Annotated in this window: 227 protein-coding genes, 3 tRNA genes and 20 pseudogenes (1 of these 250 only partly in view); 76 read left to right on the top strand and 174 right to left on the bottom strand. The window is 40.3% G+C overall.

Annotated features, from left to right (window positions below; genetic code table 11):
• Positions 1 to 108: 108 nt before the first annotated feature.
• The 9 genes from QSJ37_RS02785 (at position 109) to parC (ending at position 12,704) form a co-directional block, all read left to right on the top strand.
• Positions 109 to 714 (top strand): nucleotidyltransferase family protein, encoded by a 606-nt coding sequence (locus QSJ37_RS02785; RefSeq protein ID WP_285753541.1) that lies wholly within the window; start codon positions 109 to 111, stop codon positions 712 to 714.
• A 205-nt stretch (positions 715 to 919) separates the two neighbouring features.
• Positions 920 to 1,402 carry a MogA/MoaB family molybdenum cofactor biosynthesis protein gene (locus QSJ37_RS02780; protein WP_285753539.1) on the top strand — a complete coding sequence of 161 codons (483 nt, stop codon included), beginning with the start codon at positions 920 to 922 and terminating at the stop codon, positions 1,400 to 1,402.
• Between the two features lie 192 nt (positions 1,403 to 1,594).
• On the top strand, positions 1,595 to 2,842 hold the full coding sequence (locus QSJ37_RS02775) for a molybdopterin molybdotransferase MoeA (RefSeq protein WP_285753537.1): 1,248 nt from the start codon (positions 1,595 to 1,597) through the stop codon (positions 2,840 to 2,842).
• A 1,058-nt stretch (positions 2,843 to 3,900) separates the two neighbouring features.
• A complete protein-coding gene (locus QSJ37_RS02770; RefSeq protein ID WP_285753535.1) occupies positions 3,901 to 4,590 on the top strand; it encodes a hypothetical protein in 690 nt (229 codons plus the stop codon).
• 912 nt (positions 4,591 to 5,502) lie between these two features.
• A complete protein-coding gene (locus QSJ37_RS02765; protein WP_043904659.1) occupies positions 5,503 to 5,685 on the top strand; it encodes a DUF255 domain-containing protein in 183 nt (60 codons plus the stop codon).
• Between the two features lie 76 nt (positions 5,686 to 5,761).
• Positions 5,762 to 7,642 carry a thioredoxin domain-containing protein gene (locus tag QSJ37_RS02760; RefSeq protein ID WP_285753531.1) on the top strand — a complete coding sequence of 627 codons (1,881 nt, stop codon included), beginning with the start codon at positions 5,762 to 5,764 and terminating at the stop codon, positions 7,640 to 7,642.
• An 80-nt stretch (positions 7,643 to 7,722) separates the two neighbouring features.
• The gene (locus QSJ37_RS02755) at positions 7,723 to 8,142 is read left to right on the top strand and encodes a CoA-binding protein (RefSeq protein ID WP_015863861.1); all 420 of its coding nucleotides are present in this window, start codon (positions 7,723 to 7,725) and stop codon (positions 8,140 to 8,142) included.
• 147 nt (positions 8,143 to 8,289) lie between these two features.
• A complete protein-coding gene (parE, locus tag QSJ37_RS02750) occupies positions 8,290 to 10,260 on the top strand; it encodes a DNA topoisomerase IV subunit B (protein WP_285753528.1) in 1,971 nt (656 codons plus the stop codon).
• Entirely contained in the window at positions 10,260 to 12,704 is a 2,445-nt protein-coding gene (gene parC / locus QSJ37_RS02745; RefSeq protein ID WP_285753526.1) for a DNA topoisomerase IV subunit A, read from the top strand. Before parE ends, parC begins: the two co-directional genes overlap by 1 nt.
• Positions 12,705 to 12,741: 37 nt before the next feature.
• Here the strand turns inward: parC and QSJ37_RS02740 are convergent, their stop codons facing one another.
• Positions 12,742 to 13,446 carry a MerR family transcriptional regulator gene (locus QSJ37_RS02740; protein ID WP_285753524.1) on the bottom strand — a complete coding sequence of 235 codons (705 nt, stop codon included), beginning with the start codon at positions 13,444 to 13,446 and terminating at the stop codon, positions 12,742 to 12,744.
• Between the two features lie 266 nt (positions 13,447 to 13,712).
• Between QSJ37_RS02740 and treP the strand changes: the two genes are divergently transcribed.
• From treP to QSJ37_RS02705, 7 genes are all read left to right on the top strand, one after another.
• Positions 13,713 to 15,128, top strand: a complete 1,416-nt coding sequence (gene treP / locus QSJ37_RS02735) for a PTS system trehalose-specific EIIBC component (protein ID WP_285753522.1) — start codon at positions 13,713 to 13,715, stop codon at positions 15,126 to 15,128.
• 118 nt (positions 15,129 to 15,246) lie between these two features.
• Positions 15,247 to 16,938 carry an alpha,alpha-phosphotrehalase gene (gene treC, locus QSJ37_RS02730; protein WP_285753520.1) on the top strand — a complete coding sequence of 564 codons (1,692 nt, stop codon included), beginning with the start codon at positions 15,247 to 15,249 and terminating at the stop codon, positions 16,936 to 16,938.
• 23 nt (positions 16,939 to 16,961) lie between these two features.
• Positions 16,962 to 17,675: a trehalose operon repressor gene (gene treR / locus QSJ37_RS02725; protein WP_285753518.1), complete on the top strand. Its 714-nt coding sequence runs from the start codon at positions 16,962 to 16,964 to the stop codon at positions 17,673 to 17,675.
• A gap of 141 nt (positions 17,676 to 17,816) precedes the next feature.
• Positions 17,817 to 19,229: a Na+/H+ antiporter NhaC family protein gene (locus QSJ37_RS02720; protein WP_285753517.1), complete on the top strand. Its 1,413-nt coding sequence runs from the start codon at positions 17,817 to 17,819 to the stop codon at positions 19,227 to 19,229.
• A gap of 206 nt (positions 19,230 to 19,435) precedes the next feature.
• Complete coding sequence (locus tag QSJ37_RS02715) at positions 19,436 to 19,867, top strand: acyl-CoA thioesterase (protein ID WP_285753514.1); 432 nt, start codon at positions 19,436 to 19,438, stop codon at positions 19,865 to 19,867.
• Between the two features lie 99 nt (positions 19,868 to 19,966).
• Positions 19,967 to 21,466, top strand: a complete 1,500-nt coding sequence (locus QSJ37_RS02710; RefSeq protein ID WP_483313574.1) for an aminotransferase class V-fold PLP-dependent enzyme — start codon at positions 19,967 to 19,969, stop codon at positions 21,464 to 21,466.
• A 71-nt stretch (positions 21,467 to 21,537) separates the two neighbouring features.
• Entirely contained in the window at positions 21,538 to 22,701 is a 1,164-nt protein-coding gene (locus QSJ37_RS02705) for an acyl-CoA dehydrogenase family protein (RefSeq protein WP_285753512.1), read from the top strand.
• Positions 22,702 to 22,727: 26 nt separating this feature from the next.
• Here the strand turns inward: QSJ37_RS02705 and speE are convergent, their stop codons facing one another.
• Positions 22,728 to 23,600: a polyamine aminopropyltransferase gene (gene speE / locus QSJ37_RS02700; protein ID WP_285753510.1), complete on the bottom strand. Its 873-nt coding sequence runs from the start codon at positions 23,598 to 23,600 to the stop codon at positions 22,728 to 22,730.
• Between the two features lie 155 nt (positions 23,601 to 23,755).
• Positions 23,756 to 24,199: an Rrf2 family transcriptional regulator gene (locus QSJ37_RS02695; RefSeq protein ID WP_285753508.1), complete on the bottom strand. Its 444-nt coding sequence runs from the start codon at positions 24,197 to 24,199 to the stop codon at positions 23,756 to 23,758.
• A gap of 171 nt (positions 24,200 to 24,370) precedes the next feature.
• Here QSJ37_RS02695 and hmpA point away from each other — a divergent pair, with 171 nt between their 5' ends.
• From hmpA to QSJ37_RS02655, 8 genes are all read left to right on the top strand, one after another.
• Positions 24,371 to 25,606, top strand: coding sequence for an NO-inducible flavohemoprotein (gene hmpA, locus QSJ37_RS02690; protein WP_285753506.1), 1,236 nt, complete (start codon positions 24,371 to 24,373; stop codon positions 25,604 to 25,606).
• An 86-nt stretch (positions 25,607 to 25,692) separates the two neighbouring features.
• Positions 25,693 to 26,664 (top strand): peptide-methionine (R)-S-oxide reductase MsrB, encoded by a 972-nt coding sequence (gene msrB / locus QSJ37_RS02685; RefSeq protein WP_015863874.1) that lies wholly within the window; start codon positions 25,693 to 25,695, stop codon positions 26,662 to 26,664.
• A 73-nt stretch (positions 26,665 to 26,737) separates the two neighbouring features.
• On the top strand, positions 26,738 to 27,640 hold the full coding sequence (purU, locus tag QSJ37_RS02680) for a formyltetrahydrofolate deformylase (protein WP_285753503.1): 903 nt from the start codon (positions 26,738 to 26,740) through the stop codon (positions 27,638 to 27,640).
• A 159-nt stretch (positions 27,641 to 27,799) separates the two neighbouring features.
• The gene (locus QSJ37_RS02675) at positions 27,800 to 28,174 is read left to right on the top strand and encodes a replication termination protein (protein ID WP_015863876.1); all 375 of its coding nucleotides are present in this window, start codon (positions 27,800 to 27,802) and stop codon (positions 28,172 to 28,174) included.
• A 167-nt stretch (positions 28,175 to 28,341) separates the two neighbouring features.
• The gene (locus QSJ37_RS02670; protein WP_285753498.1) at positions 28,342 to 29,214 is read left to right on the top strand and encodes an ATP-binding protein; all 873 of its coding nucleotides are present in this window, start codon (positions 28,342 to 28,344) and stop codon (positions 29,212 to 29,214) included.
• A 10-nt stretch (positions 29,215 to 29,224) separates the two neighbouring features.
• Positions 29,225 to 31,141, top strand: coding sequence for a vWA domain-containing protein (locus QSJ37_RS02665; RefSeq protein WP_285753496.1), 1,917 nt, complete (start codon positions 29,225 to 29,227; stop codon positions 31,139 to 31,141).
• 28 nt (positions 31,142 to 31,169) lie between these two features.
• Entirely contained in the window at positions 31,170 to 32,408 is a 1,239-nt protein-coding gene (locus tag QSJ37_RS02660) for a DHH family phosphoesterase (protein WP_285753494.1), read from the top strand.
• A 402-nt stretch (positions 32,409 to 32,810) separates the two neighbouring features.
• Positions 32,811 to 33,005: a hypothetical protein gene (locus QSJ37_RS02655; RefSeq protein ID WP_285753492.1), complete on the top strand. Its 195-nt coding sequence runs from the start codon at positions 32,811 to 32,813 to the stop codon at positions 33,003 to 33,005.
• A gap of 107 nt (positions 33,006 to 33,112) precedes the next feature.
• Here QSJ37_RS02655 and QSJ37_RS02650 read toward each other — a convergent pair whose 3' ends face one another.
• From QSJ37_RS02650 to QSJ37_RS02605, 10 genes and pseudogenes are all read right to left on the bottom strand, one after another.
• Entirely contained in the window at positions 33,113 to 34,156 is a 1,044-nt protein-coding gene (locus QSJ37_RS02650) for a sulfite oxidase (protein ID WP_285753490.1), read from the bottom strand.
• A 220-nt stretch (positions 34,157 to 34,376) separates the two neighbouring features.
• The gene (locus QSJ37_RS02645; protein ID WP_285753488.1) at positions 34,377 to 35,345 is read right to left on the bottom strand and encodes an LAGLIDADG family homing endonuclease; all 969 of its coding nucleotides are present in this window, start codon (positions 35,343 to 35,345) and stop codon (positions 34,377 to 34,379) included.
• A gap of 552 nt (positions 35,346 to 35,897) precedes the next feature.
• The gene (locus tag QSJ37_RS02640) at positions 35,898 to 36,089 is read right to left on the bottom strand and encodes a hypothetical protein (protein WP_020755372.1); all 192 of its coding nucleotides are present in this window, start codon (positions 36,087 to 36,089) and stop codon (positions 35,898 to 35,900) included.
• 192 nt (positions 36,090 to 36,281) lie between these two features.
• Positions 36,282 to 36,708: pseudogene (locus QSJ37_RS02635) on the bottom strand (NUDIX hydrolase).
• A 237-nt stretch (positions 36,709 to 36,945) separates the two neighbouring features.
• Positions 36,946 to 37,209 (bottom strand): hypothetical protein, encoded by a 264-nt coding sequence (locus QSJ37_RS02630; RefSeq protein ID WP_285753485.1) that lies wholly within the window; start codon positions 37,207 to 37,209, stop codon positions 36,946 to 36,948.
• A 22-nt stretch (positions 37,210 to 37,231) separates the two neighbouring features.
• Entirely contained in the window at positions 37,232 to 38,296 is a 1,065-nt protein-coding gene (locus tag QSJ37_RS02625) for an anti-sigma factor (protein WP_159719778.1), read from the bottom strand.
• A complete protein-coding gene (locus tag QSJ37_RS02620) occupies positions 38,293 to 38,817 on the bottom strand; it encodes a sigma-70 family RNA polymerase sigma factor (protein WP_236546426.1) in 525 nt (174 codons plus the stop codon). The genes QSJ37_RS02625 and QSJ37_RS02620 overlap by 4 nt, the downstream gene beginning before the upstream one ends.
• Positions 38,818 to 39,361: 544 nt before the next feature.
• Positions 39,362 to 39,607, bottom strand: coding sequence for a hypothetical protein (locus QSJ37_RS02615; protein WP_020755374.1), 246 nt, complete (start codon positions 39,605 to 39,607; stop codon positions 39,362 to 39,364).
• Between the two features lie 85 nt (positions 39,608 to 39,692).
• The gene (locus QSJ37_RS02610) at positions 39,693 to 39,974 is read right to left on the bottom strand and encodes a hypothetical protein (RefSeq protein ID WP_159719779.1); all 282 of its coding nucleotides are present in this window, start codon (positions 39,972 to 39,974) and stop codon (positions 39,693 to 39,695) included.
• A 267-nt stretch (positions 39,975 to 40,241) separates the two neighbouring features.
• Positions 40,242 to 40,886 carry a hypothetical protein gene (locus QSJ37_RS02605; RefSeq protein ID WP_285753470.1) on the bottom strand — a complete coding sequence of 215 codons (645 nt, stop codon included), beginning with the start codon at positions 40,884 to 40,886 and terminating at the stop codon, positions 40,242 to 40,244.
• Between the two features lie 385 nt (positions 40,887 to 41,271).
• On the opposite strand from QSJ37_RS02605, the gene QSJ37_RS02600 reads away from it, so the two are divergent.
• Positions 41,272 to 42,090, top strand: coding sequence for an MFS transporter (locus QSJ37_RS02600; RefSeq protein WP_285753468.1), 819 nt, complete (start codon positions 41,272 to 41,274; stop codon positions 42,088 to 42,090).
• Between the two features lie 383 nt (positions 42,091 to 42,473).
• On the opposite strand, the gene QSJ37_RS02595 is transcribed toward QSJ37_RS02600, so the two are convergent.
• On the bottom strand, positions 42,474 to 43,181 hold the full coding sequence (locus QSJ37_RS02595; protein WP_100660424.1) for an SAM-dependent methyltransferase: 708 nt from the start codon (positions 43,179 to 43,181) through the stop codon (positions 42,474 to 42,476).
• 418 nt (positions 43,182 to 43,599) lie between these two features.
• On the opposite strand from QSJ37_RS02595, the gene QSJ37_RS02590 reads away from it, so the two are divergent.
• Positions 43,600 to 44,220 carry a LysE family translocator gene (locus QSJ37_RS02590; RefSeq protein WP_285753463.1) on the top strand — a complete coding sequence of 207 codons (621 nt, stop codon included), beginning with the start codon at positions 43,600 to 43,602 and terminating at the stop codon, positions 44,218 to 44,220.
• Positions 44,221 to 44,364: 144 nt separating this feature from the next.
• On the opposite strand, the gene QSJ37_RS02585 is transcribed toward QSJ37_RS02590, so the two are convergent.
• The 9 genes and pseudogenes from QSJ37_RS02585 to QSJ37_RS02545 all read right to left on the bottom strand — a co-directional run.
• Positions 44,365 to 44,841, bottom strand: a complete 477-nt coding sequence (locus QSJ37_RS02585) for a GNAT family N-acetyltransferase (protein ID WP_015374860.1) — start codon at positions 44,839 to 44,841, stop codon at positions 44,365 to 44,367.
• Between the two features lie 342 nt (positions 44,842 to 45,183).
• Positions 45,184 to 45,291, bottom strand: a pseudogene (locus QSJ37_RS02580) (ThiJ/PfpI family protein); the annotation flags it as partial.
• 168 nt (positions 45,292 to 45,459) lie between these two features.
• Positions 45,460 to 46,185, bottom strand: a complete 726-nt coding sequence (locus QSJ37_RS02575) for an MOSC domain-containing protein (protein WP_129447464.1) — start codon at positions 46,183 to 46,185, stop codon at positions 45,460 to 45,462.
• A gap of 90 nt (positions 46,186 to 46,275) precedes the next feature.
• Entirely contained in the window at positions 46,276 to 46,875 is a 600-nt protein-coding gene (locus QSJ37_RS02570; protein ID WP_097354942.1) for a GNAT family N-acetyltransferase, read from the bottom strand.
• Between the two features lie 163 nt (positions 46,876 to 47,038).
• Positions 47,039 to 47,557, bottom strand: coding sequence for a GNAT family N-acetyltransferase (locus tag QSJ37_RS02565; protein WP_285753453.1), 519 nt, complete (start codon positions 47,555 to 47,557; stop codon positions 47,039 to 47,041).
• Positions 47,558 to 47,793: 236 nt separating this feature from the next.
• On the bottom strand, positions 47,794 to 48,246 hold the full coding sequence (locus tag QSJ37_RS02560; protein ID WP_125009841.1) for a GNAT family N-acetyltransferase: 453 nt from the start codon (positions 48,244 to 48,246) through the stop codon (positions 47,794 to 47,796).
• Between the two features lie 46 nt (positions 48,247 to 48,292).
• Positions 48,293 to 49,165 carry an aminoglycoside 6-adenylyltransferase gene (locus QSJ37_RS02555; protein ID WP_063329935.1) on the bottom strand — a complete coding sequence of 291 codons (873 nt, stop codon included), beginning with the start codon at positions 49,163 to 49,165 and terminating at the stop codon, positions 48,293 to 48,295.
• A gap of 299 nt (positions 49,166 to 49,464) precedes the next feature.
• Complete coding sequence (locus tag QSJ37_RS02550; protein WP_181556987.1) at positions 49,465 to 50,109, bottom strand: hypothetical protein; 645 nt, start codon at positions 50,107 to 50,109, stop codon at positions 49,465 to 49,467.
• A gap of 593 nt (positions 50,110 to 50,702) precedes the next feature.
• Positions 50,703 to 51,155, bottom strand: a pseudogene (locus QSJ37_RS02545) (Type 1 glutamine amidotransferase-like domain-containing protein); the annotation flags it as partial.
• Positions 51,156 to 51,236: 81 nt separating this feature from the next.
• Between QSJ37_RS02545 and QSJ37_RS02540 the strand changes: the two are divergent.
• The 6 genes and pseudogenes from QSJ37_RS02540 to QSJ37_RS02515 form a co-directional block, all read left to right on the top strand.
• Positions 51,237 to 51,527 carry a transposase gene (locus QSJ37_RS02540; RefSeq protein ID WP_011887400.1) on the top strand — a complete coding sequence of 97 codons (291 nt, stop codon included), beginning with the start codon at positions 51,237 to 51,239 and terminating at the stop codon, positions 51,525 to 51,527.
• Positions 51,528 to 51,700: 173 nt separating this feature from the next.
• Positions 51,701 to 52,075, top strand: a complete 375-nt coding sequence (locus tag QSJ37_RS02535) for an IS3 family transposase (RefSeq protein WP_285754735.1) — start codon at positions 51,701 to 51,703, stop codon at positions 52,073 to 52,075.
• A gap of 148 nt (positions 52,076 to 52,223) precedes the next feature.
• Positions 52,224 to 52,787 (top strand): annotated as a pseudogene (locus QSJ37_RS17915) (DUF6431 domain-containing protein).
• Between the two features lie 142 nt (positions 52,788 to 52,929).
• Positions 52,930 to 54,177, top strand: coding sequence for an IS481 family transposase (locus tag QSJ37_RS02525; RefSeq protein WP_014195809.1), 1,248 nt, complete (start codon positions 52,930 to 52,932; stop codon positions 54,175 to 54,177).
• On the top strand, positions 54,170 to 54,970 hold the full coding sequence (locus QSJ37_RS02520; protein ID WP_011229854.1) for an ExeA family protein: 801 nt from the start codon (positions 54,170 to 54,172) through the stop codon (positions 54,968 to 54,970). Before QSJ37_RS02525 ends, QSJ37_RS02520 begins: the two co-directional genes overlap by 8 nt.
• Before the next feature lie 196 nt (positions 54,971 to 55,166).
• Positions 55,167 to 55,535, top strand: a pseudogene (locus QSJ37_RS02515) (transposase); the annotation flags it as partial.
• Positions 55,536 to 55,541: 6 nt separating this feature from the next.
• On the opposite strand, the gene QSJ37_RS02510 reads toward QSJ37_RS02515, so the two are convergent.
• On the bottom strand, positions 55,542 to 55,706 hold the full coding sequence (locus tag QSJ37_RS02510) for a hypothetical protein (RefSeq protein ID WP_199427159.1): 165 nt from the start codon (positions 55,704 to 55,706) through the stop codon (positions 55,542 to 55,544).
• A gap of 177 nt (positions 55,707 to 55,883) precedes the next feature.
• On the opposite strand from QSJ37_RS02510, the gene QSJ37_RS02505 reads away from it, so the two are divergent.
• Complete coding sequence (locus QSJ37_RS02505; RefSeq protein ID WP_233414714.1) at positions 55,884 to 56,723, top strand: hypothetical protein; 840 nt, start codon at positions 55,884 to 55,886, stop codon at positions 56,721 to 56,723.
• A gap of 1,222 nt (positions 56,724 to 57,945) precedes the next feature.
• On the opposite strand, the gene QSJ37_RS02500 is transcribed toward QSJ37_RS02505, so the two are convergent.
• The 5 genes from QSJ37_RS02500 to QSJ37_RS02480 all read right to left on the bottom strand — a co-directional run bounded on the left by QSJ37_RS02500 (position 57,946) and on the right by QSJ37_RS02480 (position 63,358).
• Positions 57,946 to 58,818 carry an aminoglycoside 6-adenylyltransferase gene (locus tag QSJ37_RS02500; RefSeq protein WP_285754733.1) on the bottom strand — a complete coding sequence of 291 codons (873 nt, stop codon included), beginning with the start codon at positions 58,816 to 58,818 and terminating at the stop codon, positions 57,946 to 57,948.
• A gap of 299 nt (positions 58,819 to 59,117) precedes the next feature.
• On the bottom strand, positions 59,118 to 59,762 hold the full coding sequence (locus QSJ37_RS02495) for a hypothetical protein (RefSeq protein WP_181556987.1): 645 nt from the start codon (positions 59,760 to 59,762) through the stop codon (positions 59,118 to 59,120).
• A 593-nt stretch (positions 59,763 to 60,355) separates the two neighbouring features.
• Entirely contained in the window at positions 60,356 to 61,063 is a 708-nt protein-coding gene (locus QSJ37_RS02490; RefSeq protein WP_285753403.1) for a Type 1 glutamine amidotransferase-like domain-containing protein, read from the bottom strand.
• A 766-nt stretch (positions 61,064 to 61,829) separates the two neighbouring features.
• Entirely contained in the window at positions 61,830 to 62,477 is a 648-nt protein-coding gene (locus QSJ37_RS02485) for an ABC-2 transporter permease (protein WP_285753401.1), read from the bottom strand.
• A 2-nt stretch (positions 62,478 to 62,479) separates the two neighbouring features.
• On the bottom strand, positions 62,480 to 63,358 hold the full coding sequence (locus QSJ37_RS02480) for an ABC transporter ATP-binding protein (RefSeq protein WP_285753399.1): 879 nt from the start codon (positions 63,356 to 63,358) through the stop codon (positions 62,480 to 62,482).
• Between the two features lie 72 nt (positions 63,359 to 63,430).
• On the opposite strand from QSJ37_RS02480, the gene QSJ37_RS02475 reads away from it, so the two are divergent.
• The gene (locus QSJ37_RS02475) at positions 63,431 to 64,321 is read left to right on the top strand and encodes an ISNCY family transposase (RefSeq protein ID WP_011886641.1); all 891 of its coding nucleotides are present in this window, start codon (positions 63,431 to 63,433) and stop codon (positions 64,319 to 64,321) included.
• Positions 64,322 to 64,355: 34 nt separating this feature from the next.
• Here QSJ37_RS02475 and QSJ37_RS02470 read toward each other — a convergent pair whose 3' ends face one another.
• The 3 genes from QSJ37_RS02470 to QSJ37_RS17910 form a co-directional block, all read right to left on the bottom strand.
• Positions 64,356 to 64,736, bottom strand: a complete 381-nt coding sequence (locus QSJ37_RS02470) for a GntR family transcriptional regulator (RefSeq protein WP_285753397.1) — start codon at positions 64,734 to 64,736, stop codon at positions 64,356 to 64,358.
• A 588-nt stretch (positions 64,737 to 65,324) separates the two neighbouring features.
• The gene (locus QSJ37_RS02465) at positions 65,325 to 66,095 is read right to left on the bottom strand and encodes an LAGLIDADG family homing endonuclease (protein WP_352176803.1); all 771 of its coding nucleotides are present in this window, start codon (positions 66,093 to 66,095) and stop codon (positions 65,325 to 65,327) included.
• A gap of 4 nt (positions 66,096 to 66,099) precedes the next feature.
• Positions 66,100 to 66,288, bottom strand: coding sequence for a helix-turn-helix domain-containing protein (locus QSJ37_RS17910; protein ID WP_021321621.1), 189 nt, complete (start codon positions 66,286 to 66,288; stop codon positions 66,100 to 66,102).
• A 284-nt stretch (positions 66,289 to 66,572) separates the two neighbouring features.
• On the opposite strand from QSJ37_RS17910, the gene QSJ37_RS02460 reads away from it, so the two are divergent.
• Positions 66,573 to 66,965 carry a tyrosine-type recombinase/integrase gene (locus QSJ37_RS02460; protein WP_352177026.1) on the top strand — a complete coding sequence of 131 codons (393 nt, stop codon included), beginning with the start codon at positions 66,573 to 66,575 and terminating at the stop codon, positions 66,963 to 66,965.
• Between the two features lie 714 nt (positions 66,966 to 67,679).
• Here QSJ37_RS02460 and QSJ37_RS02455 read toward each other — a convergent pair.
• Positions 67,680 to 68,219, bottom strand: a complete 540-nt coding sequence (locus tag QSJ37_RS02455; RefSeq protein WP_062754581.1) for an MFS transporter — start codon at positions 68,217 to 68,219, stop codon at positions 67,680 to 67,682.
• A complete protein-coding gene (locus tag QSJ37_RS02450; RefSeq protein WP_015863936.1) occupies positions 68,216 to 69,643 on the bottom strand; it encodes an FAD-binding oxidoreductase in 1,428 nt (475 codons plus the stop codon). Before QSJ37_RS02450 ends, QSJ37_RS02455 begins: the two co-directional genes overlap by 4 nt.
• A 160-nt stretch (positions 69,644 to 69,803) precedes the next feature.
• Between QSJ37_RS02450 and QSJ37_RS02445 the strand changes: the two genes are divergently transcribed.
• On the top strand, positions 69,804 to 70,664 hold the full coding sequence (locus tag QSJ37_RS02445) for an oxidoreductase (protein ID WP_285753392.1): 861 nt from the start codon (positions 69,804 to 69,806) through the stop codon (positions 70,662 to 70,664).
• A 496-nt stretch (positions 70,665 to 71,160) separates the two neighbouring features.
• A complete protein-coding gene (locus QSJ37_RS02440) occupies positions 71,161 to 71,325 on the top strand; it encodes a hypothetical protein (RefSeq protein ID WP_043904782.1) in 165 nt (54 codons plus the stop codon).
• Between the two features lie 385 nt (positions 71,326 to 71,710).
• Here QSJ37_RS02440 and QSJ37_RS02435 read toward each other — a convergent pair whose 3' ends face one another.
• Both QSJ37_RS02435 and QSJ37_RS02430 read right to left on the bottom strand, forming a co-directional pair.
• The gene (locus QSJ37_RS02435; RefSeq protein WP_285753387.1) at positions 71,711 to 72,913 is read right to left on the bottom strand and encodes a chromate transporter; all 1,203 of its coding nucleotides are present in this window, start codon (positions 72,911 to 72,913) and stop codon (positions 71,711 to 71,713) included.
• Positions 72,914 to 73,279: 366 nt separating this feature from the next.
• Positions 73,280 to 73,966 carry a YukJ family protein gene (locus tag QSJ37_RS02430; protein ID WP_285753385.1) on the bottom strand — a complete coding sequence of 229 codons (687 nt, stop codon included), beginning with the start codon at positions 73,964 to 73,966 and terminating at the stop codon, positions 73,280 to 73,282.
• Between the two features lie 318 nt (positions 73,967 to 74,284).
• On the opposite strand from QSJ37_RS02430, the gene QSJ37_RS02425 reads away from it, so the two are divergent.
• Positions 74,285 to 74,779: a DUF6803 family protein gene (locus QSJ37_RS02425; RefSeq protein ID WP_285753383.1), complete on the top strand. Its 495-nt coding sequence runs from the start codon at positions 74,285 to 74,287 to the stop codon at positions 74,777 to 74,779.
• Positions 74,780 to 74,928: 149 nt separating this feature from the next.
• On the opposite strand, the gene QSJ37_RS02420 is transcribed toward QSJ37_RS02425, so the two are convergent.
• Positions 74,929 to 75,450, bottom strand: coding sequence for a hypothetical protein (locus QSJ37_RS02420; RefSeq protein WP_285753381.1), 522 nt, complete (start codon positions 75,448 to 75,450; stop codon positions 74,929 to 74,931).
• Between the two features lie 315 nt (positions 75,451 to 75,765).
• On the opposite strand from QSJ37_RS02420, the gene QSJ37_RS02415 reads away from it, so the two are divergent.
• Complete coding sequence (locus QSJ37_RS02415; RefSeq protein ID WP_285753379.1) at positions 75,766 to 77,349, top strand: multicopper oxidase family protein; 1,584 nt, start codon at positions 75,766 to 75,768, stop codon at positions 77,347 to 77,349.
• 44 nt (positions 77,350 to 77,393) lie between these two features.
• Here the strand turns inward: QSJ37_RS02415 and copZ (QSJ37_RS02410) are convergent, their stop codons facing one another.
• From copZ (QSJ37_RS02410) to QSJ37_RS02380, 7 genes are all read right to left on the bottom strand, one after another.
• Positions 77,394 to 77,597, bottom strand: coding sequence for a copper chaperone CopZ (copZ, locus tag QSJ37_RS02410; RefSeq protein WP_285754731.1), 204 nt, complete (start codon positions 77,595 to 77,597; stop codon positions 77,394 to 77,396).
• A 166-nt stretch (positions 77,598 to 77,763) separates the two neighbouring features.
• Positions 77,764 to 78,021 carry an SHOCT domain-containing protein gene (locus QSJ37_RS02405; protein WP_285753377.1) on the bottom strand — a complete coding sequence of 86 codons (258 nt, stop codon included), beginning with the start codon at positions 78,019 to 78,021 and terminating at the stop codon, positions 77,764 to 77,766.
• 47 nt (positions 78,022 to 78,068) lie between these two features.
• Positions 78,069 to 78,800, bottom strand: a complete 732-nt coding sequence (locus QSJ37_RS02400) for an urease accessory protein UreH domain-containing protein (RefSeq protein WP_062754572.1) — start codon at positions 78,798 to 78,800, stop codon at positions 78,069 to 78,071.
• A 116-nt stretch (positions 78,801 to 78,916) separates the two neighbouring features.
• Positions 78,917 to 79,879 carry a F510_1955 family glycosylhydrolase gene (locus tag QSJ37_RS02395; RefSeq protein WP_285753374.1) on the bottom strand — a complete coding sequence of 321 codons (963 nt, stop codon included), beginning with the start codon at positions 79,877 to 79,879 and terminating at the stop codon, positions 78,917 to 78,919.
• A gap of 122 nt (positions 79,880 to 80,001) precedes the next feature.
• Positions 80,002 to 80,571 (bottom strand): TVP38/TMEM64 family protein, encoded by a 570-nt coding sequence (locus QSJ37_RS02390; protein WP_285753372.1) that lies wholly within the window; start codon positions 80,569 to 80,571, stop codon positions 80,002 to 80,004.
• Positions 80,572 to 80,583: 12 nt separating this feature from the next.
• Positions 80,584 to 81,255: a response regulator transcription factor gene (locus QSJ37_RS02385; RefSeq protein WP_285753370.1), complete on the bottom strand. Its 672-nt coding sequence runs from the start codon at positions 81,253 to 81,255 to the stop codon at positions 80,584 to 80,586.
• A 2-nt stretch (positions 81,256 to 81,257) separates the two neighbouring features.
• Positions 81,258 to 82,631, bottom strand: a complete 1,374-nt coding sequence (locus QSJ37_RS02380; RefSeq protein ID WP_285753367.1) for a sensor histidine kinase — start codon at positions 82,629 to 82,631, stop codon at positions 81,258 to 81,260.
• 557 nt (positions 82,632 to 83,188) lie between these two features.
• Between QSJ37_RS02380 and QSJ37_RS02375 the strand changes: the two genes are divergently transcribed.
• Positions 83,189 to 84,325: a cation:proton antiporter gene (locus QSJ37_RS02375; RefSeq protein ID WP_285753364.1), complete on the top strand. Its 1,137-nt coding sequence runs from the start codon at positions 83,189 to 83,191 to the stop codon at positions 84,323 to 84,325.
• 69 nt (positions 84,326 to 84,394) lie between these two features.
• On the opposite strand, the gene arsC is transcribed toward QSJ37_RS02375, so the two are convergent.
• Both arsC and QSJ37_RS02365 read right to left on the bottom strand, forming a co-directional pair.
• Entirely contained in the window at positions 84,395 to 84,817 is a 423-nt protein-coding gene (arsC, locus tag QSJ37_RS02370; RefSeq protein ID WP_062677054.1) for an arsenate reductase (thioredoxin), read from the bottom strand.
• A gap of 20 nt (positions 84,818 to 84,837) precedes the next feature.
• Positions 84,838 to 85,185, bottom strand: a pseudogene (locus QSJ37_RS02365) (arsenic resistance protein); the annotation flags it as partial.
• Between the two features lie 100 nt (positions 85,186 to 85,285).
• Here QSJ37_RS02365 and QSJ37_RS02360 point away from each other — a divergent pair.
• Positions 85,286 to 85,477: a hypothetical protein gene (locus QSJ37_RS02360; RefSeq protein ID WP_285753363.1), complete on the top strand. Its 192-nt coding sequence runs from the start codon at positions 85,286 to 85,288 to the stop codon at positions 85,475 to 85,477.
• On the top strand, positions 85,477 to 86,301 hold the full coding sequence (locus QSJ37_RS02355; protein WP_483313573.1) for a serine/threonine protein kinase: 825 nt from the start codon (positions 85,477 to 85,479) through the stop codon (positions 86,299 to 86,301). The genes QSJ37_RS02360 and QSJ37_RS02355 overlap by 1 nt, the downstream gene beginning before the upstream one ends.
• A gap of 223 nt (positions 86,302 to 86,524) precedes the next feature.
• Here the strand turns inward: QSJ37_RS02355 and QSJ37_RS02350 are convergent, their stop codons facing one another.
• Positions 86,525 to 88,348 (bottom strand): DUF2339 domain-containing protein, encoded by a 1,824-nt coding sequence (locus QSJ37_RS02350; RefSeq protein WP_285753362.1) that lies wholly within the window; start codon positions 88,346 to 88,348, stop codon positions 86,525 to 86,527.
• Between the two features lie 76 nt (positions 88,349 to 88,424).
• Positions 88,425 to 89,130: pseudogene (locus tag QSJ37_RS02345) on the bottom strand (Type 1 glutamine amidotransferase-like domain-containing protein).
• A 477-nt stretch (positions 89,131 to 89,607) separates the two neighbouring features.
• Between QSJ37_RS02345 and QSJ37_RS02340 the strand changes: the two are divergent.
• The 3 genes from QSJ37_RS02340 to QSJ37_RS02330 all read left to right on the top strand — a co-directional run bounded on the left by QSJ37_RS02340 (position 89,608) and on the right by QSJ37_RS02330 (position 92,435).
• Positions 89,608 to 90,912 carry a globin-coupled sensor protein gene (locus QSJ37_RS02340; RefSeq protein WP_285753361.1) on the top strand — a complete coding sequence of 435 codons (1,305 nt, stop codon included), beginning with the start codon at positions 89,608 to 89,610 and terminating at the stop codon, positions 90,910 to 90,912.
• Positions 90,913 to 91,248: 336 nt separating this feature from the next.
• Positions 91,249 to 91,545, top strand: coding sequence for a transposase (locus QSJ37_RS02335; protein ID WP_285753360.1), 297 nt, complete (start codon positions 91,249 to 91,251; stop codon positions 91,543 to 91,545).
• An 8-nt stretch (positions 91,546 to 91,553) separates the two neighbouring features.
• Positions 91,554 to 92,435 (top strand): IS3 family transposase, encoded by an 882-nt coding sequence (locus QSJ37_RS02330; RefSeq protein ID WP_285753359.1) that lies wholly within the window; start codon positions 91,554 to 91,556, stop codon positions 92,433 to 92,435.
• 219 nt (positions 92,436 to 92,654) lie between these two features.
• Here the strand turns inward: QSJ37_RS02330 and modA are convergent, their stop codons facing one another.
• Positions 92,655 to 93,467, bottom strand: coding sequence for a molybdate ABC transporter substrate-binding protein (gene modA, locus QSJ37_RS02325; RefSeq protein WP_483313572.1), 813 nt, complete (start codon positions 93,465 to 93,467; stop codon positions 92,655 to 92,657).
• Between the two features lie 499 nt (positions 93,468 to 93,966).
• The gene (locus QSJ37_RS02320; RefSeq protein WP_285753358.1) at positions 93,967 to 94,914 is read right to left on the bottom strand and encodes a helix-turn-helix transcriptional regulator; all 948 of its coding nucleotides are present in this window, start codon (positions 94,912 to 94,914) and stop codon (positions 93,967 to 93,969) included.
• 348 nt (positions 94,915 to 95,262) lie between these two features.
• On the opposite strand from QSJ37_RS02320, the gene modB reads away from it, so the two are divergent.
• Positions 95,263 to 95,937 (top strand): molybdate ABC transporter permease subunit, encoded by a 675-nt coding sequence (gene modB, locus QSJ37_RS02315; RefSeq protein ID WP_015863942.1) that lies wholly within the window; start codon positions 95,263 to 95,265, stop codon positions 95,935 to 95,937.
• A 44-nt stretch (positions 95,938 to 95,981) separates the two neighbouring features.
• Positions 95,982 to 96,632 (top strand): ATP-binding cassette domain-containing protein, encoded by a 651-nt coding sequence (locus QSJ37_RS02310; protein WP_089097662.1) that lies wholly within the window; start codon positions 95,982 to 95,984, stop codon positions 96,630 to 96,632.
• A gap of 230 nt (positions 96,633 to 96,862) precedes the next feature.
• Here QSJ37_RS02310 and QSJ37_RS02305 read toward each other — a convergent pair whose 3' ends face one another.
• The 5 genes from QSJ37_RS02305 to QSJ37_RS02285 are packed head-to-tail and all read right to left on the bottom strand — an operon-like array spanning position 96,863 to position 101,237.
• Positions 96,863 to 97,657 (bottom strand): ABC transporter permease, encoded by a 795-nt coding sequence (locus QSJ37_RS02305; protein ID WP_285753357.1) that lies wholly within the window; start codon positions 97,655 to 97,657, stop codon positions 96,863 to 96,865.
• Positions 97,657 to 98,595, bottom strand: coding sequence for an ABC transporter permease (locus QSJ37_RS02300; RefSeq protein WP_285753356.1), 939 nt, complete (start codon positions 98,593 to 98,595; stop codon positions 97,657 to 97,659). The genes QSJ37_RS02305 and QSJ37_RS02300 overlap by 1 nt, the downstream gene beginning before the upstream one ends.
• Positions 98,559 to 99,659, bottom strand: a complete 1,101-nt coding sequence (locus QSJ37_RS02295) for an ABC transporter ATP-binding protein (RefSeq protein WP_171699423.1) — start codon at positions 99,657 to 99,659, stop codon at positions 98,559 to 98,561. The genes QSJ37_RS02300 and QSJ37_RS02295 overlap by 37 nt, the downstream gene beginning before the upstream one ends.
• Before the next feature lie 19 nt (positions 99,660 to 99,678).
• Complete coding sequence (locus QSJ37_RS02290) at positions 99,679 to 100,986, bottom strand: extracellular solute-binding protein (protein WP_285754728.1); 1,308 nt, start codon at positions 100,984 to 100,986, stop codon at positions 99,679 to 99,681.
• Positions 100,986 to 101,237, bottom strand: a complete 252-nt coding sequence (locus tag QSJ37_RS02285; RefSeq protein WP_285753355.1) for a hypothetical protein — start codon at positions 101,235 to 101,237, stop codon at positions 100,986 to 100,988. Before QSJ37_RS02285 ends, QSJ37_RS02290 begins: the two co-directional genes overlap by 1 nt.
• Before the next feature lie 412 nt (positions 101,238 to 101,649).
• On the opposite strand from QSJ37_RS02285, the gene QSJ37_RS02280 reads away from it, so the two are divergent.
• Positions 101,650 to 102,273: a LysE family translocator gene (locus tag QSJ37_RS02280; protein ID WP_285753354.1), complete on the top strand. Its 624-nt coding sequence runs from the start codon at positions 101,650 to 101,652 to the stop codon at positions 102,271 to 102,273.
• Positions 102,274 to 102,439: 166 nt separating this feature from the next.
• On the opposite strand, the gene QSJ37_RS02275 is transcribed toward QSJ37_RS02280, so the two are convergent.
• Together QSJ37_RS02275 and QSJ37_RS02270 are read right to left on the bottom strand one after the other, a co-directional pair.
• The gene (locus QSJ37_RS02275) at positions 102,440 to 102,667 is read right to left on the bottom strand and encodes an amino acid permease C-terminal domain-containing protein (protein ID WP_285753353.1); all 228 of its coding nucleotides are present in this window, start codon (positions 102,665 to 102,667) and stop codon (positions 102,440 to 102,442) included.
• 76 nt (positions 102,668 to 102,743) lie between these two features.
• Positions 102,744 to 102,965, bottom strand: coding sequence for an amino acid permease (locus tag QSJ37_RS02270; protein WP_244319592.1), 222 nt, complete (start codon positions 102,963 to 102,965; stop codon positions 102,744 to 102,746).
• A gap of 165 nt (positions 102,966 to 103,130) precedes the next feature.
• Between QSJ37_RS02270 and QSJ37_RS02265 the strand changes: the two genes are divergently transcribed.
• Positions 103,131 to 104,534: an amino acid permease gene (locus QSJ37_RS02265; RefSeq protein WP_285753352.1), complete on the top strand. Its 1,404-nt coding sequence runs from the start codon at positions 103,131 to 103,133 to the stop codon at positions 104,532 to 104,534.
• A gap of 256 nt (positions 104,535 to 104,790) precedes the next feature.
• Here QSJ37_RS02265 and QSJ37_RS02260 read toward each other — a convergent pair whose 3' ends face one another.
• The 13 genes and pseudogenes from QSJ37_RS02260 to QSJ37_RS02200 form a co-directional block, all read right to left on the bottom strand.
• Positions 104,791 to 105,435, bottom strand: a complete 645-nt coding sequence (locus QSJ37_RS02260; protein ID WP_285753351.1) for a hypothetical protein — start codon at positions 105,433 to 105,435, stop codon at positions 104,791 to 104,793.
• 123 nt (positions 105,436 to 105,558) lie between these two features.
• Positions 105,559 to 106,812, bottom strand: a complete 1,254-nt coding sequence (locus tag QSJ37_RS02255) for an MFS transporter (RefSeq protein ID WP_285753350.1) — start codon at positions 106,810 to 106,812, stop codon at positions 105,559 to 105,561.
• A gap of 262 nt (positions 106,813 to 107,074) precedes the next feature.
• A complete protein-coding gene (locus QSJ37_RS02250; protein WP_285753349.1) occupies positions 107,075 to 107,854 on the bottom strand; it encodes an enoyl-CoA hydratase/isomerase family protein in 780 nt (259 codons plus the stop codon).
• A 24-nt stretch (positions 107,855 to 107,878) separates the two neighbouring features.
• Positions 107,879 to 108,649 carry an SDR family NAD(P)-dependent oxidoreductase gene (locus tag QSJ37_RS02245; protein WP_285753348.1) on the bottom strand — a complete coding sequence of 257 codons (771 nt, stop codon included), beginning with the start codon at positions 108,647 to 108,649 and terminating at the stop codon, positions 107,879 to 107,881.
• 146 nt (positions 108,650 to 108,795) lie between these two features.
• A pseudogene (locus QSJ37_RS02240) lies at positions 108,796 to 109,550 on the bottom strand (SDR family NAD(P)-dependent oxidoreductase).
• Positions 109,551 to 109,825: 275 nt separating this feature from the next.
• Positions 109,826 to 110,296 carry a YrvL family regulatory protein gene (locus QSJ37_RS02230; protein ID WP_285753345.1) on the bottom strand — a complete coding sequence of 157 codons (471 nt, stop codon included), beginning with the start codon at positions 110,294 to 110,296 and terminating at the stop codon, positions 109,826 to 109,828.
• A gap of 624 nt (positions 110,297 to 110,920) precedes the next feature.
• Positions 110,921 to 111,988 carry a PQQ-dependent sugar dehydrogenase gene (locus QSJ37_RS02225; RefSeq protein WP_285753344.1) on the bottom strand — a complete coding sequence of 356 codons (1,068 nt, stop codon included), beginning with the start codon at positions 111,986 to 111,988 and terminating at the stop codon, positions 110,921 to 110,923.
• A 339-nt stretch (positions 111,989 to 112,327) separates the two neighbouring features.
• On the bottom strand, positions 112,328 to 112,504 hold the full coding sequence (locus tag QSJ37_RS02220; RefSeq protein WP_285753342.1) for a DUF1572 family protein: 177 nt from the start codon (positions 112,502 to 112,504) through the stop codon (positions 112,328 to 112,330).
• A gap of 100 nt (positions 112,505 to 112,604) precedes the next feature.
• Positions 112,605 to 112,835: pseudogene (locus QSJ37_RS02215) on the bottom strand (aminotransferase class V-fold PLP-dependent enzyme); the annotation flags it as partial.
• A gap of 215 nt (positions 112,836 to 113,050) precedes the next feature.
• On the bottom strand, positions 113,051 to 114,373 hold the full coding sequence (locus QSJ37_RS02210; RefSeq protein WP_285753340.1) for a TIGR00366 family protein: 1,323 nt from the start codon (positions 114,371 to 114,373) through the stop codon (positions 113,051 to 113,053).
• 201 nt (positions 114,374 to 114,574) lie between these two features.
• Positions 114,575 to 114,847: pseudogene (locus QSJ37_RS18025) on the bottom strand (IS1634 family transposase); the annotation flags it as partial.
• Between the two features lie 266 nt (positions 114,848 to 115,113).
• On the bottom strand, positions 115,114 to 115,776 hold the full coding sequence (locus QSJ37_RS02205; RefSeq protein WP_285754727.1) for an HAD family hydrolase: 663 nt from the start codon (positions 115,774 to 115,776) through the stop codon (positions 115,114 to 115,116).
• A 632-nt stretch (positions 115,777 to 116,408) separates the two neighbouring features.
• Entirely contained in the window at positions 116,409 to 117,233 is an 825-nt protein-coding gene (locus tag QSJ37_RS02200) for an ABC transporter ATP-binding protein (RefSeq protein ID WP_285753338.1), read from the bottom strand.
• A 225-nt stretch (positions 117,234 to 117,458) separates the two neighbouring features.
• Here QSJ37_RS02200 and QSJ37_RS02195 point away from each other — a divergent pair.
• Both QSJ37_RS02195 and QSJ37_RS02190 read left to right on the top strand, forming a co-directional pair.
• Positions 117,459 to 117,850 (top strand): annotated as a pseudogene (locus QSJ37_RS02195) (VOC family protein).
• Between the two features lie 57 nt (positions 117,851 to 117,907).
• On the top strand, positions 117,908 to 119,140 hold the full coding sequence (locus QSJ37_RS02190; RefSeq protein ID WP_285753336.1) for an MFS transporter: 1,233 nt from the start codon (positions 117,908 to 117,910) through the stop codon (positions 119,138 to 119,140).
• A 475-nt stretch (positions 119,141 to 119,615) separates the two neighbouring features.
• Here the strand turns inward: QSJ37_RS02190 and QSJ37_RS02185 are convergent, their stop codons facing one another.
• The 3 genes from QSJ37_RS02185 to QSJ37_RS02175 all read right to left on the bottom strand — a co-directional run bounded on the left by QSJ37_RS02185 (position 119,616) and on the right by QSJ37_RS02175 (position 120,589).
• Entirely contained in the window at positions 119,616 to 119,837 is a 222-nt protein-coding gene (locus tag QSJ37_RS02185; RefSeq protein WP_285753334.1) for a hypothetical protein, read from the bottom strand.
• Positions 119,834 to 120,082, bottom strand: coding sequence for a methyl-accepting chemotaxis protein (locus QSJ37_RS02180; protein WP_285753332.1), 249 nt, complete (start codon positions 120,080 to 120,082; stop codon positions 119,834 to 119,836). Before QSJ37_RS02180 ends, QSJ37_RS02185 begins: the two co-directional genes overlap by 4 nt.
• A 255-nt stretch (positions 120,083 to 120,337) precedes the next feature.
• Complete coding sequence (locus QSJ37_RS02175) at positions 120,338 to 120,589, bottom strand: hypothetical protein (RefSeq protein WP_285753330.1); 252 nt, start codon at positions 120,587 to 120,589, stop codon at positions 120,338 to 120,340.
• A gap of 448 nt (positions 120,590 to 121,037) precedes the next feature.
• On the opposite strand from QSJ37_RS02175, the gene QSJ37_RS02170 reads away from it, so the two are divergent.
• A complete protein-coding gene (locus QSJ37_RS02170) occupies positions 121,038 to 121,805 on the top strand; it encodes a CsxC family protein (protein ID WP_285753328.1) in 768 nt (255 codons plus the stop codon).
• Here QSJ37_RS02170 and QSJ37_RS02165 read toward each other — a convergent pair.
• The gene (locus QSJ37_RS02165) at positions 121,731 to 121,985 is read right to left on the bottom strand and encodes a GNAT family N-acetyltransferase (RefSeq protein WP_285753326.1); all 255 of its coding nucleotides are present in this window, start codon (positions 121,983 to 121,985) and stop codon (positions 121,731 to 121,733) included. The two genes, QSJ37_RS02170 and QSJ37_RS02165, sit on opposite strands and share 75 nt — an antisense overlap.
• 515 nt (positions 121,986 to 122,500) lie before the next feature.
• Between QSJ37_RS02165 and QSJ37_RS02160 the strand changes: the two genes are divergently transcribed.
• Positions 122,501 to 122,998, top strand: coding sequence for a DUF1572 domain-containing protein (locus QSJ37_RS02160; RefSeq protein WP_285753324.1), 498 nt, complete (start codon positions 122,501 to 122,503; stop codon positions 122,996 to 122,998).
• Between the two features lie 289 nt (positions 122,999 to 123,287).
• On the opposite strand, the gene lplA is transcribed toward QSJ37_RS02160, so the two are convergent.
• Positions 123,288 to 124,277, bottom strand: a complete 990-nt coding sequence (gene lplA / locus QSJ37_RS02155) for a lipoate--protein ligase (RefSeq protein ID WP_062754614.1) — start codon at positions 124,275 to 124,277, stop codon at positions 123,288 to 123,290.
• 571 nt (positions 124,278 to 124,848) lie between these two features.
• Here lplA and QSJ37_RS02150 point away from each other — a divergent pair.
• Complete coding sequence (locus QSJ37_RS02150) at positions 124,849 to 125,751, top strand: DUF2935 domain-containing protein (RefSeq protein ID WP_285753321.1); 903 nt, start codon at positions 124,849 to 124,851, stop codon at positions 125,749 to 125,751.
• Positions 125,752 to 125,979: 228 nt separating this feature from the next.
• Positions 125,980 to 127,266 (top strand): hydroxylamine reductase, encoded by a 1,287-nt coding sequence (gene hcp, locus QSJ37_RS02145; RefSeq protein ID WP_285753319.1) that lies wholly within the window; start codon positions 125,980 to 125,982, stop codon positions 127,264 to 127,266.
• A 65-nt stretch (positions 127,267 to 127,331) separates the two neighbouring features.
• On the opposite strand, the pseudogene QSJ37_RS02140 reads toward hcp, so the two are convergent.
• The 17 genes and pseudogenes from QSJ37_RS02140 to QSJ37_RS02060 form a co-directional block, all read right to left on the bottom strand.
• Positions 127,332 to 127,418 (bottom strand): annotated as a pseudogene (locus QSJ37_RS02140) (hypothetical protein); the annotation flags it as partial.
• Between the two features lie 227 nt (positions 127,419 to 127,645).
• Positions 127,646 to 128,782: a KamA family radical SAM protein gene (locus QSJ37_RS02135; RefSeq protein WP_285754726.1), complete on the bottom strand. Its 1,137-nt coding sequence runs from the start codon at positions 128,780 to 128,782 to the stop codon at positions 127,646 to 127,648.
• 620 nt (positions 128,783 to 129,402) lie between these two features.
• Entirely contained in the window at positions 129,403 to 130,098 is a 696-nt protein-coding gene (hypB, locus tag QSJ37_RS02130) for a hydrogenase nickel incorporation protein HypB (protein WP_285753317.1), read from the bottom strand.
• A complete protein-coding gene (hypA, locus tag QSJ37_RS02125; RefSeq protein WP_285753316.1) occupies positions 130,064 to 130,516 on the bottom strand; it encodes a hydrogenase maturation nickel metallochaperone HypA in 453 nt (150 codons plus the stop codon). Before hypA ends, hypB begins: the two co-directional genes overlap by 35 nt.
• 157 nt (positions 130,517 to 130,673) lie before the next feature.
• The gene (gene hycI, locus QSJ37_RS02120) at positions 130,674 to 131,126 is read right to left on the bottom strand and encodes a hydrogenase maturation peptidase HycI (RefSeq protein WP_285753314.1); all 453 of its coding nucleotides are present in this window, start codon (positions 131,124 to 131,126) and stop codon (positions 130,674 to 130,676) included.
• Positions 131,098 to 131,523 (bottom strand): formate hydrogenlyase maturation HycH family protein, encoded by a 426-nt coding sequence (locus QSJ37_RS02115; protein WP_285753312.1) that lies wholly within the window; start codon positions 131,521 to 131,523, stop codon positions 131,098 to 131,100. The genes hycI and QSJ37_RS02115 overlap by 29 nt, the downstream gene beginning before the upstream one ends.
• The gene (locus tag QSJ37_RS02110; protein ID WP_285753309.1) at positions 131,513 to 132,256 is read right to left on the bottom strand and encodes an NADH-quinone oxidoreductase subunit B family protein; all 744 of its coding nucleotides are present in this window, start codon (positions 132,254 to 132,256) and stop codon (positions 131,513 to 131,515) included. The genes QSJ37_RS02115 and QSJ37_RS02110 overlap by 11 nt, the downstream gene beginning before the upstream one ends.
• Complete coding sequence (locus tag QSJ37_RS02105; protein WP_285753307.1) at positions 132,253 to 132,798, bottom strand: formate hydrogenlyase complex iron-sulfur subunit; 546 nt, start codon at positions 132,796 to 132,798, stop codon at positions 132,253 to 132,255. The genes QSJ37_RS02110 and QSJ37_RS02105 overlap by 4 nt, the downstream gene beginning before the upstream one ends.
• 39 nt (positions 132,799 to 132,837) lie before the next feature.
• The gene (locus tag QSJ37_RS02100; RefSeq protein WP_285753305.1) at positions 132,838 to 134,565 is read right to left on the bottom strand and encodes a hydrogenase large subunit; all 1,728 of its coding nucleotides are present in this window, start codon (positions 134,563 to 134,565) and stop codon (positions 132,838 to 132,840) included.
• Between the two features lie 23 nt (positions 134,566 to 134,588).
• A complete protein-coding gene (locus QSJ37_RS02095) occupies positions 134,589 to 136,028 on the bottom strand; it encodes a hydrogenase 4 subunit D (RefSeq protein WP_285753303.1) in 1,440 nt (479 codons plus the stop codon).
• Between the two features lie 57 nt (positions 136,029 to 136,085).
• On the bottom strand, positions 136,086 to 137,564 hold the full coding sequence (locus tag QSJ37_RS02090; RefSeq protein ID WP_285753301.1) for a hydrogenase 4 subunit F: 1,479 nt from the start codon (positions 137,562 to 137,564) through the stop codon (positions 136,086 to 136,088).
• A 12-nt stretch (positions 137,565 to 137,576) separates the two neighbouring features.
• Positions 137,577 to 138,224 carry a hydrogenase 4 membrane subunit gene (gene hyfE / locus QSJ37_RS02085; RefSeq protein ID WP_285753299.1) on the bottom strand — a complete coding sequence of 216 codons (648 nt, stop codon included), beginning with the start codon at positions 138,222 to 138,224 and terminating at the stop codon, positions 137,577 to 137,579.
• 18 nt (positions 138,225 to 138,242) lie between these two features.
• Entirely contained in the window at positions 138,243 to 139,184 is a 942-nt protein-coding gene (locus tag QSJ37_RS02080; protein ID WP_285753297.1) for a respiratory chain complex I subunit 1 family protein, read from the bottom strand.
• 20 nt (positions 139,185 to 139,204) lie between these two features.
• Positions 139,205 to 141,214 carry a hydrogenase 4 subunit B gene (gene hyfB, locus QSJ37_RS02075; protein WP_285753295.1) on the bottom strand — a complete coding sequence of 670 codons (2,010 nt, stop codon included), beginning with the start codon at positions 141,212 to 141,214 and terminating at the stop codon, positions 139,205 to 139,207.
• A 126-nt stretch (positions 141,215 to 141,340) separates the two neighbouring features.
• Positions 141,341 to 141,835, bottom strand: a complete 495-nt coding sequence (locus QSJ37_RS02070; RefSeq protein ID WP_285753293.1) for a 4Fe-4S dicluster domain-containing protein — start codon at positions 141,833 to 141,835, stop codon at positions 141,341 to 141,343.
• Positions 141,835 to 143,757: an anaerobic carbon-monoxide dehydrogenase catalytic subunit gene (gene cooS / locus QSJ37_RS02065; protein ID WP_285753291.1), complete on the bottom strand. Its 1,923-nt coding sequence runs from the start codon at positions 143,755 to 143,757 to the stop codon at positions 141,835 to 141,837. The genes QSJ37_RS02070 and cooS overlap by 1 nt, the downstream gene beginning before the upstream one ends.
• A gap of 76 nt (positions 143,758 to 143,833) precedes the next feature.
• Positions 143,834 to 144,583 carry an ATP-binding protein gene (locus tag QSJ37_RS02060; RefSeq protein ID WP_285753289.1) on the bottom strand — a complete coding sequence of 250 codons (750 nt, stop codon included), beginning with the start codon at positions 144,581 to 144,583 and terminating at the stop codon, positions 143,834 to 143,836.
• A 626-nt stretch (positions 144,584 to 145,209) separates the two neighbouring features.
• On the opposite strand from QSJ37_RS02060, the gene QSJ37_RS02055 reads away from it, so the two are divergent.
• Positions 145,210 to 145,425: a hypothetical protein gene (locus tag QSJ37_RS02055; RefSeq protein ID WP_285753287.1), complete on the top strand. Its 216-nt coding sequence runs from the start codon at positions 145,210 to 145,212 to the stop codon at positions 145,423 to 145,425.
• 21 nt (positions 145,426 to 145,446) lie between these two features.
• On the opposite strand, the gene QSJ37_RS02050 is transcribed toward QSJ37_RS02055, so the two are convergent.
• Positions 145,447 to 146,055, bottom strand: coding sequence for an NAD(P)H oxidoreductase (locus tag QSJ37_RS02050; RefSeq protein WP_205423686.1), 609 nt, complete (start codon positions 146,053 to 146,055; stop codon positions 145,447 to 145,449).
• Between the two features lie 232 nt (positions 146,056 to 146,287).
• Between QSJ37_RS02050 and QSJ37_RS02045 the strand changes: the two genes are divergently transcribed.
• The gene (locus tag QSJ37_RS02045) at positions 146,288 to 146,863 is read left to right on the top strand and encodes a beta-class carbonic anhydrase (protein ID WP_352177022.1); all 576 of its coding nucleotides are present in this window, start codon (positions 146,288 to 146,290) and stop codon (positions 146,861 to 146,863) included.
• A 149-nt stretch (positions 146,864 to 147,012) separates the two neighbouring features.
• On the opposite strand, the gene QSJ37_RS02040 is transcribed toward QSJ37_RS02045, so the two are convergent.
• From QSJ37_RS02040 to QSJ37_RS02030, 3 genes are all read right to left on the bottom strand, one after another.
• On the bottom strand, positions 147,013 to 148,494 hold the full coding sequence (locus tag QSJ37_RS02040) for a PH domain-containing protein (protein ID WP_285753284.1): 1,482 nt from the start codon (positions 148,492 to 148,494) through the stop codon (positions 147,013 to 147,015).
• Positions 148,487 to 148,966, bottom strand: a complete 480-nt coding sequence (locus QSJ37_RS02035; RefSeq protein ID WP_285753282.1) for a PH domain-containing protein — start codon at positions 148,964 to 148,966, stop codon at positions 148,487 to 148,489. Before QSJ37_RS02035 ends, QSJ37_RS02040 begins: the two co-directional genes overlap by 8 nt.
• Positions 148,967 to 149,043: 77 nt before the next feature.
• Entirely contained in the window at positions 149,044 to 149,166 is a 123-nt protein-coding gene (locus tag QSJ37_RS02030) for a hypothetical protein (protein ID WP_285753280.1), read from the bottom strand.
• Positions 149,167 to 149,319: 153 nt separating this feature from the next.
• Here QSJ37_RS02030 and speD point away from each other — a divergent pair, with 153 nt between their 5' ends.
• The 3 genes from speD to QSJ37_RS02015 all read left to right on the top strand — a co-directional run bounded on the left by speD (position 149,320) and on the right by QSJ37_RS02015 (position 151,319).
• Positions 149,320 to 149,754: an adenosylmethionine decarboxylase gene (speD, locus tag QSJ37_RS02025; RefSeq protein WP_285753278.1), complete on the top strand. Its 435-nt coding sequence runs from the start codon at positions 149,320 to 149,322 to the stop codon at positions 149,752 to 149,754.
• Between the two features lie 6 nt (positions 149,755 to 149,760).
• Entirely contained in the window at positions 149,761 to 150,753 is a 993-nt protein-coding gene (locus tag QSJ37_RS02020; RefSeq protein WP_285753276.1) for a spermine/spermidine synthase domain-containing protein, read from the top strand.
• Between the two features lie 410 nt (positions 150,754 to 151,163).
• Positions 151,164 to 151,319 carry a YjcZ family sporulation protein gene (locus QSJ37_RS02015; RefSeq protein WP_285753274.1) on the top strand — a complete coding sequence of 52 codons (156 nt, stop codon included), beginning with the start codon at positions 151,164 to 151,166 and terminating at the stop codon, positions 151,317 to 151,319.
• 114 nt (positions 151,320 to 151,433) lie between these two features.
• On the opposite strand, the gene QSJ37_RS02010 is transcribed toward QSJ37_RS02015, so the two are convergent.
• The 4 genes from QSJ37_RS02010 to QSJ37_RS18020 all read right to left on the bottom strand — a co-directional run bounded on the left by QSJ37_RS02010 (position 151,434) and on the right by QSJ37_RS18020 (position 152,718).
• On the bottom strand, positions 151,434 to 151,676 hold the full coding sequence (locus tag QSJ37_RS02010) for a hypothetical protein (protein ID WP_285753272.1): 243 nt from the start codon (positions 151,674 to 151,676) through the stop codon (positions 151,434 to 151,436).
• Between the two features lie 79 nt (positions 151,677 to 151,755).
• Positions 151,756 to 151,938, bottom strand: coding sequence for a DUF4083 family protein (locus QSJ37_RS02005; protein ID WP_285753271.1), 183 nt, complete (start codon positions 151,936 to 151,938; stop codon positions 151,756 to 151,758).
• Between the two features lie 23 nt (positions 151,939 to 151,961).
• Positions 151,962 to 152,288, bottom strand: coding sequence for a YnfA family protein (locus QSJ37_RS02000; protein ID WP_285754724.1), 327 nt, complete (start codon positions 152,286 to 152,288; stop codon positions 151,962 to 151,964).
• A gap of 205 nt (positions 152,289 to 152,493) precedes the next feature.
• A complete protein-coding gene (locus QSJ37_RS18020; RefSeq protein WP_483313571.1) occupies positions 152,494 to 152,718 on the bottom strand; it encodes a YiaA/YiaB family inner membrane protein in 225 nt (74 codons plus the stop codon).
• Positions 152,719 to 153,118: 400 nt separating this feature from the next.
• Between QSJ37_RS18020 and QSJ37_RS01990 the strand changes: the two genes are divergently transcribed.
• The gene (locus QSJ37_RS01990; RefSeq protein WP_285753269.1) at positions 153,119 to 154,066 is read left to right on the top strand and encodes a BC_2427 family protein; all 948 of its coding nucleotides are present in this window, start codon (positions 153,119 to 153,121) and stop codon (positions 154,064 to 154,066) included.
• A 164-nt stretch (positions 154,067 to 154,230) separates the two neighbouring features.
• On the top strand, positions 154,231 to 154,998 hold the full coding sequence (locus QSJ37_RS01985) for a CsxC family protein (protein ID WP_285753267.1): 768 nt from the start codon (positions 154,231 to 154,233) through the stop codon (positions 154,996 to 154,998).
• A 98-nt stretch (positions 154,999 to 155,096) separates the two neighbouring features.
• On the opposite strand, the pseudogene QSJ37_RS01980 reads toward QSJ37_RS01985, so the two are convergent.
• Together QSJ37_RS01980 and QSJ37_RS01975 are read right to left on the bottom strand one after the other, a co-directional pair.
• Positions 155,097 to 155,442: pseudogene (locus QSJ37_RS01980) on the bottom strand (ferritin-like domain-containing protein); the annotation flags it as partial.
• A gap of 185 nt (positions 155,443 to 155,627) precedes the next feature.
• Positions 155,628 to 156,128 carry a hypothetical protein gene (locus QSJ37_RS01975; protein WP_285753265.1) on the bottom strand — a complete coding sequence of 167 codons (501 nt, stop codon included), beginning with the start codon at positions 156,126 to 156,128 and terminating at the stop codon, positions 155,628 to 155,630.
• A gap of 264 nt (positions 156,129 to 156,392) precedes the next feature.
• Here QSJ37_RS01975 and QSJ37_RS01970 point away from each other — a divergent pair, with 264 nt between their 5' ends.
• On the top strand, positions 156,393 to 156,878 hold the full coding sequence (locus QSJ37_RS01970; protein ID WP_285753263.1) for a QueT transporter family protein: 486 nt from the start codon (positions 156,393 to 156,395) through the stop codon (positions 156,876 to 156,878).
• A gap of 197 nt (positions 156,879 to 157,075) precedes the next feature.
• On the opposite strand, the gene QSJ37_RS01965 is transcribed toward QSJ37_RS01970, so the two are convergent.
• The 3 genes from QSJ37_RS01965 to QSJ37_RS01955 all read right to left on the bottom strand — a co-directional run bounded on the left by QSJ37_RS01965 (position 157,076) and on the right by QSJ37_RS01955 (position 160,046).
• Complete coding sequence (locus QSJ37_RS01965) at positions 157,076 to 157,942, bottom strand: DUF3307 domain-containing protein (protein WP_285753261.1); 867 nt, start codon at positions 157,940 to 157,942, stop codon at positions 157,076 to 157,078.
• 20 nt (positions 157,943 to 157,962) lie between these two features.
• Complete coding sequence (locus tag QSJ37_RS01960; protein ID WP_285753259.1) at positions 157,963 to 158,655, bottom strand: SatD family protein; 693 nt, start codon at positions 158,653 to 158,655, stop codon at positions 157,963 to 157,965.
• 164 nt (positions 158,656 to 158,819) lie between these two features.
• On the bottom strand, positions 158,820 to 160,046 hold the full coding sequence (locus tag QSJ37_RS01955; RefSeq protein WP_285753257.1) for a DNA polymerase IV: 1,227 nt from the start codon (positions 160,044 to 160,046) through the stop codon (positions 158,820 to 158,822).
• A 1,374-nt stretch (positions 160,047 to 161,420) separates the two neighbouring features.
• Here QSJ37_RS01955 and QSJ37_RS01950 point away from each other — a divergent pair.
• Positions 161,421 to 161,498: pseudogene (locus QSJ37_RS01950) on the top strand (DUF2243 domain-containing protein); the annotation flags it as partial.
• Between the two features lie 46 nt (positions 161,499 to 161,544).
• On the opposite strand, the gene QSJ37_RS01945 reads toward QSJ37_RS01950, so the two are convergent.
• Positions 161,545 to 162,057 carry a DUF3231 family protein gene (locus QSJ37_RS01945; RefSeq protein WP_285753255.1) on the bottom strand — a complete coding sequence of 171 codons (513 nt, stop codon included), beginning with the start codon at positions 162,055 to 162,057 and terminating at the stop codon, positions 161,545 to 161,547.
• Positions 162,058 to 162,840: 783 nt separating this feature from the next.
• Between QSJ37_RS01945 and QSJ37_RS01940 the strand changes: the two genes are divergently transcribed.
• The gene (locus QSJ37_RS01940; protein WP_285753253.1) at positions 162,841 to 162,936 is read left to right on the top strand and encodes a YjcZ family sporulation protein; all 96 of its coding nucleotides are present in this window, start codon (positions 162,841 to 162,843) and stop codon (positions 162,934 to 162,936) included.
• Positions 162,937 to 163,076: 140 nt separating this feature from the next.
• On the opposite strand, the gene QSJ37_RS01935 is transcribed toward QSJ37_RS01940, so the two are convergent.
• Together QSJ37_RS01935 and QSJ37_RS01930 are read right to left on the bottom strand one after the other, a co-directional pair.
• A complete protein-coding gene (locus tag QSJ37_RS01935; protein WP_285753251.1) occupies positions 163,077 to 163,199 on the bottom strand; it encodes a hypothetical protein in 123 nt (40 codons plus the stop codon).
• Positions 163,200 to 163,313: 114 nt separating this feature from the next.
• A complete protein-coding gene (locus tag QSJ37_RS01930; protein ID WP_285753249.1) occupies positions 163,314 to 163,574 on the bottom strand; it encodes a hypothetical protein in 261 nt (86 codons plus the stop codon).
• Between the two features lie 529 nt (positions 163,575 to 164,103).
• Here QSJ37_RS01930 and QSJ37_RS01925 point away from each other — a divergent pair.
• On the top strand, positions 164,104 to 164,217 hold the full coding sequence (locus QSJ37_RS01925; RefSeq protein ID WP_285753247.1) for a tyrosine-type recombinase/integrase: 114 nt from the start codon (positions 164,104 to 164,106) through the stop codon (positions 164,215 to 164,217).
• A 162-nt stretch (positions 164,218 to 164,379) separates the two neighbouring features.
• Here the strand turns inward: QSJ37_RS01925 and QSJ37_RS01920 are convergent, their stop codons facing one another.
• The 14 genes from QSJ37_RS01920 to QSJ37_RS01855 all read right to left on the bottom strand — a co-directional run bounded on the left by QSJ37_RS01920 (position 164,380) and on the right by QSJ37_RS01855 (position 177,489).
• Positions 164,380 to 166,215 carry a M14 family metallopeptidase gene (locus QSJ37_RS01920; RefSeq protein ID WP_285753245.1) on the bottom strand — a complete coding sequence of 612 codons (1,836 nt, stop codon included), beginning with the start codon at positions 166,213 to 166,215 and terminating at the stop codon, positions 164,380 to 164,382.
• A gap of 643 nt (positions 166,216 to 166,858) precedes the next feature.
• Complete coding sequence (locus QSJ37_RS01915; RefSeq protein ID WP_285753243.1) at positions 166,859 to 168,064, bottom strand: ABC transporter substrate-binding protein; 1,206 nt, start codon at positions 168,062 to 168,064, stop codon at positions 166,859 to 166,861.
• 80 nt (positions 168,065 to 168,144) lie between these two features.
• On the bottom strand, positions 168,145 to 168,852 hold the full coding sequence (locus QSJ37_RS01910; RefSeq protein WP_285753241.1) for an ABC transporter ATP-binding protein: 708 nt from the start codon (positions 168,850 to 168,852) through the stop codon (positions 168,145 to 168,147).
• Positions 168,845 to 169,609 carry an ABC transporter ATP-binding protein gene (locus QSJ37_RS01905; protein ID WP_285753239.1) on the bottom strand — a complete coding sequence of 255 codons (765 nt, stop codon included), beginning with the start codon at positions 169,607 to 169,609 and terminating at the stop codon, positions 168,845 to 168,847. The genes QSJ37_RS01910 and QSJ37_RS01905 overlap by 8 nt, the downstream gene beginning before the upstream one ends.
• Before the next feature lie 2 nt (positions 169,610 to 169,611).
• Positions 169,612 to 170,652, bottom strand: a complete 1,041-nt coding sequence (locus QSJ37_RS01900; protein ID WP_285754723.1) for a branched-chain amino acid ABC transporter permease — start codon at positions 170,650 to 170,652, stop codon at positions 169,612 to 169,614.
• Positions 170,652 to 171,515 (bottom strand): branched-chain amino acid ABC transporter permease, encoded by an 864-nt coding sequence (locus QSJ37_RS01895; protein WP_285753237.1) that lies wholly within the window; start codon positions 171,513 to 171,515, stop codon positions 170,652 to 170,654. The genes QSJ37_RS01900 and QSJ37_RS01895 overlap by 1 nt, the downstream gene beginning before the upstream one ends.
• Positions 171,516 to 171,659: 144 nt before the next feature.
• Positions 171,660 to 172,244: a TetR/AcrR family transcriptional regulator gene (locus tag QSJ37_RS01890; protein WP_285754722.1), complete on the bottom strand. Its 585-nt coding sequence runs from the start codon at positions 172,242 to 172,244 to the stop codon at positions 171,660 to 171,662.
• A 21-nt stretch (positions 172,245 to 172,265) separates the two neighbouring features.
• Positions 172,266 to 173,435, bottom strand: a complete 1,170-nt coding sequence (locus QSJ37_RS01885) for a thiolase family protein (RefSeq protein WP_285753235.1) — start codon at positions 173,433 to 173,435, stop codon at positions 172,266 to 172,268.
• An 81-nt stretch (positions 173,436 to 173,516) separates the two neighbouring features.
• Positions 173,517 to 173,918, bottom strand: a complete 402-nt coding sequence (locus QSJ37_RS01880; RefSeq protein ID WP_285753233.1) for a MaoC family dehydratase — start codon at positions 173,916 to 173,918, stop codon at positions 173,517 to 173,519.
• Positions 173,915 to 174,364: a MaoC family dehydratase N-terminal domain-containing protein gene (locus tag QSJ37_RS01875; protein WP_285753231.1), complete on the bottom strand. Its 450-nt coding sequence runs from the start codon at positions 174,362 to 174,364 to the stop codon at positions 173,915 to 173,917. The genes QSJ37_RS01880 and QSJ37_RS01875 overlap by 4 nt, the downstream gene beginning before the upstream one ends.
• Before the next feature lie 22 nt (positions 174,365 to 174,386).
• A complete protein-coding gene (fabG, locus tag QSJ37_RS01870; RefSeq protein WP_285753229.1) occupies positions 174,387 to 175,151 on the bottom strand; it encodes a 3-oxoacyl-ACP reductase FabG in 765 nt (254 codons plus the stop codon).
• Between the two features lie 38 nt (positions 175,152 to 175,189).
• On the bottom strand, positions 175,190 to 176,368 hold the full coding sequence (locus QSJ37_RS01865; protein WP_285753227.1) for an acyl-CoA dehydrogenase family protein: 1,179 nt from the start codon (positions 176,366 to 176,368) through the stop codon (positions 175,190 to 175,192).
• A gap of 188 nt (positions 176,369 to 176,556) precedes the next feature.
• The gene (locus QSJ37_RS01860; protein ID WP_081189784.1) at positions 176,557 to 177,309 is read right to left on the bottom strand and encodes an NAD-dependent protein deacylase; all 753 of its coding nucleotides are present in this window, start codon (positions 177,307 to 177,309) and stop codon (positions 176,557 to 176,559) included.
• A 45-nt stretch (positions 177,310 to 177,354) separates the two neighbouring features.
• A complete protein-coding gene (locus QSJ37_RS01855) occupies positions 177,355 to 177,489 on the bottom strand; it encodes a hypothetical protein (RefSeq protein ID WP_285753223.1) in 135 nt (44 codons plus the stop codon).
• Between the two features lie 406 nt (positions 177,490 to 177,895).
• Between QSJ37_RS01855 and QSJ37_RS01850 the strand changes: the two genes are divergently transcribed.
• Positions 177,896 to 179,317 carry an amino acid permease gene (locus QSJ37_RS01850; protein WP_285753221.1) on the top strand — a complete coding sequence of 474 codons (1,422 nt, stop codon included), beginning with the start codon at positions 177,896 to 177,898 and terminating at the stop codon, positions 179,315 to 179,317.
• Positions 179,318 to 179,642: 325 nt separating this feature from the next.
• Here QSJ37_RS01850 and QSJ37_RS01845 read toward each other — a convergent pair whose 3' ends face one another.
• The 7 genes from QSJ37_RS01845 to QSJ37_RS01815 form a co-directional block, all read right to left on the bottom strand.
• A complete protein-coding gene (locus tag QSJ37_RS01845) occupies positions 179,643 to 179,825 on the bottom strand; it encodes a hypothetical protein (protein WP_285753219.1) in 183 nt (60 codons plus the stop codon).
• Positions 179,818 to 180,003 carry a hypothetical protein gene (locus QSJ37_RS01840; protein ID WP_285753217.1) on the bottom strand — a complete coding sequence of 62 codons (186 nt, stop codon included), beginning with the start codon at positions 180,001 to 180,003 and terminating at the stop codon, positions 179,818 to 179,820. Before QSJ37_RS01840 ends, QSJ37_RS01845 begins: the two co-directional genes overlap by 8 nt.
• 119 nt (positions 180,004 to 180,122) lie before the next feature.
• A complete protein-coding gene (locus QSJ37_RS01835; protein WP_015863973.1) occupies positions 180,123 to 180,521 on the bottom strand; it encodes a DUF350 domain-containing protein in 399 nt (132 codons plus the stop codon).
• Between the two features lie 5 nt (positions 180,522 to 180,526).
• Entirely contained in the window at positions 180,527 to 181,804 is a 1,278-nt protein-coding gene (locus QSJ37_RS01830) for a glutathionylspermidine synthase family protein (protein ID WP_285753214.1), read from the bottom strand.
• 2 nt (positions 181,805 to 181,806) lie between these two features.
• Positions 181,807 to 182,136, bottom strand: a complete 330-nt coding sequence (locus QSJ37_RS01825; protein ID WP_062754666.1) for a hypothetical protein — start codon at positions 182,134 to 182,136, stop codon at positions 181,807 to 181,809.
• Positions 182,133 to 182,594, bottom strand: coding sequence for a hypothetical protein (locus QSJ37_RS01820; protein ID WP_285754721.1), 462 nt, complete (start codon positions 182,592 to 182,594; stop codon positions 182,133 to 182,135). Before QSJ37_RS01820 ends, QSJ37_RS01825 begins: the two co-directional genes overlap by 4 nt.
• A gap of 135 nt (positions 182,595 to 182,729) precedes the next feature.
• Positions 182,730 to 183,350, bottom strand: coding sequence for a DUF7010 family protein (locus tag QSJ37_RS01815; RefSeq protein WP_285753210.1), 621 nt, complete (start codon positions 183,348 to 183,350; stop codon positions 182,730 to 182,732).
• 1,023 nt (positions 183,351 to 184,373) lie between these two features.
• Between QSJ37_RS01815 and QSJ37_RS01810 the strand changes: the two genes are divergently transcribed.
• The gene (locus tag QSJ37_RS01810) at positions 184,374 to 184,802 is read left to right on the top strand and encodes a DUF3888 domain-containing protein (RefSeq protein ID WP_015374612.1); all 429 of its coding nucleotides are present in this window, start codon (positions 184,374 to 184,376) and stop codon (positions 184,800 to 184,802) included.
• A 175-nt stretch (positions 184,803 to 184,977) separates the two neighbouring features.
• Here the strand turns inward: QSJ37_RS01810 and QSJ37_RS01805 are convergent.
• The 4 genes and pseudogenes from QSJ37_RS01805 to QSJ37_RS01790 form a co-directional block, all read right to left on the bottom strand.
• Positions 184,978 to 185,391, bottom strand: a pseudogene (locus QSJ37_RS01805) (IS1634 family transposase); the annotation flags it as partial.
• A 267-nt stretch (positions 185,392 to 185,658) separates the two neighbouring features.
• Entirely contained in the window at positions 185,659 to 186,105 is a 447-nt protein-coding gene (locus QSJ37_RS01800; protein WP_128570075.1) for an RlpA-like double-psi beta-barrel domain-containing protein, read from the bottom strand.
• 58 nt (positions 186,106 to 186,163) lie between these two features.
• Complete coding sequence (locus QSJ37_RS01795) at positions 186,164 to 186,739, bottom strand: hypothetical protein (RefSeq protein WP_229706149.1); 576 nt, start codon at positions 186,737 to 186,739, stop codon at positions 186,164 to 186,166.
• A 177-nt stretch (positions 186,740 to 186,916) separates the two neighbouring features.
• The gene (locus QSJ37_RS01790; RefSeq protein WP_285753193.1) at positions 186,917 to 187,315 is read right to left on the bottom strand and encodes a DUF6262 family protein; all 399 of its coding nucleotides are present in this window, start codon (positions 187,313 to 187,315) and stop codon (positions 186,917 to 186,919) included.
• Here QSJ37_RS01790 and QSJ37_RS01785 point away from each other — a divergent pair.
• Positions 187,291 to 187,992, top strand: a pseudogene (locus QSJ37_RS01785) (ExeA family protein); the annotation flags it as partial. The gene QSJ37_RS01790 and the pseudogene QSJ37_RS01785 sit on opposite strands and share 25 nt — an antisense overlap.
• Before the next feature lie 323 nt (positions 187,993 to 188,315).
• On the opposite strand, the gene QSJ37_RS01780 reads toward QSJ37_RS01785, so the two are convergent.
• The 5 genes and pseudogenes from QSJ37_RS01780 to QSJ37_RS01760 form a co-directional block, all read right to left on the bottom strand.
• Positions 188,316 to 189,230, bottom strand: a complete 915-nt coding sequence (locus tag QSJ37_RS01780; protein ID WP_285753191.1) for a tyrosine-type recombinase/integrase — start codon at positions 189,228 to 189,230, stop codon at positions 188,316 to 188,318.
• A gap of 365 nt (positions 189,231 to 189,595) precedes the next feature.
• A pseudogene (locus QSJ37_RS01775) lies at positions 189,596 to 189,762 on the bottom strand (IS21-like element IS5376 family transposase); the annotation flags it as partial.
• Positions 189,763 to 189,982: 220 nt separating this feature from the next.
• On the bottom strand, positions 189,983 to 190,537 hold the full coding sequence (locus QSJ37_RS01770) for a D-alanine--D-alanine ligase family protein (protein WP_285753189.1): 555 nt from the start codon (positions 190,535 to 190,537) through the stop codon (positions 189,983 to 189,985).
• Positions 190,514 to 190,584 (bottom strand) — tRNA-Cys (locus QSJ37_RS01765). Before QSJ37_RS01765 ends, QSJ37_RS01770 begins: the two co-directional genes overlap by 24 nt.
• Before the next feature lie 217 nt (positions 190,585 to 190,801).
• Positions 190,802 to 191,089, bottom strand: a complete 288-nt coding sequence (locus QSJ37_RS01760; RefSeq protein ID WP_240345755.1) for a transposase — start codon at positions 191,087 to 191,089, stop codon at positions 190,802 to 190,804.
• A 318-nt stretch (positions 191,090 to 191,407) separates the two neighbouring features.
• Here QSJ37_RS01760 and QSJ37_RS01755 point away from each other — a divergent pair, with 318 nt between their 5' ends.
• Positions 191,408 to 192,337, top strand: coding sequence for a DMT family transporter (locus QSJ37_RS01755; protein WP_285753184.1), 930 nt, complete (start codon positions 191,408 to 191,410; stop codon positions 192,335 to 192,337).
• A gap of 1,081 nt (positions 192,338 to 193,418) precedes the next feature.
• Here QSJ37_RS01755 and QSJ37_RS01750 read toward each other — a convergent pair.
• Together QSJ37_RS01750 and QSJ37_RS01745 are read right to left on the bottom strand one after the other, a co-directional pair.
• The gene (locus tag QSJ37_RS01750; protein ID WP_285753182.1) at positions 193,419 to 193,982 is read right to left on the bottom strand and encodes a hypothetical protein; all 564 of its coding nucleotides are present in this window, start codon (positions 193,980 to 193,982) and stop codon (positions 193,419 to 193,421) included.
• Between the two features lie 327 nt (positions 193,983 to 194,309).
• A pseudogene (locus QSJ37_RS01745) lies at positions 194,310 to 195,199 on the bottom strand (transposase).
• Positions 195,200 to 195,583: 384 nt separating this feature from the next.
• On the opposite strand from QSJ37_RS01745, the gene QSJ37_RS01740 reads away from it, so the two are divergent.
• Complete coding sequence (locus QSJ37_RS01740) at positions 195,584 to 196,069, top strand: YjdJ family protein (protein WP_285753180.1); 486 nt, start codon at positions 195,584 to 195,586, stop codon at positions 196,067 to 196,069.
• Positions 196,070 to 196,770: 701 nt separating this feature from the next.
• Positions 196,771 to 197,661, top strand: a complete 891-nt coding sequence (locus QSJ37_RS01735) for an ISNCY family transposase (RefSeq protein WP_011886641.1) — start codon at positions 196,771 to 196,773, stop codon at positions 197,659 to 197,661.
• 189 nt (positions 197,662 to 197,850) lie between these two features.
• On the opposite strand, the gene QSJ37_RS17905 is transcribed toward QSJ37_RS01735, so the two are convergent.
• The 5 genes and pseudogenes from QSJ37_RS17905 to QSJ37_RS01715 form a co-directional block, all read right to left on the bottom strand.
• Positions 197,851 to 198,153 (bottom strand): TIGR04104 family putative zinc finger protein, encoded by a 303-nt coding sequence (locus tag QSJ37_RS17905; RefSeq protein WP_352176776.1) that lies wholly within the window; start codon positions 198,151 to 198,153, stop codon positions 197,851 to 197,853.
• A gap of 408 nt (positions 198,154 to 198,561) precedes the next feature.
• Positions 198,562 to 198,981: pseudogene (locus QSJ37_RS01730) on the bottom strand (transposase); the annotation flags it as partial.
• Between the two features lie 542 nt (positions 198,982 to 199,523).
• Positions 199,524 to 199,727 carry a copper chaperone CopZ gene (gene copZ, locus QSJ37_RS01725; RefSeq protein ID WP_285753163.1) on the bottom strand — a complete coding sequence of 68 codons (204 nt, stop codon included), beginning with the start codon at positions 199,725 to 199,727 and terminating at the stop codon, positions 199,524 to 199,526.
• Positions 199,728 to 199,748: 21 nt separating this feature from the next.
• The gene (locus QSJ37_RS01720) at positions 199,749 to 202,142 is read right to left on the bottom strand and encodes a heavy metal translocating P-type ATPase (protein ID WP_285753160.1); all 2,394 of its coding nucleotides are present in this window, start codon (positions 202,140 to 202,142) and stop codon (positions 199,749 to 199,751) included.
• Positions 202,143 to 202,155: 13 nt separating this feature from the next.
• Positions 202,156 to 202,467: a metal-sensing transcriptional repressor gene (locus QSJ37_RS01715; RefSeq protein WP_205423669.1), complete on the bottom strand. Its 312-nt coding sequence runs from the start codon at positions 202,465 to 202,467 to the stop codon at positions 202,156 to 202,158.
• 572 nt (positions 202,468 to 203,039) lie between these two features.
• Here QSJ37_RS01715 and QSJ37_RS01710 point away from each other — a divergent pair.
• On the top strand, positions 203,040 to 203,747 hold the full coding sequence (locus QSJ37_RS01710) for a polysaccharide deacetylase family protein (protein WP_285754720.1): 708 nt from the start codon (positions 203,040 to 203,042) through the stop codon (positions 203,745 to 203,747).
• 311 nt (positions 203,748 to 204,058) lie between these two features.
• Here the strand turns inward: QSJ37_RS01710 and nfsA are convergent, their stop codons facing one another.
• From nfsA to QSJ37_RS01660, 10 genes are all read right to left on the bottom strand, one after another.
• The gene (gene nfsA / locus QSJ37_RS01705; RefSeq protein ID WP_285753157.1) at positions 204,059 to 204,808 is read right to left on the bottom strand and encodes an oxygen-insensitive NADPH nitroreductase; all 750 of its coding nucleotides are present in this window, start codon (positions 204,806 to 204,808) and stop codon (positions 204,059 to 204,061) included.
• Between the two features lie 90 nt (positions 204,809 to 204,898).
• Positions 204,899 to 205,255: an ArsR/SmtB family transcription factor gene (locus tag QSJ37_RS01700; protein WP_285753155.1), complete on the bottom strand. Its 357-nt coding sequence runs from the start codon at positions 205,253 to 205,255 to the stop codon at positions 204,899 to 204,901.
• 1 nt (position 205,256) lies between these two features.
• Positions 205,257 to 205,691: an SRPBCC family protein gene (locus tag QSJ37_RS01695; RefSeq protein ID WP_285753153.1), complete on the bottom strand. Its 435-nt coding sequence runs from the start codon at positions 205,689 to 205,691 to the stop codon at positions 205,257 to 205,259.
• Between the two features lie 120 nt (positions 205,692 to 205,811).
• Entirely contained in the window at positions 205,812 to 205,937 is a 126-nt protein-coding gene (locus tag QSJ37_RS01690) for a hypothetical protein (RefSeq protein ID WP_285753151.1), read from the bottom strand.
• Complete coding sequence (locus QSJ37_RS01685; protein WP_285753148.1) at positions 205,937 to 206,575, bottom strand: SdpI family protein; 639 nt, start codon at positions 206,573 to 206,575, stop codon at positions 205,937 to 205,939. Before QSJ37_RS01685 ends, QSJ37_RS01690 begins: the two co-directional genes overlap by 1 nt.
• The gene (locus tag QSJ37_RS01680; protein WP_171699180.1) at positions 206,572 to 206,844 is read right to left on the bottom strand and encodes an autorepressor SdpR family transcription factor; all 273 of its coding nucleotides are present in this window, start codon (positions 206,842 to 206,844) and stop codon (positions 206,572 to 206,574) included. Before QSJ37_RS01680 ends, QSJ37_RS01685 begins: the two co-directional genes overlap by 4 nt.
• Before the next feature lie 143 nt (positions 206,845 to 206,987).
• Positions 206,988 to 207,842 carry an MBL fold metallo-hydrolase gene (locus tag QSJ37_RS01675; protein ID WP_062754686.1) on the bottom strand — a complete coding sequence of 285 codons (855 nt, stop codon included), beginning with the start codon at positions 207,840 to 207,842 and terminating at the stop codon, positions 206,988 to 206,990.
• A 586-nt stretch (positions 207,843 to 208,428) separates the two neighbouring features.
• Positions 208,429 to 208,602 (bottom strand): hypothetical protein, encoded by a 174-nt coding sequence (locus QSJ37_RS01670; RefSeq protein WP_171699170.1) that lies wholly within the window; start codon positions 208,600 to 208,602, stop codon positions 208,429 to 208,431.
• 268 nt (positions 208,603 to 208,870) lie between these two features.
• The gene (locus QSJ37_RS01665) at positions 208,871 to 209,704 is read right to left on the bottom strand and encodes a pirin family protein (protein WP_285753144.1); all 834 of its coding nucleotides are present in this window, start codon (positions 209,702 to 209,704) and stop codon (positions 208,871 to 208,873) included.
• Positions 209,705 to 209,770: 66 nt separating this feature from the next.
• The gene (locus tag QSJ37_RS01660) at positions 209,771 to 210,046 is read right to left on the bottom strand and encodes a hypothetical protein (RefSeq protein ID WP_285753142.1); all 276 of its coding nucleotides are present in this window, start codon (positions 210,044 to 210,046) and stop codon (positions 209,771 to 209,773) included.
• Between the two features lie 163 nt (positions 210,047 to 210,209).
• On the opposite strand from QSJ37_RS01660, the gene QSJ37_RS01655 reads away from it, so the two are divergent.
• Positions 210,210 to 210,845 carry an FMN-dependent NADH-azoreductase gene (locus tag QSJ37_RS01655; protein WP_285753140.1) on the top strand — a complete coding sequence of 212 codons (636 nt, stop codon included), beginning with the start codon at positions 210,210 to 210,212 and terminating at the stop codon, positions 210,843 to 210,845.
• Between the two features lie 130 nt (positions 210,846 to 210,975).
• Here the strand turns inward: QSJ37_RS01655 and QSJ37_RS01650 are convergent.
• The 12 genes from QSJ37_RS01650 to QSJ37_RS01595 form a co-directional block, all read right to left on the bottom strand.
• Positions 210,976 to 211,068: transfer RNA gene (locus QSJ37_RS01650), tRNA-Ser, on the bottom strand.
• An 81-nt stretch (positions 211,069 to 211,149) separates the two neighbouring features.
• A tRNA-Pro gene (locus QSJ37_RS01645) sits at positions 211,150 to 211,223 on the bottom strand.
• A gap of 264 nt (positions 211,224 to 211,487) precedes the next feature.
• Positions 211,488 to 212,468 (bottom strand): ABC transporter permease, encoded by a 981-nt coding sequence (locus QSJ37_RS01640; RefSeq protein WP_285753137.1) that lies wholly within the window; start codon positions 212,466 to 212,468, stop codon positions 211,488 to 211,490.
• Positions 212,461 to 213,378 carry an ABC transporter ATP-binding protein gene (locus QSJ37_RS01635; RefSeq protein ID WP_285753135.1) on the bottom strand — a complete coding sequence of 306 codons (918 nt, stop codon included), beginning with the start codon at positions 213,376 to 213,378 and terminating at the stop codon, positions 212,461 to 212,463. Before QSJ37_RS01635 ends, QSJ37_RS01640 begins: the two co-directional genes overlap by 8 nt.
• On the bottom strand, positions 213,375 to 214,169 hold the full coding sequence (locus QSJ37_RS01630; RefSeq protein ID WP_285753132.1) for an SGNH/GDSL hydrolase family protein: 795 nt from the start codon (positions 214,167 to 214,169) through the stop codon (positions 213,375 to 213,377). Before QSJ37_RS01630 ends, QSJ37_RS01635 begins: the two co-directional genes overlap by 4 nt.
• 182 nt (positions 214,170 to 214,351) lie before the next feature.
• Complete coding sequence (locus QSJ37_RS01625; RefSeq protein ID WP_285754719.1) at positions 214,352 to 215,305, bottom strand: MBL fold metallo-hydrolase; 954 nt, start codon at positions 215,303 to 215,305, stop codon at positions 214,352 to 214,354.
• Between the two features lie 259 nt (positions 215,306 to 215,564).
• The gene (locus QSJ37_RS01620) at positions 215,565 to 216,449 is read right to left on the bottom strand and encodes a sulfite exporter TauE/SafE family protein (RefSeq protein WP_285753130.1); all 885 of its coding nucleotides are present in this window, start codon (positions 216,447 to 216,449) and stop codon (positions 215,565 to 215,567) included.
• Between the two features lie 214 nt (positions 216,450 to 216,663).
• A complete protein-coding gene (locus tag QSJ37_RS01615; RefSeq protein WP_285753128.1) occupies positions 216,664 to 218,028 on the bottom strand; it encodes a glutamine synthetase family protein in 1,365 nt (454 codons plus the stop codon).
• 228 nt (positions 218,029 to 218,256) lie between these two features.
• Positions 218,257 to 218,547, bottom strand: a complete 291-nt coding sequence (locus tag QSJ37_RS01610) for an ABC transporter permease (protein WP_285753126.1) — start codon at positions 218,545 to 218,547, stop codon at positions 218,257 to 218,259.
• 17 nt (positions 218,548 to 218,564) lie between these two features.
• On the bottom strand, positions 218,565 to 218,960 hold the full coding sequence (locus QSJ37_RS01605; RefSeq protein WP_285753124.1) for a gamma-glutamylcyclotransferase family protein: 396 nt from the start codon (positions 218,958 to 218,960) through the stop codon (positions 218,565 to 218,567).
• A 227-nt stretch (positions 218,961 to 219,187) separates the two neighbouring features.
• Positions 219,188 to 219,388, bottom strand: coding sequence for a cold-shock protein (locus tag QSJ37_RS01600; protein WP_062754700.1), 201 nt, complete (start codon positions 219,386 to 219,388; stop codon positions 219,188 to 219,190).
• 200 nt (positions 219,389 to 219,588) lie between these two features.
• On the bottom strand, positions 219,589 to 220,146 hold the full coding sequence (locus QSJ37_RS01595; RefSeq protein WP_062677452.1) for a thioredoxin family protein: 558 nt from the start codon (positions 220,144 to 220,146) through the stop codon (positions 219,589 to 219,591).
• Between the two features lie 240 nt (positions 220,147 to 220,386).
• Between QSJ37_RS01595 and QSJ37_RS01590 the strand changes: the two genes are divergently transcribed.
• Positions 220,387 to 221,391: an LLM class flavin-dependent oxidoreductase gene (locus tag QSJ37_RS01590; protein ID WP_285753117.1), complete on the top strand. Its 1,005-nt coding sequence runs from the start codon at positions 220,387 to 220,389 to the stop codon at positions 221,389 to 221,391.
• 8 nt (positions 221,392 to 221,399) lie between these two features.
• Positions 221,400 to 222,035, top strand: a pseudogene (locus QSJ37_RS01585) (MOSC domain-containing protein).
• A 53-nt stretch (positions 222,036 to 222,088) separates the two neighbouring features.
• On the opposite strand, the gene QSJ37_RS01580 reads toward QSJ37_RS01585, so the two are convergent.
• The 7 genes from QSJ37_RS01580 to QSJ37_RS01550 all read right to left on the bottom strand — a co-directional run.
• Complete coding sequence (locus tag QSJ37_RS01580) at positions 222,089 to 223,885, bottom strand: ABC transporter ATP-binding protein (RefSeq protein WP_285753115.1); 1,797 nt, start codon at positions 223,883 to 223,885, stop codon at positions 222,089 to 222,091.
• Positions 223,819 to 225,603 (bottom strand): ABC transporter ATP-binding protein, encoded by a 1,785-nt coding sequence (locus QSJ37_RS01575; RefSeq protein WP_285753113.1) that lies wholly within the window; start codon positions 225,601 to 225,603, stop codon positions 223,819 to 223,821. The genes QSJ37_RS01580 and QSJ37_RS01575 overlap by 67 nt, the downstream gene beginning before the upstream one ends.
• Positions 225,604 to 225,899: 296 nt before the next feature.
• Complete coding sequence (locus tag QSJ37_RS01570) at positions 225,900 to 226,331, bottom strand: anti-sigma factor antagonist (protein ID WP_285753111.1); 432 nt, start codon at positions 226,329 to 226,331, stop codon at positions 225,900 to 225,902.
• A complete protein-coding gene (locus QSJ37_RS01565) occupies positions 226,324 to 226,755 on the bottom strand; it encodes an ATP-binding protein (protein WP_285753109.1) in 432 nt (143 codons plus the stop codon). Before QSJ37_RS01565 ends, QSJ37_RS01570 begins: the two co-directional genes overlap by 8 nt.
• Before the next feature lie 40 nt (positions 226,756 to 226,795).
• The gene (locus QSJ37_RS01560; protein ID WP_285753107.1) at positions 226,796 to 228,247 is read right to left on the bottom strand and encodes a SpoIIE family protein phosphatase; all 1,452 of its coding nucleotides are present in this window, start codon (positions 228,245 to 228,247) and stop codon (positions 226,796 to 226,798) included.
• Between the two features lie 186 nt (positions 228,248 to 228,433).
• Entirely contained in the window at positions 228,434 to 229,531 is a 1,098-nt protein-coding gene (locus QSJ37_RS01555) for a GerAB/ArcD/ProY family transporter (protein ID WP_285754718.1), read from the bottom strand.
• Positions 229,532 to 229,544: 13 nt separating this feature from the next.
• Positions 229,545 to 230,686 carry the 3' portion of a Ger(x)C family spore germination protein gene (locus tag QSJ37_RS01550; RefSeq protein ID WP_285753105.1) on the bottom strand. The gene runs 67 nt beyond the window's last position, so only the last 1,142 of its 1,209 coding nucleotides appear in the window; its start codon lies beyond the right edge, outside the window; its stop codon occupies positions 229,545 to 229,547.

The following is a 230,686-nucleotide window of genomic DNA, read 5'->3' as shown; positions in this document are numbered from 1 at the left end:
TCGGGAAGGAACGTTGGATTCTGTCATGTTTATTGCACCTGTAGGGCTGATTCATTTTTAATCGTTGCTTTATGCTATAAAAGCTATTTTAATAGGTGGGAAAAGTGTATGAACGACATTGGTGCTATTATTTTAGCTGCCGGCATGTCCAAACGAATGGGACAACCAAAACAATTTCTTAACTTGCACGGAAAGCCAATGTTTCGCCATGCAGTCGAAACAGCAGTACACTCGGGACTCCGGCCAGTTGTCGTGGTGGGCGGTGAACAGACCGGGTTACTTAAGGAACATATTCGTGATTTACCAGCCATTGTGATTCACAACCCAAATTTTGCTGAAGGGTTGTCTTCTTCATTAAAGGCCGGGGTAAAAGCTATTCAGGATAAAGTTTCAGCAGCATTCATTTTTTTGGCCGATCAACCGTTTATTCCTGTTACGGTCGTTAAGCGATTACGGGAATCATATGAAATTGCAAAGGTAAAAAATATCAAAATTATTCGTCCTCGCTATGCATCTGTCCCTGGTCATCCAGTCTTGTTTGATGCGGAAATTTTTCCGGAGTTGCTTTGTATTGAGGGAGATCGGGGTGCACAGCAAGTCATTCAACAACATTTAGCTGAACTGCAATATGTCGATTTTGATAATCCGCTATGGGGGGTAGACATCGACACGCCAGAAGAGTGGCAAAGCTACAGTAGGAGAAATCAAATATGATGAGATGCGGTCAACCCTAACTAGTTTTCTAGATAGTTAAACTGGTAAGTGAGCACAATATTTCTGAATATTGTGATTAGAAGTCTTTTTCCGTAAACATTTTGTTCATATCCTTACCTTCATCCTGAATTGGTGCAGAAAACAGAGGGCAAAAGCGGTGACGGTGTAAGAGAAGAAGACGAATGAGAAGGAGGGGGAGTGACGATTGAGTTGGAAAGTCGGTGTATTAACGGTAAGCGATAGAGTTTTCCGTGGAGAGCGGGATGATAGGGGCGGATTGCTCTTGTGTGAACTTGTCCGCCGTATTAACTGGGAAGTAGCAGTATACGAGATTATTCCTGACGAACGGCCGGTCATTGAGGAAACGCTTGTTCGTTTTGTTGATGAGGTGCGGTGTGATCTCGTGCTGACGACTGGGGGAACGGGGTTTGCACCACGGGATGTGACGCCGGAAGCGACGAAAGCCGTGATTGAAAAGGAAGCTCCGGGATTAACTGAAATGATGCGAATGAAAACACTTTCGAAAACAAAGTATGCCTCCCTTTCCCGTTCTGTAGCAGGTATTCGCAAAGAAACACTTATCGTAAACTTTCCGGGAAATCCGAAAGGGGTACAAGAATGTTTTGATGTCGTGCAACCAGTCCTTTCCCACGCACTTGCTCTTATAAAAGGGAAGGATGTTCATTAGGTAAAGAATAACTATGAAAGTCTGTGACTTTAGTCATAGTTGATTATAAATTTTTTATATTATAATACTTGCATTCTATCAGAAACAGTGATGAAATATTATGGAAAATCAAAAAAGGTATAGAAGAAGTTTTATAGTACATAAAACCTGTCGACATTAGATGTGCAGAGGTCAGAGAAAGGGAGATGAAAGATGAGATTTCAGCGGGAAATTGTTGATGTTTGGGATGCGCAAAAACGACTTGAATCGTGGATTCGTCCACTCGGTACAGAAAAAGTGAAGCTGACGGACAGCATTGGCCGATACCTCGGTGAAAATGTGGTAGCAACGCACGACTTTCCCCACTTCCGCCGGTCGATGATGGATGGATTTGCCGTTCGGTCAGCTGATACAAAATGGGCCTCTGAGGAACATCCAGTTGCTCTGCAAGTCATTGAATCGATCCCATGTGGTGCTGTTCCGACAAAAAAACTGACAGCAAATACGGCTGCGCGAATTATGACTGGCGCGATGATGCCAGAAGGTGCCGACTCCGTCGTCATGATTGAATTGACAGAACAGATGCAAAAGCATGGTCAAACGTATACGGTGGTCAAGAAAGAGACGAGACCCAATGAAAATGTCATTCCTATTGGACTGGAGATGGCAAAAGGCACGTTGATTCTCGAAAAAGGACGCAAGATCAATCCTGGGGAAGCCGCCCTTCTCGCTGCTTTCGGTTACGATACAGTCACTGTTTCACGACGGCCGACAGTTGCTATTTTTGCCACAGGTTCGGAACTGCTTGACGTCAGCGAGCCGCTCGAGCCTGGTAAAATTCGCAACAGCAACAGCTACATGGTCGCCGCCCAGGTGTTAAATGCCGGTGGACTTCCTGTGCTTCTCGAGAAGGTGCCAGATGATGTTGGACTGGCTAAATCAATGATTCTCGATGCAATGGAAAAAGTCGATCTCGTCATTACAACCGGCGGGGCTTCCGTTGGGGATTACGACATTTTGGTCGACATTTTTGAACAGTGGGACGGTAAGATGTTATTTAACAAAGTGGCCATGCGTCCTGGCAGCCCAACGACTGTCGGAGTTTGGCGGGATAAATTTTTGTTCGCACTCTCCGGGAACCCTGGAGCGTGTTTCGTTGGGTTTGAGTTGTTCGTTCGCCCAGTTATTTGGGGGATGCAAGGAAAAACTGATATTTATCTCCCTTCGTTTTCAGCGTTTCTTGCCGAGGACTACAAAAAAAAGGATTCATTTTATCGCATCGTTCGCGGAAAGAGCGAAGTAAAAGACGGAAAAATTTACGTCCGATCGGCCGGAATCGACCAGTCGAACGTCTTGTCGTCTATTCGGGATACGGATTGCTTGATTATCATTCCCCGAGACCGGAACGTGATGAATGCGGGAGAGATGGTGAAGGTGTTACGATTAAATGTGCCAGAATGAACTTTCCGATGATATAAGGTTGAGGATTGTGAAATATTATACTAGACGCGGCTGTCGTAATCGAAGCCGCTGCACCGCACTGTCCCAATTGACACTTAACATTTCTCATACTACGCGTGATGGAGTAGCCCAAATTCGGAGCGTATAACTTTTATTGCGCTGGGGATTGGGCTGTTAAAAAAGAAAAAATGATGCCTTTTCTTCCTATGGGATACGCATCAAACAGTTGGGTTGATAAAAAACAGGTGTTTTTTATATCACTACTCAAAGTGTCGATACAGAGATCTTTTACAAACAACGAAGTATAAAAGATGTAAATTTTTATGAAGTTGTTTATTGCAAAATAAAGGCGCAGAGATTTGCAGAGAATTTGGTTTGTACCAACTTAACATGGAGTAGTGAGAATGATAGCCTTGTTAGGCGAAGCCATCCCTTGATATTGCTGGCTTTTTAGTCACGTCCACAGAGACTCCATGTCAAGTTGCAATTCTCTGCATTTTTCTTTACAAAACTCTGTATATTGGTGATTTATCCAAGAAATCAACTAGGGAAGAGACCAAGAAGGCACTACAAACAGTTGAAGGAGTTAAATATAAGTTTATTATTCAGGTCCTATCTGTCATGTTCCAAAAGGTGATTAAATTACTATTAGATACCGTTTTCTTGTAATGTGTGAGATTAAACCAGAGACGGCACTCGGATTTTTTATATCTCAAGAAAGTGCATAGAGTACCGTTTCTGGCATGATTAAAATGATGATAATCCCTCGTGTTATCCACGAAAATAAGGCATCTAAACTCATTTGAATGCGGATATATAGAGAATGTAGAACACGGCACAAGGGGGAGAGAATTATGGAAGAGTTCCTGATTCAAGGAAGAGCAACAGTTCGTTTCAATCCAAGCATCCCACCATTTAACATCGACGAGATGCGCAAAGGCAGAGATGAACAAGAAGCGCTCGCTTCCTACCTACGAGACTGTGAAAAAAAAATTAATGTATCGGCAGACAAATTATTCGTTCAGGTCCTTATTCGACCCACAGGAAGGAATTCTACAATGGTTTTTGATGAACAAGCAAAGGAAATTCCGTACAACCGAGGGATTATTTCACGTTTTTGGGTTCGTTTTCATCTTTCGGAGACCGAAGAAGAGTTAAAGAGATACGGAGATGATTTTGCGCGGTTTGTGAAGTATAGAAAAGAAGCAGGAAAACCTTTTCGAGAAGAGAGTATTGAGAAAATGAGGGAAAAATATCAAACACAGTTGAACATGATTCAATCAGGCGCTATCAAGCCGCTTGACTATAAAATCAAAATAGAAGGTAAACGAGAACCAATTGAGGTTGTGAGTGAGCGAGCAGCCAACTATTTGCGCTTGTTTGGGTTTCGTGTTGAGAAAAAAGGAAAAACTTATCACCTACAAGCGCTACCTGCTCAAAATTTCCTTTATGCTGAAGCGTTTTCCGAGGAATTGGATCCGCTCGGGCTGATTTTGTTTTTTGAGTGGAAGATGCGTGAGCGGGAGATGGAAATCGAACCGGCTTATTGTTTCCTAGGTTATGTAATGGACGGACACCAAGACGAGCACCTAAAAGCCCTACGAGAGAAGAACCTAGAAGTCTATTTGCAAAAGGACGATGTTGGCGTGCCAATGCTCTATGTGGCGAAAGAAGACGAGATGCAAGCCAAGACCCTGTTGTATGAGCGAAATGCAAGACTAACAGATGATTATACCAATCCATTTTAATATGACTATGACTCCGACCTCTTGAGCGAACAATTCGGATAATAATAAGAGGGTGTTCTAAAAGTGATCACTTTTGGAACATCCTCTTACTTTGTTAAAGCCGATGATAAAATGGTTCTTACGTTCTTTTGGTGAAAAGTCGAGATAATTGAGAATGAGAAGCTAAAAATTCTAATTTGCACACTAATTTCTCAATTAGCCTCTTTCTTTCACCAAGATTGCGTGAGAACCAAAAAATAATCGGCCTTGACATTATACATATGGAAGGGGGAAAAAGATGGGGGATTTAGCTATCAGAACAGCTAATCGAGAGGATATTCCGCAACTTTCAATAGTTTTCCCGATTAACCGATGCAGATGCAATAGTGAGGAATGAAAAGATGCCTATGGCTGTGTGTTCCTCGTCTTCTTGAAAACTCGATTTGTCAAGTGGTTAGCACCATAGAACGAGTATTAACTAATTAAAGATTAATGAGTTAGGACAGCCACAGTGGCAAGGGTTTCATGGCTATTTGCTACATGTACAATTATTGGATTCTTATGCCCAATTTTGAGTTTTTACTCTAGTTTTGCAACACCATCTATTATTTTTTATAAGCGATTATTAACCACAGAGGTGTTCGGTATGGAAAAGTCAAAAGTTTTGGTCACTGTATATGAGTTCCAAGGTGGTGGGTTTTTTATGTGCATTTATACACCCATTATGTGTTTTGCAACACGTTCAATAATACAATGAATGTATAATTTATTAAACTTGAGATTACTTTGTTAGGTGTATTTTGCGAAAAATAATTGGTAAAATATACGTAAACGTATATTCCCAGCAATACTTTTTTTACGATTTTATGGACAACCGTTCAAGCGAAGATAGAAGAAGCGTTCTAATATTTGGTAAAAGGAAGTGTTTACATAATGAAGGAATACCTCGAACGTGAACGTTATAACGGAAAATATAATTGGTTAGTTATGTCGAAAAGTCCTTATTTGAAGCAACATGAAACAAATCCTGTCAATTGGTTGGAATGGTCTCCGGAAGCGTTTCAAAAAGCAAAAAGGGAAGGCAAGCCAGTGTTCTTGTCCATTGGCTATAGCTAGCCCTCGAACAGGGGGCTAGCGGATAAAACACTAAAAAAGAGAGGTTTAACTTAGTACATGTCACTGGTGCCACGTAATGGCGCATGAGAGCTTTGAAGATGAAGAAGTTGCCGCGATCTTAAACGAAAAATACATATCGATTAAAGTGGATCGCGAGGAACGTCCGGATATTGATTCCATTTATATGCGCGTCTGTCAAATGCTAACGGGGCATGGCGGCTGGCCGCTTAGCGTGTTTTTGACGCCGGAAGGGAAGCCGTTTTACGCGGGAACGTATTTTCCAAAACACAGCCGGTACGGCCGTCCTGGTTTTATTGACGTATTGACACAGCTATATGACAAATATAAGGAAAATCCAAGCGAAATTACGAGGGTTGCCGAACAAATAACAAAAGAGCTCGAACAGTCCGCGCACGCTTCGGGAACGGAGCGGCTGTCTCTGGAGGCGGTCGAGAAGGCGTATCGGCAGCTTTCGAATAGTTTTGATGCAGTATATGGAGGTTTTGGCGGTGCGCCAAAATTTCCAATTCCGCACATGCTCATGTTTTTAATGCGTTATTATCAATGGAAGCGGGATGAGCGCGCGCTGATGATGGTGGAAAAAACGTTAAACGGCATGGCCAACGGCGGCATTTATGACCATATCGGCTACGGGTTTGCCCGCTATTCGACCGATGCGATGTGGCTTGTGCCGCACTTTGAGAAAATGTTGTATGATAACGCGCTTTTAGTCATCGCATATACGGAAGCGTATCAATTAACGAAAAATGAACGATATAAGGAAATTGCGGAACAAATCATTGAATTTGTCAAGCGGGAAATGACTTCTGATGACGGTGCTTTCTATTCAGCAATTGACGCCGATTCGGAAGGGGTGGAAGGAAAATATTACGTATGGACACCCGATGAAGTGATGAACGTGCTCGGCACTGAACTTGGCGAATTGTATTGTGATGTGTATGATATTACTGAAGAAGGAAATTTTGAAGGAAAAAACGTGCCAAATCTCATTCATACGAGAATGGACCGCATCGCAAGACGATATCGTCTGACGGAAGAAGAGCTCTGCGAAAAACTCGAAGAAGCGAGACAGAAGCTGTTTGCCGAGCGTTCGCTGCGTGTTTATCCGCATGTGGATGATAAGATATTAACAGCTTGGAATGCGTTAATGATTGCCGCGCTGGCGAAAGCGGCAAAAGTATATGAACGCCGCGACTATTTACAGATGGCAAAGCAGGCGCTTTCATTTATCCAAACCAATCTTTTTCAAGACGGTCGGCTGATGGTGCGCTATCGCGATGGGGAAGCGAAGCATCTTGGCATTATCGACGACTATGCTTATCTTATTTGGGCGTATATCGAAATGTATGAGGCGACGCTGGAGTTGTCATATTTACAAAAAGCGAAAGCATGTACGGAGCAAATGATCGACTTGTTTTGGGATAAAGAGTACGGCGCGTTTTTTATGACCGGAAGCGACGCGGAGGCGCTCATCGTTCGGGAAAAAGAAATTTACGATGGTGCGTTGCCATCGGGAAATAGTGTTGCCGCGGTGCAACTGATTCGTCTAGCAAAGCTGACAGGTGATTTTGCGCTATTGGAAAAAGCAGAAACGATGTATAAAGTCTTCCAGCGTCAAGTCGAAACGTACGAAAGCGGTCATACGTTTTTCTTGCAAGGATTGTCGCTTCTCAAGTCTCAAACAGTCGAAGTTGTTTTGTTTGGAAAACAAGGTGACGAAAAACGAGAGTATTTGATTCAGCAATGGCAGCATACATTTGCGCCAGACGTTTTTCTGTTAGCGGCGGAACACCCGGCCGATGTGGCAGACATCGCTCCGTTTGCGGCAGAGTATGAACCGCTTGGGGAGGAAACGACCGTGTACGTGTGTGAAAATTTTGCCTGCCAACAACCGACGACGGATGTGGAATCCGTCGCCGAGCAGTTGTTTGAATGATCTTTTTGTAATCGCTAGCAGGATTCTGTTTATTCATGAAGAAATAGTACGACAAAGATTAAACAAAGGAGAGAGTGCTTATGCCAATTACAAATCCAAGTCGAGAAGAAATCCGAGAAATTTTGCAAAAAGCAAAACGCATCGCTGTTGTTGGATTATCAAACAATCCGGAACGGGAGTCATATATGGTGGCGAAAGCGATGAAAGATGCCGGCTATGAAATTATTCCCGTCAACCCTATGATCGAGGAATGGGAAGGCATTAAAGCAGTAAAGAAATTAACCGATATTGACGGGCATGTCGATATTGTCAATGTATTTCGACGTTCCGAGCATTTACCGGAAATCGCCCGCGAATTTGTGCAAATTGACGCTGATGTATTTTGGGCGCAGCTTGGCGTCGTCAATGAAGAAGCTTATGAATTTTTAAAAGAAAAAGGATATACGGTCGTGATGGATCGCTGCATTAAAGTAGAACACGCACTAACGAAACAACATTAAATGGAATCGACCATCTTTTTAGATGGTCATTTCCATTTTTAGAGGGAATTTTGTCGGAAACGGTAAAATAAGCGTAGACGCTGGCGAATTTTATGTTACAATAAAACAGAAACAAATGTTCTTGTTTTTGTTGAAAGGGGAATGCATGTGACAAAACAATCCGTATATGAATATAACGATGATGCGATTCAAGTATTAGAAGGACTCGAAGCGGTGCGGAGGCGGCCGGGAATGTATATCGGCAGCACCGACAGCCGCGGTCTGCATCATCTTGTCTATGAAATTGTCGACAATTCCGTTGATGAAGCGTTAGCGGGGTACGGAAATTATATTCTCGTAAAAATACATAAAGATAACAGCATTACCGTACTTGACGAAGGGCGCGGCATGCCGACGGGAATGCATAAGCTTGGCAAGCCGACGCCGGAAGTGATTTTAACGGTTTTGCATGCCGGCGGCAAATTCGGGCAAGGCGGGTATAAAACGAGCGGCGGCTTGCACGGAGTCGGCGCATCGGTGGTCAACGCTTTGTCGGAATGGCTTGTGGTGACGATCCATCGTGACGGTTTTATCTATCAACAACGTTTCGAACACGGAGGAAAACCGGTTACAACACTAGAAAAAATCGGGACAACCAACAAAACAGGCACAATCATTCAATTTAAGCCAGATCCGACCATTTTCAGCACGACAACGTTTAACTACGAAACGTTAAGCGAACGTTTGCGCGAATCTGCGTTTTTGTTAAAAGGGCTAAAGATCGAGCTCATCGACGAGCGGACCGGCATGCGCGATATGTTTTATTATGAAAACGGGATTGAGGCATTTGTTGAATATTTAAATGAAGACAAAGATGTTCTCCATCCTGTCGTTTATTTTGAAGGGGAGCAAAACGGCATTGAAGTCGAATTTGCTTTTCAATTTAACGACGGCTATTCGGAAAACGTGCTTTCATTCGTGAACAACGTGCGCACGAAAGATGGCGGCACGCATGAAGCGGGCGCCAAAACGGCGATGACGCGCGTGTTTAATGAATATGCGCGTAAGATGGGGCTGTTAAAAGAAAAAGATAAAAACTTGGAAGGATCGGATATTCGCGAAGGGTTGTCCGCCATCGTATCGGTAAGAATTCCGGAACACCTGTTGCAGTTTGAAGGGCAGACGAAAGGAAAGCTAGGAACAAGCGAAGCCCGTTCAGCCGTTGATGCGGTCGTATCGGAACATTTAACGTACTTTTTGCAAGAAAACCCTGATATTAGCACGATGCTGATCAAAAAAGCCATTCGGGCATATCAAGCGCGGGAAGCGGCTCGAAAAGCGCGCGAGGAAGCGAGAAGCGGGAAGAAGCGAAAAGGAAAGGAAACGGTATTAAGCGGAAAATTGACGCCGGCGCAATCGCGCAATCCGAAGAAAAACGAATTATATTTAGTCGAAGGGGATTCGGCAGGCGGTTCGGCGAAACAAGGGCGCGACCGCCGTTTTCAGGCGGTATTGCCGCTGCGCGGAAAAGTGATTAACACAGAAAAAGCGAAGCTTGCTGACATTTTGAAAAACGAAGAAATCAATACGATTATCCATGCGATCGGCGGGGGAGTCGGACCGGATTTTTCGCTTGATGACATTAACTATGACAAAGTGATTATTATGACGGACGCGGACACGGATGGCGCGCACATTCAAGTGTTGCTTTTAACGTTTTTTTATCGGTACATGCGGCCGCTCATCGAAGCGGGAAAAGTATATATTGCCCTGCCGCCGCTATATAAAATTAGCAAAGGTACAGGAAAAAAAGAAATCGTCGAATACGCGTGGACGGATGAACAATTAAAAGAAATCGTGAAAAAGTTCGGCAAAGGTTATACCATACAGCGCTATAAAGGGCTTGGCGAAATGAACGCCGATCAATTATGGGAAACGACCATGAATCCAGAAACGCGCACGCTTATTCGCGTGCGGATTGAAGATGCGGCCCGGGCGGAGCGCCGCGTAACAACATTGATGGGCGATAAAGTCGAACCGCGCAGAAAATGGATTGAAGCAAACGTCGCATTCGGATTAGAGGACGACCCAAATATTTTAGACAATGAGCATGTATTTGTTGCAGGAGGGGATTATTGATGGCAGAAAGGTTGCTAGATTTGGCGCTTGAGGATGTGCTTGGCGACCGCTTTGGCCGCTATAGTAAATATATTATTCAAGAGCGCGCGCTTCCCGATGTTCGGGATGGGTTAAAGCCGGTACAGCGCCGCATTTTATATGCAATGTACATCGATGGAAATACGGCGGACAAACCGTTTCGCAAGGCGGCAAAAACGGTCGGGAACGTCATCGGAAATTTTCATCCGCACGGAGATTCGTCCGTCTATGATGCGATGGTGCGGATGAGCCAAGATTGGAAGCTGCGCAATGTATTAATTGAAATGCATGGAAATAACGGAAGCATTGACGGCGATCCGCCAGCAGCGATGCGGTATACCGAAGCGCGTTTGTCGGCGATTGCCTCGGAATTGTTGCGTGATATTGAAAAACAGACCGTCGATTTTGTCCCGAACTTTGATGATACGACGAAAGAACCGGTCGTGCTGCCGGCGATGTTTCCGAATTTATTAGTCAACGGCTCTACCGGCATTTCGGCGGGATATGCAACCGAAATTCCACCGCACCATTTAGGTGAAGTGATTGATGCGGTGATTATGCGCATCGACAAGCCGAACTGCACCGTTGATGAGCTGATGACGGTGCTGCATGGTCCTGATTTCCCAACCGGAGGCATTATTCAAGGGAAAGACGGCATTAAAAAAGCGTATGAAACGGGAAAAGGAAAAATTATTATTCGCGGAAAAGCGGTGATTGAACAAGCAAAAGGTGGGAAAAAGCAAATTATCATCACGGAGCTTCCGTATGAAGTAAATAAAGCGAATCTCGTCAAAAAAATAGATGAGCTTCGTTTCGATAAAAAGCTAGACGGCATTTCCGATGTTCGCGATGAAACGGACCGCACCGGACTACGCATTGTGATTGAACTAAAAAAAGATGCCGATGCGGAGGGAATTTTAAATTATTTATATAAAAATACCGATTTGCAAGTACCGTACAATTTTAATATGGTCGCCATTCATAAACGTCATCCGAAACTGCTAAGCCTTCCAGAACTGTTGGACGCATACATTGAGCATCGAAAAGAGGTCGTGACGAACCGCTCGCAATATGAGTTGAAAAAAGCGCATGAGCGCCAGCATATTGTCGAAGGCTTAATGAAAGCTTTATCGATTTTAGATGAAGTGATTGCGACCATTCGTGCTTCTCGTGATAAGCGCGACGCCAAAGACAACTTAATGGCGAAATATGAGTTCACCGAAGCACAAGCGGAAGCGATTGTATCGCTGCAACTATATCGTTTAACGAACACGGATATTACCGCATTAAAACAAGAAGCGGAACAGTTGGAAAAAACGATTCAAGAACTGACCGCTATTTTAAATGATGAAAAGAAATTGCTTGCGGTTATTAAAAAAGAATTAAAAGCGATGAAGAAGCAATATGCCGATGAACGAAGAACGGTAATTGAAGATGAAATAGAAGAAATTAAAATTAATTTGGAAGTGATGATTCCAGCAGAAGACGTGATTGTCACGGTGACGAAAGAAGGATATGTGAAACGAACGAGCTACCGTTCATACAGCGCTTCGAACGGTCAGGATTTCGGCATGAAAGAATCCGATCGGCTGCTTTCGCTAATGGAAATGAACACGACCGATGTGCTGTTGTTGTTTACTCGCCAAGGAAATTACTTGTACTGTCCTGTTTATGAACTGCCAGATATTCGTTGGAAAGATGTCGGTCAGCATATTTCCAATTTGATCCCGCTCGATCGGAATGATGAAATTATTGCCGCTGTTCCTGTCAAACAGTTTGATGACTCATTAAGCCTTATTTTTGTCACCAAACGAGGCATGGTGAAACGAACGGAGCTGGCGCAATATAAAGTCCAGCGGTATACGCGCCCGCTTGTCGCAATGAATGTAAAAGAAGATGATGAAGTCCTGCACGTCTACGTGACGGATGGACAACAAAGCCTATTGCTTGTAACGAATCAAGGATACGGATTATGGTTTGATGAAGCGGAAATAAGCACGGTTGGCGTGCGCGCTGCTGGTGTGAAAGGAATTAATTTAAAAGAAGGAGATTATGTTGTTTCCGCGCATCCAATCGGGAAGGAAGAACACATGTATTTAGTGATCGCGACACAACGGGGAGCCGTGAAAAAAATGCCGTTAAGTGAATTTGAAAAAACATCGCGCGCTAAACGTGGAGTTGTCATGCTTCGTGAGTTAAAAACAAATCCGCACCGCATCGTCGCTTCTGTTTTAACGGAAGGGGACGATGATGTATTGTTTATTCGCACCGATGCGGGCGTAACCGAGACGGTTTCCACCGCTTCGCTGCGCGCTGCGGATCGTTACAGCAATGGCTCCTTTATTATCGATAGTGATGAAGCGGGGGCCATCATGGATATATGGAAACAACCATCTAACATGTTAGGAAAAGAGGAGATGGAATAAGTCAAAAAACAACTCGGCAAATATGCCGAGTTTTGTTTTACCAAAATTTCCACCACTTATTCGAACGCTTCGTGTTAGTGTTTGTCGCTGCTTGGCGGAAGGAAACAACGAGCTCGCGAAACGCTTTTTCGCGCTCCATGATTTGTTCTTCATAGAGCTTTCGTTCTTGTTCCCGCTTCGCTTTTTCTTCCTGTAAAAATGTAACGACGTTTTCGAGATGTTCATGAATTTCTTCCGTTTCTTGCTGCAATGTTTTTGTATATTGCGTTAGTGAGTCATGGATTTCTTGTTTGGTAGATACGGAGTTTTCGCGAATTTCGTCCACGTATAACTTCATTTCTTTCATTGCTTGCTCTAACACTTCCGTCGTTTCTTTTTTGAGCTCGCCAACGATTTCCTCTTTCATTGTCCTCGCCACTTGTTCGGCTATGTAATAAGTATCATGGCGTAAAGGGCGCGGAATATCAATCACCTCTCCTTCCATTACCGTTGTTTCCAATCCAACGTTTTGTTTCTGTTGTTCTGCCTGTAAATATTGAATGATCTCTTGTTTCGTTTTTTCCTCAGCAAACCATTGTTTAATTTTTGCAAATTGCTCCAGTAATGCATCGTTATAAATGCGTGCCCCCTGTTTTGTCCGCGGAATTGTAATGTATTGTGCAAATTCTTTTTCCCATTCTTTTAAGATTCGCGGAGCGACTTTCACTTTTTTTGCCGCTTCCTTTAGTGTGTATGATTTCATCTTGTTTTGTTCATCCTTTCTCTATCAAAATCGCTATATGTTTATTTCCAAATCAATCATTTATTTTCCTGCTAATTTACAAAATATAACAAAAGAAGTGATAGTTAGAGAAAAAGTAACAAAAAATGTCGAAAATAAATGTTGACGAACTTGTATATACAGGTTAGAATAAAATTGACTTGTATATACAAGTTTTTTTGAAAGCGATTCCTGAAAGCGGTTAAATGAATTTCGTTTTTTAGAAAAAAGATCGGGGAGGTTTCCTTATGGGGGCATATGAACAATCGGTTGCTAAAATTGTCGAAGCAATTGGTGGAAAAGAAAATATTGTTGCCGCCACTCATTGTGTCACGCGTTTGCGTTTTGCGTTGAAAGATGAGGGGAAAGTCGATAAAGAGAAATTAGAAAGCATTGATATTGTAAAAGGTTCATTTTCCGCGAACGGTCAATTTCAAGTGGTTATTGGACAAGGACTTGTCGATAAAGTATATAACGAAATGGTGGAAATGACTGGAATCGGAAGAGCGACAAAACAAGAGATTAAAGATGCGGCAGAAGCGAAGTTAAATCCGCTGCAACGAGCCATTAAAACATTAGCAGATATTTTTATCCCGATTTTGCCGGCGATTGTGACTGCTGGTTTGTTGATGGGGATTAACAACATCTTAACAGGTCCGGGTATTTTTTACGAAGGCAAATCGTTTGTCGAAGTTCATAAAGAATGGGCAGATCTTGCTAGCATGATTAACCTTATTGCAAATACGGCGTTCGTCTTCTTGCCAGGTCTTATTGGTTGGTCGGCGGTTAAGAGATTTGGCGGCAGCCCACTTTTGGGGATTGTGCTTGGTTTGATGCTTGTCCATCCTGATTTGTTAAATGCATGGGGATGGGGAGCAGCGAAAGAAAAAGGAGAAATTCCTATTTGGAATTTATTCGGATTTGAAGTACAAAAAGTCGGATATCAAGGCCAAGTGCTGCCGGTGCTTGTAGCGTCTTATGTTCTTGCGAAAATTGAGCAATTTTTGCTTAAACGTATACCGGATGCGTTTCAATTGTTGCTTGTTGCACCGCTTGCATTATTAATTACGGGCTTTTTAGCATTTATTGCAATCGGACCGATTACGTTTGCGATCGGAAATGCGATTACACATGTATTTGTTAGCATTTTTGATAACGTTCCAGCAATTGGCGGCTTTTTGTACGGAGCATTATATGCGCCGCTCGTTGTTACGGGAATGCATCATACGTTTTTACCGGTCGACTTGCAGTTGATTGCAAGCACAGGCGGTACGTTCTTATGGCCAATCCTTGTTATGTCAAACATTGCCCAAGGTTCTGCGGCATTAGCGATGATGTTTGTTTCAAAGGATGAAAAGTTAAAAGGTCTTTCCTTCACATCCGCGGTATCTGCCTATCTCGGCATTACTGAACCAGCGATGTTTGGGGTAAACTTGCGCTTCCGTTATCCGTTCATTTCGGCGATGACCGGTGCAGCGATTGCCGGAATGTTTATTACGCTGAATAAAGTCATCGCGCCATCGATTGGCGTTGGCGGCTTGCCAGGGTTTTTATCAATCGTACCGCAAAAGTGGGTACCATTCTTTATCGGAATGGCAATCGCCATCATCGTACCGTTTATCTTAACGTTTGTATTCGGCAAGTTCCGTAAAGAAAATCGTTAACGAATATGTAATTATAAAACTATGTTCTAAATAATCAACAAAACATACCATTGGTGAACATCCGCCAATGGTATCGTTTTTATCTTTTTATCTATAATAGAACGAGGTGATAGCGACAATGAAACAACAGCCATGGTGGAAAAAAGCGATCGTGTATCAAATTTATCCAAAAAGCTTTAAGGACACAAATGGTGATGGAATTGGTGATTTGCAAGGAATTATCGAAAAACTCGATTATTTGAAACTGCTTGGTGTGGATGTGATTTGGCTGACGCCGATTTACAAGTCGCCGCAGCGTGACAATGGTTATGATATTAGTGACTATTTTCAAATTCACGATGAGTATGGCACGATGGAAGATTTTGATCGATTGTTGGAAGAAGTGCATCGGCGCGGCATGAAGTTGATCATGGATATGGTTGTCAATCATACGTCGACGGAACATGAATGGTTTAAGCAGGCACGTACATCGAAAGATAATCCATATCGTGATTTTTATATTTGGCGGGATCCAAAACCAGACGGAACCGCCCCAACGAACTGGCAGTCGAAGTTTGGCGGTTCGGCATGGGAATACGATGAGAAAACAGGGCAATATTATTTGCATTTATTTGACGTGACACAAGCGGATTTAAACTGGGAAAACGAAGAGATGCGCCGCCGCATTTATGACATGATGCATTTTTGGTTCCAAAAAGGAGTGGATGGGTTCCGTTTAGATGTCATTAACTTATTATCGAAAGATCAACGATTTCTTGATGATGACGGCTCGGTGCCACCGGGAGACGGCCGCAAGTTTTACACCGACGGACCGCGCATTCATGAATTTTTGCAAGAGATGAACCGGGAAGTATTTTCAAAATACGATATTATGACGGTCGGGGAAATGTCATCCACAACCATTGACCATTGCATCAAATATACAAATCCAAATCGCCGCGAGTTAAATATGACGTTTAATTTCCATCATTTAAAGGTCGATTATCCGAATGGGGAAAAATGGGCAGTCGCCGATTTCGATTTTCTTGCACTAAAGCGAATTTTATCGGAATGGCAAGTCAAGATGCATAAAGGCGGCGGCTGGAATGCGCTCTTTTGGTGCAACCATGACCAGCCGCGGATTGTATCGCGGTACGGCGATGATGGAAAATATCATAAAGAATCGGCGAAAATGCTGGCAACGGTCATTCATATGATGCAAGGGACTCCATATATTTACCAAGGAGAAGAAATCGGCATGACCGACCCGAAATTCGAGCGGATTGAAGATTATCGCGATGTTGAGTCGCTCAATATGTATCGCATTTTGCAAGAACAAGGAAAAAGTGAACAAGAAGTGCTCGAAATTTTAAAACGGAAATCGCGCGACAATTCTCGGACGCCGATGCAATGGGACGACAGCGAACATGCCGGATTTACGACAGGTACACCTTGGATTCGCGTTGCGCCGAACTATAAACAGATTAACGTGAAAAAAGCGCTGGAAGATCCGACATCGATTTTCTATCATTATCAACGGCTCATTCAACTTCGTAAACAATACGACATAGTTACGACTGGAGATTATCAGCTGTTGCTTGAAGATCATCCGGATATTTTCGCTTATTTGCGAAACGGAGAGAATGAAAAACTGCTTGTTGTGAATAATTTTTACGGAAGAGAAACGACGTTCATATTGCCTGATGACGTCGATGTAAGCGGCTATTCGAGCGAAATATTGCTTTCTAACTATGATGATTCATCAAGCGATTTTCGGACAATATCGCTTCGCCCGTACGAATCGATTGTTTATTACTTGACCAAATCGTGATACAATACATGTCGGTGAGCGAAATGTATGAAAATAAATATTTATCCATTTATCACGATCTTGTGGAAAAAATTCGTCAAGGACATTGGAAACCGTACGATAAACTGCCGTCAGAAAACGAACTTGCCGAACGATATAACACATCGAGAGAGACGATTCGCAAAGCACTCAATTTACTATCCGAACATGGTTATATCCAAAAAATGAAAGGAAAAGGCTCGATCGTTTTGGATGTTGGCAAATACGATTTTCCGGTATCTGGGCTAGTGAGTTTTAAAGAATTGGCCCAAAACATGAAACAGTCTGTAAAAACGATCGTAAATGAGTTGGAAGTAATTAAACCAGATCCATATTTAAAGCGGCATTTGCACGCGACAAGCAAAGATGAAATATGGAAAGTCATTCGTTCCCGTGAAATTGAGGGAGAACGAATCATTTTAGACAAAGATTTTTTTCATAAAAAATATGTTCCGACGTTGACGCGGGAAATATGTGAAGATTCGATTTATGAATATTTGGAGAAACAGTTAAAACTGAAAATCAGTTTTGCGAAAAAAGAAATGTTTGTCGATAAAGTCAATGACGAGGATCGAAAATATTTAGATTTAAACGGCTATGACCATGTTGTGGTTGTAAAAAATTTCGTCTATTTAGATGACGCCACGTTATTTCAATATACGGAGTCGCGCCATCGCCTTGATAAATTTCGTTTTGTTGATTTTGCAAGAAGGAAGTAAGCGAACACTTGCCATCTCGCAAGTGTTCGCTTCTTTTTTATATTTATATCTAATAAAACTATGTGCTAAATAACCAACATTAAACAATAATAATTTTTTGTCATTATGGCTATCCTTGTAACGATGAAGGTGGTGAATTGGATGGAAGGAACGTGGTTGTCTTTATTGCCGTTTCTAGTTATCATTCCGATTGCGATTTGGCTCAAAGAGATTCTTCCTGGGCTTGTCATCGGATTAATCATTGGCGCATTTTGTTTGGAAAGAAGCGTCCTTGCCACAATCGAGCGAGCGGTAGCCACGCTTTTAAAAACGATCAGTGATTTAGAGCACATGAAAGTAGTTGCGTTTTTATATTTATTTGGTTCATTAATTGGCATGATTCAGATTACAGGAGGAATTAAAGGATTTGTGCAATGGATTGGCGAAAAGCTTCATTCGAGGCGAAGGCTGTTGTTATTTATATGGCTTACGGTTCCGTTCACCTTTTTTACGCCGATGTTTCGTATTATGTTGCTCAGCCCTGTGATGAAATCCATCCTTGGAAGGTTTCGTATTGACAGACGGAGAATGGCGTATATGATTGATGTGTCAACAGAACCGATTATCGTTCTTCTTCCCGCTGCGACGGCGTTTGTTGGGTTTATGACGTCGGTAGTAGCGGGAGCACTCGAGCAAAATGGAATCCATAAATCAGCTTATCATCTTTTTTTAGCAAGCTTGCCGTACAACTTTTTTGCCATTATCGCGCTTTTTGTTGGATTGATGAACACATTTATGAATGTGAGGATTGGAAGAAATGAGAAAAAGAGGGAAAAAGAAAAAACGAATCAGTTTCACCAATTGGGGCTGCAGAAAGAGTTGACGTTAGTAGAAGGGGAACCGTTTCATTTGTTTTTTCCGCTTTTTCTTGTGCTTGTGCTGACGTTTTTTTTCTTTTGGTACAGCGGGATAAAAAATGGGGCTGTTACCTTTTTCGATGCATTTTCACGAGCCGATGCGACGCTGGCGATGTTAATGGCATTGTTTGTAACGATCATTGCAACGGCCGTATTTTATCTCATCAGGCGGCAACCGTTACATGAACTGATTTATCATTTTTTTGACGGTGGCAATCAATTAATGGCACCAATTGGAATGCTTCTTCTCGTTTGGGCAGTATCACTGACCGCAGATGAATTAGGGTTTTCCGCTTATATTTCATCGACGTTTGGGACATGGCTTCCGAAAGAAGTCGTTCCCGCTGCTGTATTTGTCATCGGTTCGTTTGTTTCTTATTTTATCGGCACATCATGGGGAACATGGGGGATTTTTATGCCGCTTGGCGTAACGTTAGCGGCAGCAACAGGAGCGCCGCTAGCGATGACGATCGGAGCGGTATTTGCAAGTGGAACGTTTGGCGCTTTCGCATCTCCGTTAGGCGATACCACCATTACAACCGCGTCGGTTATGGACTTAGATTTAATGAGTTATGCGAAATACAAATTGCGTATTTCGCTATTGTGCGGAATATTATCGGTAATTGCTTATCTAATTGCACCGGCCTTTTTCGCGTAACGACATCGATCGACGTTTCCATCGATGTCGTTGCGTTTTTTATTAAAAGCATTTCAGCATATTCGACTATCGCTGCCCATTATTAATAAATAAAACTATGTGCTAAATAATCAATCAAAACAAAAAAATAGTTGAATCAACAAAAAAATACAGCTATGATAAAAACAACATACTGACTAGTCAATTGAAAGTAGGGGGAAAGTTTTATGGCAACTCATACCACGACCGTAAACATTCGTTTTTGTGAAACGGATGCGCTTGGGCACGTCAGCAATACAAGCTATTTTATTTATCTCGAAGAAGCGCGCATTCGCATGTTTGAAGAATTAGGATCTGGCAGCGATTTAAAAGGATGGCGGTTTATCCTTGCTTCGACAAAATGCGATTTCATCAATCAAGCGTTTTTCGGCCAACGATTAAAAATCGAAACAAACGTTTCAAAAATCGGAAATAAAAGTTTCCAACTCGTTCATCGTATTTTAGACGAAAAGACGGGAACGTTAATTGCGCTAGGGGAAGCAACGACCGTTTACTTTAACTTTGAAACGCAAAAAAGTGAGCCAATTCCAGATGATTTAAGAAAGCAGCTGGAACAATACATGATTTCCGAATCGAAAGAAGCAGCGAAAAATGAATAACCAATGGAGCTGTCTAGCAAGACTAGGCAGCTTTTTTATTGACCAATTTTTCGCGGCTACATACTGTATGAATATATTAGAGGAAAGGAGGGTGTGTTCGTGGAAATTAAAGCAACCATCGGCGAGATGACATTTACATGCCGCGGAGAGTTGGAAACGTATTTTCAACCGTTTCGTGAAGCAACGATTGGGACAAATGTGACATTTTCCACTCCGTTTGGACAACAGAGAATGATTTATGCTGATTGGACAGCAAGTGGCCGTTTGTATGCGCCGATTGAACAAAAAATAACAGAGGAACTTGGCCCATTTGTTGCCAATACGCATACCGAATCAAACATGACGAGCACAAAAATGACGTTGGCATACCAATATGCAAAAGAATTGATTAAACACCATGTTCATGCGGATGAACATGATGTCATTATTATGGAAGGATCGGGGATGACTAGCGCGGTAAATAAACTACAGCGGCTGCTTGGCTTAAGGGTGCCGGAACAGTGGAAATTACAGCTTGAGCTTCCTGATGAGAAGCGTCCCGTTATTTTCGTCACACATATGGAACATCATTCTAATTTATTATCATGGGCAGAAACCATTGGAGAAGTGGTTACGATTCGCCCGACTGTAAATGGGGATGTGGATTTGGAGCATTTCCAGCAATTATTGCAAACATACGCGCATCGCCCGCTGAAAATCGGCGCCTTTACCGCATGTTCCAATGTAACAGGTATTCAAACTCCGTATCATCAATTAGCAAAAATGATACACGAACATGAAGGGATTTGCTTTGTTGATTTTGCTGCCTCCGCTCCATACGTCTCCATCAACATGCATCCTGATGACCCGTTAGAAAAATTAGATGGCATTTATTTTTCGCCGCATAAGTTTTTAGGAGGACCGGGAAGTGCTGGTGTACTTATTTTTGATGCGAGACTGTATCAAAACCGCATCCCTGATCATCCTGGAGGAGGGACAGTCATATGGACCGATCCGTGGGGAAACTATAAATATATTAAAGACATTGAAACTCGGGAAGACGGGGGAACACCACCGATTTTACAAACGATAAAAGCAGCGCTGGCCGTTAAATTGAAAGAAAAAATGGGTGTTGAGCGCATCTTGAAGCGGGAAAAAGAATTAACAACACTTCTTTTATCCCATTTAAAGCAAATACCGCGCGTTCATGTTTTAGAAGGGCACCGGGAAGACCGACTTGGCATCGTATCATTTATTATTGAAGGAATGCATTACAATTTAGTCGTAAAGCTTTTGAACGACCGTTTTGGCATTCAAGTGCGCGGCGGTTGTTCATGTGCTGGTCCGTACGGCCATTATTTGCTTGGAATTGACAAAGAGCAGTCGAAAAAAATCATGACGGAAGTTGAACACGGAAACTTATTAACCAAACCTGGATGGGTTCGTATTTCAGTTCATCCAATCATGACAAATGAAGATATATACCATATCATTCGGGCGATCCGCCATATTGTGCGTCACGAAGACAAGTGGAAGCAAGAGTATATATATGACCATACAAAAAACGAATTTTATCACCGTCATGATGACCGTGATGTTCGTCACTTATTCATTCTTTAATTGCATATTGTTTCCATCCCCGCTTCATACATTGTACAATAAAACCATAATGGAAAAAGAAGGGGAGACTTATGAACGAACTATATCATTTATTTCTTCGCACAGAGCGGGAGCGAAACTTGTACGAACGGGCACGGAAGCTTGCTGAGCGATTTCAAAAGCGCGCTAGATGGCATGATGAACATGCCGAATTTCCGTTTGAGAATTTCGATGATTTAAAAGAAGCGCACTTTCTTTCCCTTACTGTTCCTAAATCATATGGCGGTGAAGAAATTTCCCTTTATGAATTTTTGCTTATTCAGGAAACAATCGCCCAAGGGGACGGAGCGACGGCGTTATCGCTCGGCTGGCATTTAGGAATTATCATGAACCTTGCAGAGACGAAAAAATGGCCGTTATCCGTTTTTGAACAAATTTGCCGCGAAGTTGTGGAAAAGCAAGTTTTATTAAATAGCGCACATTCCGAAGAAGCGACCGGAAGTCCTGCTCGCGGCGGAAAACCGGAAACAACCGCGGAACACCGCGGCGGCCGTTGGGTGATTTCCGGTCGAAAAACGTTCACTTCCCTAGCCCCGGCCCTTGATTACTTTATCGTATCCGCAACTATTCAAGGAACAGGAGAAGTCGGAAACTTTCTGATTCCGAAAACAGCGGAGGGGTTAAAAATTGAAAAAACGTGGGATACGCTTGGCATGAGAGCGACACGAAGCGATGATGTTATTTTAGAAAATGTGGAAGTGGAAGAAGAAGCACTTGTTGAAATGCTTAGTTTGCCAAAAGCAAAAAATCATGCCCAAGGATGGCTTTTACACATCCCCGCTTGTTATTTAGGAATTGCCATCGCCGCACGCAATGAGGCGATCGCATTCGCAAAAACGTATCAGCCAAATAGTCTTTCTCATCCGATTGCAGAAGTGCCGGAAGTGCAGAGAAAAATCGCGCAAATGGATATCCATTTAATGGCAGCACGGCATTTTATGTATTCTATTGCCGATCAATGGGACCGTTACCCAGAGAAACGGGCACAAATGAAAGAAGAATTAGCAACCGTAAAATATATTGCAACCAATACCGCTGTCAATGTCGTTGATTTGGCCATGCGTATCGTCGGGGGAAAAAGTTTATTTGCTACAAATCCATTGCAGCGGCATTACCGGGATGTCCGCGCCGGATTACATAATCCGCCATCCGATGATATTACCGTTTCGATCGTGGCAGGCCGTGCTTTACAATAAAGAGCAGTCGTTAGACTGCTCTTTCCTTACTTTTCAAGCGCTTTTTTCAAAAATTGAGGAAGTTGGAAGCATTGTTTTAATATTCCTTCGTTAACATATTTCGTATCTGATGGAATGGTTGTATTTTCCGGAAGTGAAAGAGGTTTTGTTGAACCGATGGTAAAGCTCCACAATCCTCCTGGATATGTAGGCACAGTCGCTGTGTATACTTGGACATGCGGGAACAATTCACGAATATTTGTATACGTTTGACGTAAAATGTCTAAATGGAAAATTGGCGATTGACTTTGGCAAACCATCAATCCGTCATCTTTTAAAGCTCGGCGGACATTGGCATAAAAGTCGCGCGAAAAGAGCGCTTCTGCCGGACCAACTGGGTCAGACGAGTCGATAATAATCACATCATATTCACTTTCACGTTCTTTTACAAAAGCAACTCCATCATCATAAATAAACTGTACTCGCGGATCGGATAAATTTCCGGAAACTTCTTGTAAATGTTCTTTGCAAGATTGCACTACTTTTTCATCAATTTCAACCATATGAATTTCTTCGACATGTTTATATTTTGCTACTTCTCTAGCCGCACCGCAGTCTCCGCCGCCAATAATAAGCACTTTTTTTGCCGATGGATGGAATTGAAGCGGTACGTGAGAAATCATTTCATTATAAATGTGACCGTCAATCGATGTCGTTTGCACGACTCCATCGAGTACGAGCATACGTCCGAAATCGTAAGAATCCAAAATCATGACATGTTGGAAATCAGATCGTTCAGAGAAAATAATGTCTTTAATGCGATAGCTAATTTTTAAATTTTCGCGGTCATCCTCTGTTAACCAGAGTTCACCATCTTGGACTTTTACATAAGGTGGTAATACATCTTGTACGTGTTTCATTGTGACCTCCTTTTAATTCTTGTTTGTTTTTCTCATGCCTTTCTAATATTAATATATTTTACGAAATGTGACAAACAAATCATTTTTGATTGTAGTATGTCTTTGTTTTAAAAAAATATGAAAGAGGAGCTGTTCTTTGTTTGAGGGACAGCTCCTTATTGTTTTTCTTTGCGGAAAATCATCTGTAAGTGGTGTTTATTGTTGAGCAAATCCGCTAATGTGTATGAATCTAGCACTTGCAAAAATGATTCTAGTGCTTCGTGAAGCACACGCTTTAACTGGCAAACAGGGGTTAGAACGCAATGATTACCATGCCCGGCAAAACATTCGACGAGCGACAAATTTTCTTCCGTGTTGCGGACGACTGTACCAATTCGAATCTCTTCCGGTTTTCTGGCTAACCGAATTCCACCGTTCCGCCCGCGTATCGTTTCAATATAGCCTAATTTTCCAAGCTCATATACGATTTTACTTAAATGGTTTTCTGAAATAGAAAATGTCTTGGAAATTTCTTTAATATTGGTTTTTTCTGCAGGTTCAAGTGTTCCTAAAAAGAGAAGAACACGCAAAGCATATTCGGTATAGTTTGTCAGCTGCATTTGTTTCACACCTTTAATATTAGCTTCTTTAGCACTATTCTATCATAATCCATCCTCCAACAAAAATTGTGAACAATTTGTTAAAGATGTATTTAAAATATTGCTTTTAAGAAATAATCGTGATTCAATTAAAGATGTATTTAAAATACATGTTTTATGAGGGAGGTAAAAATGAACGCGACAACAAAACAATTAAGTCAAAAAACAATTGAAATTATCAAATCAACGGTTCCAGTACTTGAACAACGTGGAGAACAAATTACGAAGTGGTTTTATAAAACCATGTTCTCGAATCATCCAGAGTTGCTCAATATTTTTAACCATGCTAACCAAAAACAAGGACGACAACAACGGGCGCTTGCACAAGCTGTTTACAACGCAGCGAAATATATTGATCAGCTTGAAGTGATTATGCCGGTTGTCCAACAAATCGCTCATAAACATTGCAGCTTAGGGATCAAACCAGAGCATTATCCAATTGTTGGAAAATATTTGTTGCTTGCGATTAAAGAGGTGCTTAAAGAGGCGGCGACAGACGAAATTATCAATGCATGGGCCGAAGCATATGAGATAATCGCCGATGTATTTATCAAAGTAGAAGCGCAATTGTATGAAGAAGCCGCATCCAAACGTGGAGGATGGAAAGATTTCCGCCGCTTTATCGTACAGAAAAAAGTAAAAGAAAGCGATGTCATTACATCGTTTTATTTCGTCCCTGAAGATGGAGGAGAAATTAGCGAGTATTTACCAGGACAATACGTCAGTGTCAGAGTTTCTATTCCAGGGGATCAATATACCCACATTCGTCAATACAGCTTATCCGATGCGCCAGGAAAAGGCTATTATCGTATTAGTGTGAAAAGAGAAGCGGCAACGGCAGACAAACCAGCCGGCATCGTTTCGAATTACTTGCATGATCATATTCAAGAAGGCGATGTGCTTGAATTAAGTGCACCATTTGGTGTTTTCACGCTCGATATGGCTAAAGAAACACCGGTGGTGCTCATTAGCGGCGGTGTCGGAATTACGCCACTGATGGGCATGGCAAGCACGGCAGTTTCGCGTCAGCCTAATCGCCAAGTAACATTTATTCATGCAGCGATCAATGGAAACGTCCATGCGTTCGATCAAGATTTGCGCCGCTTAGCGGAACATCCAGCATTTTCGTATCATGTTTGCTATCAGTCTCCTTCAGAAGAAGACCGAAAACATCCTTATTTCGGAAAAGAAGGATTCATTGATTTACCTTGGATACAATCCGTTGTCTCGAATAAAGAAGCAGATTTTTATTTCTGTGGACCGACTCCATTTATGAAAACGGTCTATCATGCGTTAAAAGAATGGGGCGTTTCCGACGAAAATATTCATTACGAATTTTTCGGTCCAGCTGGCGATTTAACGAAGTAATTTAGATACGTAGTAGGTAGACACCTTTCCGTTTGGAGGAAGGTGTCTTTTTTGATATGATAAATAAATAAGGAGGGAGATAGCAGATGGGATATGAATTAGCGACATTCGCGGGCGGCTGTTTTTGGTGCATGGTTTCGCCATTTGAAGAACAGCCTGGAATTATCAGCATTATATCCGGGTACACAGGCGGCCATAAAGAAAATCCAACGTATGAGGAAGTATGTTCACAAACAACAGGGCATTACGAAGCAGTACAAATTACGTTTGACCCTGACGTATTTCCATATGAAAAACTTTTAGATATTTACTGGCGCCAAATCGATCCGACCGATGACGGCGGACAGTTTCATGACCGTGGTGAATCGTATCGGACAGCGATTTTTTATCATAACGAAAAACAGCGCCTACTCGCTGAAAAATCAAAACGAGAATTAGAAGAAAGCGGACGTTTCTCCAAACCGATTGTCACAAAAATATTGCCTGCATCGACATTTTACCCGGCTGAAGAATATCATCAAAACTATCATAAGAAAAGACCTCTTCACTATAAAATGTATTATATCGCTTCAGGACGCGATGCGTTTTTGAAAGAACACTGGCGGGATAAAGAACGAGAGGAAATGTTGCGAAAAAAGCTGACTCCTCTTCAATTTGAAGTGACGCAGCGAAACGGGACGGAACCGCCGTTTGACAATCCATATTGGAATAACAAACGGGAAGGAATATATGTAGATATTGTTTCCGGGGAGCCGCTCTTTAGCACGAAAGATCAATTTGACGCAGGCTGTGGCTGGCCAAGCTTTACAAAGCCGCTTCATCCAGAAAATATTAAAACGGAGCTCGATTTAAGTCATGGGATGATTCGAACGGAAGTGCGAAGCCGTAAAGCCGATTCTCACCTGGGCCATGTCTTTAACGACGGTCCGGAGCCAACCGGTCTTCGTTATTGTATTAATTCTGCCGCATTACGCTTTATTCCAAAAGAAGATTTAGAAAAAGAAGGATATGGGGAATATTTATCCTTATTTGAAGCGGACGATAAGGAAAATAAATAAAAAACGGTTGGCATTCCGACCGTTTTTTTATATGATGAAGGTTAAATGAATAGTATAGGGGGAAGATAGTCACATGCATACATTTCGCGAACATCGATGGCAATCATTTCTACAAAACTATGAAAATCGTGCTCGTTTGTTAATTTCATGTCCGGATAAACCAGGTATCGTCGCGTCTGTAACATCGTTTTTGTACGAACAAGGCGCAAATATTGTCGAATCCAGTCAATATTCCACCGATCCGGAAGGTGGCACCTTTTTCTTAAGAATCGAATTTGATTGTCCGAATATCACGTTGCGAAAGCAAGAAATTGAATCCGCTTTTCAGCCGATCGCCGAGTCGTTTCATATGGATTGGCGTCTTCGCTTACATAATGATGTCAAACGAATTGCTATATTTGTTTCCAAGGCAGAACATTGTTTACTAGAGTTATTATGGCAGTGGCAAGCAGGTGAATTAATTGCCGATATTGCGCTTGTGATAAGCAATCATGAACATCTCAGAAACACTGTAGAATCGATTGGCATTCCATATTTCCATATTCCTGTTACGAAAGAAACGAAAGCGGAAGCCGAGCAAAAGCAAATCGAGCTGCTAAAAAAATATGAAGTGGATACGATTGTGCTCGCCCGCTATATGCAAATTTTATCCCCAGCGTTTGTCGCCGAATTTCCGGGAAGAATTATTAACATTCATCATTCCTTTTTACCGGCGTTCGTTGGAGCAAGACCGTACGAACGGGCGTATGAGCGCGGCGTGAAACTAATTGGCGCAACTTCGCATTACGTAACCGATGATTTAGATGAAGGCCCGATCATCGAACAAGATGTTGCCCGTGTTGACCATCGCCACCATCCCGATGATTTAAAACGAATGGGAAGGATTATTGAAAAAACAGTGCTTGCCCGAGCTTTAAAATGGCATTTGGAAGATCGTGTCATCATTCATGGAAACAAAACAATTGTCTTTTATTAATAGGTATGATCGAAAAAAGAGGGGGGGCAGATGCGCCTCCTTTTCCATTAAATGAACTAATAAATCTATGTTCTAAATAAAAAACCGAAAATAAAAAAGATTTTCACACAATAAGTGAAATTGTTATAATAAAGAAAAAGAAGAAAGAAGGGAGAAAACATGGGCGAAAAAAGAACGCCAAGCGGTTTTCTGTTAAAACAGCGTGCGTTTTTAAAACTATATTTAATCACATTAACTGAACAAGAACGTTTATACGGATTAAAAATATTAGACTTGCTGCGTCAAGAGTTTAAGCCATATGGCTACAGACCGAACCACTCAGAAGTATATAAAGCGTTACATGACCTTATTGAAGACGGAATTCTAAAACAAGTGAAACAGAAAAAAGAAGGAATGAAATATCAAGAAGTTGTCTATTATCGGTTTGCGGACGGCGGATATGAAAAAGCAAAGCTGTACAAACGGCAATTAAAAGCGGAATTAGATCGCTGCCAAGCGCTCATTCGCAAGGCGATTGAAGATAATTTTAGCTGACGGGGAGCATCATAATTATAAAAGGATGGTGGCTCTCCATTTTTCTTTGCATTTTTTAATTTACATAATATTTTTATAGTTACAAATGCCTCTTTTTTGCGTGAAAACAGGACATTCAGTAGAATAGTAACCGTAATGCAAAATAAAGAAAGAAAGGACGACAACTAGTGAAACTTCCAGAGAAAGTTGAAGAAATTATTCAATATCGCAACCAACTATTTTCGAATGATGAAGACGCCTATCTCATTGGAAAAGGCGGTTACACCGCTTCCGATGAGTCGATTCTATATGATGCTATCATTGCACTTGCGCTTGGGAAAAACGTCTTATTGAAAGGACCGACGGGATCCGGAAAAACGAAGCTGGCGGAAACGTTATCATCCATATTCGGACAGCCGATGCATAGTGTGAACTGTTCTGTTGACTTAGATGCCGAAGCGCTGCTTGGCTTTAAAACGATTCAAAATCACGATGGAAAAGCAGAAATAGAGTTTATCCCAGGTCCTGTCATTCAGGCGATGACAAAAGGACATTTATTATATATTGACGAAATTAATATGGCTAAACCGGAAACGCTGCCGATTTTAAACGGTGTCTTAGACTATCGAAAAATGATTACTAATCCGTTTACCGGAGAAGTCGTTAAAGCGAAAGAAACATTTGGCGTGATCGCTGCGATTAACGAGGGATATGTTGGCACCGTCCCGCTCAACGAAGCGTTAAAAAACCGTTTTGTTGTCATCGATGTTCCGTATATTCAAGGAGATACATTAAAATCCGTATTGTTGGCACAAACTACATTAACAGACGAAACACTCATCGACCGCTTCGTCACGTTATCCGCTGATTTAATTGCACAAGTAAAAAATGGGCAAATTTCCGAAGAAGCTGCTTCGATTCGGGCGCTGATCGATACTTGTGATTTAGCTGTATATTTGCCGCCGCTTCGGGCCATTGAACGCGGCATTGTGGAAAAACTGGAAGATGACCGTGAAAAAGCAGCGGTGCGCAACATCGCGGAAACGTTGTTCGAAGAATGAGGGATCCAATATGGAGCGGTTTATCCAATTTAACGATAAAAAGATTGATTCCTTTTTGTTTATGCAGCTGTCCGATTTAGCGAAAACGTTAGCGAAACATAGCGATTGGGAAGTAGAGTTCGGCTTTCAGTCTTATATTGACTTTCCAAATCGAAAATTATATGTCAGTCATTTTTGGGACAATCGGCCGAAAGAAGAAAAAGAAAACGGATTAAAAAGCGATGTCTGTTTGCGAGCCGTCGGAACGCTTTTTCATACTGATTTTTCTGAAGTCACCGCATTTCTTAACAAAACGAAAAACATATCGATCCCTAGTTTTGCAAAACAACTATTTACACTAGCAGAAGATTTGCGTCTTGAAGAAATTTGTAAAAAAGAGCGTCCTGGCACGAAAAAATGGTTTCGCATCCGCCGCGATGTGTACCGCCGTTATTTTTACAGTCAAACGAACGCCAATTTGACAAGAAGCGTATATACGGATGCATTATTTTCTGTTATCTATCTGTTATTAACATCCGACTCGCCGCTAGAGGACGTTCCGGTTATTCATGAGCCAATTGACCGAATGATGCCTTGGCTTCGCCAGACGCTTCCCCAATTTTTTGACGCTGCTTCGACGAAAGAAGTGGCCCGTATCACGTGGATGATTACAGAAGCATTCGATGACGTATTGGAAAATGATATGTTAAACACGTATTTTTATTTACCAGAACAAAGTTATAATGAAGAGATGGGACTGACGCTGGAAGACTTAAAACGGATCGACCCGCTCAATAACTGTGACATCTTGGATAAAGAAAAATGCGGGGACGAAGATGTCCATGATCAAGAACTGCCAACGTGGCACCGTGAAACGAGTGACATGACGAAAAGTTTCTTGCGTTTTGAACTTGAACAAGGCTCGCGAACCGATTTATTGGGAGATGGAGCGCGTGAAGGCGAAGACGGGGATCAAGCACTTGCGATGGTGCAAGGATCTGCGCGAAAATCGAATCGAAACGATTATAGGAAGCTAAATGCCTATGAACAGAAACGGGAAAGCAAACAAGCAGGTAAAGGGGATCGCTACGGGAAAGATAACCGGTATGCTGAAGCAATTTTTCTTTTTCCAACTTCTCCTTCGTCTGAACAAATAGCACAATATGAACAAAAGAAAATCGATATTTTACCATATCAAAAAAAATTAAAACAAATGATGGAAAAAACATTAGAACATAAAAAGACACTTCCACGCACCGATTTACATTTTGGCCGGCTGCATAAAAAACTGCTTCGTCTATGGACAGACGAACAGCCGCGCTTGTTTTATAAAAAACATCAGCCATCTTCTCGTATTGATGCCGTTTTTACGCTGCTAGTCGATTGTTCAGCGTCGATGTATGACAAAATGGAAGAAACGAAACGCGGTATTATTTTGTTCCATGAAGCATTAAAATCGTTGCTTGTGCCCCATCAGATCGTTGGATTTTGGGAAGATCCAAATGAGGCGACGGAAACGAAGCAGCCAAACTATTTTCAAACGGTAATTTCATTTGCACAATCACACAAAAAAGAAAGCGGCCCTGCGATTATGCAGCTGGAGGCCCAGGAAGATAATCGCGACGGATTTGCGATTCGCATCATAACGGAACAACTTTTAAAGCGGCCGGAAAAACAAAAATTTCTATTGGTGTTTTCCGACGGAGAACCAGCGGCGTTTGGTTATGAACAAAACGGTATTATCGATACGCATGAAGCGGTATTAGAAGCGCGCAAACATCATATCGAAGTGATTAACGTCTTTTTGGCCAATGGTGAAATTGACGAAGGACAGAGAGAGACGATTCGAAATATTTATGGAAAACATAGCATTGTTGTTCCAAATGTGGAGCAACTTCCAGATTTCTTATTCCCGCTATTGAAAAAACTATTGTATAAAAGTTTATAAAGTTTATAAAGAAAAGGATGGATTGGCGATGATCAAATTGTTTACGGACAGTGATTTAGACGGAATTGGGTGCGGACTGTTGGCGAAAATTGCGTTTAAAGAAGTAAACATATCATTTTGTTCCTACCGTAACTTAGATGAACGAGTGAAACAATTTATTGAAGATGAACAGCATAACGAAGCAAGTGTATTTATTACCGATCTGGCGGTCAGTGAAGAGGTGGAGAAAAAACTGGAGGAACGATTTGAAGCAGGAAAACACGTTCAAGTTATCGACCACCATGTCACTGCCCTCCATTTTAATAAGTATCCGTGGGGGTGGGTGCAGCCAACGGATGAACAAGGCAAAAAAACGTGCGCAACCTCGCTATTTTATGAATATTTAATCCGTGAACAAAAACTGGAACGAAACGAAACGCTCGATGAATTTGTAGAGCTTGTCCGCCAATACGATACATGGGAATGGGAAGAAACAGACAACACGCGGGCAAAGCGGCTAAATGATTTGCTGACGATTTTAGGCCTGGACGAATTTTGGGATCGCATGAGTGAACGGTTAACGGAAGGAGGTCCATTTGCTTTAACCGAAACGGAAGAACTTATTTTGGATATGGAAGAAAAGAAAATTCAGCGCTACATCCGAATGAAACAAAAACAACTTGTCCAGCGCTGGTTTGATGATTATTGTGTCGGTATTGTTTTTGCCGAACAACATATGTCTGAACTAGGTAATGCATTATCCAAACGTTGTCCACATTTAGATTTAATCGCAATGGTTAATCTCGGTACTAAACATATTGGGTTTCGAACGATTCACGACAACGTGAATGTTGCGGAGTTTGCGAAACAGTTTGGAGGAGGAGGCCATCCGAAAGCATCCGGATGCTTTGTTAATGAAACAACATTCCCGCTTTTTGTCGTCGATGTGTTCTCGCTTCCGCCGGTATATCATGATGTGGAACAAAACCAGCTCAATACAAAAGATCAAACAGAAGGGTTCTTTTTTACCAATCATCAAGGACAATGGTTTTTCTTTCATCCAAGCGATGACAAATGGGGCGTTTATCATCAAGAACAGGAAGTACAATCGTTTTCGAGCCAAGAAGAGGCGGAACGGTTTGTCAAACGTCAATTCGCAGCGGGATTGGCGGACGATCAAGTGGTGATTGACTTTTTGCAGCAACAGCTATGTATAGAAAAAGAAAAGATCAAAGATGAGTATATCAATGCCCTGCAACAATACAAACAAAAAGCCGGTACCAAATAACGGTATCGGTTTTTTATGCTACTTATTTGTTTCCTCCCTTAACCAAAATGCACGTTTTAACCATGAGTGAATATCGTGAAGGGGAAGGGAGGAAGAAAAATATGGCCAAACTGCCGGTTAACATTCATATATATAAAGCAAAAACGACTTAAACTTTATTGGTTATATACGGATTGCCAAATCAAATAAAGAAGCAGAGAGAAAAATAAACTATGAGATACGATCGGCTGTTCAACAGCTTCTCATGGTACAAGGGTTTTATGAAGATCCGCTGACTGAAATCACGGGACACTTTGAGCTGAAAACAAATGAAAATGTTAACATAATTGTAACAGTTTCTATGTTTAAATAATTTAAATAGAAACAGTTTTTCTTTATAATTATAAACGGGAGGTGAGAATAATGAAACAGTATGTCTTTTCCTTTTACACAGAGCAAACCAAACCAGTTGTTTGGGAAGAAGCGATTGCTGCCGAAGGAATGATGGATGCCTTTTTAAAAGCAAAAAATCTTATGAAAAAATACAAACATGAAAAAGGGGTCCCTGTCCGCGTTCAATACAAAGGCGTACGCTATCGCCACATCGATATCGCGTAACTAACATGGAAGGATGGTACCATGTCTTTCTCCAAATATAGTAAGGGGTAACATGCAGCGGTCGTTAATCATTAATCAATCAAAAAAGTAACCGCTGCATGTTTTATTTATTCGATTTTTATATGCACCTTTTGGATCGCATTATACCCATATCCTTTGCGGTTCCACATCGAAGTGAAAGGTTGTGTACGGCCGCTGGAATCCGTCGCTTTTGCTAAAATCGTATATTCTCCTTTCTTGTGAACTTCCCATCTCCACTCCCATTGCACCCATGCATATCGTTCCTTTAGACGTTTTAATGTCGCTCTGTTCCATGTTTGTCCATTATCTACACTGACTTCTACTTTTTGAATTATACCTTCTCCAGTCCAGGCGATCCCCGTAACCAAAATCGTTCCAACTCGATGGAGAGAGTATGGAAGCGGAAATTGAATTAATGAGTTTACGTTCATTGTTGTTACGGACATTTTTCCTTCATCATCGTTTGGATGAGGATAATAAACATAATCAATGGATTGAAACGGTCCTGTAAAAGTCTGATCCGTTACGATGATGTATTTTAGCCATTTTACCGATGCCATCGCATACCATTGTGGAACAATGAGGCGAAACGGAAATCCGCGTTTCAAAGAAAGGGGGGAGTCATTATACTCATAAGCGATGATCGTATCTGGGTGCATTGCTTTATCAAGCGGTAAACTCCTTGCGTAGTGAAAAAGACCGTCCATATCATTCCTTGTTCCGAAATCTGCTCCAATAAATATCACTTCCTTTGCCTTCCTGTGGATTTTCGCTAATGTTAATATGTCTTTTAGCGGAATTCCAGTCCATTTTCCTTGACTTATCGCCCCCGACTCCCATTGTTCTCCGAAGGTAGTAGGGGTAAACTTCGCCCGTTGATTTCCAGCACATTCCAAAGGGACGATCAACGTTGTTGAAGGCATTCTTTTCAGTTGATCAAGAGAAAGGAAAAAGGAAGATTGTACCAAACCGCTAATCATTACGGACTGATGGACTGACGATGGATATGGAAAATGGTTACGTCGAAAAAAATACCGATCTTCAAATAACACATGACGCAAAAAGTGAATCGGTGTTTCTTGATTTTCCGGTACCAGACTTCTCGTAATTAAATACGGACGTATCTTCAAATGAATTACACTCCTTTGTTTGACAATTTTTATATATGGTTTAATGATTTTTATTTTTAGAATGTGTATGACGTAAAATGTTTAGGTCGAACCATTATTTTTTGTTTTGTCTCAATATAACTAGTTTGCTTGAATTTGAAACAAATCATTTTATAACTGCCTATAATTTATATTATGTCTACTAAAATGTAAAAAATATATGAGTGGCGTTTGGTTACCACTACTCTTTCTTTATTTGATAAAATTCTTCGCTAAATTGTTTGTCTTGTTTCAACCATCTAAAATAAGTTCCTAATGTAATTCCAACTGTTTCACATGCTTGATGAACGCAATAACTTTTTCGATATTCATCGATAAAAGCTTTTTTTCTTGCTGCAACAGCTTGTTTTGTTCTTTTTAATTTCGCATTTTGCAATGTTTCTGCATCCATATTTTTATCTGGGAACGCTTCAAATTTGCGTTTTAAATATAATCCTTTATCGTGATAAATCCAGTCATAAAATTCCTTAATCGTTTTTCTGCCGCTCATATATAAACGAATATGTTTTTCTTTTTTGGTTAAGTACACGTCAAATCCTCGCGCTTTTAGATGATGTTCTAATACCGTCATGAAATCGAGAGAACCGCCAACAAAACTGACTAAATAGCCACGAGAATAAATATTTCCATCACCGTCAAAATAGCCTCTTATAAAATGATTTAAATACACTTCTGGAACATACGGAAATTTTATATCCAATGATTTATTTGGTGTGATACCATGTATCTCCATTAAATCGTTTTTCATCACTTTGCTATTGAGATATAACATATAAACACCGGTTTGCTTATTTTGATAAAGTGGTTGATTAGACCCTAATTCGTCTCTGATTTGTTCTAAAATATATTTTTCTTTTTGCGCGAATCCGATCGTTTGAAAATCATTGGAGACAAAACCGTCCGCTATAAAAAAACCTAAGATATAAGCCATATTTTTAGACCAAGTCTTGAAATAATCTTCATTTAACTTATACTTACGCTTCCAACTACCAAACGGCCTTTTTTCAATATTATGATCAGACAAAATCATTCTTATATATCTTGGAGACACATTGGAAAGCTTTGCAATTTCGGTGGTACTAGTACCTTCAAGATAAAGTTTTATAATTTCGTCTATCTCCAACGTTCGTTTTATATTTTTTCTTGTCATCTTTAAAACCCCTTCCATATTTATTTAAAATATATTATAAGAACAAATGTTCTTATTGTCTATATAAATTAAAATATTCGTAATAATCACTTCCCCACTTTAATTAATGAATGGAAATAAATCGCGAAACAAAAAAGAGACAGTAAAGTGCAAGTACTGTCTCATCACGCCGCTTTATTCCTTATGCTCCAGAATGGCTTGCCACTCTTTCTCCCGATCTGTTTCCTAGGGTTCGATTCGGTAGCTCAGCCAGGTAGCAGGCAGAATCAGGCTGGGTAACAGTTGCTCAAGTTTAATCCCGATCCCGATAATGAGGCTTTTCCGCCGTTTGGAGAACTTCTAATTCAACATGGTTACTCTGTACAGCTCAACGATATTACAGAAACGTATATTCGTTATCCAACATCAGATTACGATTCACCTAAATTTTATAGAGATATATGCAGATACTAATTTAACTTGTATTAACTGAAGCTTCCCATTTTACATATTCATCAAATTGTTCATCATCAGATGCAATGAAATCTTTTTCAACTTCAATGGTGACTGCAACTATTTCTTTTCGTTTCTTCCACCTGGAACAAATTCATTTCGGCACCATTTTACAAAGTTTCTCGAATGACACAGATATGTTTTTGCCGTGTCATCAGCTAACAGACCTTCTTTCCATTTTTCTTTTACCTCATTCTCATAGATTTGATACAATTCTTCTAATTTCTTTATAAATTCCTGTGATGCCCTCATCTGAATCAGCTCCCGATTAATATTTTATTAAGCAATTGGTAGATATGGTTTGTGTGTTGGAAGTTGAGATTGTGACCCGATAAAAAGCACCTGATCTTTTATCAATCCGTCAAACCATCTTGTTTGGATAGCGCGGTCCGCGGATCTTACTCGGCATGAACTGAACTCATTTAGCTATCTTCAATCTCTGCTCTATACCCATTCTTCCAACAAAAACACTTTATTTCTTTCAAAGTCGTGAAGAATGGATGGAGGCAGCAGTTCACGCACTCTCTCTTTAGTCGACCAGCAATAATCGATATGCTCTTCCGAAAGAACGACTTCATGATGAGCGCTTTTGCATAAGTATGTAAGAATGACTACTTGTCGCGTGGCGTGCGTTTGGAACGTCGTCGCATATAAAATCCGCTCTGCTGTCACATCCAATCCGACTTCTTCCTGAATTTCGCGCAACAACGCCGCTTCTAAATCTTCCCCAAAGTGTATTTTTCCTCCGGCTAACTCCCATGTTCCCCCGCCCACTTCGCCATCATTAGCGCGTTGTACAATTAATTAATACTTTTCCTTCGTGTAAAATAAACCCTTTGAAAACTACAACCATTTCATTTAAACCTGTCATTTCAAGCACCTTTCCTCATTATGAACATAACACGGTTGCTTTCGCTCGATTAACGAATTTAATTTCACTTTTGTATCCATAGAATAATCTAAATGTTCTAATAAAATATATCAAGATAAATTTGGGATATTTGGTATTGGTTTTACAGGTATGCATCTATGTCTTTTGCAACACGTTCCTATATTGAAAAAGGACAGCCTTATTTGGACTGTCCTTTTCGCTTTTGCTGCAGTAAAGTTACGGCTTGTAGTTAATACCTATACCAAACCAAATCATTCCCATACAAGAAACGATTAGGATGAAGTGAAGGATGCCGCCTAAATAGGAGTAGAATCGATCTTCTTTTAGGAGGCCAAGCAAGCATATGAGCAATCCGAACAATGAAATCCAAATGTAACGGATATCAAAAACGGGAATCTCCGCTATAATTTGTACATTTAACAAAATAAGTAAAAATATAGCCACCAATGTATTTAGCATATTGATTCTTACCATTATCATTTTCGACTATTCCCTCCTTTTGCTACGGCAAATGGATCTGACCTAATCGAATCACGTTGACTTCCTTCATCTTTTCTAGAGACAAAACATCTTTGGCGGTTCCCGTCATAGCGATTCCATAAATCTTCAATTCCTTATGTTTTTTTATCCATTTTAGCCGCTCGGCCATCTTTAAGTCTTTGTATTCCGTTAGTTGTGTTGCCCATTTTTCGTTTTTGCTCAATAGCTCGAGCCCTTTGACTACTTCTTCGTAATCAGTAAACGAGCGATTGAATACAGAATCTACATGCACTTTTTTGTATGGGAAGCCAATTGCTGGTGTTTGGATGAAATCTAAATCATTCCTCATCTGTTCCTCTACACCTGTGTCCAACGCAAGCCATGTTATATTATATACCTTGAATTTTTCATTTATCTCTTTTAAGGAATAGGACTGATTCAGGGAAATATAGATTTCAACCGGCCAATCGCTTGGGAGAGATTCAATTTTTCTTCGTTCGTCAGGTAAAAAGTATTTGGCTTTCGGATGAATAAAGTTGATTCCAATGTGATGAAGCGAATACCCAATCGCTCGATAATTCGATTCTTTAGCAAACACATCATTGAAAAATAGTTTGTAAGTATCCTTACCTACATAACTTCTTTTATCATCCATCCATTTATATTTGTCGGCCGTGACAGTCATGGTAAAGGGCTTGATCTCAACATCGACCGTATCGTAATCTACATACACATTTGGAGACATCATTTCACTAACCGTTTGAATGGTTTCAATCAATTCGTTCCCTCTGTTATGATCTCGCCCCCAGCCGTAATAAACAAAAGTAAACATAGTCAATAAGGGAACAATCGTGAGTATAAACGATACAACAAGCAGCGTATTTCGAAAAAAGAATTTTTGTTGGGCCTTTTTCATCATTTTTGCGAGATCGGCTTCCTTCAACCCTTCATCATGAAGGGTTTCATGGAGAAATTCATGGTATACGTCAAAACTTTCCAGAAGCTCCTCTATTTTCTGTTCTTCCTCTTTGCTTAGTGTGCCATTTTGATATTTCTGCAATAATGGTTTTAACTCGTCTTTTCTCATCCCTTCACCTCATTGCGTAATCGTTTTTCTAATTCCCGCCTGCCCCGAAACACAAGGCTTTTTAAATAAGGGAGTTTTACGTTTAACAGTTCCGCCGCTTCTTTGTAGCTAAATCCTTTTATATCGACGAGCATAATGGCTTTTTGTTGCAGTTCTTTCATGTTGGACAAATGTTTATAAATCAACTCCAGCTCATGTTTTTGCAAAAACGCGTTTTCCGTTTCTAATAATGGATCAAGCTTTAACGACGCAAAGAAATCATCCACTTGTACAAGCTGCATCTTTTTGGCTTTTCTGCAGTGGTCGATGAAGGTATTATAAGCGATCCGGTAAAGCCATGGCTTTATTTGTACTATGTCGCTTATGCCGCTTACATGTAAATAAACCTTATAAAATGTTTCCTGCAGGAGATCCTCTGCCAAATGATAATCATTGGTTAATCTGTACAGATAGCGAAAAAGGGATTTGGAATACAAGCGCATAAGTATATCCAATTCAAATTTATTGGCAATGGTTTCCACCCTCCTTCCGATAAAAGACGCATTAAAAACAAAAAAGTTTCTGTTTTTCCAAAATTTTTTATGAAACATATGTATTAATTAGAAAGATCATCGAACATCATTTTGAAACAGCATCTATACATACTTTAATTACTATATAAAGCGGTTATCGCTAGACTTTTATGATAGCCCTTCTTGAACACTGGATAAGGTTATTTTTTATTAGTGAAGCGATCAAATGAAGAGGATTTTGATTCGTATGAAATGAGGAGAGTATTGGAGGGAGAAAGCATGTTTTGCAGAATTTTAAGCTTGCTTATGTCTGTTTTTCAATCTAAACCTATCTACATTTGTGGCTCACTTATAATATTTAAGACTTAATTTAAAATTTAAGCTCTGTTAAACAATAATGTTGATAATTTAGCAAATAAAAAAGAACCCATTGCTTATCAAGACCTAAATTATAAAAAGCCTTAAAAAATAAAGGAACGTACATATTAGTCATGTATAATATGTATGTTCTTTTTATCTTTTACTAAACTAAACACCCGTTAGTTCAAGAAGTTTACTTTTGAAAATCTGCTATATTCCAATTCATTTTAGGATTAACTGTATCCATAAACTTCTTAATTTGTTCTTCACTTAAATCTTTTTCACCAGTCGAATTTTTCGCATATGATACAAGTTCCCAAGTTTCATCATAAGGTTTCTTCGGTGCTTTCCACCTAATGCTAAATGTATAATCAACGCCATCAATCTTTACTTTCATAATCAATATATCGCCAAGAAGTATAAACTTACTCATTTCCATTTTTATATGCCACCTACTTTCGTGTATTTACAGGAGAAAAAGAAAGATTGCGACTACGGGCAGAATCTTTGAATAAGAATATTTTTTATGGTTCACTAATCCCCATTGCCAATAGCAAAAGAAAAGCAATGGCCAAAACCGCTCCATTTCCTATCAAGCTGATAATTGGCAGAAAGAAACGTTTTGTCATCAACCACGAGAACACCGCTAATAAAATACCAATAATTGATAAGATGCCATAAATTGTTATCACGAAATAAACATCAGCATTTGGACCTCTTTCAACATAGAAAATAATGATACTTATGATTACAGGCAACAAAGACGTGACACCTAATATATTTCCTACTTTTTTCTTGTCTAACACTATTACCCCCACCTTTTTGTTGATAATAACTTTTTGAATCATAGCCACCCATGCCGCATTTCGCGGCACTACAGATGATGGAAGTTCATTCGTTCTTCCATGAGAGACAACCATGCCGCATCTATACGGCACCATCAGAAGAATGAAAATATTAATTTTCAGACTTGCCTACCATACGTCAAATCATCAGGCCCATGATGTCTATCAAAGGGAAATTTACAAAATAATTTGGACTTGACTTTTTATAAATATGCTCTTTAGAATTTGTTAAAAGGTCTTGTGCCATTCTTTATCATCTAATGGTACACCTTTTTTAACATAACTAATGGAAATCATTCCATGTTTTAATCCAGCGTTCTTTTGAATAAATGATACAATCTCGTTAAAAATTTCTTCATCCTTTTTAGCCGGCTTTCTAGGTACAGATATGATAATAGTAGGTGCCGCATCGTATTCTTTATAACTACTTGGCTCATTTGGATTAACGTTATACGTTATTCCGGTTCTTTCGTCATAATGCACCGAAAATTCATCCAACACTTCAAGCTTTTGCTCAATATAAGGACGTATATGGTTTTCTAATTCCTTTTCCCACTTCTCCGCAATATAAGAGTCTTCCATCTGTTTTGTTTCTTCATTGTAGTAGACTAAAAACTGTGTATGATCCTTTTTGTTCTCTGCTTTAGCAGCGTAATCAAATGTTGGGAAGTTGCCCATATTATCAAATAGTGTATCATAAATAACAATTTCATCTTTAAATGTATTTTTTATATATTCCTGCGCTTGTATTTTTACCTTTTTCACTTCATCCTCATCTGGCTTCATGCTTTGTACAAATGCAAAAGCAAAAAGCCCTATACCTAATGCGAATATGCCGAATACACCGATACCAATTTTTATTTTTTTATTCATAATAATCCTCCCTGAACTGTTTTGTTAATTATAACATAATTTCCATTTTTCTGATATTCGTTCTTAAATTAAACTGCTCTTCACTTCAATAAAAAAGGCCTTACTTCCTGTTTATTGAAGTAATGCTCTCGTTCACCACCCATACCGTATTTCGCGACACCAAAGACGGTGGTGGGAATTGAGTAAGAAAAGAATGATGTCTCTTTTTGATTCCTTTTGTGGCAGAAGTATCAATTCTTTTTTACCTTACTGTTTTTTTTCTCAATGTGTGTTAACTTTGATTTAAGATAAGTTCTTATTCCTCTACATTATTTAACTCTCTTCTAGGAATTATATAGACACTTACTGAGCTAAAGCAGGTATCGGGGCCGGGCTTTATTCCCCGTTGGCCGCTGCAGCTGCCGCATCCCTTGTTCCTGAACAGAAACGCGGCCGCGCTCTTGGTATGACGCTGGGCGGTATGAGTACGGGAACGGTCGTAGGGGTTCCACTTGGATTGATCATTGCTGAACATCTAGATTGGCACGCAACTCTCTGGTTCATCACCGCACTAGGTCTTATCGCCATGATAGGAATTGTCATATGGTTTCCAAGTTTTCCAGTTTCGGCGCCACCATCACTACGTCAACGTGTTGCCATGATGACCAATGGACGGGTGGCAGCAATTGTTGGCATCACTTTTATGACCAGCATTGCCAGCTTGGGTCTCTATACATATATCGCAACCATTTTGGATAATCTGGCAGACATTCCTATCGTTACACCTTATCTTTGGGCATGGGGCATTGGTGGCGTAGTCGGGAGCTTTTCCATTGGCACTTTAATTGACCGAATGGGGCGACCAGACTTGCTTATGGCTGGCATTTTAGCCATAATGGCTTTAGCCATGTTCAGCTTACCATTAGTACTTTCATTTTCGATACTATCATTCCTTCCTTTCATTCTATGGGGGGCGATGGGTTGGGCCTCGCAAGCTCCGCAACAACATGAACTACTTCGCTTACAACCTGATCACGGCGCAGCTGTCGTTGCGTTAAACAGTTCCGCTAATTATTTAGGTAGTGCGATAGGTTCCACACTTGGGGGGGATGGTGATGCTAGCCGGATTGGCACCTTCCCGACTTCCGTTTGCTGCCGGTTGTCTAATATTAGTGACCATATTGGGACAATGGAGGATTGTGTCATCAAAAGAAAGCGTGGATAAGCGAGAAAAAACATGAAAAATCAAATGCAATAAAGACTATCTCAAATTTGACAAAAACACATAAGATGTACCGCCTTTCTACTCAATCCGGTGTCAAAAAAATAAACATGAAATTTCACAGAGACTTGGATATAAAAAATAAACCCCGAGTGGTCTTTTCAAGACCGCTTGGAGTTTTTTCTTAATAAAAGGCTACCCTGAAAATAAACGGTATACAAAGATATGAACCTGATAGTATGGACGAAACAGCTTATTTTAATGCATCGTTGTACCAAAAAATTGGCATGAGTGTCTCTGTCAATGTTTAATGTTGATTTTGTAAAGTATAAAACTGAGGGTGTCCCAAAAGCAATCCCTTTCAGGACACCCCCTTTTAGTTATTTTCACCTCATAATTTTTAACATAGTATTGGTGTTCTTTTGAAATTCATAAGGAACTTTAATTTCTTCTGTAATCCATCCTAAATTGTGTATATCACGGATTAGTTCATCCAAGTATTTATATCTCTCACAAGCAAAGTTAGTTGTAGGAAAAATCCTTATTTCATCTTTGGTTACACGCATAAGTTCTTTTATAGTCTGTAAATGAAATTCATAGTCCAGTTTATCTTCATAAAGAAATAGAAAATTTGCTGAAAGTGTCAAGTCAAACTGCTTATCATCAAACGGTAAGGTCGGTAAAACGGCAGGAATATAACGATTCTTATTCCGTTTCATGTCTGAGATACATTGATTCATTGCTTGTGTTCTTATCTGTTTCAACTCATCAACTGATTTAAAATAATCCCACAAAAAATTTTTTTGAATATCAGCCCTTTCCATGTTAGACATGGTGGTTTCAATATCTTGTAAACCTTTTTGCTCTAATTGTTCAATAGGAAGATAATAAGCAATATCACATGCTGTAACATCCATTCCAAGTTGATTGGATACTGCCGTAAAGGAACATGCCCCAGCAGGGCAATCAAGAATCTTACGCCCCACTAAATCTTCTTTGGTAAGGCCAAACATTCGCATGTATTCATCCCAAGTCCTACCAATAAAGACAATGCGATTTAAATCCCACTTGTTAACTGACTCAACTTTACTCATCTCCACTCACCTTTCTTAACTAATCTGAACTAAGCTCTGTAAATAATATACCAAATATACATAATTTAGCACATATAAAATGCCTCTTTGGTTAAAAACATTAATCTTGCGTTATACTGCTCGTTAGCCAATCATGAAACGATCTTCACCATAGATTAACAAGAAAATCAACATCATTCCTTAACAGAACCTTTAAAGAAGGAGAAAAAGAAGGAGAAATTGCCCCTCACATGTTAACAAATGCGGATGCGCCTCTACATGCTTGATAGCGATGTTTAAATCCGATAAACACTAATTTATATTTTTTATCACCCATTAAGAAGGAATGAAGCAGTTTCCCTCGAAATAAATCAGGAAGACAAATGAAGAAAAAGGAAGCAAAGAATGGTGTCCATTCCATCCAAGAGAGGTGTTGTAAATGGATTTTGCACTAACCATATCCTTTTTAGGAGTAGCTATATTGCTGACGTTAATGCCCGGACCAGATATTTTGTTTGTGATTGCTCAAAGCATTTCACAGAACAAAAAAGCGGGAATCGCAACGGCACTGGGACTTTGTTCAGGCCTTATTGTACATATCACGGCTGCAACGCTTGGGATTTCCACCATCATTTATCAATCCGCTCTGGCTTTTACCGTCATAAAATATACGGGTGCGGCGTATTTGTTGTATTTATCATGGCAATCATTCAAGGAAAAAGAAACAGGCTTTGCTTTTAACAACAAGCCTTTAAAGTATCTATCATTGTATAAAAAAGGAATTCTCATGAATCTGCTTAATCCAAAAGTATCTTTGTTCTTTTTGGCATTGTTGCCTCAATTTGTGAATAAATCGATGGGACACATTACGTTGCAGATGTTTATTTTGGGGATTATTTTTCTGGTTCAGGCTTTAGTGATTTTTATCGCTGTCAGCGTGTTTTCAGAGAAACTGCGCCATGTCCTGCTTACCAATTCGTTCATAGCGAAGCGAATGAACATTGTAAAAGGTTTGTTATTAGGGCTGATTGGTATACAGATTGCGTTTAGTGAAAAGTGAAATCGTTAGAGTGTTATCTTTTAATAAATGTCTCTATTCAATTTCAATGTTGATTTTTAGACCACAGAAAAAGACCGAAATCAATCGGTCTTTTTTGTATGTCCTGTTCAACAGGCGCCAACCGTTAGTTGAACAAGCTCATCATTAAATTAACCTCTTCACAAATAAAACTCTATCTTGATTTGGTCCATCATAATCAGTATGTACAGAAACTCCGTCTACTTTTTTATCTCCGTTTTTTTCGATTTCAAATCCCATTTTCGTATGAAATGCAATGGAAACTTTGTTCACTGGTGAAGTTACACAACGGACGATATTCCGACCATTCTTTTTAACAATATTAAAAAATTCATTGTACAGTCGTTTTCCAATACCGTGTTTCCTATAATCCGGATGAACTCCAACAAAGTGTATATATGCTTCTTCTGGATACGCTTGGGATAGAAAACCTATCAAAAATCCAACGATTTTTCCATCTTTTTCGGCAATGAAACTTGTATTTTGAAAATGGTCGAAGAATAATTTTGGCAATTTATCAGACATTTGTCTTCCGCCCCACCACTCATTGATTAGTGGAGAGATGACATAGTAATCTGACCCTTTCACTGAACGAATTTCCATCTTAATCCCCCTTCATTTGTAAAAGTATGACTATCATAAAAGCAAATTTAGTGCTATTCTTCAACTAACTCGTTAGCCAACCATGAAGCAAGCTTCTCCACAGATGATGGAAGTTAATTCTTTCTTTCATGGAAGTTGAACAAGAACATTTTTTATATTTTCTCATCTTGCAAAAAAGCTTGTAGAATTTTTCCTCAAACTTTTAAAGTCATTGCCACTATTCAACTACAGAACCCCATTAGCGGAATAAACATACTTTCACAAAAGATGACTAAATCCACTTTTCCATGAATATTAATTCATCCGTTTTAAAACCCAATTTTTCATAAAATCCTTGAACTTTACAATTTTGACGGTCCATTCAGGTTCTTTAACACGATTTAATAAATCCCAAGGCAAAAACACATCAATATCGGTAAAATCATCAAAAGCTACAATTGCAATTTCCATTAAATATCCTCCCCAAAATCTTAGCCCTTTTACTTAATATACTCTTCTTCAATCTGTCCTGTTATCCAGCCATAAAGCGAGCTTCCCCACAGATTATGCAAGAAGTTCTATCCTTCCACGGGAGCTTAGTAGAGTTGACATTTGGTTTGATGATGATTTAGCAAAATATCATTCAAGAAGAAAGACTTCATCGCCTACATGAATTTCACCTGTTTTTATAACAGAAGCATAAACGCCAAAATGATTATTTCTTTGTTGTACAAGAGTTTTAAGCAAAGACGAATCTTGTTCTGCATTATCAGGATTAACAGTAATAATCATGCACCGTTCACAATGTCTTTTTAATTGAATCTCCACTTCTCGTCCTATTTTAATCCTTCTGCCAAACCACGTTTCTTCAATAAATGGGACTTTCTCTTTTAATGATATAAGCAAATTAGGGCGAAAACGTTGATAATTGACCTCTTTTCCCCATATTTCTTTTAATTTAAGCAAAGAAGCATCCGTTACCAATTGAATGTGTTCTTCTTCAATTGCCCCTAAAGGTACATAAGAGGGAGTATATTTTACAAGAGAAACTTTCCGTTTCGATTTGTTTTCTATTTCTCTAATTAGGTCTTCATCCCCCCAATCAACAACCTTACCTTCAGGTGTCGTTATTTCGACTCTGGGGTATTCTTCCATTAACTCTTCCCCAACAAATCTTGCTTTATATCGAACCATTTCTGGGAATTGTGTTATTGTTAAAAACTTCCCTGATCTTGTTTCATCTAAAAAAGCATGACTACGGTCGCCATACAAACCATATTCCATTACTTTAGTTTTTTGTACACTCTCTCCACGGAAAGATTTCACAGGGTAACGGACAATTTCCTTGATATGGCCGATTAACATTTCATTCTCTCCTTAAATTAATTTTTGTCTACCAAAATTATACAAAAATCTACTCATTCATCACTTCCGTGACACCACAGATGATAGAAGTTAACTTGTTCTTCCATGAGAGTTGAATAAAGGATTATTCTTTTTAAACTCATTCCATTCCTCACGAAGAATACCCATCCGAATCGAATCATAGTATTCGCCATTATAGTAGCGGCATTTTCTCATTCTCCCTTCTAATCGCATTCCTAATTTTTCCGCACATCTGATCATTCGTGGATTTCCAGACCAAGTTGTAAGCCCTACTCTCTCGATGGTTAGATTTTCAAAGAGATAGTCAATCCATAAAGATAATGCTTCCGTTCCAAATCCACCATTCCAATGTTCAGGAGAATATATGACGATCCCAATTTCAAGCCATCGTGTACGCTTATCCTCCCAATAATAGCTAACCATACCTATAATTTGACCTTGATATTCTATAATCATTTGACTTGGTACATCCCTAAAATTCATTTTTTCTTCCATTCTCTTAGAAAACTTTTCAAAGGTGCAAAATTCAAGCGGATAATAAGGAGCATCGTATTTTTTCCATTCTGGATTCTCCACACCATATATCAGGTTATATAGAATTGGCAAATCATCCTGCGTTGGTGTCCGCAGAGATATTCTTTTTCCTGTCAGCAACAACTTTTGTAACATATATCCACCCCCTATCTTACAGAATTCAACAACCCGTGCTATTATTCCTTTTCTAAAAGGCTCTATTATCGTTAATGGTTGGTTTTCGACCAAATGAAAAAGCCACCTTATGATGTAAGGTAGCTTTTTTGTACATATTTTATTTAAATATCGGACCCTTAGTTCAATAACCCTTCGTTACTTTCTCTAACCCCGAGTATATATAATGGTTCTTACCGAAAATAAATACTTCTTTTTCCTTAGTGAAACCAATCTTCTCTGCCACACGAATGGATGGAACATTTCTTGGATCAATAATACTGATCAGCTTATTTAAACCCAATTTGTAAAACGCATATTCCTTGCACGCTTTGGCTGCTTCTGTTGCGAATCCCTTTGACCAATACTTTTTATTCATGTGATATCCAATCTCCACCTCAATACTGTCATTTATTTTTTGTTTAACAAGACCACAATCACCTATCAATTCATTCGTTTCCTTCAAACAAACCGCCCATAATCCATAACCATCATTCCGATATCTTTCTTGATTTCGTTTAATCCAGTCTTGAGTTTGCTGAATGCTAAAAGGGGCTGGATAAAACTTCATGGTTTCTGGGTCAGAAAAAATATGATGTAGAGGAGTAATATCCTCATCTTTATACTGTCTTAATATCAACCTTTGTGTTTCAAGAACAACCATTTCCCCATACCCTTCCCCTTTTGTTTAATCTCACGTTTTAACTAATATTATTTGATTTAAGATAATGAATTCCTTGCTCCTTCAACCTTTCTGCTCCCTTAGCCAACCATGAAGCAGGCTTCGCCACAGATGATGGAAGGTAACTAGTTCTTCCATGGGAGACAATCATGTCGCATCTATACGGCACCATCAGGAGAATGAAAAAGGATAGCTTAATAAAAAAACTACTGGATACACTAACTGATTTCATAAACTAACCATTCAGACAATTGACCACCCATTTTGTTGTAAAGAGATTGAGCAACCAAATTATCTTTTGCAGTTTCCCATGTCATGTAGGCAAAATCATTCTCTCTTATATAAGACAAGCATGTTTGAAACAGTTTCTCGCCTAGTTTTTGCCCTCTTGCTTCTGGTATCACAAACAAGTCATTTAAAATAGCCATTTTTTTCACCTGAAGAGTGCTAAAGGAGAAATACAAGGTTGCAAAACCTAATAATTTTCCATCTTGTTCTGCAACAAATTGTATTCCACTGGCAGGGTTATCCAATAGATGCTGTATCAATCCTTTCAGTGACTCTTCCGTTGGTTTAGGTCTTTTATAAAAATCCACAATGTATTGATACATTAAATTTAAAAGTTGCGGAATATCCTCTCGATTAGCTGTTCTTATAGCTAAATCCCTCATCTCTTTTCCCCTCCATTTGTATCTTTATGTATAAAGGAATTTAATCTTAAAAAATTGATTTTGCATCTTGCGGCAATTCTTTTACGTGTTTTAGAAACTCTAATGCTCTTTTACATTCTTCTTCAGGAAAGTGAAAACCATATACTTGTCCAACATGTTCAGCCGTTTTTTTGAATAAGTCATGAAATAAGAATAACGAATTCCAAATATTATCATAATTAGCATCCGTATACGTCTTCTCAAAGTCATTCCAAATTTCAGGCTCCAAGAACTTTTTTAAATGCCTTCCTCCCTTTCCAATCGAGTATTTATAATCTGTTTTAATCCCTATATGCCATTCAAGCATTTGAATTAATGGCTCACGTAAAACAATATCTATTAAACGCATTAACAATGGTAATTCTTGTCTCCAAATGGTTTTTGGAATATGGGATCCTAATCCCCATATAAAACTATTACAACAATCGTTATATAATTTTTCCGTTGGTTTTTTTATAAGATAACTTTGTTCACTTGGAGGTGGGATATCTGGAATATTGTGGTCTTTGTCTAGTAGAACCTTTGTCAAACTATCCTTAATTAGTTCATCCACTTTACTAGTGTGCATAAAATGCATATCAATTCGGTTTCCATCCATAAATTGCATTAAATATGTATAACGGCCATCGCCAATGGGAGGTGGAAAAATTTTATCTTCAGGTTTTTCCATAAGCATTACTTCCCCAAAGCGAGACAAAATATAGTTTTCATCTTTAAATGGTTCAACATCTGTAACTAAATATACAATATCATAATCTTGAAATATATCTTTATTTATATTTGGATTTACACGAGAACCGTTCATTAGCACTCCACGTATACGATGATCTTGCTTAGCAAATGTTATGATTAAATCCAACATTTCTTGTTCTGTTCTCATTTTCACATATGTCACCCTTTCCTACGATACGAACGGTCTCCATATTTTCTTTTTAGCATTCCTATCCCCCAAAGTTAAGAAGTAATATCCTAATTATACCATCCAAAGATTATATTTTTTATTGAACTAAACTGCTTCGTTAGCCACCCATGCATCGGCGGCACCATCAGAAGGATGAAAATGCTAATTTTCAGACTTACCTACCATACGTCAAATCATCAGGCCCATGATGTCTATCAAAGGGAAATTTACAAAATAATTTGGACTTGACTTTTTATAAATATGCTCTTTAGAATTTGTTAAAAGGTCTTGTGCCATTCTTTATCATCTAATGGTACACCTTTTTTAACATAACTAATGGAAATCATTCCATGTTTTAATCCAGCGTTCTTTTGAATAAATGATACAATCTCATTAAAAATTTCTTCATCCTTTTTAGCCGGCTTTCTAGGTACAGATATGATAATAGTAGGTGCCGCATCGTATTCTTTATAACTACTTGGCTCATTTGGATTAACGTTATATGTTATTCCGGTCCTTTCGTCATAATCTACCCACAATTTGTCCAACGCTCCAAGTTTTTGCTCAATATAAGGACGTATATTGTTTTCTAATTCCTTTTCCCACTTCTCCGCAATATAGGAGTCTTCCATCTGTTTTGTTTCTTCATTGTAGTAGACTAAAAACTGTGTATGATCCTTTTTGTTCTCTGCTTTAGCAGCGTAATCAAATGTTGGGAAGTTGCCCATATTATCAAATAGTGTGTCATAAATAACAATTTCATCTTTAAATGTATTTTTTATATATTCCTGTGCTTGTATTTTTACCTTTTTCACTTCATCCTCATCTGGCTTCATGCTTTGTACAAATGCGAAAGCAAAAAGCCCTATACCTAATGCGAATATGCCGAATACACCGATACCAATTTTTATTTTTTTATTCATAATAATCCTCCTTGAATTGTTTTGTTAATTATAACATAATTTCCATTTTTCTGATATTTATTCTTAAATTAAACTGCTCTTCACTTCAATAAAAAAGGCATTACTTCCTGTTTATTGAAGTAATGCTCTCGTTCGCCACCCATGCCGTATTTCGCGACACCAAAGACGGTGGTGGGAATTGAGTAAGAAAAGAATGATGTCTCTTTTTGATTCCTTTTGTGGCAGAAGTATCAATTCTTTTTTATCTTACTGTTTCTTTCTCAATGTGTGTTCACTTTGACTTTAAGTTCTTATTTCCTCTACATTATTCTTGATAATTCATTCCCTCATTCTCATACGTGTGAATAGCTCTTTGTTTGAATTCCTCCGTATAACGGTGAAATGTTTGTCCTTTTCGTGCCATAAAAAATCCCCTCCAAATATAGTGTAACACCCAACTATTAAAAATGGGCTTTTTACACTGTCTGCTTAAAGGGGATAATATCATCAATCGGTCTTTTTTGTATGTCCTGTTCAACTAACACTAACCGTTAGCCAACCATAAAGTGAGCTTCACCACAGATGTTGAAGTTAATTCGTTCTTCCATATCGGCTTAATAGGAACCTAAAAAATTCGTCTGAAGCTCTTCCTCTATCACCTTCATCACCTTGTTATCCAAATAAACTTTATAAGCCTTTGCCTTTGGTCTAGAACTAACTATATTACTTATGTTTTGTTCGATATAGTGGATGGCAACTCCGTCATCCGCTGCAATACCAGCTTGTATGGCTCCAGAATAAATTAGTTTATGATATGAATGCCTTATGTCTAACTCTCCATCATAATGCGGACAATGACTGCCTTTTAGAAAGCCTAAGCATTTCATTGCTTCTAATTCCTCTCCAAATGAATCTGTGACGCCTTCCTCGAACCAACATATAGAACCAGCACTAATGCCGGCTAAAACAATTCCTTGGTTCCAAGCTTTTCTCAAAATATCATCTAACCCCCACTCTTTCCATAAAACTAATAAGTTTCTTGTATTTCCCCCACCGACATATATAATATGATGTTAGTCTAAAAAGTGGACACAGAGAACAGAGAGACTATAATAAACTTAATTCCAATCGGTTCGAGGTGTCCAATCATGAAAAAGAGAACATTTGATCAAGAATACAAGATTCAAGCCGTTGAGTTATGCTTGGAGGGGGACAAGTCCATCGCCCAAGTGGCAAAAGAATTAGGATTGGCATACAACACTCTTCACCGTTGGGTTAAAGAATACAAAGAAAGCAATGGCACAAGCTTTGTAGGTTCAGGAAACATCAAGCCACAAAATCAAGAAATCATCGAGCTACGCCGTCGCAATCAAGAGCTGGAAGAGGAATTAGCGATTTTAAAAAAGGCGTTAGGCATCTTCACCAGAAACCAAAAGTAATTTACGCGTTCATTTTTCAACATCGAAATGAATTTCTTGTTGTGAAGATGTGTCAAATGCTCGGTGTTTCAAGAAGTGGGTATTACGACTGGCTCAAGCGCGCGAAAAGTAAACAGAAAGAACAAAAAGAACAAAAAGAACAAAAAGAACAAAAAGAACAACTCACTTAACAGATTCGGAATGAGTATCTCAAGTCACGCAAGATTTACGGAAGTCCGAAAATTACGCAAGAACTACGCAAACAAGGGACTTGTGTGTCTCAAAAGACAGTCGCTCGTATCATGAGTGAAGAAGGATTGAGATCGATTACGGTGCGTAAATACAAGGCAACGGCCAATAGTAATCACCCTTACAACGTGTATGCGAATCTGTTGGAACAGAACTTCCAAGCAACGGCTCCCAATGAAGTATGGATGGCCGATATCACGTACATTCCTACTGATGAAGGATGGTTGTATGTAGCGAGCATCATGGATTTATATACACGAAAGATCGTAGGTTGGTATATCGATACACGAATGACCAAAGAGTTAGTCATCAAAGTGTAAATTATCACTTTATTTCCGCACAAAAAAGACTCTTTTTTGCACATTCCTTCGGAATATCCCTCTCCCCCTTTCCGAAAGAATGTGCTAAATTTTTTGTGAATTATTTCGGAATGGGACATGGGTGATTTCCAGAGGGGGGGACGAGGACGTGATTCGGTTTCATGACTTTCAGGTCGATGTCCAGACATATGCCCAGCGGGGAAAACAAAACGACTTTCCCCTTCTTAAGCGGTGCCCTCATTGCCAGGCAAAACGACCTCTTTATCGCCATGGGTACTACGAACGAAATGCCGTGACGTCGCATCAGTCTTATCGCATTTGGATCGCTCGGTATCGCTGCCCGGAGTGCAGGAGGACGGTGGCCGTGTTGCCTTCATTTCTTCTCCCCTATTTTCAGTATACGTTGCCCACCATATGGAGAGTGGTGAAAGAACGGTTGGGCCTGACTCCGAAACGGGGGATGGAGGAGGCTCCACTCCTTCCTACGGATGAAGGGGTTTTATTTTATGTCCGACGTTTATTCTGAAATTTGAACCACCTTCATTGGTTTTTTGCGGAGCGGTGGAGAAAAATTGGTCCTGCCATCGTCCAAGCGAGAGAACGAGCCCTATGGTGGATCCAGACGATGGAGGAGATCGGCCTCTTTTTCGTCATCCAAGAGATATGGGAGCACCGATCGATGCATCTTTTTGCACGTACATTCAGTTCCTGATTTTACTTATATCCCCTTATATGGAATCATTTATAGATTCCACAAACCTTTCCTCTCGACGGTCGGGGGAATGATCCGATAGGATAGAGACAGGATGGACCGATAAGGTCCTAGAATGGGATGAACGAAGGAGGAGATCGAAATGAATGAGTCGATGAGACAGGAGATCGCTTTATTTCGGTATGGATTGATCGCTCCATTGGTGAATGGACAAGTCGATCCAAAAACGTACTTGAAGGAAGTAGCGGAACGGATCCATCAAGTTCCCCACCATGGAGAGAAACGCATCGCCGCCAAAACGATCCTCGACTGGTGCACGCAGTACAAAAAAGGGGGCTTTGAGGCGCTGAAGCCGAAACGACGGTCGGACCGTGGCCATTCCCGGAGACTGTCACCTGAAGAAGAGGATCACATTTTAGCCCTGAGAAAAAAACACCCCCACATGCCCGTGACGGTGTTTTACCAACACCTTATCGAGCAGGGGGAAATCCAATCCATCTCTTATTTCACTATATACCGACTTTTAAAAAAATACAACCTCGTGGGGAAAGAAATTTTACCGATTCCTGAACGAAAACGATTCGCGTACGATCAGGTCAATGAGCTCTGGCAAGGTGATTTGTCCCATGGCCCGTTGATTCGCGTGAATGGCAAAACGCAAAAAACGTTTTTGATTGCCTATATCGATGACTGCTCGCGGGTCGTACCGTACGCTCAGTTTTTCTCTTCCGAGAAATTTGACGGGTTGCGGATCGTAACCAAGGAAGCGCTGCTTCGATACGGAAAGCCGAAGCGAATTTACTCGGATAACGGCAAGATTTATCGGGCGGAACCCTTGCAGTACGCCTGCGCGGAGTTAGGGATCACCTTGATCCATACCCAGCCGTACGATCCGCAAAGCAAAGGGAAAATCGAACGATTTTTCCGCACCGTACAGACGCGGTTTTACCCGTTGCTCGAAATGAATTCACCGAAGTCGCTCGAAGAGCTAAACGAGCGATTTTGGAAGTGGTTGGAGGAAGATTACCATCGAAAACCGCATGCCTCGTTGAACGGGAAGACGCCACATGAAGTGTTTCAATCGCAAGTCCATTTGGTGTCGTTCGTCGAGGATTCGGATTGGCTCGACTCGATCTTTTTGAAACGCGAATACCGTAAAGTGAAGGCCGATGGTACGGTCACGTTGAACAAGCAGCTGTATGAAGTTCCGCCCCGGTTCATCGGACAATCGATCGAACTCCGTTATGATGAACAAGGCGTGTATGTGTATGAAGACGGTCAACGGGTCGCCGAAGCGGTCCTTGTTCGCTTCGAGGACAATGCCTATGTGAAACGCCATCGGTCACCGTTTGCGACGGTTCCGGTAGAGGGAGGCGAAAACGATGTATAAAACGTTTTATTCCCTTTCCCGAGAGCCGTTTTCGAAGGAGACGAATCCACCAGAGGCTTATCAAGGGGCCTCGTATCAAGAGGCCCTCGCCGCTTTGGACTACGTGAAACGAACAAGAGGGATCGGGCTATTGATTGGTGAACCAGGGGCCGGCAAGACATTCGCCCTTCGGGCGTTTAAGGAATCCCTGAATCCGTCACTGTATCACGTCGTTTATTTTCCATTGTCAACGGGAAGCGTGATGGACTTTTATCGCGGCCTTGCCTTCGGGCTCGGGGAAGAGCCGAAGTACCGTAAGGTCGACTTGTTTTATCAAATCCAACAAGGGATCGAGCGCTTGTATCATGAACAACGGGTAACGTCAGTGTTCATCCTCGATGAAATGCATTTAGCGAAGGATGCCTTTCTGCAGGATATCGCGATCCTGTTCAACTTTCACATGGACTCAACGAATCCGTTTGTCTTGATTTTGGCGGGGCTGCCCCATTTACAGGCAAAACTACGGTTGAATCAACACCGTCCGCTTCACCAACGAATCATCATGCGATACCAGATGGGGCCTCTTGATAAGGAAGAAGTGGTAGGATATATCGAACACCGCCTGAAACAGGCGGGGGCGAAACACCCGATTTTTACCCCAGCTGCCTTAGAAGCGATCGCCCTGCAGTCGCAGGGGTGGCCGCGGATCATCAACAACCTCGCCACCACTTGCCTGTTATACGGCGCTCAATTAAAAAAACATATGATTGACGAAGACATTGTGCGTATGGCAGCCGAAGAAATGGGGTACTGACACAGCTGGGGCTGATCGGCCCCTGTTATGTTTCATCCCGATCCATCCTCATTCTAGTTAATCATCCGAAATAATGTGCAAACGTTCGGAAATAATCTGCAAAACCTGGAATAATTCGCAAAGATTTTGCACATTATTTCCGAATCCGTCCGAAATAATTTGAAAAAGGGATTCTGAAATAATGTGCTAATTTACAATCAAAGCCTTACAACGAGCGTTAAACAGCGAGAAACCAACAGGAAGAGTGATTCACCACTCGGATCGTGGAAGCCAGTATGCGTCGAATGATTATCAACAACTGTTACAAGAGCATCATTTTCAAGTCAGTATGTCGAGATGTGGGAACTGTTACGACAACGCTTGTATGGAGTCGTTTCATAGCTTAATCAAGAAAGAATGCATTGATCCCAATCGATTCCGTACGCGAAAAGAAGCGAAACAAGCCATTTTTGAGTACATCGAATGTTTCTACAACCGAAAAAGGAGTCATTCCGCTCTTGGCTATGTATCGCCATGTGAATTTGAGGCTGCTTACTACGCTAACCAGAGAAAAGTAGCTGCCTAAGTTCAGCTATTTCTCTCTGTTTAACGTGTCCATTTTCTTGACATAATACCAGTTCTCCTTCAATAATGCTTGAAGATATTGTTTACGTTGAACAGATCCTTGTATCTCTACTCTATTTTTTTGTTTCAACTCTTCTGTTTCATCGAGTTCAAACGAAATACCTATTTCCAATAAAAACTCATCCTATTAAGGATATGCTAAATCATATTTGATAGAAATACTTATAACTATTTTAAATTTTATAACTGAATATTAAAACAAGTAAAAATATTCATGTTTTTTATTTACAACAAATACTATAAATGTTATATTATGAGGTATAAAAATATTTAAAAGGAGGAAATTAATTTGAAAAAAAATAAAATTTCATTATTTAGTTTGGTATTTAGTTTGGTGTTCCTTTTTTCATTATTTTCCTTCAATGATTTTAGTTCCGCGAAAGAAGTAAAGGATGAAACAAAAACTGAAAAATTAACAAAACAAGAAAGAAAATATTTAAAAGAGGTAACAGGACATACTGAAGAAGAAATAGATATGTTACCTTTAGAAGTTGCAAAACAACTAATTAAAGATAAAGCTGTCATCAAAGATTCAAAAACTGAAATATTTTCGTTTGAAGATGAAGGGAATAATTCTGGTGATTTCACAACGATGGGTACAATTTCTTCCTCCACGATGAAATTATGGGGTACAGTTTATAAAGTAACCTCTGATCGGGCAAACAACGATAAATTTTATATCTACGCTAATTTTCAATGGCTGAAATCACCTTTTTACGAACTTGTTGATAAAATGACTTTCGGTTTTCCTTCGAGTGCAGGATTTTATCTTCCAACTAGTAATGGATCAGTAACACAACATCAACATAGATATAGTCAAGATCCACAAGGTAATGGGAACTGGGTAGATTATGCAATTGATTACACTCCTAGTGATTGGGAACCAAATGCTGGAGTTGCTGGTGAATTTGACTTAAGAAGCTCTACAGAATTTACTTTACACAAAGGATATATGGGACAATATGTTTATGTACCAACATCAAAAAATGGTACAATTAATATTAAAATTCAATATGGACACAAATTATATTCCGGTCAACCTAGTGTATCAGTATATCCAGCAGGATTATCAATAACCCCAACATCTTCAGTAGATACTGCTTCTTACGCTTTAACACTAACTTATTAGTAGATCTTATACTTCCTACATTTGTTATCTTGTTAGAGAAAAGAATAAAAATTAAAATATTTTAATAACTTTTGTATTAATCTATACTTAACAAGTAAAAGGGAGTTCTTTAAATGGAATATATATACTTACTTGTTTTACCAATAATAGGTGTTTTGTGGTTTTTAAATTTAGCAAGCTTTTTAAAAAATTTACACAGTAATGGAAACACACTTAATCAAACAATACTAGGTGCCGTATTAACCTTTATCTTTACTTTTCTATTTATGTACGGGTTTTTAGGAACGCATTAATTATTCAAACACCTCCTGTACAAAAAGGATCGAACTACCCCCACTTACCGGCTAATGGACGATGGAAGTGGGGGATTCTTGTTTGTTTCCTTTGGCCGTTGTTGCTCAAAGGAAACAAGCCGCCCTCCTCTGTTCAACAAGGGAAGTAGCCATATAGGGATGTCCAAAGTGTCCCTTACGGAGGACACTATATACCTGCTAATACAGCACATATAGAAGGTACACCATCTTCCCTCGTAGGCATCCAAAGAACTCATTGCAATACACCATGTTAAAGCTGGCGATATCATCTGCTTTTTAATTGCTTGCTGCGACTGGAATGCACAGACAGGAAGTTGTTGATTTGAAGCGGGAGAAGGTTGATTTTAACAATAAAACAATCCAAATATATGAAAAAGTTAATAATAAGGAACGGCTTTTTCCTCACTTTTTACTGCCAATAAATACTAATACTCAAAGAGTTGAATCACCTTGGATCTTTATCACTAGTCATCAAATCGGCGTGTTAGAAAGGAACAGAAATTAAAGAATTTCTGGATTTTCTAAATATGAAAACATTAAACTCTCATCAAAAGAGATGTTTTCTGCGGGATAAGGAGCACAATTTAGCAATTAAGCATATGCATCTATTTCTGTTATAAATTTATAACTTTATAGGCGGTCATGATAGACTATCTTGCCTGTGAAACCATATATAATTTATTTCCCCTTTTACGTAGAATCATGACCGCAGATGCTCCATATCAAGTAATGTGGCGTATGAGTTAATATTCAATGAAACGGATACTCTTATTTGTCATTTGATACATTCATTTTTTAACTGCTAAAAACAATTATCTGTATAAATTGCAAAGCTGCGGAATATCTTCTTGATTCGCTGTTCTTATCGCTACATCTCCCATCTCTTTTCCCCTCCATCGTATCTTTATTTAAAAGATTGATTTTGCATCTTGCGGCAAGTCTTTTACGTGTTTTAGAAACTCTAATGCTCTTTTACATTCTTCTTCAGGAAACGGAAAACCATATACTTGCCCAACATGTTTAGCTGTTTTTTTGAATAAGTCATGAAATAAAAATAACGAATCCCAAATATTATCATAATTCGCATTTGTATACGTCTTCTCAAAGTCATTCCAAATTTCAGGCTCTAAGAACTTTTTTAAATGTCTTCCCCCTTTTCCAATTGAGTATTTATAATCTGTTTTAATTCCTATATGCCACTCAAGCATTTGAATTAATGGCTCACGTAAAACAACATCTATTAAACGCATTAACAATGGTAATTCTTGTCTCCAAATAGTTTTTGGAATATGAGATCCTAATCCCCATATAAAACTATTACAACAATCGTTATATAATTTTTCCGTTGGTTTTTTTATAAGATAACTTTGTTCACTTGGAGGTGGGATATCTGGAATATTGTGGTCTTTGTCTAGTAGAACCTTTGTCAAACTATCCTTAATTAGTTCATCCACTTTACTAGTGTGCATAAAATGCATATCAATTCGGTTTCCATCCATAAATTGCATTAAATATGTATAACGGCCATCGCCAATGGGAGGTGGAAAAATTTTATCTTCAGGTTTTTCCATAAGCATTACTTCCCCAAAGCGAGACAAAATATAGTTTTCATCTTTAAATGGTTCAACATCTGTAACTAAATATACAATATCATAATCTTGAAATATATCTTTATTTATATTTGGATTTACACGAGAACCGTTCATTAGCACTCCACGTATACGATGATCTTGCTTAGCAAATGTTATGATTAAATCCAACATTTCTTGTTCTGTTCTCATTTTCACATATGTCACCCCTTCCTTCGATACGAACGGTCTCCATATTTTCTTTTTAGCATTCCTATCCCCCAAAGTTAAGAAGTAATATCCTAATTATACCATCCAAAGATTATATTTTTTATTGAACTAAACTGCTTCGTTAGCCACCCATGCATCGGCGGCACCATCAGAAGGATGAAAATGCTAATTTTCAGACTTACCTACCATACGTCAAATCATCAGGCCCATGATGTCTATCAAAGGGAAATTTACAAAATAATTTGGACTTGACTTTTTATAAATATGCTCTTTAGAATTTGTTAAAAGGTCTTGTGCCATTCTTTATCATCTAATGGTACACCTTTTTTAACATAACTAATGGAAATCATTCCATGTTTTAATCCAGCGTTCTTTTGAATAAATGATACAATCTCATTAAAAATTTCTTCATCCTTTTTAGCCGGCTTTCTAGGTACAGATATGATAATAGTAGGTGCCGCATCGTATTCTTTATAACTACTTGGCTCATTTGGATTAACGTTATATGTTATTCCGGTCCTTTCGTCATAATCTACCCACAATTTGTCCAACGCTCCAAGTTTTTGCTCAATATAAGGACGTATATTGTTTTCTAATTCCTTTTCCCACTTCTCCGCAATATAGGAGTCTTCCATCTGTTTTGTTTCTTCATTGTAGTAGACTAAAAACTGTGTATGATCCTTTTTGTTCTCTGCTTTAGCAGCGTAATCAAATGTTGGGAAGTTGCCCATATTATCAAATAGTGTGTCATAAATAACAATTTCATCTTTAAATGTATTTTTTATATATTCCTGTGCTTGTATTTTTACCTTTTTCACTTCATCCTCATCTGGCTTCATGCTTTGTACAAATGCGAAAGCAAAAAGCCCTATACCTAATGCGAATATGCCGAATACACCGATACCAATTTTTATTTTTTTATTCATAATAATCCTCCTTGAATTGTTTTGTTAATTATAACATAATTTCCATTTTTCTGATATTTATTCTTAAATTAAACTGCTCTTCACTTCAATAAAAAAGGCATTACTTCCTGTTTATTGAAGTAATGCTCTCGTTCGCCACCCATGCCGTATTTCGCGACACCAAAGACGGTGGTGGGAATTGAGTAAGAAAAGAATGATGTCTCTTTTTGATTCCTTTTGTGGCAGAAGTATCAATTCTTTTTTATCTTACTGTTTCTTTCTCAATGTGTGTTCACTTTGACTTTAAGTTCTTATTTCCTCTACATTATTCTTGATAATTCATTCCCTCATTCTCATACGTGTGAATAGCTCTTTGTTTGAATTCCTCCGTATAACGGTGAAATGTTTGTCCTTTTCGTGCCATAAAAAATCCCCTCCAAATATAGTGTAACACCCAACTATTAAAAATGGGCTTTTTACACTGTCTGCTTAAAGGGGATAATATCATCAATCGGTCTTTTTTGTATGTCCTGTTCAACTAACACTAACCGTTAGCCAACCATAAAGTGAGCTTCACCACAGATGTTGAAGTTAATTCGTTCTTCCATATCGGCTTAACAGGAACCTAAAAAATTTGTCTGAAGCTCTTCCTCTATCACCTTCATCACCTTGTTATCCAAATAAACTTTATAAGCCTTTGCCTTTGGTCTAGAACTAACTATATTACTTATGTTTTGTTCAATATAATGGATGGCAACTCCATCATCTGCTGCAATACCAGCTTGTATGGCTCCAGAATAAATTAGTTTATGATATGAATGCCTTATGTCTAACTCTCCATCATAATGCGGACAATGACTGCCTTTTAGAAAGCCTAAGCATTTCATTGCTTCTAATTCCTCTCCAAATGAATCTGTGACGCCTTCCTCGAACCAACATATAGAACCAGCACTAATGCCGGCTAAAACAATCCCTTGGTTCCAAGCTTTTCTTAAAATATCATCTAACCCCCACTCTTTCCATAAAACTAATAAGTTTCTTGTATTTCCCCCACCGACATATATAATATCCTTCTCCAGTATAAACCCCTCTAAATCTCTTGTTGGCGGTTTAAATAAAGATAAATGAGAAGGTTTGCAATTTTGTTTATTAAAGAAGTTATAATACCTTGATATATAATGATCTGAATCCCCGCTAGCAGTGGGGATAAAACAAATCTTTGGAGTAGTTTTTTTTGTTTGTTTCAATATGTACAAATCCAATAACGGGTTATCCGGTTCCATTGAGAACCCTCCGCCGCCTAGAGCAATGATTTGTCGCATCTTATTCCTTCCTTTCTAAAAAGAACTATTTTCCACACCGATAATTTCTACAAATTAAAATCAAATCCTTTTTCAACTAACCTTCCCTATTAGCCACCCATGTCGCATTTCACAGCACCACAGATGATGCAAGAAATTCTATTCTTCCATGGAAGACAACAGTACCGCATAATTGCGACACCATCAGCAAGGATGAAAATATTCACTTTCAGGATAGACTTCCATGCCGCGTTGCGTCATCAACAAATGATGAAAATGCTAATTTTCGGGATAGTTAAAAAATGGTTGTAAGCAAAACACCCGCGCATTTTGCGGGTGTTCTGCTTAAATAACTAAAAGATTAAGTAAACTGTAAAGCTTCTATAACCATAAGAGAAGTCATTCCGCCTTTGGCTATGTATAGCCATGTGAATTTGAGGCTGCTTACTACGCTAGTCAGAGAAAAGTAGCTGACTAAGTTCAGCTATTTCTCTCTGTTTAACGTGTCCGTTTCCTTGACATAATACGACAAAAAAGTTTGTATAAAAAAACAAGAAACTTTGTACAAACTTTTTATTGCAAGGCATCTTTTTCATATTTAAAGAAACCAGCTTTCTATCTGCAATTCTCATTTTACGTTGTTCTATTTTTCTGAGGCTACCCTTTAATAATCTTTTTTATGGATAATTTTGTTTGTTATTTATCTCTAATTTTTTTTGAATGCGAACATTAAAGCAATAAAAAGAAGTAAAAATATGATTATTTTCATTTATATTCACCCTATAAATTATAAGTTTTTCTTTGAAAAGATTCGGATTGATATGAGCATTGAAATCGATGCCATCAAAACGGCTATAACAAAAGGTATCAAAACCTTTATAGATTGAGGTATTGGTAAGTCAATATTGAAAATATTATTATTTTGATACCATTCAATAATAGTTGGCAGCGTAAACGGAGTTAAAAAGATCATAATGAGAAAAATATATTTTGTTTTTTCATACCCAAATTTGGTTTGAACAGGAATTAATATACCGAAAAAAACAGAAATAATAAGAAGAGCTACTCCTACACTATAAATACTTAACCGTGTTAACCCATATGATGCACCAATTGCTGCAGCAAGATTATATAAAAGAAAGCACGCAATAAAAATCACGAGAATAAATACGTATTTTGCTTTAATAACACCATTTCGAGTATGTGGAGTTATACAAAGGAGAGCTGATCCTCTATATTTATCCTCTTGAAGCGAAATCATATTAAACAAAATATATTCCACAAATAAAACAGTAATAAGAAAACTTATAAAGCTGCCGTTACTTAGCCCTAATTTTGAATTGATAAATATAGGTGCTACAATTGCAAAAATAAGCATAACTAATAGATACTTTTTTGCCAAAATTAAATCTTTTTTAACGAGATGAAGTAACAATTTTATCCCTCCTTTACATAAGCCAACATTACATCTTCAATGGTGGGTCTTTCTATAATAATATCTTTCATTTGCTCACATACTTGGTCTACTTTATTAGTAATTCCTTCGAATCCAAATGGTGTTTGACGTAATCTTAAAAATAATTTAGTCGAGTGTTCATTTATTAAACTATTATCACCTTTTATCAAAGCGTGTCTCTCTAATATTTCGTCTTTACTTTCATTGAATACGATTTTGCCATTGTCGATTAGAATAAGCATATCTGCTACTTTCTCTAAATCAGACGTAATATGAGTAGAAAAGAAAACACTTTTCCCCTCTTCCTCCATGAAATCTAAAAGTATTTCCATTAACTCATTACGAATTAATGGATCAAGCCCACTTGTTGGTTCATCCATTATTAATAAATCCGCATGGTGAGATAGAGCTAAAGTAATAGCAAATTTCATACGCATACCTTTCGATAAAGTGGCAATTTTCTGGTTTAATTTTAAATTGAAACAATTTATGTAGTTTAAGAAAACAGATTCATCCCAATTCGTATATGCCGGGGCAATAATACTCTTCATTTCTTTCAATGTCATCTCTTCATAAAAATAGCCTTCGTCTAAAACTACACCAATGCGATTTTTTATTTCGTATTCATTTTTTTCCATCTCTTTGCCAAAAAATTTAATGCTACCGCCATCTTTGGGATAAAGTCCAAGAATGGTTTTAATTGTTGTTGTTTTCCCAGAACCATTTACACCGATGAATCCTGTTATGCAGCCTTCCTTTAGTGAAAAAGTTAATTGTTCTAAGCTGAAACTACCTAACTCTTTTTTTAAGTTATTTACCTCGAACGTGTTGCAAAACGCATAACGAATGCATAAATGCACATAAAAAATCCACCACCTTGGAAATCATATACAGTGACCAAAAAAACAACTCTCCAAGGGGTGGACACAATTATGATTTCCAATTGGAACAGCGAACATGCATGGACTTATGAAATTGACCCAATTTTAGAAGCATTATTTCGGTATATCGACTCGCTATCATTGCCGGAAACACCGTATGTGACAGGAAGACCGCCGGTGTCGAAAAAATCGTTGTTGAAATGTTTCTTTTTGAAAACCTATTTTTCCATTGATTCCTTGCGAAAATTAGTGCGCATCCTGCAGCGTTTTCGCTGTTTTCAACGGGCCTGTGGGCTTGGTGAAGTCCCTCACCTTTCTACGTTTTCCCGTGCGGCGAAGTGGTTCCGGGAACAAGGATTTCCTGTTTTTCATGCACAGCTGCTCAAAGATCTAGAAGTACGTTATCCGCAAATCGTGCTGATCGACAGCACAGCCCTTCGAAGCAGTCTTTACGATTCACAGGCGAAGTGGGGAGTGTCCACCCGATATCACTGGTTTAAAGGATATAAACTCCATCTCTGCACCACCGCCGAGGGAATCATTTTATCTCATGTGTTGACCACAGCGAATCGAAATGATGCGGCAGTAGCACCAGAATTGCTTGTTTCTTTAAAGCAGTGGGATATCGAATTTGTATTGGGCGATGCCGCGTATGACAGTGAAAAGGTTCGTCAAACAGCAGAGCAGTCAGGAATCCTATTCATTTCCCCTATCAACCGCCGCAATAGCGAGGAACGAAAAGATGCCTATGGCCGGGTTCTTCCTGTCTTTTTGAAAACGAGATTTGGCCAATGGCTGTTTGGACTTCGTCGTGAGATTGAACGAGTATTTAATGAGTTAAAGAGTGACGGGTTGGAACAGCCAAGATGGTATGGATTTCATCGATATGTACTGCATGTGTTATGTTGCATCCTTATGCATAACTTCGAGTTTTTACTCTAGTTTTGCAACACCATCACCTCTAAAACGGCTTTCATCATTCATCATCCTCTTCAAAAATGATATCCATCATTGAGTAAAGTTCTTCTTTATATATTCCAAGAGTTCTAGCCATTTGCCACACTTCTGAGAGCTTTTTTTCCACCAGATGCCTTTTAAATTCCGATAACATTTCCATGTTTTCAGACGCTACAAATGACCCCTTTCCTACAATAGTTACAATAAAGCCTTCTTTCTCTAACTCTTCATATACTCTTTTCGTTGTAAGAACACTAACATGCAAATTATTTGCTAATGAACGAATGGAAGGTAGTTTTTCTCCTTCTTTTAATTCTTGACGGAGAATGGCACCTTTAATTTGATCTTTTATTTGTTGATATAAAGGTTGTTCGGAACCGTTTTTAATAATTATTTTCATAAAAAAACTTCTTTTAACTGTATATGTATTACATATACACCATATACATAATATACAAAATTTACAATTCAATTTTAATTGGAATTTTTTGAAATATCAAGGTGTTCACGAAATTGTAAAGGTATTCAATAAGCAATGAATATTAGAATATATCTTTTGTACTTTAAATAAATAACGCTCATATAAAAAGAAAATGCAGGACAATTCGCAATAGGAAATTCACCCTGCTATGTTTTAGTTCAAATTAAGAAATTATTTATTGCTTAAATTTTGGTGGATATTCAAACAAAGAAAGCAATAGGTTTTGTGTATCGTGAATAATAGTGTCGAGGGATTGAATAGTTAGAACATTTTATTCTACTTCTCTCTTACATATTTTGCTATCTTTTTCTAGACAAATAAGAACGCGCGTGCTAATATGTATTATAAATTAACTCAATTTATTTTTTGTCTGCAATTATCATTCTTTTGTACGAATTATCAAAGTTTATTCGCGATTATTAAGTTAACTTACTGTTTTATCATTTTTTTATCGTTTCACTTTATATTATGTCAACCGAAATTTAAAAAATATAAAGCAGTTATTAGTTACTTAACTTCCCTTTCTTTAATTTTATAAAATTCTTCGCTAAATGATTTGTCACGCTTCAACCATGTATAATACGTTCCTAATGTAATTCCAACTGTTTCACATGCTTGATGAACGCAATAACTTTTTCGATATTCATCGATAAAAGCTTTTTTAAAAGCTTTTTTTCTTGCTGCAACAGCTTGTTTTGTCTTTTTAAATTTCGCATTTTGCAATGTTTCTGCATCCATATTTTTATCTGGGAACGCTTCAAATTTGCGTTTTAAATATAATCCTTTATCGTGATAAATCCAGTCATAAAATTCCTTAATCGTTTTTCTGCCGCTCATATATAAACGAATATGTTTTTCGTTTTTGGTTAAGTACATTTCAAATCCTCGAGCTTTTAAATGATTCTCTAATGCTGTCATAAAATCCAAAGATCCGCCAACAAAACTGACTACATATCCATGAGAATTAATATTTCCATCACCGTCAAAATAACCTCTTATAAAATGATTTAAATACACTTCTGGAACATACGGAAATTTTATATCCAGTGATTTATTTGGTGTGATACCATGTATCTCCATTAAATCGTTTTTCATAACTTTGCTATTGAGATATAACATATAAACACCAGTTTGCTTATTTTGATAAAGTGGTTGATTAGACCCTAATTCGTCTCTGATTTGTTCTAAAATATATTTTTCTTTTTGCGCGAATCCGATCGTCTGAAAATCATTGGAGACAAAACCGTCCGCTATAAAAAAACCTAAGATATAAGCCATATTTTTATAACTTATACTTACGCTTCCAACTACCAAACGGCCTTTTTTCAATATTATGATCAGACAAAATCATTCTTATATATCTTGGGGACACATTGGAAAGCTTTGCAATTTCGGTGGTACTAGCACCTTCAAGATAAAGTTTTATAATTTCGTCTATCTCCAACGTTCGTTTTATATTTTTTCTTGTCATCTTTAAAACCCCTTCCATATTTATTTAAAATATATTATAAGAACAAATGTTCTTATTGTCTATATAAATTAAAATATTCGTAATAATCCCTTCCCCACTTTAATTAATGAATGGAAATAAATCGCAAAACAAAAAAAGAGACAGTAAAGTGCAAGTACTGTCTCATCACGCCGCTTTATTCCTTATGCTCCGGGCTGCTTTTCACAATTACTGATAAATTGAGTGGAGGCATCGTCCTGTATGAAACAAGAGCAGATTCCGCAATCCTTCTTTCATAATTCTTAATCTCAACAAAAACAATTGATTTATCTAACAACACGATGCGTATTTATGGGAAAGGAAAAAAAGAGCGCTTACTCCCCCTTCATCCCATGGTTGTCCCTTTAATGAAAAGCTATATGGGAAGTTTAGAAGAATATCAGCTCCATCCTTCTCAACCGGTATTTTTAAATAAAAACGGTAAAAAACTGAACCTGCGTGGTTTACATAAGATATTTAAGGAAATCTTACAAAAAGCAGGTCTGCCACCTCAGCGGTTCTCACTCCATCATTTGCGGCATACGTTTGCTACATTATTAATACAAGAAAATAAAGAAAATGTTGATTTGCGAACGGTACAAGAATTACTCGGTCATGAAAGTTTAGTCACGACGGGTACCGTCAAGAATTTTGTGTAATGTAAGATAGATAGGGTATCTCTGAAATAGATTTGGAATAGAGGGAGACTGGTTCCCCCCCAGGAGACTGAATATTCAGTCTCCTGGGGGGAAGGGAGAATCCCCTCATCTCATCTATTTACATTATTTGGTTAATGATAACGTTCTTCAAACATTCGTTGAAGGGCTTCTTGCGCTTCGGCAAATCCTCGCAACTTTCGTTCTGCCCATTTCTCGTTAAAATCTTGAATGGTCAAATACGTCCGAAATTTGCAAATTGTTCAAGCGTATTTTTTAGCCTCTCACCATTAATTAACAGTTTTTGTTGTTCCATCATGTGTACTCCCCTTTCAAATAATTTAGTAATCCGACAATATATTCGTGGCTTTTGTACAATTACTAACTAGGCAATCTAGTTTCCCAATATTTTTTAGAACAAGTCTGTTGGAAGATTTACCGTGGAGAACGAGTTGATATTTTATGCAACATGTGTTAGCTGATGATCTCTAACAAAAAGATGTCAATAAAGCAGTTTCTGCTAAAGAAACGTTTAAAACATGGAAGAAAGTACTGCTACCACAATCCACTCGCTTTTAGTATCGCGATCAACGAATTTTGGATTATTTACATTATTGTATCAATGATGTAAATCGCTTTCATTAAACAAAAAGTAAAATATTTCTAAATTACCATCTTACATTAAGTATAATTTCCAAAAATCCTGGCCATCCATCACTAATTTCTATTAACAGTGGATGTTAATTTAAGTGCGGCTGCCATATATAGCAAAGACGCGAAATAAAATAAACTCCCAATCGTTAAGAAATCGATGAGATAGCCGGTGGCAATGACGGCGATTGCTGGCCAAATCGATGTCCAAAAATGATAGTAACCAATTGTTTTTCCAGCGGTAGCGGGTTCAGTGAATCTGGAAAGGCTGGTCTTTTCTGTCGTTTTTTGAACGGCACCAAGCAATCCCATCACAATCTGGATAAAGTATATTTGCCATATTTCTGTTGAAATAGGAATCAATAACATCAACCCAGCCATCCCCCATGCATATACTAACAACATTATGCGATCGCCATAACGGTCCGTGAGCTTCCCAATCCATACATGGGATAAAGCCGCTGTCAAAGCAAATAAACCATAAGCCAAGCCGAATTGCGAATAGCTATCACCGATATTTCGAATAAATAATAAGTAAAATGGAAACACAATGCTGCCTGCTGTCATAACGAAACTTTGCGCTGCTACAAATCGTTGATAATTCATTTTCCATACTCCTTGTAGAAGAGATTGACGAAAACCTCGTCGGGATCATATTGGCGTTTTTTTTCAAAAAACTCTTTGGCTCTTGGATAGGCTCTATGCAGTTGTTCTTTCGTTGGATACGGATAATAAGGGAGATAATAAGAACCTCGGTGATCTAAAGTAACATCAATCATCTTCCTCAAGACCTTTTGCGTCTTTTCTACTTCTTTTGCGCTTCGCCCCTGATTGATTAAGAGTACTAAGGCAAACATGTCTTCTTTCGCATACGAAAGAACCGCTTGCTTGTCTTCTTCCACATACCGTATGGTGATATTCAATAAATTCAAGTCCTCTCTTTTCAGAAGTTTCCGTAAATCATCGATATAAGAAGCGAATTCATCAACAGGAACAAAATATTCTTGAAGGATTTCTGTTCTGTTCGGGTTTTCATACTCCATGAATTGGCTTTCGGAGCGCATCACGTTATTTCTAGTAATGAGGTCGCCATTTTTGCTTTGGAAATAAGCAAGCTGTGTATCCCAGAGTATTTGCTTCCCCCAATCACTGTATCGTGATAATCCTAACAAAAATTTCGGCAAGGCAATGATCGTTTCTTTTTTCAACGGTTGATATTTTTCACGAAGGGATTGGTCTTCATACAATAAATAATTGGTCACATACATTTCTTTTAAGAAAGACTCAGGAGCAGCGGAAATGCGAGCCATATGCATCCGAATGGCAGGATTGGCTCGTACTTTCTCTTTAAAATAAGAGGCATAATCTTTGTAATCTATTTTATGGGTATACATTTGGTAAAGCTCGTCATCTGTCAATTTCAGTGTAACATCTAAAATAATCCCAAATAACCCATAGCCGCCGATGACAAGATTAAATAGTTCCGGATGTTGCGTTCGGCTTACTTCAATAATAGAACCATCGGCCTGCAGCAAACGGAATGATTCCACAGAATCCAACAAAGAGCCATAGCGAATATCTCGACCGTGGACATTCACACTCAATGAACCGCCAACGGTGAAAATATTTTGCGATTGCATGACTCGTATCGCCAAACCATCAGGATTTATGTGTTGTTGGATTTTTTCCCAAGTAATTCCGCTTTGAACGCGTATCATTTTTGCTTCTGGGTGATATGCTAAGATTTTATCGTACGATTTCATGTCAATCACGATCCCACCGGGGTAATAGGTATGTCCGCCCTGGCTGTGCTGCATGCCAGCCACAGAAATTTTTTCTCCTTGTTTGGCAGCCGCTTGAATCCATTCTTGAAGAGACCGTTCATCAGTAGCCGAGCGAATTTGTTTAATCGAAGTTGGCAGCAATTTTCCCGAATCCTCGACTATCAGCGGAAGTTGTGTGTAGCGGTATACCGAAAAAGAAAAGCCAAGGATATAAACGACTACCAATATAATCCAAGATCTGTTCATCCGAACCACCTCTCTATTTGCATCGCTTCTCTTACTGAAGATACAGTTCGACCATTCGCATACAATTATCCTTCTTGAAACAAATTTCGCAAAATTTATTCCATTATTTTTATGATACAATTCCAATAGTTAGAAATAGTTAATAGCTGGAGGGAATCTTGTGGATCAGACTTCTGACAAGCAACCGGTTGCGTTTGTTACAGGAGCTTCAAGCGGCTTTGGTTTGCTGACAAGTGTGGTACTTGCCGGCGAAGGCTATCGCGTGCTGGCTTCAATGAGAAACTTGAATAACAAAGGACGGCTGGAAGCGGCAGCTAAAGAAGCGGGTGTAACAGATCGGATTGAGATTGTCCAATTGGATGTGACCGATTTTTCCGCCGTAGAAACGGTGATTCAGGATGTGATTCGCCGTTATGGACGAATTGATCTGTTGGTGAACAATGCGGGTTATGCAGCGAGCGGCTTCACGGAGGAACTTGCTGTTGAAGAATGGCGGCGGCAATTTGAAACTAATTTTTTCGGCTTGGTGGCAGTAACGAAAGCTGTTTTGCCGTCGATGCGGGAACGCAGAAGCGGCAAGATTGTGAATATAAGCAGCATCAGCGGACGGATCGGCTTCCCTTCTATGGGACCTTATGTGGCATCCAAGTTTGCGGTGGAAGGATTCAGCGAGTCTTTGCGTTTAGAGATGCTGCCGTATGGCGTTCATGTAGTTTTGATTGAGCCGGGGTCCTATAAAACAGATATCTGGTCAAAAGGGTTGGGAGCGGTAACGATCCATCCGAATTCTCCTTATGCGAAAGAGATGAAGGCGATTTTGAAATATGTCAATCAGGTTGCCGACACGGCACCTGCTCCGGATGAAGTGATCCGACAGATTGTGCAAGTGGCAAAGTCTCCCTATCCGAAATTGCGGTATCCGGTTGGCAAAGGCGTGAAATTAGGAATTGTCTTGAAAAATGTACTGCCGTGGAAGTGGTGGGAGCGGATAGTGACAAAACGGCTTTGGGAGAGATCGTGATGCTGGGACTTTCATTCAAAAATATGGAGGTGAAGAGCTGGAGTTTGCGGTTCAGTAAAGTTGTTTAACTAATGGTGTTCGATATTACAATTAACCGCTCTTATTATAGGGCGGTTTCTCTTTTGGCCAAAAATCAACAACGCACCACCTCTAAAAATACTTATTATTAAAACCCATGGAAACATTAGAAGTAGAGGTTGCGAAATGGTGGTGTACGAAAATGTACAGGTTCTTAGTTCTTGCAGTTATATTGCTATAACTTCTCCCGTAACAGTGCCTTGCCGCTTATGTATAAAGAAGCAACTCCCCTCCTTCTCCCACTTCACTTGGCTGCGAACGGAAATACTCATTACATACCTCTTGTAAGCGTCCCCAATTAAATGGTTGCTGAAGAGATATTTTGTTCATATAACCTTAAGAGACTCTAATATCTATAACATATTATGTGCAAGAAAGGTTATTTAGCTACATATTTTAATTAAAAAGGGGGGGAATTATGAAGCAGCGAAAATGGACCGTTGGAGGTTTAGTGTTTGTTGGCTGCATGTTTCTCGGCGGAGGATTGGGAGCTTGGTTAGGAAGTCCTGGAATCGGATGGCTCATAGGAATGGTTTTTGGATTTTTTGGGATGGCTTTAACGATACTGATGAGTGAATTATAAAATAAAACACGGTTCTTCTTAGATAAAGCATATGCATGAAGAATTCATACACTTACAACCAGGACGTGTAACATGTAATAATTGTACTCATACAAAGTCATTCTTTAACGAGAAGTGGTATTCTCCCCTACAAGTAGACAACAAAAAAAGGACATCTGATTTGATGTTCCTAAGAGTCTACTTGGGAGGAGACTTTTTGTGGCGAAGAAAGGACAAACTTTGTGAGGCTGGAGTGTAATGGCAATCAGCCCGTTTGGCTTCAACCGATTCCGTCACTCTTTTAGCCGTTCAATAGGTTGTTCCTAGAATATCATTGAATTGATCGAATAAATTTAGAAAAAGCCGGGTTCCCTTAAAAGCGAATCCGGCTTTGCTGGCGGATATTTTACGAAACAAAGGAAAGAAGAGCCCCTGTGGCGGCGGAAAATACAACGACAATCCAAGGCGGACACTTCCAGACCGTTAATAATCCAAAGGCAGCTAAAGCAAGGCAAAAATCTAACGGGCTTTTAATCGCCTTCGTCCATACAGGATGGTATAGTGCTGCAAGTAAGATGCCCACAACCGCTGCATTGATGCCGTACAGTGCTGCTTGAAAATGGGGATGATGACGAAGCCAATTCCAAAAAGGAAGGGCTCCGATGATTAACAGAAAAGAAGGAAGAAAAATAGCAAGAGTTGCCACTACAGCTCCTTCCCATCCAAAACTAATCATTCCTAAGTACGATGCGAAGGTAAACAATGGCCCGGGTACTGCTTGTGCTGCTCCGTACCCAGCTAAAAATTGATTGGCTGTTAACCATCCTGTAGGAACCACTTCTGCTTGTAGCAAGGGAAGCACAACATGTCCTCCGCCGAATACCAAGGCGCCAGAGCGATAGAAGCTGTCAAAAAGTGCAACCAGATTAGAACCAGTGAACTGACGGACTACAGGAAGCAGCCCTAACAAAGCAAAAAATAAAATGAGCAAGGCACTGGCTGCCTTTTTATTAAACGAAATAGACATCGGAACTGGTTTTGAATCTGGCGTGTTTCGGAATAAAAACCACCCTACGATTCCAGCGCCAACAATGATTCCCACTTGGCTAAAAACACTCGGAATCATTAAAGCCAACATAGCCGCTGCGATTGCAATGGTGGCACGCGGCGGATCGGACGCAAAGTTTTTGGCCATGCCCCACACCGCTTGAGCGACTACAGCGACTGCCACAACCAGCAATCCATGGAGCCAGCCTGTCTCACGGAAGGAAGTTCCTTTTAAAAAATAGGCCAACAAGATAAGTGCAATGGCGGAGGGAAGAGTAAATCCAACCCAGGCAGCAATAGCTCCCCAAAAACCAGCTCGTATAAACCCAATCCCCATGCCAACCTGACTGCTCGCTGGACCCGGCAAAAATTGACACAGTGCTACTAAATCGGCATATGTTTTTTCATCTAACCATTTTCGCCGGTTCACATATTCTTCTCGAAAATATCCTAAATGAGCAATAGGCCCTCCAAAAGAAGTCAATCCTAGTCGAGTAGCTGTCTTCAATACTTCCCAAACAGAACCTCTTTGTTCCCGTTGCATCTCATTTTCTTGGTCCATCTCTTATTCTCCCCTAATGATCATTTCGGAATATAATACGTGACACAATAGATACATAGAGCGTAACAGTAAAAGGAGTTTAAGTGTAGTGCTAACTTGAATTATCTTTTTACTAACGTATAGTAGAGTGGACAAGAATATATTTTACCATGAAGATGATTCACGTTAAAAAGCTTTGAAAAAAGCATTCAGCAGAATAAATAAAACAACGATAGCAACCACCATCAACACTTCTTTACGGTTTTTTTCATCTTCTTTTCTTTGCTGTTTTATCTCTCTGTATTTTTTCTATGCCTGTTTTTGACAATTAATTATCACGAAGAAACAGTGTAACAAAACATTATTGGAAGATACTTATGGCATTGTTTACCTATTAACATTTTTATGGTTACATTCTTCTACCGGTTTGATTGCATTCCCCTTCCCATCTGTACACCAGGATTGAGATTGGAAAGCTAGAAAAATGGCTACCCACCTTTTCTCTTGTTCAAAATGTATGAGAATCCCCCCATCTTGCCATATCCCGTTATCTTTTTTCCATCTCCCCACATTTCCTTGGTTCATATGAATATCATGTATACCGTTACCAGGTGAAAAAACAAAATACTTATCAGGCTTATTTTGCTCTGGGCCCCATCTCTCTCCAAAAGCGTATATGATTGCCTTCTTATCAATAGCTTGCTTAATATAATGTTGAATCTTTTCGTTTAAATCGTTGTCTGGCCCCTCTACATCAGCTGGGAGGGGAATCATTTTTCCTGGATCGAATAAACTTCCTCTTATATAATCAAGCCCAATGTTTGGATTATTATTTTTTATAGGAGTAAAACCAAACTCTAAGTCAGGTAACTTTGTAATATCTTCTGAATGGAAATCCTCACCAACAAAATATAATACTTCTGAAGGATAAGACTGTGATTTAATATTAATAGCGATTCGATACTGAATACCTTCCTCACCCTTGACAAGAACTTGATAATGAGGATTTTGTCCTCTTCCCATCATAGAGTCGACTGGTTTCCCCTTTAGAACTCCATAATTTTTTAAAGACAAATTCCATCATCTCCTGTTCATTTATATTTGGAACCCCTATTAGCGCTTCTTTCGTGTTAATTGAAACAATGTAACTCCAATTTCCTTTAATAATCAAAATTCAGCATTTACATGATAAAAACCTTCAACAAATTCCAAAAAACAGAAAAAGCCTTTCATTCACCAAAAGAACGTAAAAACCATGTTTTTTTTGCAGAAAACACAGATAGATTCAGTGGATTTTGCCACAAATTATTCTTAAATTTTCCAAAGAAAATGCACAAATTGTGATTAAGGTTAATAAATGTGGATGTATAAACAAAATGCAGGGGTGATTGGATGAACATGACGCATTACATGGAACTGTTAGCGGTGAATCAACCTTGGAATTTGATTTTATTTATGGCTGTTCCCGTTGCTCTTGCCGAGACCATTGCAATAACGGAGCTGGCAATTCTTTTTACTCGCCGTTTCGATGGAATGATCCGTAAAGTCAACAAAATATGCAGCATCATGGTTGGTGTCTACTTTTTAGGAATTTTTATTTACTTATTTGTCAATGCCGTCATTCCATTTACATTGAATGGAGAATGGCGCGGATGGATTGATATCATTGCAGTAGGATTTTATTTAGCAGGAGTCATTCCGTTATTGGGATTAAGTCTAATCGATTTAGGCATAATCGGGCGGAGATGGAGCGAGGAACAAAAGTTGAAATATCATTCCACTTTCGTTGGTGTATTTTTAGTAGTAGCTCATATTGCTATGATTTTTGGAATGCTCGACCCATCGATCGGCGGCGACCATTCTCATCAGATGCATATGCATATGTAAAAATAAAGGAGGGTGTCCCAAAAGTGATTGCTTTTGGGGCACCCTCCTCACATTTCTTAATTTAACTTATTGCAGAAACCATCCCGATCGTGTAAGAAATAAAACGTCAATCACAGTACATTAAATTCACATCGTGTTTAATTGGCTTCTTACTTCTTAGAAAAGCCTGCGATTGTAAAACAAGTAATAAACGCAACTGTTGTAACTATTATGCCGAATACTAAACCAATCATTCCCCCCATACAAGCATCTTCATTTGGATAAGAAGATTTCAGCGTTACTAACTGATAAGCTAACACCAAAGTCAAAAAAACATAAAAACTACTCCCTAAAAACCCCATCTTCAAACGATTGCTTTTAGTACCTTGCCATGCATGATTAATCAATACCCAAATAAAGATACTTACGATTACAGCCAAAATCATGACAATCAAATGAACGAACGGAATTGAAAAATATAACAATAAGTAAAGTACAAGACCGGTAGAAAAAAACAGAACAGCATTAATTGCGAACAAGAATATTCCACCTAACCAATGATTTTGAAACCACTTAGCACTTTTCAGCTTATAAACCACTTTATAATCGTCACCAATCATTCCTGTTATCGGTTTTTTTAGGATTATAACCATTAATACCCCAAGAATACCGAGAAATAATATTAAGGACATAATATTCCCGCCCCCAAAACAAAATTCTCTTTATCATCTTTTATACATTGTACAACAAATTTATGGATATCTGGTATTAATTTCTATAAAACAATAGTAAACTCCTTTCCTCAAACGCTTCTACCGCTTATTCAACCTTTCTGTTCTTCCGCAATTAAGTAATAGCTTGTCTTTTTTATTTCGTATCTCCCATTAATATCAAACAATACTTTGTGCAAATTTGCTTAATGACTCTTTTCTCCATAAATTTTGCACATTTATTTTTTATGATGATGTCAGCTATGATTTAAATCGCATGTTTATGGAGGGAAATACATGAAGAAATTATTGGTTGGAACTATTTTAGCGGGAGTTGTTGCTATTGGTGCAGCCTGCTCAAATAATGATTCGCACAGTTCCATGCAGGGGCACGATATGTCAAACATGAATATGAAGGAGGAAAACACTACCAAGGACTCCAGTAAGCAACTGCCTTTAGCAACGAATACAAAAGTTTTATCCGGTAAAGAGTTTTATTTAACCGCTAAGGAAGCATTATTACAAATAAATGATAAAGTAAAACTCCCAGTTTACACGTATAATGGATCTGTGCCCGGACCGCAAATTCGTTTGAAACAAGGGGACCGAGTAATAATTCACTTTAAAAATGAATTGCCAGAACCGACGACGATCCATTGGCATGGCTACCCTGTTCCGAATAGCCAAGATGGAGTTCCGGGTGTCACGATGAACATAATTAAACCGGGTGAAACCTTTACGTATGAATTTACTGCAACCGTACCGGGAACGTATTGGTATCATTCCCATCAAGAAAGCGCGAAACAAGTGGACAAGGGGCTATACGGTACATTAATCGTAGAGCCTAAGAATGAGGAAAAAGTAGATCGAGATTATACACTTGTGTTAGATGAATGGATGAGCAATCCTAATGAAGGAAATATGCATATGAGTGGGATGGATCATAGCAATATGGGACATGGAAACAGCTCCGATAACCAACATATGGATATGAGCAACATGGGCCATGATATGAGCATGTATGATATTTTCACGATTAACGGGAAAAGTGGTTCCGCTGTCAAACCTTTAAAAGTGAAGAAAGGCGAAAAAGTGCGGCTTCGCCTTGTAAACGCAGGATACATGCCTCACAAGCTTCACCTGCATGGCCATGAGTTTAAAATTGTCGCAACGGACGGGCAGCCGTTAAAAGATCCGCAACCAATCAAAGATGAACTTTTAAATATTGCTCCGGGTGAACGTTATGATATCGAATTTACAGCGAATAATCCGGGTGAATGGTTATTAGAATGTCACGGTAATATGAAAGGCACGGATGGCATGAAAGTGAAAATTCAATATGAAGGCGCAACAAACAATACGGACAAAGCAAATGCAAAAGAGGACCTCCGTATCGTTGATATGACAAAATACGGAAAACATGAATTAGGTCAATTTACATTAGATCAAAAATATGATGTAGAGTACACAATGGATTTAGGAACAGCCATGGGCAAAGATGGCATGGTCTACACGATTAATGGGAAAACGTATCCTGAAACAGCGCCTGTAAATGTTAAGAAAGGAGATCTAGTAAAAGTAACATTAGTGAACAGTTCATCGAAAGATTTACATCCTATGCATTTACACGGACACTTCTTCCAAGTATTAAGTAAAAATGGCAAGCCAATTGCAGGTTCCCCATTGATTAAGGATACCTTGAATGTAAAACCGGGTGAAGAATATGTAGTCGCATTTAAAGCGGATAATCCGGGAAATTGGATGTTCCATTGCCATGACTTGCACCATGCTGCAGCCGGAATGGTCACAGAAGTAAAATACAAAGATTACAAATCTGACTATACACCAAACCCGAATGACACAACAAATAAACCTGAATAACAATGATAAATCCCCTCCAAGTAAAACTTGGAGGGGATTTTATGTTACTTCACATCGTAACCTTGCTCTTCAATCGCTTCTTTGAGTTTTTCTACAATTACCTTTGTTTCATCATAATCTACATCGACAGTACCTTCTTGCAGATGTACTTCTACATTTCTTACCCCGTCTAGCTCTTTAAGGGCGCTTGTCACCGCCATTTTGCAATGGCCGCAAGTCATTCCTTGTACATGCAATGTAATAGTCATCATCAATTCCTCCTTGCTCGTCTTCTTATCATTACGATTTTAAACTAAATAAAAGAAAATGCATGAATATAAGAGGTCAAATTGAATGAGGGTAAAGAGGTTATTATGCTCAAAAAGCTAAAAAAACAAAAGAAGCTGTTGACAATACTCTTATCAACAACTTCTTTCATCTATATAAATTGAAAGAGGGTGAAGAATTGTAAATTGCATTTCCTGTGTACAATATAACGAAAAAATGCTGGATTTTACTGTATTTTTTGGATATCTGTTCAAATTCGTCTAAAGTGATCTCTCCTTTGGCTAATCGTACTTTTAATATTTCCATCGGGGATAACTCTTCTTTGCGGTCATTGATAAAACGATGTAAGAGATAAAAACCAATGGCGATTAATACAACCCAGAATAACATCATCCCGATCATCATGGCCAAACCTCCAAACATCGCCGTTCACTTTCCTCCTTCTCCTAACTTTAGAACCAATAAGTGATGGTGTCTAATATGCCAAGTAAAATCATCACGATTCCAGCTGCTTTTTGGACGAACCTTCCTGCTTGTTTTCCTTTTTTCATTAAAGTGCCGCTAAATCCTAAGTACCAAAGGATAAGGATAAAGAAAATAACAGGTACAGAGGTTCCGACGGCAAAGATACTCGGCAATAACACTCCATAAGACGTTGAATATACGAGAGGCATGAGAGTAACAAAAAACAGCACAAACATGGTTGGACAAAAAGCTAACGAAAAGCCGAAACCCATTAAAAAGGAGCCTATTTTTCCTTTCTTTAAAAACCTCTCAGGGATTTTGAGCAAGGTTACGTTCCAATACATTTTAAAAAGCCCTAACAAGTATAGACCTACCAGAATGAGAATGGGACCGATCAGCTTTCTTAACCACGGAAAATACAATGTTAGTGTACTTTGAATCTCTTTGCCCATAAGCCAGACAATCAAACCTAAACCGGAAAAAGCAATGATTTTGCCAAAAATAAATAGGAGCAACTCTTTCCACGCAATCCCTTTTTGCAAGGACTGATTACTGTACAACGTGATCGCTCCCAAGTTGCCAGTGATTTGACACGGAGCCATCGCTCCAACTATCCCAAGAACAAAAGCTGACAAAATGGGAATAGCTGTCGTGTTATTTGCAATATTTAGAAATGGTTGGCTTAGAAGGTTGCTTATTTGGCTTAAGAACGAATACACCCTTCTTCTCACCTTCTTCTCTACCTGATGTCTATATTGTAGCAACAAATTTTGCAGAAATTGTGGAGTAGTATATTTTTAAGCAAGCAAAAAGACATGCGCCCGCATGTCTTTTATTAAAAATTTATTTTCCCTTTGGATGCTAGTCTTGTCCAGCTTTCACCGTTATTTTTTGTCATGAAAATATCACCATTCATGGTGGCGATCACAATTTCCTTCTCATTTGTCGGATTTGAGGACATATACATGATATGGTCTTTTTCGTCGAGTTTAGGAACAGAAAGGACTTCCTCTTGTTTTGACTCTAATGATTGTTTTATAAGTACAGGCTTATTGTTCTCTACAGCCGCAAATAAAATGGATTTTTCTTGGAAGATAAACGTCATCGTATTAATCTTTCGGGTAAAGCGTTCAAAGGTATTTCCATTATCTTTTGAAACGAAAATTCCTTCTGGCGTACTAATTCCGACCATATTTTCCTCCGTTGGATGGGCAGCAATCGTTCCTGCAGCAGTTTGCGGTAGGCCGTTTAATTGACTTTGCGACCACGTTTTGCCGTCGTCTTTACTGTAAAATAACCCTTGTCCTAGCTTTTTGTTTTCTTCTTGGTTCACGACATAAATCGTATGGCTTTTATAGCCTACTGCCATATTATAAAACCCTAAGTTCATCAACGTTTGTCCATGATCAAGACTTTTTACAAGACCAAGCGGATTTCCTAAAGATGAACCTTCTTCTGGGTGTCCCGATGCATAAAACCCATCGTCTGTTGCAGAAAAGCCCATATAATCATGTTTATTGGAAGTCGTTTCATACCACTTATTATTTTGGTAAACAAGTAAACCTTCATGTGTAGCAAAGTAAATCGCATTTTGGTTGCCTGCATAACCAATTCCATGTAAATGTTCGAACTTTCCTTCTTTCTTTTCTTTAAAGAAAGGATTATTTGTAACAGATGTGTTGGATTTTGCTTGTTCTTTGCTCGTAATAAAGGACTGTTCTTTTTCATTGGATGATGAACAAGCGCTTAGAAGAAGAATGGACGATGTAATCATCATAGCTTTCGTCATTTTTTTCATTGCTGATGCTCCTTTTTGTGCATTGAGTAGACATAGTTATTTTATAGCAGAAATATTTGCAGAATTTATGGAGTTTGTTTCTTTGGATATGATATTTGTCACTCTTCATAAACATAAACTCTCTAAGTTTTGTTGGTTTGAGCCTTTTTTCGATTGATTTTCTTCCAAGTAAAAAGAAATAAAAAAACAGACAAAAATGTTAATATTACTTTCCCTTGCCATGTCCAATTCATCAATTGATAAACCGAATAGGCTTCTAAAAGTAAGGCAGGTATTTTCCCTATTGAGCTAGCAATCATAAAGATAAGCAAAGATGTTTTTCCGATCGCCGCAACAAAAGTCACTACTCCTGACGGAACAAAAGGGAAAAGGCGCAAAGATAGAACAAGAAAAAAGGCTTCTAAACCTTTTGCTTCAAGCAAACGCCTGACTTTCGGGTGGGAAAATAACTTGAATTCAGAAAGCTTCTTGAATCCTTTACGATATAAAAGAAAGGAGATAATGGCTCCGATTGCTTCCCCTGCAAAAGATAAAAAGGTGCCTTTCCAAAACCCGAACACCGCCAAATTGGCAGCTGTTAGAAAAACGCTTGGTACAAGTCCTAAAATACTGATCATAATATTTATCACGATGCTGATGAGATAAGCAGCATTTTCATATGTGTTAAGCAATGTAATGATTTGCTCTTTCATCCTCTTCTTGCCTTATGCCTCCCATTTATACCCTACCCCCCAAACGGTTTGCAGAAATTGATCGATCGGAAAACCAACTTGTCTAAGCTTTTCTCTGATATTTTTGACATGGGAGTCTATGGTACGCTCTTCTGTATTTGCGTTATAGCCCCATAATGACACGATGATTTGTTCTCGGCTGAACACTCTGTTTCGATGCTTCAAAAACAGCCCCAATATGGCAAACTCTTTCGGCGTTAGAAAAATTGGTTCGTTTTGATAGTGGACTTTATGTTCGTCTTCATTCCACACTAATCCTTGAAATTCTATTTTCGAGCGCTTTCCTACGGAGCGGCGCAGCACCGCCTCAATGCGCGCAAGGAGCTCGGCTTCGTCAAACGGTTTTGTGATGTAATCATCCGCCCCAATATTGAGGCCTTTGACGATATCTAACGTCTGATCTCTTGCAGTCACCATGATAATAGGAACATCGGAAAATTCTCTAATTCGTTTGCACGTTTCCCAACCATCCATCTCTGGCATCATAATATCCAGCAAAACTAAATCCACTTTGTTATTTTCTAAGTACTGCATCGCTGCTAAACCGGACTCACACTTTACGCAATGATATCCTTTCGGGGAGAGATAAAGATCAAGCAAATCTAACATTCGTTTTTCATCGTCAATCAGTAAAATTGTGTACATGTTCATCCCTCCGGCAATGTAATGATCATGTTTGTTCCTTTTCCATATTCACTTGTAGCGTAAATCGAGCCTCCGTGCGCTTCTACAATTTCCTTGGCGATGGCCAGACCCAGTCCTGTTCCGCCGCTAGTTCTTGATCTTGATTTATCCACCCGGTAAAACCGTTCGAAAATATGCGGCAAATCCTCTTCAGGGATCCCTCTGCCTTCGTCTGAAACAATAATCATGATTTTCTTTTTCTCCGCTCTTGCATCAATAGAGACGGTAGAACCTTGATCGGAATATTTTAAAGCATTGTCCAACAAATTCATCATCACTTGCTCAAAACGTTTTTGGTCTATATGGACGGTAATGTTTCCATCACAGTAATATACAAGAGACATTTTTTTCGCTTGAAACGCAGGATGCATTTTGTCATGCAATTTTTTTAAGAAAGAACATAAGTTTGTAGGTTCCTTATGGATTTGAAAGGAATGTTGATCCATCTTCGCCAATTCGAAAAGATCCTTCACCAATTTTTGCATATGCTCTGCTTCTTCGTAGATAATGGACAAATATTGGTTTCTCTCCTCTTCCCCCATGTTGGGTCTCCTAGCTATATCCGCATATCCTTTTACATAAGTGAGAGGGGTGCGAAGTTCATGAGAAATGCTGGCGAGAAATTCGTTTCTTTCTTTTTTTAAGTATTCTAAATCCCTCGCCAATGTTTGAATGGCTTTCCCTAATTCTGCCAATTCGTCCCCCCCTTTTACTTGCAGACGAACAGAAAAATCCCCTTTACTCAATTTTTCGGTCGCCTGCTTCATACGAATGAGAGGAATAGTAATAACTCTTGATAAGAAAGCAATCGTAATAATCGTTAAAAATACCGAAAGAATTCCAACCATAAGGAAATGATGTTTTAACTTATAAATCATGTTTTGAATAGAATCCGTATTTTGAAACATATAGACATACCCTTTGATCTTGCCGTCAATCCGAATCGGGCTTACTGTCGAAATATGCGCCTCTTTTTGCCAATTTTTTTGCACAATCATTCCACTATGGGGAATGTTTTTATTATTTGCTTTTTTTATGATTCTTTTAGCAAATGGTAAAATATGATCTGAAAAATACAATATCTTCCCCTCGTCATTTGTAATAATGACATCCGTCTCGGCTTCAGACTCCATCATGGTGACATGTTCTAACGTAGAAGGGTTATAACTTTTTTCTAACACATCGCGATGATTATTCCCTCTTGCCAACAGCTGCTCAAATTCCTCATTAATTCGAGAATGAACCAGAGTAACATATAGTGACACAAATAAAACCGTCTCTATTCCTAATACGAATACAAAAAATAACAGCCCTAATTTAAATGAAATTTTTCGCACTTTTGTCCCTTCCTTATCAGCTTACTCTCCTTCATATAATAACAAACAAATGTAGAGAAAATGTGCAGAAAAAACGGAGATCCCTTTAAGCCAGCTGTTTTTTCTTTTCTATATTACTGAAGTTTACGCATAAAAAAGCACCGTAGTTTTAAGCCTACAGTGCTACATCATGTTTGTTGTTGATTTTCTTGTTCAATTCACATGGAAGAACGAATTGTCTTCCGTCATCTGTGTTGAAGCTTATTTTATGGTTGGCTAGGAGCAGATTAGTTGAACAAGAATTGAAACTTTGTTGGCTTGGGAACGTAAAAGAAATATAGGAGGTTTTATTTAGCTGAGAGGGAAAGGTTAGTTCATACAGCAAAAAATAGTAAAGGAAAGGGAAATCTTATCTTGAAATATTGCCTAAAGTATGATATTATTATATATTGTAATAAGAATATTAATACTAATTGTTTTAGGTGGAGTCTGTCACTAAGGGATAACTATGTCCTTTGGTGACAGACTCTTTTTTAGTTTAAAGGAAATCATAAATAATGAAAGGTGGGGATTTTTAGGTGTTAATACTTCAGTTATCCATCATTTTAGTTGCCGCCAAAATAGCTGGGAGCCTAAGTGTAAGATTGGGGCAGCCTTCAGTTCTTGGTAAACTCCTGATCGGGATTGTATTAGGTCCATCGGTTTTAGGATTAGTGAATGAGACAGAAACCTTAGCAGAATTAAGCCAAATCGGCGTGATTTTGTTGATGTTTATTGCTGGGTTGGAAACAGATATTGATGAATTCAAACAAACTGGAAAATCCTCCGCCTTCGTAGGTTTTGGTGGCATTATTGTACCAGTTGTTTTGGGTTATTTTGTTGGAATAATGTTGAACCTTACTACAATGCAATCCTGGTTTTTAGGACTATTGCTTTCGGCTACCAGTGTAAGTATTTCCGTTCAGGCGCTTAAAGAGATGGATCAATTAAATAGCCGCGAAGGAACCACTATCTTAGGGGCAGCTGTCATCGATGACGTGGTAGGAATTATTGTTTTGGCATTCTTAATGAGTTTTGCTGGTGGAGATGTTAATTTAACAACGGTTATTTTAAAGAAAATATTATTTTTCGCAGGAGCCATTTTGGTTGGTTGGAAAATAGTTCCTTGGTTCTTGAATAAATTTTCATCATTAAAAGTAACAGAAACTGTAATTTCATCTGCTCTAATTATCTGTTTTGTTTATGCATACCTAGCAGAATACACAGGGGTCGCTGCAATAATTGGTGCGTATATCGCAGGTGTGGCGATCAGTGTAACAAACTTCAAACATGAGATATTTGAGAAAGTGGAAACGATTAGTTATTCTATCTTTGTTCCTGTATTCTTTACTTCTATTGGTGTTACTGCTCAATTTTCCGGTATTACTCAAAATTTAGGTCTAATCGTTTTATTAAGTATTATAGCTATACTAACAAAATTAATTGGTGCATCTATTGGGGCAAAATTGGCTGGATTCAATTGGAATAGCTCATTAGGAATTGGTTCAGCAATGGTGTCCAGAGGGGAAGTAGCACTGATTATTGCAACTATTGGTTTAGAAACTAAACTGCTAACGCAAGATATGTTTGCTGTCATTGTCGTTGTGATATTGGTTACAACGATTGTTACTCCCCTAATGATGAAATGGTTTTTTCGGAATCTAATACCTAGCTAATAAAATTTTATCATGATTTCCCCTCCTGTAAAATCAGCCGAGAAGAATCTTCTCGGCTGTCATTCAGTCTTATTCGCCTGTTTCAGCAAATTTTTTGATGCGCGCGCCGATTTCATCGCGAACACGACGGAATACCGCTAATTTTTCCTCCTCCGTTCCTTCCGCTTTTGCCGGATCATCCAATCCCCAGTGTACGCGTTTCACATTTGGTGGGGTTACTGGACAATGGTCCGCTGCATGACCGCATAATGTTACTACCAAATCGGCTTTATTTAAAATTTCTGGATCAATGATATCCGATGTTTGGTTCGAAATATCAATTCCTACTTCCTTCATGACTTTTACCGCATTTGGATTTAATCCGTGAGCTTCAATACCGGCGCTGTACACTTCCCACTCGTCGCCAAGATATTTTTTTGCCCATCCTTCTGCCATTTGGCTGCGGCAAGAGTTACCTGTGCATAAGAAGTAAATGATCTTTTTGTTTTTCATGTTTCATTCCACCTTTGTTGCAATAAAGAAATCAATGTAATCGGGCTGATTTTTGGAATGAATATTTTTTCATACCATTGTCTGCCCTTTGCTTTTACCAACAAAAAGCGCGTCACCATTCCGCCAAGAAACGGAATTCCTAAGTAAATGAACACCGACTTGGCGACTTCCATCATTGTAAAGGTGAGGAGGACATCCAACTCGTTGGCCCAAGTTTGAACTTCTCTCGGGTGCTTATCAGACCATTCCGACTCAAACTGTTGAAACATCTCCAGTGCAATTTTTTTATTCGGTGATCGATAAATGAGTTTCAAATCTTCCGCCATTTCGAATTGGTCTTTTTTCCGAACACGACGACATCGTTCCATGCCATGGTGACATCCCCTAAACAGACGTGAATGATGAAACTTCTTTATTCCTATTTCGTATATAAATATAAAGCAGTCTTATTGTAAAGGAGAGGGACATATGTTAAAGAAAATCATCAAAGCACTGTTGAAAGAACACGTGCTTCATCAGCAACACCATAAAATACATTACAGCAGCAGCGATCATTATCCAAAGCATTATGCGAATATCCATCCTTCCCACTACGGCCATAAGCATTATAAAAAGAAACATCATAGCGGTAGTTTCTTTTCGAGCTTTTTTGGAAGCTAATGATGCGTTTTTTGTATCGTCACCCGGCGCTTGCTCGCTTATTTGAACGTCCGTATCGAAAAGGGAAGGTGATTCGGCGCCGCTATCAAATTATAGCAGAGCTTGGGATGGGAAGCTATGGCATTGCTTACGTGGCCACCGACTTGCAGACAGGCAGGAAAGTCGTTGTCAAACAAAGCAGAAAAACAAAAGGGAAAGAAAGCGAGCTGTCCTTAAAGCGGGAAGCAGATATATTAAGGCGGCTTAATCATCCGCAAATTCCAGCGTTGTATGATACGTTCCTGGAAAATGGAACCCCCCATCTCGTAATGGACTATATTGAAGGAGAGACAGTTGAAACGCTTATTTTTGAAAAGGGAAAAACGTATACAGAACGTGAAGCGTTTCAATTATTGCGGAATGTGCTCACCGTAGTCGAATATATTCATGCCAACAACATTGTCCATCGCGATTTGCGCATTCCGAATATTTTACTGCGAGACGGTGCCGTATTTGTGATCGATTTCGGATTAGCGCGTTTTTTTGGCGAGCCCGTTCCTCATATCGAAACGTATGTACCTGAAAAAAAGCTGCGGCGCGATACTCATCCAAAAAGCGACTTTTACGCGTTAGGGCACTTTACCTTATTTTTGTTATATTCCTCGTACGAGCCGAAAACAGAGGAAGAAAAAAGTTGGGAAGAAGAGCTGTCCATTTCCGAAGACGCCCGTTTCATACTGCGGAGAATGCTGCAAATTGATCAACCATACGATCATATTTACACGCTAATAAACGATGTAGATCAGCTGATTGGAAATGGGCCAAAACGCATTATCGTTTCATAGTGCGGCAATTAACTGTATAAATGAAGGAGCGCGTGTGAACCAACTGATCCATTTAAACCTTTTATCGACGGGATTGGGCAGTTTTGCCCAATCGTTTATTTATGTTGGCGCTTACTATGTGGCTGCCAACTATACATAAATACTTTGACTTCTACTGCTATTTTGAACATAATAAAACAGAAAAAACCTTGTATACCGAAATCGATACACAAGGGCTTTGACGTTACTTTTTCACGTAGAATAAGCGGGATACCAATAGTCCGATTGTACCTAAACCAATAAATAAGACTGTTCTCACAATAATCGTAACAAACTGAAGATCCACTAACACAATCTTACAAAGAGTGAGCAACAGAAGGATAATTCCGACTAAACGGATATTTTTCTTCCCTTTCACTACCCCAAAGACTACACCTGCTACCGCGTATAAGGCCCAAGCAAAGGATAATGTCATCATCTGCATACTAATAGACCAATTTTCTGTGATGACGCTAGTAATAGAAGAAAGGAAGACAAGGTGTATAAGCGCATTTACCCCTAACATGAGACCGCGTAAAACTTTGTGGGTTGCGTGATGAAGATTTACTAAGCGATAAAGCGCATATAAAGAACCGATTAAGACAAGCCAACATAGCGTTTCTATACTTAGAATTTCTCTAATTTTCTGATCTGCAATAGTGATAAGCGCCCCTATCACATAGACAACACAACCGGTGCACTTTTGGAACGTAGTTTTGAAACGGTAACCTAAATAGATAGCTAAGGTTCCTTCAATCAAATAGATAATCGCTCTGAAAGCATTGTCATCTACAAGTTGATACACCAACAACGCCGCACTTAACGTACTGATCGCTAACCCTACCGCTGTTTGTTGATGCTCTTGCTTTTTCCCTTTATAAGCTAAGAAGCCATAACCACCTGCAGAAACAAGTAAAAACAGGTCCAATAAAATAGCGGTTTTTACATGCACTTGGAAAGGCGTTAATGTTTCTAACTCGTCATAAGACAAATTGAATTGAAATCCTTCAAAAGCCCATAAAGTTGTAATCACAAAACTCGTAAAGACAATAGGTAATACCTTGATCTTCTGGAACTTGCCTTTGAATCCAAAGTAACCGATTAAGATGTGCTGTATCACCGCTCCAAAAGCAGCGGACAACATGATTTTATCAGTATCTGTATTCCGTGAGAGTGTTGCTACATAGAACAGAACCACTACATGCCATAAAACACTTGCCGTATAGAAGAGTCGTTTATAACCTTGTTTCACTGCAAATAACAACAATAACGTGTAGAAGAACGTTTCATAGGCTATAAATAGCGTAGCAGCCTTTTCATGGCCCTCAATTAAAAATGGAACGAGATACCCTGCAAAAGCGGTTAATATCGCAATCACTTCGGATTTATGGCGTTTCGCCAATTGCAGGCCCGCGGCAATCCACCCAACATTTAAAATAAATGCCAGCACTCCCGGCACCATATCATATAGTACATGCATCGCAAATGTGGTAAGAATCAAAAGAGAAATCGCGCCTGATAATAAAACTTTCCCTAAATTTTCTCTTTGTTTTTTGATTTGCTTTTCTCCTAACCACACAAGTAAACCAGAACCGGCAAACCCCATCAAAATTCTGACTGGTTCCGTTAATATTCCCATTGCAGCAGCAATCGTAAATCCCCATACCAATCCAAGCAAGAGAACGAAGATAAATATTCTAGGAAGCCACACTCTTCCGATGACATGCTCCCAATCTATCGGATCGGACTCTTTCTGCTGTGCTGGCGGAGAGACTACTCCTGTTTTCAACTGAATCGTTTTTCCTTTCTTCACAGGAGCTATGATTTCTCTTTGCTCTTGCGCTTGAGGTGCTTTTTTCGCTTCTTGTCCCCCTTGCAATATCCTTTCAACTTGCGTCTTTAATGCATTCATTTCTTTTTCTAGAACAGCAATCCGTTGTTCTAGTTGTTCCATACGTTTTTGGTCCATTAACTGTCTCCTTTCATTTTCAAGCATTTTCAAACGATAACGGATTCCTTGCTTCTTCAACTTTTCTGCACCCTTAGCCAACTATGAACGGGCTTCACCACAGATGATGAAAGTTAATTCGTTCTTTCATATTGGCTTAACAGGAACCTAAAAAATTCGTCTGAAGCTCTTCTTCTATCACCTTCATCGCCTTGTTATCCAAAAAAACTTTATAAGCCTTTGCCTTTGGCCTAGAACTAATTATATTGCTTATGTTTTGTCCAATATAATGAATGGCAACTCCGTCATCCGCTGCAATACCAGCTTGTATGTCTCCAGAATAAATAAGTTTATGATACGAAGGTCTTCTATCTGGCTCACCATCATAATGAGGACAATGACTGCCTTTTAGAAAGCCTAAGCATTTAATTGGTTCTAACCCCTCTCCAAATGAATCTGTGACGCCTTCCTCGAATCAACATATAGAACCAGCACTAACGCCAGCTAAAACAATCCCTTGGTTCCAAGCTTTTCTCAAAATATTATCTAACCCCCACTCTTTCCATAAAACTAATAAGTTTCTTGTATTTCCCCCACCAACATATATAATATCCTTCTCCAGTATAAATTCCTCTAAATCCCTTGTTGGCGGTCTAAATAAAGATAAATGAGAAGGTTTGCAATTTTGTTTATTAAAGAAGCTATAATACCTTGATATATAATGATCTGAATCCCCGGGCAGTGGGGATAAAACAAACCTTTGGAGTAGTTTTCTTTGCTTGTTTCAATATGTAAAGATCTAATAACGGGTTATCCGGTTCCATTGAGAAACCTCCACCGCCTAGAGCGATGATTTGTCGCATCTTATCACTTCCTTATCTAAAAACCTTATCTAAAAAGAACTATTTTCCATACCGATAATTTCTACAAATTAAAATCAAATCCTTTTTCAACTAACCTTCCCCACATTAGCCACCTATGCCACACCTTACAGCACTACAGATTATGCAAGAATTTCCATTCTTCCATGGAAGACAACTTTGCCCCATAATTGCGGCACCATCAGAAAGATAAAAAATATTCATTTTCAGGTTAGCTCCACATTTCGTACTTATAAGTACCAGCGAATGATGAATTATCTCAATTGTTTGTTTAGGCGGGGGTTCGCCGCTAAATGTGCTACACTTTTTATTATCATTTTTAACTCCGCAACTTTTCCCCATCTTTTTTCAAATTAAATGTTATTGTAATAGAATTAATTTTTTATTCTACTTCTACTTTTTTACAATATTCGTTAAAATAAAGTTGTCGAAATTTAGAAGAAAAAGGAGAGGCTTCTAATGAATCTTTCTTTCTGGATTAAAAAAGAAACCAAGCCACCTCATAAGGTTGCCACCGCGCTTCAAACCGAGCCCACACCTGTTCGCGTGAAAGACGCATCGATTAACAGACAATTGGAAATGATCGAGCTCACGCATCGCGATTTAGCCATATTAACCCAGTTAAAACCATGGGTGGAAGAAAAAATCGATTGGATTGTCGGGCGCTTTTACGAGACGTTAGAAAAAGAACCATCTTTATTTGAAATTATTCATCGGCATAGTTCCGTTGAACGTCTAAAAAAGACCCTTACTATTCATGTGATTGAAATGTTTGACGGACGCATTGATGAAGCGTTTATCGAAAAGCGTACGCGCATTGCGGTCACACATTTAAAGATTGGACTGTTGCCAAAATGGTATATGTGCGCGTTTCAGCAACTTCAGTTGTCGATTTTGGAAGCAATCGCTTCACATATAGACGATCCTTTGTTATTAATTGAATCAGTAAAATCGGTCACAAAAATATTAAGCTTTGAACAACAGCTTGTTTTAGAACAATACTGGCAAGCGCATGAAGAAGTCCGAATGCAGATGTATCAAGTAAAAAATGATCTCAAATTGCAATTACAAGAGACAGCACAACAACTTTCTGACATATCCGAAGAGGTCCATGCTTCGGTTTCTGAATTGACAACGGAAGCGATGAATATTTTGCGATCTACTGAAGAAGCTGTTTCCATTTCGAAAAAAAGTGAACATCATTCTGCCGAGGGGCAGGACAAATTGCAAAAACAACTTTCTGACATTCACCATATTCAAGAAATGATGAAAAATATCCAAATAGAGATTCAAAGCTTACAACAGTCAGCCCGTGATATCGAAAGAATCAACAGCATCGTGACAAAGATCGCCGATCAAACAAACATGCTTTCGTTAAACGCTTCGATTGAAGCGGCGCGTGCGGGAGAACACGGAAAAGGGTTTGCCGTTGTTGCTAATGAAGTGCGAAAACTTGCCTTCCAAACAAAAGAATCTCTCGCTGATGTAACAAACATTTTAAATAAATTGAATAAAAAAGTAGAAGCTACTTCTGAATCGATGAATTCAGTCCATACATTGATTGATCGTGGGACAACCGATATGGAGAGAATCTATCAGTTTTTTGAAACATTATCACAGTCGCTCCAGCAAATTCGCACCCAAAACAATCAAATTAACGAAAAGATGAAACGATACGTCGATGTTATTGCGGATATTAATGATGCCACCAACAATGTTGCTACGTCGGCTGAGAGATTAGAGCAATTAACAAACAGCTTATAATGAACAAAGTCTTTGTTGCTTGAACAAGCGGCAGAGGAATTTCTAAATTATCAGACGTACTTTCTACATATGGGTATCTTCAGTAATTGTGGTTCATCACTAATGTACTTGTCAAACTATTGATTTGATGTCATATGGTTGCCACTAGTTATTCGTAATCCAAGGGATCAGCATATTTTGCAGAAAGCCAAGTGCATCTTTTGGTGAAGAGCCACATATAAGGTTATTTTGAGGGATAAGCACACAAAAAGAGAAGGCTGGCACTGATATGATCCCCTTATAGTAGACAGAAAAAAGAAAGCCAATTAATCTGTCTACTATGGAGGGGATTTTTCTATGGGGAAAATACGAAAAACATATGATACAAAGTTTAAAAAGAAAGCTGTGGATTTATATTTGGAAGAGGGCATGGGATACGAAACGGTGGCGAAAGAATTGGGAATTAGCCATTCCATGGTACGTCGATGGGTGAAACGCTATGAACAGGAAGGAATACAAGGTCTGGAGGAAAAACGGGGCAAAGCAAAAGGACCAAATAAAGGAAGACCGAGAACTCGTCCGGAAGATCCTGAAACGAAAATCAAGCGTCTGGAGGCGGAAGTAGAGATGCTAAAAAAGCTCTTAAAGAGGTGAAAGGGGGGATGGAAGCCGTACCAGCTCACAAAAAGTTCGCGATCATTCAAGAAATGGCTGGGTGTTATGGTTCGATTCAACTATTATGTGAGATAGCAGGCGTATCTCGAAGCGGATATTACAAGTGGGTAAAACGACAGGAACGCCCTTCTCAGAAGCACTTGGAAGACGAGCAGCTAAAGGAAAAAATCAAAGAGTGCCATGAAGAAGTGAAAGGAATCTACGGGTATCGGAGGGTTCAAGTTTGGCTGAAACGGAAATACCAACTGGATATCAACCATAAACGAGTACAAAGGCTGATGAGGGAGATGGGAATCCGGGCGGTGATTCGGAAGAAACGGCCTTATTACGGAAAGAAAGAGCCTTATGTGATTTCGGACAATCATCTAAACCGAGATTTCCACGCGTCAAAGCCAAACGAGAAGTGGGTTACAGATATTACCTATTTAATTTTTAATGGGCAAAAACTCTATTTGTCCGCTATTAAAGACCTATACAATAATGAAATCGTGGCTTATCATATCAGCGAAAGAAATGACATCAAACTGGTCATCGACACGCTAAAAAAGGCCATAAAAAAACGGAATGTAAATGGACTACTCCTCCATAGTGATCAGGGGTTCCAGTATACATCCCGCCAATACAACAACCTACTAAAAAGATACAATATAAAGGCCAGTATGTCCAGAAAAGGAAACTGCTTGGACAATGCCTGCATGGAAAACTTCTTCAGCCATTTCAAGGCAGAGTGTTTTCATCTGTACTCATTCCGCACGGCCGAAGAAGTGAAGGATGCCGTACACAAATATATTCGTTTTTATAACCATCAACGTTTCCAAAAGAAATTAAATAACCTGAGTCCTTATGAATATAGGACTCAGGCTACTTAAATGTGCTTTTTTATTCCTGTCTACTTGACAGGGGTCACTTCACACAAGTCCTTCTCTTTTTTCAAAAAACATTTAGCCAACACTTCTGAGTTTTCCTTCAGAACACAACCATCCATCAACACGGATCAGTAGCAGCATTTTCACAGGGGTATACTAAGTGTTTTTTACGAATCTGCCTCAAGTAGCATACAGAGCTTGAAAATTCTTGTGTCATATCACTTATTTCAAAATCTTAAATCCATATTTCTCAAAGACTTGGAGGGAATCATTTGTCTGTAGGTATTGATAGAAATCTTTAGCCTCTGTTTTATGCTTCGTGTTCTTAATGATACCAACCGGATAAATAATAGGATCATGCATATTAGCGGCTGCTGTGTCGACCATTTTTACCTTATCAGATATTTGTGCATCGGTTTTGAATACAATTCCTGCATCCACGGTATTTGCTTCTACATACGATAACACTTGACGCACATCCTTTGTGTACACGATTTTCCCTTTTACTTTTGTCCAAAGATTTAGATTGGTCAGTGTTTGTTTCCCGTACTGACCTGCCGGAGTAGTTTCAGGATTCCCTATCGCAAATTGCTTTACGCTGTTGTCTGCCAAAGACTGAAATCCTTTTACTGTGTCTGCTTTGTCTTTTGGAACAATTAGAACGAGTTCATTTCCTAACAAGTTCTTACTCTCTTCCTTGTTAATCAATCCTTTGTCTACGAGAGGACGAAATTTATTTTCAGCAGCCGAGAAAAATAGGTCTACTGGCGCCCCTTGCTCGATTTGCTGTTGTAATGCACCAGAACTTCCAAAGTTAAATGATAGTTTTATATTTTCGTGTTCTTTTTCATACTTTTTCTGAATTTCCGTTAGGGCATCTTGTAAACTTGCGGCTGCTGAGATGGTTAATGTTACTGTCTGTTTCGACTCTGTTTTCTTCGATTCCTGTTTTCCTTCTTGTTTCGTACAACCAAAAATAAAGAAGAGTGAAGCACACAAAAACACACTCATAACAATGCGGATAGAATGCTTCATGCTTTCTGCCCCTTCCTTTCTTTTAAATTTTATAAATTATATGAATTATTACAAATTTATTATAATTATTTATAACTAGTTTGTACAGTATATAATTACTATTATTTATAATTAATTTATATAAGATATAATTATTTATATAGAACTATGAAGTATCTCGCCGTTATTTGGATAGATCCAACACAATGAAAAAAGCGCTCTATGTGGCGCTTTTTTCAGCTGGCGTTCTCCAGATCATACCGCCTTTTCAATAAAAGATTATTTTTTCGCTTATGCCCCACCCTGCATATCCCTTGATCAGGTTGGGTGAGCTACTAATGATCAAAAAAGCAATAGGAAAGCATAGCTACTTTATTTTAGGTGTCTTATATTTCTTAGTCTTTTTACATACGAAAGAGATCTTTTGTGAAGTTGAAAAACAAAAGCCAAAGGTTTTTCTCTATTTTTAAGAAAAACCTCTGGCTTTTTAATCAATTTCACTCTACTAGCTAGCTTTGTTTCAGTTTTCATAAACCACCTGTCCAGTTTGGGATAAATCATAACCACCCAGTGCTTTTAAATCGTTTTTAAAGTTATCAGATCTTAAAATTTGCAGGACTTGACTAATTAATTCTCTATTCTCATCGTTCTTTAAAATCACCAAATCATACCTTTCGTTAACTAGCGGAATGAAATCAACATCTTTTACTAAGTCTGCAGCTTTTTCAATTCCTACTCCGACATCGGCATCCCCTTTAGCGACAGCGCTTGCGACGCTTACATGATTTGTTACCTCATTGTTATAACCATTAATTTCAGATATAGGTATGCGATACTTTCTCAAACTTTCATCTAGTAAAACTCGTGCACCTGACCCTTTTTCCCGGTTCACGATTTTAATACCTTTTCTTCTTAAATCCTCCCAATGCTTTATATTCAATGGATTTCCTTTTTTAACATAAAAGCCTGCCTTCCTTGTTAGTAAATGAATCACGATATACTGAAAATTAACTAATATCTTGCTTATATATGGAACATTATATTCACCTGAAATTCCTTCGATTAAATGGGTGCTTACAATGTCTGAATATCCTTGATACATTGAAATTAGACTTTCTAAGCTTCCAACATAAGAACGTAATGGCCGGAACCTTTTCGAGGATTTTTCTAAGTAGTTAGCCAAAATATCTAAACTTATGTCTTGGCCGCTGATGATCAATTGCCTAACTTGCGAATACCCTTGTGCTTCACTCGTTGTTTCTTTGCTTAATGACTGTGAGGAGCTTGGCTGTAACTCTCCTTTTGACCTTTTTATATACTCTTCTAGATCGGAAGGATCAATTCTCATTTGCCGTCCGACACGATAAGCAGGTAATAAACCTTTTTTTACTAAATCATATACGGTTAGTTTTGAAACCTTTAATATGTTTGCGACTTCCTCGGTTGTATAAGAATGATTTTTTTCCATACTACTTACTCCTTCATTAGAAAATTTCGTTATAAGTAATTAAATTTAATTTTATATAATGTATTGATAACCTCCATATCATGATTTATATTTAATTATAAATAAAATTAATTATATTTCTATTAAGAACTGGTTATGTATGAAATAGTTTATATTTAACCTTATTATATCATGTTTTGGTTGGCTCTTTGTTGTATATGATTCATTGTCTACACAGAAACACCTCAACGTTTGTATGTTGATTCTTATTTTATCATTGCTTCTGTTCCAAAGTTAATATAAGCAATAATTAAATATAACCATTTATAATGAAAAATAACCAATTTTACGAAAAGGTGAATGGCAAATATGAATTACTCTCCACTTATACTCTCTTTTAAAACTGCTACCATCTCAACGCTTATCGTATTTATTGCCGGGGTTGTGTTGGCACGATTGATCGGCCGTAGTTCCTTTCGAGGGAAAAGTATTATAGAAGCGATTATTTTACTGCCGCTCGTGCTCCCGCCTACAGTTGTAGGTTTTGGTTTATTGTATGTATTCGGTAAAAACGGCTTTATTGGTCGATTACTGCTCGACTGGTTTGATTTCCAGATTGTTTTCACTTGGTATGGTGTTCTGATCGCAGCAATAGTCGTATCCTTTCCTTTAATGTACCAAAGTGCAGCTGCAGCGTTCCAGCAGTATGACCCAAATATTGAAAATGCCGCTTATACGATGGGAGCATCTAAATGGAGAGTGTTTTGGACGATATCATTTCCACTTGCATGGCCAGGACTGTTATCTGGTTTAGTTTTATCCTTTGCACGAGCGTTAGGAGAATTCGGTGCCACCCTCATGATCGCCGGCTATATTCCGAATGTCACCGACACCATTCCTCTAGCCATCTATTTTGCAGTGGAGTCAGGTAATATGGAGGTGGCAAAATTTTGGGTGATCATTATCATCGCCCTTGGCTTTAGCGCTATTTTATGGCTTAATTGGTGGAGCAAAAAGAACATGATGAAGCATGTACACAAATGAAATCAATATATACAGCTTATTGTGTGTGTAAAGGAGTTTTTCTTATGCTTATCGTCGACATCCAAAAAAAGCTTTCCCATTTTGAATTAAATGTCAAATTTTCGGTAGCCAATGAGATTGTTGTTCTTTTTGGCCCTTCTGGTTCTGGAAAAACGACAATCTTAAATTGTATTGCTGGAATAAGCAAACCTACTGCTGGCATAATCCGATTAAATGACACCATTTTATTTGAAAATAAAAAGGTATTTGTTCCTATACAAAAAAGAAATATCGGCTATGTATTTCAGGATTATGCGCTTTTTCCCCATATGACCGTTTGGAAAAATATCGCTTATGGCATGAAAAACGAAAGCTTTGCAAAAGAATTAATGAAAGAGCTGCGAATTGAACACCTTAGAGACAAATATCCGTCTGAAATTTCAGGCGGGGAAAAACAACGGGTAGCCATTGCACGAGCGATTGCAACCGAGCCGGATGCCTTGCTTTTAGATGAGCCATTTTCTGCTTTAGATGATCAAACACGGGCAAAAGGCCATGAGGAGTTATTACGTATCCATAAACTTTGGCGCATTCCAATTATATTAGTAACACATCATCATGAGGAAGCAAAAAAATTAGGGAATCGAATTTTATATTTACACGAAGGAAAAATTCATGACAATGAAATCCATCTATGTAACATAAAAGAGATGTAAAATTGGTCGATGATTTCACGTTTAGTCCACTCCTCATACACTTCTTCACCACGTCTAATTTATATTTACTGTAAAGTTTTTCTGATTTTTTCATAAAAAATATCCCCTTATAGTAAACAGTACATCACTTTCTGTCTACTATGGGGATAAATATCATTACTATCCTTCCCTTGTTTCAATCATCTAATAATTCCGGCAGTTTCATACAAATACCTTCCAGCCATTGTCGATTAATGGGTGCTTCCCAACAGGCGTCCGACGCCGTGAATTTTCTCAAGAATCAGGATCAGCACCACCGAAATCAGAATCACAACACTTGATACAGAAGCGACGATTGGACTGTACGCATCCTGCATGTTCGAAAAAATCTCAAGCGGCAGTGTTCGCATATCGGAAGATACCATAAACAGCGAGACAGTTACGTTATCGAACGAAGTCAAAAAGGAAAACAGAGCCCCAGACAGAATTGCAGGCCGGATTAGCGGCAGCGTCACCCGACAGAAAACGGTGACTGGACTGGCGCCGAGAATCGCTGCCGCCCGTTCCAACGTGTAATCAAAACCGCTCAGTCCGGTCAGCACAAACCGGATCACATACGGTACGCAGATGATAATATGTGCGATCAAAAATCCGGTCGGCGTCCCCGCCAGCAGCATCGGTGTGAAGTAAATCAATAAGGCGACCCCCAATACCAATTGCGGTACCGTCAACGGGGCGGTCAGCAACGATACTAGGTAACTTTTTCCTGGAATGTCATACTTAGCAATTGCCAGCGCACCGAGAGTGCCCAGCAGGACGGAAAAGAACGCTGTCAGAAAAGCAAACTTGGCGCTGTTCCAGAAAGCCTCGACAAACTCAGGCCGTTCCAGCAATTTCACATACCACTGCAGCGAAAATCCATGCGGTGGAAAGCTCGGATAGCTTGCGCTTGTAAAAGAAGCCGGAATCGTGACAAGCAACGGGATCAGGATATAAATCAGGCTGACCACAGCCACCGCAACCCTGATTTTTCCGGAAATTTTCATTAGCGAAACACCTCCCGGTACCGTCCTCTTTCCATCATCCTCGTAAAAATCGTGACGATTGCCAACGTGATGCCGAGCAATACATACGAGACGGCAGACCCGTACGTCCAGCGCAACAGGTGAATGATCTGGTCATATGCCACTACCGGCAGCATCGGCACATTCGCTCCCCCCATCAGAGCTGGGGTTACGTAAGCGCTCATCGACATGCTGAACACCAGCACCATCCCGGACACAATACCAGGCAGGCTGAGCGGCAAGGTGATCGATATAAACGAACGAAACGGGCTGGCTCCGAGAATGGCAGCCGCTTTTTCGAGAGACGGATCAATGTTGTACAAACTGGTGGCAATGGACAAAATCATAAACGGCATATACGCGTTCGACAAACCGATGACAACCCCTGCTTCCGAAAACAAAAGTTTCAGCGGCGACTCGGTGATGCCAAGGCCTGTCAACAGTTGATTGACCGTGCCGTTGGGCAACAGAAGCAAATACCAGCCAAAATTGCGAACCACGATGCTGATCAAAAGCGGCGATGCCACCAACAGGGTCAGCAATCCCCGGACGCGTGGAGAGCATTTTGCCATCGTCAGCGCCACTGGATAACCAAGCAGTAACGACACGATTACCGTGTACAGGCTCACTTTGATCGTCAGCCAGAGAGAATGCAAGTAATAGGAATCGGTGAAAAACCGGACATAGTTGTCAATGCTGTAAACCGCATTTGTCCCGCTCAGTCTTTCCGTGTCAATAAAGCTTAGATACAGGATATAAAGCATCGGAACCACAAAGAAACCGATAATAAACAGCAACAATGGCAGTAACAGCAGTACGGCGGCCAGATGTTTTTTCCAATTCCTGCGTTTTCCCAATACAGCCGGCTGCAACCGCAAGCTGGCTATTTCTTGACGATCATCATGTCTGACGGGTTCCATCCGACCATCACCTCAGTTCCTATCGTCCAGCCTGCTTCGATTGAGGGATGCAACACCTGCATCCGTTCACCTAGCAGTGACACTTCAATTTCCCAAGCAGAACCTAGATAATTCATCTGGACAATGGTAGCAGTGTGTGAATTGTAGTTGGAAGTCGGGCTTTCCACAGGTTGGATCATCAACTTTTCTGGGCGGATATAGAGCTTGACCGCATCCCCCACCGTACAGGTGCGATCCGATCCCATCACATTCTCCGCTTCGACCAGTACCTGACCCCCGTCCGATAGTTCCACACTGATCATTCGGCTGTCGAGCGATTTGACCCTGCCATTTAATTGGTTTGATTTTCCGATAAATTGAAAGACAAATTCGGTGCGCGGATGGGCGTAGATTTCGGTCGGCGTTCCGACCTGTTCAATTTTCCCCTTGTTCATCACGACGATCCGATCGGACATGGAGAGCGCTTCCTCCTGGTCATGAGTGACAAAAATCGTGGTGACACCCACTTCTTTTTGCAATCGTTTGATCTCTATCCGCAATTCATGACGCAGCTTGGCGTCAAGATTGCTCAATGGTTCATCGAGCAACAACAGTTTCGGTTGCACCACCAGCGCCCGGGCGATGGCAACGCGTTGCCGCTGACCGCCGGACAGTTCGCGTGGATAACGTTCTTCCAGTCCAGTCATTTTCACCAGTTCCAGCGCTTTCTGGATGCGCCGTTTTTTCTCGTCTTCCGGCACTTTGCGCAGAGACAGGCCAAAATCGAGATTTTCATACACAGTCATATGTGGGAACAATGAATACGTCTGGAACACCATTCCCAAATCGCGCTTGTAGGCGGGAACGTCATTCACCCGCCGCCCTTTGATAAATACATCCCCCTGATCGATGTCGAGAAAACCGGCAATCACGTTGAGCGTTGACGTTTTGCCGCAACCGGAAGGGCCAAGCAAGGTGAGCAATTCACCTTGCTTGACCTCTAGATCGATACCGTCTAGGATCACGTTTCGGCCGATTCGTTTGTAAACGCCGCGTATTTCCACGTCATTCGTCAACGCCTGCATCTTTTCGCCTCCTATTCCCCTATTTTTTCACTTTCTTTCCAAGTTCCGGTGTGACTTCTTTAGTCCATCTGTCCGTCCATTGCGCCCGGATCTCGGACAGTTTCTTCACATCCGGACGGAAGACAGGATCGCTGTCTTTCAAGCCGATCGATGCTTCATATTTAGGAGCCGCTTTCATTCCTTTCAGAACCGGATAGAACCCTCTTTCCGCAATCTGCTTTTGCGACTCTTCGCTAATCAGAAAATTGATAAAATCCATCGCCGCTTTTTTATGAGGGGCATTTTTCACAACCGTCGCACTGAACGCTTGCAACGGCGCCCCTTCTTTCGGGATCACCATTTTCAACGGTACACCGGAATCGATCAGTTCGGCGATCGCATAGCTGCCCATCACCGTTACGTCGGCCGCCCCCTGTTGCACAGCCGGCATCATCTGGGTGGAGTTTTTGTAGAACGTATCCGAATACCTGGCGAGTTCTTTCGCCTTTTTCAAACCAGGTTCCAGATTGTCAAGGCTGCCGCCGTTCGCATTCGCAAGGTTATAGAGCAGAGCAAACCCCCAGTCGTTGGCGATGTCGGCGAACGCCGTCTTTCCTTTGTAATCGGGACGAATCAGATCGTTCCAAGACGTTATCGGTGCCCAGCCGTTCTTCTCAAAGGTTTTCGTATTGTATGCAGGTGCGATTACCAATCCGAATACGGGAACTCCGATATTATCCACTGCGACAAACCGCGGGTCAACCTTAGACATGTTGGGGATCGCCGCTGGATCCAATTGCTCAGTCAATCCTTTATCGGCCGCTCGCTGCACGTCAATCGGTACGTAAAACGCAACGTCATATTGAGGAGCGTTTTTCTGCAATTCGACTTTTGACAGGATTTCACCCGACAACCCTGGCACAAAGTTCACCTTGATCCCGTATTTTTCTTCAAATTTCGGCGCAATCACTTCACGAATCGCCTTTTCAATCTTTCCGCCGTTCCCGGCAACCGTAATCTCCTTCACATTGTCTGACGACTTGTTGGCCGGTTTCGCTTCACCGGGCGGTTTCGCATTGGGAACTCCGCACCCGGCCAGTGCCGCCATCACCATCATGAGTCCAATCATGATCCATCGTTTCATGACACAACCCCCATTTTTTACTCTTTTAGCTTCAATAGTTTTTTTATGCACAAATGTGCCTTCACCATTCCACGTTTCGATGATCCGAGCAGCCGCCAGCATGCTCAACGTATCACGGATACTAGAGCGACCGACGCCAAACATATCGCTCCATTCCTTTTCCGAAGGTAGTTTGCTGTCTGACGGAAGCTCATCCTGTTCGATTAATCGCTTAATTTCTTTCGACTATCTCTTCCGGATACTTTTTTCGACGAAATGGGCTTCACTTCCCGCATGACAACCTCCTTTCCTGCAAAGGTGGGCGGGCTTCTGACAAAACCTCCTGGGAGCGGCTGTTGGATCCGCAGTTCTCCTTTCTGAAATCGGTTGCAAAATAATCGATCATCGTTTCCGTAGCGCCGCTTTTCAGACACGAAAATCAGCCGCGCATTCAGTTGGCAATGTGGCCGCCCCAAATCAGCAACACCCTTTCGTCAATCAGAAATGCGGATGATGCAGCATGTTGCCCATTAGCGATCTGTTATCAGACAACCTAATATCCGTATATTTATATTTCTGTCAAACATCCGATATCACTTTTTAATTCTGAAAATTTAATAAATTATTAAAATTACGTCGTGTATGCGGCAATAGCGGCTGAAAAATCCATAAGTCTTAATAAAAAGAATTTATTAACTTTCTTACAGAAAAGAATTCATTCGCCACGCATTGTTTTTATTTTTAGAAATAGTATTGTGTTTGAATTCATCGAAAATGCAGATATAAACATATAAAAAAATAAATTCTAAGTATACTGCTTATGATTGAATTCTGCACCATTCGCTAGTTTGTTAAATGGTGTCCACTTATCTAAGAGAGGTGTTCTAAATGGATTTCGGACTAGTTATGTCCTTTTTAGGTGTGGCGATATTGCTGACATTAATGCCTGGACCAGATATTCTGTTTGTGATTACCCAAAGTATTTCACAGGACAAAAAAGCGGGAGTCGCAACGGCACTGGGACTTTGTTCAGGCCTTATTGTACATATCACGGCTGCAGCGCTTGGGATTTCCGCAATCATTTATCAATCCGCTTTGGCTTTTACCGTTGTAAAATATATGGGTGCAGCTTATTTGCTGTATTTAGCATGGCAATCATTTAAGGAAAAAGAAACAGGCTTTACGATTAACCATCACAAGCCTTTAAAGTATAAATCTTTGTATAAAAAAGGAATTTTCATGAATCTGCTTAATCCAAAAGTATCCTTGTTCTTTTTAGCATTGTTACCTCAATTTGTGAATAAATCGATGGGACACATTGCGTTACAGATGTTGATTTTGGGGATTATTTTTCTGGTTCAGGCTTTAGTGATTTTTGTTGCTGTCAGCGTATTTTCCGAGAAGCTGCGCCATGTCCTGCTTGCTAATTCGTTCATCGCAAAGCGAATGAACATTATAAAAGGTTTGTTATTAGGGCTTATTGGTATACAGATGGCGCTTAGTGAAAAGTGAAATCGTTAGAGTGCTATAATAGGCTCTGTTCGTATTATGAAGCAGCCAGATATCTTCTTTTTAATGGAATAAAATAGGCTTTAGACAAATGTCTGAAGTCTATTTTTTCAATAGCCTGAATTGTCATTAGGCTAGAGAGAAACAAATTAGAAAAACTAATGTTTTTTTAAGAAGCTTCTTTCTGTTGTACATTACCTGAATTTTCTGCTAAGTTACTTTTTCTTTTGCCGTAAAACACATAAATAACAAGGCCTATAATCATCCAAACTATAAAACGAATCCAAGTAATCGGAGGAAGACTGGATAATAAGGTAGATGGAAAATCCAACTCCATCAAAGGAACAACCGGAACAAACGGCGTTCTAAATTTTCTTTCAAATTCCGGCCGTTTCACTCGCAGCACCATGATGGATGAACAAATTAAGATAAACGCTGACAACGTCCCGATGTTAACTAGTTCAGCTACTTCACTAATAGGGGTAACCCCTGAAACAAGCGCGGTAATAACACCAATAATTAAGGTTGGACAATAAGGTGTTTTTATATTTGTACACCTTCATAAACCATTTTGGCAATAAACCGTCGCGGCTCATGGCAAACCATATGCGCGACCCCGCAAGCATAAAAGAAAATAAAACAGACAGAATACCCGCAATGGCAGAAGCTGAAATGAATAACGTGATCCATTTCAATCCGACATTACTTAAAGACTTTGGCTACTGGCGCCGCATTATTCAATGTATGATACGGAGTCATACCTGTAACAAAAAATATGTCGAAAAAAGTAGAAATATGATATAATAGCAAATTGCTTGGCGTTTTGAACTAATCGCATAAGAGAAAAGAGAGGAGATGTCATGAATTTACTTCAAAAAAAGTCAATTACTCACTTGTTAAGTCAAAAGAAAACATTGCAGAAAACATTAGGTGCCTATGATTTAATATTGCTTGGTATCGGAGCGATTGTTGGGATCGGCATTCTTGTGTTGACAGGCGTCGCAGCAGCAAATGATGCAGGTCCTTCGATTATCTTTTCGTTTATGCTGGCGGCATTTGTGTGTGGGTTTGTAGCGTTTTGTTATGCTGAAATAGCATCTGCTCTTCCCGTTTCCGGAGGAGTCTACACATATGCGTATGTAACAGTCGGGGAAGTAGTTGCGTATTTAATAGGATGGACACAACTTTTAATTTATGTTTTGTCCGTTGCAGCAGTAGCAAATGGATGGTCTGCATATTTTCGCTCATTGTTAGAAGGATTTCATTTTCACATCCCGAAAATGCTAAGTGCAGTACCCCAGCAAGGCGGAATGATAAACTTGCCGGCTGTCTGCATTATTTTACTTATAACATGGGTGCTGTCCAAAGGTGTGCAAGAAAGTAAGAAAGTGAATAATACGATGGTAGCTATCAAATTATCTATCATTTTATTATTTATTATTGTCGGAATATTCTATGTTAGACCGGAAAATTGGAATCCATTCATGCCGTTTGGATGGAAAGGAGTTCTCGCGGGAACTGCTACGGTGTTTTTTGCGTTTTTAGGGTTTGATGCAGTTGCAACTGCGGCAGAAGAAGTGAAAAAACCGCAGCGTGATTTGCCAATCGGCATTGTTGTTTCTTTAGTTGTTTGCACTCTTTTATACGTTATTGTTTGCTTAGTCTTAACAGGAATGGTTCCATATCATTTATTAAATGTTTCTGACGCGATGGCATTTGCGCTTCATGCAGTCGGCCAAGATTTTGTTGCAGGAGTTATATCAGTTGGAGCAATTGCCGGCATTACAACAGTTATATTTGTTTATCTTTACGCAACCGTGCGCGTTCTGTTCTCTATGAGTCGCGATCGTTTACTGCCAAAACCGTTTTCAGTAGTTCATTCACACTCTCAAGCGCCTTTTTTTTCGACATGGATTGCAGGATTTACCGGAGCGGCAATTGCTGGATTTATTGATTTGAGAGCATTGTCCAACTTAATCAATATTGGCGCTTTGCTAACCTTTGTGATGGTGGCCTTATCCGTTATGGTACTGCGCAAAACACATCCAAATCTGCAAAGAGGGTTTAAGGCGCCGCTTGTTCCGTATCTTCCAATATTGACAATTGCGTGTTGTATCTTCTTAATGACTCGCCTTGCTCTTGAAACGTGGTTGTATTTCGGCATTTGGATGATTGTAGGTTTAAGTATTTATTTTATCTATAGAATGAAGCACCAAAAAGATTCACACCAAGAGCAAGCATATATGATGAAAAAAGCAAACTAGAAAACAGAATAATCATAAGGTTATAAATAGGATGCTGATACAAAAATTTTGATGCCATTTATCAATCATAAGAATAAACAAACAGCCAAGCGCTTTTTCAAGAAAGCCTTGGCTGTTCTCATTTTTGTAAACCTATTGTCATGACAGTTGATATGGTGTTATGTCAAGAAAATGGACACGTTAAACAGACAGAGATAGCTGAGCTATGCAGATACTCTTTTATGAAATGTTTACTCAATTATGCTCTTCAGAATTATTAAAAGGTCTTGCGCCATTCTTTTTTATCTAATGGTACACCCTTTTTAACATAATTTATTGAAACCGTTCCATGCTTTAATCCAGCATCCTTTTGAATAAATGATACGATCTCGTTAAAAATTTCTTCGTCCTTTTTATCCGGCTTTCTAGGTATGGATATCTGAATAAAAGGAGACGCATCGTATTCTTTATAACTGCTTGGCTTATTTGGATTAACGTTATATGTTATTCCGGTTCTATCATCATATTCTGCCCAAAATTCATCCAACACCCCAAACTTTTGCTCAATATAAGGACGTATATGGTTTTCTAATTCGTTTTCCCACTTCTCCGCAATATAGGTGTCTTCCATCTGTTTTGTTACGTCATTGTAGTAGATTAAAAACTGTGTATCATCCTTTTTGTTCACTGCTTTAGCAGCGTAATCAAATGTAGAGTAGTTACCCATATTATCAAATAGTGTCCCGATAATAACAATTTCATCTTTAAATGTATTTTTTATATATTCCTGTGCTTGTATTTTTACCTTTTTCACTTCATCCTCATTTGCCTTCATGCTTTGTAAAAATGCGAAAGCAAGAAACCCTATGCCGAATGCTAATATGCCGAATACACCAATACCAATTTTTATTTTTTTATTCATGATAATCTTCCTTTATCTTTTATTCATTTTTACGTGATGAATTCCGGTCTTCAACGAAGCAAAAGGGTATCTTCCTACGCATCGGAATGGTCAATAAAAGTATCGTTAATCTATTCGGTAAAGCTATAATTTTATTTGCATTGTCTCATTCTTAACTGTGTGCTCATAATGAGAGTAAACAGATCTCACGTGCTTATTGGCAAAGCATATGATCGATGCCAAAAAGACAAATGCACTGGAAATAATAATCAAATTACGTACACCAACTAAATCTCCAACATAGCCGCCTAATAGCATAGCAACAGGCATCAGCAACATGGCAATGGAAACTTGAAGCCCTTTAATTCTTCCGCGATAACGAGAATCAGTTAGCAACATAACGATCGATTCATACATGATATCATCCATCGTTATGGCAAAAGACAGAAAGAAAACAGCCGCACATGTAAGTATTAAAGAATTAGAGAAGGCAATAATGATAGTAAATAATCCTGTTAACAAATTTAAATATCCAAATGCTAATCCTGTTTTAATTTTTTTGGTCATTCTCCCCCCAATAACCCCGCAAACTAATCCGCCAAATACTAGTGACATCGTTAGTAAACTAAATGTTTGCGGACCGTTGCCAAGCTCTTTTGCGATTGCTGGCGCCGCAATCGTTAACGAGCTGTGCGAAACATTTGCGAAACAAGCAGTAATTAATAACCATTTTAAATATGGAATGTTAATTAAATAATTCCATCCTTCTTTCAATTCCTTGAGCTTCGAACCGGATTTATGATCATTATTCACTGGTGTGGTGGAAATTTCAGAAAACTGTATAAGCAGAACACCACATATAAACACAACAAGAATCGTTATCAATGACCAAGAAGTTCCAATCCATGCAAGAAGAAACCCAGCAATTCCTTGGCCTATAAGTCTGCTTACTCCGCTTAAAGCGATAAAATTGCCATACACACTAGGAAATTTTTCTTTTTCTACTAATTCCCGAAGAATGGTTGATTGTACGGGACCTGATAAAGTAGACAGGATCGTAAGAAGAAAAACAGCAGACATAGACACAATGACAATTCCGAGTTTCCCGTTTATATAAAAATGAAGGAAAACAATGAATATTACTATGCATGAAACAAGGCGACATAAGACGATAACCTTTTTTCGATTAGAACGGTCAGCAATAACTCCGCCTATCGGAGCAATGATTAGTTGGGCAACCATCATCGCGATACTGACAAACGCCGAGTCCATTAAAGAGCCTCTTCCATTATAGGCCAGCCATGTCATGATGATGGTAAACATAGATAAACCAAGAGTGACAGAAATATTGCTTCCTAAAAAAAGTAACAAATTAGTATTGTTAAGTTTTTTACTCATGATCCCGAACCCATTCCCTTTTTAATAAGCTGTAGCATGTTAAATTTGACAAAAATAGTATCCCAAGTTATGACTTGATTTTCGAATAATGGTTAAACAATACTATGCTATAAGGAAAAACGATAACTATTGATGTTATAACATCAGGAGTAATTTAACGAAAAAAATAGACTGGCCAATATGAGTAAATACATAAAGACCTCTTAATACCTCGGGGCCGTCATGCTCAGTTAGTTGAACAACTTTTATTTATGCTCTCCTCTTATCTGCCCTTAAACGCTGGCTTTCTTTTTTCTTTAAATGCAGCGACACCTTCCTTGTGATCTTCCGTCTGAACCATTAATGTTTGTATCAGTCGTTCTTCCTCGAGTATTTCTTCGAGTGTAGACGTAAAGGAATGTTCAATTAATTTCTTTTGTTTTCCGAATGCTTTACTTGGTCCATGCGCTAATTTTAATGCTAGGTTGATTGTTTCTTCCTGAAGTTTTTCTAATGGAAAAAGATAATTGATGACGCCTAATTGATAGATCCTTTCGGCTGGAATCGGCTCTGCGGTAAAGAAGAATTGTTTAGCCAAATGCGGACCAATTAACTTTGGCAGAAAATAAGAACCTCCGCCATCAGATACGAGGCCAACTTGAGAGAAGCTTAAAGCAAACTTGCTATCCTCCGCTGCGACAATTAGGTCGCAAGCCAGCGCTAGATTGACCCCCGCACCAGCCGCGAAGCCGTGAACAGCGGCAATAATCGGTTTTTCTATTTCCTTCATCGTCAAAATCAGTCTATTGAGCCTGCCGATATGTTCATAAACTTGGACGCCGTTTGCTTGCCCCATCGTTTTTACATCGCCGCCAGCACTAAATGACCGGCCTGCGCCGGATAAGACGATCACCCGGACATCATCATCGTTTTCGGCATTCTTGATAGCTTCTGTTAAGCCCAAAATCATTTCTGGGCTGAAAGCATTTAAGCTTTCCGGACGATTTAATGTGAGCGACAACACAGGTCCTAATTTTTCAATGACTAAATGATTTTGAGACATACCAATCTTCCTCTCTTTCGTTCGTTATTTTATCAGCCAGCCGCCATCAACGAGTAGATCAGATCCAGTCATATAGGATGCTTCGCTAGAGGCCACAAAAGCGATGACATTGGCAATTTCCTCTGGTGTGCCGACTCTTTGCAGAGCTGTATTTCGTTGAATGGCCTTAACAAAACGATCATTTTGCAGCGCATCTTCTGTTAACGGCGTCTCTACAAAACCGGGAGATACGGAGTTGACGCGAATTCCGTATGGTGATAACTCAAGGGCAAGCGACCTAGTAAAATTAATCACACCTGCCTTGGCAGCGCTATAATGTGGAATTTCCGCACCAGCCTGATGCCCGGAAAGGGAAGCAACATTTACAATCGCTCGGTCACGTTTTTCCCGCTTTGCTCCTTCTGACATCACTTTTCCAAGTGCTTTCGAGACAAGAAAGACACTTTTTAAATTGACATGTTGAACATAATCCCATTCTTGTTCAGACATTTGTAAAATCTTCGTGTGGGTAGAACCGCCAGCGTTGTTCACTAAAACATGCAAATCTCCATATTGCTGTTCTACATACTCCGCTAATTTTCGGACATCTTCTCCATTGGTTACGTCCGCAGGGAAAATGTCAGCCATTGAAATTCCGCTGTTGCGGTTAATCTCCTGTGCGGTCTCTTCCAACTTCGCTTTTGTCCTGCCGACTAAAATAACTTTCGCACCTTCCTTCGCCAAACGAAGGGCTGTTGCCTTGCCAATGCCACTTCCCGCCCCTGTTACTAAGGCAATGGTTTGTGAAAATCTCATCTTCCTTCCTCCCTTTGTTTTACTATCACTTACACAGATGAGTACTTTTGTCTCTTTTTTGAACTTGATTTTGTTGCAATATTGAAGTCGCTGATTTCGAATTCGTTATAATTTACATAATACTTTTATGATAAACTATTATTTTGTTAAAATGTGAGTCCGCCGCCATCAACGGAAAGTGTAGCACCAGTAATAAATGAAGCTTCATCCGATGCTAAAAATAAAACAGCATTTGCTACCTCCTCCGGAGTGCCAATTCTACCAAGAGCATTTGCCTTAGAGATAATTGGCCATTTTCTTGCGTCCTGCTTCCATCCATCAATAATTTTTGTATCAATGACACCTGGTGCTATTGCATTAACACGGATGTTGTATTTGCCGTATTCCAGTGCAGCATTTTGCGTTAGCAGGATGACACCTGCTTTGGATGCATTGTAAGCCGCTTGATATTTCTTCCCTTTTAATCCTAGTAAACTAGAAGTATTAATGATCGCTCCGCCGCCAGATTTTTTTAACTCAGGAACAGCATACTTGATGCCAAGGAATACCCCCTTTAAATTAACGTCAATGACCCGGTCCCATTCCTCTTCTGTCAAATCAACACTTCTCACTTCAACATTCGCGATTCCAGCATTGTTGAACATGATGTGTAATCCACCACAAATGTACTTGTGGTTATATGAACTAGCTCTTTTACTTGATTGGAGTCCGATACATCCGTTTTCACAAAAATAGCTTCTCCCCCAAATTACTGAATAAGGCTAACGGTTTCCTCACCACTTTAGGAGTCTATGTCACTGACGGTCACCTTCGCTCCTTCTTTGGCAAAGCGGATGGCTGTTGCGTGTCCAATTCCTCCTCCGCCACCAGTAACAATTGCGATCTTTCCTTTCAGTCTCATGCATACACATCCTTTCTAGTTTGTTAACTTTTTCCGCAACTCTTTCACAAACGATGAGGAAAAGAAGCTCTCGCCTTTAGACATGGGGAAATTGACCTCTTTCGAAATACTAACCAGTTGGTATGTTATAACACTATTATACGTTTAAATATCAAATATTCAAATTATTTTTTAAATATTCCAAAAATAATTCCGCTACTTCATAATTTAATGTGTTTATTCACCGATTTCGTATGTGATTTATGATGGAAGTTAATACGTTCTTCCGTGAGAGTTTAGCGAGATGTTTTATTAGCACTCTTACTCTTCGGTTTTTCCCTAAACAAAGCTACTTCAACCATAAATAATAAGAAAGCAAAAAGTAACTCTGCCATTATAGGCATGGTTATGCTATGCATTAACTCATCAACAGTATAAATGGTTATCCAAGAAAAGAAAATATCGATTAGACCTGTAATTATAAGCAAAGCCCACTTCCTTAAACCAAGCATTGGAATTATAACATGAAGAATCTTAGATAAAATATCTGTTATAGTTCCTAATAGGAAAAGCAAACAAATAAAAAGAATAAGGGATTTTGTGGAATCATATTCTACACCTATTAATTTGAAAAAACCAAATATTCCAAAGAAAAAACTGCCTATCACAACAACAAGAGCAAAAGTAATTAGTAAACTAATTGCTGTTATAACTACGAGCTTATCTCGAAAATTCAAATTACGAAAAGACTCATTTTTTTCCTTCATACATAAAAACCTCTCAATTCTTTATAACTTATAACAAAAGGACATTACCCCTTAGTGCCCAATAATTTATTTTACCTTGTTCGTTTTTATCATTCATACATTTTTTAATTTTAGCAAAAAATCCTTCTTTAATCTCTGTGAATAATTTAGGTTCTTATTGTACTAACCTGCCCCGTAGTCGAATAAGAAAATCAACAACATTATTTAACGGAGCCTAAAACAAAAACGCCACCCTGATCAGAGTGACGCCATGCTTCAAATAAAATATCCACGATATCACTATAACACGTCCGAAACAAAATAATCTGTCGTCTTTCTGCCAAAAATCTACCGTTTTTCTGTCACTATTTTTTCTACACAATATTAAATTATACAACTAAGGCTGGAGGAAAGAATAGCTATAGCGATTAACAGACCACCTGCGAACAGTGAAACAGCAAGGAAGTATGTCCCTACTGCAATATCAACCCAACCTATAATTAATAAACTGCAATCCTGTCTGGCTGTAACGAAGAAATTTTTTGTTTCCCGATGTTATCCTGAAAATTAGTATTTTCATCCTTCCGATGGTGCCGCATAGACGCGGCGCGATTGTCGAATTTGTTTAAGACTATTGAAATAGTGTCAAAAAGCTTTCGGAATTGGAATTTTGATTAATTTGTCATCATGATTGGCTGGGGCCCCTCTTCCATCCGTGTTGTTTGTGACAAAAAATAAATGATCTTCCAATATGAATACATCCCGCACGCGACCTACATTGGAAACGATTTGTTTATATGTTTTATTTTTTAAATCGAACGCTAAAATACCTTCCCCACGCAGCTGTGCAACATATAAAACCCTATTATGATAGGCAATTCCAGATGGCGCCCAAGTATGATCCCCCGAATGGAACAATGGTGCGATCATCCCGTCTTTCGTTTCATCTCCTTGAATAAGCGGCCATCCATAGTTTCCTTTCGGTTGAATCAGATTAATTTCATCATGTGCACTGGAGCCATGCTCAGAGCTATAAAGCTGACCCGTTTCATCCCATGCCAAGCCTTGTGGGTTGCGGTGTCCATAGCTATAAACAAAGGAGTTGGAATAAGGATTATCGTCCGGTATGGTGCCGTCAAGATTCATTCGTAAAATTTTTCCGCCAAGAGATGTCTTGTCTTGGGCAATCATCGAATTTGTAGCATCCCCAGTTGTGATGTACAATTTTTTGTCAGGTCCGATTTTTATTCTTCCGCCATGATGAAAATTTCCGCTTGGAATTCGATCAAGCAAAACTTTTTGCTCAAACCATTCATTATTTTCTTCCCGTATTTCTACAACACGATTAAATTGCCCGTTTTCATCCTCATATGTATAGTAAAGAAAGGCGTAATTCTTTTTCTCGGGATGAAGCACAAAACCTAATACACCAGCTTCAGATGCCGTTGAAAGTCGCTTTTTTAAATGCAGTTTCTGCCTAATCTTTCTGTCACCTGTAATTTTCACAATGGAGCCAGTCCGCTCCGAAATATAAAAAGATGTCCCGTCCCAGTCGATCGCCCATGGCACACTTAAATCTTGGGCAATAATTTCCATATTGCCGTTGCTATTTGTTTGTTGTTCCTTTTGAGGTCTGTTTTCTCCCTGTTTTTCATTCGAACAGCCTATTAAAAGAAAAATGATGCTGATCATGATGAGAGGATATTTTTTCATTAAATTTTCTCTCCCGATAAAAATAAATTTCTAGCGTTTGTTATTCCATTTTAAGCGCTACCTATTATCTACATCGAACTTGGCCGCTACGATAAAAATGAATTTCTGCTTAAATAATCTTCTTTCCTTCCATTTAACTATGGATAACAGATTTAGTTATTCATTTAAGTCGATGTATCCAAGGAGTTTATCATTTCGTTTTCCTTTTTCATACTACATTCACCTTTCATCCGTTAGCATCGTCATTTACAGTATGTTCAAAAGTGACGTTTATAATAAAAATTAAATCAGATTGTCTTTTTGACTGTTTAGATATTTTATTTCAGTTTTATTGATTATTTAGCACATAGTTCTATTTTTTATAAACTCAAAAAAAGCCCCGTCCTTTTTCCAGCAAACAGAGAGCTTCTCTTTGCTTTTCAGACCATTGATAAATTCGCGCTCACGGCTTCTGTTCGGTTTTTCACCGTCTGACATAAAAAAGTCAGTCCAGCAGGAAAGCGTGTTGCCGCCCATGTGTTTGACAACCGGATTATCATTTTTTCTCCCAATGTAGAGCAAATGAGTTGATATTCCCAAAACATAAGGATTTGTCGCTGTTTCTTTTAATAGATCAATAATGTGTTAGTTGATGAATATCGAATTCCGAATGATTTGCCTGGCCAAACCATCCTGTTACACGCGGCTGCCATTTTTCTGCAAGCTCAGTTTTCATATATAAGAAGGCCATCCCCGGAATACCTAACATGTATTTCCTAGTTCCTGCCGCCAATATGTCAATATCCATTTTCTTCACATCAATGGGCACCTGTCCTGCTGATTGGTAAGCATCAACAAATAAGTTTGATCTTGGTCGATATGTATTACAAAATGATCCAAACGTATCATATTGTCACTCCTTTCAAAAAACACTTCAACATTATCTCCATGCCTTTTTCATATACACCAGCAAAAATCCCCCTTTGCATGCGAGGGGGATAGACTAATACGGTTATTTCGAATATAGCAACTTATTAACCTGCTATGGTATCAATTTATTCACTTTTTGGATTTGCAGGAAATCTAGAAAAACGATAGTCCAATCATAAAAATAATTCCAGATACCAGCAGCGTTGTGACACAGTACCCCATAATATCTCTCGCTCCCAAACCAGCAATGGCAAGGGCAGGGAGTGCCCAAAACGGTTGTGCCATATTCATCCATGCCTCACCGTAAGCAATCGCCATCGCTGCAATGCCCGGATCTACCCCTAAAGAAGCAGCGGCTGGCATAATGAAAGGTCCTTGAACGACCCAGTGCCCTCCGCCAGATGGAACGAAGAAGTTAATGAAACCTGAACTTAAAAAGGCAAGAATCGGAAAAGTATGCTCATTAGAAATAGAAATAAAGGCATTCGTAATGATACCACCTAACCCTGATTGCTCCATCATCCCTTGAATTCCCGCATAAAAAGGAAACTGAATCAAAATGCCGGCTGTGCCGCGCACAGCGTTTGTGATTGCTTGCATATACGATAGCGGAGTACCGTGCAACAGCAAGCCCGTAAAAAAGAAAAGTAAATTAACTGTATTCACATCAATTTTAAATCCCTTCGACGCAAAGTAATATATCAAGTATGCGTATCCCATAGCGACGATGAAAAATGTCAAGATTCTGCTGTTTTCCATACGCACAGCGAAACTTTTCTCATCCGATGCAGTCAATGACACAGCACTTTCGTCTTCAGCAAGCAGTTTCGGATCGATTGTTACTACTTCATGGGGCTTCGGCATCATTAATCTCGTCATAATAGGGAGAACAATGAGAAGTGATATAGTTACAAATAGATTAAAGTCTGTAAAAATAGTTTTCGTTAATGGAATAATCCCGGATATTTTCTCCATTGGATTTCCTGGAGTTGCCGCCAATAAAGGAATCGATCCAGAAAGTCCGCCATGCCAAGTTAAAAAGCCTATGTAAGCGCTTGCGATTAACAGCCGATAATCAGAACCTGGAACCCTTTTGGCTACTTCTTTGGCAAACAAGGCACCAACAATCAAGCCAAATCCCCAATTGATTAAAGATGCGACCGCTGCACCTAATGTAACTAAGATAACGCCTTGAGCAGGAGTTTTTGCGACACTTGCAAAGCTTCGCAACCATTGTTTAACAAGCGGCGAACTAGCTAAAGCATGCCCCGTAACTAAAATTAAACTCATCTGCATCGCAAACGCTAATAAATTCCAAAATCCATCTCCCCAAAAGCGGATCATATCTATTGGACCATGGGGAGTAAAGACAATCCCGGCCACAAACAAAATAACAGTTAGAATAAGCGCAAATACAAAAGGATCAGGTAAAAATCTCTGTACGAGCGCTGTAAAAAAATTAGATAATAATTTCATACAATGCCCCCTTTTTATGCAAGAATATTACATCAATTATAAATTAACATAATATTATTAATTTTAAAAGAAGTTATGTTCTATCGTTTAACATTGAAATGTAAATCCCAAACTCGGCACTTACTAGATAAGCAAATCGTTCATCATCCCTTATGAATCAAGGGTTGATGAATGATCGGGCACACTTCATGCGTGTATCTATTAATTTGGAATGTCTAGGATTTTTGTAGGAGGCTCCACTTCAACAGCCGCAAAGATTTGACATTGTTTGGCAGCGTTTTCTGTACGCTGATGCAAGTCATCGTATTTCGAAGAAAAATGATCTAAAGTTAGCCGCTGCAGTTCGTCCCTCACTTTCCACTAGGACTATCCGGTACGGATTTTGATAACTCGGACCTATAAGCAAAACAGCCAACTGAGTAAAACATGGACACGGATGCGGTCTTCCAAGCAATGATACATCGGTCGCAATTTTCTCTTACCATTCTTGAGCTGTTCTGTGTGGTCCTGTTGCTATAAAGCAATAAAGAGGCTGTCCCAAAAGGTCGTTTTACAGACCTTTTGGGACAGCCTCTAAGAAAACATAATCTTTCTTTTGCATTCCACAGTCACTCGGACGTTTCGGCATCATTTGACACAACTGTCTGGACATAAATCACGGATTGACTCCTAAATTTTGGACACATCTTAATTAATGGTGCTCTCTCATCCCCTACTGGTGTGAGTTGAACTTTCGGTTTCTATTTCACTAATTTTGCTTCTACTAGGGCCAACAAGTCATGCAATCCTATTTCGCCCATTGACGATAAACGATGCAGATGCCCAGAAAAGTCTAGAAAGCTAGTAACAGGGTTCGGTACAATCACACAATGAAGCCCCGCCTTAATAGCTGCGGTGAGACCATTTTTAGAGTCTTCGAATGCTAAAGCCTCATGCCCTTCAACTCCTAGGTCTTGTATAACTCGTAAATAAAGCTCTGGATCGGGTTTTACTCTCTTTACATCATCCGATGTTTTAATAACATCAAAAAATTCTTTGATTCCGAATCTTTCTAAAAACCCCTCAACCCATCTTCTACTAGAGCTTGACGCAAGCCCAATTTTCAAACCAAGATTTTTTGCCGTTTGTAAGTAATCCAATACTCCTTCTCGAAGCTGTAAATGACTCATTTTGTCCTGATATCGTTCACGGGTTTTTTGGCTAATTTCAGTACGATCAATGGGCTTATGGGCAATTTGGGCAAGCCGTTCATACAATATATCGTCCGTTGTTCCAATACAAATTGCAAAGTCTTCTATCTTTAAATCACAATCATATTCGATCATCACTTCTTTAAACACATCAAACCAAACTGACTCTGTATCTACAATTAATCCATCAAAATCAAACACGATTGCTTTAATCAATTTCAAATTCCCCCGTTTTAAATTTTGTTTAATTGGATTCTTACTTCTTCGAAAAGCCTGTAATTGTAAAACAAGTAATAAACGCAACTTTACTGATAAATAAGTAAGATTAAGATAAAGGACATAATATTCCCGCTCCTAATACTTTATACATTATACATTGTACAACAAACTTATGGGTATCTAATTTCTAATAAATTAATGATATTCTTCACAATGGGTAACTTAGTATACCTTGTTGATTATAACCGTTGTGTTTAATATGTTATACCGGCAAGGAGTATAAAACTTAAATAACCCTCTCCCACCTACATTTCATAGTGAGGCGGGAGAGGGTTCATAAGGATGATGCATCTAGAATTGTTTCATAATTGTGGACGATCACTGTGATCACTAAGATTAAAATGCATTTCAAAGACTTAAATCCTCTCAAATGCTTGGGCAATGAACAGTCTTAATTTTTCCCTCATTTTCTTCTCAGTGATTTCGTTGAGACCCAATTTGGAAATTTTAGAAGCTGATTAAAAGGCACTGAAAAGATCCCAAATAGGTGAATTTTAGCCAGGTGTGTGGCTAGCTGAAAGATGAAATTGGTTAAATTAGAAGGTGTGAACTCTGGATTTCCTTATTTATTTTGATTCTGCCTTCGCAAATTTTGTCGAATCAATATTTTTATGTATGGAAACCCATGGCCGATTATTTTCCCAATGAACTTTCATCGCCAATTGAAATGTCTCTGATAAACATTCATCTGTTAATACTTCCTCTTTTCGTCCCGCGGCTACAATTTGCCCCTCTTTTAACAATAATACGTGTGTCATCTCTTCTATAATTTCCTCAATATAATGAGTGACGTATAGTACGTGACATTGTTGATGTGCAATAATCTCTTTCGTTAATGATAAAATATCTTCCCTTGCTAAAATGTCTAATCCTATAGACGGTTCATCTAATATAAGCAATTTCGGTTTTGCCATTAACGCTCTTCCGATAAGTACTTTTCTTTTTTCTCCTTCTGATAATGTGTCATACGTTTTCCCTTTTAAATGATCGATTCGCAAAAATCCCATTAGCTGTTTGGCCTGCTCTCGATCGTCATTGGTCACATTTTCGTATAATCCTATCGACGCAAATTTACCGCTTATCACAATATCCTCTACTGTTTCCGCTCTTAACGTTTGATTGAAACGGTCAAGAGAACTGCTGACAAAACCGATTTTCTTTCGAAGCTCAGGCAAGTTCGTTTTCCCGAATTGATGCCCTAAAACAGAAACTTCCCCTTTTGTCGGATATTGATAGCCTGTTACGATATTTAATATGGACGTTTTTCCTGAACCGTTTAAACCTAATATGACCCATTGTTCCTTTTCTTTTACTTCCCAATTTATATCCTTTAAAATAACCCGATCTCCTCTTATCAAGGACACGTTTTTCATGCTTATGATATTTTCCATTTCACACTGCCCCTTTATTTTTTAGAATATTATAACAAATCGTTAGCAAAAATATAAGAATCTGTCTACATTTTTGCAGGCCAGTAAGCAGTTCTAAATAATAAAATTGTAACAGTTGACAATTTGTGTCCGATTACAGATAATGTAACAGGAACGTATATTCGCTCGTTTGTCGAGACTAGATTTATGCCGTTCTTACATATTCATAAAAGGAGCTGTTTTCAAATGGAAAATTCAAATCAAAAAATTACTACGTGTTTCATGTTCATGGCAAGGCGGAAGAGGCAATGAATTTTTACACCTCTGTATTTGACCGATCAGAAATAAATAGTGTTTTTCACTATGAAGATGGAACAGTATTATATGCTACATTCACCTTAAAAGGACAAACGTTTATGGCTATAGATAATAGCAACAAGCAAGAGTTCCCTTTTACTCCTGCAATGTCACTGTTTGTAACATGTGATACCGAAGAAGAAATAAACAGAGTGTTTGAGCAGTTATCACAAGATGGCAAAGTTCTAATGCCATTAGCCGCTTATCCATTTAGCGAAAGGTTTGGTTGGGTGGAAGATAAATACGGTGTCTCATGGCAATTAAACCTTGCAAAAAGCTAATGATTAGTTAACAGCCCATTTTTAAATGAATACTAGATAGATAGAGAGGTTATTCTTATGTCATCAACAAACTCCAATCCATCCTTGGCTTCACTATTACGCAATCGTTTCATCCAAACGATTATGACGGCTGGCCTGTTTATTCAGGTTGGCATTTGGGTACGTAACTTTGCGATTCTATTGTTTGTCACCGAGAAGACAAATGGGGATGCGCTTGCCGTATCACTCATATCGGTGGCCGAATTTGCACCGATTTTTATTTTCTCCTTTATTGGCGGTACGTTCGCGGACCGTTGGCGTCCAAAACGAACAATGGTCTGGTGCGACCTCTTGAGCGCTATATCGATATTTATAATATTAATAGCGCTCCTATTTGGCACATGGAAGGCTGTTTTCCTCGCAACATTCGTCTCCGCGGTTCTATCGCAGTTCTCTCAGCCGTCGGGGATGAAGCTGTTCAAAGTACATGTTCCGGGAGAACAGATGCAGGCGGGTATGTCGTTATTCCAGACAATGATGGCTATTTTCATGATCATCGGTCCGATATTAGGCACCTTTGTCTTTCAACAATTCGGTATATACATCTCTATGGCGGTAGTAGGTATATCTTTTCTATTATCTGCTCTTGTGCTGACCTTATTGCCTCCCGACCGGATGGAGGAAAAGGAGGAAAGAGAAATATCGCTCTGGCATGAAATGAAGCTCGGCTTTCAATATGTGTGGTCGCGCAAGATTCTTGTGACTTTGGGAGTCGGCTTCATGGCTGCAGGGTTAGGGCTTGGGTTAATCCACCCGTTGGCCATCTTTCTAGTAACAGAGCGTCTTGGTCTGGAAGAGAGTTATTTGCAATGGCTGTTCACTGCCCATGGAGCAGCGATGATCATCGGTGGCGCTGCGGCGATGGTATTCTCCAATCGGATTGCACCGCACATCCTGATGATGCTGGGGATGGGAAGCATGGCTGCAGGAATTTTTGTGATGGGTTGGTCCACTATGCTCTGGCTTACTTTAATGGCTGAGTTTATCATCGGTCTATTCATGCCTGCTCTTCATATTGGCATTAATACGATTATACTGAACAATACCGATGAAGAATTCGTGGGACGCGTCAACGGAATATTGACCCCTCTGTTCATGGGTTCGATGGTCATCACGATGAGCTTGGCTGGTCTGTTGAAAGAACAATTCTCCCTATTTGCGATCTATGAGGCTTCTGCCGCTCTCTTTGTCATTGGCATTCTGGTCATGCTCCCGATGTTCCGAATGATTAAAACGGCTGAAGCCGAATAAATAACCACTAACAAAGCCCATTAGCCAGACATGCTGCGGTACAGCATCACAAAGATGAAAATGTTGTTTTTGTGTCTAAAATAAGCTGTTTGACATAAATGTTCAAACAGCTTATTTTTATTGACAAAAAATCCTCAATTACCATAGATTGATTCCCGATATTCACTACTAACGTATGAATTTTTATGACATTGATTATTTAGAACATAGTTTTATTTTAAAATAACAAAGACAGTGGTTGGCGGCATTGATCTCCCTTCTTGATTCAACTAGTGATTTTTAACTTGTTAACTGTAAAAAGCAAGGTGATAGCTTAAGGGTGTGATTTGACGATGAAAGAAAAAGCAACACCGAATCGATGGTATTGCTTTCAAATTCTCCTCCTGTTGATTTGCATCATTTATTTTTTGATACAAACGATGAACGGAAGAAAGGATCGCATTGGCTGCTGTGGCTAATTCATCAAAAAGTTCATTCATATTTTGTATTTTTCTACACCGCCTTCTTGAACTTTTTTGGTAAACTCTGTAATCTTTCTAATTTCGTCAGAACTTGCTGAAAGTTGCTGAACAGCAGCTGAAACCTTAATGATTTGTTGCAAAACATTGTCCATGTCTGATTGGATCACTTCAAAAGCGTGTTTTGCCTCATTTACGATACGAATACCGTTTGTCACTTCTTCTTTTCCTCCGTTCATATATTCCATTTCTTGGATAAAAAAACAATTTCGCTAATTTGATTGGTTGACGCAGTCGCCTCTTCTGACAGTTTTCTTACTTCATCGGCAACCACCGCAAAACCTCTTCTATGCTCTCCGGCACGTGCTGCTTCAATCGCTGCGTTTAATGCCAATAAGTTGGTTTGATTGGAGATTTCCGTAATGGTATCGACTATATTTCCGACCTCTCGAGAATGCTTAGACAAATAATGAATCGATTCCATTTGACGCCAATTACCGTCTCAATTGCCTTAAACCCATCCGCAACAGCCTGTAAGGTTGTCGTTGACGTATTGGATACGTTTTGGGCATTTGAGGCGATTTGTTGGATGCCGGATGAAATATCCATCATAGCTTTGGTGCTTCTTTCTACATTTTCGGATTGAATGTTAGCCCCTTTCAAAATATCCGACGCTACTTTTGATATATTTTCCATATCCCTGCAAAGTGTTTGTAAAGAATCCTTTAATTCTTCGGCATCATGTATCATGTTCAAGGCTTTGGAAGAAAACCATCACTTCATCTTTCTCATTAGATAAAGATTGTTCTTCTTGACTAATTTGCATTGATTCAACTGAAAACTTTCGATTAAAAAGAACAGCAGTAACGAAGATAGAAATAAAGGAAGATATGATAGCAGATCCAATCAACCAATGAAAAGAATGTTTTGCGAAATAAAGCGATAAAAGAATAGTAGGCAAGAAAAATGAAATACTTAAAAGCCCATTCATTTTAACCTTCACACTCGTACAATTGACTCCCCTTCTATTTTTTTATGCCTAAAAGTAAAGCTTTCCCCAAACATTTTTATCCCCCAAGTTGCATAAAATCAGGACGATGGAGCTTCCTAATCAACAGAAAACCCGTAAAACAAAAAATCCCTTACATAAACATGAAGGGAATCCTAATACTCACAATTGCTGGCTGACATAGTCTTCATTGATCCTTACAAATTTCGGTCACTCCGTTTCGAAAATTGTATTCTTAGTATTTTTGCATACTTAATATCGGGCTGAGGAATTATATTTATTTATATAGAAAAAACACCCTATTTTGATTCTTTGATTAAAAATGAGAAAAATGTTTGTTGTACAAACCCATACTTTAAAATGAATGCTGAATATTGTATTAACGTAGGAATCGAAAAAATCTCAAAAAATAGTAAGGAGTGGATTTTTAATGAGCTATTTTGGCAATAAAGGATCGAATAAACAACCAAATTCCCCAGCTTGTCCAGTAGAAGCAAAAGCACAATCCCATTTTTCCGATGAAGCTACCCCGGTAGTCGCTACACCAGGTCTTACGCCAATTCTTAAAGTTCCAGTTGTACTAGCGGAAAGAACCATTCAAGTTGTTTTAGAAGCAGATATTCCGCTTGATCCGGCTGCAACTGAAATTAAGAGAGTGACAAAGAATGTATTTTTAGAACAAGTGAAATTGGTGCCTGTTAGATTTGCGCGTATTGACGACACGGACTTCTTTAGAGTCACAAGAGCCAAATTATTTGTGTCAGGTTTCATTCGCAAAGATATTGAATATGCTTCCAATGCATGTAATGGAGCACTCCTAGATAGAATTGCCGATCTTCCGTTTTCTGGTTTTGCAGAACTTCTAGAAGGCGATTTCCTCACTTTCCCAATTATCGGTATTTCAGAAGACAGCAAAGCTTTCTTCCTTAATGAGAAAAATGACTTAACCCCTCGCTTAGATAAATATTTCTTCCAAAATCTCGTCAAATATAATGAACAACCATACGGCGAGTTAATAGGCGCGAATTTCTACGAACTTGATTTTTCGCCAACTCATGTAAGCCCTGAGGGAGAGTTTAGCTCATTGCGCGAAAAAATCGTCATGGATCTTACTGTAAAAGTATTACAAGTCCAACAAATGCAAGTTGCGGCTACAGGAATAACTCCTGCTTTCCCTGAAGGTACTGTTGATAGTTAACAAGTCTCTCACTAAGGCGATAGCCATATTTCGATTTTTGCTCGATCTGAACCGCGAAAATGATTGAATGAATTTTTGTATCAACAAAGAAGCTATTTCGAAATTAGGAGCTACAATCGGACCCAAGATTAGGTTGACAGATCTCAAAACAGAAAGTCCATAATTACGAACTTTATTCAAAAAGGATTCTTCGTTTTTATCGTATAGGTTACAATTCCAATATACTAATAGTAAAGTATCTAAGAATTAATCTAAACAAGCTAGCGAATGCTAGCTTGTTTATTTTATGTCGGAGAAGAGGTTCTATACTCAGCCTTAGCGGCGATTAATCGAAAAAATCACAACAATTCACACTTCTTCTGCTGCTTTATGAACATTTTTCTGCCATATGCGGCATCTCCTAAGCCTCAATTGGATGTTCGCTTTTTGCAACTAGTACCGCTCTAGCTTGCCAATCTAGAGAAGCCGCACTGTCTAATATTTTAGATCGTGAACACCTAAATTAAATCATATGCAGAAACGTTTTAAAGGCTCTATATCCAAAGCTTATGCCAAATCCAACCAAGGAAATTCCCGCGGGCAACAGATAACCATTTTAGCCATTTTTGGCTTATCATTTTTCTTCCTAAATGCACAGAGGAATTTATTCTCTTTTGTGGAATAGATCAATAGTTGCTTTTATGGAGGGATTAAATATGAATATTGGCCAAGAGTACTTAAGGGTCGTGAGGGAACGATTTTTGGATATGAAAACGACAGCGGAAAAAGCAATGGAGCAATTATCCGAAGAAGAGCTTTTTTATTGTTTCAATGAAGAATCAAATAGTATTGCCATTATTGTCAAACATATGAGCGGCAATATGTTTTCCCGCTGGACCGACTTTTTCCATTCAGACGGTGAAAAACCGGATAGAAATCGTGATGATGAATTTATCAACGATTGGAGCACCCGAGAAGAACTGCTCGCTTGCTGGGAAAAAGGCTGGAGAACATTTTTAAATACGTTAAACGAAATAAAGGAAGATGATCTATTAAAAACCGTTACGATTCGAAACGAACCTCATTCCGTCATTCAAGCCATCGAACGGCAAATGTACCATTATTCCTATCATATTGGGCAAATTGTCTACATCGCAAAACAAATAAAATCAAAAGATTGGAAGACATTAACGATACCAAGAAAAAGGCCATGAATTTTGACTTCCACGATCCGAATGATGAAAAACTCTCCCTTTCACACATGATTCGTGCCTCCGTCTTATAGGATGCACGAATCTTTGCTCCTATGCTATTAAGAGCTGCTTTAGCGTGCTCTTCACACCCAGTACATGTCATATTCACTTGTAAACGATATTTACGTGTTAACACTGAAACACCTTCTATAACATTTCACCTTATCATCCCCAGATAAAGTAAAAACCCTGTACGATAGTACAGGGTCAATGTTTGTCGGGGCTAAATGGGGCCTCTTGCCCTTTTTGTTCAATATATCAAATTGATAAATTCTTCTTTCTCAATGTTCCCGAAATAATGCTTGATATCAACATCTTGCAACGCTTTTTCAATTTCAGATTTCTCATATCGTTTTCCGATAAGTTTCTCTTCGATTTCCGCTACGTCTCCGGCGCCAAAAAAGTCACCGTAAATTTTGCAATTTTCAATGATTCCCTTTTGAACTTCGAGTCTCACATCTATTTGGCCGGCCGGGAACCGGTGTGAATGCTGAAGATTAAATTTAGGCGATTTTCCGTAATTCCATTCCCAATTTTGATAGCGTTCTCTAGAGAGCTTGTGAATGTTAGCCCAATCCTCTTCTGTCAAGACATATTCAGGAATGTCCTTGTCTTTTCCAAAAATACTCTCTAACAGGACGGAACGGAACTCTTCTATTGTCATTTTTTCTTTTAGAAATTCAGAAATATTTGCCACCCGGCTGCGGATGGACTTAATTCCTTTTGATTCAATCTTATCTTTTTTTACATTAAGCGCTGAAACGATATTCTCTATTTTCGAGTCAAACAGCAGCGTACCATGGCTGAACATTCTTCCCCTTGTTGAAAACTGGGCATTTCCGGAAATTTTTCTTCCTTCCACAATAATATCGTTACGACCGCTTAATTCTGCATTAACACCAAGTTTTTTTAATGCTTTGATAATAGGTTCCGTAAATTTCCGGAAGTTAAGAAAACTGTCGCCATCATCTTTCGTGATAAAACTAAAGTTTAAATTTCCTAAATCGTGATAAACGGCTCCGCCGCCTGACAGCCTTCTGACAACATGGATCCCGTTTTTCTCTACATACTCTGTATTAATTTCTTCAATAGTATTCTGGTTTTTTCCGATAATGATGGAAGGCTCATTTATATAAAACAATAAATACGTTTCATTAATGTCAAGGTTTTTTAAGGCATACTCTTCGATTGCCAAATTAATTCTCGGATCTGTAATCCCCTTATTATCAATAAACAACATTTCCTATGCACCTCGACTTTATAATTATGTCAAAAAATAGAGATTTTTTTCTACCTCGCTCCGCTTGCTGGCCATGTTAGGAAAACAGATGACTCGTATGCCTTTTCGTGCATCACTGGAGATGGATAGACATTACTAAAATGAACTCGTTGGTAATGATAAAAACACTTGATATGCTCAAAATCACTGTCTTTGGCCTTTCCCTTGTTTCCTATTTTTCAAGAAAAACAAGCTCTTTCTTGATAATTACTGTGAAACGACCCCATGCAGGCATAATCGTAACAGCACCCTTAGTTTTATGATAACGTTTCTATATTTGACGTGTCCACTTTTTAGACCAACATTAAAAAACAATGACAATCGCAGTGGTTCTTTTGACCATAGGGTGTATTCGAAACTTGAAGACGTTCCACAATCCAGCCATGGAATGAACTGCACCGCCATTGAAATCGCGAGCTTCTCGCTTCATCAAATGTGTAAAACATAAATAAGCTTTTTTCTGGGATATACACCAATCCAAAACATTCGCATATCATACATTAGCCTATCTAAACGTAGGGAGGAAAACCATATGTGGAGTCCATCTAACATACCAGGGCATTTTGCCGAAGATAGAACAAAATCAATGCTTTTGCCCCCAGAGCAATTTGCAGCCCCGCCAGAGTCCCTTTCAGAAAAAATGTTTATTGAGCGTTCCCTTACTGAAAATAAATTTTGGCTTCGTATTATGAAGGAGCATGCATTGTTTCTTGGGGAAGGTATGGATCGAAATGATAAAGATTTAATTCAACAAACAGAACGTTTCTACTACTATTTTGAACAGCAAGAAAAAAGGGCGCATCAAACGCCAGAATCAGTTGAAGCAGTTAGAAAACTGAATGAAGACAGTATCCAGTTGGTGTATGGATTTAGAAATTTCAAAAGAAATCTTCTCATTATGATTATAAATTGTAAAGTTCGGGGGTTTAATTTTCCTCTCCTTGTTGATCATATTGCTCGTGAAGCAGAATATTTTATGAATAGCCTGCAAAAATTTAACAATGGCATATTAGAGCCTATTCAAGATGCCATTATCCATGAGAATGTTTTTTGGCTGCGCATTATGATGGAACATTCCCGTTTTATTGCTTCATTGCTAGACCCATCTGAGAGAAATTTGGTGAATACCGCACGAAAATTTGGCGACGATTTTGAAACTCTGTTAAACCAAGCTAGGGACGTGGAATCCATGCTTTGTCATAAGAAACCGACCTATCCGATCATCGGAAAGATGAATAAGGATAGCGAAAGCGCAACCGAAGAATTAAGAAACTTCAAAAAAGCGGGGCTTGAGCTAATTAAAAATTGTCAGATTAGAAACATTATTAATCCTTTACTAGCTGACCACGTTCTTCGTGAAGCTGAACACTTTTTATTCATGATTCGTGTTCTTGAAGAACGGTTAAAACAAAAACAGAAAGAAAAAAATATATAATGATACTCGATAAATTTTTTATGATATACAAAAAACGTCTTTTCGACAGTTAAGAATCCCCTTCGCCACTACATTTTACACATACATGAATCTATACTCATTGTTAGCCGTCATCTTTTCTTCATATTTTTGCCACATTTCCGATTCGAGGTGTGATATAAATCACTTATGTTGGAAAAGATTTCTTGTAATTTTTAAAATGTCGACTATATTTAGGGAGGGGAAATAATGTTTTGCCATCAATGTGAACAAACGCCAATGGGAGGCTGCACCGTCGCTGGGGTATGTGGAAAAGATGAAACGATTGCGAGTTTACAAGACATTATCGTATTTGCTTTAAAAGGAATTGCAGCATACCGTACACACGCTCATCAACTCGGATACACAGATCCTTTCGTTGACACAACAACACACGAAGCGCTCTATATGACATTAACAAACTCTAACTTTAACGTTCAAGAACATTTCGATATGGCCATGAAAGTTGGAAAAGCAGCGATTCGTGTCATGGAATTGCTCGACCGAGCGCATACAGAGAAACTCGGCATTCCTCAACCAGTGCGTGTAACACAAAATAAAATTGAAGGCAAATGTATTCTTGTTACAGGCCATAACTTGCTTGCATTAGAAAAATTGCTTCAACAAACGGAAGGAAAAGGAATCAATATTTACACACATTCCGAAATGTTACCTGCTCACGGCTACCCTGAATTAAAAAAATACCCACATTTAAAAGGAAATGTTGGAAAAGCATGGTATGATCAGCGCCGCTTGTTTGAAAAATTCCCAGGTGCTATTTTAGCGACGACAAACTGTGTCATGCCTATTAAAGGAACATACGCCGATCGAATGTTCTCGTATGATGTCGCTGGATTGGAAAATGTCCGAAAAATTGAAAATGATGATTTTACACCATTGATCGAAAAAGCATTAGAACTTCCTGAAGCGAATATTGAATCCGATGAAACATTGTTGACTGGATTCCACCATGAGACGGTCATCGGTATCGCTCCAGAAATCATTCAAGCGGTAAAAGACGGCAAAATTAAACGATTTTTTGTGATTGCCGGGTGTGATGCGCCTGGAAAAGACCGTGAATATTATCGTTCATTAGCAACATCGCTGCCGCCAGAAACCGTTATTTTAACAACATCTTGCGGAAAGTTCCGCTTCAACGATATTGATTATGGAGTAGTGCCTGGAACGAACATCCCTCGCTACATTGATTTAGGTCAATGTAACAACTCGATTTCGACAGTAAAAATTGCAGCGGCGCTTGCAGATGCATTTGGCTGTGAAGTGAATGAACTTCCATTAAGCATTGTTCTTTCTTGGTTTGAGCAAAAAGCGGTTGCAATTTTACTCGGTCTTCTCAGTCTGGGCGTTCAAGACATTCGCATCGGCCCGAAAGCGCCGCATTTTATTTCTGAAGGTGTTATGCGCGTATTACAAGACATGTTCGGATTGAAACTGATTGGTGATGTTGAAGAAGATTTGCGTGCGATGCTTGCTTGAAAGAAAAGAGGCTGACTTTGAAGGTCAGCCTCTTTTCTTTCGATGTTTCCTTGAGCTATTTTATCAGAAACCACCTCAAAGCCTTTTCCGTAGTCTCCCGCGCGTACCGCTTCCCTCGCTGCGTTTAATGCCATAAGTGTTTGATTTGAAATTTCTGCAGCGATGGTATTTTCCTCTCTACAACTAGTTTGACGACATGAAGCTTCAATTCTTTATCAAAACTTTTTCCCACGTTAGACATTCCCTTAATGTATAACGTCTCTATTTGTTGGTGTGTCCGCTTTTTAGACTAACATCAAATTTATGTCTTAATCAGAACCTTCTTCAGTGAAGGCAATAAAAAACTCCCACCCCTTAAATGAAGGTGGGAGAAGTCCATTTAGTTAACGGAACTCAATTGAATCACTTTTTTTACTGGTTTTTTCCAATATTGTTCACTTCCAGGTAAATCATCAAACCAAGTGGCGTCTTTTGGACAATCCAAAATCATAAACTTTCCATATTGTTCATCATCTCTTGACTGATGATATTTTAGATATGCTTTACCATTTTCGATTGCCAATATTTCAATTTTTCCTGAGGAATGGCTCATAACGAGACGAACGCGTTTGCCTAATCCCGATGTTCTTGCTTTTGCTTGTTCAACTATTTTGTATACTTCTTCCAGCGTTAATACAAAATTGCTGTTACCTGCTACCGGTCTATTAACAAAGAAGTAATACGGTGTTACTCCTGCCCATGACAGTTTATCTAGCAATTCTGCCAACACTTCAGGATCATCATTTATTCCTTTTAAAATAGGAGTTTGATTCACAACGATAACTCCAGCATCGTGAAGAGCTTGGAACGCTTTACGCGCTTCTTCTGTTATTTCACGTGGATGGTTTACATGTGCCATGACATAAATGCGTTTTTCTGGCGTGGAATATTGCCGGAACAGATCAAGCAGTTCTTGATCTTCATAAATTCTCATAGGGTTAAAGACAGGCAATTTTGAACCAAAACGGATGATTTTCACATGGTCAATCGCTCGCAATCTTTCTACAATATATCTAATTTTTTTGGTTGCCAAAATAAGAGAGTCTCCGCCAGTCAATAAAACGTTATTTATTTCAGGAGTTTGTGCAATATATTCTATACCAGGCGTTACATCTGACATAGCTTCTTTTACATCGTCACGGAATAAGCGCTTCCGGAAACAAAATCGGCAATATGCTCCACAAACTTCTGAAACGATGAGTAATGCAGTCGTTTTATACTTGTGCTGGCATCCCGGCACCACATAGTTGGCCGCCTCATCTGAAGCATCCCAACTGCCATATTCATTTAATTCCCCTTCGTTCGGTATCACCAATTTTCGGATAGGATCGTTCGGATCGTCCCAATTAATCAGATTAAGATAATAATCATTCACTCTAAATACATATTTGTTAGTGATTTCTTTTAATTTTTCTCGCTCTTCCTTAGGGATTTGCGTGATTTTTTCGATATTTGTAATATACTTCGGTTGTGCCATCATATCACCCTCCTTAAAAACGTTCCTATAATAAAGCTAACAAAAGTATGGAAGAGATGCAAAGTTTAATTTAGAGCATCTCTTTTATTTGCCTATAAGCGAACATCAATTTCAGAATTGCAAAAGGCTTATACAGTGATTCGCTGGAACTTTGTACAGTGATTCGCTGGAACTTTGTACAGTGATTCGCTGGAACTTTGTATGGAATAGTAGCCATGATGACCTTTTAGGGTTTTATCAAAACTGTTGTAGTTGGTGCTTGGCAAAAGGATCATGGCTACAGAGGCTGATAGCTAAATTACTTGGTTGTATTTTTATACAAAATGATAGTTTTAATATACTGCGATACTCTGTATTTTTTGATTCTTACGTACTTTTGGCTCAAAAAGTGTGTGTAATGAAGTAAATAACAATGAATGACACATACCGAGAAAAAGCGCAATTTCTAGCAAAACAAGCCAACTTATCGTTGAATCTCCTTTCGTTTTTGAATTTTCTGCTGACTACTTGACACAAGTAGACATGATGGCAATACGCGGCGCACGCCCCTTCGGACGACACTATGAAGGCTCCGACGGGGTGCTCAGGCGCGTTTGCATTGTGTCGATATTGATAACCGATTACGAGGAACCAACCGCTTTTTCAAATGCTTTTTTTCCAGACTCCAAACGGGATATCCACTCGTCAATCCCTTCTCCTGTGCGGGCAGAAACTTCAAAAATAGGGATGCCTGGTCTTATCTCGTTCAGCGCTTTATAGAAAAGATCTCGTTGAAACCCTACCGCTTCTGCCAAGTCTATCTTCGTAATGACCGCCATATCGGCACTGTTGACGATGGTAGGATATTTCACCGGCTTGTCTTCCCCTTCCGTCACTGAAAAGAGAACGACACGCTGATTTTCTCCTAAATCGTAACTCGCCGGACACACGAGATTGCCAACGTTTTCGATAAAGAGAAAATCGATATCTTCTAGGTTCCATCCTTCTATGGATCTTTTAATCATGTCCGCCTCAAGGTGACAAACTGTACCAGTAGTAATTTGATGCACTTTCGCACCGCTTTGGCACAAACGTTTGGCGTCGTTATCTGTTGCTAAATCACCGACTAGAGTTGCCACACTATACCTTTTGCTAAGACGAGTTAATATTTCTGTAAGCAGGGTCGTTTTTCCAGCACCTGGGCTTGAGACCAAATTGACGACATAGACACCGGATTCCTGAAATTGCTTTCGTAATTCTCTTGCAAGAATATCGTTTTTCTTAAGGACATTCTGGCGAACTTCAACAACCCGGGGGTTTAACATCATCTCCTTCATCTTTTCCCCTCCCTTTCAATGCATACAATTCTATCTCTTTCCCTTCGAGCATCTGACTTGTCCTCGTCCCACACACCGGACAGAGCATAGGAAACGGCTCAGGCAGAACATGAGCTTCTTGACAAGCAGAGCAGAAGACTTTTACAGGAATGTCCTCAATGATGAGCTTTGCCCCTTCTAATGGCGTCCCTTCGATGACCACATCAAAGGAGAATTCCAAGGCTTCCTTTACTACACCCGACAAGACGCCAAGCTTTAAATAAAGGGCTTGCACCCGTTTCATCCCCGTATTTTCTGCTGTTTCGATGGCTAATTCAACCAAGTTTTGGGCTATGGACAATTCATGCATCGCCAGACACCTCTGATCTTGAGAAAAAATATGCAATAGTTGCACCTTGGGAACACGCAATGCTCGCATGCCCCCAAGAGTTCCACAATCTTGTGTGCAAGTCGAGTAACCCCCTGCGCTGCCCCAGTTCCGCTACAACGATAAATGCCTTTCCCTAATCCGCCTTTTTTAAAACTGCCTTAGATCCACATTCTCGTGTTCTTCCGTGGTTACGCAACCTCCCTGATCACTCAAGGTGTGGAAAATCGAGTTTTCCTGTTTTCAACTTGTCATACACCATTTCAACTGCTTGCCTTATCTCAGAAGAGACCGGTAAACCAAAGGCAACGATCGAAGGCTGGATCCCGACAAAGTAGACCTTTGGAACCAGTTCTTTCAATGCTGAGATGAAAAACGATAAAGGTAACCGATGGGTCGACAAAATAAACTCATCGGCAATATCGTTTTCAGAAATGAGACGTACGCTCCCGGCCTCCAAGTTCATTTCGCAGGCATCTACTACCACTACAACCTCTGGTTTCATATCACGCACTCGATGGAAATAATTTTCCGGCGCTGTCCCACCGTCGATTACTTCCCACCCGGGGATGTGATTTTTTTCTAAAAGGCGGGCCAAAAGCGGCCCAGCTCCATCATCTCCCATCATCTCGTTACCTACTGTAATCACTAGCCTCTTCATTCAGCCTCACCACCAGATATATAGCTGGTTCTTTTTGAATCATTTGGAGAATTTGCAATAGATTACTAGCCCATTTCTTCTCCTCAGGAAGGAAGCTGGAATCCGCTTCAGACAGTGCCAATCCTAAGGATGCAACATGATCTCTATTGATCTCTAGTTCTCCCCATTTGGCTAGGCCTTCCAGCTTTCTCTTTGCTTTCCCCTCGGGCAGTTTGCGAATCCAATTAAAATAATCTTCCTTTTCCATAACCATAACAGGCGATAAACAATCGACCACCCCAATATGATGGCCAATAGCCAGAGCATAATACTTCAGCTGTCTAACCTCAGGCGTCGCATTATTTTCTTCGTCCACAAACTTTTTGTACAGCTTAAAGAACTTTACCTTACCCGACATGATGGCCTACCCTCTCCATATAAATCTTGTGCAATCTCAAAAAAACTTCGGCCAGTCGCGGATCTTTCTCTTGTTTTACCAGCTCTTTCACTTTCTGATCGACCGCCAACGGGTCCCCTATCTTCATGAACTCGATATATTGTTCGGCTATGCGCCGACCCTGCAGGTAACCACTCAAGCGGCGAGCCTCCCACTCGATCTCTTTAGCAAGATCTGGGGAAATCCCTTCGTATTTTGGAGTAACGCGAGTAATCTCCTTTTCTATAAACTGCTCTCCTTTGATCTTTTGTTCGAGCAAATCCAGAGCCATCGCAATGCCGTACAACGTCGCTGCTGGAGTTGGAGGACATCCGGGAATATATACATCTACAGGAAAACTGCTTTCCGCCCCTCCCCACACACTGTAGCAGTCGTGAAAGATCCCGCCGCTACAGCTACATGCGCCATAAGCTACCACAATTTTAGGATCGGGGGCCGCTTCATACGCCCGTATCGCCGGCAGCCGCATGGCCCTCGTCATAGGACCGGTGATGAGAAGAATATCGGCATGCCGCGGAGTAGACACTACCTTGATCCCAAACCGTTCCGCGTCAAAAACAGGTGAGATGGCGCTAAAAATTTCAATCTCGCATCCGTTGCATCCACCACAGTCCACCCGGTACACGTAAACGGAACGTTTAATGACATTTTTCAACTTTGCCTTCAAATCTGCCAGTTTTACTTCCTGACTCATCTTAATGCCTCCCTTCTAACGCCCTGCTCGCGCACCCACGGGATTGCCGCCTGCTGGCGCCGGCATTCCGGACATACCTTCATGAGCTGTTCCCATTTTTCTTTGTCATGATCAGTCAACCCTATCTGTTCCAAGTTTGCCAGTACGTATTCCAGTTCACGATAAGGTGCAAAGTATTCTCCACAGGAGCTACACTCACAAAGTTGGATCTCAGCCCGGCAGTACAGGTCTTCCTTTCTGCTGGCGGCCAATTCAAACTCCTCCGAGAGAGCGATGGCACCTGTAGGGCACACCTCATCGCAACGGCCGCAGAAAATACAACGGCCATAGTTAATGTTCCAAGATACGACCCCCCGCTTGAAATCGTGCTCCAGGGTAATGGCATTAGACGGGCAGGCAGTAGCGCAGGCACCGCATGCGATACACTGGCTAAAGTCGTAAACCGGTTTTCCGCGAAAACCAGGCGCAACCTCTAACGGTTTAAAGGGATACTTCACAGTAGTTTCCCCGACCTGTAATGCTTTTTTAAGCAATTTTAGCATTTTGGGAATCCCCCTTCCTTTTGCTTGCTTATAGCCGGGTTAAAGTTTTAGCGGAGAGTACTTTCTTTCTTGGCAGTACCGCTCCAGCTCTTTATATTCAATCGTTTTTGCCTTTCTTTTACGCACATCGACCACAGTAACCCGATCGCAACAGGAATAGCAAGGGTCGATGCTAGCAATGATGAGCGGAGCATCGGAAATTGTATTGCCTTGAAACATATATCTGAGAGGCGGCCAGTTGTTATAGGTTGAGGCTCGCACTCTCAATCGATACACTTTTTGGCTGCTTCCTGTCATTACCCAGTGAACATTTTCTCCCCTAGGAGCCTCAGTATAGCCTAGGGCGAAGGTATACGGTTTATAGGCAAATCCCTCTACAAGGATAGGGCCTGGTGGCATTTCGATCAGGCACTTTTCAATGATATTCAAGGATTGAAACAGCTCTGCTGCTCGTACCAGTTGTCTGGAAAGAACATCGCATCCATCCTTGGAAATGACATCCCAAGCCACCCGATCGTAGGCCGCATACGGATGGGTCATCCGCGCATCTCTTGCAAATCCTGATCCCCGCAAATTAGGACCTACTGGGCTATAATCTCGAGCTACTTTCGGGTCTAGACGGCCTACTCCTTTTGTTCGAGAGATAAAGTTAGTGGTATTTACCATGATATCGAGGAGTTCTTCTAGATCCGCCCGCATCTCGGAAACTAAACGCAAAACTTGTTCCCTCTCCTCTTTTAAAATATCCCGGCGCACACCACCAATGAGATTTATGCCGTAAGTTTTACGGCCTCCGGTAAGAATTTCGGCCATTTTCATCGACTTCTCCCTGACTCGGAAAAAGTGCATAAAACCCGAATCAAATCCCACCAAGTGGGCCGCCACCCCTAGATTCAAAAGGTGGCTGTGCATTCTCTCCACCTCTAGCAGGATCGTGCGAATATACTGGGCACGCGGCGGCACCTCAATTCCGTTGGCAGTTTCCAATGCCGTAGCATACGCCACGCTATGGGTGTAGCCGCAGATGCCGCAGATCCGCTCGGCTAGAAAGTTAACCTGATGATAGTCCATACGGTTCTCCGCCAGTTTCTCTATCCCTCGGTGCACGTAGAAAAGGCGATAGTCAGCGTCTACGATATACTCGCCGTCGACATAGAGACGGAAATGCCCGGGCTCGTCGTTGGCAATATGCAGTGGGCCTATAGGTACCTCGACAATCCCTTCTCCTTCTACCTTGATAAACTTGTAGTCTTCTTCCTCCGATGCCGGAGAAGGGCGGAAAATCTCAGCATCTTTCCGCAGAGGATAATGGTGATCTGGCCAATCATCGGGCAATACCAGTCTCCGCGTATCGGGAAGACCCACCGGCTCAAGGCCGAACATATCCCGCACTTCCCGCTCGTACCATACGGCCGCAGGCACCCGCGGGGTAACCGAAGGAAACTCTGGTTTATGGGAAGGAATCAAAGCCTTCACGGTCAACCAGAAGTTTTTGTGGGGATCATGCTCTTTTTCGACGGAAAGAACATAGTATACCGCAAAGTGTCCGTTCAAACCGCGCTCATCATTCCCGATAACACTGGATAGCCACCCACCCTGCTGGTAATATACCTCTTCCACCACTTCTGGGAGGGAGTTAAGTTTAACGGTCAAGGTGACCTGATCCGGTGTTTGCCAACTCTCTTCAAGAATTGCTGCTCCAAACTTAGACCGCAATGCCTCCACTGTATTTTTTCTATCTTGGTCGGATTTCACTTTATTTTTCATGCCATGTCAACCTCCTTTTTCTCCTAGCTTAATAGGAGAAAAACAATGTATTGGGAAATCAGCGTCATGATGATGAGAATACCAAGAACAAATTTGATCGATAAAGGCGGCGCCGCCGCACCTGCCACTGCATCCGATTGTGTACCCAATACGTTTACGCCCATCCATTTCAAGATCCAAATGAAACTTCCAACAGACTCAATCATTGTAATGATCATTAAGATAAGAATCAGCGGATGGTGGATGCCAATTTCAAAACCGGCAAGTATGATCATGAATTTGCTGAAAAAGCCATTAAAAGGAGGAACACCAGTAATGGCCATCGCTGCCGCAATATACCCCAAACCGATAACAGGAATTTTTTTTAAAATCCCTTTGAGCATTGAAAGCCGGCGGGTGCCGGTTGTATATGCCAGCGCACCTGCAACCAGGAAGAACAATCCCTTAGCAAAAGCATGGTTAAAGATGTGGGCCACCGCTCCATTAAAAGCCATCTTTGAACCGTAGATGGAAAGGGAGACGGCTAAAAAAATGTAAGAGAGTTGAGCGATCGTCGAGTAGGCGAGCAGTTTCTTCATATCATCCTGCGGGAAATACATAACAAAACCGTAAACCATCGTGATAACCGCCATGATGACTCCTATCTCGCCGATCACTTGGGGAACCGACCCTGCTTCTAGGACGGTTCGTGCAAAGATGTAAACCCCAACCTTAACCATTGAAGCTGCATGCAAATAAGCACTTACTGGTGTCGGCGCCACCATCGCCCTTGGGAGCCAAGGATGTAAAGGAAGCTGAGCGGACTTGCCCCAGCAGGCGATTAGGATTCCGATAAAAGCAATGATTTTTCCTGTTTCTGTTAATTTGCTAAGGGCGGTTACAGAGAAGCTGCCGGTATTAATAAAGACATAGGCAGCTGCCACATAGAGCCCAAGTGACGCGAAGTGCGTGAGAATAATTGCCCAGAGCGCCGATTTTCGTGATTTTTGATCCCCGTAAAATCCGATCAAATTCCACGAACAAAGACCAGTCATTTCAAAGAAAAACAACAGTCCGAGCAGCGTAGAAGAGAAGACTAGGCCTGACATAGAGCCGATGAAAAGCAGCATGAAAGCATAAAACCTAGGAATCCCTTCTTTAATCGGATGCTCGCGGTTGCCGGTATTCATGTACCCCGACGAGTAGGTACAAATCAGCCAGCCGATGAAAACTACCATGAAGTTGACTAAAACGCTAAGGGTATCAATCGTGACACCAAACAAATCGATGCCGCTAATGGTTAGCAGATCCTGGGTGAGATTGTCTCGGTTTGCTGCAAAAGCGATCAGTAAAAGCAGACCGCAGATAAAAGCTAGGAAGGAGAAAAACTGACCCATCTTTTTCACGTGTCGTTCCGGTATAAAAAGGACAAGGACGCTTCCTAATACTGGCAGCAGGATGCTTCCCAGCGCATACCAAACCATCTAAAACGCACCTCCTGACTGAATCTCTCATGAATGAATCAGTAAACTTCCAATTTTCTACTTATCACCCAGGACAACGCTGACTGCACCCTGCAGTAATTGATTTAGTGGATCCGGTAAATATAACCCCAACCCTGCCATAAAGATGAACAGGATTCCAAAAGGCAACAACGTAAGCCAGTTGGCATCACCACGGGGCAGATCCTCTGAAGGAGGACCAAAAACCGTTTCACTGATTAGGAGCACCAATGCGACAAAAGCGATCACCAGAAATAGCAGAAAGAGGATCATTGTCCAGAAATGCCCGCTTCGCAGGCCAGCTGTCAAGGTCGTAAACTCGCTTACGAAAATATTGAAAGGTGGTGAACCAGCCGCAGCAATAATCCCTGCCATGAACATTAATGCCGTAAAAGGCATTACTTTTAGCATTCCTCGTACCTTACTCACATCCCGGGTACCATACTTCATCGTGATATTGCCTGTCGTACAGAATAGAAGTGATTTGGTGATGCTATGGTTGATGGTGTGAAGGAGCGAGGCAAATATTCCAAGCGCCCCTCCAACGCCTAATCCTGTGGCAATAATGCCAACATGCTCAACACTGCTGTAAGCCAGCTTCCTCTTAATATCGTTCTGCATCAGAATGAAGAAAGCGGCGACACCAACAGTAAGAAGACCAAAGATAAGAAATAGGGTCTGTGGAAACTCCTTGCCAACAACCTGCAAGGTAATGGCATAGTATCTTACAATTGCAAACAATGCGCACTTGAGCAATACACCTGACAAAAGAGCACTGGCTGGACTCGGAGCTTCACTGTGTGCATCAGGCAGCCAAGTGTGCATAGGAAATAGACCAGCCTTGGTGCCGAAGCCAATCAAAATGAACACAAAAGCCAACTTCATCAACTGCGGATCAAGGTTTTGCCCCATTCTTATCAACTCGGTCCATAGCATCGCCCTATGAGCGTCTTGCATTGAGGAAAAAGCATTAGAGTAAGTCAGGATCGTTCCATACAGGGCAAAAGCAAGACCAACGCTACAGATCAGGACGTACTTCCAAGCACCTTCCGCAGAAGTCTTGTGCTTGTAAAACCCGACCAAAAAAGCCGAGCCCAAAGTGGTTGCCTCCACCGCCGCCCACATAATAGCAATATTGTTAGAAATGGCAGAAAGGACCATCGTGAACAAAAATATATGATAGAAACCATAATAAGAAGTAACACCCTTCTCATTTACTTCTCCATGCGTTAGCTCATGCCTCATATATCCGATAGAATAAAAGCCATTTAGAAAGCCGATTATCCCGATCAGAAGAATCAGGATCGCCGTCAGTTCATCAGCGAAAAGCATATCGTCCAGAGCAAACAGACTTTGTCCGTTTAGTACGGATTTGACGAGCAACAAGGAGAGAAGAGCCAAGATACTAATCCCGACAAAATGAACGGTCTCCACCATACGCCGGGATCTAATCGCAAAAGCCAATAGAGCTGTTCCCAGCGGCACCGCAGGCAAATAGATTAGAATGTTCTCTCCCATTTCAATCATCACCTAACCCTTAAGTAGTGTGTGCTTGCCCGTGTCCAAGGTGCCGAAGCCCTTAGATAGGCGTTTGGCAATGACAAGCATGATCAGAACCGCAAATACCGCATCGGTCAAAATTCCAATTTCTACTGTCTCAGGAGCATTATAAGCCATTAGGGCCAGCGTCAAATGCGACCCGTTTTCCATCAAGCAATAGCCCAAGATCTGCTTGAGCGCATTCCTTCTAACCAGCATACAGAGCAATCCGAGAAGAAAATGAGCGATAGAAACCGCCAGGGCAATCTTGATCTTCAGTACCGCATACATTTGGAAAGAATCGACTACCACGAACGATAAAGCTACCAAGAGCACAGCAAGAAAAACCGACGTGGTTGTCTTAAATGACTTCCCTTCTTCTTGCTCCCCTACCTTTTTAAGTGTTCTGATGATTAGATAGGGTACCAAGAAAGTTTTGGTGATAAATGCGGTAATGGACCATATGTACAGCGGTTCTGCATCCATAAATACCGCCAAAGATAGAAAAATTGACACCAGAACAAGGGACTGGATGCTGTACATGTACGCTGCCAACCGGAGCCTCTTAGTTTCTACCACCAGCATCGAGGTCAGGATAAGCAGTACTGCTAGGGCATTGACTACACTAGTGCCGGACATGATCTTATCCCCTTCCGATCAAATATTGACCATGTAGAAAACGTACGACAACATGGCTATTCCGAAAACCACCCAAGTTACTGCGGGTGTCTTGAAAAGAACAAATCTGGCCATGCTGTTTTCCAGCAGTGCCGCGATCACGTAAATAACAATAACTTTTAAAAGGAAGAGAACCGCAGATACCAGAATTGAGAAAGGAGTAACGACCGCCGCGCTACCAAACGGGAAGAAAATGGACAGATACAAAGCGTTTACCACCATTTGCTTTAGTCCTAGGCTCCATTTCAAAACGGCTAGCGAGCGTCCTGAATATTCCGTAAGGGGTCCTTCCTGAATTTCCGTTTCAGCTTCCGCCAGGTCAAACGGAATCTTGCCGGATTCAATAAAAGTGGCGACAGCAAAAGCCACCATTCCTAACAAGATCACTGGGTTTAAATAGGATATCTCACCGGTCGCCATCTTCTCGCTAATGATTCCTAGATCAGTCGAGCCGGAAAGAAGGGCAACCACAAACAGCACCAAGATGATCGTCGGTTCCACGAGAATACCCAAGGCCATTTCCCGGCTGGCACCGATTCCAGCAAAACCGCTGCCAGAATCCAACCCTGCAATAGAAAAGAAGAAACGAAACACAGTAAACAGGTAAACGACAACAATGAGATCACCAACCATCCCCAAAGGGGCCTGCAGGGTTAATACTGGAATCATCATGGCAATTAGCAGCATGGTTGCCATGATGACATAAGGGGTAATACGGAATACCCAACTGGCTTGAGCGGGTACCACCTCTTGTCTTTTCATGAGCTTAAAAATATCCCGGTAATCTTGTAAAATACTAGGACCTTTCCTAGAATGGATTTTTGCCCTTAAAACACGGGAGAGACCCGTAAAAAAAGGTGCTACAAGCAGAAGAAACACAGCCTGCACCAAACCTATGAGGAGCAACTTCATTTCGGGCATCTTTTTCTCCTCCTATCTGATTATCTGACTGTCGCAATCAGCAAGACGACAACTGTGATGATGATATACATGCAATACACCCGGACATTTCCAACTTGGATGGCTTGCACCCGTTTACCTAAATGAACCGTTCCCCGTGCCAAGAGACCGTAGATATTATTCTCCCAAATTAATTCCATACGGTTGATGTAGTCCACTGCCTGCTTAGAATACGATGCAATTTTATTACCCAATCCTACGAGGGCGTTTCTGAGCAAATAGATTGGATGGAAAAGAACTCGCAATGGTTGGGCAAAAGCGTTTGCTGTGGACGCCATCCGAGAAGAATAGGAATAACCGCATGCCCACGGCGCAGAATCAATACGTCTTCCAGCCTTCATTCCTCCTTGAATCCAAACAATGATCAAGGAGAACACCAAAAGTCCGATAAGGAGAAGGATCAAAAGTGGCGTGGAAAGCACGGCCTGTGAGTTGCTCACCGGAAATACCATCGTGCCGGCACTTACCCAAATCGGCGAAGTGTCCAACAACGCTGATGCCACATTTCCAATATAAGGAGCAATAATCGGCGCTCCCAGCCCGAGCGCAATGCATCCAGCTACAAGAATTGCCATCCCAGCAAGCATCGGCATCGGCACTTCTTTGGCTTCCCGAACGCGATCACTGCGAGAAGGACCAACAAAAGTAACTCCATAGGCTTTTACAAAGCACATCGCCGCTATCGCACCTGTCAGAGCCAGCATCGCCGCAAAAATAGGAGACAACGCTTTGACCGTTAAGATGTTGCTTTTGCTCGCCATGAACAACGATTGATAGAGAAACCATTCACTAACAAAACCATTAAGAGGTGGAATGGCTGAAATGGCTAAAGCGCCAGTCAGAAAAGCGAATCCGGTCCATGGCATTTGTTTGGCCAATCCGCCCATTTCCTCCATGTTTTTTGTGCCGATTCGATAGATTACAGAACCTGTCCCGAGAAAAAGAAGGCCTTTGAAGACAGCGTGGTTTAACAGATGATAGAGTCCCGCCAAGATACCGAGCACTCCCAAAACAGGATGTCCACTGGCTACGCCAATCATGCCAACACCGACACCCATTAGGATGATGCCCACGTTTTCGGTACTAGAATAAGCCAACTGTCGATTGAGATCTTTTTCACCCGAAGCGTAAAGAATGCCCAAAACCGCCGAGATTGCACCGAAAGTCAAGACGGTAAGTCCCCACCACCAAACGGAGGCTCCAAGGAAATCCACCCCTACTCGGATTATGCCGTAGATTGCGACCTTAGCCGACATAAGGGCCGAAACGGTGGAAGGAGCGGAAGAATAGGTACGCGGTAACCAGATATGGAATGGAACAATACCGGCCTTGGTTCCGAACCCTAAGAAGCTAAGCAAAAAGACAAGGTTCTTCGTTGCTGGTGAAATCTCAGCATTGCGAAAATCGGCAAAATCGAAGCTGCCTGAATGAAGAAATAGTATAACAAACGAAATGATAATCGCTGTTGCCGCAGCGTGAGCCACTGCAAAATAAATGAAACCAGAGTTGATCGCTTCTTCATCCTGTTTAACAACAACGAGGAAATAGGAAGCTAGGGTCATGATTTCCCAAAAGACTAGGAAATAGAATGCGTTGGAGCTGGCAACCGCAAGGACCATCGACAAAATAAAGGAGTTGTTCAAAAAACCAAAGATCCCAGCGTTTTTCCCCGCATGCTGAGCGTCAAAAGAGAATGAGTAAATAGCTGTGGCGACAGCCAATAGTGAAATCACCAAAATCATAAAAGCAGAAAGATGGTCTACCTCGATCGTAAATCGCGCAAAGGGAACAAATCCCGAAAACTCTGTTGAAAAGGTCATTCCTCGAACCAAAACAATGATGGACAAACCCATCCCTGCACTTGCGGCCACAAAGGTGCTGATCGCTGAAACATAGTTGGCAACTTTGCCAACTCGATTCATCGCCAAGGAGATCACTGCTCCGGCGACATATAAGATAATAGACAGCAGAAATAACTGCTGAAAAGTCATTATTCCTACCTCCCGCCCATAAAATAGGCACCGCATTAGAACAGTATCACTTCTTTTGAGATTGTAAAATTTAGGCTTGACGGGTGGAGAGGAAGATTCTCTCCACCACGCCCTTGCCCAAAACCACTATTTTAATAACGATGCAACGGCCTCCTTGCGTCGTTCTGCCTCGAACTCCTCCACGGTCATGTAAACCAGAGCTCCGGTTGGGCAGGACCGAACGCAGGCAGGTATCCCCTCTTCATTCAGGCACGCACGATCGCATTTCACGACTTTGCCCTCATACTCATTGCGGCCGATCGCACCGAATGGACAAGCCAAAGCACACATCCAGCAACCAATACATTGTTGCAAGTTACAGACATTTATGGTATCATCCCTTTGGTACATCGCTCCTGTTGGGCAGACGGCCACGCATGGCGCATCTTCGCACTGCCTACAGACTGTTGGAATCTTCTTATCGTCCATCTGTTCTACCCAGAGGTATTTTTGTGGTCTTTCACCTCTTAGAAGAGCTCCAAACAGATCTTGGTCAGAAGTATGGGCCACGGCGCACGCCAGCTCACAGGAGTGGCAACCTACACACCGTTCATAACGAATGAAAATTTCTTTCCGTTTCATCACCGTCCACCCCCGGGAACATTAAGGCCGAGATCAGCCCTGCGCTCATCGATGGCTGCAAGAAGTTTTTCGGCCGCGGAAGCAGGATCGGATTCTACGATGAAGTATCCACCGGTATAATCCCGGACTTTTTCTGTCAGCAATTTGGTGACGAAAGGACTGCCTGTGACCGGTATATTGATTCCTACATGGGTCGGCAAACCTAGTGCCACGGCATAATGACCGATGGTCACTGCTTTTTCCGCCATTGCTTCGGCAGCAGAGGCGACAAGCGGTAGTTGATCAATATCCACACCTAATCGGTTTGCAATCTCTACGGCTAGGGCCACTCCCCGTGAGCAGTCCACACAAGAACCTACATGTAAAACTGGTGGCAACGGTTCACCCAAGCCGTTAGCCTCGCCGATGGCTGTCAGTACTGCCTTCAGACCTTCACCGCAGAACTCATCTACGTTTGCCGGATCCATTAATCCGTGACGCATGAGAGCCCCTGCTCCACAACCAGTGGCCATTAGCAACACGTTCTCTTTTAGAAGTCGACGAGCTATAGCAATAAAGTTCTGATCTTGTGGGATCTTGACGTTGTTGCACCCGACAAAGAGACAGAATCCGCGAATATTTCCAGCGGCGATGTTGTCGATCAACGGCTTCAAAGGATCTTTGGCATTCAGCTTGGCCAGAGCATTTATGATCGCTTCTACGGAGAAACCAGCCACTACTCTGGACTTATGTTGCGGTATATCCACCGGTTTTCCTTTGCGATGGGTGAAGTTCTCAATGGCAATACGGATAATCTCCTTAGCGTTCTCTACGGCCGTCTCTTCCGTGAAGTTTACGTGGATGGCACCAGGGATTTTAGTGACATCTGTGGTAGTGATGAGCTTGGTTCCCATGCATTCTGCCACCGTAGCCAACGCAGGCACGATGCACTGATAATCGACTACCACAGCATCGACCGCACCGGTGATCAAGGCCATTTCTTGGCTCACCGAATAGGTGCAGGCTGGAATGCCGTGACGCATCATCACTTCGTTACCAGTACAGCAGATTCCTACTACGTTCACACCAGTAGCGCCTGCTGCTTTGGCCTCATCTTCCATCTCCCGTGCCACATGAACGATCACATCGGAAAGGACCGGATTGTGGCCGTGCACTGCCAAATTAACGGCATCGGCTTTCAACACCCCTAGATTTGCCTCAGTTGCCACAGGTTGCGGAGTACCAAAGAGAATGTCGGAAATGTCGGTACCAATGTAGGAGCCAGCCATATCCGCCATAGCGCACCGCAGTCCGGCCCAAATGAGGTTCGTCGGGTCGGCATCCGCACCGTAGTGAGTTCTGTGCATGATGTCGGCAATTTCGTAGTCAATTCCTTTAGGCATTAAGTTTTGTTCTGAAAGGACTTTCGCACGATTTTCAGTCAACGTCTTAGCCGCCCACGAGACCGCCTCTTTCTCATTGAAATCTGATAACGCTGCCTTCGCTACGTCCAAGGCTATCTCGTCGTCACTTCTGTTCTTGGTAGGAATGCCTTGACGCTCAGCAACCTTACGCAATTTGTCTCTATCCTTGATGGTATAGTCCGGTGCTTTACCCTCTGCTGCCTTCTTCAGAGTGTGCGCCAAGTGTCTAGCATGACCTGAATGCCCCGCCGTCCCGGATGCGATGGCGCGATCGATGCCACGGGCGGCGATGACGTCGGCGGTCGCACCACAGATTCCTACCTTTGGTTCACCGCCAAAAGGATCGATACGGCATGGACCTTGCAGGCAGTGTCGACAGCACAGACCAGTTTCTCCAAAGCCGCATTGCGGGAGCATGGCTTGGTAGCGGTCCCAAATTGTTTCTATTCCCTTTTGTTTGGCTTTCTCGACCATCTCGCAAACCGCAGGGTCGAGAGAAAAATTGCACGTTTTTACCATAAATTTCATTCCCCCTTAAATTTTTTAGTGTATATCTAAGGAGAACTCAGTTCTCCTGTAGACGGTATGAAAGCGCTTAATTATTAAGTACTCTAGTAGATAGCTCAGCAATACCTTCAGCGGTAAAAGATTGCTCCTCGGTAAAACCGGCAGCTTGGTCCAAAATTTCTGTTTGAAAAGGGATTAGGCCAATAACATCATCTGGCGGCAGATGATTGAGAATAAATTCTTCATCTTTGGGGCGACGCAATTTATTGCCCACAAATTTTATTTTCTTCACACCGATATCCGAAGCCAATTTTTGAACGACCAAAGCTGTCTGGACGCTGACTAAAGTAGGCTCGGTGACAATCAGCATCAGATCCACTCCGCGAGCCGTCCCTCGGGTCAAGTGTTCAATTCCCGCGCTCATATCCAAAACCACCATTTCTTGGCGTTTCAAGATGAGGGAATTAATTATGGCATTCAAGACAGTATTTTCCCGACAATAACACGCAGAACCTCCGGGCTTAATGGCCCCCATTTTCAAAAAATTGATGTTTCCACTTTTGATGGTATAATCCTGCAACAAGCTATCTACTTCCGGATTCAAAGAAAAGTAGGCGCCGCTGCCGCCTGTGCGTTCTGCAATCACCTCACGCATGTCGACAATGGGCTTCAAGTTGCCGATTTGTTCCTCAGGAAGACCCAAGGTCATTCCCAAGCTGGTATCGGGATCAGCGTCGACAGCATACACTTGGTAACCTTGAGAAGCAAAATTCTTGATCAAATTAGCAGCGATAGTGGTTTTGCCGACACCACCCTTCCCAGAAATAGCTAATTTCATTTGAACGCCTCCTTTGTTCATCCTTTTTGTGGTATTTGTGAAATATATCACAAATACCACGACAATTTTTTCTTAAATTAGAAGCATACTACATTTTAGTTAAATAAATCTATGAAATTACTTACACCATAAATATACAATATTCTCGTTAAATTCAATTCGTGAAAACGTGAACATTATATGAAAAATTGAGAAAATTATACTATATCAATGTGTGAAAACATTCGCACTATACCGATATGTGAAAACATTGCCCTTCTCTTCTCGTACGCAGAGTTTCAGGAGGAGGGGGCTGACTATGATTGATCATCTTCTTCATAAAGATTTCTAGCAGATATTTCTTGGCAAGAAAGCTAGAATTCCTCTTGCCTCTTGTACTCGAACTTCTTTCATCATTAACGCTTCTAAAATGTATTGGCGCTTTTATTGTTGCAACAATTGTCTCATGATTTGCGGATTGATTTCAGTTATTTTTGCGGTATAGTTGCAATATTGAGTATCTACTAATCCTCCTTTTTATTTTTAACAATTATTTAACATGAAAAGTCTTTCTTATATTAAAAAATAATTATATGTTAGTGGTAAAAGAGAACGATGCGTAAAAAATGAAAGAGGGATGGGAAGCAATGGACAAAATAGAGGCATTGCGAAAATCGCAATGCCTCTGCTTATGCAGCAGTGAAACAGAAAATGAATCGTTTTCGTCGATTATAAGCAACAAGCTTTTTACTTCCGCCGCACTGTGGACATGCAAACTTTACAGAAAGCTTCCATACAATGAAGCCGACGATGATCTCCATCATAATAAGCAGGAAAAAGAAAATAAACAGGAAAACTTATAGCGGAATCACCATGTACCATAATTATTTTTCCGTTAGTGAATGGCTATATGTACTCCCTAGCTCATACGCTCGATTGAAAAGACTTTCGTAATGTTTGTTGACTTCCTCTTCGTTTTCGATATCTTCCGCTAACGTATTATACAAAAATGCCACTTCCGACTGAGGAATACCTGTATAGCCGGCTAAACCAACATTCAAATAATGGGAAATCATCGTATCGAAATTTCTCTTTTTAAGACTTTCCTCTGTCTCCCCGACAAGCGGAATCCACAATACCTTTTTGTGTGGGAGACGCGCGCCCCCATAAGCAAAACCATAGTTCCATACCCGGTCTATATATCCTTTTACCATCGCCGGTAATGAATACCACCATAATGGGAAGATGAAGGCTAGTCCATCGTTTCTTTTCAATCTTTCCATTTCTGCGTGAACACGTGGAGAATATGTTTTATTAGGATTGTCCCAATCAGGTTCATCTTGTTCGTATAACAGCGGATTAAATTCTTCACCGTACAAATCAGCGATTTCCGCTTCATGCCCAGCATCTTTTAAGCCTTGAATGAAACGTTCGGCAATCGCAAAAGTAAGGGATTCTCTTCTAGGATGTGAGACAACGGTTAGCACTTTCATATAACCAGCTCCTAAATAGACTCTTTTGATGAACATCTTTAAATTACAATGATCTTTATTTATTATCAAACAATAAGCTCAAATTTATAAATCCATTTTAACTTCAATAATGGATTCACTCGGAGGGAAATATAAAGAGAAATAGGAAATACGTGCAAGAATTAATTGACGATAGGATAACCACGTACTATAATCATAGTAAACATATATGATTTATAAAAATTAATTTAAGATTTTAAAGGAAGTATTGGCCGCGAATGAGGAATATGCCGCTAATTTCGGGGACAAAGCGAATCTAGCGATGCCGCCGAAGCGTCGATTTGCGATTCTGACCTGCATGGACGCGCGCCTCGACCCTGCCAAGTTTGCCGGACTTGCCGAAGGCGATGCTCATGTGATCCGAAACGCTGGAGGCCGGGCAAGTGACGATGCGATTCGTTCTCTCGTAATCTCGTACAAGCTGTTGGGAACACGCGAATGGTTCGTGATTCATCATACCGATTGCGGTATGGAGACATTTACCAATGACACTATCCGCAATTTGCTTGCCAACAGTCTAGAGCCAGCTGAGTTCGATGGGGAAAATTGGCGTGACGTAGGAAAAGGACCTGGTTCCAGAGCGGGAGAATACATCGAATTCTTAACGATCAGCAATCTTGAACAAAGTGTTATCGACGATGTTGAACGCATTCGTTCCCACCCTCTTGTTCCGGGCTACATTACGATCTACGGTTTTATTTACGACGTGAAAAGCGGTCGTCTGATTGAAGTACCTGAAGCCAGCCGCATTGGCCGCGCAACCATCTGATCATCCGTTCTTTTGCGATTCGCAATCGGTATTAAATGTTGGAATCGTTCACCATAACGTCTTCAATAGTGATAAAAAAGCGAAATTTCCTGTTTAGTCAACGTTGTTAAACAGGAAATTTCGCTTGCCGTCTCATCTTAAGAAAAACTTTATTCCCCTTTTGTACGTTTAAACCACGTATAAATTGTTTGTAAATCTTCTTTATCAAGATCTACCACTTCCCCTTGAGCACCGCCAATTCCCGACATGACCGTTGCCGAAATGGTTCCTAGATCTCTCCTTTGCTGAAACCAATTATAAGAAAATTCCATGGATTGAATCCGATTTTTTAACATATATACGGTTCTGACATTCAAAAAGCGGCTTCTTAGCGCAAGCTGGTGATTCGAAATCGACCAACCGGCAAACCGATAACTGAGATAGCCAAAATAAGAAGCCATTGGCAGTAATAGCAAAAGCAATAATCCCCACGGACGCAGCCAATAGGCTACTATGCAAACCGGTAAAAGCAAAAAGTATAAAGGACGGACCATGTAGCGGATGCGCGCCCGCTTTGGCGGTGCAATGAATTCATGATTTAAGCTATAATCCGGAAGACAAGATAGAATAACGGGAGCGATCCGCTCTTTTTCGATTAAAGGACAAAGGACAATGCTATCGGGGGCGCCTTCATTGAAAGCTCCTCCTGCATGAATGATATAAACGGAAGCATACCCAAACCACCGTCGGATAATGTTTTCCTTTACCACAATGCCTTGCACCCGCTCTATCGGGATCACAATCTTTTTCCTTTCAAGGAGCCCTCTTGAGATAATGATGTTCTCCCCTGCTTTTTCCACCGTAAAAAATGCGTATCTCATCATATTTTGAATGATGGAGAGAATATAGGCAGCAATCAAAATCAATATGATGGTCACCACGGTATAAAACACGCCATGCGCAATAAATTTTTGCGCATCTTTATATAACTTCTCATAAGGAATGATGTCGTCAAATTGCAAGACAAAAATGACGATGGCGGAAATAACGCCAAATGTTCCTCCGCTAGTCACGGCTACTTGGAAAATTTCCCAAAAACTCATCGAAAAGATAATGTTTTTCGCTTTTTGTTCCAACTCTTGATCATTTTGTGCAAAAGACGTTGTGCTTTCATCTTGCGGCAGAATGTTCTCGATTGCTCCTGCTTTTTCTTTTGATTTTTGAATCAAGCATTGAAGCTGTTTCGCTTCTTCCCTTGTCACGGCTGTTAACACAGCCTCCGCTTCTCCCAACTGATTGCCAGCTGTTTCTACATTTACTTTTACAACGCCAAACATTCTTTGCAGAAAGCCTTGTGATATGGAGATGCCTTGAATGCGTTCAAAAGGAATGTATCGTTTTTTTCTTACAAAAACACCATATTCGATTCGCAATTCCCCTTCTTCCAAACGATAGGTAAAACGAATCCATGAAACAATTCCAATGACAATCGTATAAATGATAATAGCAAACGGCACGGCGATATCCCACATGGAAGAAATCGTTTTATTCCCGACAATGATAACAAGAATAATCGGTAAAATCGCGTCTTTCAATTGTTTTAAGATATTGGCTACAACGGAAATGGGGTGCAGTCGTTTTTTCTTAGACATCTTCATCCGCCACCCTCGCCAATCTGGAAATAGAATAACGCAACTCTTCCGCTTCCTCCTCATCAAGTGCCGGAATTTCATGCACCGTTGCGGCAGTGGAAATAGTGACGGATGCCAGTCTGTATTTTTTTAATAATGGCCCTTGACTTGAATCAACATGCTGGACCCGAATCATTGGAATCAATGTACGTTTCACGACAAACAGTCCTTTTTGAATCTCGATTTCCTGTTCACGCACTTCATAACGCCATCTCCGCCAACGCAATGCGGGAATAAAGAAGATAAAAAAATAGCCTTCTCCAATCAATATAATAATCAGCATCGGAATAATCCATTTCGGTCCGTCAAAAACGATAATAAGGATAATGATAGCCGCAAAGACGATAAAAGAAACGGTCAATCCGATCATGCCGTATATCCGCCATACCGATAGCGCTCGTTCGGAGATTCTTTTTCTAGGCTCTCCATCCATGATTTATCCCCCCGTAAACAAAGGCAATGAATCTATGCAATTCTTATACGTATTCATTATACATAAAGTTTCCAAATTTAACTATTCACATTTAGAAAGTTTCCGATATACACATCGAAGCGGATTGCTTCAAACACATCGACAAACTGTTTTGTCGTTTTATGCAGGCCATCCCATTCGATAAACACGTATTGTTTCACTCGCTCATACTCTTAAGAGGTGTTGATGCTAACTGAAGATGAATGAGTGCCCAGCATATTAGAATGTTTATGTGTCCGCTTTTTCAGCAATTAACCAATTTATAAATAATAAAGACAATCATACAAGATTTTTTTTAAAAATCCCATAGGATAATGCAAGAGGATATAGAAGGGAATGATGATTTGGTGAACGTGGAAGGAAAACATGTGATCATTGATGCATTTGAATGCGATTCTTCTCTTTTAAATAACGTGGCACATTTAGAACAGTTGCTTACAACAGCTGCACAAAATGCAGGCATGGAAATTTTATATTCCTATTTCTACCAATTTAATCCACAAGGAATAACTGGAATGTTTATTTTATCCACTTCGCATATATCCATTCATACATGGCCTGAAGAAGGATATGCATCGTTGGACTTTTATACGTGCGGGGAACAAGACCCAATGGACCAAGTTGAATCTCTATTAAAAGGGCTTTCTTCAAAAAGAGCGATGATTTACTCCATTTCTCGTGGGGCTAAACAGCTTCAACTAATTTCGAGCAAAGAAATGACACTTTTTGATCCTTCGAAAGGAGGATAGCTTCACATGAACTTAAGAAAACAAAAGACAAAACCTTGGTTTTCTCCGGAATATGAACGCCGGTTACATTCCTCTTCCGCTTCTTTAACACCGCGAGTAGACAGTAGTATTGGGATTGTTCGCGGAGACAAATGGGACCAAATCGGATTGCAAGAGCTTTTAAACGTCAAGCATAGAAGTTTATTTAATGAAAAAAGCGCGTTTCAAAACATCCAGATTATTGAAGCAACCGATTTAAGAATGTATTTAGACGAGCAATTGCAGTTTAGTTCCTTAGATGAACGAATTTACCATGAAGCGCTTGTACACCCCGCCTTCACTTTTGCTTCCAATCATGAACGAGTGCTTATTTTAGGCGGTGGGGACGGCCTGGCGTTAAGAGAAGTGCTCAAATACGACGATGTGAAACATGTTGACCTTGTTGATTTAGACCCGTTAGTATTGGATGCTGCTAAGAATTTCAGAAGCTTAGCAGCCCTTAATCAATACTCGCTCTATGATTCCCGTGTAACCGTTCATCCTCAAGATGCCGTAGACTTTCTCGCTTCTAATCGTTCTCCTTATCATATCATTATCGTCGATTTTCCTGATCCAACAGATCAAACGATTAGCGATCTTTATACAACTGAATTTTACTCCCTCCTAAAACGTTCTCTTGCTGATGACGGAGTGTTTGTTTGTCAATCCAATTCCCCAGAAGATACGCCAATTGTCTTTTGGAGCATCGGAAAAACGATTGAAAGCGCAGGATTTGAAACGCTTAGCTACCACACGATTATTCCGTCTTTTGGAGATTGGGGGTTTCATATAGGGGCAAAAAAACCCATCTCGTGGGGGAACAAGCGCGTTCAAGTGCCGTGCCGCACTTTGCCTGCTAATCTAAAAAAATTGTTCCATTTCCCTCATAAAATTTTATCGAAGAAAACCCTAGCTATTGTGAATTCAAAAAGGAACTCCATATTGCACAAAATATTTAAAAAGGAAAACTTATATGTGTGAGCAAAGTAAAGGTGATTTCCCATTTGCTCACACTAAAAAATAGTTGGCTCAAAGTATTTATACTTTTGGCCAACTATCTTTTTGTTCTCTTTCACTGATATTTTTAAATAGAAAATTCTGAATTGGTATGACAGTAATTTATGACGCAGATTTATCAATTTCTGTAAAAACGCCTAGCCCCTTTTGTATAGAAAATGGTGAATGAAAGCTGGGAGGTAAGCGGCAGGATAATGACGAGGCTTGGCATGTTGGATGGAATAATGAAGAATAATCTTCTTGTTCAACTAACGGAGCAGTATAATTCAACAACTAAATAATCAGCATTCACAGAAAATTATATTAAAGCCCAATCAAATTGATAAAAAGTCCCGTATTATAAACTGAAGGCAAATAAATGGAGGTGTAATTCAATGAGTGATGGAAGATATGCAGGTGCTGGATTTGCATTTTTCGTCGTTCTGTTCATCTTATTAATCATTGTTGGCTGTAGTTGTATGACCGGGGGCTTTGGTGGTTACGGGAGAGGATATGGCTTTGGTGGTTATGGACCAGGATTTGGATTCTAGTACTACCCCCTTCTTATAAGGATTTGAGAATTGCTAAAGTGCTTACTTCCCATTTGGCTGAACAAGATGCACAAAAAATAGCATTAAAAACGGCACCCATTTTGGATGCCGTTTTTATTTCTCATAAACTTTTACAAAAATACTTCCAAATAACTTGTTTCCAATATAAGCATCTAACTTCCACATTTCACTCTTTGGCAGTGACATATTTGATGGAACGTGATGATCTGCTCCGTTATTAGGACCACCCAAACTAAGACCTTCTAATACAGTTATTGGTTCCCCGCCGGTTTCGTGAGTGGCAATAACTCTCAGTCCCCCATTAAACTCTCTTTCATTTCCCCAAAAATGCCACATATATTTTTGTACCTTATTTGGATAAAACCTTATCCTGGTGTTCAGTCCAAAACAAGCGGTAGGTCTTCCTATAAGGGGACTACTTTCTCGAACGCTCTTTTTCCAACAGTTCAATAATCCGATCCAGTTTTTCTTGCAATTGTTTATTATTTCTTTCGTTTTTCGATACATAGCGAACAACCGACACCAATACGGCAATGAAGAAAATAATAATCAATATATTAACCAACTGAAACATTATATCTCCAATAGCAATGTTCATCCTCATTCCCTCCCCTTTGTCTGTTAATGCCGCGGCGCCCATAACATGACTGAAACGCCGATTAAACAAATAACCGCCCCAATCCAATCGTATGTATCAGGAGTTTTTTTATCGATTCCCCAACCCCATAATACCGATAAAACAATAAAAACTCCGCCATAAGCCGCATACACCCTTCCAAACGAAGGAAAGTGCTGAAACGTGGGGATGACACCGTACAAAATTAAGACAATGCTGCCGATGATTCCGTACCAAAACGATTTTCCCTCCCGCAGCCATAACCAAACAAGATAACCGCCGCCGATTTCCGCTAATCCGGCCAAGAAAAACAACAGAACCGTATAGATGATTAGGATCACCTCTTTTATATATGATGATTCTTTCCTATATCTTAATCTTATTCATTAGCAAATGGCAATCCTTGTTATCGAAAGCATAAAAAAATAACATGTCTTTTTTCCATGCTTCTTGTTTTTATCTTTGACTCCGAATCAGTCCCCTCCAAAAGAAAAACCACCTATTCGCTAGGAGGTTTTTGAAGCAATAAACGCTTCATTATTTTGATTCTTCTTTTTCAAACTTTTTTGGCATATGCTCCTTCTCATAAGCATCATCTTCTGCATTGTCTCTAATCGTTTTCTGAAGCACAAACGAAGACATGATTAAAAAGCAGGCGCATACCGCGTAATCAAAATTCCACTTCTTTACATGTTTAAATTTATATAAAACATGATTCGGTGTTATCGATGATTTCCCCTCCTTCAATCGTTTCCATTTCATATACCAATATACGCTTCCTTGCGCCAAAATAAATTCGAGTAGAAGAAAAGGGGCCCAAAATGAATAAAGGGAATACAATCGTATATTCATCGCAAAACTAATAAAGAAAAACACTATAACGGATGCTAGTTCTCCTGTATACAGGTAAGAGAATCTCTTTACTAATTTTTGTTTCAAGATCACCTTACTATGTTGAGAAGGAGTTTTTGCTTCACAGATTTCTTCATAAAGAACTTTTCATCGCTCACGAATCCTTTTCGCATTCGCATTCACACATATCTATTGAATCTAAACGTTTTATCAAGTTTCTCTTTTTTGAATTTTCGGGAATTGTACAGGGACAAAAGCAGAAATAAAGCATAAATAATACAGTGACGACTAGTTTTGGGAGTGAAAAATAATGAAAAGGATGAACCATGAGAGAATGAAGCGAATACGTGCTAAATTTAAGCGTGATTTTCAAACTTGTCATGTCGATAAAACGAATGATAAGCCTCAAATTGATTCTGCTTTTGAACCTGTGCATACTTCTGAATCCGGCTTTGCGGATAAAATGAATCATATACCTGCTAGAGAGAATATCGATGAAACCAATCGTACTGATGATATGAATCAATACGGAACAATACGTTCTATGACTATAAAAAGCCCATTCTCTACTTTTGTAGAAATTGACGATTTTCTTCACCCTCCTATCTTTGGAGGTAAAGCACAACATACAGCTGAATTTCTTGACCTAAACAATAGACAAACTCCTCAATTAGACACGAAACTATTTCATACGACGACTTATTATCCTGAACAGCCTTATTGTCATTTGATCTGCTCTAAAATTCATGAAATTATATTCTTCACTGACACTGTTCACACCTATGGCGCGAAGAACAAAAAAAACTTTTATAAATCGGTTGTGTTTCCCGTCCATGAGAAAAAAACAAATAATCAATCTTGTACTCATCATGATTTCATACAAATTAGAGTTCCGGTTGTAGTCGGGGAATACGAAATTGAAATATGTTTAGAAGAAGATGTGATGTTTGAAGAAGAAATTATGAAAGTAAACGAAATCTCTAAAGAAGTCGTGCTGACAAATTGCAAATTCGTACCTACCCAATTTTCTTCATCATTCGGTAATGGAACATGTGCAGCATTAAAAGGAAATTTATTGATAGAAGGATATATACACCAAAATATTGAGTATACTGCAGTTTACAATAGAAATGCGGTTGCCATACAAAAAGAGCCAGCAGCTTCACGCCGATTACGCCAAAAAATCGTGTTGGATTTAATCATTCATTTACTACAAGTACAACAAGTTCGAGTCAGTTATGATGGTAAAGGCATCTAGAAAGAAAATCATCGAACGCATTGACCATTCGTGAAAATCCCTTCCTTTGATTAAAAATGAGTAAAATGATCATTGTATAAACCTATACTTTAAAATGAATGTTGAATATTGTATTAACGTAGAGCTTGAGAAAAGCTCAAAAAATAGTAAGGAGTGGATTTTTGATGAGCAACTCGCAATTTTGCAATAAGAATAAACAACCGATTTCCCCAGCTTGTCCAGTAGAAGCAAATACACAATCCCATTTTTCCGATGAAGCTACCCCGGTAGTCGCTACACCAGGTCTTACGCCAATTCTTAAAGTTCCAGTTGTACTAGCGGAAAGAACCATTCAAGTTGTTTTAGAGGCAGATATTCCGCTTGATCCGGCTGCAACTGAAATTAAGAGAGTGACAAAGAATGTATTTTTAGAACAAGTGAAATTGGTGCCTGTTAGATTTGCGCGTATTGACGACACGGACTTCTTTAGAGTCACAAGAGCCAAATTATTTGTGTCAGGTTTCATTCGCAAAGATATTGAATATGCTTCCAATGCATGTAATGGAGCACTCCTAGATAGAATTGCCGATCTTCCGTTTTCTGGTTTTGCAGAACTCCTAGAAGGCGATTTCCTCACTTTCCCAATTATCGGTATTTCAGAAGACAGCAAAGCTTTCTTCCTTAATGAGAAAAACGACTTAACTCCTCGCTTAGATAAATATTTCTTCCAAAATCTCGTCAAATATAATGAACAACCATACGGCGAGTTAATAGGCGCGAATTTCTACGAACTTGATTTTTCGCCAACTCATGTAAGCCCTGAGGGAGAGTTTAGCTCATTGCGCGAAAAAATCGTCATGGATCTTACTGTAAAAGTATTACAAGTCCAACAAATGCAAGTCGCGGCTACAGGAATAACTCCTGCTTTCCCTGAAGGTACTGTTGGTTGCTAACAAGTCTTTCATTCGGTCTGCCCATTTTTTAAAATAACGTCAGGGCTAAAAAGATGGTTAAATACATCTTTTTTCATATAATAAAAGAGCTGAATTCATTACAATTCAGCTCTTTTATTCTTTATAAAATAGTATAGGAACCAGACTGCATGATTTTGTCCATCTGCTGCTACACGGCGGAAAATTTCTTTTATATATGGATTATTCAACTCTTCAGCAATATCTAGGTAAAAATCAACAGTTTTTCGTTCATCTTCCAGGTCATATTCTAACCCTTCAACATAGGTATTAGGACATTCCTCCATAACTTTGACATCAAGCTGCATACCTGTCAGACTTACATATATTTTTTGTAAATCGTTGATAATGTTTTATTTCATCGTCACGAATTTCAAGAATTTGAACCCTTTCCTTATCCGTAGGAGCCATTTTTGCTAATTCTGCGTTTTTTCATCCAGCCATTTCCGTCGCTTGACATATTCCTCGTGAAAATATCCTAAATGAATTTCATATATCCCATTTTTGTCTTTCCATCCATCGATGACATCAACTCGTACAGTGCAAGTAAAAGCAGTTGTGAATTTTCGGTCGCAGGAAACGAGTCATTTTATCAACATCCCTTAATTTCATTATAATGGAAGAAAAAGGTGAATTATGAACACACCCACAAAAATCATCGCCGTCGTTAAATGAAATTTTCGACGAAAACCGGAAGCTTTTTTATGGCGGAGCACTCCTGCGAACAAAGTAAGTGCTAGCATGAAAATCGCAAAATATCCGGTTATCATTTTTGGATGAAAAAATCCGATTATTTCTCCCAACTGAAAAAGCATAATTCCTGCATGAAGCGCGATAAGGCTTGTTCCTGCTAAAGCAATGGGAATATGTGTCCTCATCATTTTTCGTGACAGGTTGCTTAATGCAACTTTCACGTTACGCACTTTCGATTTTCTAATGACAAGAAATATAAAGTACATGTTAACGTTAATGAGAAACAATAATATAGCTAGCTGAGCGAACAGTTTTCCTAATAAAATGACGGTGGAATCATACGAATGAACGCCCCATATATACAGTACAGAACCAATGATGAATAACACATTAATGATTATCCAAACATAATACGGCATACGAACCTCCAACGATTTCGGGATAAATAGGATGTAACAAACAGCGAGTCGTCTCCCTATACATTTTGTCACACTTTTCTTTTAGAATAACATGATTAGAATGGTATTATCCTTATTTATCCCGAAAAAGAAAACAATCATTGCATTTCCTTCTTTTCTTGATAAAATAATAAATGTTGCTTTTTTGCCACACCATTTTGCCACACCATGTATACCGATGGTGCCTTTTTTGTATATACCTTAACGATGTAAGGGGAGAAGCATATGAACATTAGAACGATCGTCGTAAACGGCATTTTAGCAGCCGTGTACATCGCGGTGACAATGCTGATTCAGCCGTTTGGATTTACTAACGTACAGTTTCGCGTGTCGGAAATGCTGAATCATCTTGTCGTGTTTAATAAAAAGTATTTCTTTGGCATTGTGTTAGGCGTCTTTTTTGCCAATCTGTTTTTCTCGCCGATGGTGGCGTACGATCTCATTTTCGGGGTCGGGCAGTCGGTTATCGCCCTTCTGATCACGATTTTTTCGATGCGGTATGTGAAAAATGTATGGGCGCGGATGGCCGTCAATACGCTGGTATTTACGTTTACGATGTTTTTGATTGCGTGGGAGTTAAAGCTGGCGTTTGACCTGCCATTCCTTTTCACGTGGCTGACGACCGCCGCAGGCGAATTTGTCGTCATGGTGGTTGGCGCGCCGATTATGTACGCGGTAAACCGGCGGGCCCATCTGGATAAATTAGTATAAATATAAAGCGGCAGGGGTTACCTGCCGCTTTTTCTTACATTAGACGAATTTAGGCCGCTAGTTTCTCTACCACTGCTATCACAATCGGTATGGTTCTTTCCTTACAACATCCCCTTCATTTTCTCAATAATCAGGAATGATGGAATGCGTTTATTAAAGATGTGATAAATGATAGTTTCATAGTCGCAAGAGCGGATTCACCAAATCTTTGAAGCAACTATTCCTAGCAAAATGCCAATAATGGCGCTTGACAAAGTACCAATAAGATAATACTCGGCAAACTGTTTATGTTCGAATTGCTTGAAACGGGTTAATGTTTTTAACGCCGCTAAAAACGCCAGTCCTTGCGGCATATCCATCATCATAAAAATAATGATCAGCGTTCGTTCTAACATGCCAATGATTTGGCCGATTTTTGCGGGAGAATCATGAAAAAATTGTTCTGTTTTTACGGTGGTAATTTCGACTTCCTGTCTTCCGTTATTCTCGTGTTTTGTTTTTACTTCAATTTTTTCATCGGATAAACGATAAATGCCTTCCTGAAGCTCATAATTTGGCACCATATTTTGTAACAAAATTTGAAGAAAATGGCCAGCGCCATAAGTGGCTAAGATGAAAACACAAATCGTAGCGACGATTTTTTCATCCGTGTCCCAACCTTCCAAAAAAGATGGTATGCCGTTTTCTAATAACCATGCTGGAATGACCATATCATAAAAAACGATCCAAATGGTTAAAAAATGAAGTATCTGGTCAATAAGAAATAAAAATGCCCGACTGCCTGTTCCTTTCAACTTATCATTCCATTTGATTTTGCCGTAGTCAATGAGATAATGACAAATAGAAATAAGCAAAATGACTTGTCCAAGCAATAGAAAAATAGAGAGATGAAATGAATGGTGCACAAACATCATCATAAGGCTGGCGATTGCCATTAAAACGATATGAATGGCGATATGTTTGCCTAGAGCGACAAGCGGTTTATCCTTTCTTTCTTTAACTAATCGATCCGATTGGAAAATAAAATCTCCCAGCAAATGCGCCACATAAAAATATACCCACAAGATGATCGCTCCTTATGCGTCTATTTTAAAAGCTTTTCATACAAAAGTAGCAATTGAGTAAAGCTGGCTTCCGCCGCTTTTACTTTTTGATAATCGGCGCGCTTTAGCAAATAACTGACAGTAGAAATGGGCGATTTGTACCCTAAATGGTTTCCAATTTTTTCGTATGTCCATTCAGGGAATTGCTCGATCAGGCGAATAACTTGTTGCTGTTTGCTTGTCCATTTTCGTTTGGTTGATAAGATAAACCCTAATAATGTATTCAACGGTTCGGAAGGAACGGATTCGGATAAAATATAAAAACTCGTCTCCGCTTCGGCTTCATTCCAAATCTTTATTTTGTCGCTCTTTTCTTTTAGGTGTTGATCTCTCGCTTCAAACGCGTATAATATTGCGCTTCCGTTTATCGCATGAACATCGGTTATATTCGTCGTTTCCAGTTTTCCAATGCCAATTCCTAGATAAAACGGGCATCGATGCAAATGAGATTGTTGCAATATATAATCAATAAGTGGATATGCGACAGCAAAGTTTCCGATGACTCCAATCAGTTCATCTCCATTTCGAATCGTAAATGGAACGAGTAAATCTTGATGGAATCGCTGATTGATCATCTGTTGATATTCGTTCAAGATACTTAGTAGACGTCCCTTTTCCATCTGTCTGGACTTTTTGACATCCGCAGCAAAACAGATAGCTGGTGTTGGTTTCATAGCATCCCTCTTTTTGTTGATGTATATGTATCAATATTACCATTGTTGTTAAAAAAACATCAACATATCTTTCTGAAACGAGTTCTCTATAATTAGCGATACATAAACTTTTCGTCTTTGAAACAAGGCAAGAACAAGGATGACTAACGCTATCACTTCTATCGTTATAACGATTTTCCATTATCACCGCTTTTGTCTCTGAAAAGTTCAGATCCTCTTTGAATAATACTATTACCGAATTTTTGTTGCAGCTGCTCAATCGTATTCCATAACGCTTCTTTTTTGGCTTCTTCTTCAAAGTGAAACAAGTCTAATTGTTTCACCGCCTCTTTTTTATCAAATACGTCTACGGCGGTAATTCCTAACAGTCTTACCGGATTGCCGTTCCAATGGCGTTTTAATAAGTAGACGGCGCGCTGAAAAATTTCTTCCGCCTCCTGGAACGGATTTCCCCATGTTTTACTGCGGGTGATCGTTTGAAAATTGCTGTAGCGGATCATAATTTGGACGGTGGAAGAGACGACGCCTTTTTGTTTCATGCGATTGCTGACGGATTGCGCCAAATCGCGCAGCACTTCAAGAAGAATCCGTTCTTCTGTCACATTGCGGGAAAGCGTTGTGGAGTTTCCGATGGATTTCCACTTTTCTCCTGATTCTGGATCAACAGGACGGGGATCAATCCCATTAGCCCACTCTTTTAATCGAACCCCATTGATGCCAAGCAAATTTTGTAATGTCACTTTTTCCGCCTTTGCCAATTCGCCAATCGTAAAAATGCCGATACTATTTAATTTTTTTGCCGTTTTGTCACCGATGCCATGCATCTTCTGAACAGGGAGAGGCCAAAGTACTTTCGGCACATCGCGTTTGCGCAGCACCGTGATGCCCAATGGTTTTTTCATGTTGCTTGCCATTTTGGCTAAAAATTTATTTGGTGCAATTCCAATGCTTACAGGAATATGTAGCGTCTGTAACAACCCTTTTTGAATTTGCTCCGCGATATCCAACGGTGAACCAAGCAAATAACAATCGGTGATATCCAAGTATCCTTCGTCTATCGAAGCGCGCTCTAAAACGGGTGTAAACGTTGCTAAAAACTGAAATACTTTCTCACTTATCTCGCGGTATAAATGAAAATCGGGTTTTAGAACAACAAGTTGCGGGCACCTTTTCTTCGCTTCCCATAATGGCATTGTCGTATAAATACCAAAACGCTGTTTCGCGATATAGTTCGCCGCTAACACAACTCCTTTTCGTTCTTTCGGATCTCCCGCTACAACAACCGCTTTTCCTTTTAATGAGGGGTCTCGAGCGATTTCGCAGCTGGCGAAAAACGAATTACAGTCGACATGGAAAATTACTCGGCTTCGCTTTTGGTACGTTGCCTCCATGTTATTTTTCCCCTTTTTTAAACTGCTCCCACTTTCACTTTGTTTAGATAATCCCTTCTAACGAAGAGAAGTTGACCAAGCTCTATGTACCGTTTCAGCAATGAATGAGAGTTCCTTGTACGTTGGACTCAACATGCTGGCGTATTGCGAAAGCTTAGCTTTTCGATCAGCGTGAATGTATGATGGTGGAAAGTTTCACGTAACATCCCCTTTCTCCATCTCTTTCTTGTTCAAAAAACAATCTGCATAAGATAATTCAATTATAGCACATATGTTCGTTATTTTCTACGTTATGGCGATTCCTCTTCCCACTTCTATTGGTTTACACCCCGCCCCAATTAGAAGTGGGAGTCATCCCGCATGGAAAAACCATTTCTTCCATTCATTTACTTTGTTGATTATTTGCTTTTTTGTTTTCATTGATTATTTAGAACATAGTTTAAATAAATAATTTTATTCTATAAAACAGCCTCTTACAGTTCAAAAATGAACGATAAGAGGCTGTCTTTGGCGCTTTGTTAATAATAAATTTTGTTAAACCGCATTTGCCAGCATGACTAGAATAGAAGAATATGATGGTTAATTGTATCGAAATACTCTAATCCTATTCATTCAATTACAGTAAATAGAGCAACCCACTTCGCTATATAAAAAATTTGTTGTAGTGCAGTATCTAGATAATTAGATAAGTAAATCAATGTTGCAGGAACCATAATAAACAAAAGATATACAAAATAAGCTGCTGTATCTCCTAACATTTCTGCACCTTTCATTTTCCATAGATGAAAATGAAACAGGGCAATCACTTTATATGTGAGATTGGCAACAGCTACATATAGCAAAGTTGAATAATATTTCTCAATGTTTTTCCAATCTCCCCTACGCCAAAATGCTAATAAGCACTACATCGCAATTATAACCTCAAACATGCTACGCACTCCTGCATTTTCCTTATCAAACTATTATCCCCATTTATTCAATAAAAAATTCTTTACAAATTATTCCTATTGAACCAAACTGATCCTTAAAATAAAAACGCCACCCCGATCCGGAGTGACACTCTGCTTCAACATATCCACGACACCATCATAGCATGTCCGAAACAAAATAATCTGTCATTTTTCTGCCAAAATTCTGCCGTTTTCCTGTCACTATGTTTTCTACATAATTTACATTATGTTGAATTAATTTTTGTTCTGTTTATTTATAAGGGCAATTTTCCTGCTAATCTTGATTATAACTTGTTTATTTGGGGAAAGATGGGGGAAGAAACGATGTGAAGGTGTAAGTGCGGAATGAAACGAAGGAGGATCGTATGACTGCTGAAAACGTGAATTTAAAAATCATTCAAATTATGCAACTCGATCTGCAAACTCGGCTCGTAATCTATGGTCAGGCCTCCTGTTCGGTCTTGGTCTAGTCGCCTTTATTGATGAAACTATTTTTCATCAACGCCAATCATAAAAAACAAAAGCTTGCGCAATCGCAAGCTTTTAGATTAACAATCCGAACTTTTCACATTGAGCGGTGGTGGAACTAGCCAACCTTTTTCTTTGTTCATTCTAAGCAATTTAGCGCCATATTGCGCTTTTTTCATGTGAAATTGACCATACATTAGAGCAATATCTTCCCTGATGCACTGCCCCATAATTGTACTACATGCCACTAAGCCGGCTGCAATATCTTTACTAAGCATTGCAGCAATTTCCGGGTCAGTAAATCTCGCGCCTGCAGGAATATCTTCCAAGCATGCTTTTGGCCGTTCTGGCGGTGATGGCGGAAGTGCTATTCCATTTTCTTTTAACAAGTTTTCTGTTTCTTGTATTTCCGGTTTTAGAACGTTTTCGATACTATCCTCGATAAATTTTTTTAAATCCTCATCACCTGTATGGTTAAGCAATGTTTGATATCCGGCTAATAATCCTTTAGCCGTCAGTAAATACGACCATACACCAAATACTTCTCCGTAGTGCATCGGCTCTTCTTTTGGATTACCGCTTAAAATTCCCATAATAACCCTCCTAACAAAATCATATTTTCTTTAGATAATATGGATTAATTGAAATACAATTATGCAAAGAAAAGTGAAGTTTTCAAAAAACTTATTGCGTTATTGGAAAACAGTGCAATTTTTGTACAAAAACTGTTAGATGATGGTACTGTCAAAATGACCTTGTTTCTTTTTACAATCTCGGCTCCTCCGCATCCAGCCTTCGAATGAGCTTTTTCAGATCTTCGATAAGCAATTCCCTCAAATACACTTCATTACTCATGACCTTGCAGAGAATATTCGTAGCCATGAGTTTTAGCTCGATAAACGTGCATTTGTCTTCCCAGTTCATCTGTATCACCTCATGGTTAGTATGAGGTGTAAGAGACAGAACTGTCATTTTGTTTCTTAAATGTGTTCTTTGGCTTCTTTCTGCCCCTTATTCACACCATGCCGTGTAATGCTCAAAAAATTCATCTTGATCGTCAAATTCCTTTAAACAGTTAGGGCAAATGAACATTATTTTTCCTCCTTTACAAGCTTCTCAATTCGTACATCGTCCCACCCGTATAGAAAAAGCCTTCTGGCTGTTCAGCTCCTCATTTTCAAGAAAATCAAAAATCGAAAGTTGCTGCATTTTTTCACCTCCCGTTTCAACAAAATGCTAAACTGATCCATCGTTTTTTTTATTACCTGTATATTCGTTTAATTCTTCAAATAAACAAAATCTAGATGTTTGTCTTATACAAACTCGCTATGTTTTACATAGGATGTACTATCCTTTTAAAACAGGAGGTTTACAAAATGTCAGGTGGCTTTAGATTCAACTTTGCTTTAATTGTTGTACTGTTTATCCTTTTAATTATTATTGGATGTAGTTGTTTCTTTGGTGGTTACTAATCTAGAATCTGTTTTAAATTTATAGGACGGGTCATTTAGATCCGTCCTTTTTTGTTTTCATTTATTTTTCCTCTTGAATAACTAGGGCAACACAATGCTATTTTTGTTTCCTCCCATACCTTTTCCAGCAATTGTTCTCCTCACTCAATAAAGTCGAAGACATTCATTTGCTCGAATGTTTCATTCTTTTCCTCTTTTGTTTCACATTCAAGCGCTTCTGTTTCAAAAATAACCTCATTTGTTTCATTTTCTTCCTCATCCACTTCTCGAAACTCCGCGAACCAGTGTAACGGGAAGCAACCGACGCACTTTTTTATTGTTTATTGCGGTAAACATACGCATGTGTCCTTGCCGGCTGTAAATAATACGTCCCTAACTTATCGCTTCCTCCAAACGAGCTTGGCTGCATGGATTTTTGAACTGTCCAATACCGGAACATTGTCCGCAGATGGCTCCGGCGGCCATTCATCTTCTTGGATGAGCTTAAATAACGATTTATGAAAACATCCTTTGTGGGCGCTTGCTCGTGAAAAATTTGAAACGTAGTAATGGTCAACGCCGTTTGAAAACAAAAAATACTTTTTCCCTTTCTCCAAAATCGTTGCCGATCCGGTATCTATACAAACTCCTTGCAACATGCTTTCACCTTCTTTTACAGTTTCGTCGAGAAGCGTAACATTGCATTTACCTCCAAGAGACATAGGGCGAATAGTTAATATTGTCTCATCTTTTACAACTCCATTTATTTTTTTTATATACCTCGTGACATCTGTCCGTTTCAAAAAGCCCCACTAGTACATTTAATGTTTATAGATATTTATAGGAGGTGATTTTCCATGTTTTGTCCTAGACCAGTTATATGTCCACCTAGATGTGTGGTGCGCGACTGTTTCATTCCTCGTGTAGTTCCTTATATCCATCCAGTTGTACATGTTAATCGTTACAATATCGTCAATGTTCCTAGACATATTTATAGACCTATCACAAGAAACGTAGTTGTTGACCCTGGATACCCTACTCATTGCTGCTAATCAACACGAATGCCCCACTTTTATCAAGTGGGGCATTTTGTGGAGTAACTAAGAAGGAAAAAATGATTTATATATTAATATGTATCGAATACGTAACACAATGCTTTTGGTGTTTGATGGAGAAGTTCTGTAAAATATGGAGGAGAAAGTAAACTTATCTCCAATAAATCCGCATGCACTTCGTCATACCCATGCGGTCATGCTGCTTGAAAGTGGAGTAGATGTCAAAACAGTTGGCGATCAAAAATAAATATGACCGCCGATGTTTATTACATGTTTCGGGGAAACAAGAGGAGGAAAATTGGGGAGATATTTAGATTAGGTGAGGAAAAGGATATATAAAACAGCCCCTTACAGTTCAAAAATGAACGGCAAGAGGCTGTATTGGGCGCTTTGTTAATAATAAATTTTGTTAAACCGCATTTGCCAGCATGATTGGAATAGAATTATTTTTGCTCCAAATGGAAGGGAAATATTTTAAAGGTACAGGGCCTTCTCCGACATATGGAGCTACTTCAATAGTGAATCCTGGTCGTTTGAATCGAATGACAAACCAATCTTTATAACCGCCGCCGCTTGGGTTTTTCTGTGGCTTTACTAATGAGTATTTCGTTTTCTTCGATAGCATCAAGGCAAGCTGATAATCCCGCTGCGCTTGTTCTGTCGATTGATGGAAATGCCAATAAATAATTTGTCCAGAAGAGTGGTAGGAAACGGTAGTTAGAAAATTATGCGCAAGTGTAAAGTCCCGCATTGCCTGCGCTTCCGGCTCACTATATGGACGCGGTCCTTTATAATTTTTGAACCACGGCTTTCCAGGATTGCAACAAATCGTGCTCCAATATGCATCATATTGTCTGTTTAAATCAACCCCGCGAATATTCGCTTTCCAAGCGGAGAAATCTTTTTTGCCGTTATTAATTTTTAAAACTAGTGCAGAATTTTTTACCGCTTTATATCCTTTTTGCACAAGTGTCACACCATCTGGATTAACCATCGGCACAAACCAAATAGATGTGTTATCCAATGTTTTTCTAATACTATAGTTATCCATTTTTTGATTGTTGCTGTAAGCAAATGAGTAAGTGTCAATCATTTCCATTACTAAATTTGTCGTAATATGTTCACGGGCATGGTGGGAAGCATTGACGAAAATTTCCCTCTTGCCATTTCCTAATTTTATGGCATAAATATTTCTTCCTTCTACTGAATGACCGATAATTTGCGTTTGGATGAGTCCCGGATAAAAAGATTGCAAACGTTGAATGTCTCTTTGCATTTGTTCGTATGTATATGTTTGATTTGGATTGACAATACCTTTGCTATCAACTTTATCGTTTACTGCATCCTTTGATAAATATGCCATTTTCCCAGCGATGATAATTTGATAGAAATTACCTACGAGTTTTTTTGCCGCAAACACTTGTCCAGGTTGGATCGTTGCAACAGCGGCGCTCGTTTTTGATGTTGACTGATAAACATCTGTTTTTTTCCCTACTTTCACTAAATACGTAAATGGCACTGAGGAAACAGGGGTAATTTTCTGTGTGATTGGTTTTATTCCTGTCTTTGGAACATATCCAGTCAACTGACCGAACTCAATCACATGCCACTGTCCATTATATTCACTTTTGCTATAGAACGTTTGGCCTTTTTTTAATAAACCGACTTCTACCAATTTTCCTGACTTATTATAGTAGACAGGGACGGAGTTCACTGCTACTTGGAACGATTTATCATTTTGCGGAAAAACAAAATGAACACTATTTTTATCTATGTATGCTTTTCTTCCAGCAACAATAATTTGATAAAAGTTATCGTTTTCACCGAGCATCGAGAATTTCACGTTTTTTTCAATTGTAGCTAATTCTTTTCTTTGTGCTCCTTGAAAATAGTAAACGGGTGCAGATTTTATTGCATACATTTGAAAATACGTTTTATTCCCTTTTTCGATAAAAAGCGAGCGGTCCAATTTTTCGACTGGCTTAACACTTTCTTTTAAAATGTAGGCCGTCTCTTCCCCGATTTGCACAGTATAATATTTTTCATCAAGCGAAGATAACACTTTTAATTGCTCACTTGCCTTTAATGTTCCAATTTTGATAAATGCACTTCCTTGTTTTTTATAAACATCTGTCTCTTTCGCCGTTTCCACGAAAGCTTCTTCCGCTTTCACCGAAACATTATGAAAAAAGATAAAAGACATGAAACAAATGAAAGCAGTCAGATAGATTTTTGCTATGTTCATATGTTTCTCCTTTCTCCCAAATATATGTAATTGATTACTTTAACGAAGTTTGCTCTCATTTCGACGCTGGACCAATCATGCTTTTCTGCAGCCGAGAAAAACGATGCTCCCCTCTTTGCTATAGGTCTTTTATCACAAAACAGGGAATTTAAAAACACAGCCTATTTCTCTAAAACAATATCACCGCCTTTTTTCCTAGGTGTTAGCAATAAAAATTTTAAACGTTATAGACTAATAGTTCAAGAAAAAAAAGGAATAGAATGAAATAAATGTACTAATTGACTTTGCTATGTTTATTTTCTATAGAATTCCTGTTGATTATTTAGAATATAGTTCTTTATTAATGGTAAATAATACTAGTATACAACAGAACGAAACAATATTTAGCAGTACCGCCTTTGTTGGATATACCATTGGCGATTTTTTCATCCGTATATTTCGTTTAGTTAATTAGTATTTAGCGGCTGGAATATTTCTATTAAAATGCGGAAGAATTTTACGTATACCACAGAAAAGAATCGAAGAGTGCGAATATGGGCCTGCCCGTTTCAAATCCCATCATCAAGATGCCGAGGAAGATTGAAATAATAAAATGGAGATGACAGCTCAACTCTCATCCCCATTTTTTATCTTTGGTGTTCTCTTATTTCAGTTTTATTGGCACAATCTTGCCGTTTTCTATGGCCGCGACGCTTTGTTTCGATTCAAATCCGCCGTCATCTCCGATTTTTGGAACCACATATACCTGTTTGTCCTTTGGAATATGTTTAAGGCCCTCTTGCATATGTTTGCGGATGGCAATAGGGTCATCCACCGTGCCTGCTGCTTTCATTGCTTCGACAAACGCATACATCGCCAAATAGTTAAAACCAGCTTCTGATCCTGGCTCTTCATTGAACTTGGCGCGGTAATTTTTCACAAACGACGGAACTCCCGGACCGTCTGATTCCACTAATGGCATGACGCCAATGGATCCTTCAAGCACATCGTAAGATCCCGTTACTTTTTTCATTTCGTCCAGCTTCGCTTGATCCATAATGATAAAGCCGCCTTTAAATCCAAGCTCCCGTGCTTGTTTCGCCACTTTTGCCGTTGGTTCCGACGGGCCGCCGATAAATAAAACATCCGGCTTTTCTTTTAACGCATTGGTGACAATCGTAAAGAAGTCCGTATCTTTGGAAAAGTCGATCGACGTTTTATAAACAACTTCTCCCCCCTGCTTTTCCCAATATGGAAGCAACGTTTCCGTCCAGTCTTTTCCGTATTGCGAAGCGGTTGGCAACGCGGCAATTTTTTTGCCGAAGCGCTTCATCGCATAATCAGTAAACGTCGCCACATAGCTGTCATAGCGCGGTGGTATTCTTACCGTCAGCGAATTCCCTGTTTGCGTAATTTTCGGCTCGCTCGTATAAGCGCCGATAATAAACTTGTCAGTTTCGTTAAATACTTGCAACGCCATGACTCCGCCGCTGTGCGGAGTAAACACGATCGGTGTGTGGTGTTCTTGGACTAGGCGTTTTGCATTCGATGCCGTTTCGTTCGGCAAATACTTATCATCAAGTGCGACGATATTTAATTTATATTTTTTTCCATTCACTTCAAATCCGCCGCTATTGTTAATTTCCTCGGCAGCCATTTTCAGCCCGCTTAACGTCCGTTTTCCGTAATAAGCGGCAGGACCGCTTAGCGGGCCGCTATATCCAATGTTAACGGTATTGGCATCTCCGCCACCGCTTGTCTCTTTGTCTCCGCTCGCTGTATCTCCTGTTGTAGAGTTGTTGCAAGCAGCCAATGCGATTATCATTACCGACATGAGGATGGCCGTGAAAAATAACTTCATTTTGTTCATCGTATCCCCCCTATTTTCTAATAGCATAAATTATTAAAAATATTCAGATTATTAATCACCTATCCATTCATCACCTCCTTTTAAGTTCCGATATATGCTTTGCGAACGTCGTCATTCGCGAATAATTGCTCGGATGTTCCTTCTACCACAATCGTTCCATTTTCAAATACATAACCTTTATGGGCAATGCTAAGCGCCGCGTGGGCGTTTTGCTCCGCCAGTAAAATCGTCGTTCCTTCTTGATTGATTCGCGCAATGATTTGAAACATTTGTTCCACGATCAGCGGTGCCAAGCCGATGGACGGTTCATCCAAAAGCAATAGCTTCGGGTGCGACATTAACGCCCTGCCGATCGCCAGCATTTGCTGCTGGCCGCCGCTTAGTGCCCCGGCTGGATCGTTCCGTTTTTCTTGTAAAATTGGAAACAGTTCATACACATGTTGCAGCGACTGCTTGATCTTTTCCTTCTCTTTTCGGTAAATGTAGGCACCCATCAATAAATTTTCATAAACTGTCATGCGCGGAAACAATTTTCTTCCTTCGGCACATTGGACGATCCCTAATTGTACGATGCGGTCCGGGGAAAGATGATCGATCCGCTCCCCTTGAAAAACAATTTCACCCTCGGAAAGTTTGTTTAATCCACTAATCGTGCGGAAAACCGTGCTCTTTCCCGCCCCGTTTGAGCCTAACAGAACAACGATTTCGCCCGGCTCGACGGTAATGTTTACATTTTTGACGGCGGTAAAGCTGCCGTACTGGACGGATACGTTCCTTAATTCAAGCAATCGCGCTCCCTCCTAAGTATGCTTTAATGACGGCTTCATTGTTTTGAATTTCCTCTGGCGTTCCTTCAGCGATTTTTTCCCCATAATTTAAAACCATAATTTTATGGGCAATTTTCATGATCATCGACATTTTATGTTCAATGAGACATACGGTAATTCCGTGGTCCACTATCTTGACAATCAATTGTTCCAACCCTTCCGTTTCATCCGGATTGACGCCTGCGGCCGGTTCGTCGAGAAGGATAATCTCTGGTTCCGTCGCAAGCGCCAGTGCAAAAGCGGCGCGTTTTTTCTGCTCTTGTGAAATATTGGCGACTATTTTATCAGCGACATCGGTTAAACCGACAAACTCCAACACTTCCATAGCTTTTTCCTTGCACTCGGCTTCTTCACTTTTTAACCGTTTTGTCCGGAAAACGGCGTCGAATAAGTTAGAAGAAGTTCTCAACCGATGGCCGACCATGACGTTATCGAATACGGTAGATTGTTCAAACAAATGGGTCGTTTGAAACGTGCGGGCAATCCCAAGCTTAGCCCGCTGATTGGCGGGGAGGCGGGTAATATCCTGCCCTTTAAAAATGATCTGACCGGATGTCGGTTTATAAAACCCGCTGATCAGATTAAAAAATGTCGTTTTTCCCGCTCCGTTCGGTCCGATAATCGCATTTACTTTCCCTTTTTCGACGGAAAAGCTCACATCATTAACAGCTACCAACCCGCCGAACCGTTTCGTCAACTTCTGGATTTCAAGCAACATGCTCATCCCTCCTTGACCTGCTTTTCGTTTCCGGAATGACGGGCAACGACAAAGTGATTGGCAGCATGCGCCGTCTGTGCTTGTCGGTTGCTGCTTTTTTCTGCTTGTCTTGCCCTCCATCGGATTACTCCTCCGACAATGCCTTGCGGATAAAAGATGACAAGAAGTGTCAACACCGGGCCAAAGATCAGCATCCGATAGTCTTGTAAAAATTGCAGCTGCTGGGATAGAAACGTAATCAACAACGTACCGACGACCGGTCCGGCCATCGTTCCGATGCCGCCGACAAGCAAATACGTAAGCAAATCAAACATCACGGAAATATAGCTGATATCCGGTCCAAGAAAGCGGATAAAGGAAGCGTACAGTGCTCCTGCCAAGGAAGTGAAAAAGACCGATAAGACGAAGGATGTTAATTTATTTTTCATCGTGGAAATGCCGATCGCTAGCGCCAGATCTTCGCTGTTGCGAATCGCAGTATACGTTCTTCCCGCCAGCGAGTAAATGATGCGGTGCATGACAAAAATGACGAGAAGCAAGAAGAACAGCACTAAATAGTATTGCGACACAGGAGCCTGGAACGAAATCGGACCGATGTTTGCCGGTACAGGAATGCCAATGAATCCGCGCACCCCTCCCGTCAAGCTGTCCCATTTATCGATGACAAGGTAAATAATATACCCGACACATAACGTATAAATGGCGAAAAAGTGTTCCTTTGTCCGCAATGCAACTAAACCGATGAGCAAGCCGAGCAAACAGGAAACAAGACAGGACAAAAGAAACGCCAGCCAAAAATGCAATCCTGCTTTGACTGTTAAAATCGCGAGCGTATAAGCGCCAATAGCAAAAAATCCCGCATGGGCAAGCGATAAATAACCCGTATAGCCGGCAAACAAGTTTAATCCGTAAACAGCGATCATCCAAATAAACGAGATCGTCATCATGTGCAAATAATAGTTGTTAGGAATCAAGAAAGGAAAGACAAGCGCAAACGAAACCGCCAATATGAGCCATTTCTTCTGTTTTAGCACCGCCGTCATCATTGTCCCTCCTTGGCAAATAGTCCAGTCGGTTTTACCGTTAAAATAATGACGAGTATGACAAAGGCGATAATGTCTTTATAATCGTTGGAAATATAAGTCGCGCCTAAACTTTCACTAAATCCTAAAATATATCCCCCGATAATCGCTCCAGGGATGCTGCCCATTCCGCCAAGAATAATAATGACAAACGCTTTTAAAATGACGAGATGGCCCATGCCCGGAAAGACAAGATTAATCGGAGACGCCAAGGAGGCGGCGAGCGCCGCGAGACTGCCGGAAATCATAAATGTCATCATCGCGACTTTGTTCGTGTTAATGCCGACTAAATTCGCCCCTTCTCGGTTTTGCGACATCGCGATAATTGAGGCGCCGATAAACGTCTTTTTTAGAAAGAAATAAAGCAAAATCATAATGACAATCGTGGAAACAATGATGAGGACTCGCTGCATTGTTAAGGTGAGACCAAGTACATTAATGACATTTCCATAAGGTGTGGACATTGTTTGGTAGTCTGCTCCCCATACAAATTGGGCGAACGCTTCCAAAAATAAGAGGATGCCGATTGCTGCGATTTTATCATGAAGGGGTGGAGCGTCACGGAGTGGATAAAAGACAAGCCGTTCCATCAGTACGCCGAGCAATCCGATCACAATCATTGAAATGATAATGGCCATCCAATACGGAAGCCCCGCCTGATTCATCATCGTTAACGTCACATAGCCGCCCATCATATAAAGCGCTCCATGGGCGAAATTCGGAATGTGCAAAATTCCGTAAACAAGCGTTAATCCTAAGGCGACCAAGCTGTAAACGCTTCCAACAGTCAGCCCATTTAACAATTGTTGGATCAATAATTCCATCCATTTCCCCCCTTGGTTTAGCTTGTTTATTGAAATTTATTTGTAATTTCACATGTTTATACATGAACTGAACCATTTTTTTATCGATGCATCACTTTCAAGGAGATTGATAGACGGAAAGAGAATGGGCGGATTCTCTTTCCTCTATTTTTCCTTCAATGATTCGCGATTTTTGATTCCGTTTAAAATCAGATCGACGTAAATGTCTGTCAGCGCTTCTTCCGATATTTCTCCATCCGGCTGAAACCAGTAATAGCTCCAGTTTGTAATGCCTAAAATGCCAAATGTAATCATGTCCGGAATCAGCGTCGGCTTAAATTCCCCACGGGCGATTCCCGCTTCGATCAACTGCTGGTAATGTTCCCGGAACTCCCGCCGCTTTGCTTTAATTTCTTGCAAATGATCTTCATGCAAATGACGCATTTCACGAAAGAAAATGCGTGCACTTTTCCGTCTTGCTTTAATATTGCGAATGAGCATATAGACGATTTCGTACAGTTTTTTCGTGCAGCTTTTCTCCGAATCTTGCAAAATGCGTTGTTGCTGCTCTAAAAGATCTTCTATATAGGAGATGCATATATCTTTTAGCAACTCTTCTTTGCTTTTGAAGTAATAATAGAATGCACCTTTTGTCACTCCTATTGCTTCGACAATTTCTTGCACCGATGTTTCTTTAAACCCTTTGCGGTCGAATAGTTCAATGCTTGTTTCAATGATTTTTTCTTTCATATTGCCGATTCCTTTCATTATTTATTCTCGTTCGATAATGGTGGCGATTCCTTGCCCGCCGCCGATGCATGCCGTTATGAGCGCGTATCTTCCGCCTGAGCGCTGCAATTCATACACGGCTTTCGTAATTAAGATCGCACCGGTTGCGCCGAGCGGATGGCCATGGGCGATCGCGCCGCCGTTTACATTCACTTTTTCCGGGTTCATGTTTAATTCGCGGTCACAGGCGATCACTTGGGCGGCAAACGCTTCATTGATTTCGATCAAATCCATATCATCTAACGTCAGCCCGACCTTTTTCAACACTTTCCTTGTCGCCGGCACCGGACCGATTCCCATAATGTTCGGATCGACCCCGGCAACCGCATAGGCGCGAACAACCGCTAATGGTGTCAACCCCAGTTCTTCCGCTTTTTCTCTTGACATGATTATTAACGCAGATGCTGCGTCATTTAATCCGGAGCTGTTTCCAGCTGTAACGGTCCCGCCTTCTAAAAACGCAGGCGGAAGCTTTGACAACACTTCGATCGTTGTATTTGGCCGCGGATGTTCATCCGTATCAAAGACGATTGGCTCTCCTTTTTTGACCGGAACGGTAATCGGAACGATTTGCTCTTTAAAACGTCCTTCCTGCATCGCCCGTGCCATTTTTTGCTGGCTTCTTAGCGCGAATTCGTCCTGTTCCTTTCTGCTGATCCCGTATTTTTTGACAAGGTTTTCCGCTGTAATTCCCATCGGCGGATCGCCGATTTCTTTAGGTGACAGCTGAGATTTTCGAAAACTTGGCGGCGTCGAGCTGTACGGTTTTTCCGGACGGTCCATTAAGTATGGGGCGCGGCTCATGCTTTCAATTCCCCCGGCGATATACACATCGCCGTCTCCTGCCCGAATCGCTTGTGCCGCCAAGTTGACCGCATTAATTCCCGAACCGCACTGTCTGTCCACAGTAAGACCTGTAATTTCAAGCGATAATCCTGTTTGCAATGCTGTAAGCCGCGCGATATTCCCGCCGCCGCTTAGCACATTGCCCATAATGACATCATCGATCATTTCCGGACCGATATTTGCCCGTCTCATCGCTTCTTTTATCACTTCCGCACCAAAAATATGCGCTGGCACGGTCGCTAATGCTCCGCCTTGTCTGGCGATTGCCGTGCGGACGGCGGAAACAATGACCGCATCTCGTTTCATGTATGTCACTCCCATTCGTTTTTATAAAAATCCCGGTAACAAAAAGGGTTTTGCTGTTACCGGGACGGATGTTGACACTAATTAATGAATAGAAAAAATGACTTCTCCCTTTACGACTTCTTTTCCGTCTTGATTGATAGCCGCCACATCAAAACGCAAATCGTGATCCTTTTTTTCTTTCAACGTCGCTTTTAACGTGACGACATCATTTAAAAACACCATAGATTTAAAGCGAACGGAATAGTCTTGCACAAATCCTTCTTCATAATAAGGGGTAAACAGTTTGGCAAGATTGCCCATCGTCCACATTCCATGGGCGATAATGCCCGGCAACCCCGCTTTTTTCGCCTCCTCGTCAATCGTATGAATCGGGTTGTAGTCGCCGGAAGCACCGGCATATTTAATGAGATCGAGGCGGGAAACAGGCGAAAGCTTCACTTCCGGCAACGACTCTCCTACTTTTAATTCACTGATTTTCGTCATATGACCATCGCCTTTCTCACTGCTTCTGTAATAATAATTGTCGATGTGGACGTGAAAATAACGTTTCCGGAAGGGTCTTCCCCGTAATTCGTGATGACTAAAAATCCAAGTTCACCCATGCTGCTTTTCTTTTCATAGTAATCTTCCACTTTTGAATAGCAATACAATTCCTCGCCAACATAAAGCGGTCTTTCATAATGAAACCGTTGCTCGCCGTGAATAAGCCCTTTGCTTGGAAGCTTCAATCCTTCAATCACGCCGTAGTCAAACACTCTTGGAAATGTCGGTGGAGCAATATTGGTTTTATATCGCGATCTTTTTCCAGTTTCCTCATCCCAGTAAATCGGATGCGGATCGCCGATCGCTTCGGCAAATTTTTTCACCGCTCCCCGCTCGACGACGTTTTTTACTTTATTGGAGCATTTTCCGATATGTTCGGCAAACATGCATCGTTTCCTCCTTATTCCGTTAACATTTTGGACCTCCGGCTACATATAGCACTTGGCCGTTAATAAAGGAAGATTTCTCATCGGCGAAGAATGCCACCGCCTGCGCGACATCTTCCGGCTTGCCGCTTCGTCCGACCGGAATGTTTGCGACGCTAGCCTGAATTAATTGTTCAAACGAAATGCCTAATCTTTCCGCCGTTGCTTTTGTCATATCCGTTTCAATAAATCCAGGAGCGACAGCGTTTGTTGTAATGCCGAATTTGCCCAATTCAATCGCCAATGTTTTTGTAAACCCTTGAATTCCAGCTTTAGCCGCTGCATAGTTCGCTTGGCCGCGATTTCCAAGGGCGGATGTCGAAGAAATGTTAATAATGCGTCCGTACCGTTTTTCAACCATATACTTTTGAACGGCGCGCGCGCAATAAAACGCTCCTTTTAAATGGACATCCATCACTGTTTCCCAGTCATCGTCCGTCATTTTAAACAACAAGTTATCGCGAATGACTCCGGCATTATTAACGAGAATATCAATCGATCCAAATTGGTCAACGATTTCTTTTACCGTCGCCTCGACTTGTTCGCGATCGGTGACGCTTGCGACTTTTGCATATACTTCATAGCCTTTTTCGCGCAATTCGCTTGCAGTGGCCTGCAATGCTTCTTCATTTAAGTCAATGAACGCCACTTTCGCTCCTTCTTCGGCAAAACGCGTAACGATCGCCTTGCCAATTCCGCGGCTTCCTCCTGTAACGAATGCGACTCTTCCTGTAAATCTTTGACTCATGCTTACTTCCCCCTTTTATTCGATAACTCTTTCAACTTTTATAGAAATTGCCCCAATTTGACATGCCCTTTAAGCAGGTTTCTGGCAATAATCATGCGCTGAATTTCATCGGTGCCATCATAAATGCGCCAAAGTCTAGCCTCGCGGTACCAGAGCTCGATCGGCATTTCTTTCGTATAGCCCATGCCGCCGTGAATTTGCAGGACGCGGTCGACGACGCGGTTGCCCATGTTGGCGCCAAACAATTTGGCCATCGATGCTAAATGGCGGTTGTCTTCGCCTTGGTCGAGCGTAAACGCTGCGTTTAGCACAAGCCATTTCGCCGCTTCAATTTCGACGGCCGAATCGGCGATCATCCATTGAATCGCTTGTCTTTCCGCGATCGGCTTGCCAAACGTCACACGCTCTTTCGCGTAGTCAATCGCCATTTGCAATAGCCGTTCCGCTGCTCCAATCGCTCTCGCACCGACAATCCAGCGGGCGTATCCGATCCACTCCAGCCCGAGTTTATAGCCGTCATGCAGTTCCCCTAAAATGTTTTCTTCCGGCACGCGCACATTTTCAAAAATTAAACTGGCTGGTGTCGATGGTCCCATCGTATGTATTGGTTCAGAGCGCCAGCCCATTTCGCGGTCAACGATAAAGCAAGTAACTCCTTCCCGTCCGTTCGTTGCTCGATGGCGTTCTTTGTCGGTAATGGCGATCACCATCACAAAATCCGCTTCGTTCCCGCCGGTGATAAATATTTTTTCTCCGTTTAGCACCCATTCATTTCCGTCTTTTACCGCCGTCATTTTAATGTTTCTTGTATCCGACCCCGCACCCGGTTCCGTCATGGCAAAGCATGATTTTTTCTCGCCATTAATGGTTGGAATTAAATATTTTTTCTTTTGTTCTTCATTGGCATAATAGAGGATATTATCCGCTGACCCCCCGAATCGGAATGGAACGAACGTTTTCGACACTTCCATCGTCACAATCGCCTGCATCACATGCCCAAGATTGGCGCCTCCGTATTCCTCTGGTGTATTGATCCCCCAAAAACCCGCTTCTTTTGCTTTTAACTGCAATTCTTTCAATTTCTCCTCAGAAAGCCCCGGCTTTCCTTCCCGTTCGTTTCGCAACACTTCATTTTCTAACGGCATTAATTCTTTTTCGACAAATTTGCGAATGGCCTTTTGCACCATCCGTTGTTCATCACTAAGGCGCAAATGCATCTTGTCCCCTCCATTTTTATCTGAATTTCCATATTCATGCATATACGTATTGCCGGAAATTATACCAACCAGTTGGTATGTTAATGTTATTATATTCCAAAATTTTAAAAAATACAATATATTTTGTATTTAAAAAATATTTCTCACCAAGAAGGTGATAAAATAAGCAGATGCAGTTGAACCAATGTTCAACGAGCATCCGCGATATATTGCTGCACTTTGGCAACTGTCTCTCCGATTCCTGCATGAATAACAATGTCAAATAAATAATCCATTCTCGTCGGTGTTTTGTTAATGATAACTTTATGAGCACGAGGGGATTCTGTGGATACATAAAACGGGATTTGGTTGACAGGTGTTACTTCAAGGCTTGTTCCCATCGCAATCAACAAATCACTATCATATGCAGCTTCGAGCGCCTCTTCGAACCGATGAACCATTCCTCCAAACAAAACAACATCCGGTTTTAAAATTTCATTGCATGTTTCCTGCTCACACCGCGGTACATCATGGCTATTGACGAACGCTAAATCATACTTTGTTTGGCATTTCGGGCATGTTGCTGTTTGCAGCGTGCCGTGTAATTCAATGACGCGCGAACTGCCTGCTTTTTTGTGCAGTCCGTCAATATTTTGCGTCAAAATCGTCACCTTTTTCCCCATGTCTTCTAATTGTTTCAAAAAGAGATGGCCTTGATTTGGCGCAAAATTTCCCATTAACTTTAATGAAAAAATGCGTTTAAATTTATGCCAGAAATCGACAGGATGTGTTTCAAAATAATATTCAGAAATATAATGCTCGACGTTTCCCTCTTGAGCATAAATACCGTTTTCGCTTCGAAAATCTGGAATTCCCGATTCGGTGCTCATTCCCGCTCCGGTTAAAACAGTAATCTTGTCAGCACTATTGATCATTTGTGCGAACTCTTTGATAGCGTCCATGATCTCTCTCCTTTCCTGAGTCAAACTCTCCCACCACCATTTTATTTAGAGATGGGAGTTTCTTACCATCTCCATCGAAGAAGATTCTGCATAGAAAAGGCTGCCGCCTTCTACTTGATGCTGCATCGGAAGTCTTCTAAACATATTTTCGTTTTTATGAATCAAAAATTCCCGATTCATTTCCTGTCCCCTTCGTTTAGAGGTTAAACACAATACCTCACAATAAGTATTGTACTCCCGATTTTTCTTTCCACAAGCAATATACTATTTTCTTCTGTCGACGCCTTCAATAAAAAAGCCCCCAAAAAGCGGGGACTTTTCCGAGTTCATTTTACGCTTTTTTTCATGAAAGCAATAATAGAAACGATAAGAGAAATAATAGAGTCATGAAAAAAGCGAAAAATCTAATAAATCTCATTGGATAAATCGTCCTAAAAAATAGGCATTATTCGCAATTTATCAACTTTTTTACTTTATCATATTATCACTTTACCAAATTAAAATAATAGTATATGATGAATAAGTAAACAAAATTAGAATGAATCATAGATTCACATCAGACGTTGCATATAAGGGGGATTATACGATGTCAACAAAAAAATGGGGACTATGGATTTTAACCGCCTTTGTCGTCGGAAATATGATTGGCGGTGGCATATTTATGATTCCGGCAAGCCTAGCGCAAGCCGCAAGTCCGATGGGATCCGCTCTTGCTTGGATGGCAACCGGATTGGGAGTTTTAACGATTGCACTCGTGTTCGGCAGTTTAGTGACAAGAAAGCCAGAACTGAAAGCAGGGCCACAAAGCTACGCGCAAGCAATGTTTTCCTCTCCGAAAGCGGGAACGGTAGCAGGCTACAGCATGGCGTGGGGATATTGGGCCGCGAACTGGGCGGCAACCGCGTCTGTCATTATTTCGTTTGCCGGCTATTTAAGCACGTTTTTCCCGATTATGCAAAGCAAACACGTCTTACTCACGATCGGAACGTTTCAATTAGAGACAGGAAAAGCGCTCACTTTTGCGGTTTGCACGATCGTGTTATGGGGAATTCAATGGATTCTTGCCCGCGATTTTCAACGCGCAGGAAGCATTAACATTTTGACGACGGGAGCAAAAGTCATCGGATTTCTTCTTTATATTATCGCCACCGTTTGGGTGTTTAACGCCGCTAATTTAGGTGGCGGGTTTGCATTCACTAATGAAAAAGGGCAAGCGGTGTCCGTTCCAGGCCAAATAAACGGAGCGGCGATTACGATGCTATGGGCATTTATCGGCATCGAATCGGCCGTTATGCTTTCCAACCGCGCGAAATCGCAAAAAGATGTGAAAAAAGCGACATTGCTTGGATTACTTATTTCTGTGCTTATTTATATGGGAATCACATTGTTAACGATGGGGGCTCTTTCACAAGAACAGCTCCAGCAATCGCAAAAACCGCTCGTAGATGCGCTATATGCTGTCATCGGCAGCAATGGCGCCTACATCATGGCAATTTTGGCGCTCATTTCGTTGTTCGGCTCAACAATCGGCTGGATTGTCGTCAGTTCAGAAGTGCCTTATCAAGCGGCAAAAGAAGGATTGTTCCCTACTTTCTTTGCGAAAACGAACCGAAACGGCAGCCCTGTTCGTTCTTTGTTCATTACGAATTTCATGACGCAAATTTTTCTATTCTCGACTGTATCGGGAACGGTGAACGAAGCGTACAATTTCGCCATTGTCGTCGCGACGCTCGCCTATTTAGTTCCGTATCTCGTTTCCACTTTATATCAGCTGAAATTAATTATAACGGGAGAAACATATGAAAACGCGAAGCGCATTCGCATCCGGGACGGCGTCATTACAACAGCAGCGCTAGTGTACTCGATTTGGGTCATTAAAACCGGAACGGCTGACTGGTACACGTTTTTCTTAGGAATCGGCTTATTTGTCGCCGGGTTAGTATTATATCCGTTCATCATGAAACCAAAATCGCTCGATCACAAGCCGGCGGAATTAAAAGGAGCGTAAAGGGACCAACGAAAATCGCTGGTCCTTTTCGCTTCTATTTTCTTTCCACCTGCACTTATCGTTGGATTATCCTTACTTTTCCGCTTCTTCAATATAATTCTAAAGAATCGGCTATACAAATTTCTCGAACAATAACGTTACTTTCTCCCAAACAAATTGTATTCGTTTCTTCTCTCCCTTTATTGTTGCTGAAGCGTTTCGATGATGTTCGGAATTTCCTTCAGCTCCTTTATCACAAAATCTGCATTGGCTGGTAAGAAAATGCTTCTCTCATCTTGCAAAAAGGTAAACTTTACCATAGTTCAAGCACAATTCCCTTTATTTTTTATTGGTCAATATTACTATTCCTAGCCAATCCGTAAATGGTTAAGGAAATAAAAAATACAAATAAGACTGTAAAAGTAATGCTATAATTTTCGCTGTATTTGTCAGAAGCAAACATCCCCATCGCAATCGCATTGATAAATAGGTTTAATATTACCAATGGGTGAATTTTTGTTTTATCCATCGTCTCCGACCTCCAGCGCTATTATCTCACCATACTTCAGCGGCGTTCCGATGACACCGATTGTTAACGGTCGCCCTTCGTACTGCTCAAATTGTATAAAAGCTGTGCCGCAAGAAGAAAGCAGCCAGATTGGACACAGCATGACTGTAAAACAAAAAAGGCGAATGTACTTCATCATTTGCATGTATCCCTTCTGTTAAAACATTTCGTAGTTCCCCCATATAATCCTTCTATTTTTCTCAAAATTTAGATAGACATTGCTAAAAAAGAGCCCGAAACAAGCGCAACGTGCTCACTTTAATACGACATGCTTCCCGCGACAATCAAGCCGACAATAATGGAAATGGCAAATAAACTGAAGCCGACCGCGAGATTGCCTTCCTCGACTTTTTTTGCTAAGTTGGTCTTTGGCGTGAAAATGTACTCAAGCGCAAAATACACGAGTATTTGCGTGATAATCCCGATCACGCCCCACACAATGGCATCAAGCAAACTGACGCTGTTGCTCCAGGCGGCGTAAATGACAATCGCCAATCCTAGCGCTTTTCCCCATAATTTCAGCGCTACCGCCATATTGCCTTGGCGAATGAGTTCCCTCTCGGAAAATTTCGTCGTTAAGCTGAATAGGCCGATCCCAACTCCCATCAGCACAAGTCCTAAAACGGTATAAATCAGAAAATTCACCACATACGTCATTTTCTTCATCCTTTCATCATGACAGGTAAATAATAGGACAAGTTGTTTGTAATCATTCCTCCCGCACGCAGACCGATTCCAACCGCTTTTCCGTTTATTAAAAAACATGTGTGCAATAGTTTCACCGTTTCATATCCGTTCACGGTTTTGACAACGGTTTCGGGCAATGGAACATATTGCTGATAAACTGGTGTTTCGTCCTTATATGTTTGCTGGCTGTCGACAGCGACTGGTTCACCGTTTCCGTTTTTGATGACTACCGTGTCTCCTTCGCGCCCGAACGCAGGTTTTTGCACATACATCATTTGCTGGTTAAGAAAATATTCTTCGTCCAAATATGTAGGAAGAAAATGTTCGTAGATCCATTGGCGCTCCTCTTCCGTGAAAAACGGATTCCCTTCCTCATAAAGTCCCCATATGAGCGCCTGCACCGCTTTCGACTGAAGCAAAAACGCCGACGGCGGATTGATGAGGGCAACTTCCCGCTCCTTCCACAGTTCCAGCAGCTGTACTCCTACTTTCGTTCCATCCTCTGAGCGGTCTTCGACTAAATGCTCAAGCGGATATGTTTGACGATATAGCACATCGATCCGTCTTCCTTCCCCATCATACAATCCGCGCCGCAGCACACCGCCGCCACTTAGTGGAACATCCTCGGCAACAACGTGGAGCTCATGAAGCGGCACATAGGCAGCCTCCATTCCGCTTATTCGCTGCAAATACCGAACCGTCTCACGGTCTTCCATATGATCTTCATGGGAAGTAAACACAACATATGGCTCTCCATCGCAATGCAATAAACGGTATGACTGCCAAACAGCATGCCGGACCGCTTTGGTTACGTTTTTTGCCGCTCCTTCATTCGGTGAAGCCATGCGAAAGAAGGAAGCCACCTGCTCATTAATATCAAACGTTTCACGAATAAATGTCGGTGTATCCGTGTTCAATTCGATCAACTTAAACGTTCCGTCGACATATACGAGATCGGCACGTGCGATCACCGTTTCCGCCGGAAGTGTGGAAGCGCGCAAAAACGGAAGCGTATCTGGATGAAACCCTAACAGCCGTAGAGTTTCAACAGGCAATTGGCGCAACAGTTTGGCCGTTTTTCGATACAAATGGCCGATGCGGTCCGTTGTCGTTCGTATTTGCTCGACTTCCCGAGCCGTTAACGTATAGTAATCGAACAAAGCATATTCCGCACCGTATAAGTCAGCCCAAAAATTGGGGATTGCCCCGTAAAATTGGGCGCGGCGCTGGCGGTGTTCTTCAATCGAATACATTGTTACCCTCCAAAAAAGCTGCCTTTTGTCCCTGAACCGATTCCGGATTTCGCCCTTGCCTTAAATTCCGCGCTCTGTTGATAACTTTTATATGCCGCAGAACGTTGTAACTTGCGCTTCGACGGATAATAATGGCCTCTATAGTAATAATGGCGGTAATGAGAGCTGTCATCATCGTCACAAACATACGTCCCCGTTGATGCATCCCACTCCCAATCATCGCAATCCTGATCATTAGGTTTCGGCGGCAAGCTTTCATCTCTGCAGGCAGTAAGTGAAGCGGCCATCATTGTCGTCAGCACGCCAACCATCATTTTTTTCGTCTTATTCATCGGTTAGTCTCTCCTTCTTCCATAACAAATCCTGTTGCAGTGACATAAAGAACATACACTTTACGGTCCTCGTCGATTTCCGCGCTGTCACGAAGCCATTCTTTCCCTTGAAAATACGTAAACGAATTGCCGATGTACGCCATCACATCAAGATGGGAAGGAAGCTCCAGCGTTGCAATCACGGGATGCCCATTCTCCGAATCGAGTTCGCGAACTTCCAGCAGTAAATCGTTGCTGTCGACTTCCGCTTCTTTCGGTCCCCGCTCATACTCCTCGACGTAAATGACAAACGTATCGTGTTCGAGCGCGGAAGAAACTTGCCGATACGTCACTCCATCTTTAACAAAGAACTCGCATTCGCGCCAGGCAATGATTTGCGGCAAATCTATCGATTCATAAAAATAAAGCAAGCGGTAGTTTTCCTCGCCAAGCCAGAGACGATACTCTAATCGATTCACCATATTCCCTGCCTTTCCAGATCTGATGCAACTACTAGTACGGATATCACGGAAATTTGGTTTCATTCTTCAATGAACGGTGTTTTTTCAATAATAAAAAAATCTTTCTTAACGTCAAGAAGAGATAAAAAAGTTTTATTGAATAAATTCGCTTTTATCTCTTACCTTTCCTTCTCGTTCAATCGAGAACACATCTTGCATCATTAATAGGCGATGCTGCCGGATAAGCAGCAAAAGCGTCACACTGTATACAATGCTGAGAGCAAATGGAACGAGATGAAAAGATAGTTCCATAAAGATGATGCCGAAAAAAGACGCAACGAATACGGCGGCAATCGTTTGGAACAAATATACTTTACTATCATATATCCAAACATAAGGCAGAAAATGAGCTCCCGTAAGCACACCAATCGCAAAAGGAATCCAATCAGGCTGGTGGAGGACAATCATGATGACAAGGGGCGCAAAAAAGAGTTGAACTCCTCCGACAAGTCCCGCCACAGTCAACAGAGGATTATGCGCAGAGAGAAAGTTCACGCGCAATAATTTGGAAATAAGGATAGCCAAAGGCATGATCGCCCCTATCCCAAACACATACATCCATACCAATGTTTGTTGTGTTACAAAGAAACTACTAATTCCTACGAATAACCAAAACAACATACCAGCTAAAAATACTGGATATCCAAAGCCGGTTTCCATAGATAAATCCTTTTTGAGTTCATAAAGGTTCATTTCATAACTTGATTTTTTCATGCTATCCTCCAATAAGTTTACATAATAATATTATTGAATACAACAACATCACTCGAGTAATAGACAAAATATTCAATCAAAAAAATCTAAAAAAATCTTATTCCAAAGTTGATCTTTTAGGTTGTAAACAAATCCAAAAATAACGTTAGATTACAGCATTTTTTATAGACCACTACCTTCATAGCATTTTCTCAACGAAAATCTATTCTTTTTCTTTTAAACAACTGCTTCGTATATCTTTGCATTTTTATTATTTCATTGAACGTGTTGCAAAACGCATAATGGATGCATACTCATTCTAGTTGATCATCCGAAATAATGTGCAAACGTTCGGAAATAATCTGCAAAACCTGGAATAATTCGCAAAGATTTTGCACATTATTTCCGAATTCGTTCGAAATAATTTGAAAAAGGATTCTGAAATAATGTGCTAATTTACAATAAAACCCACAATCTTACTTTGAGTACATGTATTCAAAGTGCTCTATTTTTTAGGGGTAGTACCATCGTAGCTGACGCTACCTGCAAAGTAAATGTTGAAAATTGTTAATAACAGATCATTAATTTCGAATAGAGTTCCGACACCTGCCGTTTGCGTTGATATCAAACCTATCGTTCATTTTGAGTAGCGTTTGCCAACTACTTACAGAACCATATTTTTGTTCCTTAATTTGGAACATCGAACATATGATCCCAATATAGCCGAGCTCATAATATTTTCCGCCCATCTAATTACAAAGGTTGAATTATAGTAAAGACTTGAATATACTTCAGTGTATTTTTTAGACCCTACCAATGTGATTTCATGGTTTACCAAACTCCCGTAATTGAATTACAAGAGTAGAGCCCCAGAAATGCCATGTATAGTCGCCATTAACAATAGCCACTCATCACTACCATTATAATTTGAACAAGCCCTCCGCCCATAAAATAAACCATTTTAATCGGAAATTTCATGAATTATTTTGACTTAATATCTTCAAAATATAGTTTGATCACGATAATAAAAGGAGGAATTCAAATATGAACAGGAAATTTATAGGAGTAATGTCCCTCTTTTTGATAATATTATTCGGAATGTATGGTGTCGGGACTAAAATTGTCGCCAAATCAAAAATTTATGAAACAGAGTCAACAACTACATTAGTGGTTAATAAAAATGATTTAGAGGACCTTTCAATTTACTTCTTAACGCCTTATATAACCAAAGCAGTACAGGATTATTATGGAAAACCATCTGGAATTCAGTGGTGGAAGCCTAAAATATTAGAGATTAAAAATTTAGAACCCGGGAGTCGTTATAAATTCTTACTCAAAATTCGTGTAGAAACATTTAAAGGGGCTCACAACCCTCCTTACGGAATTGATATAATAACACTTGAAATCGATTTTGACAAAATTCGTATTATTGATTACAAGCACATCGAAGAGAAGATAAAAAAACAAACATAGGGTATTACCTCTTTTATTTTTCCTAAATAATGGACTCACTAATCAGCGAGGAACAGCTGAGCTTATACAGCTACTTTCTCCTGCCCGAGTTCGACAGTGACTAGGCAAATAAATCGCCTCTCAGTCCTTGATGCAGAAGGGCTGAGAGGCGATTAGGTATACTTGTGGCGTGTATCTAGGAGCGAGGATGAATGTCTAGGATCTTCGGGGGAGGCTCTAGTCCTAGAGTCGCAAAGGTTTGCCCTTATTTGGCGGTCAGTTCTGTCCGCTGATAAAGGTCCCCGTATTTCGAAGAAAAATGTCCGAGTGTGAGACGCTAGCATTCCTCTCTTACTTTCGGCCACGATTCGTTGGTCCGAATCTTTACGATGCGAACCAGCAAGAGAACCAGCTAACTGAGCAGCACATGCACACGAATGCGGTCTTCCAAGCGATGATACATGGGTCGCAATTCCAATGTCGATTTCAGTGTACGAAAAGCCAGCTCGATATCCACCAGCTGCTTATATCCCAGCGCGACATCCTCGGCAGACAGTGTGTCATCGGACGTGCGGATAAGATATTTGCCATCATACTTTTCGGCTAAACGTGTGCCTATGGAATTCAGGGTTTTTTCCTAGGTTGACAACCCCAAAGTCCTTGATATAACGGGATTTCTGGACTTTTTATTTGCCTAAAATGGCCCTCAAACTGTCGAACTCGGGTCCTGGTTAGTCTAGTAAAAGCAGTTTCAAATTCATATCTCCGAGCAAACAAGAAAAAAGCAGGATGTTACCCTGCTTACTAATCCAATTCCTTGTTTCAGGAGATTTTATTTCATTGAAATGTTGAGAGCTCTGATCATTATTCGTAAATATTAATAAGTTACAGTGTAGCTAACAGTTTTTATACCGAATAGATTGGCTTGATTTATATCACTTGAAGTATAACCGAAATAAATATCAAACCATTGTCGAGTTAAACCTCGGGAGCAAAATACATCCCCCATATCCTCAACTGTAAAATATTGCATAGAAGTTCCAGACGGAGTTTTTAAAACTGTGGAAGTTTTAATAACTGCTCCGAAAGGAAAAATTGTTCCTGAACTCGGACTACCGCAAGTTTTAGGATGTACTGCAGCAGTTTTATATTTTTGAGGGGTTGTACCATAATAAGTTAACGAACCTGCTGGTGCAGTATACGCTGTTACATCTTGATTTAAATAAGTGTAGGAGGCTGCACTAGCATAATCAATAAAAAGTGAAGTCAATAGGATCGCTGAAAAAAGACTCGTAACAATCTTAGTTTTAAGCTTTTTAAACATGTTAAACACACCTTTCACAAGAAAATTTGTTAATTAATCATTATTTTATCAGTAAATACTAAGATGTTATCTTGGTAACGAATTTTCCAGTCCTAGCATTGAAGATAATCTTTATAAACCTACCCTTTTTATCCCTACCAACCACTTCAACAGTCGGGTCACTGTTTAACTTTCGCAAAACAAAATGATATCCTTCGGCCCAACCTTTTCCTGGTAATAGGTTATATTCCTTTTTTGCTTTATCAACAATTTTATCGCTATCAAAATGAATCTTGTTTAAATCTACTATATTTTCATTGTTTACAGGTTCAGTCAATGCTAATTTTTCTACTACTTTTTGATTATGAATTGTATATAACATTTGATCATCTGTACCTGGTTTAGCTAGAATTACATTCCAATATCTTCTTTTCCCGTGTTCCCCTTTACTTTTACTTTCTTTTTCCTTATCGTCAACACTTAATACATAATAGATTTCTGCATCTTTACTCCACTCCTCTCTAGCTTTTTCCTTTGCAAACTTACAGGCTTCTAAAAGTGAAAATTCTTTTGAAGAGGCAGAACTGTTGGAATGGTAAGTAAACACAATTGCTAGAATAAATATTGTGAGAACACAATAAATAAGTTTCTTCATCAATTACCTCCTTTTATATATTAAGGTTTTTATAAACATAAATTCCATTAATATGGTAAAACTCCTTTGTAGAAAAACTACTTTTATTGTCGAAACTTGATAAGAATATAATGAAGTGAGTTGTAAAATCACCATTTAATTACATATGCTTTGCGGATGGTGTCAGCTACGCTGGTACTACCCCTTTTTAGAATAAAGTTCCCCATATAATTTTTGAATTTGCTTTTTCAATAATAAATTTTCCTCTTCTAAAACCTTGACCCGTCCTTTTAAGTTTTTTATCAATACCTCTTCGGACTTTAAACTTTTTTGTTTTTGAAGCTTTAAGGCACCATTTAAACTTTTTTGTTGTTGTCCCCGAATTGATTCAATTCTTTTTCTAATTTCAGGCTCTTTATAAAACCATGATTTTGACACACCAGCTTCCTTAGAAACAGTATTAAAGTTGATTGTTTTTCCCTCTAAAGTCATTCTTGATAGAACTTTCTCTGCGTTATCTCTTGTTTTTAAGGCTTTTTCTCTTGATAAACGAACAATTTCACCTGTATTGCGCTTTGGACTACGTGAACCGAACAAGAGGGATCGGATTATTGATTGGTGAACCAGGGTCCGGCAAGACATTCGCCCTTCGGGCGTTTAAGGAATCCCTGAATCCGTCACTGTATCACGTCGTTTATTTTCCATTGTCAACGGGAAGCGTGATGGACTTTTATCGCGGCCTTGCCTTCGGGCTCGGGGAAGAGCCGAAGTACCGTAAGGTCGACTTGTTTTATCAAATCCAACAAGGGATCGAGCGCTTGTATCATGAACAACGGGTAACGTCAGTGTTCATCCTCGATGAAATGCATTTAGCGAAGGATGCCTTTCTGCAGGATATCGCGATCCTGTTCAACTTTCACATGGACTCAACGAATCCGTTTGTCTTGATTTTGGCGGGGCTGCCCCATTTACAGGCAAAACTACGGTTGAATCAACACCGTCCGCTTCACCAACGAATCATCATGCGATACCAGATGGGGCCCCTTGATAAGGAAGAAGTGGTGGGATATATCGAACACCGCCTGAAACAGGCGGGGGCGAAACACCCGATTTTTACCCCAGCTGCCTTAGAAGCGATCGCCCTGCAGTCGCAGAGGTGGTTGCGGATCATCAACAACCTTGCCACCACTTGCCTGTTATACGGCGCTCAATTAAAAAAACATATGATTGACGAAGACATTGTGCGTATGGAAGCCGAAGAAATGGGGTACTGACACAACAGGGGCTGATCGGCCCCTGTTATGTTTCATCCCGATCCATCCTCATTCTAGTTGATCATCCGAAATAATGTGCAAACGTTCGGAAATAATCTGCAAAACCTGGAATAATTCGCAAAGATTTTGCACATTATTTCCGAATAAGTTCGAAATAATTTGAAAAAGGGATTCTGAAATAATGTGCTAATTTACATTAATGGGGTAAGAAAACGCCAAAGGACATGGCAATCCTCGAATAAGGATTTAAAGATGTCATGGTCGTACTGGACTATCCTAATCGTTATCGGTACACCTACCACACCTACGCACAACCAACTTTATTAAAATTTCGGCAACGCCTCCACTGCATCCGCCAAATCACTATAGCTGTCTTTTAAGTATCGAGACGTCGTGGCAATATTGCTATGACCAGCGAGCCGCCGCACTTTCTCGATATCGTTGTTCGTCGCCTTTAACATCCACTTACAAAACGTATGCCGGAACATATGAGGGGTTAGCTTTTTGTTCGGTAGGCTGTAGTTTTCAATCATTCGCTGAATACCTCGCACCGAAAACTTCGGCGAGCGCTGGCTGTAAAAGACATAGGGAGACGCCGCCACATGAGGTTTCTTTTTCGCCATTTCCGCGCGAAACTTCAGCCAATCCTCTAATTCCGCCAACAAGATATTCGAAATCGGCACGGTCCGGACCTTCATCCCTTTTCCCACAATTCGAATTCGTTTCATCTCTAAATCTAAGTCCGTTAATTTTAAATTGGATAACTCTTCCACTCGCAATCCCGCATAGGTAAGCAAATACACCACCGCACGGTCCCGGCGATATTTCTCCTCGGGATCGACTCCTCGGCTTTGAACTGGTTTTTTCCGCATCCGATGCAATAAGTCCTCAAACTCTTCTTCCGTCAGCCACATAATTTTTTCATTATCTTCATCGGCTGATTTTAAATCCTGGATGTCTTTCATTGGGTTCTGTTCGAGCTTGTGATGTTCGACTGCCCACGCATAAAAGCTTCGCAGTGAATTAAGCCGGCGATTGATCGTGGATATGGCCAATGGTTTTCCTTCGGTTGGGTTCAACATTTGCTGGATCCATTTGCGGATGTCTGCCGATGTGACGTAATCGTTCGGACGAATATGTAAATCGTTGAAAAAGATATTCAAGTCATTCGTATAGGAGATGATTGTGTTTGGAGAAGCTCCCTTTTCTTGAAGGTAAGTGACATACTCGTTGAGCATCTTTTTCACCCTTTCACTTATACGACGAGTTTAAAAGGATTCGAAAAGAGAATAATCGGTTTAAAAAACAACATTATATGACGAGTATATCATAAAAAAGAATAGATTGTTAGACACATAATTCATATTATATGTCTAGTAAAAAATTAATAGGTTGCATTAGTGATTGTCCCATCAAACGAATTTTTTTCATAAAATTTCACTCTACTTTATCCTTTTTGTCTGATCTCGATAGAGCCAGCAGACTTTTTGAATAAATCCGTATCAGCTCGCAAATTTAGAAAAGCGTTAATTCTATTTCACCATCCTAACAAAAAACTTGTTCCAGGCCGTCTATAACCGTCCTTATATTGTCAAATAACACATTCTTCAGAATCCCTCAAAGTACTTGAAACTTTGAATCTTTTAAGATATGGTTTAAAGGGATCTAACTTGCTTTTTCTTGGTTTTCTCTTGGATTTGGAAGGGAGATTGGGGAGTGAATATATTTTCGAACGGTTTTCCGATCGATCCCCAACTCCTTTGCAATATTTATGTGTTATTTCAGCAAAAATCTGTATCCGAGTTCGGTAAAGCATGAAACTAAGGAATCTGGAAAGTCATTAAATCGTCAGACAAAATTTATGGGAGATCTTTCCTCGCTAGCGAGAGACAAGATCTCCCTTCCAATAATCTCAATATATAGGGATCACATAGATGCTTGTTTATGTTCACACCCCAACATTTAATATAGAGCCTAATTATATATCTGGTCAGGATAAACACCTACTATTTTTATTGGATACATGATTTCTAATAGAAGCTTCAATAATGATTTTTATCATTTGCTCGTATGAAATACCCTTAAAATAGCATGCTTTCGGATAACAACTATGTTGATTTAAGCCAGGTAAAGTATTAATTTCTAGAAGATACGGTGTACCGTTGTTATTAACTATAAAGTCAATTCTCCCATAATCCCTTATTCCCAGTCTTTGAAATAATTCTAAAGATATTTTTTTCACTTTTTCTTGAGTTTTTAATGGTAATGTTGTTTGACGGTAAGATGTATATCCAGGTGTAAATTTTGCATAGTAATCAAAAATAGTACTCTCATTAACAATATCCACAATCGGCAAAATTTCATCATCTAATAAACCAACTGTTATTTCTTGTCCCTTTATAAATTCTTCTACTAAAATCGTGTCTTCAAATTGTTTTACTTTTGTAACAGCATCTTTAAATTGCTTTTCATTTTCAACAAGATGAACTCCCTCCAGAAATATTCCTTTAGTGATAGAAAGAGGCGGTGCTTGGATTCGAACCAAGGATCAAGGTTTTGCAGACCTTTGCCTTTCCTCTTGGCTACACCGCCATTTTTACCAATTATTTGGTCCTTCAAACAAAATATACCATATAAGAATATTTTTGAAAACTATTTTTTATGATTTAGAAAATTTTTATGATTTAGAAAAAATGGCAATGAGTTAGCTAGATTAAAGCTCCTCACAATATCTCCTTCTTCAGCTTACAGACCGAACAGTTGGTAGAAAAAGTGCGGTCAAGTGATTTCCTTGACGGCATCTTTTTCATCAACTATTATCTATCATAAATGCCCCTTGAAAAGCTAACCTTTGTATCACGCTACACATTCCAAGCGTCGAAGCACCTCTTCCGATCGTTGATCTATGTATTCCATAAACCGGAAATAGATCGGTCAATATCCATTTGGTCTTGGTGAAACACATTGGCAATGCCCTTCGAATGGCTTTGTGATACGGATCCCACATGTCTACCACAACGTTTTTAACTTGATTGGGATTAATAACTTTTAATGAAAAGAGTTCTAATGTTGAATCAAAATCACGATGCTGATGCATCTCCAAGATAGATCCTAATCTTGATTAACAACTTAAAATTTTGATAATTCTATCAAAACAGAAAATACTTAAAAACCTCCTATTCCTATTAATGCTTGTTCAATAACTAACATTATTGCCAGGAATTCAAATTGTTTGTCTTTTTTTCTGTGAAAATAACGAATTCATGGACGGTTATTTTCATGCTTGGGCGGGGAGTAAAATATACTTGTTTTTTTGTGTTAAATCACAAAAAGTGATGATGAATCTTTAAAATATGGCAATTATTATGATATGTTAATTAAAGATATTTTTGTATTTATTTGGGGGTAATGGAAAATGAAAAAGATGTCAAGTCAGTATTTATACACCTTTTTATTAGTAACTATTATTTTGTTATGGAGTTATGGATGGGTTCTAACGAAGATTGGATTAAGTTACATGGGACCCTTTACATTTGCGGCTTTACGCTTTTTACTTGCTTCATTTGCGATGATATTAGTTTTATTTTTTTTAAAGCCCACTAGACCAAAAGGTACAGAATGGATTATCCTTTTTATAGTGGGTTTGTTACAAACAACCGCCATGTTTTTATTAATCAATTACGGAATGATGTTTGTAAATGTGAGCAAATCTTCAATACTGATTTACTCGATGCCTATATGGAGTGGAATCCTCGGATATATCTTTCTTCATGAATCATTAAACTATTACAAGGTAATTAGTCTTGTCCTGGGTATTTCTGGTTTAATATCCATTATTGGGTTTGAATTTTTTACTATTCAAAACAAAAGTGTCATTTTCGGTGAATGTTTACTTTTACTAGCTGCTATTTCTTGGGCTGGGGCAAATGTAATTGTTAAAAAATATTTTAGCAATCATAATAAAATTATAGTATCAACCTGGCAAATGATTTTCGGAACCATTGGAGTAGTAGTTGCCGCCATTCTTATGGAGTGGGGTCAACCTATACAGTTTACACCTATAAGTATTTTTATTCTGATATACACAGGAGTTATTGCATCCTCATTCTGCTTTACATGTTGGTATGTGGTGTTAACAAAGCTTGATACTACAGTAGCTTCTATTTCCCTATTATTTGTTCCTCTTGTGGCTATTTTTCTAGACTGGTTGTTACTCGGAGAAAAAATGACTGTTAATATTGCAATTGGAGCATTGTTGGTTACGATTGGTGTTTACTTAGCAACCGTGGCTAAACCTAAAGAAAGGCGTAAAATAGAACGATTTTCTACAAATATAAAAAGCTAAGCAAATTGTCGCTTAGCTTTTATTATTGGACTCTATATTAAATGTTGGAGTGTGAGCATAACGTAAATTATACGCAATTTAAAATGACGTTTTTACGATACACTCGCCCCCTGATGTTTCAAGGGGGATGATTTCTGGATAAGTTTGGAATGCAACATAATCAAGATTATAAGAAGGGGCTAATTGAGAAATATGCATAGATAAAGACAATCGGATTTTATGCATCTTGCATTTGATATTAATCTAAAGGTTCTACCCTGAAATAGCTATGGATAACTTCTAAGGTTATTTCATTCATCGATGTACCAATTATTATTCGCTAGGGTGTCTGTTATTATTTGTTGTTTATTTTCTTGTTAAACTATCCCGAAAATGAATATTTTCATCCTTCTGATGGTTTTGCAACTATGTGGCATGGATGTTTCCCATGGAACATGGAAGAACGAATTAACTTCCATCATCTGTGGTACTGCGTTAGTAGCATAATGGACTAAACGATGCTTGAGTTTAAGAATTAAACAAATACAATTACTCTATCAATAAAGATAAATAAACACCGTTCGCAAATCGAACGGTGTTTAGAATTGAGAAGTTGACTATATACCAAACAGAATCTGTTTAATGAAAAATAAAACTTTAGCAAAATGCAAGATAAAAATTAAGCACTAAATTGGAAACAAAACAGGTCAGTTTTCTCACAAAATATAATTTCAGAGACACGGCTTTACATGGAGTGGCATGCATGGTAGGTTGGTTGCCTCTGCGAACTCCTTTTGTGCTGCGGCCTTCGCAAAAAAATCCATGCACGCAGAGGCTCCCTGTCAAGCCTTATAGGGTAAGATAATTTATATTGGTATATGGATTATATTTACTTTTATGGAACATAGGGTGCTAAACTTTTTCATTGCATTTCACTTAAATTTTTAGTTGCAGAAAACAAGAATCTAATATCGATTTCCTATGTCCACTTTTCATAGATTTAACTTTATTATTGATATTAGATTTTTTTTTATAAATTAATGCTAATGTTGAGGAGCCAAATAGCTAATTTACAGGTACTAAATTACGAATTCAGGTAATATTAATAATTATATTTTAAATTACCATGTTTAATTTGTACTGTACCAGAACCGTCATTTTTAAATCTAAATGCGTAACTACCTGGATGCTTTACCAGTGTAGTGTCTCTCCAATCAAGTGACGCCCAGTTAGTCACATTTCTCCATACAACTTTACCAGTATATACTTGACCTGGTTTATAAACTTCTACTGCAACTGCCTCAGGTCTATTAATTAATTCAAATTCAAAAATCCCAGGATTATAAAAATAGTATCCACCATTAATCCAAACATAATTTGAAAAGGTAGTATTGCCAAAGGAGTATGTTTTAATGCTCTGAGCAGTTACTGTTTGTTCTGTTATAATAGATTTCGTTTTAGGCTCATCTGTTTCGATAGATTTCTCTTCAAGATTAATCGTTTTGATAAGATTATTATTTTCATCATAAATTTCAACTCTTGGAGCTTTATCTTGGTTAATTCCTTGATCATTTACTTGAGCATTTACACTGTTTGATTCAAACACAAATAAAAGAATAGCCGCCAATGTAATTATAATATGATGAATCTTTTTCATCACTCCCATATCTTTCTCATCCTTTCATTCATCTTTGAACATTTACCTCCACAACATTAGCATTTATCACATATAAAAAATTCAAAGAAGAGAATGAGAATATAGAATAAATTACATTATTTATTTTTATAAATTTGGGGTATTGTATTTTTTTACTTTTTTGGAAGTACTATTAATATATTATAATTTTATTTTCAATTTGTAAATATTCGGAATTGAATTGTTTTTGGCAAGTAGGAAATGGTTCTTACGTTCTTTTGGTGAAAAGTCGAGATAATTGAGAATGAGAAGCTAAAAGATTTTAATTTGCACACTAATTTTGATGGTGTTGCAAAACTAGAGTAAAAACTCAAAATTATGGATGAGTATGCATAATTGCACATGTAATAGATAGCGATGAAGCCCGTACCACCAAGGTTGTTCCAACCCATTAATCTTTAATTGGTTAAATACTCGTTCGATGGTGCTACGGAGACCAAACAGACATTTCCCAAATCGAGTTTTCAAAAAAACGGGGATCACCCGGCCATAGGCATCTTTTCGTTCCTCGCTATTGCGTCGGTTAATCGGGGAAACGAAAAAGATGTCCAATTGCTCGGCTGTTTTACGGATCTGTTCACTGCCATAGGCGGCATCACCAAGTGCAAACTCGATGTCCCATCCTTGCAGAGACGAAAGCAGTTCCGGTGCCACTGCTGCGTCATTTCGATTGGCGGTAGTCAAAACATGGGATAAAATGATCCCTTCCGTGGTGGTACACAGATGCAGTTTATATCCTTTGAACCAGTGGTACCGAGTCGACATGCCCCACTTTGCTTGGGAATCATACAGGCTGCTTCGAAGAGCCGTACTATCAATCATCACTACTTTTGGTTTTTGAACGCCTAAATCATTTAGAAGTTGGGCATTCAAATCGGAAAATCCTTGTTCTTGAAACCATTGACTAGCTCGCGAAAAAGTAGACAGATGAGGAACCTCCAAAAGTCCACAAATCCGTCGGAAATAGCCAAACCGGTGGAGGATGTTCACCAACTGCCGCAAAGAATCAATCGCGAAGTAGGTTTTCAACAAGAAACATTTGAGCAGTGCCTTTTTAGACACTGGGGGTCTTCCTGCCACATACGGTGTTTCCAGAAAAAAAGTTGGTTGATGTATCGAAATAATGCCTCTAAAAGAGGATCTATTTCACCCATGAGTGCATGTTCGATCACTAAATTGGAAATCATGATAGTGTCCACCCCTTGGTAGTTGGTTTTGGTCACTGTATATTATTTCTAATGTGGTGGATTTTTTATGTGCATTTATGCATTCGTTATGCGTTTTGCAACACGTTCATTTGCTCAATTAGTCTCCCCCTATTACCAAGATTGCGTAAGAGCCATTTTATCATTGGCTTTAACAATTCCAACACTTAGTGGAATTTTGGACAATAACAGTAGTATAATTTATAATAATTATTTAACATTGCTCAATATATGTAGATAGGAACATAAAGAAAAGAGATTACTATTCGGTATATCCGAAAAGTATAGATTTCAAAACTTTGAGGTATTTCTATATTCAATCTGAGTAATTTTAGCCTGATATATATTAAGGGAGGTATTGTTGTTTTGTGGATTATTATTCAATTTGGATTAGTCACTATTTTACTTTTATTTTCTACTCTAGCTGCTTGGTATGAAGGTAGTGCAATATTAGATAATCCTTGGGAATGGAAGCATTCAACACCATTTTCCCAAATGCTATATGGTCAAGTACATAGTAAAAGCCATATTTCACAACTTGACTACTTTGTATACTCGGCTAAGTTCCATCCCATTTTTCCAAGTATCATGGCAATAAGCAGTTTATACTTATTAATTCTTATTGGATACTATTTCTTAAAACCACAGCATAAAAGATTTGCTTATTTTCTATTAATTTTAGGAGGAGGCTTATTCCTACTTAGTTATTTTTTTATTGATTCTCTCTCAACAGGTGGAAAAATCTTTTTTTATATTTGGTTAGTGAGTGGATCTTTGTGTACTGTAACAGCTATAATAACTTATTTCCAAGTATTAAATCGTAATAAAAAAGATATAAAAAAATGGAATTAATTTTTTACAGAGTTGTTTCCTCATTAACCCCTAATGAATTTGGACACTCGATAAGGTTGTTTTTATAATTGAAGTGACCGAATGAAGGGGGATTTTGATATACATGAAACGAGCTTCACCACAGATGGTGAAAGTTAATTTGTTCTTCCATGAAAGGATTATCCTTTGTTTGGAACTTTATTTAAAATAAGACGTGCAATTCCAATTAATAAACAAGCTATACTAATTATCCATAACCTGAGATTACTATGTTTATAGTTATCAAAACAAACCGCAACTTTATTGACAAAAACTGCTAAAAAATAATGAAACATAATAGCCAATATGTTGCATTCAACGATATCTGACAAAACGAGGCGAGGTGTTTCCTCGTCTTTTTGTGCACTATTTTATATGATTTAACTAGTCATATAATATACATTATATGTCTAGTTTTAATTATACTTACATGCAAAAAGACGAGAAAAAATCCGTATTTTTATCGTTTTTTTACAAAATATCTTATATTATGATTTGTTATAATTAGGAAAGGAAATCCAAACAATCTGTTTAACTACTAAATAAAGGGGAAGTTTCATTTTATGGAGTTAGAACGTGTTGCAAAACGCATAACGAATGCATAAATGCACATAAAAAATCCACCACCTTGGAAATCATATACAGTGACCAAAAAAACAACTCTCCAAGGGGTGGACACTATTATGATTTCCAATTGGAACAGCGAACATGCATGGACTTATGAAATTGACCCAATTTTAGAAGCATTATTTCGGTATATTGACTCGCTATCATTGCCGGAAACACCGTATGTGACAGGAAGACCGCCGGTGTCGAAAAAATCGTTGTTGAAATGTTTCTTTTTGAAAACCTATTTTTCCATTGATTCCTTGCGAAAATTAGTGCGCATCCTGCAGCGTTTTCGCTGTTTTCAACGGGCCTGTGGGCTTGGTGAAGTCCCTCACCTTTCTACGTTTTCCCGTGCGGCGAAGTGGTTTCGGGAACAGGGATTTCCTGTTTTTCATGCACAGCTGCTCAAAGATCTAGAAGTACGTTATCCGCAAATCGTGCTGATCGACAGCACAGCCCTTCGAAGCAGTCTTTACGATTCACAGGCGAAGTGGGGAGTGTCCACCCGATATCACTGGTTTAAAGGATATAAACTCCATCTCTGCACCACCGCCGAGGGAATCATTTTATCTCATGTGTTGACCACAGCGAATCGAAATGATGCGGCAGTAGCACCAGAATTGCTTGTTTCTTTAAAGCAGTGGGATATCGAATTTGTATTGGGCGATGCCGCGTATGACAGTGAAAAGGTTCGTCAAACAGCAGAGCAGTCAGGAATCCTATTCATTTCCCCTATCAACCGCCGCAATAGCGAGGAACGAAAAGATGCCTATGGCCGGGTTCTTCCTGTCTTTTTGAAAACGAGATTTGGCCAATGGCTGTTTGGACTTCGTCGTGAGATTGAACGAGTATTTAATGAGTTAAAGAGTGACGGGTTGGAACAGCCAAGATGGTATGGATTTCATCGATATGTACTGCATGTGTTATGTTGCATCCTTATGCATAACTTCGAGTTTTTACTCTAGTTTTGCAACACCATCTCATTCAAAGCATTAAAACGTAATGATTCCTATTTATAAAGTTATATACTCTTAGTTTCTATTGCATGTCTACTTTCTCTATCTCTAGATGCCGATCTGCTATAATGAATGCTCCTTAGCAACAAAAAAAGACCGAGATTACGGCCTTTTTACAATCAGTCTAGCGGAAATATATCACCAAAACGGCTCTTCTTGATCAACAAATGTGTAGAAAAATGGCAATAGCGCCAAGATGCTTGCTAAAAGCACAAAATATATAATAAAAGTCCATAGAAAGGATACTCCGAAAGATGGCAAAAGCAATAATACTAGCAACGAAAGGGAGTTTGCGAATGACGCTTTTTGCCTTGATTCCGCGGTCGGGTACAACTTTGTTTTACAATGTGGACAGATAAACCTTTTCCATCCGAACAATACCTTTATGGCGCTTCTCCAGCGGAATGAATAATGACATTTGCAGCAAACTGGCAGCTTCATAGAACACTTTCCTTTCGTTAACCTTATTTTAAATTTTGTTCCGTCGATTATATGTGCCCCAACAACAGCCATCTCAATAGGTTGCGCAGCACCAGCCATATAATGCCGTATACCGCTGCCCCAACAACTGTAAAAACCGCATACAGCAATTTCCGAATCAAAAACGGAAAAGGGGACACTCTTTTATACAGATAAACGGGAAACCAAAAAAACAAGTTAATTATTAGATTAGATATTCTTTCCCACAGTGGGTACCGTCAAGAATTTTGTGTAATGTAAGATAGATAGGGTATCTCTGAAATAGATTTGGAATAGAGGGGGACTGGTTCCCCCCTCAGGAGACTGAATATTCAGTCTCCTGGGGGGGGAAGGGAGAATCCCCTCATCTCATCTATTTACATTATTTGGTTAATGATAACGTTCTTCAAACATTCGCTCGAGGGCTTCCTGCGCTTCGGCAAATCCTCGCAACTTTCGTTCTGCCCATTTCTCGTTAAAATCTTGAATGGTCAAATATACGACTTTTTCAGCGGCTTCTAAACTGCTCAAACTGTTCATCGGCTTTAGACGTTTCCGAATCTCCTTGATCGTTCGTTCGATGGCATTGGTCGTATAAATCACACTTCGAATACTGCTTGGATAGTCCATAAAGGTGAGAAGGACATCCAACTCATTGGCCCACGATTGGACTTCCCTTGGGTATTTGTGAGACCATTTGGATTGAAACTGTTGAAACATCTCCAATGCGATTTCTTTATTCGGAGAACGATAAATGAGTTTCAGGTCCTCCACCATTTCGAATTGGTCTTTTTTCCGAACACAACGGAGATAGCAGCCGCTTCTCCTATTCGGCGTTCCAGCCTGTTCGATTTCGAGGAAATGTTTGATTTCTTCCCGCATAATCAGTTCTAATTTTTCTTTTACAAACTGACGAATGGCATTTTCCAGTTGATTTGCCCAGTCGACATTTGGTATACTTCTTTTAGACATAGGTAGGGTACTCCTTTCTCTAAGATTTTTGGTCCAATCAGAGAATACCCTACCTTTTTTCTTTTGTTCTAGCAAAATGCTTTACACAAACTTTTATACATCATCACAACGCGATTGCGCACAAGAAAACCATACAGCAAGCCACTTCAGCTACATATTGCTTCACATATGCCAACGCTGTAATCTCTCAAATCAGTGAAAATGCGATGGCAACTCTTGTGCATTTTGACAAGAAGATATTGGCATCCTTTCTCATGATGTTTTTTAAGAAAATGATCACCAAAAAATAGATTCGAACTATTTGGCTCTACTCCTTTCGACAAGAAAATAATTTTTGGAAGAAAAATCATGGCCTCCCCTAGAAAAAGGGAGGACTTCGTTTATTTCACATCATAACCTTGTTCTTCAACGGCTTCTTTCAATTGGGCGATGCTGACTTTCGTTTCATCGAAATCGACATCGACCGTGCCTTTTTCCAAATGCACTTCGACGCGGTTGACTCCTTCTAGCTCTTGTAAAGCGTTTGTGACCGCCATTTTGCAATGGTTGCATGTCATTCCTTGTACTTGTAATGTTGTTGTCATGATGTATTCCTCCTTATGTTTTTATAGTTTCACGCGCTTCAAGCGAAGTGCGTTCGTTACTACCGATACGGAGCTAAACGCCATCGCCGCTCCGGCGATCCAAGGTTCCAACAGTCCAGCGGCGGCAACCGGGATGCCGATCGTATTGTAAAACAGCGCCCAAAACAAGTTTTGCCGAATATTTGTCATCGTTTTACGGCTAAGCTCGACCGCTTTCGGAATATGCGATAAATCGCCGCCAACTAATGTGACATCGGCCGTTTCGATGGCGACATCCGTTCCCGTGCCGATTGCCATACCGATATCGGCTTTTGCCAACGCCGGAGCGTCATTAATGCCGTCGCCGACCATGGCCACCCGTTTGCCTTCACGCTGCAGTGTTTCGACAATGTTTGCTTTGTCCTCCGGAAGCACTTCGGCGTATACATGGTCGATTCCCGCTTGTTTGGCAATCGCTTTTGCCGTCCGTTCATTGTCGCCTGTGACCATGTAGACGTCAAGCCCCATTTGTTTTAATGCTTGAATCGCCTCTTTGGCATTTTCTTTGATCGCATCAGCGACGGCGATGATGCCGGCAAGCTGTCCATCAATGGCCACGAACATCGCTGTTTTTCCTTCTATTTCTAATTGTATCATTTTTTCTTCATGTCGAGAAATGTCGATGTTGTTTTCTTTCATTAGTTTTCTCGTTCCAACGAGAACACGTTTGCCATCGATTTTCGCTTCAATACCGTGGCCCGCAAGCGCCGCGAAGTGCTCAAGCGGCTTCACAGCGATTTGTTGCTGTTTGCCGTATTCGAAAATCGCCTGCGCGAGCGGATGTTCCGAAGCGCTTTCCGCCGACACCGCGAAATTAAGCATTCCTTCTTGAAATTCAAGGACATCCGTCACTTGTGGCTTTCCTTTTGTCACCGTTCCTGTTTTATCCAATAGCACCGCGTTGATTTTATGCGTTTCTTCTAAGTACTCACCCCCTTTAAAGAGGATGCCGTGTTCCGCTCCTTTTCCGGTGCCGACCATGATCGATGTCGGCGTAGCAAGGCCGAGAGCGCACGGACAAGCGATGACAAGAACGCTAATCGCCACTTCCAACGCTTTTGGCAAATCGCCCGGTGCAACAAAAAAGTACCAGACAATAAACGCCAACACAGCAATACCAACAACAATCGGCACAAAAATTCCCGAGATAACATCGGCCATCCGTTGAATCGGCGCTTTCGAACCTTGAGCTTCTTCGACGATTTTCACGATATTCGCTAAAGCTGTGTCTTTTCCGACCTTTTCCGCCCGAATCGTAAGAGTGCCTGTCGTGTTGATCGTTGCGCCAATGACGCGGTCGCCTTCTTTTTTATCAACCGGAATCGATTCCCCTGTAATCATCGACTCATCGACAGCGGACGCTCCCGCAATCACGATACCGTCTACCGGTATTTTTTCGCCTGGTTTGACGATAATCGTGTCACCGACTGCCACTTGTTCAAGCGGAACTCTGAATTCTTTGCCGTCGCGAAGCACGAGCGCTTCTTTTGCCTGCAAACTTAAGAGCTTTGAAATCGCTTCGGTCGTCCGCCCTTTTGCCCGCGCTTCGAAGTATTTGCCGACAAGCACAAGCGTGATAAGCACCGCGCTTGTTTCAAAATATAAATTTGGCATATAGTGAGGGCTTCCAATCGTTTTAGCCGCTTCCACCAAGCTGTAAAAGTAAGCCGCAGACGTGCCGAGCGCGACAAGGACGTCCATGTTCGCGTTCTTGTTCCTTAGCGCGCGATACGCGCCGACATAGAAAGGACCGCCGATATAAAACTGGACAGGTGTCGCTAACAGAAGCTGCACCCACGGATTCATCAGCCAAGCGGGCATCGGCAGACCAAGATCAAACGGAAGATGCGCAATCATCGTATATAGAAGCGGAAGCGATAAAATAATCGAAATCATAAGCTGCCGCTGTTTTTGTTTCAACTGTTCTTCTTTGAAGCCCGCGCTCTCTTCTTCCTTCCGCACTTGTCCTTTATAGCCAAGTTTTTTTATTTTTTCTAATATCGCTTCGACCGATGTGATGCCTTCCTTATACTCCACCACCGCGCTGTTTGTTGCTAAGTTGACCGTAGCGCTTTCCACGCCTTCCATGCGCCGCAAACCTTTTTCAATTCGCGCCGCGCAAGCAGCGCACGTCATCCCTTCAATATCCAGCATCACCTTTTCGGTCGCCACGCCATACCCAAGTTTTTCGATTTTTTCTTGAATATCGTGAATGCTTTGTTTCGTTGGGTCATAATCGATCGTTGCTTTTTCCATTGCTAAATTGACGTTCGCCTCGACTCCGTCCATTTTATTTAGTGCTTTCTCGATGCGGCTCGAGCAGGCGGCGCACGTCATGCCGGTAATATGCAACGTCACATGCTTTTTCTCACCCATGGTGCTTCCTCCTCTATTTCGAAAACTGCTGGATAACGGTCATTAATTCTTGTATCGATTCGTCACCGTTGCCTTCGCGAATCGCCTTGGCGACGCAATGACGAACGTGCCGCTCTAGCAAATTCAATCCGACTTTATGAAGCGCCGCTTCAATTGCGGAAATTTGGATTAAAATATCGATGCAATAGCGATTGTCTTCAACCATTTTTTGCACGCCGCGCACTTGTCCTTCAATGCGTTTTAGACGTTTGATAATGTTTTCAATTTCCTCTTTCGTCCGCGGAACCATTTTTGGATTGGGCTGATTCTCTTCATGGTGATTCATGCATTTCACCTCATTCCATTGTTCTATATACATTATACCGGTAAGGGGTATGAATGGCAAGTAATTAGAACGCCTTAATCTTTTCTAACATAAAACTCCTTTAGCTGCTTTGTCGTTAATGCAAGAATGAACCGCTTGTCATTGATAATCCGTGGTGCATTGCGAACAATTGCATGGTTTTTCCTTTTTACGAGTTTTCACATACATATACGTCCGTTGTCTGAAAATAATATAGCGAGCCATTACCATTCCGACCGCATTTTAGTGTCGATAAATGCAACATGGTCAAAATGTGGCCGTGTAGTCAAGCCAATGTCCATCACCTTCAAACAAAAAAAGCGGGAGCAATCCCGCTTCAGCTTGCCGACAAATCCGACAAGCTGATGAATCACTGTCAAGACTAAGGGACATGGATTTCCCCCCGTTAGCCACCCATGAAGCGAGCTTCACCACAGATGATAGAAATTAATTCTTTTCTCCATGGAAGCACCATAATTGTTTCATTTGCTTTCAAGAATATTCGTTGATAAAATACACCAAGAAAAATGATTCAGATAGAGAGGAGACAAATGATGAAAAAAAGAATAGTCACATCTGGGATAATTTCGCTAACAATATTACTTTTTTTATTCGGTACATATAAATTAATGAACTCAAGAACATACCAGTTATTTGGAGGATTAACGAGTCACATAGATACAAACCAAAAAGTAGTAGCGTTGACTTTTGATGACGGACCGACAAAAAACGTAGAGAAAATATTGCCTCTTTTAGATCAATACAATGCGAAGGCTACCTTTTTTGTAATTGGAAATGAACTGAAGAAAAATCTAAAGTTCGGAAAAGAAATAGTAGAATCCGGACATCAAATCGGAAATCATACATATTCACATCAACGAATGATTTTTAAAAAACCTTCTTTTATCAAGCAGGAAATTGAAATGACCAACCAATTGATTCGAAAAACAGGTTATAAAGGTGAAATAGACTTTCGTCCACCTAATGGAAAAAAACTGATTGGTTTACCCTATTATTTAAAAAAACATCACATAGAAACCATTACATGGAGTCTCGAACCCGACACCTATTATTCTTCGGTTTCTGACAAAGTGAACTATGTAAACAATAATGTAAAACCAGGGGCCATCATTTTGTTACATCCAATGTATGATGATACTGGTAACGAACTAAAAACCATTGAAAGGATATTAAATTCTTTATCAAAAAAAGGTTATAAATTTGTCACGGTTAATGAACTGCAGAAGTTACAGAATAAGTAATGAATAAGAATTTGCTTTAAAAGCTTAATTTAACAACAAAAATGGAGTGGCCAAACTGTTACCAGTTTGCACTCCATTTTTTATGTCATTTTTAATTTTCAACCATTTCAAAAAGCCCTCTCCAACGTGAAAGTGGTCAGCGAACGCCTAGGACATTCCTCTGCTTCGATGACGTTAGGCGTTTATTCTCCCGTCACGCCAGACATGCAAGAACAAGCAACTCAAAAATTCGCCAAACCCCTACAGAAAAAAAGCGTGGTCAAAATGTGGCGGATCAACGTAAAAAAATCCCGTTTCGTTTTGAAGCGAGATTAACGTAGATTAAACCCTTTTCCTTCTATGAATTCTTTCATATACATACGGACAGGGTTGCTGAGCATGTTCGCCATTTGCCCGGTCCATGTATCGCGGCGTTTGCCCTTTGTCCGCCGTTCGTAATACGCGGAAACGATATCGTTATATTGTTTCAGCTGTGCTTCGAATTTGGTGCGGTCTTGTTCATACGTTTCTTCGTGGTATACGTGTTCAAACGGCAAACGCGGTTTTTTATCAGGCTGCTGTGCCGGGTAGCCGACGGCAAGCCCGAAGAGCGGAATGACCCGTTTCGGCACTTTTAATAATTTGCATACTTCCGGCAAATTGTTGCGCAATCCGCCGATATAGCAAATGCCAAGCCCCATCGACTCCGCGGCAATCACTGCATTTTGCGCCGCCAATGCTGCATCAATGAGCGCGACCATAAATTTTTCCGTGCTCTCAAGTGATGGCAGCACCTCTTTCTGTTCCATTTCGCCAATCACTTCATGACGGTGAAGATCGGCGCAAAACACAAAGAAATGGCCATTATGCTCGACATAAGATTGATTTCCCGCTAATTCCGCAAGCTTTCGTTTCGTCTCCTTATCTTTAACGCCGATGATGGAATACGCTTGAATAAAACTCGATGTCGACGCGGCTTGCGCACATTCGACGATCGTGCGAATTTGCTCGTCCGTTAACGGCCGGTCTTCAAATTTGCGAATCGAACGGTGCTGTAAAATCGTTTCAATGACTGGATTCATGATGAATACCTCCTATACCATTGATAGCTTTGCTTTTTATGATACCAAAAAAAGAAAGAGCCAAAAAATGATCGGCTCTTTCCGAAGCGTTTATTGATCCTCACCATCAGCATCAACAATATGCCCTTCGCCATTTTCCACGTAGTGCTTGAGCATCGCCATTTTATTATCCCAAAATCGTTCATAAAAGGACAGCCATTCCTTTAATTCCAACAATGGAGTTGGTTCTAGACGGTATCGCGTCTCCCTCCCGACCTTTCTCTCCTTCACAAGTCCGGCATCCGCCAAAATCCGCAAATGTTTCGACACAGCGGTCCGGCTAATTGGAAAATGGCCGCTGATGGCGGTAACGGGCATTTCCTTATCGGCCAACAATCGCAACAGCTTGCGCCGGGTAGGATCAGCGATGGCCTGAAAGACGTCATGCTTGTGTGATAAAGCAGCCATACTACGCCTCGACATACGAGCCTAAAGATTTGCAAAGCTTGGCCCATCCCTGATCCATCCGATCGCGTACGATAGTATGAGATTCGCCAAATTCCGTCACTTTATCCGCATCCCAGCCGGAATGAATAAGGGTAAACTCTGTTTGCTGCTCATTCAGCTCTTTTAGCTCAAAAGTAACGGTCCAATCTTTTCCCCAGCGAAAAGAGAGGCGATGAGGCGGATCGACTTCAATTACTTTACAAGGAGACATGCCATAAGGACCCGCATTTAAATGAAACTCATGGCCGACCACCGGCTGAAGATCGTTAGGCATAAACCAAGCCGCAAGCCCCTCTGAGGTAGAAACCGCCTCCCAAACTTTTTGAATCGGAGCTTGAAAAACCATCGTGTGGCGAATATGTGGCAACATGCTGTTCGTTGTATTTTTGGCTGTCATTGTTTTAACCTCCATATTTTATTTATGAAACTTTTTGGTTTCATTTTGATTATACGAAACCTTTTGGTTTCATGTCAACACGGAATGGTGAACGTACCGCTTATCCGCATTTAACCGTTTCTACAATGCCCCGTAACAACAAATGAGCAATAAAAAAGAGGCGGACAACGGAAACGGTTGCCGCCTCTCCAAAAACGATGAAAAGACCGCTTGTTGATCGCGATGCGCCGCTTTTCTTATATTCATTATTTGTCTGCCGCCTTTTTATAAACGGCATAAGAATATACCGTCGGCACAAGTACAATACAGGCGATCGACGCAATGAGAAGCACAGCGCGAATGGAAGATGGAGCAAAAGCAGATACGATCATGATGATTCCGCCAATGAAAAAGACTTTGCCGCCAAACCGGTGCGTCCGCGCCCAAACGGTCTCGTTCGCCAGCGTCCACGGCGTGCGGATGCCTATGAAATAATTCGCTTTAACTTTTGGCATATAGTTTCCGAGAATGATAAAAAGCAGACCTAACCCTATATTTACAATCCAATCCATATTGACATCATAACCAAGACCGCTAAAAATAACGGCGATGTGAATGACGACGAAAAACGTTAATGACGCGTTCATAAAAACACGATACGCTCCTGTAAATTTTTCATAATTCTCTTTGCGCGGATCGATTTTCGACACCCCAAACAATATCCCATAAATCCATGTCAAGAAAATCGGCCCAAATAAAACGGCGAAAAGTTTTGATGCATAGCCATCCACTTCCCCCGAAAAGTTCCAATGAATCGGAACTTCCTCCGGCAGCCGCGGATATGCCCATAAGGAAATCCCCACACTAATGATGCTCAACAAGAAAAAATACCAATGCTTTTTCATTCCCTCTTCCCCTTTCCTTCTTGCAAAGATAAAAGCCAAGCAAGTACATCTTGCAACACCGTCGTGTTGATGGAGTAATAGATGAACTGCCCTTCTTTTTCGGCGTGCACTAAATCCGCCTGCTTTAACAAATTTAGATGATGGGAAATGCTCGGTTTGGAAATGCGGAAATGATCGGCGATTTCCCCTGCTGTTAAATCCTTGTTCCTTAACAGGTTGAGAATGTCTCTTCTCGTCGGATCGGCTAGCGCTTTATAAACAAGGTTCATTTTCATATACGTTCACCGTGCTTATTTTGTTATTTAGAAAATTATCTAATTATTTAATTACATTATATAAAATATTCAGTTTTCTGTTAATAACCTGAGAAAACAAAAAGAGAACACCATGTGTCCTCTCCATCAACGAAAAACTATACTTCTACCATCATCGTATCATAGGCGATTTCGATGGACAGCCCTTGTTTTTGCAACTGTTTTTCTATTTCTTTGAGATCATCAAAGCCTAATCTGTTCATTTCTTCGACATGAGTCAATATAGTTTTCTTCGCCTTTAATTTGTGAATAATATTCAATGTTTCTGCAAATGTTGCTTCTATTTTCAATATAGGGTGATGTTCAGGCAGCAGCCGTTCCCCTGTCAGCGGATGAAGCTCAAAAATGCCGATCGGTAAAACCGCAACATCTACTTCCTGTACTTCCCGTGGAGGATCCCAGTTATTCAATTCATCCATCGCAATCAGCACCCGCTTCTCCCCTTCTGAAAATAAAAACGCATACACGTAGTCTTCGGCTAAGCGGAACGGGCGAATCTCCACTCCTTCCATCAATACGCTATCCCCATCTTGCAGCGTATGAAGGCGGATGTATTTCATCTTTTCGAGGAAAGAGAGATGTTCGCCGCTGCCGAGGCGGTGCTGAAAATCGATGGCGACCTGCTGCGGCAAGTAGACATCCGTCGTCGTGGAAGCAGGAGGATAATTCCGAAAATCGGCATTGATGGACTCCAGCACCCGCCTGCCCATCACGTGATCAGGATGCCAATGCGAGTAAAACACCGCGTTGATTTGTTTAATTTTAGAACGATTCATCTGCATATAAATATCTTCCGGCGTATCGATTAAGACGTCCGGACCGTGCACAAACAGGCTTGGACCGCTGCGGCTGTAAGGGATTCCTTTCACGCGCGCCTCGACGCATACGCGGCATTGGCAAAGCGGACGCGGAATCGTCACCGCTCCGCCTGTTCCTAAAAATTCAATTTTCATATCCTTCCCTCGCTTCTGTCATTATTCAGAAACAACACCGTATTTGTCTCCGTCTAACAAAATGTGATACGTTTGCTCACCGATGTTATGATGAACCGTTGCTCTTTTATTCGTCGCAAACCTCTTTTTCCAACCCATTTTTCTCCTAGCCCTTGAAATACATATCTAGGCAATTCAACTACTAGCGCATACAACAAACCGCTGGCGACAATTAAGGTGACCAGCCATTATTTCGCTTTCCCTTGTCGGCTGAACTAAGCCGGCACAAGCGATAACAAAAGACCAATGAGAATGCCCCATCGTATCGCTGCCATCGTTGTCGTAATAACGGAAAACAACGCAAGAAAAAAGAATACCTAAAGGGTCAATCATATCCCCCAGGCGAAATATAATGGAACGTTTTGCAACCAATTCCTCCTTAAATAGTATGAATAATATAAATTTTTAATATATTTTTACCATAGGCTCTGTTGAATTTCAATGTTGATTTTTAGCCTACAGCAAAAAAACAAAATAAATCGGTCTTTTTGTTCGACTATCAAACTCGTTTATTAATAAAAACCATTCCTTAATTGGAACTCAGTTACTAACCTCCACCATTTGTGTATTTATTATCTCCCATCATATAGTTTGAATCGTCCCCTGGCTTAGCGTTCGGATTGGTTATTACATGAGGGTTATTGTTGTTTTTCTTGCGTCTCCAGTCAATAAATAAAGCTAATGTGAAAACCCCAAGAATTAGAATCATCAACCATACCATTCCCCGTCACCACCTTTAGTATAATTTTAACACTAAATATGTAACTCGGCTTTCAGATTATATACAAAACTAAGTATTGCTTGTTCATCTAACCTACCTGTAGCTGTCCATGGATCGCTTTGCGGCACCATCAGAAAAATATTAATTTTTAGGATAGACCTTCGTGTCGTGCTTACAGCACTAACAAATGATGAAAATACTAATTTACGGGATAGTTGAATAAGAAAATCAACAATAAAAGCGCTCCATATCGGAACGCTTTTTTCGGCTATTCAGCAAATTTTCCTTCTTGATAATCGCGAATCGCCTGGCGGATTTCTTCTTGCGTATTCATAACAAATGGCCCATAAGCGACAACCGGCTCGTTAACCGGCTCGCCGGCATAAAGGAGGAGGCGCAGTTTTTCTTTGGCGGTGACAGTGATTTCGCTTTCTGTCTCGTTTTCAACGCGGCTTAAAAATAATACTTGCCCTGCTTTTCCTTCTGTGGCATCAGCGCCGAATGTGCCGCTACCTTTCAAAATGTACAGAAAGCCGTTGTAGCTTCCTGGCAAATCTTGCACGATACTCGCTCCTGGTTCAAGCACCATTTCCACCATCGTAACCGGAACATGGTTGAGTGTCGGGGCTTTTACTCCTTTCGATGACCCGGAAAATACGCGGATGATTGCTCCCTCTTCACGCCGGACAGGCATATCGCTTGCTTTTAAATTTTGATAACGTGGCTCTGTCATTTTTTTCTCGCTCGGCAAATTAATCCATAGCTGCAAACTGTGCACGGTCGAGCCTGGCGCCGGATCTTCTTTATGGATCACCCCTCGTCCTGCCGTCATCCACTGCACATCACCGGGGCCAAGCGTACCATGGCCGGCTTTGCTATCAAAATGTTCCAACTGACCGTCAATCACGTACGTCACCGTTTCAATGCCGCGATGCGGATGAAAGTCAAACGTACCGCGTTGGAAAATATCCTCCATCAGCATCAAAAACGGATCGTATTCTTCCCAATTTCCCGGCTCTAGCACCGGCCCGCTGCGATGAATCGGGCTGTTTGTCTCTATTTGTACCGTTTTTACACGGCGGATGCGACGCTGTGCTGGCATCTATGTGTTTCCTCCTTATGATCTTTATCTGCATCGTACTCTACGCAACCAATGAATGCAAACGATTTACTTTGTGACATCAGGTAACGGTATATCTTTCCTATAGTCAAACGAATAGGAAATTGGCTTTTTTTCACTTATTGTTTCGTTCGTTGCTGCCACATCATCATGCTCTTTATATTTTGGCACATCATCAAGCGGAATTTCTTTTCGGTAATCGAACATCATGCTAGGAGTGCGAATCATGTCCGCAACGCAGACATTCCACTCCTTTCTCCCCCCTTTTTCTATTTTACAATACATTTTCGCGATAAAATGCTTATGTTCCTGCTGCCGCATCATCTTTTTCTTAAAAGTAAATTACTTTACAAAAGTAAGTTAGTTACATTATTATATTTACGTTAAAACACTATGCCATTGATATTGCATGGATTTACATAGTGTTTGGCAAACTTTCATATCGTTTTCATTCCACGCTATTTATACTAACGAAAGGAGAAAGAACATGGCTAAATTATTGTACATTACAGCAAATCCAAAACGGGAAGAGGAATCTTACGGCTTATCCGTTGGAAAAGCGTTTCTTAACGCTTATAAACAACAAAACCCGCAAGACGAGATTGTCGAATTAGACCTTTATCGTACCGACATCCCTTACATTGATGCCGATGTATTAAACGGATGGGGCAAATTGCAACAAGGGCATACATTTGAACAGTTAAGCGCGGAAGAAAAACAAAAAATCAGCCGCATCAATGAGCTAACCGATCAGTTTATCAACGCAGATAAATATGTGTTTGTCACACCGATGTGGAATTTTAGTTTTCCGCCAAAAATGAAAGCTTATATCGATACAATCTGCATCGCAGGAAAAACGTTCCGTTACACGGAAAATGGTCCGGTAGGGCTATTAACAGGAAGAAAAGCGGTGCACATTCAAGCACGCGGCGGAATTTATTCAGAAGGACCAATGAAAGAAATGGAATTTGGAGACCGTTATTTGCGTGCGGTGCTCAGCTTCGTCGGAATTACTGATGTTCAGTCCATTTTTGTCGAAGGAATGGCACAATTCCCGAATGAAGCCGAAACAATTAAACAAAACGCGATCAAACAAGCAGAACAAGTAGCGAAAAACTTTTAACAAAATGATGACCTGTTCCTTTGATAAGGGACAGGTCATTTTGATTTTTCTATTAAAATAAAAAAGCTTGCCGATGTAATCGACAAGCTGTATGACTCCAAATTAACATAATATGTAGTTAATAATGATATGGCGGAGGAGGAGGGATTCGAACCCCCGCGGGCTGTGACACCCCTATCGGTTTTCGAAACCGACCCCTTCAGCCAGACTTGGGTACTCCTCCACTTCGTTGATGGAGCCTATCGGGCTCCTGCGTGCGGGGCAGGCGCTCTCCTAGCTGAACGAAAGCCCCATCACGAAATAATCGGGAAGACAGGATTTGAACCTGCGACCTCACGGACCCGAACCGTGTGCTCTACCAAGCTGAGCTACTTCCCGTTCATATCCATTGTTCTCTCGTTAGCGCCAATTAGTATTCTATATTAAAAAAATAGGGTAGTCAATACTTTTTTAGTAAAAAACTTTTCAAATAAAGAATAACGCATCCTGACATGTTTTCGCCAGCATTTTTCTACGTATATGATGTACAATCTCTATCATGTTCGTGATCAATCGTCGACTAACCAAGCCACCCATCCCAATCATCTTTTTAAGAGAAAAAGGGACTCTCCTCTTATGTCAGAGGAAAGTCCCCCTCTATTTTCAATATACATCCCGCTTCGTAAAGACGATAAATGAAATCACGAGTGCTGCAAGTCCCCACACCGCCAGCACCGTCATGGAAAACCCGAGCGTCATGCCTTCAATCGGTGGCGCTGTCCCATTGACATAATCCGTAAGGCGAAGATTGACCATAAACAAATATTTTGCCGATTCCCACGAAGACACCATATTCGATAAAATCGCTCCGGAAATCAATGCCGCAAGCATAATGCCCATCACTGCGGCGGTGCTGCGCATCAATACAGAAAGCATGAACGTCAATGTTCCAACGACAATCGAAACAAACCAAGCAAGCCCTAGTTCGATTAACACGTACTTCCATTGTGGAAGCAAATGTACCCCTTCCGTATTAAGTTCTTCGCCGTTAATGGTAAAACCAGTTAGTAACGGCAGCCGCCATCCTTGATACCCAAATACAATCCCCGAAATCAAATAAGAAAGCAGAGCGACCATCAGTAAAATAAACGAAATCGATAGAAGAAGCGCTATGTATTTGCTAAGCAAAATCGTTCCGCGTTTGACCGGTCTTGTAAGCAGCAGTTTAATCGTTCCTATGCTTGCTTCTGAGGATACTAAATCCGCCGCGACGACCATCATTAAAAGCGGAAGAAACAAATCAATCGCGTTTTCAATAAACATGCGCATAAACGTTGGCGCACCGGGAGCAGATGGATTAATGTCATGTTCCAAATAATATTGTTGCTGCTGAAGGCGAATGTGCAAATATTTGCGCCATTCTTCCGAAATGCTGCTTGAATTCAGACGGTTTTGCGCGTCGATAATTTTCTGCTGCAGCTGCGTCCGCCAATCTGTTGTTCCGAGCCGTTCCTGCATTTCCTGCACCTGCTTATATTGCGCGTATGTAAAAAGGACAACAAGCACGGCGACAATCGCCGCAATTACCGATAACCGCTTTTTGCGGACAATTTTCAGCATTTCGTTGTACACGAGGTTACTCAATCGCATCCCCTCCCGTTAATTCAATAAACAAATCTTCAAGTGTCGGCAGTTTTGGCTGAATTTCATAGACGTGTACTCCCGCTTCTACTAGTTTTTTGTTCCATATGGACAAATTCTTTCTTTCATATGGAGTCACCAGCCTATCTCCTTGAATGGCGACAGGCGACGTTTCTTTCTCTAGTATTTCTTTCGCTGTTTCGATGGGGGCGGCTTTCCAGACAACTCGCGCTTGTTCTTTAAGCAGCCGTTCCACCGTATCCACCCGAAGCAGCGTCCCTTTTGCCATAATCGCCACGCGGTCGCACATTAATTGAATTTCGCTTAACAGATGTGAGGAGACAAGCACGCTCAATCTTTCTGATTCCGCCAAAAAGCGGATAAATTGGCGCATTTCGCGAATGCCGGCAGGATCAAGCCCATTGGTCGGCTCGTCCAAAATCAGCACTTTCGGCTTTCCTAGCAGCGCCTGCGCAATGCCGAGACGCTGTCGCATCCCAAGCGAATACGTGTTCACCCGATCGTGAATGCGGTTTTGCAAACCGACTAACTCCACCACTTCCATGATTCGTTCTTTTGGAATATCGGGAACCATGCGCGCAAAGTGCTCCAAATTTTCCCATCCGCTTAAATACGGATATAATTCTGGATTTTCGACAATGCAGCCGATATGGCGAATCGCTTTGGTAAACTGACGCTCTAGGTCATAGCCGCAAATAGAAATATGTCCCGATGTTGGCTTGATAAGCCCGACAAGCATGCGGATGGTTGTCGTTTTTCCCGCGCCATTCGGTCCTAAAAACCCAAATACTTCACCTTCCTTCAGTTCAAATGAAATTCCTTTGATAATTTCTTTGCCGCGAATCGTTTTGCGTAAATCGGTTACGACAAGCGGCGCGTGTGTTGTTGTCATTGTTTGTCCCCTTCCGTCCACGTAATTAAAGAAGCGACACGTTCGCCAATGCGTTTGTAGCCTTCCTTATTCGGATGGAAATGGTCGCTGTACAAATAATCATTCACATGAAGTTCAAACAAATCGAACGTCGGCACAGCAATGATATTTGGATAGCGAGCTGCCGTTTCTGCCGAAGCAAAATTCCACCGCCTTACAATCGCGGATGTCTTCTTTGCGTCGCTGAGATCGCTAAACGGATTGTATAGCCCGATGTAAAAAACAACAGCATCTTTATTGACGCTGCGAATCGTTTGAAAAATACGGTCTAAGTTGTGTAAATACGCGTTTTTTGCCTGCTCGATTTGCTTTGGCGCAAGCTTTAGCGCTTCTCCGCCTTGAAACAAATCATTCCCGCCGATCGTCATCACGATGATGTCAGCCATTTTTAGCTGCCGCTTTATCTCAGCTTGTCCTAATTGTTTAAGGAGTCCGTCAGATCGCTGTCCTTTAATAGCCAAGTTTGTTACACGAATCGGCTTCGTTGTTTTTTTGCGGAGAGAATCGACCATATATCCAATATACCCTCTTCCGCTTTCGTCTCCCGTTCCCCTTGTCAGCGAGTCGCCAAGAGCGACAATATAAATTTCACGGTTGTCCGCTTTTTTCTCTTTTGTATATTTCGTCGTGCCTGCTGGCGGCATCGCGGCGGAAAAAAATTGATCTTGAATGCCCATGGCAAGACCGCCAAACCATAATATTCCCGCCAGCACGGATACAATCGTGATGGTGCTTACAATACCGCGTCTCATGCAATCACCCTTTCTTATCTTTGCTACTTATCATACAATATTTTCATCCAGGCTACACCTTTAGACTCTCCGCATTTGATAGTAATAAGCACGCCGTTATAAAACAGCCGCCACAATGAAAAAGCTTGGTGATTTCACCAAGCCGTTCTTACTGGATTATGTTCAAACAAATTTCTAATGCCTTACCGTTTTTGCAAATAATCTACAATTCCGATCGAACATACTTGTAAATCGAGACGGATGATGTCATACGCTTCTGACGTCGGTGAAATATTTCTTTCTTGCAAGAAAGCGCTGACTTCTTCATACAGCTTGCGAAAAACCGCTTCAGCTTTTTCCTGCATCGATGCGTCAGGCATGTTAGCAATCGCTTTTTCTCCTGCTTCGACAAACTTCGGAAGCCAAAAACGAAGCTGTTCAAACGCTGCGCGAGGGTTTTCTAGCATGCCAAAATGACCGAAATAAATGCGTTCAGGTTGAAGCTGCTCCAAACGCTCTGCCGATTGCAGCATCATCTCCGGCCGGAATTGGTTTGGAGAAGTGGATGGCAAACAATATTCAAGCCCATCTTTTAATAATTGCGGATAAAACACCCCGATCGTATCACCAGTAAAAACACCGCGGCTGCGCGAATCATAAATCGAGAAATGATGGTTGGCATGGCCAGGCGTATCCAAAAACGTCAACGTACGCTCACTGCTGAGCGTAAGCGTATCACCATCTTCTTTCACGATGAGGCGATCCTCTGGAACCGGTACAACCGGGGAAAAAAATTTATCAAATTTTTCCCCATACACCGCCTTTGCTCCTTGGATTAACCGTGATGGGTCTGCTAGATGCCGCTTCCCTTTCGGATGAACAACAACAAGGGCGTTCGGACATTTTTCAAGCAGCATGCCAGCGCCGCCAGCGTGGTCCAAATGAATATGTGTCACAATAATATAGCGGATATCCGCAGGATCAATTTGAAGCGCTTCTAGTCCATTTAATAAATACGGAACAGAAGGGCTTGGACCCGTCTCAATAATAGCAAGCTCTTCTTCATGAAGCACATATGTACCGGTGCGCTCTGCGACTCCTAAATCAAACAGATCAATCATCGAAATGTTGTGCCCTAAATCACGAGGTTTTTTCATCATATCATCTCCTACTTTTTATCTTTACTGAATATTCTACCAAATTACATATAAATAGAGAAACTATATTATTTTAAAAAATGGAAAAGGACATGAACCGATTTCAAGCAAAGACAACTTTGAAATCCATCGTTCATGCCCAATGAAAATTGTTCCATTGTAAAGAAGCGTCTATAATATTCGCAGCTAACAGGAGAATTTAGCGATCAGTACAATGCGGAACTAAATATCCTTTGCGAAAAAAATTATTCAACTGTCATTATGACGCAAGATGATTAGATAGAGACGCTTTCCGATGTGTGCGGATTGCCCACCATATCGAAACAGCCCAGCCAAATATGATGATTGCGTAAATCGTTGCATACCAATTGCCAGGAGTTTCCCATGCATGAAGCAAGGTGCGAACGTTTGTGAAAATGATGATGCCTCCAACTAGAACCCCAAGCAAATGGGATGGCATCTTACGAACAAGCCACGCGGCGATTGGCGCAGCGACGATTCCCCCTAACATTAGCGTTCCTACCCAAAACCAATTGACTTGTTCCCAGCCTAACGAAATGACAAATCCAATAGTAGCGGATAAAGCAACGGCAAATTCCGACGTATCAACTGTTCCCACCACTTTTCTCGCTTCCATTCCTTTATTCGCAAGAAGAACAGGGGTGGAAATCGGGCCCCATCCTCCTCCGCCAGTGGCATCGAGAAAGCCGGCCACTAAACCAAGAGGAACAAGCTGCTTATTCGAAAATTTCCGCGGTGGTTGTTGATCTTGTCTAGGTGAAAGAAATAAAAACCGATACATAATGTAAAACCCAAGCGCCAACAAAAATAGTGAAATATATGGTTTAATGACATCACCTGGAAGATTGCTTAAAAAGCAGGCACCGACAAACGCGCCAAGCGAGCCGGGAATAATTAATTTGATCACCATGTCACGGTCGACATTTCCAAATTTAATATGAGACGCGCCTGCAGCTGCAGTTGTGACCACTTCCGCTAGATGCACCGAGGCGGAAGCGACCGCCGGAGCAATCCCGAACGCAAGCAACAGCGTTGTTGATGTAACCCCATACGCCATTCCGAGAGAACCGTCGATGAGCTGAGCGATGAATCCAACAATCACAAACACGATTAACTTTTTCATTTTTTTCCCTCCACCTAAAATAATCGAAATATTTTTATTAATTTATACATTAATGCCAAGTAATCATAGTTGTCAACTATGAATTATAAAAAAATAAAACAGGGTTCAGACTCATCGTCTGAACCCTGTTTTGTCCAAGTGTAAACCAACGGAATTTTATCATGTGATCATCTCCCCCTTTACTTTCGTTTCGAGGGGGGATTGGGGCAAAATATTAAAATTTGGCTTGATATTGTTCAATTTCCCAAGCATGCACAGCGGTGCGATAGCTGTCCCACTCCGCTTTTTTCATGGCGACATATTCACCGAATACGTGATCACCTAGAGTTTTGCGACCGATTGTGCCGTTTTCGAATTCTTGAATTGCCGCTCCTAAACTAGCTGGAAGATTTTCGATGCCAAGTTCGGCGCGGCGCTCTTCTGTCATATGGAAAATATCTTCATCAATTGGCGCCGGAACCTGCAAACCTTTTTCGATTCCGTCCAACCCAGCGGCAGCAATGATGGCAAACGCAAGGTAAGGATTGGCTGACGGGTCCGGACAACGGAGCTCAACGCGGGTCGCCATACCACGTTTTGCTGGGATGCGGATTAATGCCGAACGGTTCGACGCCGACCATGCGATGTAGCAAGGCGCCTCATATCCCGGGACAAGCCGTTTGTACGAGTTGACTAGCGGGTTCGTAACAGCGGCAAAGCTTTTGACATGTGCGAGCAAACCAGCGATAAACTGATAGGCCGCTTCCGATAACTGATTTTCATCACTTGGATCAAAAAATGCATTTTCGCCATCTTTAAATAGCGACATGTTCACATGCATGCCAGAACCATTGATGCCGAACACCGGCTTTGGCATGAACGTGGCGTGCAGTCCATATTTATTGGCAATCGTTTTTACCACCCACTTATATGTAGTTGCATTGTCTGCCGCCCCCAACGCATCGGCATATTTGAAGTTAATTTCATGCTGCCCCTCTGCAACTTCATGGTGTGATGCTTCAATCGTAAATCCCATTGCCTTTAACGCACGGTAAATTTCTAAACGAACGCGCTCACCGAGGTCTTTTGGAGACGGCTCAAAGTATCCGCCGTTATCATGGAGTTCAGTCGTCGGGTTTCCATTTTCGTCCGCTTTGAATAAAAAGAATTCCAATTCCGGACCAACAGAGATAGTAAACCCTTTTTCCGCTGCACGCTCTATCGTTTTCTTTAATACGTTACGAGGGTCTCCTTCAAATAACGTTCCATCGGGATTGATGACAGAGCAAAGGAAACGTGCTTCAGCGTATCCTTCTTCTACTGTCCAAGGCAATACAGCAAATGTATTTAAATCCGGAAGAAGATAAAGGTCTGATTTGTTAATCGGAGAAAACCCTTTAATAGAAGAACCATCAAACATAATTTTACCTTCTACAACGTCTTCAAGTTGATCAACTGTAATGGTAACATGTTTTAAAATTCCTTCAATATCGACAAATTGCAGATGCAAAAGCTCGACGTGTTTTTGTTTTATCGTTTCTTTAATTTGCTCAAGCACCGCTGTTTGATCGTTTACTGAAGAAATCACTATATTTGACATGTTATATTACCTCACATTCAAATGTTTATTTTTATAACATGTTTTTATTATAGGAAAGGAGAGTAGGTTTGGCAATACTTTTTTATTAATTTTTCTGTATTTTTATAACACCAACAGGAAATCGTTTTCAAAAAAACTGCAAAGCATGAATAATGATAGTTACGCAGTTGCATATTTATGCAATCGCTTTAATAAAAAAGACAGCCGCCTATAATAAAGGGGAGTTCATCAGCAGCCTTTTAGACAGCCGCCATGATAAACGTATGTAGCCGTATCAAGAGAAATTGTTATCATCACCGTCTCAGTGATAGAACGTTCGATAATTGAGAAAACAAACGACAATCGCTGAAATGGCCGCGACAACAAGAAGCGTAAATACGATAAAAATTGAACAAATCCGCGCAATGAAGACCAAATAATGTCTTTTTCTAATTTTAATAACTGACGGTATGATATAAATACCGGCACAAGGATAAACAGCCATATGACAAAAAGCGATGTGTTATTGATTTCGTTCAATCAAAACACCTTCTTTCTCATACGCCGCTATTTCTATGCCGATGCCGCCATGAACCCGACGGAATAAAAGGAAGTCGTGCCGCTTTGCTTTTCGGATACACATACACGTAGCCCTCGATTGGCTGTTCAATGTCTTTCACCCAAACCCGCTCGTATTCATTATATTGGCTGCCTTTTTCATATTCTTCGAGCTCATCCATCGCTTGCAGCCCTTCTTTTGTTACGGTAAACCATTCGCCGATTACTTCTCCTTCTTCTTCGATAACGAGCGCGGGGTATGCACCGACGTTATATAAGCGCCCTTTCACTTTTCCTGGCTGAATATGGCGAATGTACGGCGCTGCAATATGATGATTTTCCTCCCCGACTAGCAGCGTACCGTACACAAATACACGGTGCAGCATCGGTCTCATTTCTTTTCTCCCCTCTAAGTTCACATAATAAATTATGGTTATACATAAGTAGAAAATAATATTCTACTAATTAACCATACCGAAAAAACAAAAACAATGGAAGCCCTGCCTCTCATCCATCCTTGCAGCTCCGAAGCTGCGCCAGTGTGAATTTGTCTTTTCAAAAGGAGATGACCGCCACAACAAAAGTGATACCGCCAAAAGCAGTATCACTTTTGTTTTATCACTTATGCTTTTTGAACGTTTGCCGCTTGTGGGCCACGACCGCCGTCTACGATATCAAACGTAACCGTTTCGCCTTCTTCCAACGTTTTAAATCCTTCGCCTTGGATCGCCGTGAAATGAACGAACACATCATTGCCGCCATCCATCTCAATAAATCCATACCCTTTTTCCGCATTAAACCATTTTACTTTTCCTTTATTCATTGGGATTCCTCCAAAATAAAAAGTTGACCATCGTTCCGTTACCGATAGAAAAAAGCCGTGCGCTCATGCAAGAAAGGGAGCATACATAAGAAGGCCCTTTCTTTGAATGAGGCACGACTTATTACGATCCTTCCATATAACGAACGAAATGGCGCTTTGTTAATAGTACTTTATAAACAAAAGAAAGTCAAGATTTTTTGCTATTCTTTCCATTTAATGCTGCAGCCGATGCTTGGCTTTTGTTTTTCCGGCACTGGTTCGCCATTCAATAATGCGTCTAATGCCGCGCGAATCGATTCTCCTGTAACCGGAATGCCGTTATTTGGCCGTGAATCATCCAACTGTCCGCGGTAAACACATTTTAAGTCGCGGTCAAAGATATAGAAATCCGGCGTGCACGCTGCTTGGTACGCTTTCGCTACTTCTTGGGTTTCATCAAATAAATATGGGAACGGATACCCTAATTCTTCTGCCACTTTTTTCATATTTTCCGGCGAATCTTCTGGATATTTTTCGACATCGTTGGAATTAATTGCGACAAACGTAACTCCTTTTGGCTGATAGTCATTAGCAAGACGGACAAGCTCATGCTGTACATGTTTTACATACGGGCAATGGTTGCAAATGAACATAATAACTGTTGCAACATCCGATTTGATATCTTCTAAACGGACTGTTTTTCCATCCACCGCATTCACTAGTTCAAACGATGGCGCTTCTTTTCCTAACGGAAACATATTGGATTCAACTGCTGGCATACGTCCACATCCTTTCCCAATTTTCTGCTTATTTTATTATACCAAAGCAAGAGAAAGAATCACAAACTTGACGCCTAAACGAAAACAGAATAGCCGAATATAATATCACATAGGTATTATTCATGTCCTTTATGACGCCACATCCTACAGGCAAATCAATAGACAATTTTTCCACAGCGGCGCATAATAAAAAATAATTAATCCCTTTTGGAACAGGAAAAACATGAAAGGATGTTTACCATGAGCCTTAAATTAAGCGTGCTAGACCAATCCCCAGTTGCAGAGGGAATGACAGCGGAAGAAGCGCTTGCTAATACCGTCCGGCTCGCGCAATTTGTGGAAGAGCTTGGCTATGAACGTTTTTGGGTATCAGAGCATCACGATACAAATCACCTTGCCGGTTCATCCCCAGAAGTGCTGCTCGGTCATATTGGAGCAAAAACGTCCCGCATTCGCATTGGTTCCGGCGGGGTGATGCTACCGCATTATAGCGCCTACAAAGTAGCAGAAAACTTTAAAGTGCTTGAAGGGCTTCATCCCGGTCGGGTTGATTTAGGTGTTGGAAGGGCTCCAGGAGGCATGCCAATCGCGACCCTTGCCCTCCAAGAAGGAAAACGAAGAGACATTGACCGCTATCCGGAACAAATTGATGATTTATTAGCATACTTGCATAACGATTTGCCGAAAGAACATCCGTTACACGGCTTAAAAGCCACACCGAACGTACAAACAGCACCGGATGTATGGCTTCTCGGTTCCAGCTCCTCCAGCGCCATATTAGCAGCACAAAAAGGGCTTCCATACGTGTTTGCGCAATTTATTAACGGCGAAGGCGGGGAACATTATACAAAATTGTACCGCCAACAGTTTGTTCCATCGAAATATTTGTACAAGCCACGCAATATGGTCGCTATATTTGCCATTTGCGCCGAAACAGAAGAAAAGGCGGAATGGGTGGCATCGAGCCTTGATTTATCGCTGCTAATGATTGAGCAAGGCATGGTGTCCAATGGCACGCCAAGCCCGGAAAAAGCGATGTCCTACTCCTATAGTCCATATGAAAAAATGCGTATTCTCGAAAACCGAAAACGGATGATTGTCGGCTCACCGAAACAAATAAAAGAACAGCTTTTCCGATTAAGTGAAGCATATGAAACGGATGAAATTATGTTAGTAACGATTACATATGATTTTCAAGATAAGTTAACATCATTCCGGTTAATCGCGGAAGAATTATGGGGGTAAAGGAGCAAATGAAAGTTATTTCCGTCAATGCAGGCGAGCCGAAAACAGTGATGATCGACGGAAAACCGCTCACAACAGGAATTTATAAAGAGCCTGTGTCAGAGCCGCTCTCCGTGGCAAAACTTAACTTCGATGGAGATGGACAGGCGGATTTAGTACATCATGGCGGATACGACAAAGCGATTTGCGCTTATCCGTCCGAGCATTTTATCGAGTGGAAAAAACAGTTTCACCAGCCGTTTTCTCCTGGCGCGTTCGGGGAAAACCTTACGCTAAAAGGAATGACAGAAGACGAAGCATGCATCGGTGATATCTTTTCTGTTGGAACGGCCGTCATTTAACTGTCCCAGCCAAGGCAGCCTTGTTTTAAGCTCGCCAAGCGGCACGGTTTGCCAGACCTTCCGCCAGCCTTGCAAAAAACAGGACGCACAGGTTTTTATTTTCGCGTGTTACAAGAAGGAATCATTCAACAAGGCGACAAGCTCACACTCATCGAACGCAGCCTAACACCTTTATCTGTTCGCTATGTAAACCGCATTTACTATATGGAAAAAACAAATGTAGAAGCGATGCAAAAAATCATCGCGGAACCTACCTTATCGGAAAGCTGGCGCAAAGCATTGACAAAAAGACTCTCGACATGATTAGCGAATAAAAACGAAATGGCTTGTACGACACACGCGTACAAGCCGCTTTTTTATAATGCCTCTTCTTTTTGAAAATGACGATAATACAAATCATAGTAAAACCCTTTTGCCTTTAGCAGCGATTCATGTGTGCCTTGTTCAATGATTTTCCCTTCATTCAAGACGAGAATGCGATCGGCATTTTGGACCGTGTTAAGCCGATGGGCAATGACAAAACACGTCCGCCCTTTCATAAGCCGCTCGAGCGCTTCTTGAATTTTCATTTCGGTCATTGTATCAATGTTGCTCGTCGCTTCATCCAAAATTAAAATAGATGGATTGGCGACCATCGCGCGCGCAATTGCTAACAGTTGTTTTTGTCCTTGGCTAATGCCGCTGCCATCTTGCTTCAGCACCGTATCATAACCGTTTGGCAGTTTGGTGATAAACGAGTGCGCATTCGCCCATTTTGCCGCTTGTTCCACTGCTTCATCACTTGCATCTAATCTTCCGTATCGAATGTTATCGCGAATCGTTCCTTCAAATAAAAACGTATCTTGCAAAACAAACGCCATATGGGCGCGCAAGCTTGCGCGTTTAATAGTACGGCTATCGTACCCATCGATAAAAATATGACCGCGATCCGGATCGTAAAAGCGGGCTAGTAACTGTAAAATCGTCGTTTTTCCTGCACCGGTCGGACCGACGAGTGCCACCGTTTCTCCTGGAGAAACCGAAAAGCTGACATTGCGAATGACATCTCGCTTTTTATCATAGGAAAATACGACATGGTCAAATTCCACTTTTCCTTGTATATGGTTGAGCGAAATCGTTCCTGTTTCGTCCCGTTCTTCTTTTTCCATATCTAAAATTTCAAATACTCGTTCCGCGCCAGCCAGCGCCGAAAGCAGCGTATTCCATTGGTTTGCCAAATCATTTAACGGGCGTGTAAATTGGCGTGCATATTCGACAAACACAACAATGACGCCGATCGAAATCATCCCTTTAAGCGCTAAAACACCACCCACGCCAGCAATAAGACCAAAGCTGGCGTTGTTTAGAAAGTTCATTAGTTTCGGGATAAATCCCGAATACGTTTGCGCCCAAAATCCCGCTTGCTTCAACTGCTCATTTTTTTGTAAAAAGCCATCAATCATTCTCCGCTCTTGCGAAAACATTTTTACGACTTTTTGCCCAGAAATAACTTCTTCAATAAATCCGTTCATCTCTCCTAAACAACGTTGTTGCTCACGAAACCGTTTCTGCGTGCGATTCGTAATCCATCGCATCCCAATGTACATCATCGGGACAACTAGCAAAGTGACAAACGTTAGAAGCGGGCTTAGCCAGAGCATGACGCAGATCGCTCCGACAAGTGTAAGCGTGCTTGATATTACTTGGATGACGGTACTATTAAATGTTTGGCTCATATTATCGATATCGTTTGTAATCCGGCTCATTAATTCCCCTTGCCGGCGCTTGTCAAAAAATGAAATCGGCAGTTCATGAAAATGGCGAAACAGCTGTTTCCGGATCGCATAAATCGTTTCTTGGGCAATTCGGATCATCCAATAGTTTTGCAAAAAAGTTGATGCGGAAAGTGCCACATAAATAAAAAGAAGAAGCGCTAAAACAAGAAAAAAACCGTCTGTCTGCTTCGTGACAATATATGTATCAATCGCTCTTCCTACTACATATGGACCAAGCAGACTTAAACAGGAACTTACGATCACCATTACAACAACCGCAATAAGCCATCCTTTTTGAGGTGAAAGAAATGACCAAAGCCGCTTTAATGTTCCTATGTTGTCTTTTGCTTGCTGCTTTTGTCCCGCAGCTGCCATGGTTCTATGTCGCGGTCGTAACATTCGTGCCCCTTCTTTCCAAATTGCGATGCTACAATTTTCCGGTACAGCTCGCTTTTCTCTAACAGCTCATCATGGCTGCCTTTTGCTAAAAGCTTGCCATCGTCTAACAAGAAAATCGTGTCTGCTTCCATCGCCGTTTGAATTTTTTGTGTAACAATGAATGTGGTACACGTATACCACTTTAATTCCTTCAGCAATTTTGCCTCTGTTTTTAAATCTAGCGCGCTTGTGCTATCATCCAGCAATAAAATTTTCGGCATTCCAACAAGTGCCCTAGCAATCGAAAGGCGCTGTTTTTGCCCGCCAGACAAGTTTACCCCTTTCTGCCCAATCATTGTCTCATATCCATTCGGAAACTTTATAATCGTATCATGAATTTGTGCATGTTTCGCCGCTTGGATAATCTCTTCCATCGAAGCCTGTTCGTTTCCGAAACGAATGTTTTCGGCAATCGTTCCGGAAAATAGCAACACTTCTTGTGGAACGAAACGGATGGAAGCACGCAACTGTTCTTGTTTCATTTGTCGAACATCGATGCCATCGATCATCACTCGCCCATCCACCGGGTCGTATAAACGAGGGATCAACTGAAGCAAAGTTGACTTTCCTGAACCGGTCGCTCCTAAAATCGCCACTGTTTCATGAGGGCGAACGACAAACGAGACATCTTTTAAAACGAGAACACGGCTATTCGGATAGCGGAATGACACATTCTCAAAGCGGACTTCTCCTTGTTCGACCGCTTTATTGCATGCCTGTTTATCATCTTCGATATCCACTTCCACACTTAACACATCCGCAATGCGATCAGATGATGCTTTAGCACGCGAAAATGCCATCGTAATGAATGCAAACATCGATAACGCCGAAGTAATACGAGTCGTATAATTGACAATTGCCACTACTTGACCTGCCGTTATGCTTCCTGCTTGAATATCGATACGACCGATGAAAAGAATGACAATAATCGCCATATTCATGACAAATAACAATACAGGGGTAATCGTTTCTACTAAACGTAATACACTGATTGTCCGTTTCATTAGCGTTTCGTTTGCCTTTATAAACCGCTTCTGCTCGTACGTTCCTCTCATCCACGCTTTAATGAGGCGCATCCCCGCTAAATTTTCGCGCATCACACTGTTGACACGATCAAGCGTTTGTTGCACGAGCGAAAAAGATATAACCGCCTTTTTCATCATCCATAAAAGGAACATCACTAACATCGGAACGGCAACAGCAAGCACAAGCGCCAGCTGAACGTGAACGGCAAAAGACATGACTACTCCAAATACGACAAGAAGCGGCGCCCTTAAGGCAATTCGCAAACTCATAAACACCATATTTTGTATTTGCGTTACATCGTTCGTCATTCTCGTGATCAGCGAAGCAGTTGGAAAGCGTTCCAAATTCGCAAACGAAAACGATTGAATTTTTTCAAATAAATGTTTTCGAATCGCAAATCCGTACTCTTGGCCCACGTAGCTAGCGGCAAAAGAATTGGCAATCCCAGCAGCGAATGACAAAAGCGAGGCGCCGAGCATGACCGCTCCCCACGTCCAGACGACAGAAAGTTTTTTTGCCATTACTCCGTCGTCAATAATTTTCTCCATCAACAACGGCTGCCATAATTCTACTAACAGCTCAATCAGCATGAGCGCCCACGCGACGATCATCCATTTTCGATACGGTTTTAAGTAAGATAGTACTTGCTGCATCCTTTCACTCCCCCGTACCTGTGATCTCAACCCTCTGCATGAGGAAAGTCAGCACTAAAAAGTTTTTCCTGCGCCTGCGTGCAAACATTCACTCTTGTTCGGCCAAACTTTTATGGACAAACACCTCATTGGTGTTTAGCGCCCTGTCGGTTCGGTTCAAAACCGTTTTTCTCCCAATGGCTTAAGTCACGGGATTTCATGTGTAAAATTTAGTTACCATAGCGAATGACCGAGGGAGTGTCACTTTTGACATCGATGTTACAGAACATTTTGTTTACCGATATCCATTAAAGTTGTCAGTTCCGTTTCCGGTAGTTAGCCCAAATTTGCATAAACATTTCTTGGTCAGCAATCGCTCTGTTTTGCGAAGCAAAAAAATGGATAATATCTTGTTCGTTTTCCACGATTGGAAACAACTTATGAAATTTCGCAATCATCAATAGCTTTTCGACTGTTTTATTCGATGAAACGACAAAGACCACTTTCTTTTTCTTCGCAACTTCCTTTTTTAAAAAATGGATTAATAGTGCCAAGCCGGTACTGTCGATAAACAGAAGCCCATGGACATCAATAATGACGATATCTCCCTTTATTCCCGCCAATGCCATTTGAATCTTTTGTCTAGCAAGCTGCTGCGTGCTGTAAACCAACTTCCCTTTCAGCAATATTTTTTCATATTGTTCTAACGATGTAATTTTCAGTTCAAGAGTGGATATCCGACTATCCATTGCGCCCTCTCCTCATTTTCATCGCAATTGCGCATTTTCCATTTTCTCGCCGTTCAAACCATATATCATCCATGGTTTCTTTAATCAGCAAAAGCCCGCGGCCAGATTCAGCAAGCAACATATCTTCAAGGCTTTTCTCCCGCATTCGCTCAATTTGTTTGATAGGAATTCCGCTGCCTTCATCCGTAACAGTGACAGTTACATCCTCTTCCGTAATTCGCAAAGATAATACAAATGTATTCTTTTCTGTTTCTTCTCCCGATTGTCTTATTGCTGCCACTGAATTAATAACCGCTTCATGAACAGATAACACAAACATATCGCGATCGTGAACCGAAAAAAAACGACCAATTTGTTCCGCCAGCAAATCGCAAAAATCAATCGCCTCGTCCGTCGCTTCACATTGAATCTTCATTTCGTACATTGCTTTACACCCACTGATCATTAATTTCAAGAAACGATCGTTATTGAATCGTAATAGATAATAAGCATATATCATCGGCAGGATTCATTGGCGATCGACTATGATCAATCAGCATATGCAAAAATTGTTTATCTGGTAAATGGCTATACATTTTTGTATAGTTACGAATTTTATTCATGCTTTGTAAAATGGATGAATCCATTTCATCTAAAATCCCATCCGTGTATAAAAATAATCTTGTTCGCTTTTGATAATGAATAACTTCTTTTTCAAACGGGACGGAAAACGGACTGCCAATCGCTAGTCCTCCTTTATCCAATTCAATGATTTCTCCATCTTCCGTAACCAACAATCCAGCAGGATGCCCTGCATTCGTATATTCAATCTGCTTTTTTTTCGTATCAATCACTAAATAAATCATGGAAAATAAATATCTTATCCCATTCGCGTCGTTAGGGAATAAGTTTTGTACATGCTTTTCGAGTTCTATAGCGACATACACTGGATCGATGACACGCACAATTAATCCCCTTAATAGTGAACGGAGCAACATGCTGACAAGCGAAGAGGAAATGCCATGTCCCATCACATCAATAATAATGACGCCATAGCGGTCATAATCAATTTGGTAACATGCATACAAGTCGCCAGACAAGTCATCCGATGAAATATAAATAGCATCCATCGTCACTGCATCGTTTTGTATCGGAGGGGTTAACACGCTTTGTTGAATTTTTTTCGCAAGTTCCAATTGCTTCTTATACTCTGCTTCTTTTTGTTTTTGTTTTGTGATATCCGTAACCATCATCATATATCCCGTAACATTTCCAGCCGAATCAGTAACAGGAATGGCAGAATAAGCAACGTCCACGAACGTTCCATCTTTTCGTCTAACTGTGCGTTCGCCTGTTGAATTTTTTAACTGATGAGAAAACATTGCTATGCATTGAGGATGATCATGAAACAACGAGAAAAATTGCCGGCCGATCACTTCTTCCCGTTTCCATCCAAACAATGTTTCTGCAGCATTTCCCCAATCCATTACCGTCATATTTTTACATAACGGAATAACGGCAATGGGAGCTGTTTCATAAATAGCTTGAAGCATTTGTTCTGATTTTGGTGAACGAATAATTGTTTCCACATCAGAAAAACGCCAGACGTAAAATTCGTCCGCTGTACCTGTGAGTGAATAAACCGTTAACATTCGGACTAATTTCCGGTCATTGTCAATAAGATGATCAATTTCTCCTTCCCAATAGCCGTTTTCCAACACTGATTTCCAGATTAATTCGTACTTCTCAACATAATGTTCATCGGAAAGGAGAATTTGAAAGGATTGACCGATTAACTGTTCTTTGGAATAACCGGTTAATGTTACCGCTCCATCGTTTACTGCCACGATAATTTTATTCCGATCTGTGATGACAATTCCTTCGCTTGTATGATGACCGCATGTTTTTCCTTTCACCTGTGAATCTAGTTTCACCATTGTTCAACCCTTTTTCATAGTAATCTTTCAAAAATACATAAAATTCCTTCTTATGACAAAAGGCCACCTTCAAAAAGGAGACCAGTTTTCCCGAAAATAAAAAGTTTTCTTTTTATCTATTTCGATTATCATACTTTTTTTCCTGCTTTTTTCATCATAAAAGAAGTAAGTATTTTTTCTTCATTTTTATTGTTTAAAATAGCGATGACGGATGGCGGCAATAATGAGCAAACATAACGGGATGATAATTTGTAGTGGTACGTGCATATAAATTGTCACCACTTTCAGTCCTTCTGTAATATGTTCTGGATAATTGCTCGCAATGGCGATCGATAACAGCAAAACCATTAGCCCAAGCGGATATACGAGACACTGATGATTTTGAATGCGAAATACATTCGCTGTTCCAATCACCGCAGCATAAAAAAATACGGATACTTTAAAAAATCCGCCGATAATAAGAGCAATCATAAAAAATACATCCAGACGTTCCAAAAAATTCGCAACTTGAATCCTCCGTATCGTGTCTAAAAGCGGAAATGTAGAACGAGCGACAACATCCGCTCCAAGTACAGTAACGTTGATCGTCATAATCATTGCCAAATTAAGACCGCTTAGCACCATACCTATTATCGCAGCTTGTTTCATTTTTCCCGGGTTATTCATATATGGAAATAACATCGTAAAAACAATCATTTCCCCGAATGGAACGTAAAGCGTCTCCGTAAACACGACTTTCCATACCCGTTGCCATCCTTCTTCGAGCACCGGCTGCAGTCGATGGAGATCCACTAGTCCTGCGGAAATGACTAAGATAAACCCAGATACTGCGAGAAGATAAAGCACGGTAAGAAACAACCCCCCCGTCCGTGCAATGACCTCAATCCCTTTATAAACGCCATACATCACCGTTAATATCATAATCGCATTTAAAATAAAGAGCGGTGTTTCTGGATACGCAAACGTTAACAACAGCTCGCCAAAATCACGGAGGACCCGGGAAGCGATATAAAGAAAATAAACAATATATGCAAACGCCAAAACTTTGCCGATCCAAGGGCCAGTAATGTCTTGTACATACGTAGTCAATGGAGCATTGGGATAGTAACGATAGAGGCGGTAATAAATAAAAAACAATAGTAAACCAAATGTTAAACCTAATAATATCGCAAGCCAAACATCTTGTTTGGCACCTACACCAAGCGGAATAACGATAGCACTTCCGTGTTCAAACAGTATAATTAATACAAGTAATTGCCGTGCGTCTATCTTCGCTCGTTCCATCATTTCACCGCCCTCACTGCCCAAATAGGTACGATTTCGTTCGCAATCCTGTCCGGCGAATAAACGCTTCTACCGTTACATTTACCTCTAGTTGAGGAAAATAGCGATCATTCCAGTCTGATTTCATTGTTTTCCATTGCTGCGGATAGGAACGGTAGACAACATCTCCGAAACCAAAGATATCCGTTTTTGCTTTTTTTGCTTCTTCTATCGCTTTGACCACTTCCTTTTTTATACTTGTTTCCGCTTTTTTTTCTAATGCAAAAATTTGCTTAGGATTGGTAAAATCAATGGAGACAAACTCTTCGCCGATATCTCCCTCTGCACGAATATGAATGGAAATGGACGGTTTTCCTTTTTTCATATGCGCCGCTACACTCGTTTTGGCACGAACGACTTTATAGGCAGCTGCTTCTTTTTTCTGTTTCCACTCGATAGTCACGCTCGTTTGTTCCATTTTATCAAGAATCCATACCACTCCACGCGCTGCTTCGCCATTAATCCATCTGACAAGTTTATCCTCTTTAAACATCGCTAAACCATTGATATTCAATCGCGCATCAGGTTCAGAAGCTTGCACGTTCGTTTGCCGCTTCCCTTTTGGTACACTTCCTACAATCTCCACACCGCTAATGATTGGTGCTTTTCCTAATGAAGAGAGATCATTAATTACTTCTCCTACACGAACATGAATCGTTTGCCCCCATATTTTTTCAGAAAATTGCAATGTTTTTATAATTTGATTTGCTGAAATTTTGTCAATGGGCGTTAATATTTTGAGAACCTCTTCCGCTGAATTGCGTCGGGCGATCACGACCATTGCTGTCGTGCGAAATTGACTATTTCTTTCGAGTGCATCAAACAATCCGTTGACTCCTTCTTTTGCCACTTCTTCACCAATAACCACTAAGTTGGTATGCGCATAATAGATAAGCCGTGATAGTTTTTTAGACGCTTTCCGGCTTGCCTCAACGAGGTTATCTCCTGTTGCTTTGTAAATGGAAACCGGCACCCCGCCACTGCCTCCACCGCGCTGTGTCGAACCAGCAACGTTTCCTGGGTTGACGACTTGAAATGTCACCGCAAATTTTCCATCCTTCGTTTTATCAATTCCGACAGCGATGACAAATGCCAAATCGGTCAGCTCTTTTTTGC

Source organism: Parageobacillus sp. G301 (assembly GCF_030268025.1).
Taxonomy (GTDB): Bacteria; Bacillota; Bacilli; order Bacillales; family Anoxybacillaceae; genus Parageobacillus_B; species Parageobacillus_B toebii.
This window is presented reverse-complemented; position numbering and strand designations above follow the sequence as displayed.

Excerpts from the sequence above, each read along its gene's own strand:
- QSJ37_RS01800 (WP_128570075.1), bottom strand. The coding sequence starts at position 186,105 with ATGTTTAAAAAGCTTAAAACTAAGATTGTTACGAGTCTTTTTTCAGCG.
- QSJ37_RS01555 (WP_285754718.1), bottom strand. The coding sequence starts at position 229,531 with ATGGAACGAGCGAAGATAGACGCACGGCAATTACTTGTATTAATTATA.
- QSJ37_RS02720 (WP_285753517.1), top strand. The coding sequence starts at position 17,817 with ATGGAAGGAACGTGGTTGTCTTTATTGCCGTTTCTAGTTATCATTCCG.
- QSJ37_RS01835 (WP_015863973.1), bottom strand. The coding sequence starts at position 180,521 with ATGACGTATGTGGTGAATTTTCTGATTTATACCGTTTTAGGACTTGTG.
- QSJ37_RS02080 (WP_285753297.1), bottom strand. The coding sequence starts at position 139,184 with ATGCCCGAAATGAAGTTGCTCCTCATAGGTTTGGTGCAGGCTGTGTTT.
- fabG (WP_285753229.1), bottom strand. The coding sequence starts at position 175,151 with ATGAGTCAAAGATTTACAGGAAGAGTCGCATTCGTTACAGGAGGAAGC.
- QSJ37_RS02660 (WP_285753494.1), top strand. The coding sequence starts at position 31,170 with ATGATCAAATTGTTTACGGACAGTGATTTAGACGGAATTGGGTGCGGA.
- QSJ37_RS01690 (WP_285753151.1), bottom strand. The coding sequence starts at position 205,937 with ATGAATATAAGAAAAGCGGCGCATCGCGATCAACAAGCGGTCTTTTCA.
- hmpA (WP_285753506.1), top strand. The coding sequence starts at position 24,371 with ATGAACGCGACAACAAAACAATTAAGTCAAAAAACAATTGAAATTATC.
- QSJ37_RS02525 (WP_014195809.1), top strand. The coding sequence starts at position 52,930 with ATGAATGAGTCGATGAGACAGGAGATCGCTTTATTTCGGTATGGATTG.
- QSJ37_RS02245 (WP_285753348.1), bottom strand. The coding sequence starts at position 108,649 with ATGAGATTTTCACAAACCATTGCCTTAGTAACAGGGGCGGGAAGTGGC.
- treP (WP_285753522.1), top strand. The coding sequence starts at position 13,713 with ATGGGGGCATATGAACAATCGGTTGCTAAAATTGTCGAAGCAATTGGT.
- QSJ37_RS01890 (WP_285754722.1), bottom strand. The coding sequence starts at position 172,244 with ATGAAAGAAAAAATCATTGAAACAAGCATTGAACTATTCGACCGCAAA.
- QSJ37_RS02050 (WP_205423686.1), bottom strand. The coding sequence starts at position 146,055 with ATGAAAGTGCTAACCGTTGTCTCACATCCTAGAAGAGAATCCCTTACT.
- QSJ37_RS02455 (WP_062754581.1), bottom strand. The coding sequence starts at position 68,219 with ATGAATTATCAACGATTTGTAGCAGCGCAAAGTTTCGTTATGACAGCA.
- QSJ37_RS02340 (WP_285753361.1), top strand. The coding sequence starts at position 89,608 with ATGAATCTTTCTTTCTGGATTAAAAAAGAAACCAAGCCACCTCATAAG.
- hcp (WP_285753319.1), top strand. The coding sequence starts at position 125,980 with ATGTTTTGCCATCAATGTGAACAAACGCCAATGGGAGGCTGCACCGTC.
- QSJ37_RS01975 (WP_285753265.1), bottom strand. The coding sequence starts at position 156,128 with ATGCCGTATTATGTTTGGATAATCATTAATGTGTTATTCATCATTGGT.
- QSJ37_RS02440 (WP_043904782.1), top strand. The coding sequence starts at position 71,161 with ATGAAGCAGCGAAAATGGACCGTTGGAGGTTTAGTGTTTGTTGGCTGC.
- QSJ37_RS02465 (WP_352176803.1), bottom strand. The coding sequence starts at position 66,095 with ATGGCTTATATCTTAGGTTTTTTTATAGCGGACGGTTTTGTCTCCAAT.
- QSJ37_RS02640 (WP_020755372.1), bottom strand. The coding sequence starts at position 36,089 with ATGAGGGCATCACAGGAATTTATAAAGAAATTAGAAGAATTGTATCAA.
- QSJ37_RS02765 (WP_043904659.1), top strand. The coding sequence starts at position 5,503 with ATGAAGGAATACCTCGAACGTGAACGTTATAACGGAAAATATAATTGG.
- hypB (WP_285753317.1), bottom strand. The coding sequence starts at position 130,098 with ATGAAGGAGATGATGTTAAACCCCCGGGTTGTTGAAGTTCGCCAGAAT.
- QSJ37_RS01575 (WP_285753113.1), bottom strand. The coding sequence starts at position 225,603 with ATGCAGCAAGTACTATCTTACTTAAAACCGTATCGAAAATGGATGATC.
- QSJ37_RS02570 (WP_097354942.1), bottom strand. The coding sequence starts at position 46,875 with ATGTTACAAAAGTTGTTGCTGACAGGAAAAAGAATATCTCTGCGGACA.
- QSJ37_RS01850 (WP_285753221.1), top strand. The coding sequence starts at position 177,896 with ATGTCAACAAAAAAATGGGGACTATGGATTTTAACCGCCTTTGTCGTC.
- QSJ37_RS02280 (WP_285753354.1), top strand. The coding sequence starts at position 101,650 with ATGGATTTCGGACTAGTTATGTCCTTTTTAGGTGTGGCGATATTGCTG.
- QSJ37_RS18020 (WP_483313571.1), bottom strand. The coding sequence starts at position 152,718 with ATGAAATGGAAACGATTGAAGGAGGGGAAATCATCGATAACACCGAAT.
- QSJ37_RS02475 (WP_011886641.1), top strand. The coding sequence starts at position 63,431 with ATGATTTCCAATTGGAACAGCGAACATGCATGGACTTATGAAATTGAC.
- QSJ37_RS02070 (WP_285753293.1), bottom strand. The coding sequence starts at position 141,835 with ATGAAACGGAAAGAAATTTTCATTCGTTATGAACGGTGTGTAGGTTGC.
- QSJ37_RS02695 (WP_285753508.1), bottom strand. The coding sequence starts at position 24,199 with ATGCAGCTGACAAACTATACCGAATATGCTTTGCGTGTTCTTCTCTTT.
- QSJ37_RS01620 (WP_285753130.1), bottom strand. The coding sequence starts at position 216,449 with ATGAAAAAGTTAATCGTGTTTGTGATTGTTGGATTCATCGCTCAGCTC.
- QSJ37_RS02760 (WP_285753531.1), top strand. The coding sequence starts at position 5,762 with ATGGCGCATGAGAGCTTTGAAGATGAAGAAGTTGCCGCGATCTTAAAC.
- QSJ37_RS02110 (WP_285753309.1), bottom strand. The coding sequence starts at position 132,256 with ATGAGTCAGGAAGTAAAACTGGCAGATTTGAAGGCAAAGTTGAAAAAT.
- QSJ37_RS01780 (WP_285753191.1), bottom strand. The coding sequence starts at position 189,230 with ATGCTCAACGAGTATGTCACTTACCTTCAAGAAAAGGGAGCTTCTCCA.
- QSJ37_RS01655 (WP_285753140.1), top strand. The coding sequence starts at position 210,210 with ATGGCTAAATTATTGTACATTACAGCAAATCCAAAACGGGAAGAGGAA.
- QSJ37_RS02225 (WP_285753344.1), bottom strand. The coding sequence starts at position 111,988 with ATGAAAAAATATCCTCTCATCATGATCAGCATCATTTTTCTTTTAATA.
- QSJ37_RS02625 (WP_159719778.1), bottom strand. The coding sequence starts at position 38,296 with ATGAGAAAAGACGAGTTAAAACCATTATTGCAGAAATATCAAAATGGC.
- QSJ37_RS02675 (WP_015863876.1), top strand. The coding sequence starts at position 27,800 with ATGGGCGAAAAAAGAACGCCAAGCGGTTTTCTGTTAAAACAGCGTGCG.
- QSJ37_RS02405 (WP_285753377.1), bottom strand. The coding sequence starts at position 78,021 with ATGATGATCGGGATGATGTTATTCTGGGTTGTATTAATCGCCATTGGT.
- QSJ37_RS01880 (WP_285753233.1), bottom strand. The coding sequence starts at position 173,918 with ATGACGAAAATCAGTGAATTAAAAGTAGGAGAGTCGTTGCCGGAAGTG.
- hyfB (WP_285753295.1), bottom strand. The coding sequence starts at position 141,214 with ATGACTTTTCAGCAGTTATTTCTGCTGTCTATTATCTTATATGTCGCC.
- QSJ37_RS02170 (WP_285753328.1), top strand. The coding sequence starts at position 121,038 with ATGAGCTATTTTGGCAATAAAGGATCGAATAAACAACCAAATTCCCCA.
- hypA (WP_285753316.1), bottom strand. The coding sequence starts at position 130,516 with ATGCGAGCATTGCGTGTTCCCAAGGTGCAACTATTGCATATTTTTTCT.
- QSJ37_RS01735 (WP_011886641.1), top strand. The coding sequence starts at position 196,771 with ATGATTTCCAATTGGAACAGCGAACATGCATGGACTTATGAAATTGAC.
- QSJ37_RS01665 (WP_285753144.1), bottom strand. The coding sequence starts at position 209,704 with ATGCCAGCACAGCGTCGCATCCGCCGTGTAAAAACGGTACAAATAGAG.
- nfsA (WP_285753157.1), bottom strand. The coding sequence starts at position 204,808 with ATGAATCCAGTCATTGAAACGATTTTACAGCACCGTTCGATTCGCAAA.
- QSJ37_RS01865 (WP_285753227.1), bottom strand. The coding sequence starts at position 176,368 with ATGCATTTGCGCCTTAGTGATGAACAACGGATGGTGCAAAAGGCCATT.
- QSJ37_RS02255 (WP_285753350.1), bottom strand. The coding sequence starts at position 106,812 with ATGAGTAAAAAACTTAACAATACTAATTTGTTACTTTTTTTAGGAAGC.
- QSJ37_RS02605 (WP_285753470.1), bottom strand. The coding sequence starts at position 40,886 with ATGAATAAAAAAATAAAAATTGGTATCGGTGTATTCGGCATATTCGCA.
- QSJ37_RS02415 (WP_285753379.1), top strand. The coding sequence starts at position 75,766 with ATGAAGAAATTATTGGTTGGAACTATTTTAGCGGGAGTTGTTGCTATT.
- purU (WP_285753503.1), top strand. The coding sequence starts at position 26,738 with ATGCATACATTTCGCGAACATCGATGGCAATCATTTCTACAAAACTAT.
- QSJ37_RS01750 (WP_285753182.1), bottom strand. The coding sequence starts at position 193,982 with ATGGGAGTGATGAAAAAGATTCATCATATTATAATTACATTGGCGGCT.
- QSJ37_RS02785 (WP_285753541.1), top strand. The coding sequence starts at position 109 with ATGAACGACATTGGTGCTATTATTTTAGCTGCCGGCATGTCCAAACGA.
- QSJ37_RS02210 (WP_285753340.1), bottom strand. The coding sequence starts at position 114,373 with ATGAAATTATTATCTAATTTTTTTACAGCGCTCGTACAGAGATTTTTA.
- QSJ37_RS01660 (WP_285753142.1), bottom strand. The coding sequence starts at position 210,046 with ATGATGCGGCAGCAGGAACATAAGCATTTTATCGCGAAAATGTATTGT.
- QSJ37_RS02330 (WP_285753359.1), top strand. The coding sequence starts at position 91,554 with ATGGAAGCCGTACCAGCTCACAAAAAGTTCGCGATCATTCAAGAAATG.
- QSJ37_RS17905 (WP_352176776.1), bottom strand. The coding sequence starts at position 198,153 with ATGAAGCTGCCAGTTTGCTGCAAATGTCATTATTCATTCCGCTGGAGA.
- QSJ37_RS02390 (WP_285753372.1), bottom strand. The coding sequence starts at position 80,571 with ATGAAAGAGCAAATCATTACATTGCTTAACACATATGAAAATGCTGCT.
- QSJ37_RS01825 (WP_062754666.1), bottom strand. The coding sequence starts at position 182,136 with ATGAATAAGACGAAAAAAATGATGGTTGGCGTGCTGACGACAATGATG.
- QSJ37_RS02095 (WP_285753303.1), bottom strand. The coding sequence starts at position 136,028 with ATGGTTTGGTATGCGCTGGGAAGCATCCTGCTGCCAGTATTAGGAAGC.
- QSJ37_RS01600 (WP_062754700.1), bottom strand. The coding sequence starts at position 219,388 with ATGAATAAAGGAAAAGTAAAATGGTTTAATGCGGAAAAAGGGTATGGA.
- QSJ37_RS02435 (WP_285753387.1), bottom strand. The coding sequence starts at position 72,913 with ATGGACCAAGAAAATGAGATGCAACGGGAACAAAGAGGTTCTGTTTGG.
- QSJ37_RS02320 (WP_285753358.1), bottom strand. The coding sequence starts at position 94,914 with ATGGAAAAAAATCATTCTTATACAACCGAGGAAGTCGCAAACATATTA.
- QSJ37_RS02035 (WP_285753282.1), bottom strand. The coding sequence starts at position 148,966 with ATGGATGGAGAGCCTAGAAAAAGAATCTCCGAACGAGCGCTATCGGTA.
- speE (WP_285753510.1), bottom strand. The coding sequence starts at position 23,600 with ATGAAACACGTACAAGATGTATTACCACCTTATGTAAAAGTCCAAGAT.
- QSJ37_RS01595 (WP_062677452.1), bottom strand. The coding sequence starts at position 220,146 with ATGCCAGCAGTTGAATCCAATATGTTTCCGTTAGGAAAAGAAGCGCCA.
- QSJ37_RS01955 (WP_285753257.1), bottom strand. The coding sequence starts at position 160,046 with ATGGAGGCAACGTACCAAAAGCGAAGCCGAGTAATTTTCCATGTCGAC.
- QSJ37_RS02250 (WP_285753349.1), bottom strand. The coding sequence starts at position 107,854 with ATGTCTCAAAATCATTTAGTCATTGAAAAATTAGGACCTGTGTTGTCG.
- QSJ37_RS01815 (WP_285753210.1), bottom strand. The coding sequence starts at position 183,350 with ATGAAAAAATCAAGTTATGAAATGAACCTTTATGAACTCAAAAAGGAT.
- QSJ37_RS02740 (WP_285753524.1), bottom strand. The coding sequence starts at position 13,446 with ATGAAATCATACACACTAAAGGAAGCGGCAAAAAAAGTGAAAGTCGCT.
- hyfE (WP_285753299.1), bottom strand. The coding sequence starts at position 138,224 with ATGTCCGGCACTAGTGTAGTCAATGCCCTAGCAGTACTGCTTATCCTG.
- QSJ37_RS01990 (WP_285753269.1), top strand. The coding sequence starts at position 153,119 with ATGAAAAGGATGAACCATGAGAGAATGAAGCGAATACGTGCTAAATTT.
- QSJ37_RS02630 (WP_285753485.1), bottom strand. The coding sequence starts at position 37,209 with ATGATAATGGTAAGAATCAATATGCTAAATACATTGGTGGCTATATTT.
- QSJ37_RS02500 (WP_285754733.1), bottom strand. The coding sequence starts at position 58,818 with ATGAGAACAGAACAAGAAATGTTGGATTTAATCATAACATTTGCTAAG.
- QSJ37_RS01885 (WP_285753235.1), bottom strand. The coding sequence starts at position 173,435 with ATGAAACGAGATGCGGTCATTGTTTCCGCCGTCCGCACGGCAATCGCC.
- QSJ37_RS01695 (WP_285753153.1), bottom strand. The coding sequence starts at position 205,691 with ATGACAGCCAAAAATACAACGAACAGCATGTTGCCACATATTCGCCAC.
- QSJ37_RS02175 (WP_285753330.1), bottom strand. The coding sequence starts at position 120,589 with ATGAATGGGCTTTTAAGTATTTCATTTTTCTTGCCTACTATTCTTTTA.
- QSJ37_RS01830 (WP_285753214.1), bottom strand. The coding sequence starts at position 181,804 with ATGTATTCGATTGAAGAACACCGCCAGCGCCGCGCCCAATTTTACGGG.
- QSJ37_RS02060 (WP_285753289.1), bottom strand. The coding sequence starts at position 144,583 with ATGAAATTAGCTATTTCTGGGAAGGGTGGTGTCGGCAAAACCACTATC.
- QSJ37_RS02310 (WP_089097662.1), top strand. The coding sequence starts at position 95,982 with ATGCTTATCGTCGACATCCAAAAAAAGCTTTCCCATTTTGAATTAAAT.
- QSJ37_RS02100 (WP_285753305.1), bottom strand. The coding sequence starts at position 134,565 with ATGAAAAATAAAGTGAAATCCGACCAAGATAGAAAAAATACAGTGGAG.
- QSJ37_RS01685 (WP_285753148.1), bottom strand. The coding sequence starts at position 206,575 with ATGAAAAAGCATTGGTATTTTTTCTTGTTGAGCATCATTAGTGTGGGG.
- QSJ37_RS02160 (WP_285753324.1), top strand. The coding sequence starts at position 122,501 with ATGAATATTGGCCAAGAGTACTTAAGGGTCGTGAGGGAACGATTTTTG.
- QSJ37_RS01565 (WP_285753109.1), bottom strand. The coding sequence starts at position 226,755 with ATGTACGAAATGAAGATTCAATGTGAAGCGACGGACGAGGCGATTGAT.
- QSJ37_RS02420 (WP_285753381.1), bottom strand. The coding sequence starts at position 75,450 with ATGTCCTTAATATTATTTCTCGGTATTCTTGGGGTATTAATGGTTATA.
- QSJ37_RS02185 (WP_285753334.1), bottom strand. The coding sequence starts at position 119,837 with ATGAACGGAGGAAAAGAAGAAGTGACAAACGGTATTCGTATCGTAAAT.
- QSJ37_RS01920 (WP_285753245.1), bottom strand. The coding sequence starts at position 166,215 with ATGAACATAGCAAAAATCTATCTGACTGCTTTCATTTGTTTCATGTCT.
- QSJ37_RS02590 (WP_285753463.1), top strand. The coding sequence starts at position 43,600 with ATGGATTTTGCACTAACCATATCCTTTTTAGGAGTAGCTATATTGCTG.
- QSJ37_RS02180 (WP_285753332.1), bottom strand. The coding sequence starts at position 120,082 with ATGGAATCGATTCATTATTTGTCTAAGCATTCTCGAGAGGTCGGAAAT.
- QSJ37_RS02450 (WP_015863936.1), bottom strand. The coding sequence starts at position 69,643 with ATGAACAGATCTTGGATTATATTGGTAGTCGTTTATATCCTTGGCTTT.
- QSJ37_RS02115 (WP_285753312.1), bottom strand. The coding sequence starts at position 131,523 with ATGTCGGGTAAGGTAAAGTTCTTTAAGCTGTACAAAAAGTTTGTGGAC.
- QSJ37_RS02230 (WP_285753345.1), bottom strand. The coding sequence starts at position 110,296 with ATGAAGGAAAAAAATGAGTCTTTTCGTAATTTGAATTTTCGAGATAAG.
- QSJ37_RS02300 (WP_285753356.1), bottom strand. The coding sequence starts at position 98,595 with ATGGAACCCGTCAGACATGATGATCGTCAAGAAATAGCCAGCTTGCGG.
- QSJ37_RS01605 (WP_285753124.1), bottom strand. The coding sequence starts at position 218,960 with ATGAGACCGATGCTGCACCGTGTATTTGTGTACGGTACGCTGCTAGTC.
- QSJ37_RS01635 (WP_285753135.1), bottom strand. The coding sequence starts at position 213,378 with ATGACAACAACACACGCGCCGCTTGTCGTAACCGATTTACGCAAAACG.
- QSJ37_RS02585 (WP_015374860.1), bottom strand. The coding sequence starts at position 44,841 with ATGGAAATTCGTTCAGTGAAAGGGTCAGATTACTATGTCATCTCTCCA.
- QSJ37_RS01905 (WP_285753239.1), bottom strand. The coding sequence starts at position 169,609 with ATGTTGCTTGAAATCCAGAAGTTGACGAAACGGTTCGGCGGGTTGGTA.
- QSJ37_RS02395 (WP_285753374.1), bottom strand. The coding sequence starts at position 79,879 with ATGAAAAAAATGACGAAAGCTATGATGATTACATCGTCCATTCTTCTT.
- QSJ37_RS02135 (WP_285754726.1), bottom strand. The coding sequence starts at position 128,782 with ATGGCACAACCGAAGTATATTACAAATATCGAAAAAATCACGCAAATC.
- QSJ37_RS01970 (WP_285753263.1), top strand. The coding sequence starts at position 156,393 with ATGAACATTAGAACGATCGTCGTAAACGGCATTTTAGCAGCCGTGTAC.
- QSJ37_RS01900 (WP_285754723.1), bottom strand. The coding sequence starts at position 170,652 with ATGACGGCGGTGCTAAAACAGAAGAAATGGCTCATATTGGCGGTTTCG.
- QSJ37_RS02655 (WP_285753492.1), top strand. The coding sequence starts at position 32,811 with ATGAAACAGTATGTCTTTTCCTTTTACACAGAGCAAACCAAACCAGTT.
- QSJ37_RS02425 (WP_285753383.1), top strand. The coding sequence starts at position 74,285 with ATGAACATGACGCATTACATGGAACTGTTAGCGGTGAATCAACCTTGG.
- QSJ37_RS02220 (WP_285753342.1), bottom strand. The coding sequence starts at position 112,504 with ATGGGCGGCAACACGCTTTCCTGCTGGACTGACTTTTTTATGTCAGAC.
- QSJ37_RS02715 (WP_285753514.1), top strand. The coding sequence starts at position 19,436 with ATGGCAACTCATACCACGACCGTAAACATTCGTTTTTGTGAAACGGAT.
- QSJ37_RS02010 (WP_285753272.1), bottom strand. The coding sequence starts at position 151,676 with ATGTGGCATTTTTGGGGAAATGAAAGAGAGTTTAATGGGGGACTGAGA.
- QSJ37_RS01925 (WP_285753247.1), top strand. The coding sequence starts at position 164,104 with ATGGAGGAGAAAGTAAACTTATCTCCAATAAATCCGCATGCACTTCGT.
- QSJ37_RS01675 (WP_062754686.1), bottom strand. The coding sequence starts at position 207,842 with ATGAAAATTGAATTTTTAGGAACAGGCGGAGCGGTGACGATTCCGCGT.
- QSJ37_RS02265 (WP_285753352.1), top strand. The coding sequence starts at position 103,131 with ATGAATTTACTTCAAAAAAAGTCAATTACTCACTTGTTAAGTCAAAAG.
- QSJ37_RS02615 (WP_020755374.1), bottom strand. The coding sequence starts at position 39,607 with ATGGAAATGAGTAAGTTTATACTTCTTGGCGATATATTGATTATGAAA.
- parC (WP_285753526.1), top strand. The coding sequence starts at position 10,260 with ATGGCAGAAAGGTTGCTAGATTTGGCGCTTGAGGATGTGCTTGGCGAC.
- QSJ37_RS01940 (WP_285753253.1), top strand. The coding sequence starts at position 162,841 with ATGTCAGGTGGCTTTAGATTCAACTTTGCTTTAATTGTTGTACTGTTT.
- QSJ37_RS01680 (WP_171699180.1), bottom strand. The coding sequence starts at position 206,844 with ATGAACCTTGTTTATAAAGCGCTAGCCGATCCGACGAGAAGAGACATT.
- QSJ37_RS01720 (WP_285753160.1), bottom strand. The coding sequence starts at position 202,142 with ATGGGTGAGAAAAAGCATGTGACGTTGCATATTACCGGCATGACGTGC.
- QSJ37_RS01795 (WP_229706149.1), bottom strand. The coding sequence starts at position 186,739 with ATGAAGAAACTTATTTATTGTGTTCTCACAATATTTATTCTAGCAATT.
- QSJ37_RS01755 (WP_285753184.1), top strand. The coding sequence starts at position 191,408 with ATGAAAAAGATGTCAAGTCAGTATTTATACACCTTTTTATTAGTAACT.
- QSJ37_RS02105 (WP_285753307.1), bottom strand. The coding sequence starts at position 132,798 with ATGCTAAAATTGCTTAAAAAAGCATTACAGGTCGGGGAAACTACTGTG.
- QSJ37_RS01715 (WP_205423669.1), bottom strand. The coding sequence starts at position 202,467 with ATGAATCACCATGAAGAGAATCAGCCCAATCCAAAAATGGTTCCGCGG.
- hycI (WP_285753314.1), bottom strand. The coding sequence starts at position 131,126 with ATGAAGAGGCTAGTGATTACAGTAGGTAACGAGATGATGGGAGATGAT.
- QSJ37_RS01700 (WP_285753155.1), bottom strand. The coding sequence starts at position 205,255 with ATGGCTGCTTTATCACACAAGCATGACGTCTTTCAGGCCATCGCTGAT.
- QSJ37_RS02520 (WP_011229854.1), top strand. The coding sequence starts at position 54,170 with ATGTATAAAACGTTTTATTCCCTTTCCCGAGAGCCGTTTTCGAAGGAG.
- QSJ37_RS02595 (WP_100660424.1), bottom strand. The coding sequence starts at position 43,181 with ATGAGTAAAGTTGAGTCAGTTAACAAGTGGGATTTAAATCGCATTGTC.
- QSJ37_RS01855 (WP_285753223.1), bottom strand. The coding sequence starts at position 177,489 with ATGAATCGGGAATTTTTGATTCATAAAAACGAAAATATGTTTAGAAGA.
- QSJ37_RS01630 (WP_285753132.1), bottom strand. The coding sequence starts at position 214,169 with ATGAGACGCGGTATTGTAAGCACCATCACGATTGTATCCGTGCTGGCG.
- lplA (WP_062754614.1), bottom strand. The coding sequence starts at position 124,277 with ATGTTGTTTATTGATAATAAGGGGATTACAGATCCGAGAATTAATTTG.
- QSJ37_RS02775 (WP_285753537.1), top strand. The coding sequence starts at position 1,595 with ATGAGATTTCAGCGGGAAATTGTTGATGTTTGGGATGCGCAAAAACGA.
- QSJ37_RS02665 (WP_285753496.1), top strand. The coding sequence starts at position 29,225 with ATGGAGCGGTTTATCCAATTTAACGATAAAAAGATTGATTCCTTTTTG.
- QSJ37_RS02305 (WP_285753357.1), bottom strand. The coding sequence starts at position 97,657 with ATGAAAATTTCCGGAAAAATCAGGGTTGCGGTGGCTGTGGTCAGCCTG.
- QSJ37_RS02020 (WP_285753276.1), top strand. The coding sequence starts at position 149,761 with ATGAACTTAAGAAAACAAAAGACAAAACCTTGGTTTTCTCCGGAATAT.
- QSJ37_RS02040 (WP_285753284.1), bottom strand. The coding sequence starts at position 148,494 with ATGTCTAAGAAAAAACGACTGCACCCCATTTCCGTTGTAGCCAATATC.
- QSJ37_RS01930 (WP_285753249.1), bottom strand. The coding sequence starts at position 163,574 with ATGTTGCAAGGAGTTTGTATAGATACCGGATCGGCAACGATTTTGGAG.
- QSJ37_RS01560 (WP_285753107.1), bottom strand. The coding sequence starts at position 228,247 with ATGGTGAAACTAGATTCACAGGTGAAAGGAAAAACATGCGGTCATCAT.
- QSJ37_RS01915 (WP_285753243.1), bottom strand. The coding sequence starts at position 168,064 with ATGAACAAAATGAAGTTATTTTTCACGGCCATCCTCATGTCGGTAATG.
- QSJ37_RS02190 (WP_285753336.1), top strand. The coding sequence starts at position 117,908 with ATGTCATCAACAAACTCCAATCCATCCTTGGCTTCACTATTACGCAAT.
- QSJ37_RS17910 (WP_021321621.1), bottom strand. The coding sequence starts at position 66,288 with ATGACAAGAAAAAATATAAAACGAACGTTGGAGATAGACGAAATTATA.
- QSJ37_RS02055 (WP_285753287.1), top strand. The coding sequence starts at position 145,210 with ATGGACAAAATAGAGGCATTGCGAAAATCGCAATGCCTCTGCTTATGC.
- copZ (WP_285753163.1), bottom strand. The coding sequence starts at position 199,727 with ATGACAACAACATTACAAGTACAAGGAATGACATGCAACCATTGCAAA.
- QSJ37_RS01895 (WP_285753237.1), bottom strand. The coding sequence starts at position 171,515 with ATGGAATTATTGATCCAACAATTGTTAAATGGGCTGACTGTTGGAAGC.
- QSJ37_RS02560 (WP_125009841.1), bottom strand. The coding sequence starts at position 48,246 with ATGAGGGATTTAGCTATAAGAACAGCTAATCGAGAGGATATTCCGCAA.
- QSJ37_RS02385 (WP_285753370.1), bottom strand. The coding sequence starts at position 81,255 with ATGTACACAATTTTACTGATTGACGATGAAAAACGAATGTTAGATTTG.
- msrB (WP_015863874.1), top strand. The coding sequence starts at position 25,693 with ATGGGATATGAATTAGCGACATTCGCGGGCGGCTGTTTTTGGTGCATG.
- QSJ37_RS02495 (WP_181556987.1), bottom strand. The coding sequence starts at position 59,762 with ATGAATAAAAAAATAAAAATTGGTATCGGTGTATTCGGCATATTCGCA.
- QSJ37_RS01615 (WP_285753128.1), bottom strand. The coding sequence starts at position 218,028 with ATGTCAAATATAGTGATTTCTTCAGTAAACGATCAAACAGCGGTGCTT.
- treR (WP_285753518.1), top strand. The coding sequence starts at position 16,962 with ATGTATGAAAATAAATATTTATCCATTTATCACGATCTTGTGGAAAAA.
- QSJ37_RS01810 (WP_015374612.1), top strand. The coding sequence starts at position 184,374 with ATGAACAGGAAATTTATAGGAGTAATGTCCCTCTTTTTGATAATATTA.
- QSJ37_RS02645 (WP_285753488.1), bottom strand. The coding sequence starts at position 35,345 with ATGACAAGAAAAAATATAAAACGAACGTTGGAGATAGACGAAATTATA.
- treC (WP_285753520.1), top strand. The coding sequence starts at position 15,247 with ATGAAACAACAGCCATGGTGGAAAAAAGCGATCGTGTATCAAATTTAT.
- QSJ37_RS01860 (WP_081189784.1), bottom strand. The coding sequence starts at position 177,309 with ATGGACGCTATCAAAGAGTTCGCACAAATGATCAATAGTGCTGACAAG.
- cooS (WP_285753291.1), bottom strand. The coding sequence starts at position 143,757 with ATGGTAAAAACGTGCAATTTTTCTCTCGACCCTGCGGTTTGCGAGATG.
- QSJ37_RS01985 (WP_285753267.1), top strand. The coding sequence starts at position 154,231 with ATGAGCAACTCGCAATTTTGCAATAAGAATAAACAACCGATTTCCCCA.
- arsC (WP_062677054.1), bottom strand. The coding sequence starts at position 84,817 with ATGAAAAACAAAAAGATCATTTACTTCTTATGCACAGGTAACTCTTGC.
- QSJ37_RS02150 (WP_285753321.1), top strand. The coding sequence starts at position 124,849 with ATGTGGAGTCCATCTAACATACCAGGGCATTTTGCCGAAGATAGAACA.
- QSJ37_RS02770 (WP_285753535.1), top strand. The coding sequence starts at position 3,901 with ATGGTTTTTGATGAACAAGCAAAGGAAATTCCGTACAACCGAGGGATT.
- QSJ37_RS02295 (WP_171699423.1), bottom strand. The coding sequence starts at position 99,659 with ATGCAGGCGTTGACGAATGACGTGGAAATACGCGGCGTTTACAAACGA.
- QSJ37_RS02355 (WP_483313573.1), top strand. The coding sequence starts at position 85,477 with ATGATGCGTTTTTTGTATCGTCACCCGGCGCTTGCTCGCTTATTTGAA.
- QSJ37_RS02005 (WP_285753271.1), bottom strand. The coding sequence starts at position 151,938 with ATGAACATTGCTATTGGAGATATAATGTTTCAGTTGGTTAATATATTG.
- QSJ37_RS01760 (WP_240345755.1), bottom strand. The coding sequence starts at position 191,089 with ATGCATCAGCATCGTGATTTTGATTCAACATTAGAACTCTTTTCATTA.
- QSJ37_RS01875 (WP_285753231.1), bottom strand. The coding sequence starts at position 174,364 with ATGTTTGCCGAACATATCGGAAAATGCTCCAATAAAGTAAAAAACGTC.
- modB (WP_015863942.1), top strand. The coding sequence starts at position 95,263 with ATGAATTACTCTCCACTTATACTCTCTTTTAAAACTGCTACCATCTCA.
- QSJ37_RS01580 (WP_285753115.1), bottom strand. The coding sequence starts at position 223,885 with ATGTTACGACCGCGACATAGAACCATGGCAGCTGCGGGACAAAAGCAG.
- QSJ37_RS01840 (WP_285753217.1), bottom strand. The coding sequence starts at position 180,003 with ATGATGAAGTACATTCGCCTTTTTTGTTTTACAGTCATGCTGTGTCCA.
- QSJ37_RS02575 (WP_129447464.1), bottom strand. The coding sequence starts at position 46,185 with ATGTTAATCGGCCATATCAAGGAAATTGTCCGTTACCCTGTGAAATCT.
- QSJ37_RS02555 (WP_063329935.1), bottom strand. The coding sequence starts at position 49,165 with ATGAGAACAGAACAAGAAATGTTGGATTTAATCATAACATTTGCTAAG.
- QSJ37_RS02755 (WP_015863861.1), top strand. The coding sequence starts at position 7,723 with ATGCCAATTACAAATCCAAGTCGAGAAGAAATCCGAGAAATTTTGCAA.
- QSJ37_RS02705 (WP_285753512.1), top strand. The coding sequence starts at position 21,538 with ATGAACGAACTATATCATTTATTTCTTCGCACAGAGCGGGAGCGAAAC.
- QSJ37_RS02260 (WP_285753351.1), bottom strand. The coding sequence starts at position 105,435 with ATGAATAAAAAAATAAAAATTGGTATTGGTGTATTCGGCATATTAGCA.
- QSJ37_RS02470 (WP_285753397.1), bottom strand. The coding sequence starts at position 64,736 with ATGAAAATAATTATTAAAAACGGTTCCGAACAACCTTTATATCAACAA.
- QSJ37_RS01625 (WP_285754719.1), bottom strand. The coding sequence starts at position 215,305 with ATGAAAAAACCTCGTGATTTAGGGCACAACATTTCGATGATTGATCTG.
- modA (WP_483313572.1), bottom strand. The coding sequence starts at position 93,467 with ATGAAGCATTCTATCCGCATTGTTATGAGTGTGTTTTTGTGTGCTTCA.
- QSJ37_RS01960 (WP_285753259.1), bottom strand. The coding sequence starts at position 158,655 with ATGAAACCAACACCAGCTATCTGTTTTGCTGCGGATGTCAAAAAGTCC.
- QSJ37_RS01590 (WP_285753117.1), top strand. The coding sequence starts at position 220,387 with ATGAGCCTTAAATTAAGCGTGCTAGACCAATCCCCAGTTGCAGAGGGA.
- QSJ37_RS01710 (WP_285754720.1), top strand. The coding sequence starts at position 203,040 with ATGAAAAAAAGAATAGTCACATCTGGGATAATTTCGCTAACAATATTA.
- QSJ37_RS02565 (WP_285753453.1), bottom strand. The coding sequence starts at position 47,557 with ATGGTTGTTCTTGAAACACAAAGGTTGATATTAAGACAGTATAAAGAT.
- QSJ37_RS02015 (WP_285753274.1), top strand. The coding sequence starts at position 151,164 with ATGAGTGATGGAAGATATGCAGGTGCTGGATTTGCATTTTTCGTCGTT.
- speD (WP_285753278.1), top strand. The coding sequence starts at position 149,320 with ATGCAAGAGGATATAGAAGGGAATGATGATTTGGTGAACGTGGAAGGA.
- QSJ37_RS02335 (WP_285753360.1), top strand. The coding sequence starts at position 91,249 with ATGGGGAAAATACGAAAAACATATGATACAAAGTTTAAAAAGAAAGCT.
- QSJ37_RS02360 (WP_285753363.1), top strand. The coding sequence starts at position 85,286 with ATGTTAAAGAAAATCATCAAAGCACTGTTGAAAGAACACGTGCTTCAT.
- QSJ37_RS01570 (WP_285753111.1), bottom strand. The coding sequence starts at position 226,331 with ATGGATAGTCGGATATCCACTCTTGAACTGAAAATTACATCGTTAGAA.
- QSJ37_RS01670 (WP_171699170.1), bottom strand. The coding sequence starts at position 208,602 with ATGGTATGGTTGATGATTCTAATTCTTGGGGTTTTCACATTAGCTTTA.
- QSJ37_RS02200 (WP_285753338.1), bottom strand. The coding sequence starts at position 117,233 with ATGGAAAATATCATAAGCATGAAAAACGTGTCCTTGATAAGAGGAGAT.
- QSJ37_RS02090 (WP_285753301.1), bottom strand. The coding sequence starts at position 137,564 with ATGGGAGAGAACATTCTAATCTATTTGCCTGCGGTGCCGCTGGGAACA.
- QSJ37_RS01945 (WP_285753255.1), bottom strand. The coding sequence starts at position 162,057 with ATGGGAATTTTAAGCGGTAATCCAAAAGAAGAGCCGATGCACTACGGA.
- QSJ37_RS02550 (WP_181556987.1), bottom strand. The coding sequence starts at position 50,109 with ATGAATAAAAAAATAAAAATTGGTATCGGTGTATTCGGCATATTCGCA.
- QSJ37_RS02490 (WP_285753403.1), bottom strand. The coding sequence starts at position 61,063 with ATGCGACAAATCATTGCTCTAGGCGGCGGAGGGTTCTCAATGGAACCG.
- copZ (WP_285754731.1), bottom strand. The coding sequence starts at position 77,597 with ATGACTATTACATTGCATGTACAAGGAATGACTTGCGGCCATTGCAAA.
- QSJ37_RS02540 (WP_011887400.1), top strand. The coding sequence starts at position 51,237 with ATGAAAAAGAGAACATTTGATCAAGAATACAAGATTCAAGCCGTTGAG.
- QSJ37_RS01845 (WP_285753219.1), bottom strand. The coding sequence starts at position 179,825 with ATGGATAAAACAAAAATTCACCCATTGGTAATATTAAACCTATTTATC.